This window comes from Spongiactinospora sp. TRM90649 (assembly GCF_029382225.1).
GTDB lineage: Bacteria > Actinomycetota > Actinomycetes > Streptosporangiales > Streptosporangiaceae > Spongiactinospora.
Genome location: NZ_JARLTC010000011.1, coordinates 1 through 230,686, shown reverse-complemented (window position 1 = coordinate 230,686; position 230,686 = coordinate 1). Strand labels below are relative to the sequence as shown.

Genomic DNA, 230,686 nt, shown 5'->3' with positions numbered 1-230,686 from the left:
ACCGCTCGTCGTCCAGGTGCGGGATCGCGTCCGCGCCCCTGATCGTGCTCGTCCGATGGGCGATCACGATCCGGGTCTGGGCGGCCCCGCCTCGATGGCGCCGCCTCGGACGCGCCGTCCACGTCGCCAGTGGCCTCGTCGAGCCGCAGCGCCTTCGGTCAGCGGCGTGGCGAGCCGGGCCGGTCGGCGCTCAGGGCCAGTACCACTCGATCGTCGCCTTGGCCCGCCGTTCGACCATGAAGGCGGCGAAGGCCGCCCGGCCCGCCGCGGCCAGCGTCGCGTCGTCGTGCGGGGCGGGACGCCTCTCGCGCACCGCGCCGAGGAGGAACGCGTCGCCGTACGGCACGGGCCCGACCGCCGTCCCTTCGGTCGCGTGGCGCAGCGGCTCCGGCAGCTCGGCCGCCGCCCGCTCGGCCACCTGGATCGACAGCTCTCCGGCGCCGGCGGCCACCGCCAGGGCGATCGCCGCCACCGGATCGCCGTCCGCCGCCAGCTCGTCGAGCACCGGCCGGGGCCCGACCGCCCAGACCGCCGACACCCGGTCGAAGTCGGCGGCGTGGCCGGCCAGGTAGGCCGCGCCCAGCTCCGCAGCCTTGCGCTCACGGAACCGGCTCGCCCGCACCAGCGAGAACAGGTGGTTCTCATACGCCTGCCCCGTGAGGCCGACGGCCTCCAGCCAGCGCAGCATGCCCGCGCGGTCATGCAGCCCGCGCCGCCTCCGGAACTCGTCGGAGGCCCGCTGCATCTCCTCATCGGTCGGCTCCTGGTCGTCCCAGGTCTCCAGCAGGAGGAGGCAGTGTTCGATCAGGTCGTCGGGCAGGGTGCGGTGCCGTTCGCCGTAGGCGCGCATCGACAGCAGCGCCGTCTGCACGGACAGCTCCTGGCCGTTCACGCTGAGCACCTTGCCCGCCGCCCAGTGCGTGGAGTGGTCGACCGTCCACGGCACGCCGTCGTCGACCGAGGCGGTGAGCGCGACCGTGCCGCCCTCCGGATGGTCGATGAGCAGGTCGTAGTCCACCACCGGTGAGCCCGGCCGGTCGTCCACGACGAGCTGGGCGCGGCAGCCGGGATTGGCGGCCCGCCACTCGGCGGCGATCCCCCGCGCGCCCGGCACGGCGTCGCGGCGGCGCGGCAGCCCGCGCAGCATCTCGACCGCCGAGGCGAGGGTGTCGGCGTAGCCGGTCACGCGGGCACCTTCCCCGGGCGCTCACCGGCGGCCAGCCAGTCGGCCACCGCGTCGGAGATGCGCAGGTCGGTGAACTCCTCCAGCCACCCCCACTGACCGTTTGGGTTCAGCTCCAAATACACGTACTCGCCCTCCGGGGTCAGGATCACGTCGAGGCAGCCGAAGGCCAGACCCAGCGACCCGACCAGTTCGACGCAGCGCCGCCGCACGTCCTCTGGCAGGTCGTGCACGGCGTAGGTGGTGAAATTGCCTTCGTAGTGGCGGAAGTCATCGCGGGTCATCCGCGACGCCTGGGAGTGCATCTCGGCGGTGAAGACCTGGTCGCCTACCACGGTGATGCGCAGCTCCACGGCCTTGTCGATCCGGGGCTGCAGGATCACCGGGCAGTGCGCCAGCCGGTGGCGCGAGGTGAGATGCCGCCGGGTCACCGTCGTGGTGTAGAAGGCGTGTTCCTCCCCGTCGAGGTCGTACGGCACCAGCTCGACCTCTTTCGCGATGAACCGGCCCTCCGTGGCCTCCCACATGCCCGCGAGCTCCCCGGGATCGTTGGTGACGGTGGTGCGCGGCACGGTGAACCCGTATCTGGCCCCTGCGGCGAGGTTCACCAGCTTGTTCTGGGTGCGCCGCAGCGCGTTGAGACGGGCCGGGAACCAGCGGGCCGCGAACGTCTCCTCCCAGCCCTCCATGAGCATCCGCCCGATGGCCGAGACCAGGTGCTCGTAGCCCGCGCCGGCCACGCCGGCGGGCGGCCTGGGATGCTGCGGCCGGCGCACCCAGACGGCGCTGACGTCGGCGGAGTCGATCTCGGCGTCCTCGGTGACCAGCGTGTGCCGCCAGGCCCCGCCGTCCAGCCGGGAGGTGATCCGGGCGGACCCCGGGTAGTCCCCGGGATCCCACCAGTACACCTCGATGCCGCGTTCCAGCAGCTTCGGCAGGACGAGGTTCACGCCCATGTCGTCCTTGGCGCTGAGGATAAGGATCACCAGGTCTCCCAGGAGAGGGGTGGCGCCCCCGGAGCGCCACCCGGATGGATCACCGGGCTTAGGAGAAGTCCCAGCAGGTGTCCGGCTGGCCGTTGTTGATCGACGTGCAGACCCGCGGGCTCGGCGGGGTCATCGGCGGACGCCCGCCGACAACGGCGTCCAGCGCGTCGTCGGGCAGCTCGGCGTCGCCGCGCAGGTCGTCAATGCGAATGGCCATGTCACAACTCCTCAGTGATCGGGTTCGGTGCAACGGCGGCGGAGCCTCCGGGGCCGGAGTAAGGATCGGTCGATCCCCGTCCTCCCACGGAAGGATCACCGCCGCATCACCGATCATGGCCACACGATCTTGCGAAGAGCTGCGCTCCCACTTGTACCCCAGTTGCACCCACCCCTTCGAGCCCCCGCCGTTGAAGGTGCCACCGGCTATGCGGATGCCCGGAACTGGAGCAATGGTGGCCCCGTCGAAGTCCTCGGGGCCGAGATGGTCTGAGATCGCCGCAGGGATAGCCCATCGGCACTGCACCGCTCCAGTGCCGGAACCAGCCCCACAGGCCACCGCGTCCACGCCTGGGCCTGAACACGCATCGGCACCGGCCCAAGCGGGTGCGATGGCCGCCACTGGCACGCCGTACGGGCACCACCCGCCCACCGGGCCGCCAGGGTAGGCGAACGCCTGGCCCGCTCAGCCCCAATCGACCTGGCCGCCCGGCTCGGCGTCGTCGCCCGCGAGGGCGCGGCCTGACTGCTCTCGGCCGAGGAGGCGTGCCCGTCACCGTGCGGTGACCACGAGCCCTGCCGGACGGACGATCCAATGGCTTCGGAACTGGCGGGGTGGCGGGCTCAGTGCCCGCCACCCCGCGTACCGACCTGGCGGACGCTACGACAACCTCAGGGAAGTCGCCCGCGACCGCCTTTGCCGGGTTACTCGTCTACTACCGGGCTGCCCGGGAGGCAGCGGGTGGGGAGGGGGTCCGAGCCGCAGCCGGTGAGGATGCGGACGATCTGCGGGTCGTGGTCGCTGGCCCGGTCGGAGAATTCGGCGTTGATGTGCACGACGCCGTAGGAGTAACCCTTGATCGCGGGGCTGATGAGGATGTGGTCGAGGACCTGGGAGTTGCCGTCGAAGAGGTAGCTGTAGCGCTCGTCGGCGGGAAGGGTGTCGATCAGTGTCTTGAGGAGGGTGCCGTTGCCGGTGATGGTCTGAATGGCGGGGCTGAACTGGTAGTCGTTGAGGTCGCCGAGGACGACCACCCGGGCCCGGCCCGCGCTCTTGTCGGAGAGGTCCTGGACGAAGTCGCGGACCTCGGTGGCCTGTTTGAGGCGCTGGACCTCGGAGCCCCGGACCGGCGGCTGCACGGCCGCGGTCAGCGGGTAGTCGCCGCCCTTGGAGTTGAAGTGGTTGGCGATGACGAACAACTGCTTGTTGCCGTCGTAGAGGAACTCGCCGACGAGCGGCTTGCGGCTGGAGGTCCAGGCGTCGCTGGTCGGGTCGATCCGGCCGGGTGAGACCGACAGGGAGATCTGGTTGCTGGTCGGCCGCTCGCGGACGACGGAGACGGCTGTGTCGGCGTCGCCGCCGGCGCGGTCGACGAACGTCACACGCGCGGGGTTGAACAGGAACACCTGGCGGATGTTGCCGCCGGGCTCGCCACCGTCGGTGCCGTTGTTCGGGTTGATGGAGCGCCAGGCGTAGGTGGGACCGCCCGCGGCCTGGATGGCCGCGATGAACTTCGCGAGGGTCTCGTCGGCCGCCACGACGCCGTTGTTGGTCGCGCCGTTGTTGTCCTGGATCTCCTCCAGGGCGAGGATGTCGGGCTTGCCGAGGCTGGTGACGACCCCCTCCGCCAGCCGCGCGAACTTGGCGTCCGGGTTGGTGGCGGCGAGGTTCTCGACGTTGTAGGTCGCGACGGACAGGTCGCCCTGCTTCTTCGGCGGGAGCACCTTCTGGCGCTTGAGCCCGCCCTCGGTGATCGTGCCGAGCTGCGTGGCCTGCACGACGTAGCCGCCGAACGACTGGTAGTCGAGCGGTCCGGTGGTGCCGGCGGCCAGCGTGGAGCCGACGTTGGCCGCGGGCGCCCCGTTCAGCGCGACGATCATCAGCCGTCCACTGTTCGGATCGTCGTAGCCCTTGTAGACGGACCCACCGCGCGGGGTCGGGTTCTGCCCCGGCTTGAGCGTCACCCACAGCTCGGAGTACTGCGTGTTGACCGCGCTGATCAGGCGGGTGTCCTCGGCGAGGGTGACCCGCATGCCCTCGTGGATCTCAAGCCAGTCCAGCACGTACGAGGACGGCTCGATCGGCTGGGCTTCGAGGGCGCCGCTCTTGGTGAAGGCGTCGGGCAGGGCGACCGGGACGGCCGCGGGCAGCGGGTTGCCACCACTCAGCTTGATGACGTTGATCGTGCCGCCGAGCTCGGTGAGAGCCTGCGCTCCCGCGGCCGGGCGGTACTCGGTGACGCGACCGCTGACCAGGACGGAGTCACCGATGACGACCGTCGGCGACGTCGAGCCGGTGAAGACGAAGAGGCCCTCGCTGCTGAGGGGGTCGGCGTCGACGCTCGGGTCCTGGAACCAGAAACCGCGCGAGTTGCCGGTCACCCGGACGGCCGTGACGATGCCCGGGACATTCGTGACGCTCTGCCCGACGATCGGGGAGATACGGCCCGAGCCCTGGATGTCGTGGATGCGAACGCTGCCAGGCGTCGGATCGCCGGGGTCCGGCGAGTCGCCCGCGCTGACCGTCGTGCCCGCGGAGTTGGTGACCTTCGGCACGCCTGAGCTGAAGTCGGCCGAGTTGTTGTCGGTGTCGGTCAGCGACCCGGAGCGGGCGGCGGCCGTGGAGTTGGTGAGGCCGGGCGCGGCGAGCGTCTCGACGTTCGCGGTCGCGCCGTAGCCGACCAGGTCCTTGACGTTCGGAGCGGTCGAGCAGGAGATGCCGCAACCCACCAGCGGGATCTGGGCCGTGACCAGAGCGACGACACCGGAGGTGGCCGACATCGGGATCGTTCCAAGCGCGTCCGGAGTCGGCAGGGATACGCTGCCACCGGCGCCTGCGGCCTGCTGGATCAGGTACCTGCCGTGCGCGGGGATGCTCCCGGTCAGGTTGGTCATCTGGAAGACGGCACCCGCGGCCGAGGCGTACTGGACACTCCAGCCCGAGACATTGATGGGGTTGCCGGTGAGGTTGGCCAGTTCTATGTAGTCGTTCTTGAAGACCGCTCCGGAGTTGCCGCCGCCGCCGTACACGGCGGAGATGACGACGTCGGACGAGAGGGCTCGCGCGTTGCCGGGTAACGCCGCCATGGTCGCCGCGACCATCAGCGGCAGACTCGCAGCCGAGATCATTCGGCGTACTCGGGGAAGTGCCACAGGCGTTTGCTCCTAGATCGATAGGGGTCTACCCAGGAGCATGGTGCTACAGAGGATCGCTCAAAAAGTAGCGTTATCGCCTATTTGCCGAATTGACGGAAATGTTCATTGAGTCTTTCCATGAAGTGTCAGCGCGATCTTGCTGGGGAAAACGCCTTCCCGACCTACCGGCAGCGTTTATATGGAGGCTGACCAGCACCGATAGAACGTCGGCGAGCGAGAAGAGGTTGACGCGCCACCTCAGCGGCCCACGAAGCCGACACCCACCGGAGGGGCCCCGGATGTCCATCCCATGCCACGGGGCATCCGTCGCCGGGGCGGGTTCGGCGAGGCAGATCTCGTACCCCCACTGAACCTCAGCCGCGAAGATCGCGAGGAGTCGCCAGACTCGCCATGAGAGGTAGCCGCCGGTCCCCGAGGGCACCGGCCCATGCGGGCGGAACGACCCAAGTGGGAGGCCACTTCACCTGCGGGAACGCGTCAGCCGGAACGGCCAGCCGGAGTGAAGCCCGCTGACGGCCAGGGGCCGGTCTCCAACTCGTCGCCGTATCCAGGCGATTCACCGGCGGGGACAGCGTCGGGCGAAGCCCGACCCCAGAAGATCGTCCGAGCGCAGCGAGGCCGATTTGGGCACGCGACGGCGTGCCCCGGCCACCGGCCACCGGCAGTCAGGCGAACCCGGCCTAAGGAACCTCGTTCGAGCATGGCGACGGCAATGGGCGCGCGCCAACCCGCCTCGGCCACCGGCCACCGGCGCGTCGGGCGACAGCGCAACCCTGCCCCGGCCCGTGCGCTGGTCTCCCCAAGCCCGAGGCGGTGTGCGGCACTCGGCGATGTACGCCGTGTCAGCCGGTGCCGATACGGCGAGTCGGGGACGCGCCTGAGAAGCGCCGGGCACCGGGGAGAGGTGGAAACGGCGGTCGGACGGCACCGGGCTCGCCGTACGACGAAGAGCCCGGTACCGGGAGCACAGGCAACACAGGCAACACAGGCAACGGGGGTTAGTCGAAGAAACCGAGGCGGCGGAGTTGTTTCGGGTCTCGTTGCCAGTCTTTGGCGATCTTGATGTGGAGGTCGAGGTAGACGCGGGTGCCGAGGAGGGCCTCGATCTGTTTGCGGGCGCGGGTGCCCACGTCCTTCAGGCGTTCGCCGCGGTGGCCGATGACGATCGCCTTCTGGGACGGGCGTTCGACGTACATCTCCGCGTAGACGTCGAGCAGGTCGTCTCGCCCCTCCCTGGGGCGCATCTCCTCGACGACCACGGCGATGGAGTGCGGCAGTTCGTCGCGCACGCCTTCGAGGGCGGCCTCGCGGATCAGTTCGGCGACGAGGACCTGTTCGGGCTCGTCGGTCAGCTCGCCTCCCGCGTACAGGGGCGGGCCCTCGGGGAGGTGGGAGACGAGGACGTCGGCGAGGGTGTCGAGCTGTTCGCCGGAGACCGCCGAAACCGGGACGATGTCAGCGAACTCCGCGAGTGCCGAAACAGCCAGGAGCTGCTTGGCGACCTGTTCGCGGGAGGCGAGGTCGCATTTGGTCACGACGGCGATCACCGGGGTCTTCTTGACGGCGGCCAGTTTGTCGGCGATGAACCGGTCGCCCTTGCCGATGGGGTCGGTGGCCGGGACGCAGAAGCCGATCAGGTCGACCTCGGTGAGCGTGGACAGGACCAAGCTGTCCAGGCGTTCGCCGAGCAGGGTGCGGGGGCGGTGCAGGCCGGGGGTGTCGACGATGACGAGCTGGGCGTCGGGGCGGTGCACGATGCCCCGGATCACCCGGCGGGTGGTCTGCGGCTTGGCCGAGGTGATCGCGACCTTGGTGCCCACCAGCGCGTTCATCAGTGTGGACTTGCCGACGTTGGGACGCCCGACGAAGCAGGCGAAGCCGGAGCGGAACTCCGGTGCGGGCCCGGTCATCGCAGTTCGCCGTCGGGGCCGGCGATGAGCAGGGTGGCGGCGGCGCCGAGGTCGGCGACCGCCGCGCGGTCGGCGTCGCTGGGGCCATCGCCGGCGCTCACCAGGGCGGCGGCCTCCAGGGCGGTGGCGCCGCTGGAGACGGCCATGGCCACGGCGACCTGCAGGGCCGACAGGGTCAGCGAGGGGAGCGCCACGCTGGTGGCGGAGTAGGTGCGTCCGGTCTCGTCGCGTACGGCGGCGCCCTGCGCGGCGCCGGTGCGAGCACGGGCGGCACGGGCCAGCGTAATGATCTTGGAGTCCTCGGGGTCGAGCGTCGCCTCAGTCACGGGTCTAGGTTACTCAGGCTCGCCGGTCATCCTGGCCGTCACCGCTCGCGCCAGACCCTCGGTGCGAGTGGCGTCGGCGGTTCCCATGGCGGCGTGGACGACCGAGATCAGCGTCCGCCCGGACTGGACGAAGACCAGATGCATGTCGTAGGGGTATCCGTTCAGTCTGCCGTGCAGGCGGGTGCCGGCGGTGCCGTCGCCCAACTCCAGTTCGCCGATGGTGAGCGGCAGGTCGGCGGGGACGAGCAGGGTGGCGTCGCCGGGGTTGCGGCGGACGGCCCCCGTGCAGCCGTCGAGCGCCTCCCCCAGCGCGTCGAAGCTCTCGGCGGCGTCGGCGGTGAAGCTGGCCACGCTGGCGCCCCCCAGTTCGCCGACGCGCTCGCCGTAGAAGGTGGCCTCGGCGTGGGTGCGCAGTTCCTTGGCCCGCGGCGGACGCCCCGCGACGGCTTCCAGGACCGTGCGGCAGTTCGCGTCGGCGGCCCGGAACGGCGGGCTCCATCCCTCACGCGGACGCGGCGAGAATCCCTCTGGGAGGTCGGGGAGGTCGCGCAGCAGGTCGCGGATCCGGGCCTGTTCCCGCGCCGCCGACACATCGGCGTAGATCGCCGTCTCGGTGCCGCAGCCGGCCAGCGGCACGCACACGAGCGCGGCGACGGCCACCGTTACCGTGCGGGACGGCGGCCCGGCGGCGTTCCACCAGTTCACGCACCTGCTGAAGCAGCACTTGACGAACACGATGACCCCCCCGGATTCCCCGCCGGGTGTCCTTCCCCGGCGACGAAGTCGGCAATCGCCGCCCCTCACCAGGTAGCCTGGGATTTCCGTCAATCGTGCCCAAGACAGCACTAAAGGGTGTTCTCGCCCGCACCGTCGCGGGCGAGAACACCCTTCACGTTGAGCCGCGTCACGGCCGCCGGCGGCCGCGACGCGTCCCTGACCCCCCGGAATCCTGCCGCCGCGAACCCCTTCCGACGGATCCGGATCCCCATGTCACCCGCCTTGGCGGGCGTCGCACCATCAGGATGGCGGACCCTGCTTGCAGAACGCTTGAAAGAGACTTGCCACGCCCGCCGCCCCGCCGGGGACCGGCCGGTTCAGTCCTTCTCGGCGCCCGCTCCGACCCGGTCGGGCCGCGACGGGCTGACCCTGCGGACCACCACCGTACTGATCCGGTTGCGCCGCCCGGCCAGGCTCTCGGCGGTCAGCAGCAGCCCGGCGACCTCGGCCTCGGAACCGGCGATCGGGACCCGGCCGAGGGCGTGGGCCAGCAGTCCGCCCACGGTCTCCACGTCGTCCACGTCGATCTCGCAGCCGAACAGCTCGCCGAGGTCGCTCACCGGCAGGCGCGCGGTCACCCGCACGGAGCCGTCTGGCAGCGACTCGACGCGCGGCGCCTCCTGGTCGTACTCGTCGGTGATCTCCCCGACGATCTCCTCAAGAACGTCCTCGATGGTGACCAGGCCGGCCGTGCCGCCGTACTCGTCGATGACGATGGCCAGGTGGATCTGCCTGGCCTGCATCTCGCGCATCAGCTCGTCGATCGGCTTGCTCTCCGGCACGTAGGTCGCCGAGCGCATCAGCGCGTCGATCCGCTGCCTGCCGCCCTCCTCGCCCGCCTCGTGGACGCGGCGCACGATGTCCTTGAGGTAGGCGATGCCGATCACGTCGTCCTCGTTCTCGCCCACCACGGGGATGCGCGAGAAGCCGCTGCGCAGGGCCAGGGAGAGCGCCTGGTCGAGCGTCTTGCCGCGCTCGATGAAGACCATGTCGGTGCGCGGCACCATGACCTCGCGGACCAGTGTGTCGCCCAGCTCGAAGACCGAGTGGATCATCTGGCGCTCGTCGGGCTCGATGACCCGCCGCTCCTCGGCCAGGTCCACCAGGTCGCGCAGCTCGGCCTCGGAGGTGAACGGGCCCTCGCGGAACCCCTTGCCGGGCGTGAGCGCGTTGCCGAGCAGGATGAGCAACTGCGGCAGCGGGCCGAAGATGCGGGTCAGGCCGTAGACGAGGGGCGCGGAGGCCAGCGCGATGGGCTCGGCGTGCTGACGGCCGAGGGTTCGCGGCGACACACCGACGATCACATAGCTGACCAGGATCATGCTGGCCGCGGCGGCCGCGTAGGCGGCGCCCTTGTCACCGATCAGGTCGATGAACAGCAGCGTGGCGATCACCGTCGAACCCAGCTCGCAGCTCAGCCGCAGCAGGAGCAGCAGGTTGAGGTAGCGTGGCGGGTCGGCGACGATCGCCCGCAGGCGTTCGGCGCCCCGCCGGGAGTCGCGGACGAACTCGTCCGCGCGCACGCGTGAGATCCGCGCCAGCGCGGTCTCCGCACTGGCGATCAGGCCGCCGATGACGACGAGCACGGCGGCCGACAACAGCCACACGTTGGCGGAACTCACCGTTCCGGCCGCACCTCCCGCCACGATTTGAGGAGCTCATCCTGTAAGCCGAACATCTCGGCGTGCTCCTCCGGCTCGGCGTGGTCGTAACCGAGCAGGTGCAGGATGCCGTGCGTGCACAGCAGTTCCAGCTCCTCCTTCATGCCGTGCCCGGCCTCGGCCGCCTGCTTGGCGGCCACCTGCGGGCACAGCACCACGTCTCCGAGCAGGGCCGGGTCGGTTCCGGCGTCGTCGTCTCGACGCCCGCCGCCGGAGCCCGGACGCAGCTCGTCCATCGGGAACGCCAGCACGTCGGTCGGGCCCGGTTCCCCCATCCACCGCTCGTGGAGCTCGGTCATGGCCGCCTCATCGACGACGACGAGGGACAGCTCCGCGAGGGGGTGGATGCCCATCTTCGCCAGCACGTGCCCGGCCAGATCGACGAGCGTGGACTCGTCGATCTCGACGCCCGACTCGTTGGCCACCTCGATGCTCATCATCGCCCCCGGGGCGGACGCTTGCCGCCCTTGATCGATGTGGGTTCGTCGCGGCGCACGAGGGCGTCGTAACGTCCGTAGGCGTCGACGATGTCGCTCACCAGCCGGTGACGCACCACGTCGGTGCTGGTCAGCGTGCTGAAGTGAATGTCGGCGATGCCGTCCAGGATGTCTCTCACGACCTTCAGGCCGCTTTCGGTGTTGCCCGGCAGGTCGATCTGGGTGACGTCGCCGGTCACGACGATCTTGGAGCCGAACCCGAGCCGCGTCAGGAACATCTTCATCTGCTCGGGCGAGGTGTTCTGCGCCTCGTCCAGGATGATGAAGGCGTCGTTCAGCGTACGGCCGCGCATGTAGGCGAGCGGCGCGACCTCGATCGTGCCCGCCGCCATCAGGCGCGGGATCGAGTCGGGGTCGACCATGTCGTGCAGCGCGTCGTACAGTGGGCGCAGGTACGGATCGATCTTCTCGTAGAGCGTGCCCGGCAGGAATCCGAGCCGCTCTCCGGCCTCGACCGCGGGGCGGGTGAGGATGATCCGGTTGACGTCCTTGTTCTGCAGCGCCTTCACGGCCTTGGCCATCGCCAGGTAGGTCTTGCCGGTACCGGCGGGGCCGATGCCGAACACGATCGTGTGCTTGTCGATCGCGTCGACGTAGCGCTTCTGGTTGACGGTCTTGGGCCGGATGGTGCGCCCGCGCGAGGACAGGATGTCCAGCGAGAGCACCTCGGCAGGGCGGTCGGAACTCATCCGCAGCATCGCGATGCTGCGCTCCACGGCGTCGACCGTGAGCGGCATGCCACCGCGCAACAACTCGATCAGCTCCTCGAACAGGCGCACGACCGCGCCGCTCTCCTCGGGGCTGCCGGTGATGGTTATCTCGTTGCCGCGGACATGGATGTCGGCGCGGAACGCGCCTTCGATGACCTTCAGCAGTTCGTCCCGCGATCCCAGGAGTCCGACCATCGCATAGTCGTCGGGGATGACCACCTTGGCCTGGGTCTTGGCCACGGTCGATGCGGGGCTCTTCGATGGTGATTCGTTCAGCTCGGACATGGGCAGGCCTCGCGGCCTGATCGCCTCCCGGTTCGGACACGGTTCTCTCACGTAATGGTAGCCCGGAAGGCCCCCCTCGCGCTCAGCCGTTTACGGCCGCCGCCGCGTGCGGCGATGCGGGGCCGCGATGGCCGGACGGCACGTCGCTAGGTATACCGATACCGCCGCCCCGGACGGCGCGGCCTCAGCCCGGCGGCCAGCCGAGGTCACGCCCGCCGAGCACGTGCCCGTGGACGTGGAACACGGTCTGGCCGGCGGCGGGCCCCGTGTTGAACACCACCCGGTAGCCGCTCTCGGCCACGCCCTCCTGGACGGCGATCGAGCGGGCCGCCTTGAGGATCTCGTCGGCCAGGCCGTCGTCGGCGTCGGCCACGGCCCCCGCGTCGGCGTAGTGACCCTTGGAGATCACCAGGACGTGCGTCGGAGCCTGGGGGTTTATGTCGCGAAAGGCCAGGGTGCGCGCGGTCTCATGGACGATCTCCGCCGGGATCTCCTTGGCCACGATCTTGCAGAACAGGCAGTCCGTCTCCACGGAGCCATACCTTAGCGGTAGGCGCCGTTGCCAATCGGTAATCAGTCACGGGCTGCGAGCAAAGATCCACCCAGATATGGTGTCTGTGCGACACTTCAACGTAAGTACACCACTCGGGCGAGGCCACCGGCGAGGACACGACTGGGTCATGCCCCCCAATGAACCGGATGAGCGTAGTAAACCCTCCGCGAAACCTACGCGTCCTACTGATGTGACCACCGAGACCCTCGTGGCCGACAGGTCGCTCGGGGCGGTGCCCGTCGGGTGGGACGCCGACATGGCCGTGACCGCGCTTTACAGCGCGCACTATCGGTCATTAGTGCGTCTCGCCGTGTTGCTGGTCCGCGACAACGCCACTGCGGAGGAAGTGGTTCAAGACGCCTTCGTCGCCCTCCATGGCGCTTGGCGCAGACTTCGCGACACTGACAAGGCACTCGCCTACCTGCGACAATCGGTCGTCAACAGATCGCGATCCGTGCTGCGCCATCGCGCGGTCGTGGAGAAGTACGCCCCCAAGGGGCTGCCCGACGCGCCCAGCGCGGAGAACGGCGCCATCGGCGAGCTGGAGCGGACAGCGGTCATCGAGGCCCTGAGAAGTCTCCCGACCCGCCAGCGAGAGGCCCTGGTTCTACGGTATTACGGTGACCTGTCCGAGGCTGAGATCGCGAACGCGATGGGCATCAGCAAGGGCGCGGTGAAGAGCCACACGGCCCGCGGCATGGCCGCCTTACGTACCGTCCTGGAGCAACTGTCATGACCGAGTCCCCCGACGAGTACGACGATCTCTTTCGTCGTGTGCTTCGCGCGGAGGCGGACGAGGTCGTTCCCTCCCCCGACGGTCTGGAGATCATCCGGGCCCGGATCGAGCAGAAGCGCGGCCAAGGGCTGTTCTGGTGGCGTGCCGCCGCCTCGGTGGCCGGCGCGGTGCTGGTCGCCGCGACGGTGATCATCGCGGTGCCCCAGTTCCGCGGCGACGACCAGAGCCCGGTCGGCCTGGTCGGTCAGAACACCGCCGCGCCGGAGATCGACGCCACCTCGCGCGGGCCGAACGCCCCGCCGCAGGCGACGAGCGTGCCGCCGGCCCCGCCGGCGGTCTCCAAGGCCGCGCCGTCCACCCCTGACGCCAAGAAGACCACGGAGAGGACCAAGCAGGCGTCGCCGACGCCGTCGGACAAGGGCCCGTGCCCCACGCCGACGGCCGACCAGTCGATCGAGCCGAGTTCGGTCGAGCCGGAGCCCAGGTCGCAGACCGAGCAGACCGAGCCGTCCGGCAAGGCGCGCGAGTGCCCCTCCGGCACCGGGCCTAAGCCCACGGCGAAGCCGTCGCCGAGCGAGAGCTCGATCCCGCCGGGGTCGGGCGAGCCCTGCCCGGTCGAGGAGTGCCCGCCGTCCGACCCGTCGCCCACCGAGGTGGGCGTGCCCAGCCCGCTGAACAGCGGGCCGGGCACCAACACGCCCGCTACCTGAACGACCCGAACGGCATGGAGGGCCCGAGGGGCGCTCTCACCAGCGGCCGGTGCGCGTCTGAAGCACGGCCGCCGCGGCCACGCCCGCCGTGGAGGTGCGCAGCACCGTCGGGCCGAGCAGCGCGGGCAGCGCCCCCGCCGCGCGGAACGCGGCGATCTCCTCTTCGCTGATCCCGCCCTCCGGGCCGACCACGACCACGATGTCTCCCGTGTCGGGCGGTCTCATCCCGGACAGCGGCTCGGCCGCCTCCTCGTGCAGCACCACCGCCATCGCCGCGCCGGTCAGCAGCGCGGCCACCCCGGACGTCTCCGTCAGCGCGGTGACCTCGGGCAGCCGGAAGCGTCTCGACTGCTTGCCCGCCTCCCGCGCGGTGCCGCGCCAGCGGGCCAGGGACTTGTCCGCGCGGTCGCCCTTCCAGCGGGTGACGCACCGCGCCGCCGCCCACGGCACGATGACGTCGACACCGGCCTCGGTCATCATCTCGACCGCCAGCTCGCCGCGGTCGCCCTTGGGCAGGCCCTGCACGACCACCAGGCGCGGTTCGGGCGCGGGCACCTCGTAGCGCCGCAGCACGCCGAGGCGCAGCGCGTCCTTGCGGACATCGGCGACCACGCACTCGGCGACCCCGCCCCGGCCATCGGTGAGGTCCACGCGCTCACCGGCGCGCAGACGCCGCACGGTGGCCGCGTGGCGGCCCTCCTGGCCGCCGAGGTCGATGGGGTCGCCCGCGAGGAGTTCGCCGGGCACGATGAAGACGGGAGCCGTCACCGGGCGCTCAGCGGCCGTTGAAGGCGTCTCGCAGCCGCGAGAAGAAGCCCTGCTGCCCCGGGGCGAACTTGCCCGGGGGACGCTCCTCGCCGCGCAGCCTGGCCAGCTCGCGCATCAGGTCTTCCTGCTCGGGGTCGAGGCGGGCGGGCGTCTCGACGTTGAAGTGGATCAGCAGGTCGCCCCGGCCGGTCTCGTTGAGCCGCTGGACGCCCTTGCCGTAAAGGGGGATGACCTGGCCGGACTGCGTGCCGGGCCGGACGTCGAGCTCCTCCTTGCCGTCGAGGGTCTCGACGGTGAGGACGGTGCCCAGCGACGCCGCGGTCATCGGGATCGACACCGTGCAGTGCAGGTCGTCGCCGCGCCGCTCGAATATCTCGTGCGGCTTCTCGACGATCTCCAGGAAGAGGTCGCCGGGCGGGCCGCCGCCGGGGCCGACCTCGCCCTCGCCGGCGAGCTGGATGTGCGTGCCGTCCTCGACGCCCGCCGGGATGCGGACCTTGATCGTACGGCGGGTGCGGACCCGCCCGTCGCCCGAGCACTCCTGGCAGGGGTGCCGGATGATCGTGCCGTACCCCCCGCACTGCGGGCACGGCCGCGAGGTCATGACCTGGCCCAGGAAGGAGCGGGTGACCTGGGACACCTCGCCACGCCCCTGGCACATGTCGCAGGTGTCGGGGTGGGTGCCCGCCGACGCCCCGGACCCCTGGCACACCTCGCAGAGGATGGCCGTGTCGACCATCAGCTCCCGCGTGGTGCCGAAACACGCCTCGCGCAGGTCGAGCTCCACGCGGATGGTGGCGTTGCGCCCGCGCCGGGCCCGCGAGCGCGGCGCTCGCGCGCCGCCGGCGGAACCGAAGAAGGCGTCCATGATGTCGCTGAACGGGAACCCGGCACCGAAGCCCCCCGCCCCCGCCCCGGCGCCCGCGTAGGGGTCGGCCCCGAGGTCGTACATCTGGCGCTTGCCCGGGTCGGACAGCACCTCGTACGCCTGGGTGACCTCCTTGAAACGCTCCTGGGTGGCCGGGTCGGGATTCACGTCGGGGTGCAGCTCGCGCGCCAGCCTGCGGTAGGCCTTCTTGATCTCTTCCGCGCTGGCGTCACGGCGAACCCCGAGGGTGCCGTAGTAGTCGCTCTTAGCCACTTATCGAACCTCTTCGGCCTCTTAGGATGCAGTCAGTATCTGGCTGACGTAGCGGGCGACCGCGCGGACCGCGCCCATGGTCACGGGGTAGTCCATGCGTGTCGGGCCCAGCACGCCGAGCCGGGCCAGTTGCGTGTCGGCGGAGCCGTATCCGGCCGCCACGATCGACGTGCCACGAAGTCCGGTATAAGGGTTCTCCGACCCGATCCGCACGGTTATCGCGGAAGTATCGGTGGTCTCTCCGAGCAGGCGGATCAGCACCACCTGCTCCTCCAGCGCCTCCAGTACCTCACGCAGGCCGATGGTGAAATCGGCCGCGGCGAGGTTGGCGGCTCCGGCGATCACGATCCGCTCGTCGTGCCTCTCGACGAGCGTCTCCAGCAGCACGGACAGGATGGTCACGATGATCGAACGGTCCTCGGCCGGCACCCGGTCGGGGAGGTCGGCCACCGTGTCCGGCACCTCGGCGAGGCCGCAGCCGTCGAGGCAGGCGTTGAGCAGGGCCCGCAGGTGGGCGATGCGCGCGTCGTCGATCACGTCGGGCAGCTCGATGACGCGCTGCTCGACCCGGCCGGTGTTGGTGATCAGCACCAGCATCACGCGCCGCTCGGCCAGCGGGACCAGCTCGATGTGGCGGACCGTCGAGTGCGTGAGCGCCGGGTACTGGACCACGGCGACCTGGCGGGTGAGCTGCGCCAGCAGCCGCACCGTGCGGGTCACCACGTCGTCGAGGTCGATGGCCCCGGCCAGGAAGGACTCGATCGCCCTGCGCTCGGCCGACGACAACGGCTTGACCTGCGAGAGGCGATCGACGAACAGGCGGTAGCCCTTGTCGGTGGGCACCCGGCCCGCGCTGGTGTGCGGCTGGGTGATGTAACCGAGCTCCTCCAGGGCCGCCATGTCGTTGCGGACGGTGGCCGGGGAGACGCCGAGGTTGTGCCGTTCGGTCAGCGACTTCGATCCCACCGGCTCGTTCGTGGACACGTAGTCCTCGACGATGGCACGGAGTACCGCGAGCTTTCGGTCGTCGACCATGTGCCCACCTCCCTGCGATCCGCGTCCGTTCACTGAGAAACGACAGGGCTGGCACTCTGTGTTCCCGAGTGCCAAGTGTACGGCCACCGTGCACAGGGTGCGATAACAGCGGGTGGGTAAGATCCCCTGACCCGGTCGCGTAGGCGGATGAGACCGCCGTTCCGGAACCTTGCAAGTGTTCTGCAAGACCATTGATCGCGCCCTTTGCTAGCGTCGGCGGACATGTACGGGCGTGACGTGCTCGCCGGAGACCGGCGACGACCGAACAAGGGTCGGATCCCCCAGGTGCCGGCAGAGCGCGATCTGGTGGTGGAAGACCCCGACAGCGGCTTCTGCGGCGCGGTGGTGGCCTGTGACAAGGAGGCCGTCACGCTGGAGGACCGCTTCGGGCGGCGCCGGGTGTTCCCGCTGGAGCCCGCGGGCTTCCTCCTGGACGGCAAGCCGGTGACGCTGGTGCGCCCCTCCGCCACGCCGGGCGGCGCCCCCCAGCGCAGCGCCTCCGGGTCGATCGCCGTGCAGGGCCTTCGGGCGCGCGTGGCCCGCGAGAGCCGCATCTACGTGGAGGGCGTCCACGACGCCGCCTTGGTCGAGCAGATCTGGGGCCACGACCTGCGGGTGGAGGGCGTGGTCGTGGAGTACCTGGAGGGCGTCGACCACCTCCCCGACATCGTGGCGGAGTTCGAGCCGGGGCCTGGCAGGCGTCTCGGCGTGCTGGTGGACCACCTGGTGAAGGGGTCGAAGGAGAGCCGCGTCGCGGCGGCGGTCGCCTCACCGGACGTGCTGGTGGTGGGGCATCCGTACATCGACATCTGGCAGGCGGTGAAACCGGCGGCGGTGAACATCCGCGCCTGGCCCGAGGTGCCGAGGGGCACGCCCTGGAAGGAGGGGGTGATCGCCGCCCTGGGGTGGCGGCTCGACCCCGCCGAAGCCTGGCGGCGCATCCTCGGATCGGTGACGTCCTACACCGACCTGGAGCCCGAACTACTGGGCAGGGTCGAAGAACTTATCGACTTCGTAACCACCACTCCGGGAGACGATTAGCGGGCCCGGCCGATGCGATAGACGTGTACGACTTCCAAGGAGTTGAGACCCCGAATGAACGACCGCCCCGACGAGCCGCGCGACGCACCGCGCGAGCAGCAGCCCGGCTACGGGCAGCAGTCCGGCCATGGCCAGCAGCAGGGCTACGGGCAGCAGCCCGGTTACGGCCAGCAGCAGGCGTACGGTCAGCAGCCCGGCTATGACCAGCAGGGATACGGTCAGCAGCCCGGCTATGACCAGCAGCCCGGTTACGGCCAGCAGCAGGCGTACGGTCAGCAGCCCGGTTACGACCAGCAGGGATACGGCCAGCAGCAGGGCTACGGCCAGGCTCAGGGCTACAACCAGGCGCCCCCCGGCTATGGCCAGCAGCAGGGCTATGGCCAGGGTTACGGACAGCCCGGCGGATACGGCCAGCAGCAGGGTTACGGACAGCCCGGCGGCGGATACGGCGCGTACGGCTACGGCGCGCGGCCCGGCACCGACGACACCACCATGGCCATGCTCGCCCACCTGCTGGGCCTGCTGACCTGGTTCGTCGGCCCGCTGATCGTCTACCTGATCAAGAAGGACCAGTCGCCCTACGTCCGGCGGCAGGCGGCCGAGGCCCTGAACTTCCAGCTCACGCTGCTCATCGGCTGGTTCATCTCGTTCATCCTGGCGTTCTTCATCATCGGGGCGTTCCTGATGCTCGCCCTGTGGATCGGCGCCCTGGTGTTCGTCATCCTGGCGTCGATGGCCGCCTACCGCGGCGAGGACTACCAGTATCCGATCAACATCCGCATGGTCACCTGACCGGGGCGCTCACACCATCAGGTCGCGGATCAGCCCGTCGGCGAGGAGGCGCCCGCCAAGGGTGAGGACCATCCGGTCCTCACCGGCGAGCGCCTCTCCGTCGAGCAGCCCGTCGGCCGCCGCGCGCTCCACCACGGGGCGGGCGGCCGGGTCGACCTCTGCCACCGGGTGCCCGGTGACCAGCCTGAGCTGGAGCATCAGCCGCTCCACCGCACGGTCCCGCTCCGACAGCACCTCGCGGGCGTGCGCGGGCGACACACCCTGGGCCAGGCGGGCCGAGTAGGCGGCCGGGTGCTTGACGTTCCACCAGCGCGTGCCGCCGACGTGGCTGTGCGCGCCGGGGCCGACGCCCCACCAGTCGCCGCCGGTCCAGTAGAGCAGATTGTGCCTGCACCGCGCCGCCTCGGTGGCGGCCCAGTTCGACACCTCGTACCAGCGCAGCCCGGCGGCGGTGAGCATCTCGTCGGCGATCAGGTAGCGGTCGGCGGCCACGTCGTCGTCGGGCATCGGCAGCTCGCCACGCCGGATCCGGGCCGCGAGCCGGGTGCCGTCCTCCACGATGAGCGAGTAGGCCGACACGTGGTCGGGGCCGGCGTCCAGCGCCGCCGCGAGCGAGCCGCGCCAGTCGGCGTCGGACTCTCCGGGCGTGCCGTAGATGAGGTCCAGGTTGACGTGCTCGAAACCGGCCGCGTGCGCCTCGCGTACGGCCTGCGCGGCCCGCCCCGGCGTGTGCCGCCGGTCCAGCACCCGCAGCACGTGCTCGCCCGCGCTCTGCATGCCCAGGCTCACCCGGGTGAAGCCGCCCTCGCGCAGGACGGCCAGCGCGGCCTCGTCCACCGACTCGGGGTTGGCCTCCGTCGTGACCTCCGCCCCTTCGGCCAGCCCGAATTCGTCGCCGATCGCGCGCAGGATCCGCACCAGGTCGCCGGGCGGGAGCAGGGTGGGCGTGCCGCCGCCGACGAACACCGTCTCGGCGCGCGGGGGCGTGGCACCGGAGCGTTCGAGCACCCGGCGCGCCATCCGGATCTCCGCGATGGCGGTGTCGGCGTAGTCGCGGGGAGACGCGCCCGGCCCCAGCTCGTCGCCGGTGTAGGTGTTGAAGTCGCAGTAGCCGCAGCGGGTGACGCAGAACGGCACGTGCACGTAGAAGCCGAACGGCCGGGAGCCGAGGCCGCGCAGCGCGGGCGCGGGCAGCTCGCCGGACTCGGGCACGGCTTCGCCGTCGGGCAGGGTGGCAGGCACCCCTTCAGTCTGCCGTCACCGGGCGAGTGCGTCGGCCGTCCGGCTTGGCGTTCCAGCTTTTGGGGCGAACCGCAATGGCATGGATCGTGAATCACTACTCTCTGTGGCGACCTGCCCGGGATATGCTACGAGCACCCCTCAACGGAGCGCCGATGGACGAGATCCACAGTGCGAGCGGCTCGCCGCCCCAGGAACCACCCGCGCCACCTCAGGAACCACAGCAGTCCCACGTGCCCGCGACCGGGCAGGACGACGAGCGGGAGGCCACGCGGGCCGTCCACGCCGGGTCACAGCCCCTCGCCGCACCACCCGCGGGGCCGCCCACCGGGCCACAGCCCTTCGCTGGACCACCCACCGGGCCGCGGCCCCGCACCGCACCGCCCGTCGGGCCGCCCGCCGATCCCCCACCACCGGGGGCGCCTCCGGGGGCACCGCCACAGGCCGGCGCGGCGGGCTACCAGCCACCGCTGCCGCCGCCCGGGGGGCCGCCGCTGCGAAACGCCACCCGCTACCTCTGCGCGGGCGCCTACCTCGACCAGCGGTTCCGCGACCGCGTGCTGCGCGAACTGCTCGACGACCGGCACCGCGCCGTCGCGCCGTCCTACGGCGGCGTCGATCTGATCCCCGTGCTGTCGCACTGCCTGCGGGCCGAGCGGCTCACCGTGCTGCGCGACGTCTTCGTCACGCTGCTCCTGATGCTGTGCCTGTTCGTGCCGCCCGCCATCCTGATCGTGCTGACCCTGCTCCCGCTCGCGCTCTGGACCCTCCCCGGCCTTCGCCAGGGCGGCGTCCTGACCAAGGCCGTGCTGTGGGGCCTGACGGCGGCGGCGGTGATGTTCGTCGTGCTGCCGCTCTTCGCGGCCGACCTGTTCGCCGGCGAGTACGACCTGCTGACCGGTGAGTACACCTCCGGAACCCTGAGGCTCGGCACGATGGCGATACCGATCCTCATCGCCGCGCTGCCGTTCGTGGTCGCGCTGGGCTACCGCGTGATGTGGTACCTCACGCTGTCCGAGCGCCTGAAGCCCGGCGCGCACGACTCCGCCCCCGACGACACCACCCCGCACGACGATCGCCTGCAGTACATCAACCGCGCGCAGTGGGGCAACATCACCCTCTACGGCGACGAGAACCCGTTCGTGGGCGCGGGCCACATCCGGCGGTCCTGGTCCATCGCCGTCGAACTCGACCGCAAACAGCCCACCGGAGCCGACCTGCGCCGGCCGCGCGCCCCCAGACGCAGGGAGCAGGTCGAGATCGACAGCGTCGACCTGCACGACTTCGTGCGCGACCGCCTGCACCAGATGCGCGACGCCGTGGGCGACCCCGCGCAGCGCGTCGAAGGGCTCCACATCACCGACCACCTGGCCGTGCGAGGCACCTTCACCCGCCGCGACTGGCCCGACGCCAGGGCCCGCGACTGGAACACCCCCGCGCACAGCCACCCGCTGATCGACTCCGACACCGGGATGCCGCACTACGAGGCACCGAAGGACACCATCGACGCGGTGACCAGGCATCCGCAGGGCGGCGTCCGCCACTACCAGCGGGTCACCGTCAACGTCGAGGGCCAGGAGATCAGGAGCGCCCACGACCTGCTGCTCTCCCCCGCCGAGGACCGCGAGATCGTGGTGTCCGCGTTCATCCACCTGGCGGTCGAGGGGCGGATGCTCTACACGCAGCTCGTGGTCACGCTGCTGCCCCCGGTCAGGGCCGACTTCCACGTGATCGACATGCTGCCCTCGCTGCCCCGGCCGATCGTGGTGTGGCGGGCGGCCAAGGCGTCGCCGTACGACCTGGTGGCCGACGTGCTGTTCGGGCCCGCGCGGCTGGTCAGCACGGTCTGCCGGAACGCCGTGCGCGGGATCCGGCAGCGCAACCCGGCCCGCTACCTGGTCTATCCCTTCGGCGCCCGGGAGAGCGTCCGCGAGATGGGCGCCGCGCCCAGAGTCGACCGGTTCATGCAGGTCCTGGACGCCGACAAGTACACCAAGCTGATCGAGCAGCGGCTGACCGAAGCGGTGCTCGACTACCTGGAGGCCCGCGACATCGACACGGCGGGCTTCCGCGACCAGGCCACGATGCTGATCAACAACGGCGCCATCATCTCCGGCGGCAACGTGAGCGGCCCGGTCGCGGCCGGCTCCCACGCCTCGGCCAGGCAGCACCAGCACGGGCAGGCACAGCAGGGCGGGGGCGGGAAGTGACCGAGGTCAACAAGGGCATCCAGATCAGCGGCGGCAACGTGCAGGGGCCGATGGCGGTCGGCGCGAACGCGCGAGCCGAGCAGTACATCGGCGCGAGCCGGGCGAGCGAGGACGACGTCGCCCGGCTGCTCGCCCGGATTCGCGAGCTGGTCGAGGAGCACCGCGCCGAACTCGGCGACCAGGCACGGCCCGCGCTGCGAGAGGCCGACCGGATCGAGGCCGAGCTGGCCGAGGACGACCCCGACGCCGACTTCCTGTCCGACTCCCTGGATCGGATGACGCGCCGCGTCACGGCCGTGACGACCCTCACCCAGGCGGTCGGCGCCCTGGCCGCGCTCATCCTGAACTGATCACGTCGGGGCCGCGTGCGGCTACGCGGCCTCGGGGGCGATCCAGACCGGGGTCCAGCCGGGCGCCTCGTGGAAGCGGCGCAACTCGGCCAGGCCGCTCACGATACCGGTCCAGCCCGGGTACGGCGGGCGCCGCGTGTCGAACCCGCTCTGCACGAGGGTGAGCCTGGTCTTGCCGCCCGACCCGGCGAGCTCCCAGGTGGAGACCCCGAAGCCGGCGCCCCAGTCGATGGTCAGCCGCTCGTCGGGGACCAGGTCGAGGATCCTGGCCGGGTCGGGGTCGGCGTCGAGCCCGCCCATCGCGTACCGGCCGCCGACATGGGGCTCGATCCCGATCGGCATGCCGAACCAGGCGGTGGTCTTCTCGGAGTCGATCAGCGAGTCGTAGACCGCGCTCACCGGCGCGGCGATCAGCGCCTCGGCCCGCAGCTCGGCGGAGGTGAAGTCGACCTTGATGGGCTCGTCGCCTTCCAGGTGGGCGACCAGGTTGGCGATCGCCAGCGCCCAGAAGGTCTGCAGGACGCCCCGGATGCTCCTGCCGGTGATCACGTCCTGGAAGTCGAAGTGGGTCTGGGTGAGCGTGAGGAGGGTGGACTCAGCGGTCTCCTCGGCAAGGCCGATCTCGGCCGTGGTCTCCTCGCCGTCGAGCAGCCACGTGAACCGCAGGCCGTTGTCGTCGGCCCGGGTCAGCGTCTGGTGGGGGGCGTCGCCCTCGGGGGTGTAGCGGCCCCAGAAGTGGTAACGGTCCGGCAGCTCGACGTCCGCGTACTCGGCCAGCCAGACCCGCATCGCCTCGGGGTCGGTGAGCGCGTGCCGTACCTCCTTGATGGGCGCCGGCACGCGGGCGGTCATCGTCAGCGGTTCGGTCACCGTTCGCTCCTCCTCGAAACACCTTTTGAGAAAATCACTCTTTACATAAAAGTGTCATTTGTCAATATCGCCGGGAAGGTCACCCCAGGTGGCGGGGTGGATCAGATCTCGTGCGGGGCCCGCGTCGGCAGGCCGTGCTCCTCGGCCACCGGGTTCCACAGCGCGAGGAACTCCTCCTTCGCGCTGGTCGCCTTGGTGGAGGACGACAGGCCGCTCTGGTAGTCGGGATCGCCGGTCCAGTCGGAGTCGCAGTCACCGGCCCGGCGGCGGCCCCAGGTCAGGAAGCTCTCGTCGGCGTCGAGCGACGCCTGCAGGGCGCTGGTGAGGCGCTCCTTGATGCCCTCGCCGTCGGTGAAGGCGTCGACCTGGAGGGAGCCGATCTTCTCGACCTGCTCGCGGCGGGCGTCGGTGACCCGCTGGACGGTACTGATCGCGGAGTCGGTGTCACTGCACTCGCGCAGGCTGGTGAGCGCGGGGCCGAGCCCCGACCGCGCGCCTCCGCTGTCGGACAGCAGGTCGTCGACGGCCTGCGCCTGCTCCTTCGCCCCGCCGCCGGTACCGCCCGACTCCTCGGGGTCCGCGGTGGGCTCATCGGACGCGCCCTCCGTCGGCTCCCCGGTCTCCCCCGGCTCACCGGAACCGGTGCCCGTGGAGTCCTGCCCGGTCGATGTGGACGGCGCGCTGACGGGCGTCGTGCCGGGGGTGTTCCCGCGCATCACGAACCACATCACCCCGGCCGTGACCACGGCCGCCATCACGGCCGCGACGACAGGCCAGAGCACCCGCCTGCCACGCCCGCGCGGCTCGTCACCGCCGTTCCCACCCCCAGACCAGACCTCGGTCTCCCCAGAACGCCCCGGCTCACGCCAAGCCCCTCCGCCCTCCCCAAGCCCCCCATAAGCCTCCCCGCCCCCAGGCGCAGGCTCCCCAAAGAACGCCGTAGCCGCGGGCCTCTCGCCCCACGCCCCGGCGGGCGGACCGAGGGAACCAGAAGAGGAGGGAGAACCCGGATCCACCGAGCCGGGACCACCCGAAGGCCCCGAGCCCCCAGCCCATGCGGCCCCACCGACCAACGTCGGGCCAGACCCGCCCCCCTCCCGCCGCCCAGGGTCGGCCGAGCCGGAGGCCCCCTCAGAACGGCCCACAGCGCCTAAGGGGCCAGAAGCGGGCCAGCGCCCCTCGGGGCCACTGGAAGAGGCGGTAGAGGACGGACCGGCCGCCCCGGGGCCACCCGATGCGCCCGCCGCGCCCGACCACGCAGGCCCAGCCGAAGCCCCTGCCCCGCCCGCCGCGTCCTCCGATCCACCGACCCACGTCGGGCCGGAGGCGGACGGGGCGGTGGGGCCGACTGGTGCGCCTCGGCCGCTGGGCCATGGGGAACCTGGCGACGCCTCTGCTCCGCCGCCCGGGCCCTCCGATTCGCTGGGCCATTTGAATCCGCCGCGGCCGAGGGCGCCTGGGTCGGTGGGGCCGAAGGCTCCGCCGTATTCGCTGGAGCGGGCGGTGCGGTCGTCCGGGGGGTTCGGGGCGGAGGGGGCTTCGGGGAGGACGGGCCAGCCGCCGGGCTCGTAGTGGGTGGCCTCGGGGCGGACACGGCGGGTGGTCTCAGCGGACTCGGACGACTCGGCGGGCTCCTCGCCGGTGGGGCGGGAGTGCCTGCCGTACGGGAAGGCGTGGCGGGGGCGCGGTGGGCGGGCGTCGGGACGGCCCGGTGGCGGGGAGGGTGACGACGACTCGGGCGAGGAGGAGCCGAAGCTCTGGGGCCGGGGGACGGCGCCCTCGGCGCGCTGGGGTGGCGTGCCGGACGCGCCCCAGCCGCCCGAAGGCCCGGACGGCGGGTCGGTTGCAGAGGACTCGGCCGGTGTGCCACATCTGGGACACCGTCCGAGATCTCCGACATGCACCCCGCATCTCCGGCACGCACGCTGGTCGTCCATCCGCAGCCCCACCTCCAGCCGTCGGCGGCCGGGCCCGATGACCCGCCCGCCGGGAGGAAAGCACCCGTGTAACCGTACCTTCAGGACGCCGGCACCCGCAGCCCTCGCCGACCACCTACCGCGAGGTTAACCGAGCGGGCCCGTTCGGCGGCGGAATAATTCCCCGCCACCGTTGACTCGGCGTGCGCGCGGTTCTACGATCCGGAACATCTTTAAGGAAAGTTTCCTATAAGTTGCCGTCAAGTCCGCAGCGCATTCCACCACCCCCCAGCCGTGGAGTTCACGTGGTCAGACTCGGAAGGTACATCGCCGCCACCGCCTCGGCCGTCGCCCTAGCCGCGACGGCCGTGGCCCTGCCGGCCCAGGCTCAATCGCTCGACCGCGACCGCCCCTCGCACGACGACCGCTTCAAGCGCGTCGGCTACTTCGTGCAGTGGGGCGTCTACGAGCGCAACTACCACGTCAAGGACCTTGAGGCGAGCGGCGCCCCGCGCAAGCTCACCCATATCAACTACGCGTTCAGCGACGTCACCGCACAGGGTGTCTGCAAGTCCTCCGACCCCTGGGCCGACTGGCAGCGCCCCGTGCCCGCCGAGCAGAGCGTGGACGGCAAGGCCGACGCCGAGAACCAGGTGATCAAGGGCAACCTCAACCAGTTGAGGAAGCTCAAGGCCCGCAACCCCAACCTGAAGATCCTGATCTCCCTCGGCGGCTGGACCCTCTCCAAGTACTTCTCCGACGCGGTGCTGACGCCGGAGGCCCGCACCAAGTTCGCGTCCTCCTGCATCGACCTGTGGCTCAAGGGCAACCTGCCCGACCTGCCGCCGGGCGCCGCCGCGGGCATCTTCGACGGCATCGACCTGGACTGGGAGTGGCCCGGCTCGCCCGGCGAGGTGGGCAACGTGGTCCGGCCCGAGGACAAGCCGAACTTCAGCCTGTTCCTGGCCGAGCTGCGCAAGCAGATGAACGCCTACAACCGGCGCGCGCAGATCACCGCCTTCCTGCCGGCCGCGGCCTCCAAGATCGACCCGGGGATCGAGGTCCCCAAGGTCTTCAAGGAGCTCGACTTCGCCACCGTCCAGGGCTACGACCTGCACGGCCCCTGGGACGCGAAGACCGGCCACAACGGCAACCTGTACACCGACAAGCGCGACCCGTACCCGGTCCGCTTCAGCGTGGACCAGACGGTGCGCGACTTCATCGACCGGGGCGCCCCGCGTCGGAAGATCGTCGTCGGCGTGCCCGCCTACGGCCACGGCTGGACCGGCGTCAAGGGCGGCGACGGCCTGTGGCAGCCCGCCACCGGCCCGGCTCCCGGCAAGTTCGCCGCGGGCTCCGAGGACTACAAGCTCCTCAAGGGCAAGCCTGGCAAGCGCTACCGAGACCTGCGCACCGGCGCGCTGTGGATGTACGACGGTAACGAGTTCTGGTCGTACGACGACCCGGTCTCGCTCACCCAGAAGGCCCTCTACATCAGGGCCAAGGGCCTCGGTGGCTCGATGATGTGGTCTCTCGACCAGGACGACGAGAAGGCATCGCTCACCTCGGCTCTCTACCGGGTTCTCCGCTAAGCGGAGGCCGTCCCACCAGACCGGGCGGGGTCGCGTGTCCTGGGGTCAGTGCGCGCCCCCGCCCGTTTCACCTTTCCTCACCGTTTCACCCCGGATCTCCCGCTCAGGCGGCGCCGAGGACGCGCTGGGCGACGCGGTCCCATTTGTCGCTCCGCCCCGGTACGTCCAGCACGCGCCGCAACAGGTCCTTGTCGCCGTGGTAGGCGCGGAACGCCTCGGCGATGGTGACGCCCTCCTCGGGGCGGTGGACGATCTCGATCGGGTCGCCGGCCTGGACCTCGCCCTCGGCGAGCACACGGAAGTAGGCGCCGACACGCCCCGCAGCGGTGAAGCGCTTGACCCAGCCGGGTTCGTCCATCCAGTTGCGGAACGTCACGCACGGCACGCGCGGGGCCGTCACCTCGATCAGCGCGCCGCCCGCCCGCCACCGCTCGCCGAGCAGCGCGCCGGTGAGGTCGGGACCCTCGGTGGTGAGGTTCTCGCCGAACCTCCCATCACGCAGGTCGCGGCCGAGTTCGCGCTCCCACCACTCGTAGTCTTCGCGGGCGTAGGCGTAGACCGCCTGGTCGAGACCGCCATGGCTGGCGGTGTCGCCCTGTTCGTCACCCTGCAGGCCGTATTCGCCGACGTGTGTCGGCCCGGTCACGGGCGACTTGTCGATCGCCGTCCGCCCGGGCGCACCCGCCCATTCGGCGTCGGCCACCCGGCCGACGTTCACCGAGACAACGCGCATGCGGCCGACGCTAGCCGACGTCCGGCGGCTCGGGCCAGCCGTTATCGGCGGACGGCGCGCGCCCGCCCTGCGCGGGCAGCAGCGACGCGAGCTGGAGCACCGGCTCGACCATCGCCTGACGCGCCTCCTCCGGCGAGCCCTCCCCCGGTCCTTCGCCGCCGAAGCACGCCGCGGCGGCATCGAGGACGGCGTAGAGCACCGTCGAGTCGGGATAGGGCACCTCGACCAGGATCGTGCCGTCGGGCGCGACCTCGGTGAGCTTGACATGATCGCGCAGGATCCGCTGGATCTCCGCGGCCATCGCGCTCCCCAGCATCGCGGCCCGCACGAACCGCTCCGGGTGTGCAAGGACCGCCTGACCTTCCTCAGCCACAACCGAACCTCCCGTTCGCACACAAGTTCGATCAAACGCTATGACATGACACTGACAATTTCCCGCCGCGCCCATGAATTCAGCTCAGTATGGACATATGCGAATTCGTATAGGAGATGTGTCGCTCTACTTCGACGTCGATGGAAGCGCCCTCGTCCCCGAGGGGCCCTGCATGGCGGAACGGCCCACGATCATCGCCCTGCACGGCGGCCCCGGCGCCGACCACTCGCTGTTCAAACCGGTCTTCGACGCCGCCACGGACTTCGCCCAGGTGATCTATCTGGACCAGCGCGGCAGCGGCAGATCCGACCGCGCCGACCCGCGCACCTGGACGTGGGAGCGGTGGGCCGACGATGTCACCGCCTTCTGCGACGCCCTGGACATCGCCGCCCCGGTGCTGGTGGGCACGTCCAGCGGCGGCTGGGTCGCGCTGACGGCCGCGATCCGCCATCCCCACCGCTTCGCGGGCCTGGTCCTGGACAGCGTCATGCCAGGGCCCTCAGAGGAACGCCTGGCCGTCTTCGAGCGCCTGGGCGGCCCGGAGGCCCGGGAGGTCGCCCGGCGCTACTGGAGCGGCGAGCGGGGCCAGGAGATACGGCAGGCGTGGGAACGCGTCTGCCTCCCCCTTTACTCCCGCCACCCGGGCGGCCACCCCGACGCCAAGGACAGGTTCCACCGGATCCGCTGGAACAACGACGTCCTCGACCACTTCCGGCACACGCTCGCCGGCTCCTTCGACCCTTGGGACCGCTTATCCGGCGTGCTCTGCCCGACGCTCATCCTGGCGGGCGCGGACGACCCGGTGGCCACACCGCCGGCCGCCCGCCGTCTCGCGGACGGCCTCACCGGGACGCCGGCCGTCCTGCGGGTGCTGCCCGAGAGCGGGCACGGCGTCTTCCGCGAGGTGCCCGAGCGGGCGTTCCCGCTGCTGCGCGACTTCCTGTGCCGGTGCCCGGGGCACTCGCCGTCGTAGGGCCGCGCCGAACCGGGTTTCCGCTACTTCTTGGGCTTGTCTCCGGAGGAGTCGGTGGACAGCGCGGCGACGAACGCCTCCTGCGGCACCTCGACGCGACCGACCATCTTCATCCGCTTCTTGCCCTCCTTCTGCTTCTCCAGCAGCTTGCGCTTCCGGCTGATGTCACCGCCGTAGCACTTGGCCAGCACGTCCTTGCGGATGGCGCGGATGTTCTCGCGGGCGATCACCCGGGCGCCGATGGCGGCCTGGATGGGCACCTCGAACTGCTGCCGTGGGATCAGCTCACGCAGCTTCTTGGCCATCTCGACGCCGTAGGCGTAGGCCTTCTCGCGGTGCACGATGGCGCTGAAGGCGTCGACCGCCTCGCCCTGCAAGAGGATGTCGACCTTGACCAGATCGGCCTCCTGCTCGCCGGAGGGCTCGTAGTCGAGCGATGCGTAGCCGCGGGTGCGCGACTTGAGCTGGTCGAAGAAGTCGAAGATGATCTCGGCCAGCGGGAGCGTGTACCGGATCTCGACACGGTCCTCGGACAGGTAGTCCATGCCGAGCAGGGCGCCGCGACGCCCCTGACACAGCTCCATGATCGCCCCGATGTGGTCCGACGGGGCCAGGACGGTGGCCTTGACCACGGGCTCGTGAATGGTCGCGATCTTGCCCGAGGGGAACTCGGACGGGTTGGTGACGATCAGCTCCTTGGAGTCCTCCATCACCACCCGGTAGATGACGTTGGGGGCGGTGGAGATCAGCGAGAGGTTGAACTCGCGCTCCAGCCGTTCACGGACGATCTCCATGTGCAGCAGGCCCAGGAAGCCGCAGCGGAAGCCGAAGCCGAGCGCGGCGGAGGTCTCGGGCTCGTAGACGAGCGCGGCGTCGTTGAGCCGCAGCTTGTCGAGGGCCTCGCGCAGCTCGGGGTAGTCGTCGCCGTCGATCGGGTAGAGCCCGGAGTAGACCATCGGGCGCGGGTTGTCGTAGCCGCCGAGCATCTCCTGGGCGGGGCGCACCGCGGAGGTGACGGTGTCGCCCACCCGCGACTGGCGGACGTCCTTCACGCCGGTGATCAGGTAGCCGACCTCGCCGACGCCCAGACCGGCGGCGGACACGGCGGGCTCGGGCGAGATGACCCCGATCTCCAGCGTCTCGTGCTGGGCGGTCGTGGACATCATCAGCAGCCGCTCGCGCTTGCCCAGGTGCCCGTCGATCACCCGGACGTAGGTGACCACGCCCCGGTAGGTGTCGTAGACGGAGTCGAAGATCAGCGCCCGCGCGGGCCGGTCGGCCCGGCCGACCGGAGCGGGGACCTCGGCGACGACCTTGTCCAGCAGCTCGGCCACGCCCACGCCGGTCTTGCCGGACACCCGCAGCACGTCGCCGGGCTCGCAGCCGATCAGGTGGGCCAGCTCCTCGGCGTACTTGTCGGGCTGCGCCGCCGGGAGGTCGATCTTGTTGAGCACCGGGATGATGTGCAGGTCGGCGCTCATCGCCAGGTAGAGGTTGGCGAGGGTCTGCGCCTCGATGCCCTGCGCGGCGTCGACGAGCAGGACCGCGCCTTCGCACGCGGCCAGCGACCGCGACACCTCGTAGGTGAAGTCGACGTGGCCGGGCGTGTCGATCATGTTCAGCACGTACTCGGCGCCGTCGACCTGCCAGGGCAGGCGCACGGCCTGCGACTTGATGGTGATGCCCCGCTCGCGCTCGATGTCCATCCGGTCGAGGTACTGGGCGCGCATCTGGCGTTCCTCGACCACGCCGGTGAGCTGCAGCATGCGGTCGGCGAGCGTCGACTTCCCGTGGTCGATGTGCGCGATGATGCAGAAGTTCCTGATCACCGCGGGATCGGTCTGGCCTGGCTGGATGCGCACCGGAGTCCGTTTCGGCTGGGCCGCTTAGAGCGGGGTGGGACAGCGCCGGAGCCCTCTGGCTTTGCTCGGTCGGCTGTTGCTTGCGGGCGCCGGATCCAGCCGGCGCCTGTCTGCAAGTTTAGCGAGGAGCCCGGCGCGCTCGGCCCACCCGGCCCGTCCGGTACGCGGCTTTGACGCCGGGGGCCGCCGCTGGGCGACAATGCCGGATGAACACCGCGAAGATCGTGGCGCGCCGCGTGGCCCGCCTGGGGGCCTGGGGGCTGGTCGTGCTGCTCGTCTGGACCGGCGCGCTGGCCGCCGCGTTCGGCGCCCAGTACGCCGGCACGCCCGCGTCGTGGGCGGGCACCACCGGCCGTGACGCGCTGTGGCTCGGGCACGCGTGGGTGGACGGCAGGCGCACCGAACGCGACCTCGACGCGCTGGCGGCCCGCCTGCGCGGCACCGGCATCCGCGATGTCTACGTGCACGCCGGGCCTTTCGAGTGGGACGGCAGGTTGGACCCCGCGAAATACCCCAACGCACGAAATTTCCTGAGCTGGTGGCGCGCCCGCCTCCCCGACGTCCGCGTCTCCGCCTGGCTCGGCCAGGCCGTCAAGGACGGCCTCGACCTCGACGACCCCGCCGCCCGGCGGCGGGTGCTCGATGGAGCCCGCGACATCATGGCCACCGGCTTCGACGGCGTCCACTACAACTTCGAGCCGATCGGCGACGGCGACGCCGAGTTCCTCGACCTGCTCGACCGCACCCGCCCCATCGTCGGCGAGCGGGGCCTGCTGACCACGTCGGTCCCCCAGGTCGAGCCGTACTCGGGGCTGCGCCCGATCGCCCGCGCCGTGCTCGGCCACGACAAATACTGGTCGCGCGAGTACCTGACCGAGGTCGCCGCCAGGAGCGACCAGGTGGCGATCATGACCTACGACGCGTTCCTGCCGGTCACCTCGCTCTACGGCGGCCACGTCGCCCGCCAGGCGGCCATCGCGCTGGAGATCCTCCCCGAGGACGGCGCGGACATCCTCATCGGCGCGCCCGCCTACCACGACCACGGCGTACCGCTGCTGGACGCCGCCGAGAGCGTGGCCGCCGCCGCCGAGGGGGCCCGGCTCGCGCTCACCGAGTACGGCAGGCCCAGGCAGGGCTTCGGCCTCGCGCTGTACGTAGACTTCGCCGCGACCGAGGAGGACTGGGCGGAATATCGCCGGTACTGGACGCGTGACCGGTAGACTGCACGCGAGAGTACCTGGCCGCTTAATTTGAGCTGCGCGCCGCAGACTTGGTAACCTGTTCAACTGCGTGTGGCGCGCCCTCTCAACTTGCCCGCGCGCCCCATCCAACCGACCTGCAGACCGAGGCTTCCTTCGTGGCGAACATCAAGTCCCAGATCAAGCGCAACCGGCAGAACGAGAAGCACCGGATGCGCAACAAGGCTGTCAAGTCGTCCCTGAAGACGGCGATCCGCAAGTTCCGTGAGGCCGCCGAGCAGGGTGGCAATCCGGACGAGGCCGTGGCGCTCATGCGCGCCGCCTCGCGCCAGCTCGACAAAGCCGTCAGCAAGGGCGTCATTCACAAGAACCAGGCGGCCAACCGCAAGTCGGCGATCGCCAAGCGCGCCGCCGAGCTGACGGCTGCCGCCAGCTGAACCGCGCGCCCAGCGACGATCGGCATCACGCCGCACTCCCCGCTACGGGGGTGCGGCGTTTTCGCTTTCCCGGCCCTCTCCGAGGCTCCGGGAGCGCTAAACCGCCGCACGGCCCGCGGAATGTCACGATTTCGATATCACATCCGCATAGACGCGAGATATCGGGTGCACAACCGTGGTAGGCGCCCTCTTGCCCCGTACCCGAGCCCTCCTCAATGGTGCATACGGCAGTCGGAACCGGTGATCATCACGGGAGGCGGATCGCATGCGGGGGAGGGTGCCGCTCGTCCTGCGACGCGCGCTGAGCGAGCCGTTGCTGCTCCTGGCCGCCCTCGGCTCGATCCTGCTGGCCACGACCACGCTCGTGGCGCTGAGCACGTACGCGTCGTCTGTCGTGGACATGGGCGTACGGCGGGCCGTGCAGACCGCCACGGTGCAGACCACCTCGGCGGGGATCACCTCCACCGTCACCCAGGACGGCTTCGCGGCGCTGGACACCGCCGTACGCGACCGGATGCGCGCGGCCTACCAGGGGCTGCCGGTCACGGTCGGCGTCAACGCGCTGTCCGACTCCTACGCGATGCCCGGCCAGGAAACGCGTAAGACCCCGGACCTGACCCGTTTCGGGGTCTTCGAGAACATCGACCGGCACGCGCGGCTGGAGTCCGGCCGCTGGCCCGCCCCGGCGTCCGAGTCCGCGTCCTCCGTCGAGGCGGCCGTGTCGCAGACGGCCGCCCGCGTCATGGGCGTCACGGCTGGCAGCGAGATCACCGTCGCCTCCCGCCTGCGCGGACGCCCGCCGGTGCGCGTCGCCGTCACCGGCGTGTTCGCGCTGAACGACCCCTACGATGGCCGCTGGACCGCCGAGCGCCTGCTGACCAGCGGCGTCGAGACCGGCGAGTACTCCACCTACGGCCCGCTGGTGGTGCCCAGGGAGACCTTCGCCGCGCGGTTCACCACCAGCGTCGCCGCCACCTGGCTCGCCGTGCCCGACCTGCGCCCGCTCCCGCCGGACCGGCTCGGCGCGCTGGCCGACTCGGTCGGCGCGCTCACCCGGATCGACGACAAGGCGCTGCCCGGCTGCTCGGGCTGCGCCGCGCACAGCAGCCTGCCCGCGATGTCGGCCCAGCTCACCACCGCCGCGTTGGTCGCCCGCTCCACCATGATGGTGCCCATCCTGCAACTGCTGCTACTGGCCGCGTACGCGCTGATGCTCACCGCGCGGCTGCTCGCCGACCACCGCCGCATGGAGGTCGCACTGCTGCGCTCACGGGGCGCCGGCACCGTGCGCCTGGCCGCCCTCGCCGGGGGCGAGGCGCTCATCGTGGCCGTCCCCTGCGCGCTGGCCGCCCCTTTCCTCGCCGCGCCACTGCTCCAGCTCGTCGCCTCCATTCCGTGGATCAAGGCCAGCGGGGTACGGCCCGCCTCGGCCGCCGACCCCATGGGGTTCCTGGTGTCCGGGCTGGTCGCGCTGGCCTGCGCGGTGCTGCTGGCGCTGCCCGCCGTGCGCGGGGCACGCCGTACCTACGTCGAGGAGCAGTCGGCGCGCGGGCGCGGCGACCGCAGCGGGCTGTTCCAGCGGGCCGGGGCGGACATCGCACTGCTGGCCGTCGCTGCGCTGGCGATCTGGCAGCTTCAGCACTACGGCGCGCCGGTGACCGCGACCAGCGGCGGCGGGCTCGGCCTCGACCCACTGATCATCACCGGTCCCGCGCTCGCCCTGCTGTGCGGTGGGATGCTGGGCCTGCGCCTGGTGCCCAGGGTGTCCGCGCTGGCCGAACGGATCACCTCGCGGCGCGTCGGCCTGGCCCCCGCGCTCGGCGCGTGGCAGGTCAGCAGGCGTCCGATGCGCTATTCCGGCCCCGCGCTGCTGCTGACCATGGCGGTGGCCATCGGGGTGGTGTCCATGGCGACCGCCTCGACCTGGCGCGGCTCTCAGGAGGACCAGGCCAGGCACCAGGCCGGGGCCGACCTCCGGGTGGCCGGATCCGCCGAGGGCGCCGAGCTGGGCCCGCTCGGCCGCGGCACCGCATACGCGGCGCTGCCCGGCGTGGCCGCGCTGAGCCCCGCCTACCGCAGCAGCGGCGAGTTCGGCGGCAACCAGGTGACCATGCTCACCCTGAACGCCGACCGGATCCCCGGCCTGATCAACCTGCGCGCCGACCTGTCGGACGCGCCGCTCGCCGCGCTCGCCGCCCGCCTGGCCGAGGGCAGGCCCGAGACGTCCGCGCTGCCGATCCCCGGCACGCCGTCCGAGCTGACCGTCGCCGTCCGCGCCGAGACGCAGACCGGGGTCCCCGGCGAGCTCAGGATGACGATCGAGGACGCCCTCGGCGTCCGCCACGACCTCCGCCTCGGCCCGCTGCGGACCGGCGCCAGCGAGGTGACGGCCGACCTGGCGGCGCTGACCGGGCGCACCGGGAAGCTGAGCCACCCGCTGTCGGTGCGCGGGTTCACCGTGTCCGCCCCGCCCGGAGGGGGCCGCTTCACGGTGGCCGTCGAGAGCGTCCGCGTGCGGGGCGGCGAGGCGCTCGCCCTGCCGCAGGGCGTCCAGTGGGGCCACCAGGCGCTCGGCGGCCAGGCCACGGCGGGTGAGGGCGACCTCAAGGTCAGCGGGGACGACGGCCTGTTCACCGTCGAGGCCGCCGCAGGACCGGCCCGGGTGGCCCTGGTGCCGCTTCCGCAGGGCACGCCCGGCCTGGCCGGGACCGCCGCCGCGCCGCTGCCCGTCGTGATCACCCGCGAGCTGGCCACGGCCGAACGGCTGACGACCGGGCAGCGGGCCAGCGTCACGTTCGACCAGCGGCCCACGGCCGTGTCGATCGCCGGGATCGTCGAGACGCTTCCGGGCTCCGCGAACGGACGGCCCGCCGTCCTGGCCGACTGGGAGACCACCCAGGCGCGCGACCTGATGGCGGGGGCGCCCTCCCGGCCCGCCACCGAATGGTGGCTGGCCGCGCGCGGCGGCGACACCGCCCCCGCCGTGGCCGAACTGGCCCGCCACCCGACGTGGGAGCAGACGGTGGTGGACCGCGTCGCGCTCACCCGCGACCTGCGCGACGACCCGCTGGCCAGTGGCCTGCAGGGGGCACTGATCCTCGGCTTCGCCGCCGCGCTGGTGTTCGCCCTGCTCGGCTTCCTGGTCAACGCGGCGGTCGCGGCGCGCGAACGCGCGTCGGAGTTCGCCATCCTGCGCGCGCTGGGCATGAGCTTCCGCCAGGTGCTCGGCCTGCTGGCCGTCGAGCAGGCGTTCCTGATCGGGTTGTCGCTGCTGGCCGGGACCGGCCTTGCGGTGGCCGTCGCGGCGCTGGTCGTCCCGCACATCGTGGTGACCGGGCAGGCCACCGCCGTCACGCCCGGCGTGCTGCTGGACATTCCGTGGCTCGCCACCGCCGCGTTGCTGGTGGTCGTGGCCGCGCTGCTGTTCGTGATCGTCGCCGGGCTCGCCAGGACGCTGCGCAAGCAGGGCCTGGGCGGCGCGCTTCGGGTCGGGGAGGATCGGTGAACGTGCGTGTGCTGGCCACCCGGGTGCACCCGGGGGCCGCGGCGGTGCTGGCCGTACTGACGCTGAGCGCGTCGCTGCTGATCGGCGGGCTGCCCAGGGCCGTCCAGGGCGCGTACGACGCGGCCCTGCACGACGTCATGAACGGCTCCCCCGCCACCCGGACGGATCTGATCGTCACGCAGACGCCGCAGACCGCCGAGGAGACCATCCCCACCGCGGACGGGTTCTCCAGCGCCGACCGGCGCTGGTGGGGCCTGCTGTCGCCCGAGTTGCGGGCGGTCGCCGAGAGCGGCCCGGCGTCACGGACGCACTACAGCGCCAAGACCGAACAGACCCCCGTCTCCGGGCGGGCCGGCCCGGGCCACCAGAACTACCAGTTCGTCAACATCGGCTGGCTGTCCGACGCCGAGCGCCGGGTCCGTTACGTGGAGGGCAAGCCCCCCGCCGCGGTGACCTCGCTGCGGCAGACCGGCAAACCCGAGATCCCCTGCTTCGACATCGCCCTCACCAAGGAGGCGTCGCAGCGGATGGACCTGCCGGTGGGCACCGTCCTGCTGCTCGGCCACAGCGACGTGGTCGCCGCCCGCGTGACCGGGATCTTCGAGCCGCTGCGGCCAGCCGACCGCTACTGGGACCACAACCGCGACCTGCTCCAGGTCAGGATCCAGGCACAGCCGGGCGCCGACAACAACGAGACGCACATCACCGGCCTCACCTCCGCCGCCACGCTGCCCAAGCTCAACGGCGACTCGCGCCAGCTCAGCTACCGGTGGATCATCCCGGTCGGCTCGGAGAAGCTGAACGCGCGCAACGCCGACGGGGTGATCGACGCCACGGAGGCGTTCACCGACGCGGCCGGGACGCTGGTGATCGGCAGATCGGTCGACCAGGGCGCGCTGCCGGGCGGCGGCAGCCCCGGGCGGGCCACCACCGGGCTCGGTACCCTGCTCGGCGACTTCCTGCTGCGCCTGGGCAACGCCGAGTCGCTGCTGCTGCTCATCCTGGGCGGGCTCACCGCGGTCGCGCTCGGCGTGATCGCGCTGGGCGTGCAACTGCTGACCGACCGGCTGCGGCCCACCCTCGGCCTGATGCGCGCCCGCGGCGCTTCCCTTGGGCAGGTCGTGGGCACCGGCGCGGGAGTGGTCGCGCTGGTGAGTGTCCCGGCGGCGCTGGCGGGCTACGGGCTGTCCTACCTGGTGCCCGGGCCGGTGACGGCCTCCGCGCACCTCGGGCCCGTCGCGCTCGCCGTCACGGCCGTGCTGTTCGCGGCCGGCCGGGTGGCCGTGACGCACCGCACGCCGCTGCACGACCGGCGCGACGACATGGTCGCCCGGCGCCCCTCGCCACGGCGGCTGACCGTGGAGATCGTCGTGATCGCGCTCGCACTCGGCGGGGCCTACCTGCTGCGCACCCGGGGCCTGACCACGTCGGTGGCCGAGCGGGGCGCCGACCCGTTCCTGATGGCGGTGCCGGTCGCGCTGACCGTGGCGTGCGCGCTCATCACGGTGCGCTGCTACCCCTACCCGCTGCGGCTGATCGCGTCGCTGGCCACCCGGCGGCCGAGGGCCGTGCCGTTCCTCGGGCTCACGCTGGCCGCGCGGGCCAGGTCGTTCAGCGCGCTGCCGGTGCTGATCCTGCTGCCCGCGCTGACGGTCTCGGTCTTCGCCTCGGTGATCGCGGGCGGGCTGACCGCCACCCAGCGCGACGCGGCCTGGCAGCGCGCCGGAGCGCACGCGCGGATCGAGAGCACCGTGGCCATCCCGCCGGACGCCGTCGAGCGCGTACGGCGGACGGCGGGCGTCCGCGACGTGATCCCCGCGGCCAAGGGATCCGTCCAGATCGGGCGGGGCAGCGTGTTCGGCACCGGCTTCGCCGTCGATCTGAACGCCTACCGGCGGATCCTCGCCGGTACCCCGCTGTCGATGCCCGCGGCCCCGCCCGACTCGCCGGGACCGGACGTGCCCGCGCTGGTCAGCCCCGAGCTGGCCGGCAACTCCACGCTCCAGATCGGGTGGAGCGCCCGGTTCAGCGTGGCCCCCAAGGGCACCATCACCACCCTGCCCGGCCTGACCGGCAAGCCTCGCGGCCTGATCGTCGTCCCGCTGGACGCCAACGAGCGCGCCGGGACGCGTACCGAGATCAACACCCTGCTGATCAGCGGATCCGGCCTGGACCCCGCCCGCCTGGCCGCCGCCGCGAACCTGTCCGTGCCGCCCATCGTGACCACGGTGGACGACGAGCTGCGCAAGATCACCTCCACCCCGCTGGCCGGTACCGTCCAGACCACGCTGCTCGTGGTGACGCTGGCCCTGGCCGCGTACGCGCTGCTCGCCGTCCTCATCGTGCTGGTGATCACCGGCGCCGACCGTGACACCGCGCTCACCTACCTGCGCACGCTCGGCATGTCCGAACGGCAGGCGCGCGGCCTCACGGTGCTGGAGATCACCCCCATGATCGTGCTGACCGCGCTGGCCGGGCTGCTGCTCGGCCTGGCGCTGCCCGCCGCCCTCGGTCCCGGCATCGATCTCAGCGTCTACGCGGGGAACGCCCAGATCGACGGTTACCCCATCGACGTGCTGACCCCGGTGCTGCTGACGGCGGGACTCGCGGCGGTGGCGGTGGCCGGGGCGTTCGCGCACGCCGCCGTCGCCCGCCGCCGCGCCCTCGGCGGCGCGCTCAGAGTCGGCACAGATTGATCGGCACAGATTGATCGGCACGGACTGAGTTGACAGAGACTGAGTTGGCACAGACTGAGAGGTGAGTGGATGACTCCGCCCCCGTCGCCGTCCGGCCCGGCCGCCACCGCGCCCACCCTGTCCGACCTCGCGGCCAGGGCCGCCCGCGCCCGGCCCGCCTTCGGCGAGCACGCCCACATCCTGTGCGACAACCTGGTCCGCATCTTCAAGACCGAGGGCGTCGAGGTCGTCGCCCTGCAGGGGCTGGACCTCCTGGTCGAGAAGGGCGAGCTGATCGCCGTCGTCGGCGCGTCGGGATCGGGCAAGTCCACCCTGCTCAACGTGCTGTCCGGGCTCGACGTGCCGACCGCTGGGGTGGCCAGGGTCGCGGGCATGGACCTGCTGGCCATGAAACCGAAGGACCGCCTGCGCTACCGCAGGGAGGCCGTCGGCTTCATCTGGCAGCAGACGGCCCGCAACCTGCTGCCCTATTTGACCGGCCGGGAGAACGTGGTGCTGCCCATGCGCCTGGCCGGCAACCGCGCCTCCCAGGCCCGCGCCGACGAGCTGCTCGAACTGCTCGGCGTGGCCGACTGCGCCGCCCGCAGGCCCGGCCAGATGTCCGGCGGCGAGCAGCAGCGGGTGGCGATCGCGGTGGCGCTGGCCAACTCCCCCGAGGTCATCCTGGCCGACGAGCCGACCGGTGAGCTGGACAGCGACACCTCGGAGGAGGTGTTCGCCGCGCTGCGCAACGCCAACCGGGAACTGGGCGTGACGGCGGTGATCGTCACCCACGACGAGCTGGTGTCGGAGCAGGTGGACCGGACGGTGGGCATCCGCGACGGCCGTACCAGCAGCGAGACCCTGCGGCGGGCCGCCGAGGACGGCGGGCTCATCGCCGAGGAGTACGCGGTGCTGGACCGCGTGGGCCGCCTGCAACTCCCCCGCGACTTCATGAACGCGCTCAGCATGGAACGCCGGGTGCGGCTGGAACTGGAACGGGACCACATCGGGGTGTGGCCGGAAGGGTCTGCTGAGGATGAGTGAGCCGCTGGTCGTCGTCGAGGGCGTCCGCAAGGTCTACCGGACCGGGCCGCGCGAGGTCGTCGCCCTCAAGGACGTCTCCTTCGAGGCGTACCCCGGCGAGCTGATCGCCGTGCGCGGGAGGTCCGGCTCGGGCAAGACCACCCTGCTCAACCAGGTCGGCGGGCTCGACCGCCCCGACGCCGGGCGGGTCGTCGTGGCCGGGCACGAGGTGACCGCCCTGCCCGAGGACGGCCTGCTCACCCTGCGGCGCGACGTGGTGGGGTTCGTGTTCCAGTCCTTCGGGCTGATCCCGGTGCTCTCGGCGGCGGAGAACGTGGGGGTTCCCATGCGGCTGGCGCGCATGCCGTCGGCGGAGCGCGAGGAGCGGGTCGCCATGCTCCTCGCCCTGGTCGGGTTGGAACGCCAGGTCAACCAGCGTCCTTACGAGCTGTCCGGCGGGCAGCAGCAGCGGGTCGCCATCGCCCGTTCGCTGGCCAACCGGCCGCGCCTGCTCATCGCGGACGAACCGACCGGCCAGCTCGACTCGCAGACCGGCCGTCAGATCATGGAACTGCTGCGGGCCCTGGTCCGCAGCGAGGGCGTCACCGCCCTGGTCGCCACCCACGACCCCAGCCTGATCACCCTCGCCGACCGCGTCCTCGAAATGCACGACGGCACCCTGCGCACCGCCAGGGCCGAAACCCCTCTGACCGCCTGACCGGCGCGGAGGCGGTTTCAGCGGCTGGTTTCAGCGGCTGGTTTCAGGGAGCGGTTTCAGCGGCCGGTGGAGCGGCTGGCCACGATGGTCTGGACGGCGTGCTCAAGCGCGTAAGCCGGGTCGGCTCCGCCGCCCTTGACCTGCTCGTCGGCGTCGGCGATGGCCTGGATGGCGCGGGCGATGCCGTCCGGGGTCCAGCCGTTGAGCTGACGGCGGACCCGATCGACCTTCCACGGCGGCATGCCCAGTTGCGAGGCGAGCTGCCCACCGCGCGCGTTGCGCGCCGCGCCGCCCACCTTGGCCAGCGACCGCAGCCCTCCGGCCAGCGCGCTCACCAGCAGCACCGGCGCCACGCCCGTGCCCAGCGCCCAGCGGAGCTGCTCCAGCGCGTCGGCCAGGCGCCCTTCCACGGCGGCGTCGGCGACGGTGAACCCGCTCACCTCGGCCCGCCCCCGGTAGTAGCGGGCCACGGCCGCCGCGTCGATGCTCTTTCGATCGGAGGGCGCGTCGAAGACGAGCTGCCCGCAGGCCGCCGCCAGCTCCCGCAGGTCGCTGCCCACGGCGTCCACCAGGGCCTGGGCGGCGTCCGGGGCGATCGTCCGGCCCGCCCGCCTGATCTCGCTCTTGACGAAGTCGAGCCGCTCCCCCGGTTTGGTGATCTTGCTCACCGTGACGACCTGGGCCCCGGCCTTCTTCACGCCGTCCACCAGGGCCTTGCCCTTCACCCCGCCCGGATGGGCGAGCACCAGCACCACGCCGTCGGCCGGGCGGGCGGCGTAGGCGACCACCTCGGCGATCACGTCCTTGCCGAGGTCCTGGGCGGATCTGATCACGATCGCCGACCCGTCGCCGAACAGCGACGGCGAAGCGAGCCTGGTCAGCTCGCCAGGCTCCACCTTGCCCCCGGCGAGATCATGCGTCTCGACCCCCGGATCCGCCTCGCGGGCGGCGGCCACCACCGCGCCCACGGCACGGTCGGCGAGCAGTTCCTCATCGCCGATCACCAAGGTCACGGGGGCAGGACTCGTCGCGGCCATGCGACAGAGCATCCCACGTTTCCCCGCTCCCCCGGCAACCGATCTAGCGCGCGGCGCAGACGACGGCGTCGAAGGCCGCGGTGGCCATGTCTGCGGCGGCCGCCGGCCACCGCCGGGCACGAACACCCGCTCATTGGCCAAGCTCAGATCGAGCAGTTCCCTGGGTTCGAAGTAGCGGTGGCGGATCCCGGCGAACGACGGCATGTACCGCGCGTAGTCCGGCAGGCCACCGGTGAGCTGCAGCGGATGCCGTACCTTGATCTCCCGCCCGTCGTTGCCGTTCCCCCTGACCAGGCCCGGAAGGTACCGCTTCACCGGCGCGTCCAGGTCGGCTCTCTTCTCCCCCGCCAGTTGGAGCACCACGACGGCGGTGAACGTCTTGGTGATGCTCCCGACACGAACCCGCCCATCCCGTCCCCGAACCGCGGCTAACACCCCCGGAAACTCACCACCCCTGACCAGCCCATCCAAGGTCCGCTGCACCCCCACGACGGTCAGCCCGACGTGAGGCGACCCCCTGCCCGGCGCCGGTCCCGCCTCCCGCCCGCCGCAGGTGAACGGCGGGCGGCCCACATCGGTGCAAGCGTCGGCCAGCGCAGAGCGCAATCCTCAGCCCAACACCGCGCCCATCCCTCGGCCCGACTCAGAGCGCAATCTCGCCCCAACACCGGGCTCACCACCTGTCCCGACATCGGCACGGTGGACGGCCCGATCTGGGACCCGCCGACTCGGCCCGACGCTGCCGCAACAATCGGATCGGTGCGGGGTGGTGAGGCTACTTCTTGCCGCACAAGGCGTCGTCCATCAGCTTGGTCGCGGCGCGGTCCTCGCCCAGCAGTTGGTCCTTGGAGGAGCGCAATTGGCTGGACAGTGACAGCACCGCCGCGCGGCCGCTCTTCTCCGCGATGCCCGCTCTGGTCATGTAGCCGAAGATGTCGCCGCCGTGGCCCCAGTAGCCGTCGCCGCAGGGCAGCGGGCGGTACCAGAGGCCCAGGCCGTAGCGGGCGCCCGGCCAGAACCGGCGCGTCTCCGCGTTGACCAGGACACCGCGCTTCATCTGCGTGAGCAGGTCGGACTTGAGCAGCCGGCCTCCCAGCAGCGCGCGCAAGAACCTCTCCAGGTCGTCCGTGGTGGAGATGATGCCACCCGAGGCGTCGGCGTCGCGCTGTTCGGTGACGTCCACCAAGCGCTTCTCGCCCCCGAACTGCTCGTATCCCCGCGCGTGCGGACGCGGCAGCTTGGCGGAGGTCCCGGGTGAGCTGGTGTGCTTGAGCCCGAGCGGATCGATGATCCGTCGCTTGACCTCCACCGACCAGTCGTTGCCCGTGGTAGCCCGGATCACCATGCCGAGCAGGGCGTAGCCGGTGTTCGAGTACGCCCAGGCCTTGCCGGGCGCGAAGAGCGGCTTGTGACGCATCGCCCGGCGAACCACCTGCTGGGGGGTGGATATGTCGAATCGGTGCCGGTAGAACTCCTTCGACGAGTCGGCCGCGTTGGGGAACGGGTAGTCGTCGACGATGCCGCTGGTGTGCTGCAGCAGTTGCCGGATGGTGATCTTCCGTCCGTCGTTGCCGTTGCCCTTGACCACGCCGGGCAGGTGCCGTTCCACGCTGTCGGTCAGTCTCAGCTTGCCCTCGCCGACGAGTTGCAGCACCACGGTGGCCACGAAGCTCTTGTTGACGCTGCCGATCCGGAAGTAGCCGTCCCGGGGCGCCGGCCGCTTGGACTTGACGTCGGCGACGCCGCGCGCCAGCACCGTGCCCTTGCCGTCGGCGGTGGTCACCCGTAGCTGGAGGCCGGTGACGCCGAGCTTGATGGCGGCGTCGGCGTCGCGCCGCAGCACGCCGTCCGGCCCGGCCGTCGGCGTCACCGCGGCGAGCGCCGCCCCACCGCCCGGCACCAAGACGAGCGCCAGCGCGGCGGCCACCGGCGCGGCCGCACGCCGAGGGGTCGCGGTGAATCTCCTGAAGCGAGCCGTCATGAATGTCCCCTGATCAGATCGATGTGCGAATCGGCCCCTCACGCGGGGCCCGGCCCAGCATCGGCCCACGGCCCAAGCCGTCGTATCGGCCGTTCGGAGGAGCGAACCCTGGCCGATGTCGTCCCTCCAGCCATATGACCCCGCCCGCATGCCGTACCTGGCCGATCACCAAGGGAATCGACCGTGGAAGCGCCACCCCGACGCACGCGGCAGCGGGAGATCGACGGAGACCCCCGCCTCCCGCACCCAGCGGCCCCCCGTCATGGGGACTTGCCTCTCGGGAGGACCGCGAGTGCGTCGTCCGTGGCGACGACGGCCAGGTCGCCCGAACGGTCGGTGCGGTAGATCCGCATGCCTGCCCAGGCCAACCGGGACAGGGTGGTCGGTGCCGGGTGGCCGTAGCCGTTGTCCGAACCCACGCTGATCAGGGCCGCGCGGGCGCCGACGGCCGAGAGGAACGCCTGGTCCTGGCGGGCGGAGCCGTGGTGCGGCACCTTCAGCACGTCGGCCCTCGGCAGCCCGAGGCCCAGCAGCCTCGCCTGCGCCTCGGTCTCGATGTCGCCGCTCAGCAGCGCCGACCCCGCCGCCCACCGCACGTGCACCACGACGCTGGCGTTGTTCACCGCCGAGCCCTCCCCCAACCCGGCGGACGGCTCGCCCCCGACCGGCCCGATCACCGTGAGGGCGGACGGCCCGAAGGTCCAGCGGTCGCCCACGTTGACCCGGCGTTCGGGCACGCCGTAGCGCGCGATGTCGGCGGAGACCCGCCGCGTGGCCGGGGACGACCCGGCCGCCACCGCGACCGCCCCGACCTGGCGGCCGCGGAAGACCCCGGCGAGACCTCCCACGTGGTCGGCGTGCGGGTGCGTCAGGATGATCAGGGGCACCTGGCGCACGCCGAGATCGCGCAGACAGCGATCGACGCCGGCCGAGTCGAGGCCGGTGTCCACCACCACGGCCCTGCCCGGCCCGGCCGCGACCACCAAGGCGTCGCCCTGGCCCACGTCGCAGGCCACCAGGAGCCAGCGCCCCGGCGGCCACCCGGCCAGCGCAGGTCCGACGACCAGGAAGGCGACCAGCGCCCCCGCCGCCAGCGCACCGGCCGCCCACCGCCCGAACGGACGGCGCAGCACGAGGACCACCACCAGCGCGGACGCCCCGAGCAGCCCGATCCCGGCCAGTCCGCCCGGCCACGGCACCGTCCCGTACGGCAGGCCCGCCGCCCACTCGGCCACCCCGATGATCCAGCCGACCGCGACCCCCGCCGGTCGTACGAGCAGGCTCGCCGCCTCCAGGTGCAGCGGCGCCACCAGCGCGGCCACGAACCCGAGCAGCGTCGCCGGGGCCACGGCCGGTCCGGCCAGCAGGTTGGCGGGCATGGCGGCCAGCGAGACCGCTCCCGACATCACCACCAGCACGGGTGCCACGGCGGCCTGGGCCGCCGCCGGGACGGCGATCGCCTCGGCGAGCCAGGACGGCAGCCGCACGGCCAGCCGGTCGCGCCAGCCCGGAGCCAGCACGAGGATCCCGGCGGTGGCGCAGACCGACAGCGCGAAGCCGTAGGACCGGGCGAGTGACGGATCGAAGAGGATCAGCAGCAGGATGGTCGCCGACAGCGCCGCCGCGCCGTCACGGGTCCGGCCGGTGCCGAGGGCGAGCGCCGCGACCAGGCCCATGAGCAGCGCCCGCAGCACGCTCGGCGACGGCCGCGCCACTACCGTGAAGGCCAGCATCGCCGCCGCCGCGAGGACGGCCCGCGCGGCCAATGGCAGTCGGCTGACCCGGCCGAGGGCGATCGCCGCCCCGGCCACGATGGCGAGGTTGGCACCGCTCACGGCCAGCAGGTGCGAGAGCCCGGCCGCCTCGAAGTCGGCCTTGATCTTGTCGTCCATGCGTGAGACGTCGCCGACGACGAGTCCGGGCAGCAGCCCGCGCTGGCCAGGTGGCAGTACGTCGCTGGCGGAGCGCAGGCCCGCGCGCAGCGCACCGGCGATCCGCTGGACGTCGTGGGGGCCGCTGAGGACCTGCGGGCGTCCGCGCGCGAGGAGCATCGCGGCGACGAGCTCGGAACGGTCGGCTGTGGCCAGCCGTCCCCGGACGCGCAGGCGCTGGCTGGGCAACAGCCCCTGCCAGCCGTCGCCCGCGCCGAGGACCACGATCGGGACCTGGACGGCATGCCGCCGCCCGGCGATCTCGACCGCCAGCACGCCCGCGTCGGCCGCGACGCGCTCTCCGGGGAAACCTCCGTTCCGGGACCGGTAGGTACGCGGATCGCCGGTCAGCACGATCTCCGCGACGACCACCGCCCCCGTGCGCGCGGCATCGGCCACGGGGCCGGTGGTCACGGCGTGCATCCGGAACCCGACGGCCGCCGCGACCGCACCGGTGCACCCGAGCACCGCCACCGCCGTCCCGCCCCAGCCATCCGCCCACCCGCCGCCAGGACGGTGTGCGGGGAACCGTCTGGTCACTTCGGGCCTCAGCACGATGATCAGAATCGCCGCCAAGGCACCCCCGGCCACCGCCGCCGCACCGGCCGCCGACCACCCGAGCAACACCCAAGCGGTCACCCACGCACCCAACGCCGGAGCCGCCAGCGCGGGAACCCCGGCAGGCGCCGCAGGTTCGTGCTCCGTGGAATCGTGGGTGTTCCTCCCTCCGGCGGCTTCGTCGCCCGGTGGGGCCTCCCTGTCTGCGGTCACCGATTCTCCGGTCGCGGGCCGGCTGGACACCGGAGCGCCTGCGGTAGGTCGGAGTACTCACGCGCCGGACTACGGTCGCCGATGAACCTCAAGCCGAACCTCTTCTCATCGTCGTGTCACCATCCGGCCCCGCGACACCGCGGTCGTGAAGGGCAGGGACGTGGGGTCAGACTCGGACCTTGTCCTTGATGTCGGCGTACTTGCGGTCGCCGATGCCCGAGACCTCCTGTAACTGCTCCACGCTGCGGAAGCCGCCGTGTGCCGTGCGGTAGTCGGCGATACGGCGGGCTAGCACTTCGCCGACGCCGGGTAAGAGGTCGAGCTGCTCCACGGTCGCGGTGTTCAGATCGACCGGTGTGCCCGCCGTGGGATCGCCCGACGCAGGAACGAGTGGGAGGGCCGGGGCCTGGCCGGGTGGGCCGCCCACGACGATCTGCTCGCCGTCCACGAGCACGCGGGCGAGATTGATGGAGTCGGTGGTGACACCCTTTCTGGGGCCTCCGGCGGCGGCCACGGCGTCCTGAACGCGGCTACCGCCCGGGAGGGTGAAGACCCCGGCCTCGCGGACCTTGCCCGCGACGTGCACGGTCACCGCCGTCGTCGCGGCCCGGGGCGACGGCGGCAGGGACGGGGAGGTGGGCGGCGAGGCCGAGACCGGCTGCCCGGAGGCGACGCCCGAGGCGGGCGCGGCGGCGGGTGGCGGCGGCAGGGGCTCCGCGACCGGCTGGGAGCGCCACAGGTGGAACCCACCGGCCAGCGCGGCCACCACGCCGAGCAGAAGCAGCAACCCTGCCTTCGGACGGTTGAGCCGCAGCAGGGAGTCTCTGTCGGTAAGGGCGATGCGCAGCCGCTCGCGCATGGAAAGCGGGAACCGCGAGGCCTCGGGCGACCGATCCAGCGGCTCGCCATCATCGTCCGGTTCCTGCGAAGTACCGGCCGCCGCCTCGTCCGTGTCCGCTGGATCGGGATCGGACCGAAGGCCGGCCAGCCAATGATCGGCCGCCGAGGCCCTGCCGGCTGCAGGGACCCGCGACGCGGTTTCTCGGAGACCCACGGGTGGCACAGCGGACGAACCCGCCAAGCGACCTGAGGCCCCCTCATCTCGGGGATTACCCGGCGGCGCGGAACGCGAGCCTGGCCACCGATCCGAAGCATCCCCTTCTCGGGGACCGCTGGGCGGCGGAGTGCCCGGCCAGGGGGCCGGGGGCTCCGTATGGGGTATCGGGGCGGGATCCTCGGCAGGCGGATGGGGGGCGGGGATGAGTCTGCGTAGCCTGGCCTCGGGGCTCTGGCGGCCTTGTTCTGCGTTCGGCACAGGGCGCACGCTAGGTCACGGCGAGCACGGGCTTTCGAGCCGAACGCGGTTCTGTGGATAACCAGGTCCGCAGGCCGCCGTCGCCCTGTGGATCGTTCGGGGGCGGGTCAGGCCTTCAGGTCGTGGCAGGGGCTGATCTGAGGGGTGCGGACCACGTTGGCGTTGGGGTCGATGCCGCGGACGGGGGCTGCCCAGGCGGCTGCCGGGGCGACCATCGGGAGTACGGCGGCGACGATGACCGCCGTCGCGGCCAGGCGCCGGACGCGCCCGCCTTCCTGAGCCATCACGGGCCTCCAATGAGCCGTCACGGAACTTCGGGGAACACCAAGAGCTCGATCGACTGCCCCAATGTTGGGGGTTCCAACGGTCATTGTCCAGAGCGCCCTCACGGCCAGGGGGTCACGGTGACGCCGAGCATGCCGGGGCCGACGTGGGCGCCGATGACCGCGCCCATCTCGACCACCTCCAGGCGGGCCAGTGCCGTGACGCGTCGCCTGAGCCGTTCGGCCAGGTCGGCGGCCTTCGCCTGGTCGCCGAGGTACTGGACGGCGACGGCGGTGGGCTTCTCGCCGCACGCCTGGGCGGCCAGGTCCTCCAGCCGCGCCAGAGCACGGGAGGACGTGCGGACCTTCTCCAGGGGCACGATCGAACCCCCGGTGATGTGCAGCAGCGGTTTGACCCGCAGGGCCGAGCCCACCAGCCCGGCGGCGACGCCGACGCGCCCGCCGCGCCGCAGGGTCTCCAGGGTGTCCAGGTAGAAGTAGGTCCGGGCGGTGTCCATGTGACGGCGTGCGGCGGCCGTCACCTCCTCCCGGACGCCCCCGGCCAGCGCGGCCTCCGCGGCGGCCAGGACGGGGAAGCCGAGGCCCATCGCGATGGACCTGCTGTCGATCACCTCGACCGGGATCGGCGCGTCGCGGGCGGCCAGGCGCGCCGAGCCGGCGGTGCCGGACATCTCCCCGGACACGTGCACGGAGACCGCCCCGGTCACCCCACGGGCCGCCAGAGCGGCGTACGCCTCGGCGAACCGTTCGGGCGAGGGCCGGGAGGTGGTCACGCCGGTACGGCCCGCGAGCGCGTCGCTCAGCCCCGCCGCGCGGATCTCCCGGGGGTCGTCGTCGAGTGCCCGGTCACCGGCGATCACCTGGAGCGGCACGACCACGACGCCGAGCCGTGCGATCTCCGCCGGGGACAGGTAGGCGGTGGAGTCGGTGACCACGGCAGTGGACGGCGCGGTGGGGGGCGGCGGCATAGGCCGACATTACCGGCCCGGCCTGGGCGAAGACCGGTGATACCGATAGCCCGAAGACCGTGAACACCGGCGTCAGGCGTCGTACGGGACTACTGGACGGGGGTGCCGCCGCTCCAGACTCGCTTGGGCTTCAGGCCGAAGGACCAGGCGAACGCGCCCTCGTGGTCGGCGTCCCACTGGACGATGTCGGCGAGCCGGCCGGGGGCCAGCACGCCTCGGTCGGGGGCGCTCAGGACGGTCGCGCCGCCGAGGGTGGCGGCGCGCAGGGCGTCGCCGACGCTCATGCCGAAGGCGGCCACGGCGAGGCTGATCACCAGGGACATCGAGGTGATGCCGCAGTGGCCGGGGTTGTGGTCGCTGCCGAGGGCGATCGGGACACCCTGGGCGATCATGCGGCGGACCGGCGGGAGCGTGCTCGCGCCGCCCTGCATGGCGGTGGCGGGGCAGACCACGGCGGGGATGCCGTAGCGGCCGAGGACCGCGATGTCCTCGTCGGAGGTGTGGTGCAGCAGGTCGGCGGAGGCGCAGCCCAGTTCGGCCGCGAGCTGGACGGCGCCGCGGCGGCTGTGCGCGCCGGCGTGGATGCGCGGGAGCAGCCCGACGTTGCGTCCGGAGGCGAGCACCCAGCGCGCCTCCTCGGTGGTGAAGTGGCCGTCGTCGCAGTAGACGTCGACGCTGTTGGCGCCCGCCGCGGCGGCGTCGGCGCACCAGGAGCCGACGGCCTCGACGTAGTCGCGCTGGCGGCCGAAGTACTCGGGCGGCACGACGTGCGCGGCGAGGAAGGTCGCGTGGATGCGGGGCATCATCGGCTCCTTCTCTAGCTCGCGCAGCAGCCGGATGTCGGCCAGCTCGCCGTCGCGGGTGAGGTGGTAGCCGGTCTTGGCCTCGACCGTGGTGGTGCCGCTGAGCAGCCACTCGCGCAGGCGTTCGCGCACGCCGTTGCACAAGGTCCAGGGGTCGGTGCCGCGCGTGACGGTCACGGTGGAGCCGATGCCTCCGCCAGCCGCGTTGATCGCGCTGGACGACGAACCGCCGGAGCGCATCGCCATCTCGGCGTAACGGTTGCCCGCGTAGACGGGGTGGGTGTGGGCGTCGATGAGCCCGGGAGTGACCAGGGCGCCGCCGAGGTTCTCCACGTGATCGACGTCGACGATGTCATCGACGACGCCGGGAACGCTCTGTGGCAGGTCCGCCGCGCGGCCCACCCAGGCGATCCGATCGTTGTGGACCAGGATCGCGGCATTGCTGCACACGTCGTTCCCGGTCCAGAGCCGACCGATGTTGGTCAGCAAGCGAACGGTCATCGCATCACCGCCTGGGTAGGAACCCCGAGGGTGAGCGGAGCCCCGGTCCGCTTGGGCGCCTGGCCCATGGGGTCCGCTCGCAGTCCGGACGACATCGGGGGTCTCCTGCTTCTCATCCGCTTGAGGGTTGTGCGGCTGACCGTATCGCCACGATCATGATCCGGCGATTTCAGTTCAGTTACGTTATTTCACAGGTCGGCTCGGCGTACAGGGTTATTCGCGAAGAACGCCCCTCTTGATCTTGCCCTCTCGCGGCGGGGAAGCCGGTCGTCTCACCGTGCTCCCCGGCGCGGCAGCGCATCTCAGGTCACATCTTGGCGGACCGGCATCAGAACTCACAACAGCCGACATGCGAAACCCGTGCCAGAATCGTGTCGTAAGGTTTGGCTAATAGTAGCAATACGGACCCCTCCGGACCACCTTTTCGCGGCCCGGCGGGGTTCCGCGTCAACTCAAGCCGGCCTCAGCCCGCGATTCGGCTCAGCTCACGATCTCCACCGGCTTGGCGTGGCGGTCCAACTCCACGAGGAGGCTGGGCAGCACGCGGGCGTGCAGCACGGTGCCGTCGGCGGTGTGCTCGACGGACAGTACCTCGCCCTCGGAGTGCACGCGGGAGATCAGGTCGCCCCGGTCGTACGGCACCAGCATGCGGACCTCGTGGTCCAGCCGGGGCAGTTCGCGCTCGATGATCCGCATCAGGTCGTCGATCCCGGCGCCGGTTCGGGCCGAGACGACCACGCTGTCGCGCTCCTTGGCGATGAGCGCGGTCAGCGCGACCGGGTCGGCGGCGTCGGCCTTGTTGATCACGACGATCTCGGGGACGTCGCCCGCGTCGACCTCGCCCAGCACCTCGCGCACGGCGGCGAGCTGGGACTCGGGATCGGGGTGCGAGCCGTCCACCACGTGCAGGATCAGGTCGGAGTCGGCGACCTCCTCCAGCGTCGAGCGGAACGCCTCGATGAGCTGGTGCGGCAGGTGCCGGACGAACCCGACGGTGTCGGCGAGGGTGAACAGCCTGCCGTCGGGCGTGCGCGACCGGCGGACGGTCGGGTCGAGGGTGGCGAACAGCGCGTCCTCGACCAGCACGCCCGCTCCGGTGAGCCGGTTGAGCAGCGACGACTTGCCGGCGTTGGTGTAGCCGGCGATGGCGACCGCGGGGACCTCGCGCGCCCGCCTGCGGGTGCGCATGGTGTCTCGCGCGGTCGACATCTCGCCTATCTGACGGCGCAGCTTGCTCATCCGGGTGCGGATCCGGCGGCGGTCCAGCTCGATCTTGGTCTCACCGGGGCCGCGGCCGCCGATGCCGACACCGCCCACGGCGCGACCGCCGACCTGCCGGGACAGGTTGCCGCCCCAGCCGCGCAGGCGCGGCATCAGGTATTCGAGCTGTGCCAGCTCGACCTGTGCCTTGCCCTCGCGGCTCTTGGCGTGCTGGGCGAAGATGTCGAGGATCAGCGCGGTGCGGTCGATCACCTTGACCTTGACCACTTCTTCGAGCTGGCGGAGCTGACCCGGGGTCAGCTCGCCGTCGCAGATCACGGTGTCCGCGCCCGTCGCGGCGACGATGTCGCGCAGTTCGATGGCCTTGCCCGACCCGATGTAGGTCGCCGGGTCGGGCCGCTGGCGGCGCTGGATGAGTCCCTCCAGGACCTCCGAGCCCGCGGTCTCCGCCAGGAGCTTCAGCTCCGTCAGGGAGTTCTCGGCGTCGACCACCGTGCCCTGCGTCCACACCCCGACCAGGACGACGCGTTCCAGCCGGAGCCGGCGATATTCGACCTCGGTGACGTCTTCGAGCTCGGTGGAGAATCCGGCCACGCGCCGTAGCGCCTGGCGGTCTTCCAGGTCGAGCTCGCCGTTCTCGAAGGCCTGGTCGTCGAGTTCTAGCTCGATGCCGTCCCACTGACGGGCGTCTTCACGGGTGAACCGGGTACGGGAATCGTTAGGCATATATGTCATCTCTGTGAGGAGAACGCTGGGACACCGTGGTGTCTTCCCGATGGTGACACGACTTCGCGCCGCCAATCATCTGGTTATCCTCGCGGATTGTCAGGATTTCAACACCGCGGCGTTACCCGAGCCGGTGGTGACGATCACCTTGGCCGAGGCGGACGGATCATGCGAAACCTCGACGCTCCTGTCGCCGGAGCCGGTCTCCGCCTCCACGTCGTATCGGCCGTCGGGTACACGCACGGTGGCGTCGCCGGAGCCGGTCTCGACCTTGACCTGTGCGGGGACCGCGGTGTACCTCAGCTCCACGGCGCCGGACCCGGTCTCGACGGTCGACTCCTTGGATGTGAGCCCGGCGGCCTCGATGTCGCCGGAGCCGGTGTTGGCGATCAGCGTGCCCGACGCGTTGCGCAGGGTGATGTCGCCGGAGCCGGTGCTCACCGTCAGGCCGAGCCCCCGGGGAACCTCCACCCGGTAGTCGACCGAGCAGCTGCGAAAGCCCATACCCCCGGGGCAGTTGTAACTGAGCGCGAGCCGGTCGCCGTTGACCGGGTGCTCGGGCTCGGGCTTCTGCCCGCGCCAGTGCAAAGTCTCGGTCACCTTGATCCCGCTCCGGTCGGCCTCGGTGACGACGATGTCACCGGCCTCCGAGTCGATCTCCAACAGCGCCACCTTGTCGGCGACGTCGTAGCTCACCGTGTCCTCCTGCTCGGGGCCCCCGATGTCTCCTATGCCGCACCCGGCCAGAAGGAGCCCGGAACCGAGCAGCGCCCCCGCCACGACGATCCTCTTCATCTCTGTTACCCGCGTTTCTCACTGTCGGCTTCGGTGTGGGCAACAGCCTCCCCCAGGCGGGACGCTCTGCCATCCGGGACGCCCCCCATTCCACCCCGGGGGTGATCCCTGAACGATTTGTCCGGGAAACCCGGAAAGTGGGGGCCCCGCCCTTCGTCTCACCAACGCGGTGAAGTAGCGTCTCTTCCATAATCCAGAATCAATTTTCCACGATACGGAAAGAGGGACGGCCCATGGACGGAGTCGAGATCACCGGCCCGCTGCTGGACCGGTTCGACGAGATCCTCACGCCGGAGGCGCTGGCCTTCACGGCGGCCCTGCAGCGCGAGTTCGGGGCGCGCCGCGCGGAGCTCCTGGAGGCACGCCAGGTCAGGCAGGCAGAGCTGTCCGCCGGAGGCACCCTCGACTTCCTGCCGGAGACCAAGCACATCCGCCAGGACGACGCCTGGCGGGTCGCCGGCCCCGCGCCCGGCCTGGTGGACCGCCGGGTGGAGATCACCGGTCCGGTCGACCGGAAGATGACCATCAACGCGCTCAACTCGGGGGCCAAGGTCTGGCTCGCCGACTTCGAGGACGCCAACTCCCCGCTGTGGGAGAACTGCGTTGCCGGTCAGCTCAACCTGCGCGACGCCCTGGACCGCACCATCGACTTCTCCATCGGCGAGAAGTCCTACGCACTGCGTCCCGACGAGGAGCTGGCCACCGTCGTGGTCCGGCCGCGTGGATGGCATCTCGACGAGAAACACCTGCTCGTGGACGGCGACCCCGTCTCGGCGTCGATCTTCGACTTCGCCCTGTACTTCTTCCACTGCGCCCGCCGTCAGCTCGACAAGGGCCGCGGGCCGTACTTCTACCTGCCCAAGTTGGAGTCGCACCTGGAGGCGCGGCTCTGGAACGACGTCTTCGTCCGCGCCCAGGAGCTCCAGGGCATCCCGCGCGGGACCATCAGGGCGACGGTGCTCATCGAGACCTACCCGGCCGCCTTCGAGATGGAGGAGATCCTCTACGAGCTGCGCGAGCACTCCGCGGGCCTCAACGCGGGCCGCTGGGACTACCTGTTCAGCGTCATCAAGAAGTTCCGCACCCGGGGGCGGGAGTTCCTGCTGCCGGAGCGCAACACCGTCACGATGACCGCGCCGTTCATGCGCTCCTACACCGAGCTGCTGGTCAGCGTCTGCCACCGGCGCGGCGCGCACGCGATCGGCGGCATGGCCGCGTTCATCCCCTCCCGGCGCGACCCCGAGGTCAACAAGGTCGCCCTTGAGAAGGTCCGCGCCGACAAGACCCGCGAGTCCGGCGACGGCTTCGACGGCTCGTGGGTGGCCCACCCCGACCTGGTCCCGATCTGCCGTGAGGTCTTCGACGGCGTGCTCGGCGACCGTCCGAACCAGGTCGCGCGGCTGCGCGACGACGTCGAGGTGACCGCGGCCGACCTGCTGGCCGTCTCGCGGACCCCCGGTGAGATCACCGAGGCGGGCCTGCGCGCCAACGTGGACGTCGCGCTGCGTTACCTCGCCGCCTGGATGGGCGGCAACGGCGCGGTGGCCATCCACAACCTGATGGAGGACGCCGCGACGGCGGAGATCTGCCGCTCCCAGATCTGGCAGTGGATCCACAACGACATCGAGCTGTCCGACACCAAGACCCTCGTCACCCGAGACCTGGTGGAGCGGATCATCGAGGAGGAGCTGGCCCGGATCAAGACCGAGCCGGGCTACGACGAGGCCGGTTTCGCACTGGCCGCCGCCCTGTTCCGCGAAGTGGCCCTGGACGACGACTTCGTGGACTTCCTCACCCTGCCCGCCTACGCCCGTATGCCCTGACCCATGAGGTGCGCCGCCTCGGCCGTTGCAGGAGGATGAAAGGGAGGAGGCACTGTGACGGATACCCTCCGCGCGCTGTCCGAGCGGCTCACCGGGCTACTCGGGCCCGAGGCGGTGATCACCGATCCGGTGAGGCTGCGCACGTACGAGTGCGACGGCCTCACCTACCACCGGGCCACTCCCGGCGTCGTCGTCCTGCCCGGCTCGGCGGAGCAGGTGGCCGGTGTGGTGCGCCTCTGCGACGAGTACGGCGTGCCGTTCGTCGCGCGCGGCGCGGGCACCGGCCTGTCGGGCGGGGCGCTCCCCCGCACCGACGGCGTGCTGGTCGTGACCTCCAGGATGCGGCGGATCATCGAGATCGACCTGCCGAACCGCCGGGCCGTCGTGGAGCCCGGCGTCACCAACCTGGCGATCACCGAGGCGGTGCGCGACCAGGGCTACTACTACGCGCCCGACCCGTCCAGCCAGCAGGTGTGCACGATCGGCGGGAACGTCGCGGAAAACAGCGGCGGCGCGCACTGCCTGAAGTACGGCTTCACCGTCAACCACGTCGAGGCCCTGGAGATCGTCACGCCCGACGGCGAGATCGTCACGCTCGACGCCCTCGATCCCGGTTACGACCTGCTCGGGGCGTTCGTCGGGTCCGAGGGCACGCTGGGCGTCACCACCAAGATCACCGTACGGCTCAGCCGCGCCCCCGAGACCGTCACCACGCTGCTGGCCGCCTTCCACGACGTGGAGGCGGGCGGCACGGCCGTCTCGGAGATCATCGCGGCCGGAATCGTGCCCGCCGCGATCGAGATGATGGACGCCCTGGCCATCGAGGCCGCCGAGGCCGCGGTGCGGTGCGGCTACCCGGAGGGCGCTGCGGCCGTGCTGATCGTCGAGCTGGACGGCCCGGCCGCGCAGGTCGTGGCCCAGTTCGCCGAGGTCACCCGGATCTGCCGGGAGAGCGGCTCGTTCGAGCTGCGCACGGCCGACGACCCAGCCGACCGCGCGGCCATCTGGAAGGGCCGCAAGTCGGCGTTCGCCGCCGTCGGCCGGATCAGCCCCGCCTACATCGTCCAGGACGGTGTGGTGCCCCGTACGGCCCTCCCCCGCGTGCTGGCGGGCATCGACCGCCTCTCCCGCGACCACGGCATCCGCGTGGCCAACGTGTTCCACGCGGGCGACGGCAACCTGCACCCCCTGGTGCTGTTCGACGACGCCGAGCCGGGCGCGGGCGAGCGGGCCGAGCTGGTCTCCGCGCGCATCCTCGACCTGTGCGTGGACAACGGCGGGTCGATCACCGGCGAGCACGGCGTCGGGGTCGACAAGGCCCGTCACATGCCGAGGATGTTCTCCGCCGACGACCTCGACACCATGCAGCTCGTCCGCTGCGCGTTCGATCCCAGGGGCCTGTCGAACCCGGGCAAGGTGTTCCCCACACCGCGCCTGTGCGGGGAGGTCCCCGGCGTGCGCAAGGGCGTGCATCCGCTGGTCGCCTCCGGAAAGGCCGAGCAGTTCTGATGTCGAACCCGCCCGGCCCCGACGAGACCCCGGAGAAGACCCCAGAGATGACGCTGGAGAAGACCGGGGTGACGATTCGCGACGGCGCCGCCGAGGACGCGGTGGCCGGTGTGTCCCCGCGCTGGGTGGCCCTGCCCGAGTCCACCGAAGAGGTCTCCGCGCTGCTGCGCGCCACCGCCGGGCACGACCTCGCCGTGGTCGCCACCGGAGGCGGCACCAAACTGCACTGGGGCCTGCCCCCTGAGCGCTGCGACCTGCTGATCGACACCTGCTGCCTGACCGAGCCGGTCGAGCACACGGCGGGCGACCTGGTCGCCCGCGTACCGGCCGGGGTGACCATGGACGCCCTGGCCGTCCTGCTCGCGGACAGCGGCCAGGAGCTGGCCCTCGACGTGCCGCTCGCGGGCGCCACGGTGGGCGGCACGCTGGCCACCGCGACGGCGGGCCCGCGCCGGTTCAGGTACGGCACCGCCCGCGACCTGCTGATCGGGATCACCGTCGTCCTCGCCGACGGAACCGTGGCCCGCTCCGGCGGGCGCGTGGTGAAGAACGTCGCGGGCTATGACCTGGGTAAGCTGTTCACAGGCTCGTACGGCACGCTCGGCGTCATCACCGACGCCACCTTCCGCTTGCACCCCCTCCCCGCGCAGCGCCACTGGACGGCGTTCACCGCCCCCGGCCCCGGCGAGGCCGGGGCGCTGGTGGCCGCGCTGGCCGCGTCCCAGTCCGAGCCGAGCGCGGTCGAGATCGACTGGCCTCAGGCGCGGGGCCCGCTCAGCGTGTCCGCCCTCTTCGAAGGCGTCGCGGCCGAGCAACGCGCCGAGGCCGTCGCCGTGCTGGGCGAACCGGGCGGGCTCCCACAGGAGTCCGGCGGCGCGGAAGAGCCGGACGAGTGCCTGATAGAGCTGCGCGTACCGCCCGCGGGCCTGTCCGCCGCGCTGACCGCCGTCGGGGAGGCGGCCGGACGGCTGGGCCTGCGCCCGTGCGTGCGCGGCGCCGCGGCCTCCGGGGTGCTGAGCATCGGCCTGCCCGCCGCCGACGGCCTGGAGGCGTTCGTGAGCGCGCTCCGAGCGGACTCGGGCGGGCGGCTGGTGGTGCTGGCCGCTCCCGAGGAGCTGTCGAGGCGGATCGACCCCTGGGGCGAGACAGGCGCCCTCGGGCTGATGCGGCGGGTCAAGGAGAGGTTCGACCCCGGCCGCCGGATGTCCCCCGGCCGCTTCGTCGGGGGCATCTGAGGTGGAGGAGGGATCAGGTGTGGACCCTGAACTGATCAAGGACTGCGTGCACTGCGGGTTCTGCCTGCCGACGTGCCCCACGTACGTGCTGTGGGGCGAGGAGATGGACTCCCCTCGCGGGCGGATCCACCTGATGAAGCAGCACGTGGAGGGCACCCCGATCACTCCGGAGATGGCCGGGCACTTCGACGCCTGCCTCGGCTGCATGGCGTGCGTGACGGCCTGCCCGTCCGGCGTGCGCTACGACCGGCTGATCGAGCAGACCCGTGCCGAGGTCGAGCGCGAGCACGTCCGCGAGCCCGAGGACCGCGCGCTGCGGGCGTTGGTCTTCTCGCTGTTCCCCTACCCCCGGCGGCTGCGGGCGCTGCGCCTGCCGCTGCGGCTCTCCGAACGGCTCCGCGAGCGGATCGCGCCACGGCTGGCGCGGATCAACCCGTCGCTGGCCGCGATGGCGGAACTGGCCCCCAAGGGCGTGGCCCGGGTGCGCCTGCCCCCGCTGGTGCGTGCGCAGGGCCCCCGGCGCGCGGTGGTGGGCATGCTCACCGGATGCGTGCAGGGCGAGTTCTTCCCCCAGGTCAACGCGGCCACGGCCCGGGTGCTCGCGCTGGAGGGCTGCGACGTGGTCATCCCGCCCGGCCAGGGCTGCTGCGGGGCGCTCTCGCTGCACTCCGGGCAGGAGGCGCAGGCGCTCAGGTTCGCCAGGCGGACGATCGCCGCCTTCGAGCGCGCCGGGGTGGACACGGTGGTCGTCAACGCCGCCGGATGCGGCTCCACGATGAAGGACTACGCAGAGATCCTCGAAGGCGAGCCCGGCTGGGCCGCGCGGGCGCGGGCGATCCGCGTCCTGGACGTCACCGAGTTCCTGGCGGAGCTCGGCCCGGTCGCCGAACGCCACCCGCTGCCGATCTCGGTGGCGTACCACGACGCCTGCCACCTGGCGCATGCCCAGGGCGTGCGGGCCCAGCCCAGGGCGCTGCTGACCGGCGTTCCCGGGCTGACGATCAGGGAGATCGCCGAGTCGTCGATCTGCTGCGGCTCGGCCGGCACCTACAACCTGTTCCAGCCGCGGGCGGCGGGCGAGCTGGGCGAGCGGAAGGCCGCGCACGTGGTCGCGACCGGCGCCGACGTGCTCGTCTCGGCGAACCCCGGATGCACCATGCAGATCACGGCCGCGCTGCGCCGCCTGGGCGAGAAGGAGATCCCGGTGGCCCACACCGTCCAGATCCTGGACGCGTCGCTGCGCGGCGTGCAGGTGGGGGTGCCGGGTTGAGCGGGGTGCAGAGCGTCGACCGGGCGCTCGACCTGCTGGAGGCGCTGGCCGAGCTGGGCGGCGAGGCGGGGATCTCGGAGCTGGCGGCGCGCACCGCGCTGCCGTACGGGACGATCCACCGGCTGCTGCGCACCCTGCTGGCCAGGGGGTACGTCCGCCAGGAGTCCGACCGGCGGTACGCCCTGGGCGGGGCCCTCGTACGGCTGGGCGGCGTCGCCGAGGGGATGGTCGGCGAGTGGGCTCAGCCGTACCTGACCCGCATGGTGGAGCTGTCCGGCGAGACGGCGAACCTGGCGGTGCTGGAGGGCGACTTCATCGTCTACGTGGCCCAGGTGCCCTCGCCGCGCAGGCTCCGGATGTTCGCCGAGGTCGGCAGGCGGGTGCTGCCGCACAGCACGGCGGTGGGCAAGGTGCTGCTGGCCGCCAGGCCGGAGCCCGAGGTGGCCGCGCTGATCGACCGCACGGGCACCCCCCGGCGCACCGCCAACACCATCACCGGCCACCCCGCCATGCTGGACGCCCTGCGGCGCGTACGCTCCCAGGGCTACGCCATGGACCTGGGCGAGGAGGAGCTGGGCGTGCACTGCCTGGCCGTGCCCGTGCACGACGGCGGGCGCGTGGTGGCCGCCATGTCGGTGTCCGGCCCGGCCGAGCGCATCGACGCGCTGGACCTTGAGGAGCTGGCCAGGGGGATGCGGCGGATCGCGGACGAGTTCGGCGCCGAGCTGGCCCCCCGGGCGTTGCCTACGCCGAACAGGTCATGAGCACCGGACCCGACCCGGCAAGATAGGTACATGTGCCGAAGCATCAAGACACTTCGTCCGCCGTACACCGAGACAGTGACCGAGGCGGAGATGCGCGCCGCGGCCCTGCAGTACGTCAGGAAGATCTCCGGCTTCAGGACGCCCGCCGCGCACAACGCCGAGGCGTTCGAGGCCGCCGTGGCGGCTGTGACGGCCGCCACGGCCCAGTTGCTGGGTTCCATCGAGGTCAGGGGCGCCAGGGCGTCCTGAGGCCGCTCGGCGCCCCCCAGCGCCCCCCACGGCCTCTCAGTCGCGCCTGCGCGGCGAGATGGTGATGTTGCCGTCCTGCGGGACGGGGATCACCTCGACCTTGCCGTCCTGGATCGCCTTCCACAGCACCGCGCCCTGCGGGCCCAGCACCCCCACCAGGTCCTTGATCGACTCTAGTTCGGTGCGGACCTTGGCGTTGCGCTGGGTCTGCGCGGCGTTCTCCGCCTTCGCCGCCTGCTCGGCGGCCAGGGCGTTCACCAGCGACTCCGGCGGCTCGGGCTTCTGGATGGTCAGCACGACGTCGCCGCACTCGCCGACGCCGCCGTAGTTGGGGCTGCAGAAGTAGTCGTCGCCCGCGGTCTCCTTGATGAACTGCCGGGCGAGCTGGCCGACCCGCTGTTCCCACTGCTGCTTGACGTTCGGGTCGTTGAACAGCTTGCGCCACTCGAACTCCTGCGAGGCGGCGTCCATGGCCCGGTCGAGCGGCTGCTTGAAGTAGAAGTTCAGCATCTTGGTCCACCCGCTGGAGGAATCGCCGTCGCCGTCGGCGTACGCGCCGAACTTCAGGCCGATCCGCTCGTGGAAGCGCCGTAGCGTCTCGCAGTGGGTGTTCAGGGTGAACGTGGCCGACCCGGCGACCTGCATCTCCACGTTGTCCTTGGAGACGATGGAGATGGGCCGGGACTCGGCGCCCTCGGCGCCGGAGAAGTCGAAGGTCCGCTGCCCGAACGGGTAGGAGTAGCCGGTGTCTCCCGGGCCGAGCAGCGTGGCGCCGCTCGACGGGTTGATGCAGCGGTCGAAGGCGATCGCCTCGAACGTGCCGCCCGCGTAGTGGAGGATCACCTCGTCGGGCTGGGTGCTGACGCGAGAGCAGCCGGAGAGCGCGAACCCGAGGCCCACGACGGCGACCACCGCCGCGATGAACCACTTCAGCAGCCTCCGGCTCCCTCCTCTCGCCGCCGAGCCCGCCGTTCCGTCCTGCTTCTTGGTCATGGCGGATCACGGTAGTGGACTCAGGTCACAGGACATGACAAATGCATTTAGGTTCGCTTAATCATTCCGAACGGTGTGGATCGGACGGCCGCTATTGTCGTGTGGGCCGTTCCGGAGGGGCCGCCGGAGGCGCGGGCTGCGCGACCCCCGAGGAGACGGCGCGGCTCGGGGCCCGTGTGGACGACCCGGAGCGCGCGGTGACCGCCGTGATCAACGAGGCCCGGCGGCGGTCGGGCGAGCGGCGGCACCGCGACGCGTCCGGGGTGGTGGCCGTACTGGCCGGTGGGGTGGCCGTCGCGGCCACCGCCCAGACCGCCCCCACCCCCTCCACCTCCCCTGCCACCTCCCCTGCCATCGCCTCGTCCTCGATCACCTGCGGTCAGGCGGTGAAGATCGCCAAGAAGCGGGCGCCCCGGGCCCGGGTGACCGAGGTCGAGCTGGAGAAGGGGAACTGGGAGTACGAGGTCTACGTCTGGCTCAAGACCGGCAAGATCATCAAGTTCGAGCGCGATTACGACGACCGACGGTTCGCGTCAGCAGTCGGCGAGGATCTTCCGCATGGCCTCCTTCTCCGCCTGGGTGACCCACAGGTCGTACTTCACCTTCACGTCGATCTGACGCGCCACGTAGTCGCACCGGTAGGCACGGCGCGGCGGCAACCACGTCGCCGCGTCGCTCGCCTGCTTCTGACCGTTCAGCGGGCCGTCCACGGCCATCAGGTTCAGCGGGTCGTTGGCCAGTTCCTTGCGCTTCGCCTCCGCCCACTTGGCCGCGCCCTTCTGCCAGGCGTCGCCCAGCGCCACCACATGGTCGATCTGCACCGCCATGCTGGTGCGGGTGCCGCGCTCGAACTCGATCTTCTTGCCGCTGTAGGGGTCGTCGAGGGTGCCGGTCAGCACGATGCAGTCGTGGGTGCCCTTCTTGAAGGTCTCGTTCTTCAAATCGCGCTTGAGGATGTCGTTCCTGGTGTCGCAACCGTTGTGATCGACGTCGGCCCAGGCCGGGCCGAACCGATCCCGGTCGTAACCGGTCATCGGCGCACGGCCCTTGACGTCGAGCTGGTCCAAGCCGGTCCGTGCCGCGCGCACGTCTACCTTGCCGCCCCCGCCACCACCGCCGCCGCCACCCCGGTCGTCGGAGGAACCGATCTGCGCCTCCAGACCGCCACACCCCGCGAGCATTCCCGCCACCAGCGCCAATGCGGCGATCTTCCGGTTTCTCCGGTTCATCAACACTGCTCCCAGGTCAAGGTTTAGTAATAGTTACGTATAGCAACTACCCGGAAGCAGTGTTGTTAGCGTTGCTTTCCCGTTAGATCCCGTAGCGCCGGGCGATGCCCTCCAGGAGGCATTCGAGGCCCACCTCGAACTGCCAGTCGGTGTCGTCTTTGCGGGTGCCAGCCCTGATATAGCGCGCGAAAGCGGGATAGCGGCCGGAGTCCAGCAGCCACGTCATACGCGAGGAGTAGGCGGCGCGCAGCTCGTTCATTCCCGCGACGTCCTCGCGCGCGAGCAAGGCGTCTCGCTCGGCGAGAGCGGCGGCCGTGCCGTGCACGAACGAGGTCATCGCGCTCACCAGGGCCATCTTGGTGTCCTCGTCGAGCTCCATGCCGTCCAGCGCGGCCAGCAGCCGGTCGCTGCGCGACACCATGCTCGGCGTCAACGGCGCGCCCGTCTGGATCAGCCACGGATGGCGCGCGAAGAGCGCCCGCTGGCCGTACGCGGCGCGCCGCAGCACGGCCCGCCATTCACCTTGGGACTCAACGTCGGTCGCGGTATCGGCCGCGGTGTCGGAGTCGGCGCGATAGACGGCGTCCACCATCAGTTCGATGATGTCGTTCTTGCCGCGCACGTAGCGATAGAGGCCCATCGTCGCGACCCCGAGCCGGTCGGCCAGGCGGCGCATGGAGACCGCGTCGATCCCATCGGCGTCGGCGATCTCGACGGCTGCCTCGGCGATCTGGTCGTGGGTGAGCGACACCCGCGGCGCCTGCTTGGGCCGCTCGATCCGCTGCCAGATCGACTCCCGGTCTTCGGATTCCGCCATGCGCACTTCCCTTCGCTTGCGTACATCGTACTCGACTTGTACGCCGTACGCTCATGTGCGTACGCTGTATCTGAATGCGAGTACGCCGTACGCACCCATGGAGGTATGCAGAATGTCACCGGCCCCGCTCAAGACGGCAGTGATCATCGGCAGCGTGCGCGAAGGGCGGATCGCCCCCCTCGTCACCCGCTGGTTCGTCGAACAGGCCGCCACCCGCGAGGACATCGAGATCGACGTCATCGACCTGCTGGAGGCCGACCTCCCGGACGGGCTGCCGGGCCACTTCGGCGGCGAGAAGCCCACACAGGTCGCGGTCCTGAGTCCACGGATCGCGGCGGCGGACGCGTTCGTCGTCGTGGTCCCCGAGTACAACCGCGGCTACCCGGCGGCGCTGAAGATCGCGATCGACTCCTTCAACTGGGAGTGGCAGGCCAAGCCGGTCTCGTTCGTCTCCTACGGCGGGATCTCCGGCGGGGTGCGCGCCACCGAGCAGTTGCGGACGGTCTTCGCCGAACTGCACGCACCCGCCATCCGGGACTACGTGGCGATCGACAAGATCGGGTCCCGCTTCGGCCCCGACGGGACGTTCCCGACGGAACCGGAGGGCTGCAACGCGGCGGCCAAGATCATGCTCGACCGGCTCGTCTGGTGGGGCCTCGCCCTGCGCGACGCCCGGGCCGCCCGTCCCTACGCCGGATGAGACACCCCATGCCCCCGCTCCGGCTGATGAGCATCGGCCTACGAAACACCCGGTCGTTCCCGCGCGGAAGGGGCTTGGCGGAAGGACGCCCACGCCCCGCCGTGCCGCCCTTCCGCCGGATCGAGAACCCCTCGCCTAACGGCCACCGCCCCAGAAGGCGCCCGCGCCCCGCCGTGCCGTCCCTCCGCCGGGTCCGGAACCCCTCACGTGACGACCGCCGACCGGGGGGATGGGGGTGGTCGCCGTGCTGATCCGCCTGCTGCGCGACCACGCCCGCCCCTACCGGCGCTCCATCGCCCTGATCCTGGTGCTGCAACTGGCCGGGGCCGTCGCGTCACTGTCCCTGCCCGCCCTCAACGCACGTCTCATCGACGACGGTGTGCTCTCCGGAGACACCGCGGCCATCCTCCGCACCGGCGGCGCGATGCTGGCCGCCACGGCGGTGCACCTCGGCTGCGCCGTCGCCGCCGGATACCTGGCCGCGCGCACGGCCGTCCACGTCGGCCACGATCTGCGGGCCGCCGTGTACGGCCACGCCCTCGCCTTCCCGGTCAAGGAGGTCGCGCGCTTCGGCGCGCCCTCGCTGCTCACCCGGACCACCAACGACGTCCAGCAGGTGCAGACGCTCCTCTACCTGACGCTCACCAGCCTGGCGACCACACCCATGGCGTTCGTGGGCGGCATCGTCGTGGCGGTCGGCCTGGACCTGCGGCTGTCGGCGCTGGTGCTGGTGGCGCTGCCCGTGATGCTCGCCGTGCTGGGCGTGCTCGTCTACCGCCTGGGCCCGCCGTTCCGGGCCATGCAAGGGCGCCTGGACACCGTCAACCGCCTGCTGCGCGAGCAGATCATGGGCATGCGGGTGGTCCGAGCCTTCGTCCGGGAGGACGCCGAGCGCGACCGGTTCGCCCGCGCCAACGACGACCTGACTGCGGCGGCCACGCGCACCTCCCGACTCACGTCGATCATGTTCCCCGCCGGGATGCTGGTCCCCAACCTGGCCACCGTCTCCGCCGTCGCGGCCGGGGCGTACCTCATCGACGACGGGTCGGCCACCCCCGGAACCCTCCTCGCGTTCCTCAACTGCCTGGCGCTCATCCTGGGCGCCGCGCTGCTGGCCACGTTCACCGTCATGATGGCCCCGCGCGCCGGGGTGAGCGCCGGGCGCATCACCGAGATCCTCGACACCCCCGGGCGTACCACCGGGCCGGTCTCGGTGACCAGCCCACCCGTCCGAGGGCACCTTGAGATCCGCGACGTGTCCTTCACCTACCCCGGGGCGGAACGCCCCGTGCTCGACGGCGTGAACCTCATCGCCCGCCCCGGCGAGACCGTGGCGATCGTCGGCTCCACCGGCGCGGGCAAGACCTCGCTGCTCAACCTGATCCCCCGGCTGACCGAGCCCACGGCGGGCGCGGTGCTCATCGACGGCTCCGACGTGCGCGACCTTGCCCCGGACGCGCTCGTGCGGGCCGTGGGCGTCGCCCCGCAGCGCGCCCACCTGTTCACCGGGACCGTGGCGTCCAACCTCCGGTACGGCAGGCCCGACGCCACCGACGACGAGCTGTGGGACGCCCTGGACGCCGCGCAGGCCCGCGACTTCGTCGAGGCGCTGCCGGACGGGCTCACCGGCCGGATCGGGCAGGGCGGCACCGACCTGTCCGGCGGGCAGCGCCAGCGCCTGGCCATCGCCCGGCTCCTGGTGTCCCGCCCGCTCATCTACCTGTTCGACGACGCGTTCTCCGCCCTCGACCTGCTCACCGAACGCGCCCTGCGCGACGCCCTGGCCCGGCGTACCCGGAACGCGACGGTCCTGATCGTCGCCCACCGGGTGGCCACGGTACGGCGTGCCGATCGGATCGTCGTGCTGGACCGGGGACGCGTCGCGGGCACCGGCACCCACGAGGAACTGATGCGTACCAGCCCGACCTACCGGGAGATCGTCCTCTCCCAGCTCACCGAGGAGGAGGCGGCATGACCGGCACCCGGCCTTTCACAGACGGCGCCAACCCTCCGGACACCCCTGGCACCGCCCCTACCACCGGCCCCAACGTCGGGCCTGACCGTGCCGGCCCTGGGCGCGACGCCGGTCGCGGCCCTCGGACCCGATCCCGCGCCGTGACGCCTCCGCGAGACCACGCCGGGCCGCCCACTCCGGACGACGGAACCACTCCGGACGACGGGGCCACCGCGGATGACAGGATCACCGCGGGCGACCGGCCGGGGAGGCGGTTGCTCCGCGCGGCGCGGCCGGAACTGCCGACCGCCGCCGTCGCCGTCCTCGCCGCCGCCGTCGGAGTGGCGCTGACCGTCGCCGTTCCGCGCCTGCTCGGCGCGGCCACCGACCTGATCGTCGGCTTCCCCGGGAACGTGGACTTCGCCGCCCTGACCGGGATCCTGCTGGCCGCCGGGGCCTGCTACCTGGCCGCGTTCGGCGCGTCCGCCGTGCAGCAGCGCCTCACCGTCACCGTGGTCCAGCGGCTCGTCCACCGGCTACGCGAACGCGTCCAGGACAAACTGGCCCGGCTGCCGCTGGCGTACTTCGACCGCACCCCGCGGGGGGAGGTGCTCTCCCGGGTCACCAACGACGTGGACAACATCGCCCAGACCCTCCAGCACGTCCTCAGTGTGATCGCGCAGGCCATATTCACCTTTGTCGGGGTCCTCGCCATGATGGTGCTGATCTCGCCGCTGCTGGCGCTGGTGTCGCTGGTCGTCGTGCCGTCCACCGTCCTGCTGGCCCGCGTCATCGCTGCCCGCGCGCGGTCCAGGTTCGCCGCCCAGGCGGCGGCCACCGGGCGCCTCAACGCCCACATCGAGGAGATCTACACCGGCCACGCCCTGGTCACCGCCTTCGGACGGCAGGACACCGCCGAAGCGTCCTTCGCCCACCACAACCGCGAAATGCGCGGGGCCGGCTTCACCGCCCAGTTCGTCTCCGGCCTGATCGGCCCCGCGATGATGCTGCTGACCAGCCTCAACTTCATTCTCGTCGCGGTGATCGGCGGCCTTCGGGTGGCGTCGGGCGCGCTGTCCATCGGCGAGATCCAGGCGTTCCTGCAGTACTGCATGCAGTTCGGCCAGCCGGTCAACCAGGCGGCGTCGGCGTCCACGCTGGTGCAGTCCGTGCTGGCCTCGGCGGGCCGCGTCTTCGACCTGCTGGACGAGCCCGAGGAGCCCGTCTCCCCCCGGCGGGACACTGTTGGTGCGGTCGCCGGCAAGGTCGCCTTCGAGGACGTCTCGTTCCGGTACGTCCCCGATGCGCCACTGATCGAGAACCTGTCCCTGGTCGCCGAGCCCGGCCGTACCGTCGCGATCGTCGGCCCGACCGGCGCGGGCAAGACCACGCTGGTCAACCTGATCATGCGCTTCTACGAGCCGACCGGCGGCCGCATCACCCTCGACGGGGTGGACGTGGCCGGTATGCCGCGCGGCGAGGTACGCGGCCGGATCGGCATGGTGCTGCAGGACACCTGGCTCTTCGCCGGGACCATCGCCGACAACATCGCGTACGGCAGGCCGGACGCGTCGCGTGCGCAGATCGTCGAAGCGTCCGCCGCCGTCGGGCTCGACAGCTTCGTGGCGACCCTGCCGGACGGCTACGACACGCTCATCGACGACGAGGGCGGCAACCTGAGCGCGGGCGAGAAGCAGCTCGTCACCGTCGCCAGGGCCCTGCTCGCCGACCCGCAGATCCTCATCCTGGACGAGGCGACCAGCTCACTGGACACCCGCACCGAGATGCTGCTGCAACGCGCGATGACGTCGCTTCGGCGCGGCCGTACGAGTTTCGTCATCGCCCACCGCCTGTCCACGATCCGCGACGCCGATCTCATCCTGGTGATGGAACACGGCCGGGTCGTCGAACAGGGCACCCACACCGAACTCCTGTCCACCCCCGACGGCCGGTACGCCACCCTCCGCGCCGCCCAGCTCAGTTGAGACGGCCAAGCCCCCTGGCCAGGATGGCGGCGGTCTCGGCGAGCACCTTCTCGTCCACGTCACCGTCCGCCGCCCGCCGATTCGTATAAATCGCCATCACCACGGGAGGAGCGTCTTTCACCGGCCACACGACCGCCACATCATTGGCCGAGCCGTACGTACCACCCGTCCCAGTCTTGTCCCCCACCCGCCAACTCTTGGGCAACCCACCCCGAATCCGGCGGTCACCGGTCTTGTTGGCGACCAGCCAGGCGTTCAACCGATCGCGGTCCTTCGCATGAAGCGCATCTCCGGTCGTAAGCCGCTGAAAGTCCCGCGCCATGGACGCGGGCGTGGTGGTGTCGCGCTTCTCCCCCGGAGCCCACCGGTTCATCTCGGGCTCCCACCGGTCCATCCGGCTGGCACGATCCCCCAACGACCGGAAGAACCGCGTCAGCCCGGCCGGCCCCCCGGCCTCCTTCAGCAGCAGGTTCCCCGCCGTGTTGTCGCTCTGCGTCACAGCCGCCTCGCACAACCCGGCAACTGTCATCCCATCGCCGACATGCTTCTCCGTGACCGGCGAATACGGCAAAACCTCGTCCGCCTTCCACCGCACGACCCGCTTCATCAGCCCGGGGGTCGTGGTCCGCGCCTTCTGCAGGACGGCCGCCGCGACCACCGCCTTGAACGTGGACGCCAGCGGAAACCGCTCATCCCCCCGATTCCCCACCACCCGCCCCGTCCCTGTATCGACCGCATACGCCCCGATCCGCCCCTTGAACGCAGCCTCCAGAGCCCGGATCTCCCCCCGCACGGCATCCCGCCGATCCGGCGGAGCCGAAGAACTCACAACAGCCGTAGGCACAGGCTCAATCACAGACGTCCGCCCCGCAGCACAACCCCCAAGCCCCCCGGCCACCACCACCGTCATCACAGTCGAACCCACCCGCCGCATCCGGCCCCTCCCCCTCTTTCCACCGGCCACAGGAGCCAAGCAGCCCGACCTGCCGATGTCCAACACCGCCATCGAGAGAGACCCATTCACATATCACCGCTGGTCGTCCGCCCGGTGATCAGCCGCTCCCCACCCGGAACCACCAGCCGGAAGTCGGGCACCCCCGTCTCTACCCCCGCAGAACCCGCACAGCGCCATACGGCCTGCGCCGGCGTGGCCCCGTCGAGGCCGTCAGCGCGACGGCCGTGGTCATGATCGGCAGGCGGCGCGGAAGGCGCCGCGGTGGTCGGTGCGGGTCGTGCGAGGGGGCCCGTTCCGGTGGTTTCTCAGAGGCCGTATTCCTTGACGATGCGCTCATGGCGCTCGACCTCGACGTCGACCTCGCGGGCGAGGTCGAGCCAGGCCAGGGGGTGCACCCAGCGCTCGGTGACGTCGTCGAGCAGGGCGTCGACCTCGGTCGGCGTGATGTCGGGCGGGACCGCGACCCAGCCGAAGACGCCGGGCAGGCGCTCGCCGCTGGTCGGGTGGCTGACGGTGTAGTTCTCGTCGCTGTAGACCCACATCGGCCAGCCGCGCTCGGCGAGGACCTCGTTGAACTCGGCCCAGTCGTGCTCGGACGGCGCGGCGCCGTCGAAGAACCAGCTCGAGTAGCCGCCCGGTCGGAGCATCCGGACCGCCGCGAACGGCGGGATGAACTCCTCGCGCTCCTGCGGGTCGTCGGGCAACGGTTCGAGGAGCTGCGGGTCGAAGACCACGGTGTCGCCCGCGTTGAAGTCCATGCCGGGCGGCTGGGGCATCGCGAGGCGGGCCGTGGCCGGGCCGGTGCGGACGCTGATGACCTGGCGCTGGCTGCCGTCCGGGGCGGGCAGGATGACCCGGACCAGGCCCATCTCCATCTCCACCGGACCGCTGTCGCCCTCCAGCGCCATGCGCAGCCGGGCCGCGCCCAGGCGCACGGTCTCCCAGTCCTCCGCGCTGGTCGCCATGACGATCATGCGCCAGACGTCTTCGTCCTCCAGGTCGGGAGAGTCGAGGACCTCGCGGATCACCAGGGCGCCCTTGGCGTTCTCGTCGAGCTGCTGGGCCGCGCCGGACTGCAGTCGGCGGGCGTCGAGCCCGGCCCCGGCCGCGAGGGCCGCCTCGGCCTCGGCCATCGTCTCCTCCCACCGGTCGCGGGCGCGGTGCAGCCGGGCCAGCGTGAGGTGGCGCTGCGCCTCGGGCAGCCGGGCGGCGAACTGCTCAAGGCGTTCGTCCTGGCGTGCCTCGATCAGCAGGTTGGCGAGGATCGCGACGTCTTCGTCGTCGGGCTCGCCCGGCGCGGACTCGTCGTCGACGAGCATGGTCCAGTAGATGTCGGCGCCCCGGCTCGGGTAGCCGAGGAAGCCCAGGGTGCTGGTGACCCGGCGGGTGGCCTCGGTGTCCGTGCCCGCGAGGGGGGTCAGCCACTCGACCCAGCGCTCCGGGTCGGCCTTGGAGCCGTCGGCGGCGTCGAAGATGCCGACCCGCTCCGCCAGCGGCCCGGGGGCCTCGGGCGGCGAGGTGGCGTCGGCGTCGCGGCGCAGCTTGGCCACGCGCTCGGGCAGCTCCCCGGCGTCGCGCAGCTCGCCCAGGCCGCTCTCGGCGATGTCGGCGAGGTAGCGCGCCTGCCATACCCCCTGCCGGGCGATGGCCAGGTCACCGGCGATCAGCGCCAGCTCGACCCGCGCGCGGTAGCCGCCCATCATGGCGAAGTAGTCGATCCACTGCCGCAGCACCCGGCCGAGCTGCCAGGTGTTGGCGATCTGCGAAGAACCGGCGAGCACGTGGACGGCACGGGACCACTCGACGAACGAGTGCGGGTGGTCGCCGACCACGTCGAGGTCGGGCAGGGCCTCGACGGCCTCGGAGGTCTGGCCCAGGGCGCCGAGTACCCGGGCGCGCAGCACGCCCTCGCGGTGCGGGCGGTTGACCGGGTCGTCGGGCTTGAGCCCGGACGCGGCGTCGAGCGCGGCCAGGGCGTCCTCCGCCCGGTCGGCGGCGAGCAGCGCGCGGGCGGCGGACACGGCCAGTTCCCAGCTCGCCTCGCGCTCCGCGCCGCGCAGGCGCTCGATGGCGGACTCGGCGTAGGCGACGGCCTCGCCCGGCTTGCCGGAGTCGAGCAGCGCCGTGACGTACTGGGTGGTGAGCCCGCAGAAGGCGAGCGAGTCGGGCTCCACGCCTTCGAGCGCGCCGCTGATCAGGCCCAGGCGCTCGGAGGCGTATCCGGGGCCGTCGGCGTTGGCCCACGCCAGCGCGAGGGCCTCCACGGCGGCGGGGACGGAGGGACACTCACGGACGTCTTCGCGCTGGGCGAACGCCAGCAGCTCCTCCGCGTCGCCGAGCGCGACCGCTCCCTGGGCGCGGTCGCCGATGCGCCCGATCAGATGCCAGTAGCGGGCGTAGAACTCCACCCAGGGCATCTCCAGCGTCTCCGCCTGCCCCGCGACCGCCGGGGCCACCACGTCGAGCTGGGCGTATCGCCCTTCGTACGCCTGCGCCGGGAGGTCGCCGAGCGCGATCGCGAGGCCGGCGTTCCCAGCTTCCTGAAGTTGCCGCTGGGTGTCGCCGACCCAGGCCCAGATGTCCACGTCCATGGGCAGTCAGTCTGCCAGGTCGGCGGGCGTGCCCCAAACGCCTGTGGCGGCGGCGCGCCCGCGTTACGAAGGTGAGCGGTCAGGTGAGGTAGTCGCCGGAGGCCACGATGACGGCGGGACCGGCGAGGTGGGTCGTGGTGCCGTCGAGGACGACGGTGAGGGTGCCGCCGAGCACCTCGACCGACCAGGTGCCGGTCTCCTCCCCGGCGAGCCTGGCCGCCGCGACGACCGACGCCACCGCGCCCGTGCCGCAGGAGCGGGTCTCGCCCGAGCCGCGCTCGTACACGCGCATCACCACGCGGCGCGGCCCGACCGCGTTGATCAGCTCGATGTTGACCCCCGAGGGGAAGTCGCCGGGGTCGAAGCCCGGCTGGTGGGTCAGGTCGAGCTGGGCCACCGGGTCGCCGATCACGCAGGCCAGGTGCGGGTTGCCCATGTCGATGTGCAGCCCGCCGTACTCGTGCCCGCCGAGGTTGGCGACGCTCTCGCCGTGCACCCTGGCGGGCCCCATGTCGACCGAGACGTCGCCCTCCACGCCCGCCTGGACCCGCTTGACGCCGCCCCTGGTCGCCACGGCCAGCTCGCCCGGCCCGGCGAGGCCCGCGTCGATCAGGTAACGGACGAACACGCGCACGCCGTTGCCGCACATCTCGGCCATGCTGCCGTCGGCGTTGCGGTAGTCCATGAACCACTCGGCCCGGTCCGCCTGGTCGGCCACCTCGGGGCACAGCTTGGTGCGCACGACGTGCAGCACGCCGTCGGCCCCGATCCCGCTACGGCGTTCGCAGAGCGCGGCCACCAGGGCGGCCGTGACATCGAGCTCGTTGTCGGGATCGGGGAGGATCACGAAGTCGTTCTCCGTGCCGTGCCCCTTCAGAAACCGCATACCCCAAGCCTATCGAGCGGTCTCGCCCAGCAGGTCCAGCGCCTGCTCCAGCAGGTCGGGCGCGTCGCCGGGGAGCCATACGACGCGGGGGTCACGCCGGAACCAGGACTCCTGACGGCGGGCGAACCTCCTGGTGGCGCGGATTGTCTCCTCCTTTGCCCGCTGTTCGGTCCACTCCCCCGACAGGTGGCGCAGCACCTGCGCGTAGCCGAGGGCGCGGCTGGCCGTACGGCCCTGCGCCAGGCCCTCGCGGTCGAGCCCGCGCACCTCGTCCACCAGGCCGGCCGCCCACATGCGCTCCACCCGCAGCTCGATGCGCTCGTCGAGGAGCGGCCTGGGCATCTCCACGCCGATCTGCACATTCGGGTACACGGCGTCGTAGGACGGCATGGTGGCCGAGAACGGCCTGCCGGACAGCTCGATGACCTCCAGGGCGCGCACCACGCGTCGGCCGTTGCTGGGCAGGATGTTGCCCGCGGCGGCGGGGTCCAGCTCGCGCAGCCGCTCGTACAGCGGGGCGGGGCCGGTCTTGTCCAGCTCGGCCTCCAGCCTGGCCCGGATCAGCGGGTCGGTGCCGGGGAACTCCAGGTCGTCGAGCGCGGCGCGTACGTACAGGCCCGAGCCTCCCGTCAGGATCGGCGTCACGCCGCGCGCGAGCAGCCGGTCCAGCAGGGGGCGCGCCAGGCGCTGGTACTCGGCGACGCTGGCCGTGCGCCGGATGTCCCAGATGTCCAGGAGATGGTGGGGTATACCGCGCATCTCCGTCTTGGAAAGCTTGGCGGTACCGATGTCCATTCCTCGGTAAAGCTGCATGGAGTCGGCGTTTAGTACCTCACCCCCCAGACGAAGTGCCATATCCACTGCCAGATCGGACTTTCCAGCCGCTGTCGGGCCGACGACGGCTACCACGGGTTGCTCTCTCACGCCGCTAAGTGTGTCAACTGCGTGGGTATGCATGGGATGAAGAGGCGCGATAGATCGATTCGGGGGAATCCACAATGTCGATCATGGAAAAGCTCAAGGAGATGTTCGGGGGCCACAGCGACAAGCCGAAGGACATCCCGCGGCAGGCCGAACAGCAGGCCGACCAGCACGGCATGACCGGTAAGGCCCAGGACGCGGCCGGAGGCGCCGTGGACAAGGGCTCCCAGTGGGCCAAGGACAAGACCGGCGGCAAGTACGACCAGCACATCGACCGCGCCGCCGAAGAGGCGCACAAGCGGACAGACCGCCCCGGCGACCAGAACGGCTGACCGGCGTCCTCGTACGAGACGCCTTCCGGGAACGCGGGCCGCGCCGGGCGCCGGGCGCGGCCCAGGCGTTTTCAGAGGCCTACCGGCGTTTCCGGAGGCTCAGATGTCCCAGTCGAGCATGGGCTGCAGGTAGCCCTCCAGGGTGAGCAGCCAGCGCTTGTCCTCGACGCCCGTGCCGCCGCTGAAACCGCCGAGGCCGTCGCCCGCGACCACCCGGTGGCAGGGCACCACGATCGGGATCGGGTTCGCGCCCATGATCGACCCGATCGCCCTGGCGGGCACTCCGGTACCGCTCATCGCGGCCAGCTCGCCGTAGGTGACGGCCTTGCCGTACGGCACGCGCCCGTGCAGCGTGCCCAGCACCCCGCGCTGGACCGGCGACAGCAGCCGCCAGTCCACCGGAACGGAGAAGGCCCGCAGATCACCCGCGAAGTAGGCGGACAGCTCGGCGAGCACGCCCTCGGTGCGCCCGTCAGGGTCGCCCTCGGCGACGGCGAGCCCCAGCCGCCGCGCCACGCTCTCCCGCCGCCCCGGCGTGTCGCCCCAGACGACGGTGGCCAGACCCGCGTCCGTGACGGCCACGGCGATCTTGCCGAGCGGCGTCTCCACCGCGCCGAATGCCACGTTTTCCACCATCGCAGTCTACGACCGCGCACACCCCTGACGATCGCGCAAGGCCCTTGATGCCGTGCCGCCGCCGACTGCCTAGCATGGGCGGATGTCCCTGCGTGAACTGGTCGTCCTCGGCACGTCGAGCGCGGTGCCCACGCGCCTGCGCAACCACAATGGCTACCTGCTGCGCTGGGACGGCGAGGGCTTCCTGTTCGACCCCGGCGAGGGCACCCAGCGCCAGATGGCGCACGCGGGGGTCAGCGCCCACGACGTGACCTGGATCTGTGTCACCCACCTGCACGGTGACCACTGCCTGGGCGTGCCGGGGGTCGTCCAGCGCATCGCCCGCGACGGCGTCTCCCACCAGGTCACCGCGACCTACCCGGCGAGCGGCGAGACCTACTGGCGACGGCTGCGGCACGCGAGCCTGTTCGCCGACACCGGCGTCATAGCCGAGCGCCCGCTCTCCGGCGCCGCCGTCCGCCTTTCGGCCGGGCCGGTCACCCTGACGGCGCTGCCGCTGTCGCACCCCGTCGAGGCGTACGGCTACCGCCTCGACGAGCCCGACGGCCGCCGTATGCTCCCCGACCGGCTGCGCGCCAGAGGCGTGGACGGCCCGCTCATCAGCCGCCTCCAGCGCGAAGGCACCGTCACCGCCCCGGACGGCTCGGCCGTCCCCCTGGAGGAGGTCAGCGAGCCCCGCAGGGGCCAGAGCGCGGCCTTCGTGATGGACACCCGCCTGTGCGACTCGGCCTTCCGGCTGGCCGACGGCGTGGACCTGCTCGTCATCGAGTCCACCTTCCTGTCGGCGGAGGCGGCCCTGGCCGAGGAGTACGGCCATCTCACCGCCGCAGAGGCCGGCCGCGTCGCCGCCGAGGCGAAAGTCCGCCGCCTCGTCCTCACCCACTTCTCCGAACGCTACGACCCCGCCGACGAACCCCGCTTCCTCGCGGAGGCCGCCGAGACGTTCTCCGGCGACATCGTCCTGGCCCACGACCTCGCCCGTGTCCCCGTGCCGAAGCGGACCGAGCGCGTTCCGTGACCTGCTCACCCCCGAGCGCGCACGAGAAGGGGGCCCGGCCGGGAGTGTCGGCCCCCGGCGGTGGCCCCCGTTCGCGGGTCGCCGGAGTGGCTCACATGTTGATCATGTGGCCGGCGAGGCCGTGGATGGCCTCCTTGACCGCTTCTCCGAGGGTGGGGTGGGCGTGGATGTTGCGGCCGACCTCGTGGACGGTGAGGTCCCACTGCTGGGCGAGGGTGAGCTCGGGGAGCAGTTCGGTGACCTCGGGGCCGATGAGGTGGGCGCCGAGCAGCTCGCCGTACTTGGCGTCACTGATGATCTTCACGAAGCCGTTGGGGTCGCCCAGGCCGTGCGCCTTGCCGTTGGCGGTGAAGGGGAACTTGACGACCTTCACGTCGAAGCCCTGCTCGCGGGCCTGCGCCTCGGTCCAGCCGAAGCTGGCGATCTGCGGCTGGCAGTAGGTGGCGCGCGGGACCATCACGAAGTCGATCTCCATGGTCTCGGCGTCGCCGATGGTCTCGGCCGCGACGATGCCCATGGCCTCGGCCGCGTGGGCGAGCATCAGCTTGGCCGTCACGTCGCCGATCGCGAAGATGTGCGGGACGTTGGTACGGCACCGGCCGTCCACCGCGATCGCGCCGCGCTCGGTCAGCGCCACACCGGTGTTCTCCAGGCCGTAGCCCTCGACCCGGGGCTGGAAGCCGATCGCCTGCAGGACCTTGTCGGCCTCCAGCTTCTGCTGCTCCCCGCCGCGCGACACCGTGACCTGGACCTTGTCACCGGAGTCGTCGATGGACTCCACACGGGTGGAGGTGAGGACCTCGATGCCCAGCCGCCGGTAGCGCTTGGCCAGCTCCGCGGAGACCTCGGCGTCTTCGAGGGGGACGAGACGGTCGAGGAACTCGACGATCGTCACCTTGACCCCGTAGGAGTTGAGCACGTAGGCGAACTCCACGCCGATCGCGCCCGCTCCGGCGATGATGATGCTCTCGGGCAGGTCGTCGGCGAGGATCTGCTCCTCGAACGTCACCACCCGCTCGCTCAGGCTGGTGCCGGGCAGCAGCTTGGTGGTGGTGCCCGCGGCGATGATGCAGTGGTCGAAGGTCACCGTCTCGGTGCCGCCGCCGACCTCGACCCGCAGGGTGTTCGGGTCGGTGAAGGTGCCGCGTCCGTCGTACTCGGTGATGCCGTTCTTCTTCATCAGGTAGTGGACGCCCTTGACACGGCCGTCGGCCACCTTGCGGCTGCGCTTGAACGCCTCGCCGTAGTCGAAGGTCACATTGCCCTCGACACGGATGCCGAAGGTCTTCGCCTCATGGGTGAACAGGTGTGCCAGTTCCGCGTTGCGCAAAAGCGCCTTGGAGGGGATGCATCCTACGTTGAGGCAGATTCCACCCCAGTATCGCTCCTCGACCACCGCCACCCGGAGACCGAGTTGCGCGGCCCGCACCGCGGCGGTGTATCCGCCGGGGCCCGCGCCCAGGACTACCACGTCGTAGTGAGTGCTCATGTGCCGGACCCTATTCGTCAAGGGACCATCAGGCATCAGCGGGGGGCACATCGGCGCGCCCTTTTTCGGGCGGGCTCGCGGTGGACCGGGGTACGGCCGCCGACCCGGCTCGGGTGTGCGGGACGGCGGCCGCCGCCGGTGTCACCTGGGACCGGCGTCGAGCGGAACCGCCGTCAGTTGGGGCCCCGGCCGGAGATCATGCCGGGCGGGCCGTCGCTGGGCCAGCCGTTCTCGGCGTCATCGCCTCCGGTCCCGCCGTCGTCGCGGGGACCGGCGGTGGGTTTGCCGGTCTTCTTGGGTTCCCGTCCGGCGTTTCCGGAATCGGGGTCGGATCCGGATTCTTCAGCCCCGGAGCCGGAGCCCGGATCGGTGATCGAGTGGGGCTCGGCGTTCGCGGCCGGTGTGTCGCCGGACTCGCCGGACTGGCCGCGCCGTTCGGCGCCTGAGCCGTCGTCGGTCTTCCCGGAAGCCCCAGAGGGCTCCTGGCCGCCCGGATCGGTCTGGCCGGACTGCCCGGCGGGGGCGCCGCCAGGCGGGGCGCCACGATCGTTCAGCACCGCGAAGGCGATGCCGCCGGCCGCGAGGGCGGCGACGAGAGCGCCCGCGGCCATGGCCTTGCCGCGTTCGCTTCTCCTGCCCTTCCCGCGTCGTGTTCCGGTCTCGGTCTCGGTTTCGGTCTCGTTCTGCTCGGGCGGATCGGTGTGGCCCGTCGAGGATCGGACGTGCCGTCGCATGGGTGAACAACTCCTGCGGTCGTGATCGGTGGAAACCAGCACGGTTCCCGAGGGTGCTGGACCACACTAGCCCCAGTAACGAAAACGCCGCACAAGGATCACAAAGGAATCACACTTGTCGCCTATTTCACGACTCCTCCGAGGCAACCGGCGCACGTGGGTGGCGGTGGCGGGCACGGTAGCGGTCCTCGGTACGGCAGGCGCCGGCGTCCTGCTCGCCATGTCGCCCGATCAGAGACCCGGTCCCGCCCAGCGGCCCGGCACGGACAGACGCGGGCAGACCGGCACGGATCCGGGCGCCGGTTCGACTCCGCGACCCCGTCCGGGCCAGCCGGCGAGCGGCTCGCCGCGCCCGGAGGAGTCGTTCTCCGGCTGGATGGCGGTCCACAGCCCCACGCCCACCCCGGGCACCGGCGGCGTGCCCGCGGACACCCTCTCACCGGGGGTGGGCGGCGAGACGGCACGGCCATCCGGGCGGCATCCGGTCGTCAGGGGCGCGCGGAGCCTGCCGGCCGTCTCGACGGCCGAGCGCGCTCCCCGGGCGCGGACACGCCCGCGCACGCCCGAGCCGATGCCGCTCCCCCGGCCGCGTCCGCAGCCGGAGCCCCGGCCCGAACCCCGGCCGGAGCCGCAGCCCACCAGGACCTGGGGCGGCCACGATCCGTGCGCGAAGTTCGACGACTTCCGCAGGCCGTACTGCGACGAGCTGCTCAGGAGCCTCGCCCCGCACTGAGGCGAGAAAGCTCAGGGGCAGCCGGAGTGCTGCGCGGCCGGCACGGCGGGCGGACGCCCCACCGTCGGCATGCCGAGCATGACCCCCGGTGAGTCGGGACGGCCCTGCCGGGCCTCCCAGGCGTCTCCCGCCCGGGTGCGGCGCAGGGACAGCGCGGGGGCGTCGGCGACCAGGTGGTGCGGCGCGGCGTAGGTGATCTCGACACGGACCATGTCGCCGGGCCGGGGCCGCTCCGCGCCGGGCACGAAGTGGACAAGTCGGTTGTCAGGGGCGCGTCCGGACAGACGCCGGGTGGTGTCGTCCTTGCGCCCCTCGCCCTCGGCCACGAGCACCTCGACGGTCTGGCCGACCTGCCGCCGGTTCTCCTCCCAGGAGATCTCCTCCTGCAGCGCCACCAGCCGCTCGTAGCGCTCCTGGACGACCTCCTTGGGCACCTGGGCGTCCATGGTGGCGGCCGGGGTGCCGGGTCGGATGGAGTACTGGAAGGTATAGGCGTGGGCGAAACGCGCGGCGCGCACCACGTCGAGGGTCTGCTGGAAGTCGGCCTCGGTCTCGCCGGGGAAGCCGACGATGATGTCGGTGGAGATCGCGGCGTCGGGCATCGCGGCGCGGACCCGCTCGATGATGCCGAGGTAGCGCTCGGCGCGGTAGGAGCGCCGCATCGCCTTCAGCACGGTGTCGGAGCCGGACTGCAGCGGCATGTGGAGCTGGTGCATGACGTTGGGCGTCTCGGCCATCGCGGCGATCACGTCGTCGGTGAAGGCGGCGGGGTGCGGGGAGGTGAACCGGACCCGCTCCAGGCCGTCGATCTCGCCGCAGGCGCGCAGCAGCTTGCCGAACGCCAGCCGGTCGCCGAACTCGACGCCATAGGTGTTGACGTTCTGGCCGAGCAGGGTGACCTCCAGCACCCCCTGGCCGACCAGCGTGCGGATCTCACCGAGGACGTCGCCGGGGCGGCGGTCCTTCTCCTTGCCGCGCAACGACGGCACGATGCAGAAGGTGCAGGTGTTGTTGCAGCCCACCGAGATCGCCACCCAGGCGGCATAGGCGGACTCGCGCTTGGTCGGCAGGGTGCTGGGGAAGACCTCCAGCGACTCCTTGATCTCGACCTGGGCCTCGCGCTCGATCCTGGCCCGCTCCAGCAGCACCGGCAGCGAGCCGATGTTGTGGGTGCCGAACACCACGTCGACCCACGGCGCCCTGCGGACGATCTCGCCCTGGTCCTTCTGCGCCAGGCAGCCGCCGACGGCGATCTGCATGCGCGGGTTGCCGTCCTTGGCCGGGCGCAGGTGGCCGAGGTTGCCGTAGAGGCGGTTGTCGGCGTTCTCGCGCACCGCGCACGTGTTGAAGACCACGACGTCGGCGGCCTCGCCGTCGCCCGCCCGCACGTAGCCGGCGTCTTCGAGCAGCCCGGCGAGCCGCTCCGAGTCGTGCACGTTCATCTGGCACCCGTAGGTCCGGACCTGGTAGGTACGGCTCTCGCCGGCGCGGGCGCTCTCCCCGGTGACGTTCATCTCGGTGACATTCATCTCGATGACAAGACTAAGCGCCATCGCCACCCGAGCGGGCATCATGCCCGAGAGAGCCGCGAGGACCCATAAGGGTGGGCCAGGGCGGACCCGCAGCCCTGTGACCTGGGGTACCAACGGCACACCCGTCGCCCCGCCGTGATCGGATCGGTACCCGAGGGTTAGTGACGGGTGCTCCTGGCATGCATAACGTTGACCACCATGACGGAGAACGGGGACAGGGCTCCACTCGTCAGTCTGGTCGGGGTCAACAAACACTTCGGCGCGTTGCACGTGCTGAAGGACATCGACTTGACCGTCGATCGCGGCGAGGTACTGGTGGTCATCGGGCCCTCCGGCAGTGGCAAGTCCACGCTGTGCAGGGCGATCAACCGGCTGGAGACCATCGACGCGGGGCAGATCATATTCGACGGCGAGCCGCTGCCGTCGGAGGGCCGGGCGCTGGCCCGGCTGCGCTCCGAGGTCGGCATGGTCTTCCAGTCGTTCAACCTCTTCGCGCACAAGACGATCCTGGAGAACGTGACGCTCGGGCCGACCAAAGTGCGCCGCAAGGCCCGCAAGGACGCCGAGCAGCGGGGCATGGAACTGCTCGACCGGGTCGGCATCGCCAATCAGGCGGCCAAGTACCCGGCGCAGCTCTCCGGCGGGCAGCAGCAGCGGGTGGCCATCGCGCGGGCCCTGGCGATGGAACCCAAGATGATCCTGTTCGACGAACCGACGTCGGCCCTGGACCCCGAGATGGTCCAGGAGGTGCTCGACGTGATGATCGGCCTGGCGCGGGAGGGCATGACGATGGTCGTGGTCACCCATGAGATGGGCTTCGCGCGCAGGGCCGCCAACCGGGTCGTGTTCATGGCGGACGGCCAGATCGTCGAGGAGAACACCCCCGACGAGTTCTTCACCAACGCCAGGACCGACCGCGCCAAGGACTTCCTGTCCAAGATCCTCACCCACTGACGTCGGCCCTGACACGGCTACACGGCGTGAGCACGTCGGAAGGCCCTCACCCCCCTGTCTCCCCACCTTTAGGCTCCAACCTTTAGGCCCCATCCTTAAGGAAGAAGAGGTACGGAAATGCGGGTACGACGTTTCAGCGTGGCGTTCGCCGCGGCGGGCGCGCTGACGCTGGGCCTGGCGGCGTGCGGCGGCGGTGGCGGCGGCGACACCGGCGCGACCGCCGACAAGGCCACCTCGGTCGTGGACAAGGTGAAGAACACCAAGCGCATCGTGGTCGGCACCAAGTGGGATCAGCCGGGCCTGGGCCTGAACACCGGCGCGGGCGAGCCGCAGGGCTTCGACGTCGACATCGCCAAGTACGTGGTGAAGGAGATCTCGGGCGATCCCAACGTGCAGATCGAATGGAAGGAGTCGGCGTCCTCCAACCGGGAGCCGTTCCTGGCCAACGGCACGGTGGACATCGTCTTCGCGACCTACTCGATCACCGAGGAGCGCAAGGCCAAGGTCACCTTCGGCGGGCCGTACATCGTGGCCCACCAGGACACCATGGTGCGCGGCGACGCCGCGGAGATCACCAAGGCCACCGACCTCGCGGGCAAGCGGATCTGCCAGGCCGCCGGGTCGAACTCCTACAAGCGGATCACCGACCCGCCGCCGGACGGCAAGCTCGACCTCGACGCCAAGCTGGTCGGCGCGAGCAACTACTCCGAGTGCGTCTCCAAGCTGAGCGGCAACAACCTCGATGCCGTCACCACCGACGACCTGATCCTGGCCGGTTTCGCCGCGCAGGGCGGCAACTTCAAGATCCTCGGTGACCCGTTCACCGATGAGAAGTACGGTATCGGCCTGAAGAAGGGCGACACCAAGACCTGTGAGGCCGTGAACAAGGCCGTCACCAAGATGTACAGCGACGGCACCGCCAAGCAGATCTTCGACAAGTGGTTCGGCAAGGCGCAGGGGCTCTCCGCGCCCACCGCGGTGCCGCCGTTCGAGGGCTGCGCGTAGGCACCCTCGCTTCGTAAGGCTCGCAACGTACGCGGCGGCCGGTGAACGGACTCCCGATCACCGGCCGCCGCCGCACCCGTGGCTGGAGCACGATGGACGAACTGATCAAATACGCACCGGAGCTACTGACCGGTTTCGGGAACAACCTGAAGCTCTCGGCGGTATGCGCAGTACTGTCGCTGATATTCGGCACGATCCTGGTCGCCATGCGGGTATCGCCCACGCCGGTACTCCGGGCGGCGGGGACGACCTACGTCAATATCGCGCGTAACACGCCGCTGACCCTGGTGCTGGCGTTCGCCTCGCTCGGGCTCAGCGACCAGATCGGTCTCGTCTTCTCCGAGGAGCCGAGCACGAACGGGTTCTGGCTCGTGGTGCTCGGGCTGACCGCCTACACCTCGACCTTCGTCTGCGAGGCGCTGCGCGCGGGCATCAACACGGTGCCGTTCGGGCAGGCCGAGGCGGCGCGGGCGATCGGCCTGACCTTCATGCAGTCGCTGACCATGATCATTCTGCCGCAGGCGTTCCGCGCGGTCATCGCGCCGCTGGGCAGCGTCATGATCGCGATGATCAAGAACACCACGGTCGCCATCGCCGCCGGATACCTCGCCGACGTGGCGTTCGTGATGAAGGACACCTTCGACACCACCGGCGTGTCGATCCCCATCTTCCTCGGCATCGTGCTCGCCTTCATGGTGGTGGTGCTGCCGATCGGATTCTTCAGCGGCTGGCTGGCCAAGAGACTGGCGGTGGCCCGATGAGCACGCAGGCGACGCTCCTCTTCGACGCTCCGGGCCCGCGGGCACGGCTGCGCAACCACCTGCTCACCGCGATCGGCCTGGTGGCCCTGCTGGCGATCGCCTGGTTCGTCTACACCAGGTTCGACGAGAAGGGCCAGTGGCGCGGGGAGATCTGGGAGCCGTTCCTGCGCCCGGAGACCTGGACCAACTTCATCTTCCCCGGCCTGCTCGGCACGCTGAAGGCCGCCGCGCTCGGCGCGGTGTTCGCGCTCGCGTTCGGTGCGATCTTCGGCCTGGCCCGGCTGTCGGAGCACCGCTGGATCCGGATCCCGGCGGGCGTGGTGGTGGAGGTCTTCCGGGCCATCCCGCTGCTGCTGCTGATCTTCTTCGTGTTCTACTGGCTGCCTTCCGCGTTCGGCGGCGGCGACTACACGCTGATCGCGGTGGTCGCCGGTCTCGCCCTCTACAACGGGTCGGTGCTGGCGGAGATCGTCCGGGCTGGCGTGCTGTCGGTGCCCAAGGGGCAGTCGGAGGCCGCCTACGCGATCGGGCTGCGCCGGACGGGCGTGCTGTGGCGGATCCTGCTGCCGCAGGCGGTCACCGCGATGATGCCGGCGATCGTCAGCCAGCTCGTCGTGCTGCTCAAGGACACCGCGCTCGGCTACATCATCGCCTACGTGGACCTGCTGAACTTCGGCTTCAAGATCATTCCGCCGAACTTCCCGGGCTCGCTGATCCCCGCCGCGATCGTCATCGGGATCATCTACATCGGGATCAACATGCTGCTCAGCGCCCTGGCCCACTGGCTGGAGCGGCGCAGCAGGCGCAGCCGCAAGACCTCGGCCCGGCCGCTGGGGCCGTCCACCGGCATACCCGCCGCCGCTGCCGCCGGGCAGCCGCCCGCCGTCGTGGACGGCGGGCTCGGCAACTGACCTCTCCGGGGACGGCCGCCGCGGCCGTCCCCGGAATCGCGGCAGTTGGAACGGGCGTTACTCGGGATCGCTCGCGTAAAGGGATGGGTAAAGGGAGACGCAGGGCCGCCTTTTCCGGCAGGATGCGGCTATGTCCCCCGAGCGAACGCCGAGCCGGACCTCAGCCGCCCCTCACGCCGCCTGGCCGTCTCCGATCTCCACATCGGACGTCGCCCGGTCCCGCATCTATCTAGGCTCACCGACTCTGAGCGGTGACGAGGTGTGGTGGAGCGAGGACCGCCCCGCGGACGGCGGGCGGACCACGATCATGCACCGGACGGCCGACGGCTCGCGCCGCGAACTGCTCCCCGCGCCGTGGAGCGCCCGATCCCGGGTCCACGAGTACGGCGGGCGCTCATACGCGGTCGTGCCCGGCACCGGCGTCGTCTTCGCCAACCACGCCGACCAGCGCCTCTACCTGCTGGCGGGTGACGAGCCGCCGCTGCCGCTCACCCCCGACCCCGAGCGGCACGCCGGGCTCCGCTACGCCGACCTGCGCGTCCACGGCGGCGACGTGTGGGCGGTGCGCGAACGCCACCACGACGACGGGAAGGTGGACCGCGCGATCGTGTCGGTCTCGCTGGACCCGGCGTCCGGCCGGGAACCGGTCGAACGGGCCGCAGGCGGCGACTTCTACGCCTACCCCACCATCTCCCCCGACGGCGAGCACCTCGCCTACATCACCTGGAACCACCCGCGCATGCCCTGGCAGGGCACCGAGCTGCGGGTGACGCGCCTGAGCGACGGCCACTCCTGGACGGTCAAGGGCGGTCAGAGCGAGTCGGTGCTCGCCCCGCGCTGGCGCGACGACCGCAACCTCTACGTCGTGTCCGACTGGTCGGGGTGGTGGAACCTCTACCAGATCGGGATCTACGGCACCAGCTCGCAGGCGCTCTACCCGGCCGAGGAGGAGTTCGCGGGGGCGCTGTGGCGGCTGGGCGACTCGCCGTACGAGGTGCTGGGCGACGGACGGCTCGCCGTCCTGCACGGCCTGGGCGACCTGCGCCTCGGCGTCCTGGACCCGGAGACCGGCTCGCTCACCGACCTCGACGTCCCCTACGACGGCTGGACCCCCTCGCTCGACGCCGACGGCGTCACGCTCACCGGCATCGCCTACGGCGCGGCCGTCCCCGGCTCGGTGGTGCGGGTGAACACCGTGACCGGCCGGGTCGAAGGGCTGCGCAGAGACGTCGAGGAGCTTCCCGACATCGCGTACCTGCCGCAGGCGCGCGCGGTGGAGATCGAGAGCCGCTTCGGCAGGCGCGTCCACGCGATCGTCTACCCGCCGGCCAACCCGGCCGCGCACGGCGACGGGCCGCCGCCGTTCGTGGTGTCGGTCCACGGCGGGCCGACGGCCCACGCCGTGCGCGCCCTGGAACTGGAACGCGCCTTCTTCACCAGCCGCGGTATCGGGATCATCGACGTCAACTACGGCGGTTCCACCGGATACGGGCGCGCCTACCGCGAACGGCTGCGCGGCCAGTGGGGCGTGATCGACGTCGAGGACACCATCGCCGCCGCCGAATGGCTGGCCGCGGAGGGCATCGCCGACCCGGCGCGCATCGCCGTCCGGGGCAACAGCGCCGGCGGCTGGACCGTCCTCGCCGCCTGCTGCTCCTCCACCGCGTTCGCCGGGGGCGTGTCCTATTACGGCGTGAGCGCGCTGGCCCCGCTCAACGCCACCACCCACGACTTCGAGTCCCGTTACGTCGAGTGGCTGGTCGGCCCCGAGGACCCGGTCCTCTACGCCACCCGCGAGCCGCTCGCCCGGGTCGCCGGGGTGAGCTGCCCCATGCTGCTGCTGCAGGGCCTCGACGATCCGGTGGTGCCGCCCGTCCAGTCGGAGGCGTTCGCGTCGGCGCTGGCCGAGCGCGGCGTGCCGTGCACGTATCTCACCTTCGAGGGGGAGTCGCACGGCTTCCGCCGGGCCGAGACCCGCAGCGCGGCGCTCGCCGCCGAACTGGCCTTCTACCAGCAGATCTTCTGAGGGTCTTCGAAAGGGGCTTCCAGAGGGCCTTCGATGGGCAGGCGTTCTCGGGGTAAGGCTCAGCGGGCGAACTCGGTGGAACGCGACTCGCGGACCACCGTGATCCGGATCTGACCCGGGTAGGTCAGTTCCTCCTCGATCTGCTTGGCCACGTCGCGGGCGATCACCTGTGTCTGGATGTCGTCCACCGTGTCCGGCTTGACCATGACCCGGATCTCCCGGCCCGCCTGCATGGCGAACACCTTCTCCACGCCGTCGTAGGACTGGGCGATCTCCTCCAGCCGCTCCAGCCGCTTGACGTAGGCCTCCAGCGACTCGCGGCGGGCGCCAGGACGGCTGCCGCTGATCGCGTCGGCGGCCTGGGTCAGGACGGCCTCCACGGTGCGGACCTCGACCTCGTTGTGGTGGGCCTCGATCGCGTGGACGACGTCCTCGTGCTCGCCGTACCGCCTGGCGATCTCGGCGCCGATCAGCGCGTGGCTGCCCTCCACCTCGTGGGTGAGCGCCTTGCCGATGTCGTGCAACACCGTGCAACGCTTCAGCAGCTTCGAGTCCATGCCCAGCTCACCGGCCATGATCCCGGCGATGTGGGCGGACTCGACGAGGTGCTTGAGCACGTTCTGCCCGTAGGAGGTGCGATAGCGGAGCTGCCCCAGGAGGGTGACCAGCTCGGGATGCATGTCGGTGATGCCCAGTTCGACCAGCGCGTCCTCACCCGCGCGGACGCAGAGGTCCTGGACCTCGGCGCGGCTGCGCTCGTGCGCCTCCTCGATGCGCTGCGGGTGGATGCGCCCGTCGAGCACCAGCTTCTCCAGCGTCAGCCGGGCGGTTTCCCGGCGCACCGGGTCGAAACAGGACAGCAGGACGGCCTCGGGCGTGTCGTCGATGATCAGGTTGACGCCGGTGGTGGACTCGAAGGCCCGGATGTTGCGCCCCTCGCGGCCGATGATGCGGCCCTTCATCTCATCGCCCGGCAGGTGCAGGACGCTGACCACCGACTCGGCCGTCTGCTCGGTCGCGACCCGCTGCACCGCAAGCGTCACGATCTTGCACGCGCGTTTCTCGGCCTCCTTGCGGGCGTCGCTCTCGATCTCCCTGACCAGCAGCACCGCCTCGCGCTTGGCCTGGTTCTCGATCTCCTTGACCAGCTCGTTCTTGGCCTGCTCGGAGGTCAGCCCGGACACCCGCTCCAGGATGGTCCGCCGCTCCTCCTCGATCCGCAGCAGGTCCTCGCGGCGACCGGCCAGTTCGGTCTCGGTCTCGGCGAGCTTGCGCCCGCGCTCCGACTGACGGCGCGCCTCCTCGTCCAGCCGCTGCTCCCGCTCGGCCAGCCGGATCTCCCGGCGTTCGAGGTCGGCCCGGAACTCCTTGAGCTCCGACTTCAGGACGCGGGTCTCCTCCTCGGCCTCCTGCCGGATCTTCACCACGGTCTTCTCGACCACCTCGGAGCGACTGATGATCTCGCTCGCGTCCGCTTCCGCCTTGCTCCGGATCTCGCCGGCCTCTGCCCGCGCCCGCTCCAGCTCTCCGTTGACCTCGGCCAGTTGCTCCGGCGTCGGCCCGGACTCACGGGGGGCAAGAGCTCCGGTACGGCGCACCAGCACGACGAGTGCCGCGATCGCCACCAGGGCGAATACGAGCACCGCCACCGTCAGGGCGACCACTACCGCAGTCTCCATTCGCGCCCCAGCCTCCTCGCGTCGCGAATCCTCAAGCACGCGAAGGGTCACACCCACGGCACGGAAACACCAATCGCTGGCGCCACCAGGACAAATATCAACCAGCGACAGGCCGGGCACCGACCGTCACGATCGACACCGCAGCCGCCTCGCCATTGAGCCTAGCCCGTCCGTCGTACACCGTTATGGCAATCCGCACAGCGCGGAGTAACTCCTCACTGCCGTCGAGATTAAGCGTCGTAGAGGTAACGGGCAAGCAAAGGTGACCTGTCAAGCCTGTTCCCACGCATACGTCGCCGTCCCACAACATCCCCCATATCGCCATATTTAACCCCCCTTTCAACCACCCCAAACCGCACGATGACCACACATGCCACCGACACCAGCGACTCCCCCAGCTCACCAGCCCCAACACCACCCCACCGCCCCCGGACAATCCACCCACACCACCGGGGCCCCAAATGATGACAATGAGCAACACTCACGGGAAAGCAAACCCTGTCAACACGGCCCGACCCGCCGGTCAATTGCTCGAAGGCTTGGGTTTAGTACAGCCACCCGGTTACACCCCGAAGCCAAGCGCCCGCCGCGCGGGGCACCCCACCACAGCCCGGGCCTGCCCCCTCCCGTCCGACCATGGTCTGCCCGGGTGCTGCCCTTGTACGGCGTGCCCGGTGCCGTACAAGGGCAGCGCACAGCGGCAGGTAGCTCGGCTCGGACGGAAGAGCGGCAGCGCTGGTGGGGGCACAGGCGTCGTGTTCGGGGAAGAGCGTTCGGCCTGGTGGGAGGTGGGTGCCCGGCTCGGTCGCGGTGTCCAGGTGATCCAGGAACGGCGACAGCGTCGAGCGAAGCCGACCTCAGAAAGAACGTCCGAGCGGAGCGAGGCCCATTGGGCGCGAGGCGACGCGCCCCGACCGCAGAGGCGGCAACGGCGCTGGCCAAAGAGGCACAGCGGGCCCGGTCGGCGAGGACGCGACGGCGGGCACCATCGTGGAACTTGTGCTCGGGGGCCAGTTAGAGGGAGTCGAAGGGGTCGGGGAAGGTGTCGGGGTCATGGCCTTCGGCTTCTAGGGCCTCGCGGACGATGCGGAAGGCCAGGCCGGGTGAGTAGCCCTTGCGGGCGAGCATCCCTGCGAGGCGGCGGGTGCGGGCCGGGGTGGGGAGGTTGCGGGTGGCGGAGAGTTTACGGGCGACCAGGCGGCGGGCGGTTTCGGCTTCTTCCTCGGGGTCGAGTTGTTCTACGGCGTCGCGGACCGTGTCGTCGTCGACTCCCCGGTGGCGGAGTTCGGCGGCGAGGGCGCGGCGGGCCAGGCCGCGTCCGGCGTGGCGGGAGGCGACCCAGGCGTCGGCGAACGCCTTGTCGTCGATGAGGCCCACCTCTGAGAAGCGGGCGAGCACCGACTCGGCCGCCGCCTCCGGTACCTCGCGTTTGCGCATGGCCTCGGCGAGCTGGGCGCGGGTGCGCGGCGCCATGGTCAGCAGGCGCAGGCAGATCGACCGGGCCACCGACTCGGGGTCGGCGTCGGGCACCTGGGCCGCTGGCGAACCGGGGACCGGGCCGTCCGCGAGGGCGTCGCGGTCGGAGCGCCGGGTCCGGCGTTCCGACCGCGACCGGTTGGTTCGCGAACGGTTGGTCCGTGATCTGCTGTCAAGCCGGTCTTCTGAGGCCTCCCGGCTCTCCGTGTCGGAAGGAAGAACGGCGTCCGTCGCGGCATCCGGGGAGAGGTCGGGCCGGGCGCTCCAGTCCAGTGGCCCGACCTCGCCGGGCGGGCCACCGGGTTCGTTCGGCGTCATCGGTCATACCGGTCAGACGTCTCCGGGCTTGGGCCCCGCGGATGCCGCCGCTGCCTTGCCCCTGGCGGAGGCGGTCGCCTTGGCGGTCGGCGCGGGCGCCGCCGCCGGAGGGGCGGCCGGAGCAGGGTCGGCGGGAGCGTCGAGACGGGGCCCGACTCCCAGCTTCTCCTTGATCTTCTTTTCGATCTCGTTGGCGATGTCGGGGTGCCCCTTGAGGAAGTTGCGCGCGTTCTCCTTGCCCTGGCCGAGCTGGTCGCCCTCGTAGGTGTACCAGGCTCCGGACTTGCGGACGAAGCCGTGCTCGACGCCCATGTCGATCAGGCCGCCCTCGCGGGAGATGCCCATGCCGTAGAGGATGTCGAAGTCGGCCTGGCGGAAGGGCGGGGCCATCTTGTTCTTGACGACCTTCACCCGCGTGCGGTTGCCGACCGGCTCGGTGCCGTCCTTGAGGGTCTCGATGCGCCGCACGTCGAGGCGGACCGAGGCGTAGAACTTCAGCGCCTTGCCGCCGGTCGTGGTCTCGGGCGAGCCGAACATGACGCCGATCTTCTCGCGGAGCTGGTTGATGAAGATCGCCGTGGTGCCGGTGTTGTTCAGGGCGCCGGCGACCTTGCGCAGCGCCTGCGACATGAGGCGGGCCTGCAGGCCGACGTGGCTGTCGCCCATCTCGCCCTCGATCTCGGCCTTCGGCACGAGGGCCGCGACCGAGTCGATGACGATGAGGTCTACCGCCCCGGAGCGGATCAGCATGTCGGCGATCTCCAGCGCCTGCTCACCGGTGTCGGGCTGGGAGACCAGCAGGGCGTCGGTGTCGACGCCGAGCTTCCTGGCGTATTCGGGGTCGAGCGCGTGTTCGGCGTCGATGAAGGCGGCGATGCCGCCCGCGCGCTGGGCGTTGGCCACAGCGTGCAAGGCGACCGTGGTCTTACCGCTGGACTCGGGGCCGTAGACCTCGACGATGCGGCCGCGGGGGAAGCCGCCGATGCCCAGGGCCACGTCGAGGGCGATGGAACCGGTCGGAATCACCTCGACCGGGGGACGTGTGTCGTCGCCGAGGCGCATGACCGAGCCCTTGCCGAACTGGCGCTCGATCTGAGCGAGCGCCGTCTCAAGGGCCTTCTCGCGGTCATTGGCTGCCATGGATGCCCCCTGGGAGGGTGTCGTGGTCTGTCGTTTCCGTCGCGTGCAAGCTACGCGGCGCCACCGACATTTTCCGGTGTCGGCCGGAGTCGGCGGGTCCCAATATAGCCGAACGGCTGTTCGATCGCTTGTGAAACACGTGTCATACCCCAACCCTCAGGCGACATTCTCGGGCATTCTTCTCGGACTGTTGTCACCATGCTGACCTGGGGTGATCCTGGAGACAGCCGACCCCGAGGTGACCAGTGACAAGCACGTTCGCTGAGCAACGCCGCGCCCACCTGGAAAAGCTCGCTGCACGGCTGCCCGATCGCGGGCTGGTCGGCAGGATGATCGGAAGCAGTGATCCGGTGCTGTGGATCTGGCATCCCCGCACGACCAGACAGACCATCGTGTTCGCCACGCCGTCCCAGGACGGGTGGATGTTCCTGTGGTCTCCGGGGGGCCAGGAAAGGGCCGATTCTCCCGACGAGACCGCGGACCTGGTCGAGAAGCTGTTGTCCGCGCCGCAGTGAGCGGTGGTCAGTGGTGACGGTGGCGACGGCGGAGGCTCAGTGAAGCTTGGAGTCGACGTCGGTCACCTTGCACACGGCACGCCACACGGTCTTGGCGGCCACGCCGTCGGACAGTGCCTGGGTGACGGTGCGCCCGCCCAGTTCCGCGATGACGTAGTCACGCGCCCACGACTCGGCGTACGCCTCACCGAAATGCATGCTCATACGGTCCCAGAAATCGGATAGGCGCATCTCCCCAGTATGGGGCAGCCGTGCGGTGCCCCGGCGGTTTGGGCCCCTGGCACGGGCATGCCGTACGGCGGTGCGCGGGTAAACCCGCTCCATGATGCAGTTCCCCCTCATCGGCGCCTTCGTCGCCGCCTCGCTGTGGCTCACTCCCTCGGAGAAGATCGCCCGCCGGGCTCGCAGGCGCACACTCCTCGCCCGGCTCCGCCAGGACGTGCTCGCCGAGAAGGCGGCCCGCTCGGAACGGCGCGACGGCACGGTGCCGCCGCCGAAGCGCGCCCGGCCGCGCCGCCCCAAGCGCTCACGCCGCTGAGTGACGGCAACGCCCCCAGGGCCCACCACAAACCCAGGGCCGCCACGAACGGCGACCCTTTCGTCGCCGGTTCTCTTGGGGCTACTCCGGCCGAATAGGGCCGACCGGTCTGCCATCCCCCTGTCCACGCGGGGGCATCCGTCGGTGCGGGGGTCAGAGGATGCGGGAGCCGTACATTTCACCCAAGGGGTCGGCCAGGAGTTCGATGCGGGCTTCGTCGGGGTCGCGGAAGTAGATGGAGGCTCCGCTTTCCATGTCGTGGGGGACTCCGGCGGCCTCCAGTTTGCCGCGCAGCCGTTCCCAGGTGACCGGGTCGACGGAGAGGGCCACGTGGTGAAGGCCGCCCAGGACCTCGCGGTAGGGGCCGAGGTCGAGGCCGGGGAAGTCGAAGAAGGCCAGCAGGTTGCCGTTGCCGATGTCGAAGAAGAAGTGGCTGGATCCTTTGTAGTCGCGGTTCTCCACGATCTCGGTCAGCGGGAACTCCAGGAGATCCTGGTAGAACGCGATCGTGCGCTCGATGTCGGAAGAGAACAGCGCGACGTGATGCAGGCCGCGCGCGCTGCTCGGGGTGCGGTGGCCGCCCAGGTGGATGGACCTGATCCGGCCGCGGGCCGCTTCGAGCGCCGCGTAGTCGATGCTCATACCCGTCCTGTATCTCCGCGATGATCCCCCTCAATCTCCCACCAAGGCGACATTCTGCTGATCAGGCCGCGATCCGGGCGGGCCGGGGGCCGGCGGGAATTGTCGGTGGCACGGTGCATCATGGGGCCATGACCGCATCGTCGCTCGACCACTTCACCGACCTGACCAGGCGGTGGTTCGCCGGAGCGTTCGCCGCGCCCACCGCGGCGCAGGAGGGTGCCTGGGAGTCGATCGCCCGGGGTGACAACACCCTCGTGGTGGCTCCCACCGGTTCGGGCAAGACGCTGGCGGCGTTCCTGTGGTCGATCGACCGGCTGGCGGCCGAGCAGCTTACCGGCCCCCGAGAGGCAGCGCCGCCGTCGAACCGCGGGAAGGAGCGCGGGAAAGACGGGAAGGCGGCGCGGGGCTGTCGGGTGCTTTATGTGTCGCCGTTGAAGGCGCTGGCCGTCGATGTCGAGCGGAACCTGCGCGCGCCGCTGACCGGCCTGCGCCAAACCGCCGGGCTGTTCGGCCTGCATCCGCCGGAGATCTCGGTGGCGATCCGCTCCGGCGACACCCAGTCGGAAGACCGCCGCCGGTTCGCGGCCCGGCCGTCCGACATCCTGATCACCACTCCCGAGTCGCTGTTCCTGCTGCTCACCAGCCAGGCCAGAGAGGCGCTCGCGACGGTCGAGACGGTCATCGTCGACGAGGTCCACGCGGTGGCCGCCACCAAGCGGGGGGCCCATCTGGCGCTCAGCCTGGAGCGGCTCGACGCGCTGCTCCCCCGGCCCGCGCAGCGGATCGGCCTGTCGGCCACGGTGCGGCCGGTGAGCGAGGTGGCCGCGTTCCTCGGCGGGGCCCGCCCGGCCACGGTGGTGCAGCCGCCGTCCGACAAGGTGATCGCCGTCGATGTGGTCGTCCCGATCGAGGACATGACCGAGCTGGACGGCCCGCCGCGCGGCGCCGCCGTCACGCCCGAGCCCGGCGACGACGAGGAGCTGTGGCGGCCGGAGCCCGAGCCGGGCCGCCGGTCGATCTGGCCGCACGTGGAGGAGCGGCTGCTCGACCTGATCGAGGCGCACCGCTCGACGATCGTGTTCGCCAACTCGCGCCGCCTGGCCGAGCGGCTGTGCACCCGGCTCAACGAGCTGGCCCACGAGCGGGCGGGCGGCGCACCGCCCGACGCCCGCGGGATGCCGGCCGAGCTGATGGCCCAGGCCGGGTCCACCCAGGGGGTGCCTCCCGACGTGGTGCGGGCCCACCACGGGTCGGTGTCCAAGCAGGAGCGGGCGCAGATCGAGGAGGCGCTGAAGTCGGGGCGGCTGCCCGCCGTGGTGGCCACCTCCAGCCTGGAGCTGGGCATCGACATGGGCTCGGTCGAGATGGTGGCGTGCGTGGAGGCCCCGCCCAGCGTGGCCAGCGGCCTGCAGCGGATCGGCAGGGCGGGGCACCAGGTCGGCGCGGTGTCGCACGGCGTGATCTTCCCGAAGTACCGGGGCGACCTGGTGCAGACGGCCGTGGTGGCCGAGCGGATGAAGTCCGGGAGCATCGAGGAGCTGCGCTATCCGCGCAATCCGCTCGACGTGCTGGCCCAGCAGATCGTGGCGATGACCGCGATGGACGAGTGGACGGTCGACGAGCTGGAGACCGTGGTGAAGCGGGCCGCGCCCTACGCCACGCTGCCGCGCACCGCGCTGGAGGCGACCCTCGACATGCTGGCGGGGCGCTATCCCAGCGAGGAGTTCGCCGAGCTGCGCCCGCGCGTCGTGTGGGATCGGGTCACCGGCACGCTGCGCGGCCGTCCGGGGTCCCAGCGGCTGGCGGTCACCAACGGCGGCACGATCCCCGACCGGGGGCTGTTCGGAGTCTTCCTGGTCGGTGAGAAGGCGTCCAGGGTGGGCGAGCTCGACGAGGAGATGGTCTACGAGTCCCGGGTGGGCGACGTCTTCGTGCTGGGCGCGACCTCCTGGCGGATCGAGGACATCACGACCGACCGGGTGCTGGTCTCCCCCGCCGCCGGGCAGCCGGGCAAGCTGCCGTTCTGGCACGGCGACACGGCGGGCAGGCCCGCCGAGCTGGGTCACGCCATCGGCGAGTTCCTGCGGGCCATGTCGCAGGGCGGGGGCGGCGAGCGGGTCAGGGCCGCGGGGCTCGACGAGTTCGCCGCCGCCAACCTGCTCTCCTATCTCGACGAGCAGCGTGCGGCCACCGGATACGTCCCCGACGACCGCACCCTGCTGGTCGAGCGGTTCCATGACGAGCTGGGCGACTGGCGGGTGGTCGTCCACTCCCCGTACGGCGCGCGCGTCCACGCCCCGTGGGCGCTGGCCATCGGACGGCGGCTGCGTGAGCGGTACGGCACCGACGTGCAGGCCGTCCACTCCGACGACGGCATCGTGCTGCGCGTCCCCGACACCTTCGAGGGCGCGCCGTCCGACGTCGCGGCCTTCGACGCGGAGGAGATCGAGCGGATCGTCGTGGAGGAGCTGGGCGGCTCGGCGCTGTTCGCCTCCCGGTTCCGCGAGTGCGCGGGGCGGTCGCTGCTGCTGCCCAGGCGTTCGCCGGGCAGGCGCACCCCGCTGTGGCAGCAGCGGCAGCGGGCCGCGCACCTGCTGGGCGTGGCGAGTTCCTACGGCTCCTTCCCGGTGGTGCTGGAGACGATGCGCGAGTGCCTGCAGGACGTCTTCGACGTCCCGGGCCTGGTGCGGCTGATGCGCGACATCGCGGCCCGCAAGGTGCGGGTGGTGGAGGTGGAGACCTCCCAGGCCTCGCCGTTCGCGGCGTCGCTGCTGTTCAACTTCGTCGGCGCGTTCATGTACGAGGGCGACGCGCCGCTGGCCGAGCGCCGCGCGCAGGCCCTGGCGCTCGACACGAGCCTGCTGGCCGAGCTGCTGGGCCAGGCCGACCTGCGCGAGCTGCTCGATCCCGACGTGATCGCCGACACCGAGCGGGAGCTGGCCCGGCTCGGCCGCCCGCTCCGCGACGCGGAGGATCTCGCCGACCTGCTGCGTTCGCACGGCCCGCTGCCGGCCGACGACGTGCGGGTGCGCGAGGGCGACCCGTCCTGGCTCGACGACCTGGAGCGCGAGCGGCGGGCCATCCGGGTGCGGGTGGCCGGTGCGGAGCAGTGGGCGGCGATCGAGGACGCGGGCCGGTTGCGCGACGCGCTGGGCGCGCCGCTGCCGGTGGGGGTGCCGGTGGCGTTCCTCGAACCGGTGGCCGATCCGCTCGGCGACCTGGTGGCGCGGCACGCGCGCACCCGCGGGCCGTTCGCCGCGGCCACGGCGGCGGCCAGGTTCGGGCTCGGGGTGGCCGTGGTGAAAGACGCGCTGACCAGGCTGGCGGCGTCCGGCCGGGTGGTGAGCGGCGAGTTCCGTCCGGGCGGCCGGGGCGAGGAGTGGTGCGACGCGGGCGTGCTGCGCATGCTGCGCCGCCGGTCGCTCGCCCGGCTGCGCAAGGAGGTGGAGCCGGTCCCGCCCGAGACCCTCGCGGCGTTCTCCACGGCCTGGCACGGCATCAGCGGCCCTGCGCGTGCTCAGGAGGCTCGCGCCAAGAGCGAGCAGGGGCCGGGCCGGGCGATGGACGCGCTGGTGAGCGCGATCGAGCAGCTTCAGGGCGCGGCGGTGCCCGCCTCGTCGCTGGAGACGCTGGTCCTGCCGTCGCGCGTGCCGGGATACTCCCCCGCGCTGCTCGACGAGCTGACGGCGTCGGGCGAGGTCATCTGGGCGGGGCAGGGCTCCCTGCCGGGCGGCGACGGCTGGGTGTCGCTCTACTTCGCCGACACCGCGCCGTTGCTGCTGCCGGAGCCGGCCGAGATCACCCTCACTCCCGTCCACGAGCAGGTGCTGGCCGCGCTCGCCGGTGGCGGCGCGGTCTTCTTCCGCGAGCTGGCGGGGCGGGTGTTCTCCGCCGCGCTGCCCGGCGGGGCCGAGACCGTGCCCGACGACGCGACGCTGTCCAACGCGTTGTGGGACCTCGTGTGGAGCGGGCGCGTGACCGGTGACACGCTCGCGCCGCTGCGGGCGGTGCTCGGCACGGGGCGTCCGGCGCATCGCCCGGCGGGCACCCGCAGGCGGCGGGCCGTGCTGCCCACCCGCAGCGGGCCGCCGACCGTCGGCGGCCGGTGGTGGTCGCTGCCCGCGCCGTCGCAGGACGCCACGCAACGGGCCCAGGCGCAGGCGGAGGTGCTGCTCGAACGCCACGGAGTGGTGACCAGGGGCGCGGTGGCCGGGGAGCGCCTGCCTGGCGGCTACTCGGCCGTCTACCAGGTGCTTCGCGCATATGAGGAGAGCGGGCGGTGCCGCCGGGGCTACTTCGTGGAGGGCCTGGGCGGGGCGCAGTTCGCGCTGCCCGGCGCGGTCGATCGGATGCGGGCGCTGGCGCCGGGGGCGGCCCGCCGCGCCCCGGCCGGGGGCGACGACGGCTCGCCGCGCGCGGTGGTGCTGGCCGCCGCCGACCCGGCCAGCCCGTACGGCGCGGCGCTGCCGTGGCCCGCGCGCCCCGGCGAGGCGACCCACAAGCCGGGACGCAAGGCGGGCTCACTGGTGGCGCTGGTCGATGGGCGGCTGGTGCTGTACGTCGAGCGCGGCGGCAAGACGTTGCTGTCGTTCGCCGACGACGAGCGGGTGCAGCCGGCGGTGGACGCGCTGGCGCTCGCCGTCCGCGACGGCGCGCTCGGCAAGCTCACCGTCGAACGCGCCGACGGCACGTCCATCAACGACTCCCCGCTGGCGGCGGCCCTGGAGGCGGCGGGGTTCCACCCCACCCCGCGCGGCCTGCGGCTGCGCGCCTGACCCGCGAGGGTCAGGACTGGGTGGCGGTGATGAGGTCGTCCACGACGTCGCTGAGGCTGGCGCGCCGGGCGAAGGCCCGGCGCTGCCGGGTCTCGCCGGTGCCGCGGGCCAGCAGGTCGGCCATGCCTTCGCTGAGCATCGGCAGGTCGCCGATCTCGGCGAGCGCGGGCCGCACGTGGTCGAACAGGCGGCGGGCGAGCACGGCCGACGGGGTGAGCACGCCGGTGCGCACGTCGAGGCCGTGGCCGCGCAGGCCGTCACGGGCGGCCCGCCAGTAGGCGGCGCGCAGCAACTGGCCCGCGATCGGCGGCCCCGGGTCGCCGCGTGCGACGGCGGTGAGCGCGGTGACCACCAGCCCCCGCACCAGCCCGATGATCGTGGTGCTGTCGCACGGGGCCAGTGGCACGTCGGCGACCCGGATCTCGACGGTCGGCAGGCGCGGCGAGGGGCGCACGTCCCAGAAGACGGTGCGCTCGTCCATGAGCGCGCCCGACTCCAGCAGCGCGGAGACGACCTGCTGGTAGTCGAGGTAGGACGAGAAGTACGGCGGTGCCCCGGACACCGGCCACCGCCCCCAGCACATGACCCGCCAGGAGGCGTATCCCGTGTCACGCCCGGCGAAGAAGGGCGAGTTGGCGGCCAGCGTGATCAGCGTGGGCAGCCAGGGCCGCAGGTGGTTGGCCACCAGCACGGCGTGCTCCGGGTCGGGCACGTCCACGTGGACGTGCAGCGCGCAGATGCTGATCTCGTCGTTGAGCGCGCGGTAGACGAGATCGCCCCGCTGGTAGCGCTCGCCGACGCTGATCGGCGGTGGCACGACCGACCCGAGCACGGGCAGGCCGCTGGCCACCACGGCGAGCCCACACGACCCGGCCGCCTCGGCGACCTGCCGCCGGGCGGCGCGCAGCCGTCCGGCCAGGTCGTCGAGGTCGGCCGTGGGCCGGGTGCGGACCTCCACCTGCAGGCGTGTCATCTCCTGGGTCACGTCGCCGCCGAGCACGGGCTCGGCGGCGCGCAGGACGTCCTCGGCTCTGGGCACGGCGTGCCTGGTCCGGGGATCGACGACCAGGTATTCCTCTTCGATTCCAAGCAGCGGAAGGGCCTCGATCATCAGCGGGGACCTCTCGGCGGGAGGGAGGATCACCAAAGGTTTTCCCGCCATAACCGCCTTCTATGGCACGGATACCCGCTTTTGCTCCTCGGCGGATGTCAGCCCGTGGGCGCGGCCTTCGAGGACGGCGAGGCCGACCAGGTCGTCGGGCAGCGCGTCCGGCACGTGGGTGTCGAACCTGGACAGGGCGCGCACCCGCAGCGCGATGAGCACGAGCACCGCGATGCCGAGCCCGAGCACCAGGTACATCAGCCCGATGCCGCGTCCGGGGCCGGTGCCGATCACCGCGCCAACGGTGTCCGCCAGCGGGCCGCCCGGGGCGAGCAGCGGTTCGAACAGCGCCGTGCCGTACGGCGCGACCAGGCCGAACCCGACCGGCAGAGTGGACCAGGCGATCATCTGGTTGATCGCCATGACCCGGCCGTGGAACCGCTGGGGCACCTTGACCTGCAGCAGCGTGGCGTAGACGCCGTTGAGTACGGCGAGCCAGTACGACATGCCGAACGCGCCCACCGCGATCACGATGAGGCTGTCCACGACCCCGGTGGCCAGGCAGAACACGGCCAGCGCCAGACCGGCCAGCAGCATTCCGCGCATCCGCATCCGCCGCGGCCCGCCCCACACGGCCACGGTGAGGCCGCCGAGCAGCGCGCCGAGGCCGCCCGCGAACGACACCCGCCCGACGTCCTGGAGGGTGGCGAACGCCAGCACCAGCGGGGTCAGCAGCAGGAACAGCGGCGAGAGCAGCAGGTTGAACAGGGCGAAGAAGGCGAGCATGCCGCGGAAGCCCCGGTGGCCCCAGGAGTAGCGGAACCCGCCGACCATCTCCGCCATGACCGTCTCGCGGCGGCGGGCCGCCATGGTGGCGGGGAACGGGGTGAGCAGCAGCACGGCGATGGCCAGCGAGTAGCCGACGACGTCGAGGACGAGGATGCCCTCCAGGCCGATCACCGCCATCATCGCCGCCGCCACGAGCGGCACCATGAGCTGCGCGGTGCCGGTGGCGGTCTGCACGATGCCGTTGGCGTGGCCGAGGAAGCGCTTGGGCACCAGTTGCGGGATCGCCGACTGGTAGGCCAGCCGCTGGAAGGCCAGCGCCAGCGACAGCACCGCCAGCAGCGGGTAGATCTGCCATATTCGCAGGTTGCCCGTCCACAGCAGGGCGCCGAGGCCGAGCTGGACGCCACCGGCGGCGACGTTCGCGGCGAGCAGCACGCGCCTGCGGTCGTAGCGGTCCACGATCGCCCCGGCGAGGGGGGCGATGAGCAGGCCGGGCAGCAGCGCGATCACCGCGAACAGCGCGTAGCCGACCAGGGATCCGGTGGTCTGGAGGATCCAGATCGGCACGGCGAACTCGGTCAGCGCGGCGCCGAGGATCGACGCGAGCTGCCCGAGGGCGACCAGGGAGAACCGCCGCATGCTGGGCTGCGGCCCCGGCCGCGCCGCCACACGCGGCGGATCAACGGGAGGAGAGGCAGGAGAAGCGACGGTCCCCTGCCACGCCGGCAGCCGCACCCCCACCGCCTCGTCCGCCGGGACGGCGGGAGATCGGGTCTCCGCCGAGGTCGAGACGCCCTCGACCCACCAGGTCGGAGTGGCCGGTCGGTCGTCCGTGGTGAGCGAGGGGTGGACCGTGGTGAGGATCTGGGCGAGTTCCGCCGAGCGGTACTTCAGGAAGAAGTGGTTCGCCTCGTCCAGCACGACCAGGCCCACGGTGCTCGCGACCAGGTGCCACTCGGGGTAGCGCTCCTGGTAGAACTCCATCGCCGGGTCGCGTTCGCCCGCGACCGAGACGACCGGGGCGCGCAGCGGGGGGATGCCCTCCTCGAACAGGCGCGTGAAGTAGCGCTCGGCCTCCTCGGTGCTCTGGCGCCGGTTCTCGATGATCATCCGGAGCTGCTCGGGGGCCAGTTCGTCCACGTCGAGGCCGGAGGCGCGCAGCGCGTTGGCCCAGAAGCGGTCGCTGCGCAGGCGTTCCATGCGGGTGATCATCCGGCCGAACCAGCTCGACGGGCGGGAGAACGGGAAGATCCCGCCGAGGTAGACGGCCTCCACCGTGCGGCCGGCCGCCTCCAGGCGGCGGGTGATCTCCACGGTGAGGGTGACGCCGAGCCCGCAGTGGCCATAGAGCACCAGCGGGCCCTCGACGGTGGCCATGATCTCGGCCACGCACCGCTCGGCCACCTCGTCGGACGGCCGGGCCTCCTCGCCCAGCTCGTTGCCGGGGACCGACACCGAGTACAGCGCCCAGTCCTCCGGGAGGGCGTCGGCGAGCGGCTGGTAGATGACCGCGCTGCCTCCGCCGTACGGCACGCACACCGCCGACGCGGCCGTCCGCCGTCCGGCGGGGGTGAGCCGGTGCAGCAGCCGGTCGGAGCTGCCGGTCGCGCCGGCCTCCATGACCCTGGCCAGTTCCCGCACGTTGGGGTGCTTGAAGACGTCCAGGATGGTGGGCTGCCGCCCGCCCGGCGGTACGGCGTGCCGCAGCCGGGCGACGAGCTGCGCGGCGAGCAGCGAGTGCCCGCCGAGGTCGAAGAAGTCGTCCATGACCCCGACCGCCGACAGCGAGAGGACACCCGCCCAGATGGCGGCGACGGCCTCCTCCAGCGGCGTCTCCGGCGCGGCGAAACCCGCCTCCTGGTCGGGACGGTCGTCGTCGGGCTCGGGGAGCGCGGCGCGGTCCACCTTCCCGTGCGACTTCAGCGGCAGTTCGTCCAGCCAGACGTAACGGGCGGGGATCATGTAGTCGGGCAACCGGTCGGCCAGGCCGCCGCGCAGCTCGCTGACGCTGATCCGGGCCCCGACCAGGTAGGCCACCAGCCGGTCGCCGCGCGCCTCCACGACGGCCTGGTCGATGCCGTCCACCGCCTCCAGCACGGCCTCGATCTCGGGCAGTTCCACCCGGTAGCCGCGCACCTTGACCTGGAGGTCGCGGCGGCCGAGGAAGTGCAGGTCGCCCTCGGGCGACCAGCGGCCGATGTCGCCGGTGCGGTACATCCGCGCGCCGGGCTCGCCGTAAGGGTCGGGCAGGAAGCGTTCGGCGGTGAGGCCGGGCCGTCCCAGGTATCCCCGGGCCAGGCGGTCGCCGCCCAGGTAGACCTCGCCGGGCACGCCGATCGGGGCGGGCGACAGGTGCTCGTCCAGGACGTACACCCGCGCGCCGGGCAGCGGGCGGCCGATGGGCAGCATGCCCGCGGCGTCCTGGGTGCCCTCGGACACGGCGTAGGTGGTGATGCCGACGGTGGCCTCGGTCGGGCCGTAGTGGTTGACCACCTGGCAGGACGCGGTGAGACCGCCCGCCCATCCGGCCCGGGACGCCTCGCCGCCGAGCACGAGGGTCCGGCGGGGCAGCAGGTCGGCGCCGGGCGCCTCGGCCTGGAGCGAGGCCAGGTGCGAGGGGGTGATCTTGAGGTAGTCGGTGCGGCGGAACCGCTCGGACAGCTCGGCGGCGGGCGTGCGCGGCGAGACCAGGTGCAGCGTTCCACCGGTCAGCAGCGACAGGTAGAAGATGGTGACGCCGAAGTCGAACGACAGCGACTGGGCCAGCGTGTAGTCGGCGCCGAACGGCACGTCCAGGCGGCGGCGCACGCCCTCCAGGTAGTTGACCACCTGGCGGTGCTGCACGCCCACGCCCTTGGGGCGTCCGGTGGTGCCGGAGGTGTAGATCACGTAGGCCAGATCGTCGGGCGATCCGGCGATCAGCGGCAGCGGTTCGCCCTCCGCGAGGGGGTCGCCGTCCAGCAGGATCGTGGGGCCGGTGAGCCGGTCGGTGTGCTCGGCCACGGTGATGACGGTGCGGGCCTGGCCGTCGCCGATCATGTAGGCCAGGCGTTCGGCGGGCTGGGCGGGATCGAGCGGAATGTAGGCGCCGCCCGCACGGAGCACGCCGAGCACGGCGACCGCCAGGTCGGCGGACTGGTCCAGGCACACCCCGACGCGCACGTCCGGGCCCACGCCCTCGGCGCGCAGGAGGGCGGCGAGCCGTCCGGAGCGCCGGTCGAGCTCTGCGTAGGTGAGACGTTCCGTGCCGCACACGATGGCGGTCGCGCCGGGGGTGGCGGCGGCCTGCGCGGCGACGAGTTCCTGCAGGGTGCCGGACGCCGTGGGCGGGGGCTCGGGTGAGACGGTGAAGGCGGCGAGCGCCGCGCTCTCCCGCTCGGTGAGCAGGCCGAGCCGGGACACCCGGGTGTCGGGGGCGTCGGTGGCCGAGTGGAGCAGCCGGGCGTACCGCTCGGCCATCCGCTCGACGGTGCCGGGCAGGAACAGGTCGCTGTTGTAGACGATGTAGCCGGTCATGCCGTCCGGCGTCTCGTGCAGGTAGAACGACAGGTCGAAGCGGGAAGCGGCAGGCGGCAGCGTCAGCCCGGCGACCTCGTAGCCGGGTACGGCGAGCGCCGCCCCCGCCCCGTAGTTCTGCAGCGCGAACATCACCTGGAACAGCGGCGTGCGGCTCACGTCGCGGGCCACGTTCAGCTCGGTGACCAGCCGGTCGAACGGCAGCGTTTGGTGGGCGTATGCGTCCAGGGCGGTCTCGCGGGTGCGGTCCAGCAGTTCCCCGAATCCTGGGTCGCCCGCGAGGTCGGCCCGCAGCACCAGGGTGTTGACGAACATGCCGACCGCCGCGTCGAGTTCGGGGACGTCGCGCCCGGCGACCGGCGACCCGACGGCGAAGTCCGTCTGCCCGCTGTGCCTGGCCAGCAGCACGTGCAGCGCGGCCAGCAGCACCATGTACGGCGTGGCGCCGCGCTCGGCGGCCAGCCCGCGCACCCGCGCGGCCAGGTCCGCGTCGATCCGGAACTCGTGGCCCGCGCCCGCGCTGCTCTGCTCGGCCGGGCGGGACAGGTCGGTGGGCAGGTCGAGGGCGGGCAGGCCGTCCAGCCGATCGCGCCAGTAACCCAGTTCGCCCCCGTGGTCCCTGGCCCGTTCCCACAACGCGTAGTCGCCGTACTGGGCGCCGGGCTCCTCCAGCGCGCCGCCGCCGCACAGCGTGAGGACCTCGCGCAGGATCACGTCGGCCGACCAGCCGTCGGCCACGATGTGGTGGACGGCCAGCACCAGCAGGTGATCGCCGGGCGCGATGGTGATCAGCGCGGCTCGCCACAGCGGGCCGCCCGCCAGGTCGAACGTGCGGGCCAGCAGCTCCGCGCCGATCGCGTGGGCGCCGGCCTCGTCCACCGCCTCGGTGACCACCAGTTCCACCCGGGGCTGGGGGTCGATCACGACGCCGGGACGCCCGTCGTCGTCGGTCGGGAAGCGCATGCGCAGCGACTCGTGGCGGTCGGCGACCCCGGCCAGCGCCGCTTCCAGCGTGGGTCCATCCAGGTGGCCGCGCACCCGCACGACCAGCGGGATCGTGTAGGCGGCGGTCCCCGGCCGGTACTGCTCAAGGAACCACAGCCGCTCCTGGGCCGGGGTCGGCGGCGGTTCCGTGCCGGGTTCGCGGGGGTCGATCGCGCGGACCTTGGTCCGCCGCCGGAGCCGCTGGGCCAGCACCGCCTTCTTGTCCGGCGAGAGGGTGGTCACGTGGTCTCCGGGTGTTCGATGATCCGCTTCAGGGCGCGCATGTAGAGGGCGGCGTCGCGACCGTTGACCAGGCGGTGGTCGTAGGCGATGCCGATGGCGGCGAAGCCGTCCTCGCCGGGCGGGGTGACCGCGAGCGCGCAGGCCGTGCCGGGCAGCACGTAGGGGATGGCGAGCAGCACCTCGGGCTCGGTGTGCAGGGTGACCACCATGCCCGCGCCGGTCAGGTCACTCTCGCTGAACTCGCCTCCGGCGGCGGCCACCCGGTACTTCATCAGCAGGGTGGACACCTCCTTGACGCTCAGCCGGACCGCGTCGTGGACGACCGGCACGAACAGGCCCTCCCCGACGTCAACGGTGACGCCGATGTCGGCCGTGGCGGGGACGTCGGCGGCCGAGCCGTCGGGGGTGAGGGTGGCGAAGAACATCGGGAACCCGGCGTGGGTCCTGGCGACCGCCATCACGAACAGTTCGGCCACGCCGACCGGGCGGCGGATCTCCCTGGTCAGGCGGCCGGCGTTGGCCAGGAGGGGGCGCAGGTCCATCCGGACGGCGGTGTAGGCGGCGGGGATGGTGCGGTGGGAGGTCTCGACGGCCCGTCCCACGGCCCGCTGCACCTTGGAAAGCGGTCGCCGCTCGACCCCGGCGGGCACCCCTTCGGGGGCGGGGGCCTGGCCGGGCTCGGCGGTCGCGGCGAGCCGTTCGATGTCGTCGCGGCGGACCACGGCGACCCCGAGGGCGCGGACCGCGTCCTCGGTGACGCCGAGTTCGGTCATCAGGGCGCGGGCGGGCTCGGTGATGAGCGGGCCGTCGGCCGCGTCGTCGCCGGCCGGCCGTCCGGGAGCGGGAGCCTGGGCCGGGACGGCGGGCTCGGCCGTCGCGGTGATGCGGGCGATGGACTGCGTCGGGCGGCACCACGCGCCCGCCGGGACGCTGTGGTGCAGGTGACCGCTCTCCGCGGCGGTGAGCTCCTCCGCGGCCTTGGAGGTCTCGACGACCACGACCGGGTCACCGGTCCGGATCGCCGCCCCGTCCTCCACGAGCCATTCGACCAGGAGATATTCGGCGTCGTTGTTGTTGAGCTTTGGTACGCGGATGTCAGCCACGCAGGGCCTTTCTGATGGCGTGGTGGATCGAGGACTCGCTCACCAGCACCCTTTCCTCAAGGTGGGACGCGGTGGGGATCACCGACGCGTCGGTGTGGACCAGCTCGACGGGGCGGGACAGCCGCCCCCACAGGCGGCTGTGCAGCACGTGGGCGACCTCGGCCCCCCAGGTGCCGCCCGCCGTGCTCTCCTCGACCACGAAGACGGCCCGCGCCGAGGCGGCGGACTCGGGGAAGTCGAAGGGGTAGAGCCGCGAGGGCACCAGCAGGGTGGCGGTGATCTCGTCCTGTAGCAACAGGGCGCGCATGGCGGCGAGCGCCCGATGGGCGGTGCCGCCGGTGGCCACGATCACGCAGTCCGGCTCGCCGCCACCGGGCAGCGAGACGGTGGCGAAGCCGCCCGCCTCCTCCGGCGGGGTCAGCCGGAAGGGCGCGACCTGCGGGAACATCGGCCGGGTGTAGAGGATCTTGTCCTCGAACAGGACGCAGGGCTCGCCACGGTCGAGCATCTCGGTGAACACCGCGCGGTTGTCGTGGAACGGGGAGACCTCGTACAGGGCCAGGCCGGGCACGCCGATCAGGTGTTTCTGCGGGCTCTGGCTGTGCGTGGGGCCGTAGCCGCGCCCGCCGCCGCTGGGGCAGCGCACGATCATGCGCATGGGAAGGCGCTTGCCGTACATGGTCACCGATTTGGCGGCGAAGTTGACGATCTGGTCGAAGGCCAGCGTGACGAAGTCGCCGAACATGATCTCCACGACGGCGGTGTCCCCGGCCAGGGCGAGCCCGGCGGCCATGCCGGTGATCGCGCCCTCGCTGATCGGGGTGCCGAGGACCCGGCCGGGGAACTTGCCCGACAGGCCGCGGGTGATCTTGAAGGCGCCGCCGTACGGGTCGAGCACGTCCTCGCCGAGCAGGTAGGCGCGCGGGTCGCGGTCCAGCAGGTCGTGCAGGGCCGCGTTGAGGTCGTCGGCTACGCGCACGCTGCCCGCCCCGAGGACGGCGGGCGCGCGGCGACCTCCGCCGCGACGGCCGCCACGTAGTCGCGCTGCTCGGCCTCCAGCCGGTGCAGCGTGCCGGGATCGTCGGCCGCGTAGCGGTGGTACCAGTCGCCCGCGAGCGCCTCCCGCAGCGCCTGTTCGTCGCGGGTGTCGTCGCCCTTGCTGTGCGGGCCGATCCGGTGGGTGCGGAACTCCAGCACCAGCGGCCCGCGCCCGGCGCGGACCCCCTCGACCGCCGCCGCGAAGCCGTCCCTGATCTCGGTCACGTCGGTCGAGCCGGTGAAGTGGTGGCGGATGCCGAAGGCGGCGGCGCGCCCGGCCACGGTCCCGGCCATGTGCGCGCCGGTGGGCGTGGACTGGGCGATTCCGTTGTTCTCCACCACGACGACCAGCGGCAGCCGCCACAGCGCGGCGATGTTGAACGCCTCGTAGAGCGCTCCCTCGCCGAACGTGCCGTCACCGATGTAGGCCCACGCGACGGCCCCCGGGTCAGTGCGGGACAGGTGCAGCGCGACCCCGGCCGCGACGGGCAGGCTCTCGCCCTGCACGCCGGTGGACAGGTAGCGGTCGCGGTGGATGTGCTGGCTGCCGCCCACTCCCCCGCAGATCGCGCCCTCGCGGCCCATGATCTCGGCCAGCAGGCCGTGCGCGTCGCGGTAGCGGGCCAGGTAGTGGCCGTGCCCCCGGTGGTTGCTGAAGACGTGGTCGCGGGGCTCCATCAGCGGGGCCAGCGCGACGGGGACGTGCTCCTGCCCCAGGCAGGTGTGCGTGGTCCCGTTGAGCATTCCGGCGGCGAACAGGTCGAGCAGTTTGCGCTCGAAGGCGCGGATCAGCAGCATCAGGCTCAGGTCACCGTCCTCGCCGAGCGGGTACGGCATGCCGCCAGGCGGGCGGTCGAGCAGATCAGTCACGGCCGGCCGCCTGGAGCACACCGGCGATGGTCGGGGTCTCGAAGAACGCGTCGAGCGGCACCTCGATCTTCAGCCGCTTGCGCATCCTGGCGATGATCTGGGTGATGGTCAGCGAGTGCGCGCCCAGGTCGAAGATGTCGTCGTGGTGACCGATGGGCGAGATGCCGAGCACCTCCTCCCAGATCGCGGCGACCTCGTCGGCCAGCGGGTGGGCCGCCGAAGCCGTCTCAGAAGCGGCGGCCGTGGTCTCGCCGGAGGGCGCCTCCTGGACCACCGCCGCGCGGATCTCCAGCAACGCCGACAGCGGAGCCGCCGGGTCGGCCGCGATCCGGTCCAGCAGCGCCCGCAGGTCGGCCGCGACGCGGTCGGCGTCGGGGGTCTCGGACGGGTCGTGCCGCAGCGACGCGGACAGCCCGGCCGGGGTGTCGAGGAACTGGAATTGGAGCGCTCCTCTCACCGCGTGGTTGGAGACCAGCCAGTCCACCGAGGCGTCGAGCCCGGCGAACTCCGGGTCCGCCTCCTCGCGCTTGCGGTAGCTGACCGACACGGGGGCGAGGGCGGCGTGCGGGCGCAGGCCGGGCACGGCGCGGGCGAGCGGGGTGCGCCGGTGCGGGTACAGGGCCCGCAGCTCGGCGCGGACGCCCTGGGCGAAGTCCGCGAACGGCTGGTCGGCGCGGGGGCGGCTGAACAGCGGCAGCTCGTTGACGAAGGAGCCGATCGTGGCGGCGTCGGCGGGACGCCGGGTGCTCAGGTCGATCGCGGTGACGACCTCGGCGTTGCCGTAGGAGTACAGCAGCGCGTGCAGCGCGGCGGTTAGCAGCTCGAACCTGGTCAGGCCGGGCACCGACAGGTCGGCCTCGACCTCGAAGGCGATGGCCCGGCCGTCCGCGGTGCCACGGGAGCGGGCCTCGCTGGACGGCAGTGCCAGCGGCCCCGGCTCGCGCCAGCGGTCCGCCCAGAAGGCGGCGTCCGGCTCGGTCGCGGAGTCCCGGTGCCCGGCCGCCGCCCCCGGCGGCACGTTCCCGTTGTAGAGCGCGGCCAGCTCACCGGCCAGCAGGTCCTTGGACATGCCGTCGAAGACGACGTGATGGGCGACGGCGAGCAGCAGGTGGCGCAGCGGCGACTCGCGAACCAGCGTGAACCGCACCAGCGGCCCGGCCGCCAGGTCGAACGGCTTCGTCACCTCGCGGCGCAGGACGTCGCTCAGCGCCTCGCGCCCGGCCGCGCCGTCCTCGATCTCGGCCACCTCGACGGCGGCGTGCCCCGGCCGCAGGAACGGTAAGCCGTCACGCTCCTCGACGGCACCGGACAGCGCCGGATGCCGCTCCACCACACCGGCGCACGCCTTGATCAGCGCGCCCCGGTCGAGCGGGCCGCGCAGCCTGATCACCACGGGCATGTGGTACGCCGAGCCCGCGCCCAGTCGTTCGTTGATCCACATTCCGTGCTGGACCGCGTCCACGGTCGTCGTAGTCATCGTGCTCCCTCTCGAAGCAGGCGCTTGTCGATCTTGCCTGCGTGGTTGCGCGGCAGGGCCTCCATCAGGAGGACCCGCGCAGGTCGTTCGTGGGGGGCGAGCCGGTCGGCGAGGAAGAGCCGCATCTCCTGTGGGGTGACGGAACCGACGAGCGCCAGTGCGACCGACATGCCGAGAGTCGGGTGCGGCACCCCGAACGCGGCGGCCTCGCGCACGCCGGGGCATTCGTGGGCCGTCTCCTCCACGTGCAGCGTGGAGACCTTGAAGGCGCCGGACTTGATCACGTCGCTCTCGCGGTCAACGAGGTAGAGATAGCCTTCGTCGTCGATGCGGCCGAGGTCGCCCATGCGCACCCAGCCGTCGCGGAACACCGCGCCGCTGGCCCGCTCGTCGCGCCAGTAGGAGCGCGGCGCGGCGGGCGAGCGCAGCCAGACCTCGCCGACCGTGCCTGGGGGCAGCGGCTCGCCCTCGGCGGTGCCGATCCTGACGGTGCCGCCGCCGACGGCCTGCCCGACGCTGCCGGGCCGGTCGGGGTCGTACATCATGATCGTCTGGGCCGGGTACGACTCGGTCGAGGTGTAGTAGTTGACGATCGCCGCGCGCGGGAAGGCGGTGCACAGGCGCGCCGCGACCGGCCCGGGTAAGGGCGCGGCGGCCGAGCCGAGCAGCCGCACGCACGACAGGTCGTGCCGGTCGGCGACCTCTGCCGCCAGCAGTTCCACGGCCATCGCGGGCACCAGGAAGACGGTGCCCGCGTGGTAGTTCTCGATCATCGCCGCGAACCTGCCGGGGGTGAAGCGGGGCAGCGTGACCGTGACGGGGTGCGCGTCCAGGGCGGTGACCAGCATGGTCTGCCCGGCGTTGGTTCCGATCGGGAACGCGTGTGCGAGGTGGGTCGAGTGGGCGAAGGACCGCCTGCGGCCACCGTGCCCGTAGGTGAGGTTGGCGTGGGTCGCGGCGACCCCTTTGGCCCGGCCGGTGGTTCCGGACGTCAGGAGGATCTGCGCGATGTCCCCCGGTGCGGGCGGCTCGGGTTCCGGGCCGCCGGGAAGGGGGAGGTCGCCCGCGCGCAGCACGGTGGTGGCGCCGGCGTGCGACAGTGCGGTGCGGATCTCGCCGTCGGCGAGGCGGTCCGACAGCGGGACGGCCACGGCCCCCGCCGCGGTGACCCCGCAGAAGGCGACGGCGTAGTCGATCCAGTCGCCATTGCCGAAGACGAGCCCGACGCGGTCGCCGCGCCGCACGCCGCGACCGGCGAGCCCCCTGGCCACCTCGGCGGCGCCCCTGGCCCACTCGGCGAAGGTCAGCGCGCCGGAGGTCGCCCCGAACGCGCCGCTGCCGCCGCCGTGGACGATCAGGGCTTCCCGGTCGGGGTCGGCGCTCGCGCGGGCGTGCAGGAGGGCCGGAATGGTGAGGTTCGAGATCGCGCTCATGGAGAGCCCCCGGGCGTCACGTAGCCATCTGTCAACACCGTCTTGACTGTGTCACAGCACGGAATAGTAAGGATTCTTTCTGGAAAGAAACCTTTTCGTTTTGTCGACGGCCGACAGTTAAACATGCCCTCCAATGAGCCGCAACCCCTCGTGAGACGGGGCTTGCGACACCGGCGAGGCCCGTGGAACACTGTCCCCACCCCGGAAACAGTTAACAATCTTTCCGGAAAGAACCCTTCCGAAACAGCGTGGGAGACGGCACGTGACTAACGGCCCGCTGTCGTTCGGCCAGGAAAGACTGTGGTTCCTGCAGCGCCTTGATCCGGAGGATCCGTCCTACACCACGCACTACGCCTACCGGGTGCGCGGAGCCCTCGACACCGGACGCCTCCAGGCCGCCTTCACCGAGGTGGCCGCCCGGCACGAGCCGCTGCGCACCCGCTATCCGGAGTCGGCGGACGGACACCCGCAGGCGGTGGTCGAACCCCCGGGACCCGTGCCGATCGAGCGGATCGACGCCGGCGACCTGCCGGCCGCCCTGGCCGTCGTCGCCGAGCGCACCAACACCGCGTTCGACCTGGCCGCCCGGCCGCCGCTGCGGATCACCCTGATCCGCCTCGCCGACGACGACCACGTGCTCTGCGTGGTGCTGCACCACATCAACGCCGACGGCTGGTCGATCAACGTGCTGCGCCGCGAGGTGGCCGCGTTCTACGACGGCCGGACGCTGCCGGAGCCGGCGCTGCGCTACGCCGACCACGTCCGCGCCGAGCGCGCGGAGGAGCCGGACGTCTCCTGGTGGGCCGAGCGGCTCACCGGCGTTCCCCCGCTCGACCTGGCCGCCGACCGGCCGCGCCCGCCGGTCAGGTCGGCCTCGGGCGGCGAGGTCTCCTTCGAGATCCCGCCCGCGCTCGCGGCGGCCGTCAACGGGCTGGCCAGGCGTGCGCGGTGCACCCCGTACATGGTGCTCCTCGCCGCCTACCAGGTGCTGCTGGCCCGCCACAGCGGGCAGGACGACTTCTGCGTCGGCACCCCGGCGGCCGGACGCGGAGGACCGGAGGTGGAGGACCTCATCGGGATGTTCTCCACCACCCTCGCGCTGCGCGCCGACCTGTCCGGCGATCCGGACTTCGCGGAACTGCTCGCCAGGACACGGAGAGGCGTCCTGGCGGCGCTGTCACACCGCGAGGTGCCGTTCGAACGGCTGGTCGGCGCGCTCGGCCTGGACCGCGACCTGAGCAGGACGCCGCTGTTCCAGACCATGTTCGCCTTCCACACCCACGGCGACGAGGACGAGCCGCTGCCCGGCCTGGCCGCAGAGCCGGTCCCGCACGGATGGCACCCCGCCAGGTTCGACCTGTCGCTGGACCTCTATCCGCGCGCCGACGGTGGCGTGGACGGCCGCGCCATCTACGGCACGGACCTGTTCGACCAGGACACCGTGCGCCGGATGACCGCGCGCTACCTGGTGCTGCTGGAAGGCGTCACCGCCGGCCCCGACCGCCCGGTGTCGGCCCTCCCGCTGCTCACCGCCGACGAGCGGGAGCTGCTGCTCGGCCCGTGGAACGACTCGGCGGCCGACCTGCCGGAGGTCACCCTCGCGGACCTGGTGCTGGAGCGCGCGGCGGAGACCCCCGACGCGGTCGCGGTGGTCCACGGCGAGACCACTCTGACCTACGCGGAGCTCACGCGGCGGGCCGCGGGGCTCGCCGTACGGCTGGCCGCCGAGGGCATCGGCCGAGGCGACCTGGTCGCCGTCGCCACCGGGCGCGGCCCCGAGATGCCGCTCGCCCTGCTGGGCGTCGCGATGAGCGGCGCGGCCTACCTGCCCGTCGATCCGGACTACCCGGCGGCCCGCGTGGACTACGTGCTCGCCGACGCCCGGGTCGCCCGGGTCCTCACCGACGAAGACGTGCGCCGCCTCGCGGTGCCCGACCCGGCGGGCCCGCTCGCGTCGGCGCGGCCCGGCGAACCCGCCTACGTGCTCTACACCTCCGGGTCCACCGGCAGGCCCAAGGGCGTCGTGGTGCCGCACCGCGCGCTGACCAACTTCCTGTTCGCGATGCGCTCGCTGCTCGGCGCCACGGCCGATGACACCTGGCTGGCGCTGACCTCGCTGTCCTTCGACATCTCCGCGCTCGAACTGTACCTGCCGCTGATCACCGGCGGCCGGGTCGTGCTGGCGGAGAGCGCCGACGCCCGCGACGGCGAGGCCGTGGCCGCGCTGGTCGCCCGGCACGGGGTCACCCACGTGCAGGCGACCCCCTCCGGCTGGCGCATGATGCCGGGCGTCCGCGTGGACACCGCCCTGACCGGCGGCGAGCCGCTGCCTCCCGCGCTGGCCGCCGAGCTGCGGCCGAGGGCGCGGCGGCTGTTCAACGTGTACGGCCCGACCGAGACCACCATCTGGTCCACCGCCTGGGAGGTGCCCGACCCGCCCGGCGAGGTCGCCATCGGCGGCCCGATCGCCAACACCACCCTGCACGTCGTGGACCGGCACGGCCACCTGACCCCCATCGGGGTCCCCGGCGAGCTGCTGATCGGCGGCGCGGGGCTGGCCGACGGCTACCTGCGCCGCCCGGCGCTCACCGCCGAGCGTTTCGTGCCCGACCCCTACGGGCCTCCGGGGACTCGCCTCTACCGCACCGGCGACCTGGCCCGGCGGCGCGCCGACGGCGTGCTGGAATGCCTCGGCCGTACCGACCACCAGGTCAAGCTGCGCGGGCACCGAATCGAGCCGGGCGAGATCGAGGCGGTGCTGGAGAGCCACCCGGGCGTCGAGCAGGCGGTCGTGACCGTGCGGGACGAAACCCTCGTCGCGTTCGTGGTCGGCTCCGCGCCGATCACCGAACTGCGCGCGCACGCCGCCGCGGCGCTGCCGCCGTACATGGTGCCGGCGGCGTTCGCCGAGCTGGACGCGCTGCCGCTGACCCCGAACGGCAAGGTGGACCGCGCCGCGCTGCCCGGCGACGCCCGGACGGTGCGCGAGGAGGTCGTCTACACCCCGCCGCGCAGCGACGCCGAGGAGCTCGTCGCCGACGTGTACGCCGAGGTGCTGTCCCTGGAGAAGGTGGGCGCGCACGACGACTTCTTCGCACTCGGCGGCCACTCACTGCTGGCCACCCGGGTGATCGCCAGGATCCGCGCGCTCACCGAGGTGGACGTGCCGATCCGCACGATCTTCGCGAGCGGCGCCGTCGCGGACCTGGCGCAGGCCGTGGAGGAGCTGCTGGCCGCGGAGATAGACCTACTGTCCGACGAGGAGGCCGCGCGCCTCGCGAGGGAGCAGGACTGAATTGTCCTATCTGGTAGTGGTCAACGACGCGGAGCAGTACTCGATCTGGCCCGCCGACCGGGAGCCGCCCATGGGCTGGAACCCGGCGGGAGTGGCGGGAAGCAGGCAGGAGTGCCTGGACCACATCGAGCGGACCTGGACCGACATGCGACCGCGCAGGGAGCCATGACGTGAACACAGTGGGGGGTCGGCCGGTGCGGGAGCACCCTGCCGACGGGCGAACCACCACGGAGACCACCTCGGGAAGCGACAGCGAGCGCGTCCGGGAGCGGCTGGCCGAACTGGTGGCCACGGCCACCGACGGCGAGGTCACGGCGGACGAGGCGCTGACGGCGCGAGTGCCGCTGTCCGCGCTCGGCGTCACCTCGCTGGCGCAGATGCGGCTGATCGACGCGATCGAGCGCGAGTTCGGCGTGGACGTGGACTTCTCCGACGAGTCCCTGGCCACCCTGGACGACCTCGGCCTGCTGACCGACTACGTGAACGGGCGGACGTCGTGACGGCCGCGCCCCTCACCTGGGGGCAGCGGGCCATCTGGGACGCGATCCAGGAGACCGCCCCGGACGACCGGTACTTCAACTTCGGCCGGATCCTGACCGTGCCGCGCTCGATCCGCCCGCTGGGCGTCGAGGACGTGCGCCGGGCCCTCACCCTGCTGGTGGCCCGGCACGAGGCGCTGCGCAGCACGATCGGCCCGGGCCCCGTCCAGGTCGTGGGCGAGGGCGGCGAACCGGCGCTCGGCGTCGTGCGCGCCGAGCCGGGCGAGGAGCAGGCCGTCGCCGAGGAGTTGCGGGCGCGGCTGGAGTCGGCGGCCTTCGACTACGCCGCCGAGCCCCCGCTGCGCGCGGGCGCCGTCGTCTGCGACGGCACGGTCGGGCACGTGGTGCTGGTCTTCTGCCACCTGGCCTGCGACGGCCTGGGCGCCGAGATCGTGCTGCGCGACCTGCGGCTGCTGCTGATGCGCGGCGCGGTGCCCGGCCCGCCGCCGACGCAGCCGGGCGACCTGGCGCGCTGGCAGTCCTCGCCGGAGGGACTACGGCTGGCCCGCGCCGCCGACGAGTACTGGGAGCGGGAGCTGACCGACGCCCCGGCGTCGATGTTCCCCGGCCGGGTCGCCGAGGCGGCGGACCCGCCGATCTGGCGGGCGCTGCTCACGTCCCGGGCCGCGGCCATGGCGGCGCAGCGGCTGGCCGTACGGCACGGCGCGACCACCTCGACGGTGCTGCTCGCGGCGAGCGCCGCGATGGTGGGCCGGGCCACGGGCCGCTCCAGGTGCGCGATGCTGCCGATCGTCGGCAACCGCTTCCGCGCCGACACCAGGACCACGGTGACCACGCTGTCCCAGGAGGGGCTGTTCGCCTGCGACGTCACCGCCGAGCGGTTCGACGACCTGCTGCGCGCGGCCAAGCCCGCCGCGCTGCGCGCCTACCGGCACGCCTACCACGACCCGGCGGGCCGGGCCGCGGCGACCGCGCGGGCCAGCGCGGCCAAGGGCGTGCGGGTGCACCCGTACTGCTGTTTCAACGACATGCGCTTCGCCGAGCCCCCGCCGCGTGCGTGGGAGCCCGGGGAGATCAACGACGCGCTCGGCGCGTCCGCGATCACCTGGCCGCTCTCCCAGGACCGGCTGAACTGCCGGTTCTGCGTGCACATCACCGGCGGCCCCGCCGGGCTGGGCGTCTCGGTGACCGCCGACACCCGCTATCTGCCCAGGGCGGAGATGGAGTCGTGGCTGCGCGGGTTCGAGGACCTGCTCGTGGAGGCGGCCATGCGCGCCGCGGTCCAGGGGGTTCACGCCGGATGACGGTGACAGCGTACGCCGGGGCCACTTCCTGCGCCGCCGGCGGGATTCTGCGTTTCCACGTATCCGCGCCGGGCCCGGTCCGGGTGAGCGTCGCGGACGCGACCACCGACCGGCGGCTGCTGTCGGCGCTGGTCGAGGGCCCAGAGTGGGACCTCGCGATCCCCGGGGACTGGGCCAGCTCGCTCTACCGGGCGCGGTTCCTCGCCCCGGACGAGGAGGAGATCGACCTGCCGTGGCCGCGCGAGCAGCGGCTGCCCGGGGCGGACGTCTCCCCGGACAACGAGGTCCACTTCGTGGTGCGCGCGCCGAGCCCCCGCTCGCCGGTGCTGCTGTCGGTGCCGTTCACCACGTGGCAGGCCTACAACCGGGCGGGCGAGCCCGGCCAGAGCATCTACTACAGCGAGGAGCCCACGCGCGCCTCGCACGTGTCCTTCGACCGGCCGGGCGGCGGACCACCGCCCGAGCGGTGGGAGGAGGGCATGATGCGCTGGCTCGGCCCGTCCGGGTACGACGTGGACTACTGCTCCAACCTGGACCTGCACGACGGTCTCGACCTGCTGTCCGGCTACCGGCTGCTGGTCGTCAGCGGCCACGACGAGTACTGGTCGGCCGGGATGCGCGACGCGGCGGAGGAGTTCGTCCGGCGCGGCGGGAACATCGCGTTCTTCTCGGGGAACACCGCCTGGTGGCAGATCCGGCTGGAGGACGACCTGCGCACGATGGTGTGCTACCGCGACCCGGCGACCGACCCCAGCCCCGATCCCCGGCTGGTGACCACCGAGTGGTCCGCCGCGCCGGTCGACCGGCCGGAGAACACGCTCACCGGGGTCAGCTTCCGCCAGGGCGCGGGCGCCTGGGGTCCGGGCATGCCGCTGATCCTGCAGGAGTCGTACACGGTCAGGTTCGCCGGGCACTGGGTGTTCGAGGGCACCGGGCTCACCGACGGCGACAAGTTCGGGCAGGGCACGCTCGGCTACGAGACCGACGCCGCCGAGTACGTGGAGGTCATGGGCGTGCCCCGGGTGACGTCCAGGGACGGCACGCCGTCCTCGTTCGTGGTGCTGGCCACGGCGGACCTGCGGCACTGGAGCGCGTACGGCCAGGGCGGCGCGGCCACCCTTGGCGTGTTCACCAGCGGCTCCGGCACGGTCTTCACCGCGGCCACGGTGAACTGGGGCAATGGCCTCACCGACCCGGTGGTCGACCGGATCACCCGCAACGTGATCGACCGCCTGTCCGCGCCCCGCGCCCCCGCGGCGTGGGAGGTCATCGGCCCGGAGGCCGACATGGTCGCGCTGGCGGGCTACGGCCGGTCGCTGTACGGCGTCGGCGCGGGCGGCGTGCTGCACGTCCGTGAGCTGTGCGGGCAGAACCTGCCGTGGCGGCCGGTCGCCGACGCGGGCGGGGTGCGCTGCCTGGACGTCCCCCGCGAGGCGGGCGGCGACGTGGGCCTCGGCCTGTACGGCGTGACCCCGAGCGGGGTGCTGCGCCACCGGCCGCTGCCCGCCGCGTCCACCGGGTGGACCGACGTCTGCCGCGCGCCCGCCGGGACGGTCGCACTGGCCGCGAGCGACGGGGCCTTCTACGCGGCGACCACGGCGGGCCGCCTGCACCGCCTGGCGTACGCCGACGCGCGCGCGGGCGCCTGGGCGGAGATCGGCTCGTCCGCCGGGGCGGTCGCGCTCAGCGGCATGGTCGGCCGCCTGTACGCCATGGACGCGACCGGTGCGATCCGCACGCGCCTGCCGTCGGCCGCGGACGAGGAGTGGCGGCCGCTGGCCGGCACCGGCCCCGGCGCGCCCGGCATGGCGGGCATCGCGTTCACCGCGCACGCGGGCCGCCTGATCACGGCGGGAGCCACCACTCCCACCCGGTGGCGCACCGTCTGAGCGGCGGCGCAGTCCGGGTGAGCCGTGTGCGGCCCGGTCGTGCGGTGCCGGTTCAGTTGTCCACGGTGCTGGTGAAGACGTCCTCGCGGGCTCGCTGGAGCGCCGCGAGGATGGCTCCCCGCAGGATCGGGTCGCCCTCGACCTGGGTGACCCGCACCCGGGGACGGCTCGGGCAGATCCGCGCGACGGCCTCCTCGACCTTGGCGGCGAGGATGTCACCGCCCGCCCTGCCGACGTCGCCGGACATGACCACCAGGCCGGGATCGAGCACCACGGTCACGGCGGCCACGCCGATCGCCAGGCGTCCGGCGATCTCCTCGATGAAGTCCCCGTCGCCCGCCCGCAGCGCCGCGACGGCCGCGGTGACCTGCTCGCCGATGGAGCCGGGCGGCAGTCCGTTGGCGGCGGCGAGCCCGGCGATGGCCTCGCCGCCCACCAGGCGCTGGAAGGAGCCGGACTGCGGCTCGGTGACGTTGACCGGCAGCGGCTCGCCCGGGACCGGGAGCCAGCCGATCTCGCCCGCGCCGCCGCTGCTGCCCCGGTGTAGCCGTCCGCCGAACATCACCCCGAGGCCCTGCCCGATTCCCGCCCATACCAGGACGAAATCCGCGAGCCCCCGGGCCGCGCCGTGCTCACGCTCGGCGATCACCGCGAGGTTCACGTCGTTCTCGATCACGACCGGGCGCTGCAGGCTCGCGCTCAACGCGGCGAGCACCCCGTCGTGCCAGGACGGCAGGTCGAAGGAGAACCGCACGTCGCCGGTATGGGGATCCACGACACCCCTGGTTCCGATGACGCACGCACGCAATTGGGCCATCGACACCCGCGCGGTCTGGCACACCCGCTGCACCGCGTTGTGCACCACCCGGACCGGGTCGTCGTGGCCGTTCGGATCGACCGCTATCTCCGCGATCAGCTCCCCGGTGATGTCGGCGATGCCCGCCTTGACCTGGTCGGGCAGGACGACCAGGCCCGCGACATAGGCACTGGACGGCACGACCCCGTAGAGCGCCGCGTTCGGGCCGCGTCCGCCGGCCTGTTCCCCAACTGGTGCGACCAAACCTCGGCCTTCCAGGCGCGCGAGGAGCTGTCCCGCCGTAACCTTGGATAGTCCGGTTCGCTCACCCAGTTCCGCCCGGGTGAGCGGGCCGTCGGAGAGCAGGAGCTCAAGCGCCGCGCGGTCGTTCAACTGGCGCAGCAGCCGAGGAGTTCCCGGGCGTCGGGACAAGGATCGGCCCCCCTCTCGTCACGATACGCTAACGAGCGTTTTTTTTAAGAAAGTTTCTTGTTAGTTTAGCGACAGTCACCCCGCAGGCAAGTGATCCCGCCTCGGGATGTCACAGAGCCGACCGTTCGAGGTCGCATTCGACCTGGTGCGGGGTGGCCTGCCAGGGCCCGCACCCCCGAAGCGCGCGACCCCCGACGCGAAGCCGGGAAGGGAGAAAACCCATAGTGAGAATCTCGAAGTTCACACTGGCGACGGCCACCTCGGCGGCGCTGGTCCTCAGTGTCGCCGCTTGTGGTGGCGGGTCTGAGCCGACCGAGCCGCAGGCGAGTGCCTCGGAATCGGCGGCCGGGCCGAAGTTCGCCGGCAAGACTCTCAAGGTGTGGCGTCTCGGCGCCCCCAACGAGGTCTTCGAGAAGTACATGAACGACCTCAACGCCAAGTTCGAGCAGCAGACCGGCGCCAAGGTCGAGCTGACCTGGACGCCGTGGCCGGATGCCCAGAAGAAGTGGACCGCCGCGCTCGCCAGCGGCGAGGGCCCCGACGTCACCGAGTTCGGTAACGACCAGGTCTCCGCCTGGGTGGCCCAGGAGGCCCTGTCCGACATCACCGAGGTCGCCAAGAGCACCCCGGACTTCCAGCAGATCCCGCAGAACCTGTGGGGCTACGAGACGATCGACGGCAAGATCTACGCCGTGCCGTGGGGCGGCGGTACCCGCGCCGTGCTCTACCGCAAGGACTGGTTCGCCGACCTCGGCATCGAGGAGCCCAAGACCTGGGACGACCTCGTCAAGGCGGCCAAGACGGTCGTGGAGAAGAAGGGCTCCGACGTCGACGGCTTCGCGTTCAACGGCGGTTCGGACGCCAACATGTCGCTGTCGCCGTTCGTGTGGTCCGCCGGTGGCGACTTCGCCGCCTTCGAGGGCGGCAAGTGGGTCGGCAAGCTCACCGACCCCGCCTTCAAGGAAGGCTTCGACTTCTACACCAACCTGGTGGCCAAGGAGGGCGTGTCCGGCAAGTCGCGCCTGAACCTGAACTCGGTCGAGATCGCGCAGCGCTTCGCGGCCGGCAAGGTCGGCATGTACGTCACCGGTGGCTGGGACATCGCCACCATCGAGGAGCAGAGCAAGGGCAAGGTCAAGGCCGACCAGATGGGCTTCTTCTCCATCCCGGCCAAGGACGGCGCCGGCCCGGCTCCGGCGTTCCAGGGCGGCAACGACATCGCCGTCTGGAAGGACACCCAGGAGCCCGAGCTCGCCGCCGAGTACGTCAAGCTGGCCGCGGGCAAGGAGTTCGGCGTCCGCTACGCCAAGGAGAACGGCCTCCTCCCGCTGTACCCGGACGCTCTCGCCGAGTACGCCAGCGACCCGGCCCAGAAGGCCTTCGCGGAGACCTTCAAGGTCGCCAAGGGCTTCCCGGCCAGCCCCAACTGGGCTCAGGCCAACGACACCAAGGCCGTGCTGCAGAACGCCGCACGCGCGGTGATCAAGGGTGAGAAGGACGCGACCACCGCCCTGGCCGACGCCAACAAGGAACTCGAAGAGATCCTGAACAAGTCATAACCATGGCGCATTCACGAACCATCGCTCGGGGCGGAGGCGATCCCTCCGCCCCGGCGCGGGGCCCGAGAAGAAGGCCGCCGCGCAGGGCCAGTGGCATGCCGCCGTGGCTGGTCCCCTACGTGCTCCTCGTGCCCGGTCTGCTGATCATCGCGGCACTCCTGCTCTACCCCCTGTATCAGATGGTCGTCATGTCCTTCCAAGAGGTAGGACTTCGACAGATCCGACCGAAGAACCCGATCCCCGCCAAGTACGTGGGATTCGAGCAGTACCAGACGGTCCTCCAGTCCGACCTCTTCTGGAGCTCGCTGCGCAACACCGTGGTCTTCGCGGTGGTCACCGGCGCGCTGACGCTGATCGTCGGCACCCTGGTCGGCATGTTGCTCAACCGGCTCGGCCGCAAGATGTCCACCGTCGTGGTGGTCGGCATCATGGCCGCTTGGGCGGTGCCTCCTACCTCCCAGGCCATCATCTGGAAGTGGCTGTTCGACGCCGACGCAGGCATCATCAACTGGGCGCTGAACCTACTGCCCGACTGGTTCTCCGCACTGCTCTTCGGCCGGTCCGACTGGACCGGCGAACCCTGGCTGAACGAGCCGCTGTCCATCTACCTCGTGCTGATCATCGCGGTGCTGTGGGCGTCGTTCCCGTTCGTCGCCGTCTCCGTGCTGGCGGGGCTGAAGAGCATCCCGTCCGAGCTGTACGAGGCCGCCAAGGTGGACGGCTCCGGCGGCTTCAGGACGTTCAGGAAGATCACCTTCCCGTTGCTCAAGCCGGTCTTCTCGGTGCTCGTGGTGCTCCAGATCATCTGGGACTTCAAGGTCTTCACCCAGCTCTTCCTGCTGGCCGGCGGCACGAACATGCCGCGTGAGGCGTTCAACCTGTCCCTGTGGAGCTACATCGAGGCGTTCAGTCCCCCGCCGGACATGGGACTCGGCGCTGCCATCGCGGTGGTCCTCACCGTGGTGCTGCTCCTGATCACGTTCGTGTACGTCCGGCAGATCGTCAGAGCGGAGGACGTCCGATGACGCCACTCGCCCGCAAACGCCTGGCCAAGTGGGGGATGAACGGCGCCGGGATCGCCGTCTTCCTGTTCGCGGTCTTCCCCGTTTACTGGATGGTCGCGACGGCCTTCAAGCCGAACGACGAGATCTACACGACCGAGTTCGTCCCCATCCCGATGTCCCCGACGCTCGAACACGTCAACCGGGCCTTTACCAAGGGCGTGGCCGGGCACACCATCTGGGAGTACCTGCTCAACAGCGCCATCGTGGCGCTCAGCACCGTCCTGATCGGCGCGGTGTTCGCGCTGCTGGCCGCGACCGCGGTCGCGCGGTTCCGCTTCAGGTTCCGCACGTCCTTCCTGGTCCTCCTGCTCATCGTGCAGATGGTGCCGGCCGAGGCGCTGCTCATCCCGCTGTTCCTGATGGTCCGCCGGCTGGGCATGTACGACCAGCTCATCGGCCTGATCATGATCAATATCGGACTCACCCTGCCGTTCTCGGTATGGATGCTCCGTACCTTCGTCGCCGCGGTCCCCAAGGACCTGGAAGAGGCGGCGTGGATCGACGGGGCCACCCGGTTCACCACGTTCTGGAAGGTCCTGTTCCCGCTCGTCGCGCCCGGCCTGGTCGCGACCAGCATCTTCTCCTTCATCACGGCGTGGAACGAGTTCGTCTTCGCGCTCACCCTGCTCAACGACCCTGCCAAGTACACGATGCCGAGAGCCCTTTCGTTCTTCATCGGGCAGCGTTCCACCGACTGGGGCGGGATCATGGCCGCCTCCACCCTGATGACCATTCCGGTCCTCGTGTTCTTCCTCCTGGTGCAGCGACGCATGGTCTCCGGCCTCGTCGCGGGCGCCGTCAAGGGCTGATCCCGCCCTCCTTTCCCGGTCGCGACGGCTCGCCGCCCACAAGGCGCGGGCCGCCGTTCCGGTCTGCCGTACCGACCGTTACCCATACGTTCCGCTAGGAGCTGAGCCATGCCCGATATACCCGACACTACCGACCGGGAGTTGTACCGTCTGGCGGCCGGCACCCTGCTCGCCGCTTTCCAGGGCACCACGGCCCCCGACTGGGTGCTCGCCGAGGCCGGCCGCGGCCTCGGCGGCGTCACCCTGTTCGGCTTCAACGTGGCCGAGGCCGAGCAGCTCAGCGCCCTCACCGGGCGCCTGCGCGAGGCCGGAGACCTGGTCATCTCCCTCGACGAGGAGGGAGGCGACGTCACCCGGCTCGCCTACCACACCGGCAGCCCGTATCCGGGCAACGCCGCCCTCGGCGCCGTGGACGACGTGGAGCTGACCCGCGAGGTCTACCGCTCCATCGCCGACGAACTGGCGCGCTGCGGCATCAACTTCGACATGGCGCCGGACGCCGACGTGAACACCGCCGCCGACAACCCGGTGATCGGCACCCGCGCCTTCGGCAACGACACCGCCCTGGTGGCCAGGCACACCGCCGCCGCCGTGGACGGCCTGCAGTCGGCGGGCGTCGCCGCCTGCGTCAAGCACTTCCCCGGGCACGGGGCCACCACCGTGGACTCCCACCTGGAGGTCCCCCTGGTGGACGCCGACCTGGACCTGCTGCGCTCCCGCGAGCTGGTGCCCTTCCAGGCCGCCATCCGCGCGGGCACCAAGTCCATCATGACCGCGCACGTGCGGGTGCCCGCCCTGACCGGCGCCTCCCCCGCCACACTGTCCCCCGCCGCGCTCACCGGCCTGCTCCGCCACGAGCTGGGCTTCGGCGGCGTGGTGGTCACCGACGCGCTGGACATGGCGGCGATCACCCGTGCCTACGGCCTGGCCGGCGGTGCGGTGCTCTCCCTCGCGGCGGGCGCCGACCTGCTCTGCCTCGGCCCGCTGCCCACCGAGGACGACGTGCGGGAGATCATCGCAGGGATCGTGGCCGCCACCGCCGACGGCCGGTTGCCGGTTGCCAGACTGGAGGAGGCCGCCGAGCGCGTGGCCGCCCTGCGCGCCTGGTTCACCGCCCCCCGCCCGGGAGCGCACGGCGAGCAGGCCATCGGCCTGACCGCCGCCCGCCGCGCCGTCAGCGTCTCCGGCACCACGGCCCCGCTGGTCGACCCGCTGGTCGTCGAGCTGGACACCCCGCCGACCATCGCCGTCGGCGACGTGCCGTGGGGCTTCGGCCACCTGCCCCGGCTGGCCGAGGTGGTGCGCCTCGTCCCGGCGGACGGCCGGCCTGACGCGATTCTGGAACGCGCCAATGGCCGTTCGCTGGTGGTCGTGGTCAAGGACGCCCACCGGCACGAGTCGAGCCGGGCGTTCGTCTCGGCACTGCTCGCGGCCCGGCCGGACACCGTGGTGGTGGAGATGGGCCTGCCCATCTGGAGGCCCGACTGCGCGGCGTACGTCGCCACCTACGGGGCCGCGCGGCCGAACGCGCAGGCCGCGGCGGAACTCCTCTTTCCCGATCGAATGGCGGCCGCTGCCGCGTCCTGACATACCGGTTGACAAGGGGCGAAGCAAAGATTAGTTAGTAAAGTTTCTTGTTTAAAGGGTGAATCGGTGCTAAACAGTGAGTGCGGCCGGAACATGGCCGCCCACCTCGCGTCACGGAGACGGAGACACGATGACCATCGATACCGCCCGAGACGTCGCGAGCGCCGACCTGGCACGACTCGCCGACTGTGTGTTGCAACCAGGATTCACCGGCACGACCGCCCCTGACTGGATCCGACGCCGCCTGAGCCTAGGGCTCGGCGGCGTCACGCTTTTCTCCCGGAACATCACCGGCCCCGAACAGCTCGCCACGCTCACCGCGAGCCTACGGGCCGAGAACCCTCATGTCGTCATCGCCACCGACGAAGAGGCCGGAGACGTGACCCGGCTTGAGGTCAGGGCCGGCAGTTCCCGGCCCGGCAACCTCGCCCTGGGAGCGGTGGACGACCCCGACCTCACCGAAGCCGTCGCCCGCGACGTGGGAGCCGCGCTGGCCCAAGCGGGCATCACGCTCAACTACGCCCCGGTCGCCGACGTCAACTCGGCCGACAACCCGGTCGTCGGCACCCGGGCCTTCGGCGACGACCCGTGGCTGGTCGCCCGGCACACCCGCGCCTGGGTCACGGGCCTGCAGGCCGCCGGTGTGGCGGCGTGCGCCAAGCACTTCCCCGGGCACGGGGCCACCACCGTGGACTCCCACGACGACCTCCCCGCCGTCACCGCCACCGCCGGCGAGCTGGCCAGGGTCGCGCTCTCCCCGTTCCGCACCGCCATCCGGGCCGGCGTCCGCTCGATCATGACCGGGCATCTGCTCGTCCCCGCACTTGACCCGCACTGGCCCGCCACCATGAGCTCGCGCATCCTCACCGACCTGCTGCGCGGCGAGCTGGGCTTCGAGGGGCTGATCGTCACCGACGGCATCGAGATGCCGTCCCTGTCGCTGCGCTACGGCCTGGGCATGGTCGCGGTGCGGGCCCTGGCCGCCGGAGCCGACGTGATCTGCGTGGGCGGCGAGAACACCTCGCCCGGCCTCGTGGACATGCTCCGCAACGCCATCGTGGCGGCGGTCCGCGACGGCTCGCTGTCCGAGGAGCGGCTCACCGACGCCGCCACCCGGGTCCGCACGCTGGCCGCGTGGGCCTCTGGGCCGTGTGGGCCGATTCCGGTCGCGCAGGCGGGCATCGGGCTCGCGGCGGCGCGGCGTGCCGTCCGGGTGACCTCCAAGGAGCACGCGGGGCCGTTGCCGCTGGAAGTGCCGCCGCACGTGATCGAGCTGGACTCGGTCACCAACCTGGCGGTGGATCGCGCCACCGGATGGGGCGTGGCGGCGCCGTTGGCGGCGCTGCTGCCCGGCACCACGGCGGTGCGGCTCGACCCCGGCCAGGCCGGGCTGCTGGGCTTCGAGATCGCGTTCGCGCTGGGCAGGCCGCTGGTGGTGGCGTGCCGCGACGCGTCGAGGCACGGCTGGGTCGCCGCGGCCATCGAGACCGTGCTGTCGCACCGGCCCGACGCGATCATCGTGGAGATGGGCCGCCCCGGGCCTGGTACGCCGGGGGCGCATCACGTGGCCACGTTCGGCTCGTCACTGGCCTGCGGGACCGCCGCGGCCGAGGTGATCTCCGGGCGGTCCGAGTAAATTCAGGTAAATCCGAGTAAGTCTGGGTGAACACGAGCGCGGCCGGACCCGCGCTCAGGACGCGAAGACCTCCTCGCGGGCACGCTCCAACGCCGCCAGCACGGCGCCGCGCAAGACCGGGTTGCCGTTCTGCTCGCTTGGCACCACCTGCGGGCGTATCGGGCAGATTCGGGCCACGGCCTCCTCCACCCGGGAGGACAGCGCGGTGCCTCCGGCGCGGCTGACGTCGCCGCCCAGCACCACGAGCCCGGGGTCGAGGACCACGCAGACCGACGCCACGCCGAGCGCCAGCCGGGAGGCGATCTCGTCGAGCAGCGGCTCGCCCTCAGGGCCGGCCTTGACCGCCGCCGCCACGCACTCGGCCTGCTTGGAGCCGGTGAACCCGTAGGTCTCCGCCAGTTCGGTCACCGCCTCCACGCTGACCAGGGACTGCAGACCGCCCGCCAGCGAGGGCAGGCGGCCGGGAATGGCACGCACGTCCTCGGCGAGCGGCACTCCCGGGACGGGCAGGTAGCCGATCTCACCCGCACTGCCCGAACGCCCCCGGTGCAGCCTGCCGCCGAGCATGACGGCGAGGCCCAGGCCACGGCCCACCCACACCAGCACGAAGTCCTCGGCGTCGCGGGCGGGCCCGTCGGCGCGCTCGGCGATCGCCGCGAGGTTCACGTCGTTCTCGATGACGACCTCACGGCGCAGGTCACGCGCCAGTGCCTCGTGAATGCCCTCGTGCCAGCCCGGCAGGTCGAAGGAGAACCGCACGTCGCCGCTGCGCGGATCGACCACGCCGGGCGTGCCGATCACCACCCCGCGCAGCTTGGCCAGCGACACCTTCGCCGAACGGCATGCCTTGACCACCCCGCTGTGCACGACGGCCACAGGGTCGTCGTGCCCCTGCGGCGAGACTGTGACCTCGGCCACGGTGCTGCCGTGTATGTCGGCGATGGCCGTCGTGACGCTCTCCGGGCCGACATCGAGCCCCGCGACATAGGCGGAGGACGCGACGACGGCGTAGAGCGCCGCGTTGGGACCTCGGCCCCCGGCCAGCTCGCCGACCACCTCTACCAGCCCACGCTCCTCCAGCCTGGCCAGCGTCTGAGACGCGGTGACCTTGGACAGGCCGGTCATCTCGCCGATCTGACCCCGCGTCAGGGGGCCGGAGGCGAGTAGCAGCTCCAGGGCGGCCCGATCGTTGATCTCCCGCAGCAACCTGGGCACCCCAGGACGTCGCTCCATACCCATGCTCTCTGATCGCCGTCTTCCCGCCGCCTTCGCCGAGCCAGATGAGCGGGAGGAGTCAATTAATAAGGCTTCCTGTTAGTTGTACGCCCAGCGTAACGGACCCATTCCCACGCTAGAACACGGCTCGCCGCCATGTCGATCATCTGTGCGCAGGTCATGCCCCGGCGTCCGGGATGGGCCATCCAGGGCCTCTCGGTCCCGTTCATGCCCTCCCGCCGCCCGACCAGTGTTCTCCAGGCGGGATAATCGACAACATGCGCCTATCCGCTCGTGTCGACTACGCCCTTCGTGCCGCCGCCGAACTCGCCGCCGCCGGTGCCGGCCCGACCACTGTGGGCGAGCTGGCCAAGGAGCAGGACATGCCCCCGAAATACCTGGAGAACATCCTGCTCCAGATGCGCCGGGCGGGCCTGGTCCGCGGCCAGCGCGGCCCTGAGGGCGGCTATGTGCTCGCCAGGCCGCCCGCCGAGATCTCCCTCGCCGACGTGATCCGCGCCGTGGACGGCCCGCTGGCCAACGTGCGCGGCGAGCGCCCCGAGCACGTGGGCTACCGGGGCGCGGCCGAACCGCTGCAGGAGGTCTGGATCGCGCTCCGCGCCAGCGAGCGGGCGATCCTCGAAGAAGTGACATTGGCCAATGTGTCCACCGGCACGCTGCCCGACCGGGTGCGCAAGCTCGCCGCCGACCCGGCCGCCTGGGACTGACCCCGAAAGCCCGTGCCCGAGGGAGACGCCGTCTACCGGACCGCCAAGCGCCTGCGCGCGGCTCTGGACGGGCGCGTGCTGACCCGATCCGACTTCCGGGTCCCCAGGCACGCCACGGCCGATCTGACGGGCCGCACGGTCCTTGAGACGCTCTCCCGGGGCAAGCACCTGCTGACCCGCGTGGACGGCGCGCTGACCGTGCACACGCACCTGCGGATGGACGGCACGTGGCGGGTGCTGCCCGCCGGTGGCCGCCCGCCTCCCGGCGACGTCGTCCGCCTGATCCTCGGCAACGCCGAATGGCTCGCCGTCGGCGTCCGGCTGGGGATGGTGGACCTGCTGCCCACCGCGAGGGAAGACTCCGTGGTCGGCCATCTGGGGCCCGACCTGCTCGGCCCCGACTGGGACGCCGCGCGGGCCGCGCGGCGGCTGGCCGTCCACGGCGACCAGACCATCGGCGAGGCCCTGCTCGACCAGCGCAACCTCGCCGGGATCGGGACGATCTACCGGGCCGAGACGCTCTTCCTTGCTGGGATCTCGCCATGGCGGCGCGTCCGCGACGTCGCGGACCTGGAGCGCGTGGCGGCTCTGGCGCACCGGCTGCTCCACGCCAACAAGGACCGGGCCGGCACGATCACGACCGGGGACCGCCGGCCGGGCGCGAGCACGTGGGTCTACGGGCGCGGGGGGCGCGCGTGCCGCCGATGCGGCACGCGGATCGGGGTCACCGAGCTCGGCGGCGCGGTGACAGAGGCGACGCGACCGGGATCAACCCGGGCACGCTCACCAGAGCGGCTGGTCTACTGGTGCGCGGTCTGCCAGCCGGAGTGAACCGCCGCTCAGGCGGCCACCATGTCTTTGACCTCGGGAAACACGCTTCCGGAGATGCCGCTGGCCACACCTTCGCCGATGGACAGGCGCTCGTGCTCGGGCACGTCGGCCATCACCGGGGCGGCCTGCAGCTCGGCCAGCGCGAACTGGTCGGAGACCTCGCGCAGGACCTGTGACAGGGGAACCCCGAGAGCGCCGCAGATGGACGCCAGCAGTTCGGAGGACGCCTCCTTCTGACCACGCTCGACCTCGGAGAGGTAACCGAGCGAAACGCGCGCCAAGGTGGAGACCTCTCGCAACGTGCGGCCCTGCCGCACCCGAAGTCGCCGCAGCACGTCACCGAGCAGTTGTCGCAGCAGGACCATCTGTCGTTCCCTCCCCGGTGTCGGTGCCTTCACACCACTTCGCGCGATCGGTTCATGCCGCCCATCTTTCGAATGACCCTCGTGCATGCTCCTCGCCGTCATCACCGTTCCCGTGGGCCCGCCGGCCGGGCTCCCGCAGTAGTCGCTTCTCGCCGATGGCTTACGGACCTCACTCACAGCTCCACCGTACCCGCATCCACCGACGTGGCGGCAGACCGTAAGGAGCATGTTCGCTGGTGACGTAACACGGTAATCATCCGGAATGTTCCCTCATGTTTGCCTCTAGCACATCTATCAGCAGATCAACCGCTTCCTCCGCAGTCTCTACCCGGATCTCGTCACGTGATCCCCTAAGACGCGCATCACGCTGCCACAAACCGTCTCCGGGACCGCTGAGCGCGATGTGGACGGTGCCCACGGGCCGGCCGTCCTGGGGCTCGGGCCCCGCCACACCGGTGACCGCCAGGCCGTAAGAGGACCCGGTCAGCTCGCGCACGCCCCTGGCCATCGCCGCCGCGACCTCCGGGTGCACGGCACCCTCGCGGGCCAGCAGTTCGCCCGGCACGGCCAGCAGGCGGGCCTTCAGCTCGGTGGCGTAGGCGATCACCCCGCCCCGGAAGGAGGCGGACGCGCCGGGGACGGCGGTGAAGGTGGCGCCGATAAGGCCCCCGGTGAGCGACTCGGCCACGGAGAGCGTCAGCCCCGCTCCGGAGAGCAGGGACAGGGCTCTGGCCGCCGCCGGGTTCATCCGCCCCGCGCCTCCCTGGCCAGCCGCGACAGGCGCACCGCGCGCACGACGTAGTCGACCCCGGTGACCACCGTCACCGCCAGCGCGCCCGCCATCAGCACCCAGCGCACCGGATCGGGGACGCCGGGCCAGACATAGAGGCCGATGGCGACGATCTGCAGGACGGTCTTCACCTTGCCGCCGTAGCTGGCCGGGATCACGCCGTGCCGGATCACCGCGAACCGGAGCAGGGTCACGCCCAGCTCCCTGACCACGATGGTGATCGTGACCCACCACGCCAGCTCGTCGAGCAGCGACAGGCTGACCAGGGCCGCGCCGATCAGCGCCTTGTCGGCGATCGGATCGGCGATCTTGCCGAAGTCGGTGACCAGGCCGTAGCGCCTGGCCAGCTCGCCGTCGAGGCGGTCGGTGAGCGAGGCGATCACGAACAGCGCCAGGGCGGCGACCCGCCAGCCGGTGCCCGGCAGGAACAGACAGGTGACGAAGAACGGAACGAGCACCAGACGGACGACCGTGAGAACGTTGGCGACGTTCCATGGGCTCACCCGGCGGCTTTTGGCCGCCGACGTCGCGTCCGGTGTCTCGGTCATGGACCGGCCTTGATCCGCGCGATCAGGTCGACGCCCTCGGCGTCGACCACCACGGCCCGCACGATCTGGCCGGGCGTCAGCCCGATGCCCTGGACCGTCACCGAACCGTCGACCTCCGGGCCCTGGTGGGCGGCGCGACCCTCGTAGCCGCCGTCGCCCAGGTCGGCCTCGATCAGCACCTCGACCTCGGTGCCGATGCGCTCCTCCGCGCGCTGCGCGGTCAGCTCCTCGGCCAGCTCGGTGAGGGCGGCCACCCGCTTGTCCACGGTCTCCGGGTCGAGCTTGCCCGCCATGCCGGCGGCCTCGGTGCCCTCCTCGTCGGAGTAGCCGAACACGCCGATCACGTCGAGCCTGGCCTCCTGGAGGAAGTCGGTCAGCTCGGCGAACTCCGCCTCGGTCTCGCCGGGGAAGCCGACGATGAAGTTGGACCGCACGCCCGCCTCCGGCGCCTCGGCGCGGATCCGCTCAAGCAGGTCCAGGAACCGGCGGGGATCGCCGAAACGGCGCATCCGCCGCAGCACCGTGCCGCTGGCGTGCTGGAAGGAGAGGTCGAAGTACGGCGCCACGCCCTTGGTGGCGGCGATGGCCGTCAGCAGCCCCGGCCGAAGCTCGGCGGGCTGGAGATAGCTCACCCGCACCCGCTCGACGCCCTCGACGGCCGCCAGGCGGGGCAGCAGGGCCTCCAGCGAGCGCAGGTCGCCGAGGTCCTTGCCGTAGGAGGTGGAGTTCTCGCTGACGAGCACCAGCTCGCGCACGCCGTGCTCGGCCAGCCAGGCGGCCTCGCCGAGCAGCTCGTCGGGGCGCCGGGAGACGTAGGCCCCCCGGAAGGCGGGAATGGCGCAGAAGGTGCAGCGGCGGTCGCAGCCGGAGGCCAGTTTGAGCGAGGCCACCGGTCCGTCGTCCATCCGCTTGCGCAGCGGTCGGGGGCCGCTGGCCGGGGCCAGGCCCTCGGGCAGTTCGCCGTGGCCGGGGATGGCGTGCGCGGGCGGCGCCGCCGCGCGCCCCACCGGCGAGATGGGCAGCAGAGTGCGCCGGTCACGCGGGGTGTGCGGCACCAGGGGACGGCCGGCCACGACGTCGTCGAGGCGCTCGCCGATGTCGGTGTAGTCGTCGAAGGACAGGACGGCGGACGCCTCGGGAAGGGCCTCGGCGAGCTGTTCGCCGTACCGCTCGGCCATGCAGCCCGCGGCGACGACCTTGGCGCCCGAGTCGGTGGCGGCGAGGATCGTGTCGATCGAGTCCTTCTTCGCCGAGTCGATGAAGCCGCAGGTATTGACGACGATCACGTCGGGATCGTCGTCGCCGAGGCTCCACCCGGCAGCTTCCAGGCGCGCGGCGAGCTCCTCGGAGTCGACCTCGTTGCGCGCGCAGCCCAGCGTGATCAGCGATGCGGTTCGGCGGGATGACATGGTGACACTACGGTATCGGCAGTTGCCACCTACCCGAGACCCTACCCCTGAGGTCGATCCGCCGAGTCGTCACCGAGGACGGTAGGTACGGCGGACGATCTCGCCCTCCGCGCCGGGCACCCCAAGATCTTTACCGTTGACGTGCACGCTCACGGCTCCGGCGTCGGCGAAGACCACGCGGATCTCCGACTTGGCGCGCCAGGTCGCCGAGGCGCCCTCCTTCAGCCTGCCGGAGAAGATCTTGCGACCCTTGGCGTCACGGGCGGTGACCTGGGCCTCCTTGCGCGCCTTGACCCGCACCACGACCGTCTCCGACGACTGGGCCGGCCCCGCCGCCGCGGCGTTCCGCGGCGGTACGGCGGGCGGCGGCGCGCTCACCTTGGGCCCCGGCGCGGGCCGGATGTCGGCCACGTTGACGTCGCCCGCGCCGCCCATCAGCCGCACCACGCCGAACACGACCGCGATGCCGAGCGCGATCGCCAGCGCCATACTCCAGTTCAGCGACCGCCGCTCGCGCAGCCTGATCCGCCGGTCGGCCTGGAAGACCGCCGACGCGCGCACCGGCGCCGGAGAACCCCCGTTGGCCTCGTCATAGGCCTGTACGACGGCCTCCGGATCCAGGCCGACGACCTTGGCGATGTTGCGCACGTGGCCGCGCCCGTAGAAGTCTCCCCCGCACAGGGAGAAGTCGTCGCGTTCCAGCGCGTGGATGAGCGACTCGCGGATCCTCGTCCGCGCGCTCACCTGTCCGACCGTCAACCCCGCGGACCGCCGCGCACGCGCCAGGACCGATCCGATGCTCTCGCTACGCCCATCCATACGAACGCCTCCCCCTGACGTTGCGTAGTGCCTCATATTCAACCAGCTATGGATCGCCCGCCGTACGGCGGGGTCACTCTCCGCGCAGGTCGGCGAGCAGAGCGGGCAGATCGTCCGGTTTGACCATGACCTCGCGGGCCTTGGAACCCTCGCTGGGGCCGACGACCTCGCGGCTCTCCAGCAGGTCCATCAGCCGCCCGGCCTTGGCGAAGCCCACCCGCAGCTTGCGCTGGAGCATCGAGGTGGACCCGAACTGGGTGGTCACCACCAGCTCCGCCGCCTGGATCAACAGGTCGAGGTCGTCGCCGATGTCCTCGTCGATCTCCTTCTTGGCCCCCTGGGCCGCCGCGACGTCGTCGCGGTACTCGACCTGCATCTGGCTCTTGCAGTGCGTGACGACCTCGTTGATCTCCTTCTCGGACACGAAGGCGTTCTGCAGCCGCATCGGCTTGCTCGCGCCCATCGGCAGGAACAGCGCGTCGCCCTGGCCGACCAGCTTCTCGGCCCCCGGCTGGTCAAGGATGACGCGCGAGTCGGCGAGAGAGGAGGTGGCGAAGGCCAGACGGGAGGGAACGTTGGCCTTGATCAGCCCGGTCACCACGTCGACGCTGGGGCGCTGGGTGGCGATCACCAGGTGGATGCCCGCCGCGCGGGCGAGCTGGGTGATGCGGACGATGGAGTCCTCGACGTCGCGGGGGGCCACCATCATCAGGTCGGACAGCTCGTCGACGATCACCAGCAGGTAGGGGTAGGGCTGGTAGACCCGCTCGCTGCCGGGCGGGGGCACCAGCTTGCCCGCGCGCACCGCCTTGTTGAACTCGTCCACGTGCCGGAACCCGCTGGCGGCGAGGTCGTCGTAGCGGCGGTCCATCTCGCCGACGACCCACTCCAGGGCCTCGGCGGCCTTCTTGGGGTTGGTGATGATCGGCGTGATCAGGTGCGGGATGCCCTCGTAGACGCTCAGCTCGACCCGCTTGGGGTCGACCAGCACCATGCGGACCTCGTCGGGGGTGGCGCGCATCAGGATGGAGGAGATCAGCCCGTTGACGCAGACCGACTTGCCCGCGCCGGTGGCGCCCGCGATGAGCAGGTGCGGCATCTTGGCGAGGTTCGCCACGATCGTGCGGCCCTCGACGTCTTTGCCCAGGCCGACGATCATCGGGTGGTGGTCGGCCTGCGCGACCGGGGAGCGCAGCACGTCGCCCAGCGACACGAGGTCCTTGTCGGTGTTCGGGATCTCCACCCCGATCGCCGACTTGCCGGGGATCGGGGACAGGATCCGCACATCGGCGGACTTGACGGCATAAGCGATGTTCTTGGTGAGCGCGGTGACCTTCTCCACCTTCACGGCGGGGCCCAGCTCGATCTCGTAGCGAGTGACCGTCGGGCCCCGGGTGAACCCGATCACCTGGGCGTCGATGGAGAACTGTTCGAGCACGCTGGTCAGCGCGTTGACCACCACGCTGTTGGCCTTGGTCTGCGGCTTGGGCGCGGTGCCCGGCCGCAGCGCGGCGAGGTCGGGCAGCGCGTATGGCCCCGCCTGCGGCGACAGCACGAGCTGCTCCACCGTGCGCGGCGGCGGCGTGGGGTCGGGCGGCTCGGGCGTCCTGACCGCCTCGGGCTCCGGCCGTTCCTCCTCGTCCACGAGCCCGGGGACGATCTCGGGCGAGTGCTCGTCCTTCTTCTGGTCGTCGCGCACGATGGGCGTGTCATACGGCGGCTCGCCCTCGCGCTCCGTGTCGGGGGCGGCCTTCTTGGACCGGCCGGCGCCGCGCTGCCTGGGGGCCCGCGGCTTGGTGTCGGCCTCCTTGTTGAACAGCATGTGGCGGATCTCCGCCAGCCGCTCGGGCACCCGGTGGACCGGCGTCGCGGTGATCACCAGCACGCCGAACCCGGAGAGGAGCAGCAGCAGCGGGATCGTGATGAACGACGGCAGGATGCTGTTCGGCGGCGCGGAGACGATGAAGCCGATCATGCCGCCCGCGGCGGAGACCTTGTCCATGCCGTCGTTGTCGCCACCCGAGGGGTAGGGCGTGTCGTTGGCCACGTGGACGACGCCGAGGATGCCCACGACCAGCGCGGTCCAGCCGATCACCATCCGGCCGGTGTCGGCGTTCTGGTCGGGGTGGCGCAGGAACCGCCAGGCCAGCAGCGCGAGCAGCACCGGTACCGACCAGGCCAGCGAGCCGAACACGCCCTTGGCCACCGCGATGACCACCTGGGAGGCGGCGCCCTCGGCGTTTCGCCAGATCATCGCGGCCAGGGTGACGGCCGCGGCGAGGACCGCCAGGCCCAGGCCGTCGCGGCGGTGGGCGGGGTCGAGTTCGCGGGCGCTGTTGCCGAGCGCGCGGGCCGCGCTGCCCACCGCGCCGGCGATCAGCAGCCACACCCCCACGAAGAGCTTGCCGATCATTCCGAACACCCAGCTGATCGGATCTTGGTGGAGCGCGCCCTGCTTGCGGGACGCCGGTGCCGCCTTCCCCCTGGAGGAGGCCGCGCGGGAACCCGAGGCGGAGGCCGAGCGCCGCGTGGCGCTCGTCCGGGTGCCCTTCTGGGGGCTCTTCTGGGTGCCCTTCTGGCCCTTCTGGTTCCGGGGTCCGCCCTGGGCGCCCTTGGACGTACGGGTGGCCATGATGACCAAGGTACGCGCGAGGCGCGCCGTACGTGCCGAGGCGCGCCGTACGGGAGGCTTGACCCTTACAGCATGCCCCACACTCCCCCAGAACCTCTTTTGACGGGGGGAGTGCCCCGACCTGTTATGACTTGTCCGACTCTAGGATTCCACCGAACGACTCGACGGAACGATCGAAGGAGCTGGACCGTGGACGTGGTGGTGCTGGGCGAGCCGTTGGTGGAGTTCTCCTCCGACCGGGCACTGACCGACGCCGAGGTCTTCCGCCTGTCCTTCTCCGGCGACGCGCTCAACGCGTCCGTCGCGGCGGCGGCCCAGGGGGCACGGGTCGCCCTGGTGACCAGAGTGGGCGACGACGAGTTCGGCGAGCGGCTGATCCGCTTCGCCGCCGGGCGCGGGGTGGAGACCGCCTGGATGACCAAGGGCGGCGGCCCCACCGGCGCCTACGCGGTGGGGGCGGACCCGTCGGGCGAGCGGGCTTTCAGCTACATGCGCCAGGGCAGCGCGGCCACCCGCCTGGCCCCGGCCGACGTGGACCGCTCCCCCGTCGCGGCGGCCGGCGTGGTGCTGCTCAGCGGCATCGCGGCGGCGATCTCCGAGTCGTGCGCGCAGGCCGTACGGCACGCCGCCGAACTGGCCTCCGGCCGGGTCGTCTACGACCCCAACTACCGCGCCAGGCTCACCACCCCCGAGCGCGCGGCGGAGAACCTCGCCGCCGTGGGCCCGCACGCCGCGCTGATCAAGATCTCCAGTCCGGGCGACAGCACCGCGCTGCTCGGCGTGGGCGACCCGTACGAGACCGCCCGCGCGTGCCTGGACCTGGGCGCGGCCGCCGTCGCGGTGACCCGGGGAGCGGACGGCGTGCTGCTGGCCGAGCGCGGCGCCGAGCCGGTCGCGGTGCCCGCCTTCGCCGCCGCCTCCGTGGTGGACCAGACCGGCGCGGGCGACAACTTCGCGGGCGCGCTGGCCGCCTGGCTGGCCAGGGGCGCCGGGCTGCGCGAGGCCGTCGCGGCGGGCGCCGCCGCCGCCTCGATCAGCCTGGGCGGGCAGGGCGGCACGGGCCGGGTCGCGACGCCGGGCGAGATCGAGCGCCTGCTGGCGCTCTGAGGGTCATCCCCGGGTAGGGTCCGGGGTCATCCGGCGAGCGGAACACACTCGCGATCGGCGTCCGATGTGCGGAGACGCGCCTGATTCGTACGGTCGTCTCATCACCTGAGGAGGCGCAATGTCCACCACCAAGACCAGCACCAAGACCACCCAAGGACTCGATCACCTGGCCGGCGCGAGGACCGTGCTGCTGACCACGTTCCGGAAGGACGGCACGCCGGTCGGCACCCCCGTGGTCACCGCGATCCACGACGGCGTGCTCTACGCGAGCACGCTGGAGAACAGCGGCAAGGTCAAGCGCATCCGGCGCGACGCCAGGGTGACCGTCGGCCCCTGCACCCTGCGCGGGGCGCCGACCGGCCCGGCAGTCGAGGCCAGAGCCCGGGTCCTGGACGGCGCGGAGAGCCGCAGGGCCAACCGGCTCACCGAGTCGGCGAACTGGATCAACCGGCCGATCCACCTCTACGAGCGGCTGATCCGGCGCAGGCGCGTGATCGGCATCGAGATGACCGTGACCGGCGCGCCCGAATCGGCGGATAGTTGACCCATGGCGGGAACGAGGAAACCGGCGGCCGACCTGCCGCCGCCGGGGTGCGAATGGGACAAGGACCTGCTCGACGCGGGTCTGGAGGGCGGCCTGCCGCCGCTGTTCCGGATGGGGCTGTCCGCGCTGGCGCTGGCCATCCTGGGCGGCGCGGCGGTGGCCGCGATCCCGGCGGGCGGCCCGCACCCGGTCGGCGCGGTCCTGGCCCTGATCGCGGCGCTGCCCTGGACGGCCTGGCTGGTGCGCGACGACGGCAGGGGGCCGACGTGGGCGTTCGCGCTGCCGGTGCTGGTCCCGCTGGCCGCGCTGGGGGCCGCGCACCGGTTCGCGCCCGGTCTCGCGCTGGGCGGTGACCTCGCCTACCACCTGGTCACCTTCGTCCTGCCGCTGACGGTACTGCTCTTCGCGGCCTTCGCCGTCCAGCGGGTGTGGGCGGGCGTGGCGGCGGCCGGTTACACCGCCTTCGCGGTGCCCCTGGCCGCGGGCTGGGCGCTGGGCGGGGCCACGCCCGACGCGCAGGCCACGATCACCTGGCACCTCGGTTACGCGTTCTGCGCCGCCGCGGGCTACGCCGTACGCCTGAGCTACCTCTCCAGCAGGCGCGTCGCGCAGGCCAGGGAGGCCCTGGCGGCCCGCGCGGCGGCCGAGCGGCGGCGCGCGATCGCCCAGGACGTGCACGACGTCGTGGCGCACACGCTGGCCGTCACCATGCTGCACGTCACGGCCGCCCGCATGGCGGTGCGCCGCTCCCCCGACGACGCCGAGGAGGCGCTGCGCGAGGCCGAGCGGCACGGCAGGGCCAGCCTCGCCGACATCAGGCGGATGGTCCGGCTGCTGCGCGCCGACGACGCCACGGCGGTGGACGCGCCCCAGCCGGGGCTGTCGGACGTGGAGGCGCTGGTCGAGAGCTACCGCGCGGCGGGCCGGCGGGTGGACCTGTCGCTGTCGGTGGCGGCCCACGGGGCGTCGCCGTCCGCCGAGCTGGCCGTGTACCGCGTGCTGCAGGAGGCCCTGGCCAACGCGGCACGGCACGGCGGCGGGCCCGCCAGCGTGGCGCTGAGCGCCGCGGGCGGGCGAATGTCGCTGGTGGTGGACAACCCGCTCGGCGGGGCGGCCCCCGCCGAGGCGGCGTCCCAGGGCAGCGGGCTCCTCGGGATGCGGGAGCGGGTGTCGGCGGCCGGGGGCGTCATCGAGACCGGTTCCCGCGACGGGCGCTGGGTCGTGCGTGCGGAGGTTCCCTGCGAGGTGGTGAGCGCGTGATCAAGGTGCTGCTGGTGGACGACCAGCCGCTGGTGAGGGCCGGGCTGCGCCGCATCCTTTCGCCCCAGGACGAACTGACCGTGGTCGGCGAGTGCGATGACGGCGACCAGGTGCTCGACGCCGTGACCCGCCACCGGCCCGACGTCGTCGTGATGGACGTCCGGATGCGCCGCGTGGACGGCACGGAGGCCACCCGCCTGCTGCGCGACCGCCCCGGCTCGCCCCCCGTGCTGGTGCTCACCACCTTCGACGACGACGAGACCGTGGCGGCGGCCCTCGGGGCGGGCGCGGCCGGGTTCATCCTCAAGGACGCTCCGGGCGAGGACATCGTCCGCGCCACCACCACCGTGGCCGAGGGCCGCGCCTGGCTGGACCCCCAGGTCGCCGGGCACGTGCTCGCCGCCTACCGGCGGGTCGCGCCCGGCCACCGCCGCGACGCGTCCATGATCGGCCGGCTCACCCAGCGCGAGCTGGACGTGCTCGCCCAGGTCGGCCGGGGGGCGACCAACGCCGAGGCCGCCGCCGCGCTGCACGTCAGCGAGGCCACGGTGAAGACCCACCTGGGACGCCTGCTGGCCAAGCTCGACCTGCGCGACCGGGCCGCGCTGATCGTCTTCGCCCAGACCAACGGCCTGGCCTGAGCGCCGCTACGACGCGGTGGAGAACCGGTAGACGGTGGCCGACCGAAAACGCTCCCCCGGCCGCAGCACGGTGGAGGGGAACGACGGGCGGTTCGGCGAGTCGGGGAAGTGCTGGGTCTCCAGGCACAGGGCCGCGTGCGGGCCGTACCCGTCGGCGCGGCGGTCGAGGTGGTCGGCGGTGTAGAACTGCAGGCCCGGCTCGGTGGTCAGGACCTCCAGCACCCGGCCGGAGGCCGGGTCCTCCACGCGGGCCTTGACGCCGTCGCCGGGGTTCAGGACCCAGCAGTGGTCGTAGCCGCCGGCGCCGATCCGCTCGCCCACCGCGTGAGGGGTGGTGAAGTCGAAGGGGGTGCCCGCGACCGGCGCGGGATCTCCCACCGGGATCTGCGTGGCGTCCACCGGCAGGTAGTGGTCGGCGTCGATGGTCAGCACGTTCCCCAGCACCTCACCCGCCCCGGCGCCGGACAGGTTGAAGTAGGAGTGGTCGGTGAGGTTGACCACGGTCGGGGCGTCGGTGATGGCCTGGTACTCCATGCGCAGCCCGCCGTCCGGAGTGACGGTGTAGACGACCTCGGTGCGCAGCGTGCCCGGGAAGCCCTCCTCGCCGTCGGGGCTCACGTAGTACAGCGCGAGCGAGTCGTCGCCGCCCGGCTCGGCGGTCCACATCCGCCGGTCGAAGCCGCGGTCGCCGCCGTGCAGCGTGTTGGGCCCGTTGTTGCGCGGCACCCGGTACTCGCGGCCGTCCAGGGTGAACCGGCCGCCCGCGATGCGGTTGGCGTAGCGGCCGATCAGAGCGCCGAGGTGGGCGTCGCCGCGCAGGTAGCCGCCGAGCGAGTCGTGGCCGAGCACGACGTCGGCGCTCAGCCCGGTGGCGTCGGGCGTCTCGATCGACTGGACGATCGCGCCGTAGGTCAGCACCCGGACCCGGGGGCCGCCTGGGACGGCGAGCGTGAACCGCTCCACGGTCTCGCCCGTCGGGAGCGTGCCGAACACTTCTCTGTGCATACCCGTCCCATCACCGTCAGGCCCTCGACTACACCTATCACGGGCCTCACAGGGCACCCGCGAGCGCCGCGCCCCCTCAGCCCCGCTCGTCGCGGGCGGCCACCACGAGACCGGACTCGTAGGCGGCGATGACGAGCTGGGCGCGGTCGCGGGCCTGGAGCTTGGCCAGCAGGCGGCCGATGTGCGACTTGACCGTGCCCGCGCTGAGGTGCAGGTGCTCGGAGATCTCCGCGTTGGACAGCCCCCTGGCGATCAGGACGAGCACCTCGCGTTCCCGCTCGGTCACGCCGGAGAGCTCACCGGCGACCGGCCGGGCGGACTCCGGCCTGCGGCAGAATTCGGCGATCAGGCGGCGCGTCACGCTCGGCGCGAGCAGCGCCTCGCCGGCGGCGACCACGTGGACGGCCGCCAGCAGGTCGGCGGGCGGGGTGTCCTTGAGCAGGAAGCCGCTGGCCCCGGCGCGCAGCGCGGCGTAGACGTAGGCGTCCAGGTCGAAGGTGGTGAGCATGAGCACCCGGACGCCCTCGGTGCCGGGCGAGCCGCAGATCTCCCTGGTGGCGGCGATGCCGTCCATTTCGGGCATCCGCACGTCCATGAGCACGACGTCGGGGCGTTCGGCGTGGGCCAGCTCGACGGCCCGCGCGCCGGTGCCCGCCTCGCCGACCACGGTCAGGCCGGGGGCCGTCTCCACCAGCAGCCGGAAACTGCCGCGCACCAGGGCCTGGTCGTCGGCGACGAGCACCCGGACGGTCATTCGGCCTCCCGGTACCGCAGCCGGGCCGAGACACGGAAGCCGCCTTCCGGCAGAGGTCCTGCGGTGAGCGCGCCGCCGTAGAGCAGGACGCGTTCGCGCATTCCCGCCAGGCCGTGTCCGGTCCCCGATGGTTCTTGAGGAGGACCGCCTCTGCCGTCGTCGGTGACGTCGATGCGCAGCTCGCCTCCTGCGGCGTCCACGACGACCGTGCAGGTGGCGGGCGCGGCGTGCTTCACCACGTTGGTCAGCGCCTCCTGCACGATCCGGTACGCGGACAGCTCCACGCCCTCCGGCACCCCCTCGGCCCCGCGCACGGTCGTCTCCACCACCACCCCCGCGCTCGCCGCGCGCTCGGCCAGCCCGGGCAGCGCGGACAGGCCGGGCGCAGGATCGTACGGCGGGTCGCCCGGCTCCGAGCGCAGCACGCCGAGCATGTGCCGCATCTCGCTGAGCGCGGCGCGGCTCGTCGCCTCGATGACCCGCAGCGCCTCACCGGCCTCCTCGGGCCTGACCGCGGCGACGTGGTTGGCGATCCCGGCCTTGACCGCGATCAGGCTCATGCTGTGCGCGACCACGTCGTGCAGCTCGCGGGCGATGCGCAGCCGTTCGCCCGCCACGGCCCGCTCCGCCAGCCGTTCGGCGTGTCGGGCGGCATGGGCCCGCCGCTCGCGCACGGCGCGCCCCACCGTCCACGCGCCGCCGGCCACCGCCACCGCGAGCAGCAGTTCCCCGAGCGGCGGCACCATCGTCCCGTTGGGCACCCCGGCGACCGTCAGCAGGAACAGCACGATCCCGCTCAGCACCGCGATCCCCGAGCCACGCTCCCCGGACCGGCGCGGCCGGGTGAGCGCCACCGTGTAGGCGGCGAAGGACGGGGCGACGAAGGCGCCGCCGGACACCCCGGTGAACGGGGCCGCCACCGCGGCCGCGAGCACCACGCAGAGCACCGGGACCGGCCACGCCCTGCGCACGGCCAGCGGCGCGCCGAGTGCGAACACCACCAGCATCCCCGCGACGGAGGACGGCCGCCCGGCGAGGACGAGGACGAGCACCAGCGCGGCGGCGCAGTCGAGCGCGATCAGCTCCCTGCGGCTGAGCGGCGCGCCGAGCAGCGGCCGCTGACCCTGTCGGCGCTCTGTTTTCCTCACCTTTCGCAAAATATATGGACTTTCCGCCACTCGCCTCGGACCTGGGGCCGTCGGCCCGCGGGCCGACTCGGCCGTGGGGGCCGGACCGGCCTCTGTCCCGCGCAGCGGGCGGCCCGGCCGTGGCGCTCAACGCCCGGTTGTCACTCCCGGCCGCCGGTGATCACTCCTGCCGGCCGTCCACGCGCCTGGGGACGCCCAGCGGGTTGTCCTCGCGCAGCTCGGCGGGCAGGAGGTCCTGCGGCCAGTTCTGGTACGCCGTGGGGGCCATCCACCGGCCGATCGCGGCCGCGCCGACGGAGGTGTGCTTGGGCGCGGTGGACGAGGGCCACGGCCCGCCGTGGTGCATCGCCCAGGTGACGGCGACGCCGGTCGGCCAGCCGTTCCAGATCAGCCGTCCGGCCATCTCCCGCAGCACCCCCGCGACCTCCTGGGCCTCGGCCGGGTCGGCCGCGTGGACGGTCGCGGTCAGCGACCCCGGCAGCCGCGACAGCACGACGGGCAGTTCGGCGGGATCGGTGTAGGTCACCACGATCGACGACGGCCCGAAGCACTCCTCGGCGATCTCCGGCAACGCCCCGGCGAAGTCGGCCAGCGCCGTGGTGAAGACCTTCGGCGTGGCGTCCCACGGCCCGGTACCCGAGGCGCCTTCCGCCAGCGTGTCGAGCGAGCCCAGGCGCGCAAGGCCCTGCGCGTAGCCCTCGATGATGCGCCCGCTGAGCATGGGGCCGCCGGTGCTCCCGGCCACCGCCTCCTTGATCGCCGAGCGGAGCGACTCGTCGTCGGGCACGAACACCAGGCCCGGGTTGGTGCAGAACTGGCCGACGCCCTGGGTCAGCGACCCGGCGAACCCGGCCGCCAGCGCGGTCACGTCGTTCTTCAGCGCGGACGGCAGCACGACCACCGGGTTGACGCTGCCCAGCTCACCGTAGAAGGGGATCGGGTCGGGACGTTCGTGGATCATGGCCTGGATCGCCTTGCCGCCCGGGATCGACCCGGTGAACCCGACCGCCGACACCAGCGGGTGCTGCACCAGCGGACGGCCCGCCTCAAGACCCTGGACCAGGCCGAGCAGCGCGGCGTCGGGCAGCGCCGAGCGGATCACCGACGCGCTCAGCACCGACGTGCGCGGATGCGCGGGATGCGCCTTGACGACCACCGGGCACCCGGCGGCGAGCGCCGACGCGGTGTCGCCGCCCGCGACGGAGAAGGCGAACGGGAAGTTGCTCGCCGCGAACACGCCGACCACTCCCGGCAGGGGATGGTTCATCAGCCGCACGTCCGGGCGCGGCGGTGTCGCGCCCGGATCGGCGTGATCGACGACCACACCGGCGTAGCCGCCGTCGCGCAGCACCTCGGCGAAGAGCCGGAACTGCCCGGCCGCGCGGCCGACCTCGCCGCGCAGGCGGGTCTCCCCCAGCGCGGTCTCCTCGTCGGCGGTCCGCCACAGCTCCTCGGCGTTCGCCGCGAGCGCGTCGGCCACCCGGTCGAGGACGCCGGCCCGAGCGGCCGCGGCCATGGCCCGCCACGGGCGCCCAGCGTCACCGGCGGCCCGGACGGCGGCGCCGACCTCGGCCTCCGTCGTCTCGGCCAGCTCGCCGCCGGCCTGCCGCCCGGTGCGCGGGTTGTAACCGTAGATCATCTGGGAACGTCCTCCATCATCCCGACCTGTACGACTACCTGCCGGTCTATCAGGCGGGCCGGGCGAGGCACCAATCGGGAGGGCGGTGTTCCCCCTGGACGGTCAGACCTCGACCACCACGGGAATGATCATCGGTCGGCGCCGGTAGGTGTCGCTCACCCACCGGCCCACCGTGCGGCGCACCACACGGCGGATCTGCTGGGCGTCGGCGACGCCGTCGAGGGCCGTCTCCTCCAGCGCGCGTTCGAGCTGCGGGATGACCTGATCGAAGGCGTCGAGGTCGATGCCGGAACCCCGGGCGTGCACCTCCGGGCCGCCGGTCAGCTTGCCCGTGGTGGAGTCGATCACCACGACGATGGAGATGAATCCCTCGTCGCCCAGGATGCGGCGGTCCTTCAGGGCCACGTCGGTGACCCCGCCGACGGACGTGCCGTCCACGTAGACGTATCCGGCCTTCACCGCGCCGACGATGCGGGCCCTGCCGTCGAGCAGGTCCACCACGACGCCGTCCTCGGCGATCACGATGTGATCATCGGGCACCCCGGTCAGCGCGGCCAGCCTGGCGTGCGCCCGCAGGTGCCGCCACTCGCCGTGCACCGGCATGAAGTTGGACGGCCTGGTCAGGTTGAGCACGTAGAGCAGCTCACCCGCGGCGGCGTGACCCGAGACGTGGACCCGCGCGTTGCCCTTGTGCACGACGCGCGCGCCCCAGCGGGTGAGGCCGTTGATGACCTTGTTCACCGCGGTCTCGTTGCCCGGCACCAGCGAGGACGCCAGCAGCACGGTGTCGCCCTCGGCGATCCTGATCGGGTGATCGCGGTTGGCCATCCTGGACAGCGCGGCCATCGGCTCGCCCTGGGAGCCCGTGCAGATCAGCACGACGTCTCCGGGCGGCCACTCCTCGATCTCCTTGGCGTCCACCATCAGCCCCGGCGGGACCTTCAGGTAGCCGAGGTCGCGGGCGACCCCCATGTTGCGCACCATCGACCGGCCCATCAGGGCGACCTTGCGGCCGTGCTTGTCGGCGGCGTCGAGGACCTGCTGCACGCGGTGGACGTGGGAGGCGAAGCACGCCACGATGATCCGCTGGTCGGCGGCCCGGAAGACATCGTCGATGACCGGGGCGATGTCGCGCTCGCTGGTGACGAAGCCCGGCACCTCCGAGTTGGTGGAGTCGGACATCAGCAGGTCGACGCCCTCGGCGCCGAGCCTGGCGAAGCCGCCGAGGTCGGTCAGCCGGCCGTCCATCGGGAGCTGGTCCATCTTGAAGTCGCCCGTGTGCAGGACGATTCCCGCCGGGGTGCGCACCGCGACCGCGAGCGCGTCCGGGATGGAGTGGTTCACCGCGAAGAACTCGCAGTCGAAGGGCCCGAAGCGATGCCGCTCGCCCTCGACGACCTGGTGCTTGACCGGCTGGATGCGGTGCTCGGTGAGCTTGCTCTCGATCAGCGCCAGCGTCAGCCGGGAGCCCACGACGGGAATGTCGCCCCGCTCGCGCAGCAGGTACGGGACGGCGCCGATGTGATCCTCGTGCGCGTGGGTGAGGATCACCGCCTCGATGTCGCCGAGGCGGTCGCGGATGTATTCGAAGTCGGGAAGTATCAGATCGATACCGGGCTGGTCGGGCTCCGGGAAGAGCACGCCGCAGTCGACGACGAGCAGGCGGCCGTCGTACTCGAAGACCGCCATGTTGCGGCCGATCTCACCCAGGCCGCCGAGCGCCACGATTCGCAGTGCACCTGCCGATAGCGGCGGCGGCGGTCCCAAGTCAGGATGCGGATGGCTCATGCGCGCTCCCCTCGCGCCGAGACGGTGCCCTCGCCGGACCGCCCGCTGTGGCTACTGTTGTTCAAACTGCTGATTCCTCCCCATGATCAGGTGTCGGACAGCTTCACCCCGCCCGCCACGAGACACGCCCGCAGCTCGGCGATCTGCTCTTGTGCGGCCTCGACCAGCGGCGGGCGCACCGGCCCGGCCGGGCGTCCCACCAGTTCCAGCGCGGCCTTGGCCATGATCGCGCCACCGGCCTTCATCATGATCCCGTCCACCACGGGCAGGAGCCGCCGGTGGATCGCGAGCGCGCCCTCAGGGTCGCCCGCGCGGTGACGTTCGATCATCCTGGCCAGCTCGGACCCCACCACGTGGCCGACGACGCTGACGAACCCGGCCGCGCCCACGGAGAGCCAGGGCAGGTTGAGCGCGTCGTCACCGGAGTAGAAGACGAGGTCGGTCGCGGACATCACGTGGGACCCGGCGTACAGGTCGCCCTTGGCGTCCTTCACCGCGAGGATCCGGTCGTGCTGGCCCAGTCGGATCAGCGTTTCGGTCGCGATCGGCGTGCCGGTGCGCCCGGGGATGTCGTAAAGCATCACGGGCAGCCCGGTGGCGTCGGCGACCGAGACGAAGTGGCGGTACACACCCTCCTGCGGCGGCTTGTTGTAATACGGAGTCACCAGAAGGAGCGCGTGCGCGCCCGCGCGCTCGGCGCGCCTGGCCAGCTCCACGCTGTGGTGGGTGTCATAGGTTCCGGCGCCGGCCACGACGGTGGCGCGATCGCCCACCGTCTCCGCCACGACGCGCACCAGCCGCTCTTTCTCCTCGTCGCCGGTGACGGGCGACTCGCCCGTCGTGCCGTTCACCACGATGCCGTCGTTGCGCTGGTCGTCGACCAGATACGCGGCGAGCGCCCGGGCGGCGTCATAGTCGACGGCGCCCTCAGAGGTGAACGGGGTGACCATCGCGGTCAGCATGCGGCCGAATGGGGCGTCCGAGGTTCGAGTTGGCGATGCCATAGACCGAACGGTACCCCGGAACGGCCGGGACAGTGGACCCCGCCACCCCGGTCCGCAGGCTCGCCCGCCCTCATCGGGCACGGTGGGTCGCGTAACCCGGATGACGAGAAGAGGTCGCTGATATGTGCTCGGGGGTACACACATCAGCGACCTCTACCGAACAATCGGCGTCCCTTACCGTGGTGTTACACGCTTCCTGAAATATTTTCGCCAGGATCGTCGCCCTGGCGATCGGTTGGGTCGTGTCCCAAAGTTGGCACTCCAATTTGAGCCGGTTACCCTCCGTCGCCCGTTCGATACGACAAGATTGAGCCACGGGCCTACTCAGGGATGGAAATGGCCAGCTCCGATCCGGTCTACCTGCGCATCGTCGAAGATCTTCGGCGTCAGATCGTCGACGGCACCCTCGCGCCGGGCGCGCTGATCCCGTCCCGGGCTCAGCTCACCCGCAAGTACGGCGTGGGCGAGACAGCCGCGCGCCACGCCCTGCGCGTGCTCGCCGCCGAAGGGCTGATCGTCGGCCGCGTCGGCTCCGGCCACTACGTCCGGCCACGCCCGGTGCTGCTCCCCCTGCACCGGGGCCGCTTCCTCGACCACCACGCCCCGCTCGCCGCCGACCTGCAGCCCTACGGCCTCAACGTCACCTGGGTCTGGCGGGTCGAACGCAGCCACGCCAGCCGGGCCATCGCCGAACGCCTGCGCATGCGCGAGGCGGCCCCCGTCGTCAGGGCGCGGTACCTCTTCCGCAGCAACGGCAAGCCGATCCAGCTCGCCTTCTCCTACGAGCCGGCCGAACTCAGCCAGCCCATGCCCGAACCCGGCATCACCGCCGAGGGCAGCGACGGCAGGCAGAGCGTCATCGCCCGCATGGCGTCCGTCGGCGTCACCGTCTCCGAGGTCGTCGAAAGCATCCGCACCCGCATCCCCGAACCCGCCGAACGCGACGCCCTCGACCTCCCCGCCGGAGTCAACGTCCTCCACATCGAACGCACCCACCTCGCAGGCGACCGCCCGGTAGAGACAGGCGACATCATCGTCTCCGGCGACCGCTTCCGAGCCGTCTACACCCTCCCCGTCCGCCCCTGACCCCTCGGGCCTGCGGGCGACACCACCGCGAGCCCCGCTCCCCGCGCAACGCCCAACCGTGGTCCCCGCAGGTCGCACCCCCTTGAGCCCCCTCGGGCCACGACCGCCCAACCATGGTCCCCAGCACTACCGCGCCGCGAACGCCAGACCGCATTTCCTACACCCGATCGAGCCCTCGGATGGGTATCGTGAAGCCACCGCCAAGATCCCGCCGCACCGGAGGAACGGGATGCGCGGCGGGGCAGCCGAGACAGAATAACGATCATTGATCTGCAGCAAACCTCCAGGGTTTTTGCACTACCGGAGGTTCACTGCAGAATCCAAGATTTCCACCCCAGAGATCAGAGCGCTGACCAGCGTCTTTACATTGGGGTCCTCATCGCCCCTGAGAGGGGTCGCATGATAATCGGACACCCTGTGCGTGCGACTACCTTTACGGGAGTCCTCATCGCCCCTGAGAGGGGTCGCATGCCGGTGATCGCGCAGGTCGTGGTCAAGGCGAGCGCGTGGCCGTCTCGCTGATCGCGGGCCGCGCGGTGGCGGCAGCGGCAATGCCAGGCCGGGGCCGAATTGGGTACAGCGGGCATCGATCGGGGATTTGTCCTAGAGACTGACAGAGTCGATGGCGATATCACCTTCGTCGTCACAATTCTCTGTACGGCCGGGCGCGGATTGCGTTACTTCACGGATCTTCGGATGCCCTGCATGCTGATTTTGGAACGCTGCAGGGCGGAGCCGTCCGCCGTACCTCAGCACCTCTCGCGAATGCGCCGGCTTCGCATGTCCCGAAAAGTCCTGAGTAGGAGACGCAGTGCCGAAAACCTGGATATCCGCCGCGACCCGGCGATTACTCGCCCTCGCGTCCGCCGTCACACTCGTGGTGGCCCTGGCCCCACGGGCCGAAGCGCTCACCGTGAACTGCGGCGACACGCTCACCGCTAGCGTCACCCTCACCGCCGACCTGCACTGTCCCGGCCCCGGCTTCATCATCGGCGCCGACGACGTGACCGTCGATCTGGCCGGGAACTCCCTCACCGGCAGCGGCACCAGCACCGCGATCCGGGTGCAGGGACGCACCGGCGTCAGCGTGCTGAACGGCACGATCAGCGGGTTCGGCAGCGGAGCGAGCGTGACCAACGTCGGCAGCGTCGCGGGGCAGATCGCCTTCACCGACGTCCGGCTCGTAGGGCAGTCGGTCAGCGGGTATCCCGGCGGGAAGGTGACCCTCTCCGGCGGCCTGAGCACCTGCGAGGTCAAGGGGGTCACGATCCTGTACGGCAGTGTGACCATCGACGACTGCACCGTCACCGGCCCGATCTCCATCCACTCGGCGAACTACTCCGCCGTCCGCGACAGCGTCCTGACCGGCGGAAGCCTCACCATCGCCCAGTCCGACCTCGGCGTCTACACCGGCAACGTCTTCGACGGCTACCCCGTGACCAACGGGAGCGAGTGCCGCCGAAACCTGTTCAAGGACAACGAGTTCAAGAACGCCCCGGGCACCGCGTTCACCGCGAAAGAGGTCTTCGACCCGGCCCGCGCGACCGTCGTCGAGGACAACGTGTTCCGCGACAACGACATCGGCCTGACCGGCTCGGGCATCCGCAACGTGATCGTGCGCGACAATATGTTCGAGGACAACGCCACGGTGGGCATGCTGTTGTCCAACCACCACGCGATGTCCAGTCCCGCCGCGCTCTCGGCGAACGTGTTCACCGGCAACGGTCACACCCCCAGTGGGATCACCGACACGAGCGGCGCCCCAATCCAGGGCGGTATCCACCTCTGGACGCGGACCACCAATCCGATCATGCGGATCACCCTCACGGACAACATCGGCACCGGCAACAGCGGGTACATGATCTGGGCACCTCCGGCCATGGTGATCGACGGCGGCGGCAACCAGGGCCCGTGCGGCCCGTCGCCGAACCCGGACCTGACCTGCTTCTGAGGCGTGCCACCGAGAGGGGGCGCGGACGGGACGGGACGGAGCAGGTGCCCGGCCCGTCCGCGCCGATGACACGAGCACCACAGGATTCTCGTGTCGCGCGGCGGTGTGGCCACCGCGCGTCCAAGGGACCTTGACCGGAGAGCCCGCCTGCCCGTTCGGTACGCTCCGGCGGCATGCTCGCTCTGCCGTACCGGCTCATGGAGTGGCCTCCCACGCGTCGCCGTCCGCGGTCACCGTGGCCCCGCCGCTACGGCGGGCCGTCAGCACGGTCGCGCCGTACCGATACCGCGCCCCGTCCACCGCGGGGATCAGCCGCGCCAGCCGTACCCGGCCACGACCGTTCGGATGGGCGGCCAGAGCCGACAGCATGTCCGCCGCCGCCGCCACCGCGGCCGAACCGGTCACACCCGCCGAGCCACGGTCACCCGCATCGACCTCCCACGAAGCCAGCACATCGTCATCTTGATCGGGAAAGTCCGCCATGCCGGATTTCGGCACGGGACTAGGATTTCTCACGGGTCGCAGCTCCTCTGCGATCAAGGCCCCGGCCGGTGCGCCATCACCGGGTCGGGGCCGCCCAAGGCCAGGACGTTTCGGCGCTCCCTATGACCATCGGAACCGGTCGTCCCGGCGGACGACGGTGTCACTCATCCCGGTCGTGTCGGAATCGGTCACGCGCGGGAGCGGACCCGGTCACGCGACCGGGTCCGCGCCGCCCAGCCACGACGAGCGGTCTCCCCACAGAGCCGCTGCAGATGGTGACTCTCCATGGCTGGAGACAGTAGGGGCACCACCACCTGCGAATCTCACCACTGTGAAATCGATCGGATGCACATGGTGAGCATCAGTGCGGGATGCCCATGCGCGCGGCCATCCCTCGCAGTTCGCGGCCTGCCGTCCCTGGGAGGGGCTGGTTGAGCAGCACGCCGACCGTCTCCCTGACGGGTGCGGAGTTGCGGATGCGCTGGGGGGCGATGTGCTCCGCTCGGCGTAGCCATCGGACGGCCTTTTGCCGGGTCTTCCGCTCCCGGGCCAGGGCGCGTCCGACATCCGCCAGCATGTTCGCGTGTCGGCTCTGCCGTACGGCGAGCCTGCTCTCATCGATGCCGTTGGCGAGCGCGAGCACCCTCTCCCCGCTCTCGCCGCGTTCGGCCATGGACAGGTGGCTCTTGCTCACGCCGACGCGATCGGCCAGCTCGGCGAGCGTCATTTTCCGCCATTTACGGAGCATTCGGAGCCGAGCTCCGATGGTGGCCTCATCATTCATCAGCCCGGCGCCTTCCTGCGCGTCTCCTCGACGTCAGGCTACGGCGCAGTGCCTTTCCCAGCGGGGTCGGACGCCTCTCGCAGGCCGGCGCTGGGGATACGGCGTGCGTATGGGCACTTCTGTGGATATCTAGGTGATAGGGGAAAAGGCAGCCACGTTCGTTTCCGTGGTACGCGGCCTACCCGCTTGAAGGGGAATCGGCGAGGGGCGGGCGGGGGCGATCGTCGCATGTCATGAGACATGAGCCCGGCGGCGGTGGGCTCACGATGAGCGATGCGGGCGAAAGGGTTATATCAGTGTTCGAGTGGGGGCGATCGACGGCGATACGGTTTCCGGGTGATCGGCCGGGCAGGGCGGCGGTGGCACCGGGGGATGCGGGTACTCCGCCGGGCCGTCCGGATCTGGTCAGGAGCCCCAGCAAAGCATGGGTATAGCTTGTATCCGCTCGTACTGGAGACGTTTGAAAGCGGGCCGCAGACATCTGCTTTATAGCAGGCCGTACCCTTTGGTCTAAGATAAGAGTGTGCTTGACCGAGACGGACCGATACCGCTATACGTGCAGATCGCCCAGATCATAAAGGATCTGATCAAAACCGGCGATCTCCAAGCAGGCGACCCCATGCCGAGCGAAGCGCAGATCGAGGCCGAGTACGGCGTCGCCCGCACCACCGCGCGCCGGGTCGCCAGGGAGTTGCGCGAGCAGGGCCTGGTGTACACCGTCCAGGGTGAGGGCACCTTCGTCGGCAGGCCAGGGTTGCCGCGTACGCGGCGGAAGACGCCGATGTACCAGCAGATCGCCAACGACATCGTCGAGCGCATCCGCGGCGGCGAGCTGGCCCCGAATCGGCCGATCGCCAGTGAGAAGACCCTCATGCAGCAGTACGACGTGGCCAAGGTGACCGCTCGCCAGGCCGTGGACTACCTGCGGCAGCAGGGGTGGGTGTTCACGGTCTCCTACCGGGGCAGCTACGTCACGCAGCCGGACAAATGGCCCGACGGAGCGGGCGACGGCATGGCGTCGACCACCCGGCACACCGACTGACCTGCTCCCCCCGCCGCCTTCGCGACCGCCCGTCAGAACACCGGGATGATGTCCTCCGGGTCGATGATGTCCACTTCGACGCCCTCGATGTCCAGTTCCGGGATGGCCGGGAACTCGATGCCCCAGCGGGCGACGATGGTGCGGATGCGGGCCATGGCCACGCGCCAGTTCTCCGCCTGTTCCTCGTATGACAGGACGCCCAGCCCGGCGTCGCGGGCGTGGTCCATCAGGACGCGGTGGTTGGGCATGAAGTACGGCGGAAGCTCCCAGAAGCCCTCCGGCGGCTCCCAAAGGATCATCGAGAGGAACACGAACCCGGCGCGCAACTGGCGGGTGATGGTGGTGCGCACGTCATCGGTGAGACCGGGCCAATGGTTCTCCAGGATGGTCATGCAGATCTGCAGGTGTCGCGACTCGTCGCGGCCGATGCGCTGGAACATGTCGCCGAACACCGGGTGCGTGGTACCCGAGGACATGCCGCGGAAGAGCGTGGACGCGGCCATCTCGCCCATCATGAAGCTGGTGAACAGCACGGGGAGGGTGTACTTCCCGACGGCCATGTTGTAGCCGGTCCAGTAGCGCCCGCCGTTGTGGTAGAGCCAGGCGATGTTGTTGTGGGCCGCCTCCTCCAGGTCGTCGGACGGGGCCCAGTCCAACGGGCCGCCCGGCCAGAGCCGGGCGATGGTGCGCTGGCAGCATTCCTCGTGGTTCATCTCGTCTCTGGTGATCGAGAAGAAGCACTTACGAACGGGATCTTCCTCGTGCTTTTCGAAGGCGTGGATGGTGGCGCGGGCGAATACCGCCGGGCCGCTCGCGTCGAAGTTGGCGAGGACCGAGAACCAGTACATGATGCCGAGCCGCTGCTCGCGGGTGAAGTCGGCCGGGTCGAGGGACTCCCACGGCAGGTCGGCCGGGTTCCACACCACCTTCTTGGACTTCTCGTAGATGGCCGCGAGTTTCTCCGTCTCGACGCGCCACTCCATCGGATAGATGTTCGGCTGGGGGATTTCCGGCGCCGGCCAGAATCCGCCCTCCGGAATCGTGAGGTCCGCCATTTTCACCCCTCCTATTACACACCTGCCCCCAATCCTCTGCCTCAATGTCACATCTTTCAAGCACGACTGCGCTGGGTCACCGCGACGCACACCAGGACGGCCAGCGCCCCCGCCACCGTCTCCCATCCGATCGGCAGGGCCAGCAGCAGCCACGACCACGCCAGTGTCAGGATCGGCTGGCCGAGCTGGATCTGCCCCGCGCGGGCGATCCCGCCCAGCCCGAGCCCGGCGTACCAGGGGATGAAGGCCAGGAACATCGACACCACCGACACATAGGCGAACCCGGCGACCGCCGGGGCGCTCGGGGTGATCTCGGTGGTCAGGGACAGGACGACGGTGACCGGCACCGTCACGGGCAGCGAGACCACCAGCGCGTAGGAGACGACCCGCCAGCCCGGTGTCTCCTTGGAGAGCCTGCCGCCCTCGGTGTATCCGGCCGCCGCGGCCAGCATGGCGGCGAACAGCAGCAGGTCGGCCCCGGTGAAGTGGCCGCCTCCCCGGTAGAGGGTGAAGGCCGTGATCGACGCGGCTCCGGCGGCGCAGGCCGTCCAGAACAGCGGCCCCTGCCGCTCCCCTGCCCGCAGCACGGCCAGCACCGCCGTCGCGGCGGGCAGCAGGCCGACCACCACGGCGCCGTGCGCGCTGTTCGCGCCGAGTGCCAGCGCCAGGCCGGTGAGCACCGGGAAGCCGAACACGATCCCGAGCGCGATCACGGTGTAGAGGTGCAGGTGACGGCGCGGCGGCAGCACCGGGCCGCCTGCGGCCAGCAGGCAGAGCAGCGCGATCGCACCGGCCACGGCGGCGCGGCCCACACCGACCAGGGAGGGGTCGAAGCCCCGCAGGGCGAACTCGGTGGCGGGCAGGGTGACGGAGAAACCGAGCACGCCGAGACCGGCGAGCGCCGTGCCCCGCCAGGCCGTGCCGGTGACCGCTATCGGACGTTCGATAGTAGCGCTACTCTTAACTCTCATGAAACACGATAGCAGTACTGCTTCCCTGGCGGCGGTGCTGCGCCGCACTGTCGACGGCCTGCGCCCCGGTGACCGGCTGCCGCCGAGCCGTGAGCTGGTGCGCGTCCACGGCGTGAGCCCCGTGACGGTCTCCCGTGCGCTCGGTGTGCTGGCCGCCGAGGGCAGGGTGGTCACCCGTCCAGGGAGCGGCACCTTCGTGGCGCCCCGCCCGGCCGGGCCCAGGGCCGACAGCGCCGACCTGTCCTGGCAGACCGTCGCGCTCGACGACCGGGTCGTGGACGCCTCCGACGTGACCGCGCTGCTGGTGCAGCCCTCCCCCGGCACCCCAGACGACGCCGTCGCGCTCACCGGCGGCTACCTCAACGCGTCCCTGCGCCCGGCCAAGGCGCTGGCGACGGCCGCCACACGGGCCGTACGGGGACCGTCCGCCTGGGACCTGCCCCCGCTGAACGGCATCGCAGAGCTGCGGCGCTGGTTCGCCGCCGAGGCCGGGGGCGACATCACCCCGGCCGACGTGATCATCGCCAGCGGCGGCCAGGCCGCGCTCACCCACGCCTTCCGCGCCCTCGCCGTCCCCGGGGCGCCGGTTCTCGTCGAGACCCCGACGTACCCGGGCGCGCTGGCCGCCGCGCGAACGCTCGGGCTGCGGGTGCACGCTGTACCGACCGATCGGTACGGCGTGCGCCCCGACCTGCTCGCCGAGGCGTTCGCGGTGACCGGCGCCCGGGTCTTCTACTGCCAGCCCACCCTGCACAACCCGACCGGCGCGACCCTGCCCCGCGACCGGCGTGAGCAGGTGCTCGCGGTGGCCAGGGCCGCCGGAGCATTCGTGATCGAGGATGACTACGCCAGATATCTGACCCTCGCCCCGGTTCCGCCGTCGATGGTGACCATGGACGCGCACGGCACGGTCGTGCACATCAACTCGCTCAGCAAGGTGGTCGCACCGAGCGTCCGGGTCGCGGGCGTGACCGCGCGCGGCCCGGCGGCGCACCGGCTGCGCGCCGCCCAGGTGGTCGAGTCGTTCTTCGTGGCCCTGCCGCTACAGGAGACGGTGATGGAGCTGGTCGGCTCGCCGTCCTGGGGCAGGCATCTGACCGCGCTGTCCGCCCAGATCACGGCCCGGCGCGACGCCCTGGCGGCGGCGCTCGCCGCGCGGGCGCCCGAGCTGGAGATCCACCTGATGCCGCAGGGCGGGCTGCACCTGTGGCTGCGGCTGCCGCCCGAGACCGACGACGCGGCCCTGGCGGACGAGGCGCGGCGGGCGGGCGTCCTGATCAACGCGGGCCGGATCTTCTACCCGGCCGAGCCGCCCGGCCCGCGCATCCGGGTCACGCACATATCCGCCGCCAACACCGCGGAACTGGACGAGGGGGTCCGCCGCCTGAGCATGGCGCTACGCGCCCGGCTCGGCTGACCACCCGAGCACCCGAGCACCCGGCCACCCGGCCACAACGCCACCGAAGCCCCGCTCCACCCGACGGCGACGCCGCCGGGGGTGGCCGCCGCGCCTCCAGGGTGGGGGACGTGCGCTCCTCCGGGCCCCTGACACCCCGCTGGCGTAGGGTGTCCTGCGGAGGTGACCAGGACGATGGCGAGCGCCGCCGAGCTCGTGCGCGACTTCGTGAACACCTACGACGTCGAGGGCGACCTCGACGAGTTCGCGTCGCCCGCCGAGCTGACCGTGTGGCTGCGCGAGCACGCCCTGAGCGGGCCGGCCGACCGGGCCACCGAGGACGACCTGGCGCTGGCCGTGCACCTGCGGGAGGGGTTGCGCGCGGCGCTGCGGCAGCCGCCGGGCGGGCGGGCCGTCGAGATGCCCCCCGACGGCCTTGAGAGCGTCCTGTCGGGGCTCCCGCTGCGGATCGGCATCACCGGTATCGGGCCGGTCCTCGTGCCGCTCGGAGCGGGAATCCGGGGCGGGCTCGCGGCCGTCGCGGCGGCCGTGGCGGAGGCTCGGGCCGACGGCGTGTGGGCACGCCTGAAGGTGTGCGCGGAAGACTCCTGTCGCTGGGCGTTCATCGACGCGTCCAAGAACCGTTCACGCTCCTGGTGCTCTATGAAAGTCTGCGGCAATCGCACAAAAACTCGCGCTTACCGCGCGAGACAGGGAGTCAACCGCCGTACACGTCCTTCTTGACCTCGATTCCCCGATACGGTTGGGGGGCCTGCACCGCGGATCCCGCACGCCGGACAGGGGTCCCCGGCACCAGGTTCAGGCACGACGGCATTGCGAAGGAGCGGGGCCGAGATGGCAGACGTAGGCGTGCGGGCGGCACGCCACGAAGACGTGGCGGCGGTGACCCGCACGCAGATCAGAGCGTGGCGCTTCGGCTACCGCGAGTTCCTCCCGGAGGGGCCGCTGGAGCAGATGACCGGGCCCGCGGCCGAGGAACTGTGGCGCAGCCAGTGGGAGGAGGCCGTTGACTCCCCGCCGACGCGACATCATCGGCTGCTGGTGGCGATCCAGCGAGTCCTCGACACCGACGCGTTCCCCGCGCTCGGGCCGGGCGGCATCGCCGCCGCCGAGGCGATGCCGCCGCCGGAGAAGGTGGTCGGCCTGGCCTCGTCCGCCCCGGCGGAGGATCCCGACACCGACCCCACGGTCACCGCCGAGCTGTTGTCGCTGCTGGTCGATCCCGACCACATCAGACGCGGCCATGGCAGCCGGTTGCTGCACGCGACGGTCGACCACCTCCGCGAGGACGACTTCACCATGCTGATCGCGTGGGTCTTCGCCGACAACCACGCCATGCTGGCCTTCCTGGAGTCCTCCGGCTGGGGCGAGGACGGCGCGGAACGCGTCCTCGACATGGGCCGCCCGGTCCGGATGGTCCGCATGGCCACGGACATCCGCCCGTGAGGCTCGCGCCACACCCCCATTCCCCCAACGCGTCCGGCGGAAGACGGTGATCCGATGAGCGAGACGACCTCCGCCACCCCGCGTCAGTGGGTGGCGGGCGCACGTCCGCGCACCCTCCCGGCCGCCGTGGTCCCCGTCGTGGTCGGCACGGGTGTGGCGGTCTCCGAGGGCGGCGCCGTCTGGTGGCGGGCGCTGCTCGCCCTGGCGGTGGCGCTGCTGCTGCAGATCGGCGTCAACTACGCCAACGACTACAGCGACGGCGTGCGCGGCACCGACGACGCGCGCGTCGGGCCGATGCGGCTGGTCGGCTCTGGGGTGGCCGCGCCGCGCGCGGTGCTCGCCGCCGCGTTCGGCTGCTTCGCCGCCGCCGCCGTCGCCGGGCTGGTCCTGGTGGTGGCCACCGGGGCGTGGTGGCTGGTGGCGGTCGGCGCGGCGTCCATCGCCGCCGCGTGGTTCTACACCGGCGGCGCACGCCCGTACGGCTACCGCGCGCTCGGCGAGGTGTCGGTCTTCGTCTTCTTCGGCCTGGTCGCCGTGGTGGGCACCACCTACGTCCAGGTGGAGGGGCTGCCCTGGCTCGCCGTGGCCGCCTCGGTGCCCGTGGGGCTGCTGGCCTGCGCGCTGCTGGTGGTCAACAACCTGCGCGACCTCGGCTCGGACCGCACCGCGGGCAAGCGCACCCTGGCGGTCGTGCTCGGCGACGCACGCACCCGGGCGCTCTACACCGCCACGATGCTGCTGCCGTTCGCCGTCGCCGTCGCGCTGGTGCCGGTCCGCCCGCTCGCCGCGCTGACGCTGCTCACCCTGCCGCTGGCGCTGCGCCCGGTGCGCACCGTGCGCCACGGGGCCACCGGCCCGGCGCTGATCGACTGCCTGCGCGACACCGGACGGCTGCAACTCGTGTTCGGCCTGGCACTCGCCGTAGGCCTCGCCGTCTGAACGTGCGACCCTTGAAGGCGTGAACGACTTCATCGCCGGACTTCCGAAGTGCGAACTGCACCTGCACATCGAGGGCACGCTTGAGCCCGAGCTGAGGTTCGAGCTGGCCGCGCGCAACGGCGTCACGCTGCCCTACGCCGACGTGGCACAGATGCGCGCCGCCTACGCCTTCGACGATCTGCCCTCGTTCCTGCGGGTCTACTACGAGGCAATGAACGTGCTGCGCACCGAGCCCGACTTCTACGACCTGGCCATGGGCTACCTGCGCAGGGCGGCCGAGCAGAACGTCCGCTACGCGGAGATCTTCTTCGACCCGCAAGCGCACACCTCGCGGGGCGTGCCGTTCGACGTGGTGATCCGCGGGCTGCGCCGGGCGCTGCTCGACGCCGAGACCACGCTGGGGGTCAGGGCGCAGCTCATCATGTGCTTCCTGCGCGACTTCCAGGCGGAGTACGCCATGGCCACGCTGCTCAGCAGCCTGCCGTACCGGGAGTGGATCGCCGGGGTGGGGCTCGACTCCGACGAGAAGGGCAACCCGCCGGCCAAGTTCGCGGCCGTCTACGAGCGGGCCAGGCGGGAGGGCTACCTGCTGACCATGCACTGCGACGTCGACCAGGACAACGCGACCGAGCACATCCGCCAGGCGATCGAGGACATCGGCGTCGACCGGATCGACCACGGCGTCAACGCGCTTGAGGACCTCACCCTGGTCGAGGCGATCAGAGATCGCGGCATCGGCCTCACCGTGTGCCCGATCTCCAACCGCTACGTGACCGGCTCGACGAAGACCGAACAGATCAGGCGCATGCTCGACCTCGGGCTGCGGGTCACGATCAACTCCGACGACCCGGCCTACTTCCTCGGCTACGTCTCGGAGAACCTCGCGCTGGTCGCGGAGGAGCTGGAGCTGACCAGGGAGGAGGTGGTCAGGCTGGAACGCAACGCCTTCGAGATCGCCTGGCTGCCCCGGCACGTCAAGAACCGCTACCTGGCCGAGCTGGACGGCCACCTGGCCCGCGCCTGACGGGTAAGCGCTGATCAGAGGTCGAGCAGGTGCTCCAGGCCGACCGTCAGACCGGAGGGCAGGTCGCGCACGCGCCGCACGCCGAGCAGCACGCCCGGGGTGAACGAGGTGCGGCTGGTGGTGTCGTGGCGCAGGGTGAGGGTCTCGCCGTCGGTGCCGAGCAGCACCTCCTGGTGGGCGATCAGCCCGGCCAGGCGCACCGAGTGGACGCGCACCGCGTCGACGTCGGCGCCCCGGGCGCCGTCGAGGGAGGTGCTCGTGGCGTCGGGTGAGACGCCGAGCCCGGCCTCGGCGCGGGCCCGGGCGACCAGCTCCGCCGTACGGCGGGCCGTGCCCGAAGGCGCGTCGGCCTTGTTCGGGTGGTGCAGCTCGATGATCTCGACCGAGTCGAAGAACCGGGCCGCCTGCTGGGCGAAGCGCATCATCAGCACCGCCCCGATACCGAAGTTGGGGGCGATCAGCGCGTTGGTGCCCGGATTGGCGGCCAGCCACTTGCCGACCTGCTCCAGCCGGGCGTCGTCGAACCCGGTGGTGCCGACCACGGGATGCACCCCGTGCTCGATGCACCAGCGCAGGTTCTCCATCACCACGTCGGGGTGCGTGAAGTCGACGACCACCTCGGCCGCCGACAGCTCCTCGATCGCGTCGCCCTGGTCGAGCGCGGCCACCAGGTCCATGTCGTCGGCCGCGTGGACCGCCTTGCAGACCTCTACTCCGACGCGCCCGCGGGCGCCCAGCACACCAACCCTGATCACAGCCCCAACCCTATCGGACCCCGATCAGCCGATCACCGAGGAGAAGTCCTTCTTCCCGTAAGGGCCGATCACGGCGAGGGTCATCGGCCGCTCCAGCACGTCGCGCCCGACCGCCATGATGTCGTCGGCGGTGACCGCGTCGATCCTGGTGAGCACGTCGTCCACCGACAGCAGCCGATCGTAGACCAGCTCGCTCTTGCCGATGCGCGACATCCGCGACCCGGTGTCCTCCAGGCCGAGCACCAGCCCGCCACGCATCTGGCCCTTGCCCCGGGCGATCTCCTCCTCGCTGATGCCGTCCGCGGCGATCCTGGCGAGCTCGTCCCGGCAGATGGTCAGCACTTCGTCGATCTTGGACGGCAGGCAGCCGACGTAGACCCCGAACTGCCCGGTGTCGGCGTACTGGGAGGTGTAGCTGTAGGCCGAGTAGGCCAGCCCGCGCTTCTCCCTGATCTCCTGGAACAGCCGCGAGGACATGCCGCCGCCCAGGGCCGCGTTGAGCACCCCGAGGGCGAACCTGCGGTCGTCGGTCCTGGCGATGCCGGTCGTGCCGAGCACCAGGTTGGCCTGCTCGGTCGGCCGGTCGAGCACCCGGACCCCCGACCTCGCCGCCACGCCGGGGCCGCTCAGCCTGGGCAGCACCGGCTCGCCGGCGCCGCCGAGCGCCCCCGCCCGCTCGTACGCCTCGGCGACCAGCGCCACCACGGCGTCGTGGGAGATGTTGCCCGCCACCGAGACCACCGTGTGCGGCGGCCGGTAGTAGCGCTGGTAGTACTCGGCGATCCGGTCGCGGGAGAGATCGGAGATCGACTCGACCGTGCCCAGGATGGGACGGCCGATCGGCGTATCGCCGTACAGCTCGGCGGAGAACTGCTCGTGCACGACGTCGGACGGATCGTCGTCGTGCATGGCGATCTCCTCCAGGATCACCCCGCGCTCGGACTTGACGTCCTCTTCGGTGATGAGGGAGGAGGTGACCACGTCGGCGAGCACGTCGATGGCCAAGGGCAGGTCCTCGTCGAGGACCCGCGCGTAGTAGCAGGTGTACTCCTTGGCGGTGAACGCGTTGATCTCGCCGCCGATGCCTTCGATGGCGGCGGAGATCTCCAGCGCGTTCCGCCTCGGGGTGCCCTTGAACAGCAGGTGCTCAAGGAAGTGAGTGGCCCCCGTGTGCTCGGGGGCCTCGTCTCGCGAGCCGATGCCGACCCACATGCCGACCGCGACGGATCGCACGGTCGGCATGGTCTCGGTCACCACGCGCAGACCACCGGGCAGGACGGTGCGCCGTACCGTCCCGGCGCCGTCCTTTCCGGGATGCAGAGTGAGGGTATTCACTGATCGGCTCCTCGCGGGCCCGGTGGGGCGGCCGGTCACCCGGCCGCCGTCAGGACCGCCCTGTCGATGCCTCGGGGGGACGTCTGGATCGCTGTGCGGCGACGACGCGGCGGCCCGTCGGCACGGGCCGGGCGCCGATCAGGTGTTGCGGTCGTCACGCCCGCCACGGGTGCGGACGCGCTGCCTGCGCGGACGCTCCGAGCGGCCGTCCTGCTCCGCCGACTGGTCGCCACGGCCGGAACGGCCCTCGCCGCGCGGCTCCTGGTCCTCGGCGTCGTCGTCGGGCTGCTCGCCGCCGGACGGCACCTCGGCCTCGATGACCTCGACCGGCACGAGGGACAGCTTGCCCCTGGCGTCGATCTCGGCGATCTCCACCTGGATCTTCTCGCCGACGCTCATCACGTCTTCGACGTTCTCGATGCGCTTGCCGCCGTGCAGCTTGCGGATCTGCGAGACGTGCAGCAGGCCGTCCTTGCCGGGCAGCAGCGAGATGAACGCGCCGAAGGCGGCGATCTTGACGACCGTGCCCAGGTAGCGCTCTCCGACCTCCGGCATGTGCGGGTTGGCGATCGCGTTGATGGAGCTGCGCGCCGCCTCCGCCGACGGGCCGTCGGTGGCGCCGATGTAGATGGTGCCGTCGTCCTCGATGGTGATCTCGGCGCCGGTGTCGTCCTGGATCTGGTTGATCATCTTGCCCTTGGGGCCGATGACCTCGCCGATCTTGTCGACCGGGACCTTGATCGTGATGATCCGCGGCGCGGTCGGGTTCATCTCCGCCGGGGAGTCGATGGCCTCCTGCATCACGTCCAGGATCGCCAGCCGGGCGGCCTTGGCCTGCTTCAGCGCGGCGCCGAGCACGTTGGCGGGAATGCCGTCGAGCTTGGTGTCGAGCTGCAGGGCCGTGATCACCTCGTCGGTGCCGGCGACCTTGAAGTCCATGTCGCCCATGGCGTCTTCGGCGCCGAGGATGTCGGTCAGCGTGACGTAGTCGCCGCCCTCGTGGATCAGGCCCATCGCGATGCCGGCCACCATCTTGGCGAGCGGCACGCCCGCGTCGAGCAGCGACATCGTGGAGGCGCAGACCGAGCCCATGGAGGTCGAGCCGTTGGACCCGAGTGCCTCCGACACCTGCCGGATCGCGTAGGGGAACTCCTCACGCGTCGGCAGCACCGGGATCAGCGCCCGCTCGGCGAGCGCGCCGTGCCCGATCTCGCGGCGCTTGGGCGAGCCCACGCGGCCGGTCTCACCGGTGGAGTAAGGCGGGAAGTTGTAGTTGTGCATGTAGCGCTTGGTGCGCTCCGGGTTGAGCGTGTCGATCGTCTGCTCCATGCGGAGCATGTTGAGCGTGGTGATCCCGAGGATCTGGGTCTCGCCGCGCTCGAACAGGGCCGATCCGTGCACCCGGGGCACCACGTGGACCTCGGCGCTGAGCTGCCGGATGTCCTTGACGCCACGGCCGTCGATGCGCACGCCCTCGCGGATTACCCGCTCGCGCATGAGCTGCTTGGTCAGCGACCGGAACGCCGCGCCGAGCTCCTTCTCCCTGCCCTCGAAGTCGGACAGGAGCTTCTCGGCGGCCAGCGCCTTGACACGGTCGAGCTCGGCCTCGCGCTCCTGCTTGCCGGCGATGGTCAGCGCGGCGGCCAGCTCGGTGCGAACGGCGCCCGCCACCGCGTCGGCGGCGTCCTCCTGGTAGTCCAGGAAGATCGGATACTCGGCGGTGGCCTTGGCCGCGACCTTGGCCAGCTTGGCCTGCGCCTCGCACAGCACCTTGATGAACGGCTTGGCCGCCTCAAGGCCCTCGGCCACGGTCTCCTCGGTCGGCGCGACCGCGCCGTCGGCGACCAGCTTCAGCGTGTCGCGGGTGGACTCGGCCTCGACCATCATGATCGCGACGTCGCCGTCCTCCAGGACCCGGCCGGCCACGACCATGTCGAACGTGGCGCCCTCCAGCTCGGGGTGGGTCGGGAACCCGACCCAGCGCCCGTCGATCAGCGCGACGCGGACGCCGCCGATCGGCCCGGAGAACGGCAGCCCGGCGAGCTGCGTGGACAGCGAGGCGGCGTTGATCGCGACCACGTCGTACAGGTGGTCGGGGTTCAGCGCCATGACCGTCGCCACGACCTGGATCTCGTTGCGCAGGCCCTTGACGAAGGACGGGCGCAGCGGCCGGTCGATCAGGCGGCACGTGAGGACGGCGTCCTCGGACGGCCGGCCCTCACGCCGGAAGAACGAGCCGGGAATCCGGCCCGCGGCGTACATCCGCTCTTCCACATCGACGGTGAGCGGGAAGAAGTCGAGATTCTCCTTGGGCTGCTTGGAGGCGGTGGTCGCCGACAGCACCATGGTCTCGTCGTCGAGGTAGACGACGGACGAACCCGCCGCCTGGCGCGCGAGGCGCCCGGTCTCGAACCGGATGGTCCGCGACCCGAATGAGCCGTTGTCAATGACGGCTTCAGCTGTGTGGACACCCTCCACGGGGGACCTCCTCTTCAGTCGGTCTCTCCCGCGTCCTGATCTCCCCCGTCAGGTGCAGCGCCGGTCTTCGATCGAAGCGCCCGGTTCGTACGGCGTCGCCGCGCTCTCAACCACCGGAAGCCACTACCGAGGACCGGCCCGCAGGCGTCACGGGGCACGCTTGCTGCGCGGACGCGGGGCCTTTCTCGGTTGTTCAGTTGTGACGCTGTTCAGTTGTGAAGCGATGGCGCGGCGGCCCGCAGCGGCGGTCTGTCGCCGGAGGAGCGCTCATTCGCGCCATAGGCGAAGGGAGCGGCGCGAGCCGCTCCCTTCCAGTTTATCGGCGCAGTCCGAGCCGCTCGATGAGCGAGCGGTAGCGCGCGATGTCCTTGCTCTGCAGGTACTTCAGCAGCCTGCGCCTGCGGCCGACGAGCAGCAGCAGCCCGCGCTGGCTGTGGAAGTCGTGCTTGTGGACCTTCATGTGCTCGGTGAGGTCACTGATCCGCTTGCTGAGCAGGGCGATCTGCACCTCCGGGGACCCGGTGTCGCCGTCCACGGTGGAGTACTCAGCGATGATCGACTTCTTGGCGGCGGTGTCGAGGGACACGGCTCTCCTTTTTCTTCCATGGGCACGCGATAGATGCGGATGACGCCCGAAACGACCGTGCGTACCTACAGTCGCCGTGGCGGAGCCGGAAGGCAGCATTCAACGCCGCCCCTACCGAGCTGACATGTAAGGCTACCATCACGCATCGCAGCCACGTCACATCGCCGCATCCGGCCTGGCAGGGGCGCGGGCCGCCGCCGTTCGGATCGGCCGTTCAGCCGATCGGATCGGCCGATCCGCTCAGCCGATCAGCCCGTCAGCCGCAGGGTTTCCGCGATGTCGGCGCGCATCTGGTCGATCAGCGCGTCGATGCTCTCGAACTTGGTGTGGTCGCGCAGCCGGTGGCCGAATTCGACGGCCACGTGCGTGCCGTACAGGTCGAGGTCGTCACGGCCGACGACGTGGGCCTCGACGGTGCGGACCGCGCCGTCGAAGGTTGGGTTGGTGCCGATGGAGATCGCCGAGGACCAGCGCTCGCCGCCGTAGGCGGCGGGCACGTCGTCGCGCGGGACGCACCGCAGCCACCCGGCGTAGACGCCGTCGGCGGGGATCGCGGTGTGCGGCGGCGACTCGACGTTGGCGGTGGGCACGCCGAGCTTGCGCCCGCGCTGGTGGCCACGGACGACCACGCCCTCCACGCGGTGCGGGCGCCCCAGCACCTCGGAGGCCGCCTCGACCTCGCCCGCGTCGAGCGAGCGGCGCACGAGGCTGGAGGAGGCCGGCTCGGCCCCCTCACCGGGCGCGTTGACCAGCGGGACGGTCTCCACCGTGAAGTCGTACTTCTCGCCGAGCGCGCGCAGCGCCTCGACGTCGCCCGCGGCCCGGTGGCCGAACCGGAAGTCCACACCCACCACCACGACGGCGGCGCGCAGCCCGTCGGCCAGCACGACCTGGGCGAACTTCTCAGGCGTCAGCGCGGAGAACTCGACCGTGAACGGCACGACGCACACCTCGTCGAGCCCGAGGTCCTCGAAGATCTCCATCCGGTGACGCTGCGTGGTCAGCCTCGGCGGGTGGGTGCCGGGCAGCAGGATCTCCTCCGGGTGCACGTCGAAGGTGACGGCCACGGAGGGAATGCCGCGCTCGCCGGCGACCTCGGCCACACGGCCCAGCACCCGCTGATGACCACGGTGGATCCCGTCGAACACGCCGATGGTGACCACGGACCTGCCCAGGTCGTCGGGCACATCGTCCAGCCCGTGCCAGCTTCGCACGTTGACCTCGATCCTGTCGGTAATCCCTGCGACAGCACATTTCCCGGGACAAGACTGCCATGCGCGCGGATCTCGCGCGGCACCGGGCCTCCCACACGCCTCGGCCGGACCGTCCTGGCCGGTGGAGCCCGGCCATTATAATCGCCCGGTACCGAACTGGTTCTCGCGCGCGAATCCGCCCGGGCCAGTGCGTCCGCTCCGAGCGAATCAGGTCGATGGCAAGCTACGCACTTCTGATCCTTCCCGCGTTCAACCGCGTCTACGGCGAGAGCGCGATCCGGCTCACCCAGGGCGAGCTGGAGGTCTTCAACCGGGCCGTGCTCGGCGGCCGGGCCACCGGCCTCCGGGAGACCCGCATCGGCGGGGTGCCCTACGTCACCTTCGAGGCCGATCGGCTGGGCGAGACCGACGTCCGGTTCCTATCGAACCTGTCGTCGATGTACGCCCTGTTCGAGCGGGAGGGCGAGCTGCTGCGGCCGATCGAGGTCCGGCCGCTGGACGTCTTCCCGAGTGACCTGATCACCATCCTGAAGTACGCCGGCAAGACCAACGAGCACTTCACCAGGCTGCTGCTCAACGTCACCGCGCTGTCGGCGGCGCGCCCCGCGGACATGCTGGAGCGCAAGCTGTCGGTCCTCGACCCGATGTGCGGCCGGGGCACCACGCTGAACCAGGCCCTGATGTACGGCTACGACGCCACCGGCATCGACCTGGACGGCAAGGACTTCGACGCCTACAGCGCCTTCCTGCGCACCTGGCTGAAGAACCACCGCCTCAAGCACGCCGCCGAGACCGCCCCGGTCAGGCGTGAGCGCGCCCTGGTCGGCAGGCGCTTCCACGTCGAGATCGGGCGTTCCAAGGAGCGCTACAAGGCGGGCGAGGTCGACCGGATCACCATGATCAGCGCCGACACGCTGCGCAGCCGCGAGCTGCTGCGCGCCCGGTCGTTCGACCTGCTCGTCACCGACGCCCCCTACGGCGTGCAGCACGGCACCAGGGGCGGCGGCGGGCTCGCCCGCAGCCCGCTGGGGCTGCTGCGGCAGGCCGTACCGCTCTGGCGGGAGCTGGTGCGCCCCGGCGGCGCGATCGGCATCTCCTTCAACACCTACGTCGCCAAGCGCGACGAACTCGCGGACGTCCTCGCCGGCAGCGGCCTTGAGGTGCTCGACGACGCGGCCTACCGTGCCTTCGAGCACCGGGTCGATCAGGCGATCGTCCGCGACATCCTGGTCGCCAGGGTGCCCGGCGACGCCGCGCGCCGCTAGGGGGCGAAGACCACCAGCGGCCTGGCGACCTTGCCGTTCTCCTCCAGCAGCGCGATCAGCGAGCCGTCGGGGCCGAACGCGCCGACCGGCCCGGGGCCCAGCCCGGCGGCGGACGGGCGCCCGCCGTGGGAGACGAGCCTGGCCTCGTCGGGCGTCAGGTCGCGGCGCGGGAACGCCGCCGTGACCGCCTCGCCGATCGGCAGGATCACGCACTCCTTGGCCAGTTCCTCGATGGTGCGAGCGCCGTCCAGCGTGTACGGCCCGACACGGGTGCGCCGCAGCGCGGTGAGGTGGCCGCCGACACCGAGTCCCTCGCCGAGGTCGCGGGCCAGCGAGCGGATGTAGGTGCCGCTGGAGCAGTCCACCGACACCTCGATGTCGATCAGTTCGCCCTCCCGGCGCACCGCGAGGACCTCGAAGGAGGACACGGTCACCGGGCGGGCCGCCAGTTCGACGGTCTCCCCCGCCCTGGCGCGCCGGTAGGCCCGCTCGCCGTTCACCTTGATGGCGCTGACCTGCGGCGGGACCTGCATGATCCGACCGGTCAGGGCGGCGACCCCGGCGGCGATCGCCTCGTCGGTCACCTGCCCGGCGTCGGCCGACGACAGCGGCTCTCCCTCGGCGTCGTCGGTGCTGGTGGTCTGGCCGAGGCGGATGGTGCCCTGGTACGACTTCTCGGTGAGCGCCAGGTGCCCGAGCAGCTTGGTGGCCCGCTCCACGCCGATCACCAGCACGCCGGTGGCCATCGGGTCCAGCGTGCCCGCGTGGCCGACCTTCCTGGTGCCGGCCAGGCCGCGCAGCTTGCCGACCACGTCGTGGGAGGTCCAGCCGGCCGGTTTGTCCACGATGACCAGGCCACTGGGCGGCGGGGTCCGCTGGGGGCGAGCCCTACTCGTCATGATCGTCCTAACGGTGTTCGCTGGTCAGTCCGTGGTGAGCAGGCCGCGCAGGGTGGCGACGGTCTCCTCGACGGGTTGATGGGAGGTGAAACCGGCGGCACGGGCGTGCCCGCCGCCGCCGAGCGCCTGACAGGCGCGGCCAACGTCGATCGCGCCCTTGGACCTGGTGGAGACCTGCCAGGCGCCCTCGTCGTCCTCCTTGAGAACCACCGCGACCTCCGCCTCGTCGGCCCGGCGCACGATGTCGATCATGCCTTCCACCTCGTCGTACGGCAGCGCGTACACCGAGCGGTCCAGCCGCGTGACGTAGGTCCAGACCATGCCCAGGCCCTCGGCGGCCTCGCCGTCGAGCATCACCCGAGACAGCGCGGTGCCGAGCACCCGCAGGTAGCCGAACGGCGAGCGGTCCCAGAGGTCTCTGGCGATCTGGTCGGTGCGCAGCCCGGTCGCGATCAGCCGGCCCGCCATCGCGTGCACCTCCGGAGTGGTGGAGGCGTACTTGAACGAGCCGGTGTCGGTCACCAGGCCGGTGTACAGGCAGGTCGCGATGTCCAGATCGACCGGGACGCCGAGGCGGTGGATCAGCTCCTCCGTCAGCACGGCGGTCGCGGCGACGGCCGGGTCGATCAGGCTCATCGTGCCGAAGCCGGTGTTGGAGGGGTGGTGGTCCACCACGATCAGCTCACGGGCCTTGGCCGCGTTCTCGCCGAGCAGGCCGAGCCGCTCGACGGTGGACGAGTCGAAGGTCATCATGAGCGCGGGCGCGGCCGGGTAGGCCGCCGGGCCGACGAGCAGTTCCTGGCCGGGCAGGAAGCGCAGCAGCCGGGGCACCTCGAACCGGTTGTCGCCGAAGGAGGCGACGACCCGCTTGCCGAGGGCCGCGAGCGCCTGTCCCATGGCGAGCATGGAGCCCAGGGCGTCGCCGTCCGGGGAGACGTGACAGGCGAGCGCGATCTCCTCGGTGCCGGACACGAGGTCTACGGCCCGCTGCCAGGTGGCCTCGGGAACCGCGCCCGAGGCCGGGCCGATGTGCTCGGAGGTCACGTCGCGGAGTGTCCCGCCCGGTCGGAGGACTCCTCGTCGGAGTACTCGTGCTCGGCGGCCTCCTCGTCGGTCTCCGGCCTGCGGTAGGGATCGGCGTCTCCGGCGTGGCTCGCGCCCTCGGCCCGTTTGGCGATCTCGGCGTCCCTGGCCCGCGCCTCGGCGAGCAGGCCGTCGAGGTGCTTGGCCGAGTCGGGCAGCGGGTCGTGCTTGAACGTCAGCGTCGGGGTGTGCCGCAGGCCGGTCTGGCGGCCGACCTCGGAGCGGATCACGCCCTTGGCGCTCTCCAGCGCCGCGGCGCTGTCCGCACGCTCGGCGTCGGACCCGAAGACCGTGTAGAAGACCGTGGCATCGCGCAGGTCGGCGGTGATCCGTGCGTCGGTGACCGTCACGAAGCCCAAACGCGGATCCTTGATCCGGCGCTCCAGCATCTCCGCCACGATCTGCTGGATCCGATCGGCCAGCTTGCGCGCGCGGGCGGCGTCCATGGTGGCTCCCCCTCATCGTGCGGGCCCGCCGTACGGCGTGCCCGCCTTGCGACGCGACCGGCTCGGAGGGCGGCTCCGGCCGGTCGCGGTGGCTTCAGTCCTCTTCTTCGTTGTTGTAGAGCCGCTGTCGTGCGGACAGCAGCTCGATCTCCGGGCGGCCGGCGACGAGTCGCTCGCACGCCTCCAGCACCTCGCGGCAGTTGGCCGCCTCGGCTGAGACGACCGCCACGCCGATCAGCGCGCGCCGGTGGAGGTCCTGGTGGCCGGTCTCGGCGACGGCGACGCCCGGAAACCGCCGTTGCACCTCGGCGACGATGGGCCGCACCGCGGAGCGCTTCTGCTTCAGGGAGCGGACATCGCCGAGCAGGATGTCTAGTGTCAGGGCACCAACGTACATGGCAGTGTGCACGCACCGCGATACCCGTCCCCTGGAGGGGTGAACCCACGTCGCCGCAGGTCACACCCTCCAGGGTCGGGATCGGTGTCAGGCGCGCGGCTTCTCCCGCATCTCGAAGGTCTCGATGACGTCGTCGAGCTTGATGTCGTTGTAGCCGACCCCGATACCGCACTCGAAGCCCTCGCGGACCTCGGTCGCGTCGTCCTTGAAGCGACGCAGCGAGGACACCGTGAGGTTGTCCGCCACCACCGCGCCGTCGCGGATGATCCGGGCCTTGCTGTTCCTGACGATCGTGCCCGAGCGGACCAGACAGCCCGCGACGTTGCCGATCTTCGGCACCCGGAAGACCTCGCGGACTTCGGCGGTGCCCATCTGGACCTCTTCGAACTCCGGCTTCAGCATGCCCTTCAGGGCCGCCTCTACTTCCTCGATCGCCTGGTAGATGACCGAGTAGTAGCGGATGTCCACGCCCTCGCGCTCGGCGAGGTCGCGTGCCCGGACCTCCGGGCGGACGTTGAAGCCGATGATCACCGCGTTGTCGTCGGCGATCGCCAGGTTGACGTCGTACTCGGTGATCGCACCGACCGCGCGGTGCAGCACCCGGAGGGTGACCTCGTCGCCGACGTCGATCTTGAGCAGGGCGTCCTCAAGGGCCTCCACCGAACCGGAGACGTCACCCTTGATGATCAGCTTGAGCTCGTTGACCTGGCCCTTCTCCATGTCCTTGAAGATCTCTTCAAGGCTGCGCCGGCGGCCGGACCTGGCCATGTCGGCGCTGCGCTGACGAGCCGCCCGCTGCTGGGCGATCTGACGCGCCATCCGGTCGTCGCTGACCACGATGAAGTTGTCACCGGCGCTCGGAACCGCGGTCAGACCCATCACCAGGACCGGCCGCGACGGGTCGGCCTCGGCGACCGGGTCGCCGTTGTCGTCGAGCATGGCCCGGACCCGGCCGAACGCGTCGCCACAGACGATCGAGTCGCCGACGCGCAGCGTGCCGCGCTGGACCAGGACGGTGGCCACCGGGCCGCGCCCACGGTCGAGGTGTGCCTCGATGGCGATGCCCTGGGCGTCCATCGACGGGTTGGCCCGCAGGTCGAGCTCGGCGTCGGCGGTCAGCAGGATCGACTCCAGCAGACCTTCGATGCCGGTGCCGTTGAGCGCGGAGATGTCGGCGAACAGCGTCGAGCCGCCGTACTCCTCGGCCACCAGCCCGTACTCGGTGAGCTGGCCGCGGACCTTGCTCGGGTCGGCGCCCTCGCGGTCGATCTTGTTGACCGCGACCACGATCGGCACGTTGGCCGCCTGGGCGTGGTTGAGCGCCTCGATGGTCTGCGGCTTCACACCGTCGTCGGCCGCCACCACGAGAACCGCGATGTCGGTCGCCTGGGCGCCTCGGGCACGCATGGCGGTGAACGCCTCGTGACCCGGGGTGTCGATGAAGGTGATCTTCCGCTCTCGGCCCTCGTGCTCGGTCTCGACCTGGTAGGCACCGATGTGCTGGGTGATGCCACCGGCCTCGCGCGCCGCCACGTTGGTCTTGCGGATGGCGTCGAGGAGCTTGGTCTTACCGTGGTCGACGTGACCCATGACGGTCACGACCGGCGGACGCGGCGCGAGATCGTCCTCGTCGCCCTCGTCCTCGCCGAACTCGATGTCGAAGGACTCGAGAAGCTCGCGGTCCTCCTCCTCCGGGCTGACGACCTGGATGACGTAGTCGAGCTCGGCGCCGAGAAGCTGCAGCGTCTCCTCGTTCACCGACTGCGTGGCGGTCACCATCTCGCCCAGGTGCATCATGATCTGCACCAGGGACGCGGGGTTCGCACCGATCTTGTCGGCGAAGTCGGAGAGCGACGCGCCGCGCGGAAGCCGGATGGCCTGGCCACCGCCACGCGGTACCTGCACGCCACCGATCGCCGGGGCCTGCATGTTGTCGAACTCTTGACGACGCTGCCTCTTGGACTTGCGCCCACGGGCCGGACGACCGCCGGGACGCCCGAAGGCGCCGGCCGTGCCGCCACCGCGGCCCCTGCCGCCGGGACGACCGGCGAAGCCGCCGCCACCGCCGCCGGGAGCACCGCCACCGCCGCCGGGACGCGTGCCGGTGCCGCCGCTACGGCCGGCGAAGCCGCCGCCACCGCCACCCGGACGACCGCCACCGCCGCCACCGCCACCCGGACGACCGCCACCGCCGCCACCACCGGGACGGCCACCGCCACCGCCGCCACCGGGGCCCGGACGACCGGGACCGCCACCGGCGACAGGGCGCTGCGGCATCATCATCGGGTTGGGCCGGGGACCGCCGGGACGCGGACCGCCCGCGCCGGGACCCGGACGAGGACCGCCGGGACCAGGCCGCGGACCACCGGGGCCGGGAGCGCCGGAACGCCCTGCGGGCGGACGGGGCATCGCGCCGTCGCGCGGCCCCTGGCCGCCGCCGGGACGCGGCTCACGGGTGCCGGGGCCGCCGCCTTCGCGCGGGCCGCCGTCACGACCGCCCTGACGCGGCGGACGGGGCTGGCCCATGCCGCTGGCGTTGGACGAGAACGGGTTGTTGCCCGGACGCGGGCCACGGGGACCCGGACGCGGACCGGGCTTGCCGCCGCGGTCGCCGCCGGGCCGCCCACCGCCGGGGGCGGGGGCCGACTGGCGGTCCTGCTGGCCACCGGGACGCGGCGCGGGCCTCGGACCCGGCTTGGGACCGGGCCCAGGGCGCTGCGAGGGACCCGACGGACGGCCCGCGTCGGACCGCTGCTGACCGCTCGGCTGCTGGCCGCTCGGGGCCTGCTGCTGCGGGACCGGCGGCACCGGCGGGACCGGGGTCTGCGGCACCTGAGGCACCTGCGGGACCTGCGGCTGCGCGGGCTGCTGCTGCTGACCCTGCTGGCCGGGCGGCGCGGGCACGGGCGGACGCCCGCCCGGGCCGGGACGCGGCCCCGGCTTGGGGCCAGGCTTGGGAACGTTTCCGATCGACGCCTGCGGGGCGCCGTTGCCGGCACGGGGGGCACCCGGCCGGGGGGTCGTCCGCTGGGACGACCTGGATCTGTCGGACGAGCCTTTCGACCCACCCGAGAAAGCTTCGGTGAGCTTGCGGACCACCGGCGCCTCGATGGTGGAGGACGCCGACCGCACGAACTCGCCCATCTCTTGGAGCTTGGCCATCACGACCTTGCTCTCTACGCCGAACTCCTTGGCGAGCTCGTAGACCCGGACCTTCGCCACTGCACTCCCTTACTCGGCCCGGGAGGCGGTAGCCGCCGGACCGTCGCTACCTAGACGTGTTCATCGCCGCATGCTCATCAGGCGCTCATCGCTATCTGACCCGCCCATCAACTCGGCGTCCTACATGACAGTTGGCAACCTTCACGCGGTTCCTCCAGCATCGTCTCGCTCCTCCAGGTAGGCCCGCAAACGCGTTGAGTCGAGCGGTCCAGCGACGCGAAACGCGCGCGGAAACGCTCGGCGACGCTCGGCGAGCTCCAGACAACCTTGGGCGGGATGCAGTGACGCACCCCGGCCCGGCAGCCGTCTTCGCGGGTCGGGGACGAGGACGCCCTCGACCGCCACCAGGCGGAGCAGCTCGGACTTGACCGTGCGAACCCGGCAGCCCACGCAGGTTCTCAGCGGGGCCGCCTGGCCACCATATTCCAGCTTACCTTGCCGACGCATCGTGGGGACCGGCGGCATCGCCGACCGCGGTGTCCGGGCGGATGTCGATTCGCCACCCGGTGAGGCGCGCGGCGAGCCGAGCGTTCTGCCCCTCTTTGCCGATCGCGAGCGACAACTGGTAGTCGGGCACGGTGACCCTGGCCACTCTGGCGTCGGCATTCACCACTTCTACATGCGAAACACGAGCCGGAGAGAGCGCATTCCCGACGAACTCCGCCGGGGACTCCGACCAGTCGATAATGTCGATCTTCTCGCCGTGCAGCTCGGTCATGACGTTACGGACTCGTGATCCCATGGGGCCGATGCAGGCCCCCTTGGCGTTGACCCCGGGGCGCCGCGACCGGACGGCGATCTTGGTGCGGTGGCCGGCCTCGCGCGCCACGGCCGCGATCTCGACCGTGCCGTCGGCGATCTCGGGGACCTCCAGCGCGAACAGCTTCTTCACCAGACCCGGGTGGGTGCGCGACAGCGTGACCGAGGGGCCCTTGTGGCCCTTCTTCACCTGCACCACGTAGCAGCGGATGCGCTCGCCGTGGGTGTAGTCCTCGCCGGGGACCTGCTCGTTGTGCGGGAGCACCGCCTCGATCTTGCCGAGGTCGACCAGGACCACGCGGGGATCCTTGCCCTGCTGGATGATGCCGGCGACCAGCTCGCCCTCGCGGCTGGCGAACTCGCCGAAGTTGATCTCGTCCTCCGCGTCGCGGAGCTGCTGGAGGATGACCTGCTTGGCGGTGGTCGCGGCGATGCGGCTGAAGTTGCCCGGGGTGTCGTCGTACTCCCTGGCGATCTCGCCCGCGTCGTCTACCTCTGCGGCCCAGATCGTCACGTGCCCGGACTGGCGGTCGAGCTCGGCCCTGGCCTTGGGAGCGGCGCCCTCGGTACGGAAGTACGCGATGAGCAGCGCGTCCTCGATCGCCTTGACGACCAGGTCGAAGGAGATGTCCTTCTCCCGCTCCAGGCTGCGCAGAACGCTCATGTCGATGTCCACGAGGCTCCCCCTTGGCCTTCGTCGCCGTCATCTTCGGTGCCGTCGCCCTCGTCGGCGCGGCGGAACTCGACCTGCACCCGGCCCCGGGTGAGGTCCTGATACTCGAACCGGCGCGGCTCTCCCGAGACGTCGAGCTCCACGCCCTCGTCGTCGGCCGCGCGCACCCGGCCCTCCACCGCGCCGCCCTCGCGCAGCTCCGCGGACACCAGCCGCCCGGCGGCGCGCCGCCAGTGCCGGGGCTCGGTCAGCGGGCGGTCGACCCCCGGGGAGGTGACCTCAAGGACATAGGGCGCGGCGCCCATGGCGTCTCCGTCGTCGAGCGCCTTGGAGATCGCCTGGCTGACGTCGGCCACGTCGTCGAGACTCACGCCGCCGTCGCGGTCGACGATGACGCGCAGGACCCGGCGCTTGCCCGCCGGGGTGACCGTGACGTCCTCCAGATCGAGGCCCTCTGCGGAAACCACGGGATCGAGGACCTTCATCAGGCGGTCACGGGACACGTCCCTTCCCATGCCGACCTCCTATTGTCACGATCTCAATCGGGCGGACCTCGCCCATGCGGTTTACCAGCCTATCCACACCCAGGCATGGAAAAGCGCCACTCGCTGCGGCGAGCCCGTCGAAGAGCCGCGCCGCCCTGTGCTCGGTGCGGGGAACCCGTGCCCGGCGAGCCGTACCATGCTAGGGGCATGTAGGCGGCACCCGTCCCGGTATCGCCGGATGCCCGCGTCCGTCGCTCGTCTCCGGGAGGCCCGTCCGTGCGTCCGCCCCGCCTGACCCGGCGCGCCCTGCTCCAAGGCGGAGCCGCCGCCGGCCTGGCCCTGGTGGCCGCGTCCGGCTGCGCCGGCGAGCAGGCGCCCGTGGCCCCGCCGCCGCCCGACCCCCAGGTCGTGCTGCTGCGCGAGCTGATCGCCGAGAAGGAGCGGACCATCGAGCTCTACAGCCGCGCCGCCGAGGACGACGACGACCTGCTGCCCTTCCGTGACCGCCACCGGGCGCACCTGGCGGAGCTGAGACGCCGCCTGCCGCCCGAGGCGAGCCCCTCGCCCTCAGGTGCCGGGAAGGCCGCGGCGACGCCCCTGGCGGTCTCCACGGCCACGCCGGAGGCCGCCGAGCCGGTCTCCCGGGCCCGCCTGCGCGAGGCCGAGAGCAAGGCCGCCGCCGCGCGGCCCGGGCAGCTCGCGTCGGCCGCGCCGTCGCTCGCCCAGCTCCTGGCCAGCATCGGCGCGTGCGAGGCCGCGCACGCCGTGGCCTTGTCGAGGTCGCTGTGAGCGCCCTCACGGGCCTGCTGAAGGCGCTGGCGGCCGAGCACGCCGCGGTCTACGCCTACGGCCTCATCGCGGCCCGGTCGAGCGGGACGCTGCGCTCGTCGGCCACCCGCGCCTATCAGGCGCACCGCGCCGAGCGCGACCGGCTCCGCACGATGATCACCGAGCGGGGCGGCTCGCCGAGCGAGGCCGAGGCATCGTACGCGCTGCCTTTCACGCCCGGCTCGGCGTCCGAGGCCACGCGGCTGGCCGCGCTGGTCGAGAACGGCGTGACCGCCGCCTACCTGGAGCTGGTCGCGACCGAGGAGCCCGCCGTGCGCCAGCGCGCCGCCCGGGCCGTGCAGGAATCGGTCATCAGGGCGTACGGCTTCCACCCCGAGATCACGGCGCTGCCCGGCCTGCGGCCGGGCGAGTGAGCGGCACCGAACCTTTACAGAAGACGACATATCGCGCGATCTGCGGGTAGCTGACAGCCACGAACGTCTCTAGGAGGCAGACTCATGGGCTGGAGCTATCGCAAATCCCTAAGGTTCGGGCCTTTCCGCTTAAATCTCTCCCGTGGCGGCGTGGGCCACAGCTGGGGCAACCGCCTGTTCCGCGTCACCCGCAACGCCGACGGCAGGCGCACGCTGTCGGTCAACCTCCCCGGCGGCTTCCACTGGCGTAAGACCACCGGCGACCGCCGCCGCTGAGATCAGGCTCAGGCGATCGCGGCGGTGACGCGCTCCACGGCCTCGGCGATGGGGATCTCCTGACGGTCGCCGGAGGCGCGGTCGCGCAGCTCGGCGACCCCCTGGGCGAGCCCCCGCCCGACGACCAGGATGGTCGGCATGCCGAGCAGCTCGGCGTCCTTGAACTTCACCCCGGGCGAGACGCCGGGGCGGTCGTCGACCAGCACGCGCACGCCGCGCCCGGAGAGGTCCTCGGCGATCTGGAGGGCGACCTCCACCTGGTTCTCCTTGCCGGTCGCGACGATGTGCACGTCGGCCGGGGCGATCTCGCGGGGCCACACCAGGCCCAGCTCGTCGTGGCTCTGCTCGGTGATCACGGCCACCGCGCGCGAGACGCCGATGCCGTAGGAGCCCATGGTGATCCGGATCGGCTTGCCGTCGGGGCCGAGGGCGTCGAGCTGGGCGGCGTCGGCGTACTTGCGGCCGAGCTGGAAGATGTGCCCGATCTCGATGCCCCGGTCGATGGACAGATCCGAGCCGCAGCGCGGGCAGGGGTCGCCGGCCCGGATCTCGGCCGCCTCGATGGTGCCGTCGGGGAAGAAGTCGCGCCCGGCGACCACGCCCGCCGCGTGCTTGCCGGGCTCGTTGGCCCCGGTGACCCAGGAGGTGCCCGACACGACCCGGGGGTCGACCAGGTAGGTGATGCCGAGGTCCTTGAGCACCTGGGGGCCGATGTAGCCGCGGACCAGACCGGGGTGGCGCTCGAAGTCGGCCGCCTCGAAGATCTCTGGAACGCCCGGCGACAGCGCGGCCTCCAGGCGCTTGAAGTCGACCTCGCGGTCGCCCGGCACCCCGATGACCAGCACCTGGGCCTTGTCGGCGCCCGGGGTGCGGACCTTGACCACCACGTTCTTCAGGGTCTGGGCGGCCGTGACGCCCAGACCGTGGTGCTCGTTGACGTGGGCGACGAGCGACTCGATGGTGGGGGTGTCGGGGGTGTCGAGCACCCGCAGCGGCGGCTGCTCACCCGTGACGGCGGGCGGCGCGGGAGTGGTGACCGCCTCCGCGTTGGCCGCGTAGCCGCAGGAGTGGCAGGCGACATAGGCGTCTTCACCGGACTCGGCGGGGGCCAGGAACTCCTCGGAGGCCGAGCCGCCCATCGCCCCCGACACCGCGAAGCAGATGCGGTAGGAGATGCCCAGCCGGTCGAAGATGCGGATGTAGGCCTCGCGGTGCTGCTCGTAGGAGCGCTTGAGGCCGTCGTCGTCGAGGTCGAAGGAGTAGGAGTCCTTCATCACGAACTCGCGCCCGCGCAAGATGCCCGCCCGGGGCCTGGCCTCGTCGCGATACTTCGTCTGGATCTGGTACAGCGTGACCGGGAAGTCTTTGTAGGAGGAGAACTCGCCCTTCACCATGTCGGTGAACAGCTCCTCATGGGTGGGGCCGAGCAGGTAGTCGGCGCCCTTGCGGTCCTTCAGCCGGAACAGCGTGTCGCCGTACTCGGTCCAGCGGCCGGTGGCCTCGTAGTACTCGCGGGGCAGCAGCGCGGGGAACAGGACCTCCTGCCCGCCCATGCGGTCCATCTCCTCGCGGACCACGCGCGTGACGTTCTCCAGCACCTTCTTGCCGAGCGGCAGCCAGGAGTAGATGCCGGGGGCGACCCTGCGGACGTAGCCGGCGCGCACGAGCAGCTTGTGGCTCGGGACCTCCGCGTCTGCCGGGTCGTCCCGCAGGGTGCGAAGAAACAACGACGACATGCGCAGCAGCACGGTCACTCCCGGATCGATATCGAGCGGCCCATGGAACGGGCCGTTGAAGGTTTACAGGCTATCCGCTACGAAGGCGGAAGGAGCAGAATAACGACCGCGGGCAGGGCCAGCGTGACCGCCGTCGCGCGCAGCCGCCCGGCCGTCGTACGGCGCAGCAGCAGAACCATGATCACCACGACGACGGCGAGCACCGCCGCAGGCCACGGCCAGAAGCCGGGCACGTACTCCATCCACCCGGGGGCCGCCTTGTCCGCGCCGTCGGCCAGCAGGATCCCGCCGAGCACCCCGGCCAGGAGGTCCGCGCCCAGCCCCCTCCCCCGGGCCAGGTAGGCGGCCACGCCGTAGCAGAAGACGCTGGCCAGCAGCACGTTGACCTGGATGGCGCTGCCACCGCCCCAGGCGTCGGTGTCGTACCCCTCGACCATGAGCGTCCCGGCCATGGACGAGACCATCGGCGCGAGGGCCGCCAGCAGCGCGGACAGCGCGGCCCAGCCCAGGCCGGAGGCCGTCGCGCCGACGTAGACCGCCAGCAGGAAATACGCGTACGGGTTGAACAACGACTCCACGGCCCGGGCGGCGGCGTGCGTGACCAGCACCCCGAGCACCCCGAACACCAGACCGAGCACGAAGGAGAGCAGCAGGTGGCCGAGAATGCGCCGCTGGCCCCGGTCGTACTCGGCGAACACCGTACGGCCGGGCTCCCGATGATCGTGGACCGGCCGCCGGGACCGGCGCTCGCGTTCGTCCCCCATGGCCCCGAAGCTGCCCCCGCCCGGAGCGGCTAACCGCCGAGCAGTTCCTCCCAGGCGTGCCTGGCCTTGCGCGGGCGGGAGGTGTCGAGGGCCTCGGTGAGCCGCCACAGGCCCGGCCTGGCCCCCAGGCGGGCCCGCCCGAGGGGATCGACGGCGCGCAGCGCGAACCGCACGCCCATCACGTCGAGCGCGGCCGAGGCCCGCGAGGCCGGACCGGCCGCGGCGGCCAGCGGACCGGCGATCGCCGGGTCGCGCATCTGCTCGGCCAGCAGCGCTGCCACCTCGAAGGCGTAGAGGCCGTCGCGCCACTCGATGTGCCAGCTGTGGTCGGTGCCCCGCCACCACGCCAGCTCGCGGCAGGACTCCACCATCTCGGACTCCGCCGCCAGGGTCGCCAGCACCCGGCCGAGCGCCTCGTAGCGGCGGGCGCCCGGCGAGATCAAGTCGTCGTCGATCCCCGGCAGGGCGTTGGGGCCTTGCGGCGGCCCGGGACGCGATCCCCTCACATCTGGGAGCGTGCCACTCTTGGGGCGCCGTCCGCGCCCTCTTCGCCGTTTGTTCGCCCCTGAGCCCACGAGATCCAACTGTGATCGGGTAGGTCGGCTTCCCGCAAGCCTCCAGCCGCATTCGGGGGTAGTTTCGAAATGTCAGCCGTCACGGTGTTCCCCGCGTCACCCCGAAGGACGCCCTCATGCTCTGCATGCTCGCTGGGGAGGCCGCACGCAGGTTCGGTGGGCGCGCGGCGTTCGACACCGGGGGCTGCACGCTGTCCTTCGCCGAGCTCGACCGTCTCTCCGACGGCGTCGCGGCGGGCATGGCCCATCGCGGGGTGCGGATCGGCGATCTGGTGGCGCTCGTCCTTCCCGACGGCATCGAGTATCCGATCTGCTTCGTGGCCGCCGCCAAGCTGGGCGCGGTGGCGGCGGGGGTGCCGCCCGGCCGTCCGGGGGTGCTCCACGGGCTGGCCCCCACATTGGTCGTCACTGAGCGCGGGCTGCTGCCGCCGCTGCCCGGCCAGGACGTGGTGACGCTTCCCGGCGGCGGGTACGACGGGCGGGCGCGCGGGCCGTACGACCCCGGACGGCTGCGCGGCCTGCTGCGGGCCGAGTCTCCCCCGCCGCCGCTTCCGCCCGATCCGCGCCGTCCCGTGGCCGTGGTGTTCACACGCGGACGGCGCGGTCCGCCGCGCGGCGCGGTGTTCGCCGACGCGCAGCTGGAGGCGATCAGGGCGCACGGCGCCGGGTCGCGCTGGGGCACCGGCGACGCGAGGCTGGTGAACCGGCCGCTCACCCAGGTCGGCTTCACCACGAGGATCCCGGTGTTCTTGCAGACCGGCCGTACCGTGCACGTCCTGCCCCGGTGGGAGCCGGAGGCGGCGCTTCGGGTGATGGTGGACCACGGTCTCGGCGTGCTGCAGGGCACACCCGACCAGCTCGCCGCGGTGCTCGCGGTGGACGGCACGCCGCCGCCCGTCCGCCTGGTGCTGTCCAGCGGCGGCCCCGCACGGCCGGAGCTGGTGCGCGAGCTGCGGGAGCGGTTCGGCGCGCCGGTGTGCAACAGGTACATGTGCACGGAGGCGGGACTCGGCCTGGGCACCAGGCCGGAGGATCCGCCGGAGGACGCGGAGCACTCGGTGGGGCGGCCCCGGTCAGGCGTCGCCCTCTCGGTACGCGACCCCGCCGGACGGCCGGTGCCCGAGGGCGGCGTCGGCGAGGTGCTGTTGCGTTCCAACGCGGTGATGGCCGGATATCGCGGCGATCCCGTGGCGTCGTCGCGGGTCATCGCCCGCGACGGATACGTTCGGACCGGTGACATGGGATTTATCGATCAAGGTGGCCGGTTGCGTCTGGTCGCGACGGGAGACCTTGACGCAGAATCGCGAACATGACCAGCCTGTTGTTGTAGCGGGTCGCCAGGACCCGGGACGAGGAGGCGGACGTGCCGTTGCGCGTGGCGATCGTTGGGTCGGGGCCCGCAGGCATCTACACGGCCGAGGCGCTGGGGAAGCAGGCGGGCGAACCGGTCGAGGTCGATGTCCTCGAACGGCTGCCCACGCCGTACGGACTGGTCAGATACGGTGTGGCGCCCGACCACACCTCGATCAAGTCGATCGCCGGATACCTGCGCAGGGTGCTGGAGGCGCCCGGGATCCGCTTCCTCGGCGGCGTGGAGCTGGGCCGTCACGTGACCGTCGACGACCTGCGCGCCTGCTATGACGCCGTGGTGTACTGCACCGGCGCGATGGTCGACCGCCGCATGGGCATCCCCGGCGAGGACCTCCCCGGCAGTGTGGCCGCCACCGACTTCGTGAACTGGTACTGCGGGCACCCCGACGTCCCCGCCGACGCCTTCACCCTCGACAGCTCAGAGGTCGCGGTGATCGGCGTCGGCAACGTCGCGGTGGACGTCGTGCGCGTCCTGGCCAAGACGGCGGAGGAACTGAGCGCCACCGACGTGCCGGAGAACGTCCTGGCCGCGCTCGCGGAGAGCCAGGTCAAGGCGATCCACATGATCGGCAGGCGCGGGCCCGAGCACGCCAAGTTCACCCTGAAGGAACTCCGCGAACTGGGCGAACTGGGCAACGCCGACGTCTGCGTGCGCTCCGAGGAGGCCGGCGACAGCGACGTCAGCGGGCTGTCGCGGCAGATCAAGGGCAATGTCGAGGTGCTGCGCGGCTGGGCGGCGCGGCCGCCGATAGGCCGGCCCCGGCGGCTCGACGTGCGGTTCTGGCTGCGGCCGGTGGAGATCCTCGGCGCCGAGCGCGTGGAGGGCATCAGGCTGGAGCGCACCGCGCTGTCGGAGGGCAGGGTCGTGGGCACCGGCGTGTTCGAGACGATCCCGGTCGGCATGGTGCTGCGCTCGGTGGGCTACCGGAGCGTCCCGCTGCCGGGCGTGCCGTTCGACGAGTCCACCTCGACCGTGCCCAACGCCGAGGGACGGATCTCCCACGGCCAGTACGTCGCCGGGTGGCTCAAGCGCGGCCCCACCGGGGTGATCGGCACCAACAAGTCCGACGCGGCGGAGACCGTCCGCACGCTGCTCGCCGACCTGGCGGCCGAACCCGGCGCCGGGCCCGCACGCACGCTCGACGACGTCCTCACCGAGCGCGGGGTCCGCCCGATCACCTACGACGAGTGGCTGCGGATCGAGGGCGCCGAGGCCGAGCTGGCCCGCACGCTGGGCCGGGGCGAGCGGGTCAAGCTGGTCGGGCTGGCCGCGATGCTGGCCGCCGCGGGCGTCGGCGAGCGGGCGTCGTCCTGATGCGGGTGACGCTCACCGATCCGGCGGCGCTGATCCCCGGCTTCGCGCGGGCGTACGCCGAGCAGCGGGCCGGGGAGCGGGCCGCGCGAGAGCCCGCCTGGCAGCCGTCGCACACCGTCTACGTGCCCGCCGACGCCTTCGGGCCCGAGACCGCCGCCCGGTGGGCCGCCACCGCGTCGGCCCTGCTGGCGGCGTACCTGCGCTCGCCGGGGGCGCTGGCGGGCGTGTTCGAGGTGGACTCCCCCGCGCTGGCGGCCGAGGTGCACCGGCGCGTGGTGGCCAAGCTGTCCGGCGGACGCACGGTGGAGGACCTCCGGATCGACTTCGAGGACGGCTACGGCGAGCGCGCCCCCGACGAGGAGGACGCCCACGCCGAGGCCGCCGCCCGGTCGGTGGCGGAGATGCACGCGGCGGGAACCCTCCCCCGGCGCTGGGGGCTGCGGGTGAAGTCGTTCGCCGACGGCGACCCCGGCCGGGCCGTGCGCACGCTCGACGGTTTCCTGACCACGCTGACCACCCTGGCGGGCGGGCTCCCTCGCGGGTTCCGGGTGACGTTCCCGAAGGTGGTCATGGAGGAGTACCTCGGCCAGTTCGCGACGTGCCTTTCCGCGCTGGAGGAGGGCCTCGGGCTGCCGCCCGGCGCGCTGCCCCTGGAGATGCAGGTCGAAGACCCCCGCACGCTGCCGTTCCTGCGGCCCGGCCTGGTGGAGACGGCGCGCGGGCGCCTGGCGGCGGCGCACTTCGGGGTGTTCGACTACACGGCGGCGTGCGGGCTGGCGCCGCACGAGCAGCGGCTCGACCATCCGGCGTGCGACCACGCCAGGCACGCGATGCTGGCGGCGTTCGCCGGTACGTCCGTGGAACTGGCGGACGGCTCGCTGGCCGCCGCGCCCGCGAGCGAGTCGGCCTCGGACGTGCGGGCTCTGTGGAGGCGTCATGCCGAGGTCGTGCGGCACTCCCTCGCGCACGGCTACTACCAGGGCTGGGATATGCACCCGGCGCACCTGGTAAGCCGTTTCGTCACCACCTACGCCTTTCATCTGGAACATCGGGACCGCTACGCCTCGCGGGTGGCGGCCTTCGTGGAACGGCGCGCGACGGGCGACGGCGCGCTCGATGAGCCCGCCACCGTGCGGACCCTCACGGCCGCTCTGGCGCGCGCCGGTCACGCCCTGGGTGACTGACACCGGCCCGCGCCTCGCGGGGCGGCTGGGGGGCGCTCAGCGCCCGTCGACCAGCGCCCGCCAGCGGCGCACGAGCTCGGGGTCCACGGGATCGGTCCATGATCCGCGGACGGCGGTGCCGACGTGGAAGGCCCGGACGCCGTAGTCCACGAGCGCGGGCACGTGCTCGGGCCGCAGCCCACCGCCCGCCATGATCAACCCGGCGTCTCCCGCCCCTGCCCGCGCGCGCAGGACGCCCAGGCCGTCGGCGACCCCCGTGGGGGCCCCGGCGGTCAGGACGGTGGCCAGGTTGGGCAGCAGGCGCACGGCCCGCCAGGCCGCCTGGACGTCGGCGGCACGGTCCACAGCGCGATGGAACGTCCACGGGAGCGGCGCGACGGCGTGGATCATCGCCTCGGTGGCGGCGAGGTCGACGGCCCCGTCATTGTCGAGGAAGCCGAACACGAACCCCGCGGCCCCGGCGTCGGCGAGGGCCCGCGCGGTCGCGCGCAGGCCCTTCACCTCCTCGTCGGTCACCGTGAAGCCCGGGCCGGGCCGCAGCATCACCATCTGCGGGAGCGCGCACTCCTTGGCGATGGCCGCGACCGTCTCGGCCGCCGGGGTGAGCCCGTCGGACGCCATGTCGGCGACGACCTCCAGGCGGTCGGCGCCGCCTTGCTCGGCGGCGACGGCGTCGCGCGTGTCCAGCGCGATCACCTCAAGCAGGGCTCCGGTCATGGATCGAGGCTATCGGGTGTGTTTTGCGATCAGTACGCCTTGCACCCCCAAAATCGGGACTTCAGCGGGTTGCCGCAGCGTGCGGGGCCGATCGCCACTCAGGAGCCGAGCGTGGCGACCGGCATCGGGAGCTACGCGGGGACCGGGGACGGCCTGCGGGGGGCCGTCCGGTCCAGGAGCCGGACGCGGGGTGCGCCCGTCGTGAGTCCCGCCCGGCGCTGGAACAACGCGCCGGAGGCTCGGTGCGGCAGGTCCACCGTCCGCAGGTGCGTGAACGAGCGGGCGCGGTAGTAGGCCTGCAGGCCGCGATTGCCCTTGGCACAGTCCAGGCGGAGCCAGCGCCGCCCCTCGTCGAGGACCACGCCGCCCGCCCAGTCGAGCAGCGCCTCTCCGACGCCCATACCGGCCACGTCGCGGGACACGGCCAGCTTGTGCACGTACAGGGCGTCGGCGGGGGCGTCGGCGGGGGTCCAGAACTCGGGGTCGGCGAAGCCGTCCACCGCGACGACGGCCACCTGGGCGCGCCGTCCCGGACGTCCGGCGATGTCGGCGATGTAGAGCACGCCCTGCTCGATGAGCGGCTCGATGCGCTCCGGGCCGAAGCCGCCGCGCGGCCACTGGCGGACGCCCCGGTGGTGCAGCCACTCGGCGGCCTCGGCGAGCAGCCCGAGCGCGGCCTGGAGGTCGCCGCCGCCCGCGCGGCGGAGGGTGAGGGTCTGGGGGGACAGGAGGAGGTCGGCGTTCATGGAGCGTCCCTTCGTTGCGATGGGTGGTTGGATGAACACGAATCGTGCCTGACTCATGGCACGCGGAAATGGCGGTACAAATCGGGATTTTTGGGAAGTATCTAGCACCGCGTCGGCGAGATCGCCGCGCGGTGGACGGTGCCGCGATAGATCAGCGGCGTTCCAGCTCGTACCGGATCAGATGCTTGTCCGCGGGCAACACGGAAACGGCCACACGGACCGGCGCACCGTCGGGGTCGTATCCGACCCGGACGTATTCCACGACCGGAGTGCCCGGCTCCAGTTCGAGTCGCATGCTCTCGGCAGGCGTCGGCATCCGCGCGGAGATGTCGTCCACCACTCGCACCTGCGGGTGCCCGAGCTCTTCCAGCACCAGGTTCGCCCCGCGCGTGATGTCGGCGGGCCGCACGATCTCGGAGTCGGAGACCATGGCCTGAGGGAAGTAGGAGTCGTTCGTGTTGTACGGCTGGCCGTCCACGAACCGCAGCCGCCGCCGTACCACGGCCAGCCCGCCGTCGGGCAGCTCCAGCCGGATGGCGACGTCCTCGGGAGGCTCGACGATCGACACCTCGATGACCTGGCTCGGCTCGCGGCCCTCCTGGGACACGGCGAACCCGAACGCCTCACGTGGCGCGCTGGCCGGCTGCGGCTGAAGCTCGCGCTGCGGATACATCAGCAGGGGCCTGCGGTCGCGGACGATGCTCCCGCGCCGGGGCGTCCGGCTGATGAGCCCTTCGTTGACGAGCTCACCGAGCGCGAGCCTGACCGTATTGCGGCTCACGCCGTAGGAGCCCATGAGGTCGGCCTCGGTCGGAAGCTGGTCCCCGGGACCGAGGTCACCGGAGTAGATGGCCCTCCGTAGTTCAGAGGCCACCTGCTGGTACAGCGTCGACCGCGCCACATTCACCCCTTTTGTGCCAACGAATCTAGACGATCTGGTTCTAGTTTGAAACTCAGCTCTTGACCGCGCCCCCCTTTGAGCCCCATCATCCAAACGTTGGTACAAAACCATCGAAAGGTCGGCGAGGGGGTGACGGCCGGTGCTGTCGGTCCGTGCGGGTACGCCCAACCTGCCCTGGCGCGATCCCCGCGAGGCAACGCGTCTACTGCGCTATGCGTTGCACCGCCAAGGGTTCACCCACACCTACCAGAGCAACGGGAACGGCATGTCCGTGCTTTCGGTTCTCACCGAGCTGACCGTGTGGTGCAAAGACGGGATGTTCGTCTGGAGTGAAGACGGGCAGGAAGTCGTTCATCCTGCGGACGACCCCGTCGGGGCGGCAAACCTCATAGCTGGTCGGTACCGACGGCCGGGATCCTCCGAGGAGACTCGATCCCCCCACCGTCTCCGGTCGCGACCCAACGGCCTAGGACCTCATCCCTCGCCGGGGTTCTAACGCCGTCGCGTCCGGAAAGGGAGGTGTCCTGGCGGGTCCCCCACGCCCGCCAGGGCACCCTCCCACCCTCGCCCTTTACACCCAAGGGCCCCACCCTTTACTCCCCCTGTGGATCCCCGCGCCCATACGCCGAGCGCCGGGCCGCCCCACGCCCCCAACGGCCCTCGCGTTCACCCGACGCTCGCGCCCGGCCGGTCGTTTGGACATCCTCAGAGGAACGGGCAGCCATCTCCCGGACAGCCCACCGGCACGGGAATGATCTTGGGCGCTAGCGGATCTGACCTTGCGCTCATTTGGCCCATTCCAACTGGGCCTCGCCCAGACGTAGGCCGTATTCGAGGGTGATCCGCCCGTACACCGAGAGGTTGTCCTCACGGTTTTCGAGGAACTCCCGGAGACTTTCCAGCCGCTCCAACCGCCTACTGGCATGCTCGGCCCGGTCGTCGCCCTCGTCCTGGTCGTCGTCGACCGCAGGGCGGGCAAGGCCCGGGACGAGATGGTCATCGAGTGGGCGCGCGACAGCGCGCATCCCAGCGGGACCAACGGCAGGACGCACCCGCGGTACCGGCAGACGGCGGTACGGAAGGCGTTGGCGAGGGCCAACGGCGGCGGGCATCAGGGGACGGCAGGGCGAGGGGTGTACTGCGGTGCGGCACCGGGAGCGCAGTGCTGCGTTATGGCACGTGGCGGCGCTCACGTCTGGGTGCCGGCGACTGGGCATGGGGGTGCGGGCCGGAGGTCTGGAGGGAGCCCGGCCCGCGTGGGTGCCGCAGGGGTGGGGGTTGGTCAGTCGACCGAGAAGTTCACGCTGACGCTGCCGTCCTTGGCGTTGGCGACGGTGCCGTTGATGTTGTTGACGTTGGTGGAGCCGGCGCCGCCGATCGCGCTGGTGGTCATCCGTCCGAAGAGGTTGCCGGAGTGGACCGCGTGGTCGTTGGCCGTCCAGTTGGTCCAGGCGTCCGCGTGGGCGGGCGCCGCGAGCAGCGCGGCAGCCGTCGCCGCGCCCAGGACGGTGGTGGTGACGCACAGCTTCTTGATCACTTGGTCTCCTTCGCGGTGTGACGCGGGCCGGTCGGCGACCGCCGAGGACAGGCCGGCCCGGTGCGAACCGAGACATGACCTTGACATCGCACTTGACCGCCCCGTTCATCTCAAGGTCAATTGCATACCGATGATATAGCCATGGGTGACTGAAGCATGGCTCTCGGTAACCAGAATTTACCTTTAGAGAACGGTCACTCCACGATCTCCCAGGATGGCGGCGGCCTGGTCCTGGCCGATCATCGCGCCGCGCAGTGCCCGCAGTCTGGTGTCGTCGACCTCGCCGAGGTCTGCCCCGCGCAGGTCGGCGCCCTGGAACTTGGTCTCGACCAGGCGGGTGCCGATCAGGCGGCTGCGGATGAACACCGCGTCGGTGAAGTCGCAGCCCGACAGGTTGGCCTCGTCCAGCCGGACGTCCTCGATCAACTGGGCCCGCAGGGAGCAGCCGGTCACGTCGGCGAGCGCGAGGTTGCTGCCGCTGAAGCGGTAGCCGTTGCCCCGCGCGCCGGAAAGGACCGCCCCGATCATGCGGCAGCCGGTGAAGACCACATCGGTGATCAGGGAGTTGCGGAACGAGGCGGTCGACAGGTCGACGTCGGTGAACACCGCGTCGACCAGCTCGCCGTCGTCGAACCGCACGCCCTGGCCGCCGCCGCCCGAGAAGCGCGCGCCGTCAAGGTCGGCGCCCCGGAAGTCGGCCTTGTCGAGGGTGCACCCCTCGAACACCGCCTCCAGCAGGGACAACCGCCGGAGGTCGGCGTGGGAGAGGTCGCACTCGTGGAACACGTGCGGACCCTCGTCAGGCAGTCGCTCGGCCAGGGACGCGTTGGAGAGATCCTCCGACTCGAATCGCATGCCGAGATTCAACCAGCGGGCACGGACAATACGCCGGGCACCTTCCCGTCGAGGTGACCACAGAGGACCTCCGCGGCGGCGATGCCGCAGACGCGGGCGGAACCGTGAGTGGCGATGTGCACCGCACCCAGGTCGCGCCGTCCGGGCAGCCCCATCTCCACCACGACGGAGTCGGGGCGCGCCGCGAGCAGGTGGCCGAGCGCCGCCATCTGCCACTCGTGGCGATGGGCGTCGCGCACCACGAGCACCATGGGACGATCACCCGCCTCCGCCAGCACGGCCTCGACCGCACCCCCGGTGACGGTCGAGGCCGTCAGCCTCGTGGCGGTGGTGCCGGGGAGCAGCTCCGCGAGCGGGCCGCCGATCCCCCAGGGGGTGCTCTTGTCGATCGCCATGTTCATCTCGGGGGCGAACTCCACCACCAGCGCGGGACCGCGCAGCGGGAAGCCGGTGTCGGCGGCGCGGCGGGTCACCTGGAGGGCGCGGCGGGCGGCTTGCAGCCCGAGGGGGGCTCCGTCGAGGCTCGCGCCGGAGGCATCGCCATTGGAGGCGCCAATGGCACCGGTGACGCCGATGGACCAGGCCGCCAGCTCGCGCACCCTGCGCGCGGCCTCGGCGAGGCGTTCCTCGCACAGCCGTCCTTCGATCACCGCGTCGGCGATCGCGTCCCTGGCCTCTTCGGCGGTCTTCTCGTCGGCGTGCTCGCCACCGATGCAGATGGCGTCCGCGCCGGCGGCGATGGCCATGGCGGACGCTCCGCCGATGCCGTACGGGCCGGACACGGCGGACATCTCGATGGCGTCGGTGACCACCAGGCCGGTGAAGCCCAGTTCGTCACGGAGCAGCCCGGTCAGCACGCTGTGGCTGAGCGTCGAGGGACGCTCCGGGTCCAAGGCCGGGACGAGCAGGTGGCCGGTCATCACCGCGCGCACGCCCGCCTCGATGGCCGCCCTGAACGGCAGCAGCGGGACCTTCCACAGTTCCTCTACCGTCCCGCTCACGTACGGCACGGCGTGGTGGGAGTCGACCGAGGTGTCACCGTGCCCCGGATAGTGCTTGGCGCACGCCGCCACCCCCGCCGACTGCATCCCGCGGACCGCGGCCACGGTGTGCCTGGCCACCAGTTCGGGATCGGCTCCGAAGGAGCGCAGTCCGATCACCGGGTTGTCGGGGTTGGAGTTGACGTCGGCGGAGGGCGCGAAGTTGATCGTCACCCCCGCCGCGGCGAGGTCTCGCCCCAGGTCACGGGCGATCGCCTCGGTCAGCTCGACGTCGTCCACGACGCCGAGGGCGAAGCTGCCTGGCCGGGTGCTGCCGCCCGTGACCTCCAGCCGGGTGACCTCACCGGACTCCTCGTCGATGCCGACCAGCGCGTCCGGCTTCTCCGCGCGCAGGGCGGCGGTCAGTGCCGCGACCTGCTCGGGGTCGCGAATGTTCCTGGAGAACAGCACCACCCCCGCCAGGCCGTCGCCGAGCCGGCGTCTCAGCCAGTCGGGGGGCGTGGTTCCGGTGAACCCCGGAAGGAGGACCTCATCGGCCAGGCGAAGCAGCTCGTGGTCGCGTCGGCTCATGCGTCACCGCTCTTGGGCATGACCGACAATCTAATAGGAAACTTTCCTAATTGCTAGTGGGCTGATCATGCGATTTCATACTCGACTCATATGTCGAGCCGTTTGAGGCGGTCTCCCTCGACCCCGAAGACCGCCGCCGTCCCCATGGGCGCGCCGGGGCGATCGACGAATTCCACCGTCCGGTACGCCACTTCGAACCCTTCTGGTCCCGCCTTCCCCTCCAGATGACCCCGATGGCCGTCGTGGAAGCGGATATGGGCGTTGGCCGCGAGGATCGCCGCGTTGTCCGTACCGGGCGGCGCGCTGCTGACCGAACTGGTCACGAACTCCACGCCGACCGGCCTGGCGGAGTCGTCGCCGAGGTCGCAGGCCCAGTGGTTGTGGACGTCGCCGCCCAGCACCACCAGTCCCCCGCCCCCTGTGTCCAGGATGCGCGCCCGCTGGGCGGGGAAGGCGTCCCAGGCGTCGTCGCTGAGCGAGCCGTCTGGGAACATCCGCCGTCCGAAGAACAGCGGCTGGACCAGCACCTTCCAGCGGGCGGAGGAGTCGCGCAGCCGTCCGGTCAGCCACTCCTCCTGGGCGCGGCCGAGCATGTCCCCGGGCTCGCGGTGCTGGCGTCCGTCCAGCAGCAGGAAGTCGGCGATCGCGCCGTAGGGGCGCCAGCGGTACATCCGCAGGCCGTTGCCGACCGGGCGCACCCGCAGCGGGAAGTGCTCGTAGTACGCCTTGTAGGCCGCCGCCCGGCGGCGCAGGAAGGCGCCCGGGTCGGTGCCGTCGCCCGGCAGGCCGCCCGCGTAGTTCTCACGCACCTCGTGGTCGTCCCACACGGGCAGCCACGGGGCCGCCGCGTGGGCGGCCCGCAGGTCGGGGTCGGTGCGGTAGCGGGCGTAGCGGTTGCGGTAGTCGTGCAGGCTCCGGCAGGACCGCTCGGGCGGTTCCAGCGGCCTGACGTACCGCCCCGGCTGCGGGACGGCGGGCTTGCCGCCCTCGTAGATGTAGTCGCCCAGGTGCAGCACGACGTCGGGCCCGGCCTCGGCGATGTGCCGCAGCGCGGTGAAGTGGCCGTGCTCGTAGCGCTGGCAGGAGGCGACCGCGAACCTGACGGGGTCGCGCGACTCCCGGGCGGGCGCGGTCCTGGTACGGCCGACCGCGCTCATCTCGTTGTTCTTGAACGGCGCCGAGACCGTGAACCGGTAGTAGTAGTCGGCGGCCGGGCGCAGGCCGTCCACCTTGACGTGCACGCTGTGCGCCCACGCGTGCTGGGCCTGGGCGGTGCCGCTCGCGGCGATCCTGGTGAACCGCTGGTCCTCCGCGACCTGCCAGCGCACCGGGACCGGCCGCTCGGACATGCCGCCGGGCCGGGCCGGGTCCAGCCCGAACGGATCGGGCGCGAGCCGCGTCCAGATGATCACGCTGTCGGGCGCGGGCTCCCCCGACGCCACGCCCAGAGTGAAGGGATAACCGAGGTTCGCCATGGAACGATCGTGGCGGAGGTAGGGGTGGGATGCGCTGAGTTCAACTGGAGTGTTGGGTCACCAGTACATAAATGATGAATTGCGGTGATATACCCCGCTCAGCCTGGCCAGCGCGCGATCCCGTATCGTGAACAAGCGATTGGCCCAGGGCCCATAATGGGGACTCGTGAACACGGGTAAGGCGACCCCCGTCTCGGAGCGCCGCGATCACCTCGTCCGGCTGGCCGCCGAGATCTTCGCGCGCAAGGGATTCCAGGCGACGACGGTCCGCGAGATCGCGCAGGAGGCCGGCATCCACTCGGGCAGCCTCTACCATCACTTCGACTCCAAAGAGAGCATCGTCGACCAGGTGCTCTCCCGCTTCCTCGACGACCTCATCGGCCGTTACCGCGCCGCGCTGTCCCACGGCGGCGACCCCCGGGCGGTGCTGTCGGCGATGATCCACATCGGGTTCGCCGCCCTTGAGCCGCACCGCGCGGCGATCATGGTGATGCAGAACGACTGGGGCTACCTGCGCTCCCTGCCAGGCGACCGCTTCGACTACTTGGTCAGGGCCGAGGACGAGGTCGAGCGCATGTGGGTCGAGCAGATCCGCGACGGCCAGGCCAGGGGCCAGCTCCGCTCCGACGTCGATCCCAAGCTCACCTACCGCACCATCCGCGACACGATGTGGGTGGCCGTGCGGTGGTTCCGCCCCGACGGCCGGCTCGACACCGACGGCCTGGCCGAGCACTACATCACGGTGCTGTTCGACGGCCTGTCCACGGGAGAGCGGACCAGCCAGCGCGTATGAGCAGCCTGCACGAAGCCGTACGCCGCGCGCTCGCCGACATCGCCGAACCCGCCAAGGCCAAGACCATGCGCGCGTACATGAAGTCCGACATGCCTTTCCTCGGCGTTCAGGCGGTGCCGCGCCGGGCCGCGCTGCGCCGGGTCTTCGCCGAGCACCGGATCCTCGCCGCCCCCGAGTGGCGCAAGACCTCCCTGGCCATCTGGCGCGCGGCCGAGTACCGCGAGGAGCGCTACGCCGCCATCGAGCTGACCGGCTTCCGCTTCTACAGGCCCTGGCAGACCCTCTACACGCTGCCGATGTACGAGGAGATGATCGTCACCGGCGCCTGGTGGGACTTCGTGGACGACCTCGCCGTCCACCGCGTCGGCGGCCTGCTCACGGCCTACCCGGACAGCATGCGCCCGCTGATGCTGGAGTGGTCGCGCGGCGACGACCTGTGGAAGCGCCGCACCTCGATCCTGTGCCAGAACCGCTTCCGCGAGCGCACCGACCTCGGCCTGCTCTACGCCTGCATCGAGCCCAGCCTGTCCGACACCGACTTCTTCGCCCGCAAGGCGATCGGCTGGGCGCTGCGCGAGTACGCCAAGGTAGACCCGCGTGAGGTCGTCCGCTACGTCGACCACAAGGGGATCAGCGGCCTGAGCCGCCGCGAGGCGCTGCGCAACGTGCCGGGAGGCTGACCGGGCGGGCGCCCCGCTACTTGACGGCGCCCGCCGTCAGGCCCGCCTGGATCTGCCGCTGGAAGACCGTGTAGACCACCAGCATCGGCAGGATCGCCATGCTGAGCGCGGCGAACAGCGCCGCCCAGTCGGCGTCGTAGCCGGCCGCCGTGGAGATGTCCGCGATGCCCTGGGTGAGCACCCACTTGTCCTTGGCGCCCGCCAGCAGCACCAGCGGGATCTGGTACTGGTTCCACTGGCCGAGGATGTTGAACACGGTGATGCTCACGATCCCCGGCCGGGCCATCGGCAGCATGATCCGGAAGAAGACCCGGCTGTGCGACGCGCCGTCCACGAACGCCGCCTCGGCCACCGCGGTCGGCAGCGTGCGGAAGAACGCGGCCAGGAAGAACACCGTGAAGGGCAGCGAGTAGGCGATGTAGACCAAGATCAGCCCGACGTGCGAGTTCAGGCCCAGGAACGGCCCGATGACCGGCACCCGGCCCATGTTCTGCACCACGAAGAACAGCGGCGTCAGCGCCAGGTAGACCGGGAAGGCAAGCCCGGAGACGAACAGCAGGTAGAGCGCCTTGCTGCCGCGGAACCGGTAGCGCGAGAGCACATAGGCGGCCATCGACCCGAACAGCATCGTGCCGAGCACCCCGAAGAACACCACGACGATGCTGTTGATCATGTACTGGCCGATCTGGGCCTGCTCCCAGGCCCTGGCCCAGTTGTCGAAGCGCAGCGCGGCGGGCAGCGACCAGGCGTCGCCGAAGATCTCGTCCTCGGTCTTGACCGAGGCCAGGAAGGTCCACACGATCGGCACCGCGACGAGGACCGTCCAGACGAGCAGGGCCACGTGCGACAGGGCGGCCATCGGGCCGATACGGGCCCGGCGTTCCTCCTTCGCCCGGCGGCGAGAGAAGGGCAGACTGTCAGAAACCACGATTGACCCCTAGAACTCGATCCGCTCGCGTCGCGACAGGCGCAGGGCGATCGCCGCGAAGCCGACGGTGAAGAAGAAGAGCACCACGCCCATGGCGGAGGCGTAGCCGAACTTGAAGTACTGGAAGGCGTTGCGGTAGATCTCCGCGGCCATGACGGTGGTGGACGAGTCGGGACCGCCGTGCTCGGCGGTCATCACCCACACCACCGCGAAGACGTCGAGCGCCGCGATGCCCAGGTAGATCCAGCCGACCTGGATGGTGTCCCACAGCAGCGGCAGCGTCACGCGGAAGAAGAGCGCCAGGCGCCCCGCCCCGTCGATGGCCGCCGCCTCGAACATGTCCTTCGGCACGGAGGCCATGCCCGCGGAGAACAGCACCACGTAGAACCCGACGGCCTGCCAGACCAGCACTCCGAGCACCGACCAGAAGGCGAAGTCCGGATCGGACAGGAAGCCCACCGGCTCCAGGCCGAGGGCGAGCAGCGGCGCGTTCAGCATGCCGCTGCGGTCCGGACGGAACACCTGCTGGAACAGCACCGCGACGATGGCGACCGCGAGGACCTGGGGGAAGAAGAACACCACCCGGTAGAACTTCGACCCCCAGATCCCGGTGACGCCCGACTTCCCGCCGACGTTGAGCAGGAAGGCGAAGAACAGCGCGATGCCGATGGTCAGCACCGGCATGAGCACCAGCAGGACGGCGTTGTGCCCCACGGCCTTCCAGAAGACGGAGTCCTCCAGTAGTCGCCGGAAGTTCTCCAGCCCGATGAACCGGGGGCTGGCGTTGACGCCCCGCCAGTCGGTCAGCGCGATGTAGAACGCCTGGGCGTAGGGCGCGATCACGTAGATCACGTAGAGCAGCAACGGGATCGCGAGGAACCCGGCGATGAAACGCGTCCTGTGGAATCTCATGTCAATCTCTCATCACGCGCGCGTGAACTTCTGGACGGAGGAGTCGCCCTTGATGTCCGCGGCCTTCTTCTGGATCCGCTCGATCCACTTGTCCACGGTCAGCCGGCCGTTCATGAGCTGACCGGTCGCCGCCGCCACCTCGTCGTGCATGGGCAGGTACCACTGGCGGAAGCGGAAGTAGGTGGTGTTGTCACCGGCGGCGGCCAGCATGCCGGTGGCCGACTGCAGGCCGGGAGTGAGCTGCGCCCCCTCGGCCGCGCCCTTGACCACGGACGGCGTGCTGACCAGTTGCACGAACTTGCCCGCCGCCTCCTTGGAGAGCATGGCCCGCATGTACTCGACCCCGGCCAGCGGGTTCGCCGACCTGGCCGCGACCATGAAGTCCTCGCCCGGCCGGGCGTGCACGGCGCCGTACGGCAGCGCGTCGGAGGAGGTGAAGTCGGGCAGCGGGAAGACCCCGTAGTCGAACCCGGCGGGGGTGGTGTCCTTCTGCTCGTTCTCCAGCCACACCCCGCAGGGCAGGATGGCCACCTTGCCCTTGTTCTGCGCGGTCTGGGTTTGGATGTGGTCCAGGCCCGCCGTGCCGGGCATCAGGTACTTCGCCCCGATCTCGGCGAATGCGGTGGCGGCCTGCTTGATCGGCTCGACCTGCCATGCCCCGTCTTCGAGGTTGTCGATGTTCTTCAGGACGTCCTTGCCGCCGATCTTCGCGGCCAGCGTCAGGATCGTCTCGTAGATGTAGAAGGGGTGCTTGCCCGCGTACGTGAACGGGGCGGTCTTGCCGGACTTCTTGATGGTGTCGAGCAGCCCGGTGAACTCGTCCCACGTCTTGGGGGCGGTGGTCCAGCCCTCCTCCTTGAACAGCTTCCGGGAGTACCACATCCCCCACACGCCCATGGTGTAGGCCATGACCTGGAACTTGCCGCCGAAGGTGCCCCACTCGACCATGCCGCTCAGCACGCTGTCGCGGACCTTCACGTTGGGGTCGTCCCAGCTCGGCGCGTCCAGCAGCGGGGCGAGGTCGTAGAGCTGGTTGTCCTGCACCAGCGCGCCGACGTCCATCGCGTTGGCGCCGGAGTTGTGGATCACCTCGGGCGGGTTGCCGCCCGCCAGCCGGGGCTGGAGGGTCTTGGCGATCTCCTTGGTCGCGGTGTGCTTGATCTCGACCTTGGGGTGCTTGACCCGGAACAGCGGCTGGTGGATGTCGGTCAGGTACTTGTCGCCGAAACCGCCGTCGAAGATCACGATCTCGAAGGGCTTGTCCTCGGCGATGCCCAGCGGGTTGTTCGCGCTCTTGGCCCCCGACACCGGGGGCTGGGAGGCGGCCGGTCCGCCCGCCGGGGTGGCGCACGAGGCCAGGGCGCCGGCCGCGGGCAGCAGCAGGCCCGCGAGCGCGGCCTTCTTCAGCAGCTCGCGCCGGGTGAAGGGGGTTTGTGCCATGGTGAGGTCCCTCCTGGTGATGATGTCGAACCGGGTCGGTTCAGGCGCCCCGGCGGATCCGCCCGGCGTAGCGGGCCTCCAGCGCGCGGTTGTGCTCGTCGCCGCCGGCCATGTTGGCCGACAGGTACATGGGCGGGGTCTCGCCGGCCTCGACCAGCTCCCGGACGACCTCGGCCACCACCATCTGCGCCAGCAGCGCGGAGGTGATCGTCGAGACCGCCCCGAAGGCGGCGCCGCCGGGCAGCGGCAGGACGGAGTCGCCGTACGGGGCCCCGTTGTCGAGCACCACGTCGGCCAGGTCGAGCAGTTTGCGCCCGGACGGGTGGCGCGAGGGCATCGTGGTGCTGTGTTGCACGGAGGTCAGCGCGATCAGCTTGTGACCGCGATCGCGGACGATGTGGGCCATCTCCACCACGGAGCCGTTCACGCCCGAGCTGGAGATCAGCACGAAGACGTCCTCCGGGCGGACGGGGGCCAGGTCGTAGACGCGCCGGGCGATCGACGGGTCGCGTTCCAGGTCGCCCGGGTTGCCCTCGGTGAGCACGCTCGCGGGCTCACCGCCGTACACGACGACGTCGCGCAGCGCGAGGCGGTTGGACGGCACCAGCCCGCCCGCGCGCCCGGCGATCTCCATGGCGATTGCCTCGGAGTGGCCGGACCCGAACGCGTTGACGACGCCTCCGGCGCGCAGTGACGCGGTGACGAGCGCCGCGGCCTCGCGCACCGGCCCGGCCTGCGCCTGCGCGACCTCGTCGACCAGCTTCTCGATCCGCTGGACGTAGGTGGCTGCGCCGATGTCCAAGATCCCCTCAACCCCTCTCGACCCGGTGGCTCTCGACCGCGTTGATGGTCAGCTCGTAGGCGTCCTTGGACCGCTCGTAGGTGCGCTGGGCCACGGCCAGGTAGACCGCGTCGAGCACGAAGAGCTGGGAGTGGACCGCCGCCAGCCCGCCGGGCCGGAACTTCTCGGTGGTACGGCCGGCCGTGGTGAGCACCAAATCCGACAGCTCGGCCAGCGGTGAACGCGCGAACGAGGTGACCGCGACGAGCGTCGCGCCGTGCGCGCCCGCCTCGGCCAGGGCCTCCAGCACCTCCCTGGTGCGGCCCCGGTGCGAGATGCCGATCGCGACGTCCTCGGCTCCGAGGAGCGACGCGTCGGAGAGTGCCTCGTGGGCGTCGGTGTGGCTCCAGCAGGAGACGCTTATCCGGCGCAGCCGGGCCTCCAGCATCCCGGCCACCGCGCCGCTGATCGAGACGCCGAACAGCAGCACCCGCCTGGCGGCCACGATGGCGTCGGCCACCTTGGCCACCATCTCGGTGTCGAGCTGGGCCGCCGTCTCCTGGATCAGCCGCGCGTCGGAGGCCGCCATCACCTCGATCGCGGTCTCCAGCGGGTCGGTGGGACCGATGTCCCTGCCCACGCCCGCGCCCCAGTTGGCCTGGGCCGCGCGCCCCGTCTCGGTGGCCAGACTGACCCGCAACTCGGCGTACCCGGCGAAGCCGAAGACCCGGCAGAACCTGGTCACGGTCGCTGGGGAACTGCCACTCCGCTCGGCGAGCGCGATGATCGTCGAGCGTGCCGCCTCGCCTGGATCGGCGAGGATCCGCTCTCCCACCCTGCGCAGCGCCTCGGGCAGACCGGGCAGCTCCGTCTGGATGCGTCCGAGCACCCCTCCGGCCACAATCATTCCTTTCACCCAAAACATGGTTGGATGAAAATTATTCTTGCGTTGGCCAGGAGTCAAGTCCCAGGATGTGAACATGGTGATCGAACCGGTCGTGCTTGGCATCGACGCAGGTGGCACGGCGACTCGCGCGGTCGTCGCGGCCCTCGACGGGGCCCGGTTCGCACGGGGCCGGGCGGGCGGCGGAAACCCCATCGCGCACGGGGTCGCGGCGGCCTGCGCCGCACTCTCTCACGCCGCCGCCCAGGCGCTGCGCGGCTACGCCGAGGCGCTCGGCGAGACCGGTGTGCCGCGAGTGGTCGCCGGGACGGCGGCCGTGGCCGGGGACGGCCCGCTGCGCCACGGCGAGGGCCGCGCCGCCTTCGAACGGGTCTGGTACGACCTGGGGATCGAGGCCGAGGTCCGCTGCGCCAAGGACGTGGCGGTGGCGTTCGCGGCGGGCACCGCCGAGGCGTCCGGCAGCGTCCTGCTGGCGGGCACCGGGGCCGTCGCCGCCGCCATCGCGGACCGCCGCCTGGCCGGGGTCGCGGACGGCCTCGGCTGGCTGCTCGGCGACCACGGATCCGGTTACTGGCTGGGCCGCGAGGCCGCCGCCAAGGCGGTCGCCGACCTCACGCGGGGCGTGCCGTCCGGGCCGCTCACGCGGCTGATCACCGGCGCGCTGATCGGGGAGTCCGAGGCGGGCGGCAGAGACCTCGCGATGCTGATCATCAGGCACGCGCAGGGCCGCCCGCCGCTGGAGCTGTCGCGCCTCGCGCCGCTGGTCAACAGGGCCGCCGAGGAGGGCGATCCGGGTGCCGCCGAGATCGTGGCCGAGGCGGCCCGGCTGCTCGTGGAGACCGTGTCCGAGGTGCGCCCTGCGGGGGCGCGCGAGCCGATCGTGCTCGCGGGCAGCGTGCTGACCAGCCGGGGGCCGGTACGGCGGGCCGTATGCGACCTGCTGCGCGAACGCTGGGACGCGTCCGTGAGCGTCGCCGGAGACGGGGCAGGGGCGGCGGCCTGGCTGGCCGCCCTCGACCTGCTCGGCGAGGACGCCGCACCGCCGCACGGCACCTTCACCGGCCGCCCGGAAGTTGGCTAGCGATACTATCCAATAATGCGGATATCCGAGCTGAGCGCCGAGTCCCAGGTGCCCATTCCCACGATCAAGTACTACCTGCGTGAGGGACTCCTGCCGCAGGGCGAGCAGACCTCGGCCACCCGCGCCGTCTACGGCGAGGCCCATGTCCGCAGGCTCCGGCTGATCCGCGCGCTGATCGAGGTCGGGCGCCTCCCGCTGGCCGCGATCCGCAAGATCGTGGCCGCCGTCGAGGACGAGAGCCTGCCCGTCCACGACATGCTCGGCACCGCGCAGTACGCGCTCAGCCCGGGGGCCGACCCCGATCCCGACGCCGAGGCGTGGCGGGAGGCCAGGAAGCGGGCCTCGGCGCTGATGTCGGAGCTGGGCTGGCGGGTCACCGAGAAGGCCCCCACCCTCGACGAGCTCGCCCAGACCATCCTGTCGCTGGAGCGGCTGGGCATGCCCGCCGACGCCGAGGCGCTGCGCCCCTACGCGCTGGCCGCGCGGGAGCTGGTCACCGGGGAGGAGCTGCCACGGGTGCCGTTCGACGGGCCCCGCGACGCCGCGGTGGAGCATCTGGTGATCGGCACCGTGCTGTACGGCCGGGCCTTCGACGCGCTGCGCCGCCTCGCCCACGAGTCGGAGTCGGGACGGCTGCTCGGCGAGACCTGCCGCGGTGGCCTGCCAGGCGAGCCCGGGTAGCCGCGCCGCCGCGTGCGATCGCGCGGCGCGCCGGGGCTCAACCGGTCGCCGGACCCGGATCCACCAGGAACCACGTGGTGGTGCCGACGCCGTCGCGCTGATGGCCCCAGTTGGCGGCCACCGAGTCGACCAGGCGCAGGCCTCGGCCGTGCGTGTCGAGGTCGTCGCCGGGAACGCGGGGGGTCGGCCGCGTGGCCGAGCCCTCGTCGGCGACCTGGACCAGGATGCCGCCGCCGGGGAACTCCAGCACGCTCAGGGTGACCTTCCCGCCGTCGCCCGACGCCGTATGGACGACCGCGTTGGTCACCAGCTCGCTGGTGAGCAGCGTCACGTCGGCGATCGCGTCGAGCGCGTACATGGCGGGGTCGAGGATGGTCGCCAGGTAGTTCCTGGCACGGGCGGGGGCGGCGGCAGTACCCGGGATGTCGAGCGATCCCAGCAACCTTGCCCTGGACATGGACTCCCCCTCCGGACTCGCCGAAACCCGCCCCCGTACAGGTTCCGTAGTCGTATGGTTACACCTTGTCGCGGCAGCACGGGTGCCGCAAGGGAAATCGGAACATTATGCGGAGAAGCAATGCCGTACGTACCTACGGTCCGGGGCAGGCGTCTCGCGCATGAGATCCGGCGCATCCGGGAGGCGGCCGGTCTCAGCGGCGAGCAGGCGGCACGCCGGCTCGGCTGGGACCAGTCGAAGATCAGTCGAATGGAGAACGCGCGCATGCGCATCACCTCTGGCGAGGTGATGGAACTGTGCGAGGTCTACTCCGTCACCGCGGAGGAGCGTGAGGAATTGGTCCGGCTCGCGCGTGAGGCTCGCAGGCAGGGGTGGTGGCATCCCTACCGCGCAGTGCTCAAAACGGGGTTCGGCCAGTTCCTCGGCTTCGAGGCGGAGGCGGCCACCTACCGCAGCTACGACGCGCAAGTGGTCCCCGGTCTGTTCCAGACCGGGGACTACGCGCGCGCCGCGCTGCTCGGGTCGCGTCGGGGCGGCTCCGACGACGCCGATCGGGCCGTTCAGGTACGGCTCGCCCGGCAGGCACGCGTCACCGCCTCCGATCGTCCGCTGAACGTCTGGCAGATCGTGGAGGAGGCCGCGCTGCGCCGTGTCGTGGGCGGCCCGGCGATCATGCGAGGCCAGTTCCGGCGCCTGCTGGAGCTGGGCGAACTGGCCAACGTGTCGTTACAGGTGCTCCCGCTCACCGCGGGAGTGCACGCGGCCATCGACGGCTCCTTCGTCCTGCTGACGTTCGACGGGTATCCCGACGTGCTGTATCTGGAACATCTCATGGGGTGCGTCTACCTGGAGGAGCCCGAGGAAACGCACGCCGCGTCGCTGGTGTTCGACCATCTGCGGGCGGCGGCGCTCAACACGGGAGACTCGGCGTCCCTCATCCGCGATCTGTCCGACAGTCTCGTCTAACCGTTTAGAAAGGGCGCACGCATGAACGAGTTCACGGCGGAAGGCTGGTTGAAAAGCTCCTACAGCGGTGGCGGAAACTGCGTCGAGGTTTCCGTCGCGAGCGGCGCCATCGGCGTCCGCGACTCCAAGCAGCCGGGCGGGGCGCTCCTGCGGTTCACCGCGGAGGAGTGGAACGCCTTCGTGGTCGGCGTCAAGGCCGGCGAGTTCGACCTGACCCCCTGACGGTCGGCCGGCGTCACTCCGGTAACCCAGTATCACTCGCACCACACGCATCACACGCAAACGCCGCCGCCCACTCCCGAGTGGGCGGCGGCCCCAATACCGGGAGCTTTTGGTGTAGCGACAAATAGTGAAATATCGGCTTCCGTGACAACCGACCACCGGGGTGAGACCGTCGAATGTGCAGCGCGGTGCACTCGTTGGGGGGCGGATGGTTTCGGGATACGAGGAAGTACGCCAGTTAGGCAGTGGCAGTGCCGGGCGCGTCGTGGTCGCCACGTACAGCGCCACCGGGGCGTATGTGGCGATCAGGTTCCTGCGCCCGCTGTTGTGGGCCGACCCCGCGTTCCTCGCGCGCTTCCGCGAGGAGGCGGGCCGCCTGGTCGAACTGGACGACCCGCACATCGTCCGGCTGCACGAGTACGTCGAGACGCCGACCAGCGCGGCGCTGGTGATGGAGCTGGTGGACGGCGTCTCGCTGCGGGCGATCCTCAACGAGCGCGGCACGATCAGCCCGGAGGCCGCGCTCAGCCTGCTGAGAAACTCCCTTTCCGGCCTCGCGGCGGCCCACGACCTGGGCATCGCCCACCGGGCGTACAAGCCGGAGAACGTGCTGGTCCAGGCGGACGGCACCACCAAGATCGCGGACTTCGGGCTGGCGCTGCCGGGCGGCGAACCGCCGTACCCGACGCCGGGCGGCCTGAGCGCGCACGAGGCCGACGCGGACCTCTACGCCGCCACCGCCGCCCTCGTGGAGTGCCTGACCGGGCGTCCCCCGCACGACGGCACCGGCCGTCAGGTCCCCGGCTCGGTCCGTGAGCTGGTGGCCAGAGGGTTATCCGTCGATCCGGCGGAACGGCCGCGCGATGCCCGCGCCTTCGCGGCCGACCTCGACGCCGCCGCCCAGGCCGCCTACGGCCAGGAGTGGGACAAACGGGGCCGCCGTCACCTGGCCGAGCTGGCCACCTCGCTGGCGCTGCACTTCCCGCTCGCCGGGCCGCTCCCCCGCCCCCGCGCGGCCGGCACGCGGGCGGCCCCCGCGCACGGCACGCAGCACGGCTCCGCCGACGACGAGCGCACCACGCCGTCTGCCGGGATCGCGCTGCTGCTCGGCAGGGTCGGCGGAGAGCGCCGGATGCGCCGCTCCCGGCCCGTCCGCATGCCCAAGCCCCGGCTCGCCTTCATCGCCACCATGGCCGCCGCCGCCGTCACCGTGGTGGTGCTGACCAGCGACGGGGGCCCCGAGGACGACGGTTCACCGGACACCTTCCTGGCCACGCCGCCGCGCGAGCGGGCCCAGGAGCCGCAGAGCGAGGCGGCCCGCCGTGCGCGACGCCGGGATAGGGCCACGCCCGCCCCCACCACGACGGACGCGCGCCCCAGCGCCACGACCGGCACCTCGGCGCAGGCCAGGGGCCGCGACGGCAACCCCGCCCCCACCTCCACGCCCGACACCACCCCGGTGTCGCGGCCGACCGGCGGCACGACCGGCGTGGCCGGCGGGCCGGTGGTCAGCGGGCTGCGCATCGCCTCCTTCGACGGCGGGCGGGGCACGCTCAGCCTGCGCGCGTCCAGCGGGCAGAACGTCACCGTGACGACCAGGTTCGCCGAGGGGGCGGCCCGCGACCGTCTCACCGAGGCCCCGCCGCGCACGTTCACGCTGTCCGGCGCGAGCGCCTACACGCCGGTGGTGAGCCATCCGTTCGCCGCGCCCGCGTGCGGCACGACGGTCTACCGGCGGCTCACCGTCACGGCGATGCCGGGCGGGGCGACCACGTCGAAGACCACGCCAGTGCGGGGGGCGGTGTGCCCGCCGCCCGCCGTGCAGGAGGCGCGGGTGGTGGGCTGGAACGGCTCGACCGGCGCCGTACGGGTCGCGACGGCGGGCCGGGGCCCCGTGCGGGTCACCGTCGCCTACACGCGCCGCGACGGCGAGGGCTCCGCGCGCACCCTGCGCACGCACCGGGAGACGCTGCGCGGGCGCACCCGCTACACGCTCAAGCTGGGCAACGCGCCGGGCGACATCGCCTGCGGGACGCGCGCCCACCTGGGGGTCGTGCTGGCCACCGACCGCGCGGCCGAGGGCGGCTTCCAGGTGAGCGAGGCCGTGCTGGACGGCCCGCCCTGCGCGTCGCCCACGCCGACGTCCGACACCCCGTCGCCGAGCGACGAGCCCGTGGGAGAGATCGAATAACCACCCAAAAGGTAGATTTTTTTCACATATCCCGACATGTTTGGGCAAACCCAACACAGGTTCGACCTGGGACTTCGGGTCGTCGAGAGACTTGAACGCTCCTTGACGCTCCCTTTGGGATGGCTTGACCAGTTGTTTTGCCCCGGTAGTCTCCGTCGTCACGGAAGTCACTGACCTTTGGTGCCGCCACGTGCGTACCGATCGGTTCCCCCGCGATCGGCACGGACGAACGCGCCATCGACACCGACCCCACCTCCGTACGACCCGGTCGCGAGGGCGGCGCGACCATGCCTTCAAGGGCCGTACGCGGGTCCCCTGACTTAGATGAGCCCTGAGACCGAGAAGTTCATCAAGCTGCTCGAAAAACAGCTCGGCTACGCCGAGAAGAGCGGCGGCCACACCAAGTTCGGCGCCTGGTACAACAGCGTCGAGTCCGACGCCGACTACAGCGCGCAGCCCTGGTGCGACATGTACCTCTCCTGGGCCGCCAAGAAGCTCGGCTACGAGGACTGGATCGGGCAGTTCGCCTGGACCCCCGCGCACGCGCGCTGGTTCGAGAAGCAGGGAGCGTGGGGCACCACGCCGAAGAAGGGCGCACTGGTCTTCTACGACTGGAGCGGCGGCAAGAGCATCCGTGGCATCGACCACGTCGGAGTCGTCACCGGAGTCAGAGGCGACAAGATCCTCACCATCGAGGGCAACATCGACGGCGGCGTGGCCAAGCGCAAGAAGCGCGACCAGGACAAGGTCGTCGGCTACGGCTACCCGGAGAAGGTCAAGGAGGCGCTGGAGGCCGAGCGGGAGCCGCAGGGGCCGCCGGACTCCGTCCTCGGAACCGCGGGGGAATCAGGTACGGCCGCCGCGCCGTACGCCCCGCTGACCACGGTGGTCCCCGAGCTGAAGAGCGGCCTCATCTCGCCCGGCCCGCTCGCGGCGCCGAGGCCGTGGAGCGGCGTGCGCCCGTCTGACAAGGCCCGTGCCGGGGAGAGCCGCGCGCAGGCCAAGGGCGCGAACAAGACCAGCCAGGCGAACCAGGCGAGCCAGCCGACGGCCAAGCCGTCCGAGGCCCCCAGGCCCGCTACGGCCACGCGGGACAAGCCCTCGGCCGCGCCCCGCGCCACCACGCCCCCGGTGGACGGCAAGGGCACCGCCACCGACCTCGACAGTGTCGTCGCCAGGGGCCCCTCCGCGCACCTGCCGGCGCCCACCCCGGCGTCCGAGCCCCGGGTCCTCCCGGACACCACGCCGCTGACCGCCGCCCCGCTGTCGGCGACCTACCCGCTCCAGGGCGCGCTGCCGGACCTGAGCAGCCCGGTGCTGCTCGCGCCCGTCCTGCTCGCCGCGCTGGGGCTGCTCGCCCACTCCCGTGGCCGCAGGCTCCGGGTGGCACGGCCCGCGGTCGCGGCCTCTCCTTCGCTGCCGGGCGTCGCGGGGGCCCTGGAGGCGGCGGAGGCCGCGCAGGCCACGGGACACTCGGTCCGCAGGCCCGCGAACGGCAGACGCCCGGCGCGGACGCCGGGCCGCCACGCGGCCAGACCGGGCACCCGTCCGGCCCTCGAAACGACGCGTCGCCCCACGGGACGGACCACGCGTCCCAACGGCCTCGGCGACATGGGTACGCCGGAGCTGCCGGCGCACCGGGCGGCGCGGCACGGCCGTCCCGGAACGAACGAGGCGGACATCGCGGACGCGACGTATCAGGGACGGCGGCGCCGTACGGTGCTCGCCGCCCCCGACACCGGCGCGGACGCACCCGCCCCGCGCGGGCGGCGCCACCGCCCGGCCGTGTCGGGCGCGCCCGAGGCACCGGCCGACTTCGCCGCGGCCCCGCTTCGCGGCCGACGCCACCGCCCCATCACCGCCCGCGAGGAGCACATCCACTCCCCCCGAACCGATACCACCGGCCCACCCCTCCGGGGCCGCCGCCACCGCCCCGCCGCAGACAGCGCCGACTCCACGGCCCCACGCCAACCCGGCCGCCGCCGTCGCCACGAACCCTCCACCCCCACCTGGAACTGGTTCAACCCCACCGAAACCGAAGAAAGGGTCTGACCCACCGCAGACCCACGGCCTTCGCACCGGGGTCTGCCGCGCACACCGGAAGGAGGCGGCCCAGCCGTCACCAACGGCGAGGACCGCCCCCGGCCCTCCCCAGACCCGCCGTCGGCGCCCGGGGTCAGGGTATGGCGGATTCTTCGGAGTCGTCGGGGGCCGGATTCCAGGTGGGGTCCCGGGTGTCGTCTGAGGGGGGATCCGTGGGTTCGAGGTCGGGAGGGCCGGTGGTGAGCTCCAGGCCGACGGTGAGGGTGATGCGCTCTCCGGCGTCCACGCATGTCCCCTCGGGGACGCTCTGGATGAGCACCATGCCGACCTGGTCCGGGGAGTCGGCGATGCGGCCCTGTCTGCGGACGGCGAGGCCCAAGCCCTCCAGTGCCGCGCGGGCGGCGGTCTCCGGGGTGCCCGTCACGGCGGGTACCGTCACCCCCTGGCGGGCCACGACGAGAGACACCGGCGAGCCGGCCGAGGTCCTCGCGCCGCCCGCCGGGTCGCTCTTGACGATCTGACCTGTGGGCAGGTGGGAGCAGGTCCGGATCACGTCGCCCACGGTCAGGCCGGCCGCGCCCAGCGCCCCCTCGGCCGCCTTGCGGCGCAGCCCGGTCACGGTGGGCACCTTGACACCCGCCGAGACGTTCAGCAGCACCGCCGAGCCCTTGTGCACGGGGCTGCCCGCCGCCGGGGTCGTGGCGAGCACCTGGCCCATCCGCTTCGGCGAGTCGGACCTGGTGGTCGGCCCCGCGACCAGCCCGGCGCGTTTGATCGCGCGGACCGCCGCCGCGCGGTCCATCCCGGTGAGGAAGGGAACCCGGACGGTCCCGGCGGCGGCCGTGGTGGCGGCGGGAGGCGGCACCGCCTGGTTCGCCTGGGTCTCCTCGCGCCCCAGGGTGGAGCGTTCGCTCGCCGGTGACGCGCTCGCGGTGGTCGGTGGGCCGGACGCGGCCGGGGACGCGCCGGAGGGGTTGCCGCCACCGGTCAGCGCGGGGACCAGCACCGCGGTCAGTACGGCGGCGCTCACCAGCAGCGCCCCGGAGACCGCGACGGACATGCGGGTCGCCGCCCGGCCGGGGATGGTCCGGACCGCCGCCGGTTCACGGGCCTCGGCGTCGTCGTCGGCGGGCCGCGGAGACGGCGGGGGAGGTTCCACCGGCAACGGATGGGCGTCTTCGAAGGGGCGCTCCGGGGTGATGCCGGGGGCCGAGGAGCCGAGGTAGTACGCGCCCATCGCCCCGGCGCCCTCCGCTTCCGCCACCGGTTCCGCGCGCGCGTGCCGTCCCGTGGCGGGCGCCTCGCCGAGCAGGGCCAGCACCAGTTCCCTGCCGCTCGGCCGGTCGGCCGGGTTCTTCTCCAGGGCGCACTCGATGAGCGCGCGCAGCCGTCCGGCGATGCGGCCGGTCTCCGGGCGGGCGGTGAGGATGCGATGCAGCACGGCGGGGACGGAGTCCTGGCCGAACGGGGCGTGGCCGTTGGCGGCGAAGCAGATCGTCGCGCCCCAGGCGAAGACGTCCACGGCCGAGGTCAGTTCCTCCCCGCCGACCTGTTCGGGGGCCATGTAGGCGGGGGTGCCCGCGCCGCGCCCGCTCAGGGTGGCGGCGGCGTCGAGGGCCCGCGCCAGGCCGAAGTCGATCACGCGCGGGCCGTCCGGGCCGAGGAGCACGTTCTGCGGCTTGAAGTCGCGGTGGACGATCCCGGCCTGGTGGATCGCGGCCAGCGCGGTGGCCGTGCCGACCGCGAGGCGTTCGAGCGACCCGCCCGCCTTCGGCCCGGCCAGCGCGACATCGCGGTGCAGGGACGGGCCGTCCACGTACTCGCTGACGATGTAGGGCCGCCCGCCGAGCACCCCGGCGTCGATCACCTGGGCCGTGCAGAACCTGGCGACCTGCTTGGCCAGTTCGGCCTCGCGCAGGAACGCCGCCTCCTCTTCGCCGACGGGGGCATACAGCGCCTTGACGGCATAGCGTTCGCCGTCGCAGGGCCGGGTGGCGAGGAACACCACCCCTTGACCGCCCTCACCAAGTCGTCCGATCAGTTGGTAAATGCCTAGTTGTACGGGATCCCCCGTTTTGAGCGGCTGCGCCTGCGGCACGGGCCAGCCTCCCCTCGCCGCCACTCAACGTTCGCGTATCTACTCAAGGGGGTGGATCTCCGCGCGTCAACGGCCGTCGCGCGTATCTGGCCGTTAGCGCCACACTCTTATTACCGGTCCAGACAGCACCAGATCAGAACAGAACCGACATGAATGTGCCGACTTCGGTAAAGCCCACCTTCCGGTAGACCGCCCGCGCGACCGTGTTGAAATCGTTGACGTAGAGCGTGACCACCGGCGCGAAACACTTCAGCGCGTGATCGACGATCGCCGCCATCCCGGCGACCGCGTGGCCCTCGCCGCGCCGATCCGGGTGGACCCAGACGCCCTGGATCTGACACGCCTGCGGGGTGACGGCCCCGATCTCGGCCTTGAACACCACCTGCCGGTCGTCGAGCCGGGCGTAGGACCGGCCGATCCTGATCAGCTCGGCCACGCGGGTGCGGTAGAGCGCCCCACCGTCGCCCGTGTCCGGGGAGACGCCGACCTCTTCGGTGAACATCGCCACGCAGGCCGGGAGCACCGTCTCGAACTCCTCGGGCCGCACCCGGCGCACCCGGGGGTCGGGGGCGACCAGCGGCGGCGTGGAGATCACCATCACCGGCTGCGCCCAGCGGACGGCGCGGGCCGGCCCCCAGTACGGGTGGAGGATCTCCCACATCGGCTCGACCGCGGCGACCGGCCCGACGATCGAGGAACAGCGGCGGCCCTGCCTGCGGGCACGCTCGGCGAACGCGTGCACGGCCTCCTGGCCGGCGTTCACGGGCACCAGGTTGGCACCGGCGTAGCAGAGTGAGGTCATCCCGCCGCGCGGGCCGAACCCCCACATCTGCCCGCCGAGCCTGGCCGGGTTCAACCCGACCGAACGCACCCGGGAGGCGACGAAGACGTTGGCGACGGGATCGCTGTCGAGGAGAGCCAGGACTTCCTCGCGATCGCTGTCGTCGAGCACGCGCGACGCCGATGTTCGCAGCATCACGCGCCAAGCGTACGCGACCTGGCCGAATTTGGCAGGAAGCGACGCAGACCCCCAAATCGGTGTCGGCCTCCCGGGTGCCCGCCGTCAGCGGCCGCCCGAGCCCGGGGCGGGCGTCGCAGGCGTGGCGACCGGCGCGGGCCCGCCCGCGCACCTGGCGTCGGGCCCGGCGCCCCGGCGGGCGGGCACGGTGCCGTCGCGCAGGTAGGCGGCCAGGTGACGGTCGACGCAGGCGTTGCCGGCGAGCCCGGCCCCGTGGTTGCCGCCACCGGCCAGGACCATGCCGGCGGTGCCGAGCGCGCGCCGCATGCGCAGCGCCCCGGCGTACGGCGTGGCCGCGTCGTTGCGCGTCTGCAGCATCAGGATCGGCGGCAGGCGGCGGTCGGACCGCACCTGCACCGGGCCGACCGCGGGCACCGGCCAGTACGCGCACGGCGCGTTGTACCAGGTGTTGGGCCAGGCCAGGAAGGGCGCCTTGGAGTGGATCCGGGTGGTGTCGGCGCGCCACGCGTTCCACTGCCGTGGCCAGGCCGCGTCACGGCACTGGACGCTCAGGTAGACCGCGTAGCCGTTCTCCGCCGACGCGTCGTTGTCGCCGTAGCGATGATAGGCGTCCATCAGGCCCTTGGTCGCGCCCTTGCGGACGTAGGCGGAGAAGGCGTCGGCGAGCTGCGGCCACACGCGGTCGGTGTAGCCCGCGACGGTGAACACGTCGTCGAGCTCGCTCGGCCCGACCAGGCCGCCCACCGGACGGCCGCGCAGCCGGTCACGCATGGAGTACCAGGCGAAGCGGACGTCGGTCGCCTTGCCGCCCAAGCGGTAGACGCGGTTGTTGCGGGCGATCCAGGTCATGAAGTCGCGGTGCCGCTGGTCGAAGGCGTAGTTCTGGGCGAGGTTGGCCTTGTACCAGACGCCCTGCGGATCAACGCTGCTGTCGAGCACCAGTCGCTTGAGCCGCGCCGGGTAGAGGGTGGCGTAGACGGCCCCCAGGTAGGTGCCGTAGGAGTAGCCCAGGTAGCTGATGCGCTCCTCGCCGAGCGCCACCCTGATCGATTCGATGTCGCGGGCGGAGTTCTCCGTGGTCATGTGCGGGAGCATCCACGACCAGCGGTTGCCGCACGCGGTGGCGTACTCGCGCGCCTGGGCGAGCAGGCGGTCTTCCTGCCCGGTGGCGCGGGGCACGTGGTCGAGGCGCGGCGGCGCATAGTAGCGTTTGGCGTCGACGCAGGTCAGCGCGGGCTTGCTGGCGCCGACACCGCGCGGGTCGAAGCCGATCACGTCGAATCGCGCGGCCAGCGCGGCGGGCAGCGACGAGGCGACCTGTTTGGCCAGCTCGCGGCCGGACGCGCCCGGCCCGCCGGGATTGACCAGCAGCGCCCCGAGGTGGTTGTGGTCGCGGGAGACCGTGCCCTTGACGCGGTTCAGCGCCAGCTCCACGGTCTGGCCGTACGGCTCGCGGTAGTCGAGCGGCACCCGGAGGGTCGCGCACTCCACCTTCTGCGCGGGGGCCTCGGCCGCCACGGCGCCCGCGATCCGCGCCCCGCCCTTGGCGGGTTCGGCCGCGCAGGGCCGCCAGACGAGCCTGGACGCGGGTGGCGCGCCCTTGCCCACCGGTGCCCGGCCAGGCCAGAAACCGGCCCCGGCGGCGGGGCCCGCCCCGCCGCCTCCGGTCTCGGCCGTGCCGCCTAGGTCACCGTCGGCGCGGGCCGCGCCGCCGTGGATCCCTCCCGCTCCGATGGCCAGCACCGCAACACCCGCGACAACTCCGACGACGCGCTTCACTCGACAGCTCTCCTCTGCTGGGGTGACAGAGGCGATGTTCCCCCAAGTCACCGTCCGATCACAGAGGGTATCGCGAGATGATTGCCACCGCGTGGCCAATCCATTGCCGGGCCACCCGCGGAATCGCCGCGCCGGTTAGTGGACGGTGACCTCCGGGCCGGGCGCGTCGTCGTCGAGGTCGACCTCGACGCCCATCTCCTCGGCCAGGCGCAGGGCCTCCTCGATCAGCGTCTCGACGATCTGCGACTCGGGGACGGTCTTGATCACCTCGCCCTTGACGAAGATCTGGCCCTTGCCGTTGCCGGAGGCGACGCCGAGGTCGGCCTCGCGGGCCTCGCCCGGGCCGTTCACCACACAGCCCATGACCGCCACCCGCAGCGGGACCTTCAGCCCGTCGAGGCCCGCGTGGACCTGGTCGGCCAGCGTGTAGACATCGACCTGGGCGCGCCCGCACGACGGGCAGGAGACGATCTCCAGGCCGCGCTCGCGCAGGTTGAGCGACTCCAGGATGCCGATGCCGACCTTGACCTCCTCGACCGGCGGGGCCGACAGCGACACCCTGATCGTGTCGCCGATGCCCTCGGCGAGCAGCGCGCCGAACGCCACCGCCGACTTGATCGTGCCCTGGAAGGCGGGCCCGGCCTCGGTGACGCCCAGGTGCAGGGGGTAGTCGCACTTCTCTGCCAGCAGGCGGTACGCCTGGACCATCACGACGGGGTCGTGGTGCTTGACGGAGATCTTGATGTCGCGGTACCCGTGCTCCTCGAACAGCGAGCACTCCCACAGCGCGGACTCGACGAGGGCCTCGGGGGTGGCCTTGCCGTACTTCTGCAGCAGGCGCGGGTCGAGGGACCCGGCGTTGACGCCGATGCGGATCGGCACGCCGTGGTCGGCGGCGGCCTTGGCGATCTCGCCCACCTTGTCGTCGAACTTCTTGATGTTGCCCGGGTTGACCCGGACGGCCGCGCAGCCCGCCTCGATCGCGGCGAAGACGTACTTGGGCTGGAAGTGGATGTCGGCGATCACCGGGATCTGCGACTTCCTGGCGATGACCGGCAGCGCGTCGGCGTCGTCCTGGGACGGCACCGCCACCCGCACGATCTGGCAGCCCGAGGCCGTCAGCTCGGCGATCTGCTGCAAGGTCGCGTTGACATCCGCTGTCACGGTCGTTGTCATGGACTGGACCGAGACCGGCGCGTCACCGCCCACCGGCACGGAGCCGACCATGATCTGCCGCGATCTCCTGCGCTCGGCGATGGGCCTGGTGCGCACGGAGGGAATCCCAAGATCGATAGACATCTCAGCACCTTGTTGATTGGCGTAGCAACGAGCCCTGACAGCCGCATTCGTACGAAGACAGTCTAGGTAGTGCTACGGACGCGCGGCTTAGGAAGGTAACAAGCGTCACTGTGACATGGACAGCTGTTCATACCCTAATCGCTATATCAGTCCGCCCGATTTACCCCGACATAAACCGATAGAGCAACACACGTCACTCGATGCTGGTTCGTCACAAACCGACCAGCTCACCGGCCCGGGCCCGTGCCCACGCGTCGGCGGCCAGCACCTCCTCGACCGTGCCGGCCTCGGTCACGACGTGCTCGGCGACCACATCCGCCACGGTGTCGACGATTCCGGGGAACCGCAACCGGCCCCGCATGAACGCCTCCACGCACACTTCGTTGGCCGCGTTGTAAACGGCCGGGGCGGTGCCCCCGCTCGTGCCGACGTGACGGGCCAGCGCCACCGAGGGGAACGCCTCATCGTCCAGCGGCTCGAAGGTCCACGACTGCGCGGTGTCCCAGGAGACCGTGGGGGCCGCTTCGGGCACCCGCTCGGGCCAGCCGAGGGCCAGCGCGATCGGCAGCCGCATGTCGGGCGGGCTCGCCTGGGCGATGACCGCGCCGTCGACGAACTCGACCATCGAGTGGATCACCGACTGCGGGTGCACCACGACCTCGATCCGGTCGAAGCCGATGTCGAACAGCAGGTTGGCCTCGATGACCTCAAGGCCCTTGTTGACCAGCGTCGCGGAGTTGAGCGTGATGACCGGGCCCATCGACCAGGTCGGGTGCGCGAGCGCCTGCTCAGGGGTGACGTCGGCCAGCTCGGCGCGCTTCCTGCCCCGGAAAGGGCCGCCGCTCGCCGTGACGATCAGCCGCCGCACCGCGCGGGCGTCTTCCCCCGAGGGGCTCGCCGCCCACAGGCACTGGGCCAGCGCCGAGTGCTCGGAGTCGACCGGGAGCAGCGTGCCCGGCTTGGCCAGCCGCTTCACCAGCGCGCCGCCCATGATCAGGGACTCCTTGTTGGCCAGCGCCAGCACCCGGCCCGCCTCCAGCGCGGCCAGGGTCGAGGTGAGGCCGAGCGCCCCGGTGATGCCGTTGAGCACCACGTCGCACGGCCGGGCCGCGACCTCGGCCACGCCCTGCGGCCCGGCCAGGATCATGGGTGCCGCGCCGAGCCCCGCCAGGGCCCCGCGCAGCGCGGTCACCGCCGTCTCGTCGGCGACGGCCACCACCGGGGCGCCCGTCTCGGCGGCCTGCCGCGCCAGCAGATCGACCCGTCCGCCCCCCGCCGCCAGCCCGGCCACCGTGAACCGGCCGGGGTTGCGGCCGATCACGTCGAGGGCCTGGGTGCCGATCGATCCGGTGGATCCCAGTACGGCGACGGAACGTGTGATGTCTGACTGCACCTCACCATTGTCCCCGTACCCGTCACTCCGCGCGTCCGTCCTCGGAACTTCGCCGCACCCGCCGGGCGGCCAGCGCCAGTATGAGGACGGCCAGCCCGCCGAACATCGCGTTGCCCGCCAGATCGACCGCAGGGGACACACCGCCGATCTCCGGAGCCAACGGAAACGCCGACCAGACGTAAGTGAGCAGGGCGCCGCCCGCCAGCGCCAGGCGGTGCCGCGCGCCCCACCCGGGGCGTCCCGACCACCGCCACACCAGGGTCAGGCCCCCGCCCGCCACCACGAACCACACCCCGACGCCGATCCACTCGTACCAGGGCGGGTCGAAGAGCACCAGCGGCCCCCAGTAGGCGCTGGTCGCCACGAGCCCCAGCGCCCCCACCGCGATCGGCGGCGGGGCGCTCCCGGACCGCTCCCCCACGTCCCTTCCGGCACGCCGCCCGCGCAACACGACGGCCAGCGCCACCAGGCCCGCGATGACCGCCAGCGCGCCGCCCACCTGCGCGGCCGGGGCGAGGAACTGCTCCTCGGCGTAGTTGCCGGTGAACACGAACGCAGCGCCCGCGACGAACACCGCCGCGACCACCCCCAGCCCGACACCGCCCAGCCACGGCGTCTCCCGCCGCTCCGGGACGAACGACTCCACGATCGCGATCGGCACGCAGATGCTCCACACGGCGTGCAGCGCGATGACAGTCTGGACCAGTTCGACGCTCGTCCCCAGCACCGGGACGAACGAGGGGCCGTGCAGGTAGTCGTGGCCCGCGTAGGAGTCGTTCCACAGCAACTGGTCCACCGGTCCCTCCTCCAGCAGCGCGTACGCCACCGCCAGGCAGGCGATCGACGGCCAGCCCGCCCCCATCCTGCGCGCCACCTCCCGGATGAGGAGCGCGCCGCCGCCGTACAGCGGTGCCAGCAGCGGCAGCCACAGCAGGCCGGTGATCGGGACGTTGCCGAGCAGGAACTCACCTGTCAGCGGCGCGAGCACGAACAGCCCGGCCGCTGGGGCGAGGCGGCGTAACCGGCCGGGAGCCTCGCGCGCCCCGGCGGTCATGAGCGCCTGACAGCGTCGGCGGCGACCATTGCGGCGATCCCGATCAGGGTCAGGGCGAGATTCGCGTACAGCTCGTAGCCGGTGAGCCAGTCGATCCTGGGGATGACCAGCCGGTTGAAGGCGTTGAGGAAGATCCCGATGAACGGCTGGCCCCACAAGTGGTCCACCGCGCCGCTGACGCCTTGCAGAGCCAGGATGAACCCCAGCAATTGGATGCCTCTATGCATGCCGGAAACGCTAGGAACACCGGGCCGCGGCGCGGAACGGCCGTAGGGCCGCACCCTGGCGACAACGGGCCATCGCCCGGCGGGCCGGGGCGCTACCAAAGTAGCTCGCGGGGCGACTTCGGTCGCCGCCGCCGTCCGCGCGGGTGCGGCACCACCTGCCGCGACATAGGCTCGCGTCGGATGAACGACACGACGCCGCCCGCCCCCGGGGTCCCCGCCGCCACGCGGGTGCGGCGCAGCGGGCGCGACTGGGCGGTGGACTTCTGCCTGTTCCTGTTCGCCGTGCTCTTCGGCCTGGTGACCGGCCTGATGCGGCTGGAAGAGCCGTCCATGGGCGAGCCGCCATGGCTGTTCAAGATCGACCAACTGACCGGGGTGCTGGGCTGCGCGGCTGTGTGGCTGCGCCGCCGCCATCCCGTGCGGCTGGCGGTGGTGCTGATCGTGCTGTCGGCGTTCTCCGAGACGGTCGCGGGCGCGATGCTGGTCGCGGTGTTCACCGTCGCGGTGCACCGGGCCCCGCGCGTCACCTGGCGGCTTCTCGCGCTGGCCTTCGCCGCCGCCGTCATCTACGTCGTGCTGCGTCCCGAGGCCGACATCCCGGCCGCGCTGGTCCTGCTGTTCGGGCTCGCCGTGCAGAGCGCCGCCGCCGGGTGGGGCCTGTTCGTGCACCACCGGCGCCGATTGGTGCTGTCGCTGCGGGAACGCGCCGAGCACGCGGAGAGCGAGGCCCGCCTGCGCGCCGAGCAGGCGCAGCAGGAGGTCCGCCAGGCCATCGCCCGCGAGATCCACGACGTGCTCGGGCACCGGCTGTCCCTGCTCAGCGTGCACGCGGGCGCCCTGGAGTACCGCCCCGACGCCCCCGCCGAAGACATCACCCTCGCGGCGAAGGTGATCAGGGAGAGCGCCCACCGGGCGTTGCAGGACCTCCGCGAGGTCATCGGGGTGCTCCGCGCGCCGGTTGGCGAGCTGCCGCAGTTCGGCCTGGCCGACCTGGAACCGCTGGCCGAGGAGTCCGGCCACGCGGGGATGCGGGTGAAGCTGCGACGCGAACTACCGGGGCCGGCGCCCGAGCGCGCCGGCCGTACCGCCTACCGGGTCGTCCAGGAGGCGCTGACCAACGCCAGGAAGCACGCGCCCGGGGCCGATGTCGAGATCGGCGTCACGGGTGAGCCCGGCCGGGGCCTGACCGTGGACGTGCGCAACTCGGCGCCCGCGAAGGCGGCGCCCCCCGGCCCCTCCGCCGGGCAGGGTCTGGCCGGGCTGGCCGAGCGCGTCGCGCTGGTGGACGGCCGGCTGGAACACGGCCCCACCCCCGAAGGTGGCTGGCGGCTCACGGCCTGGCTACCGTGGCCGCCATGACCGATTCGCAGGCCGCTCCCGTCGGGGTGCTCATCGTCGACGACGATCCGCTGGTGCGCGCCGGGCTGGCGATGATGCTCGGCGGCGCGCCGGGGCTGCGGGTCCTCGCCGAGGCGGGCGACGGCCGCGAGGCGCTCACCCTGACCGACCGGCACTCACCCGACGTGGTCCTGATGGACATCAGGATGCCGGTGATGGACGGCCTGGCCGCCACCGAGGCGCTGCGGTCCCGCGCCAGGGCGCCGGAGATCATCGTGCTCACCACGTTCGACGCCGACGACCACGTGCTGCGCGCGCTGCGCGCCGGGGCGGCGGGCTTCCTGCTGAAGGATACCCCGCCGGACGAGATCGTCTCCTCGGTGCTGCGGGTGGCCCAGGGGCATCCCGTGCTCTCGTCGGCGGTGACCAGGCGTCTGATCGCCCGGGTGGCCGAGTCCGACCACGACCGCCGCCGCGCCGGGGCCCGTTCGCGGATGGCCCTGCTCAACTCCCGTGAGCGGGAGGTCGCCATCGCCGTCGGGCAGGGCAGGTCGAACGCCGACATCGCGGCCCTGCTCTTCCTGAGCGTGCCGACCATCAAGACGCACGTCTCCAGCATCCTGGCCAAGCTCGACCTCAACAACCGGGTGCAGATCGCGCTGCTGGCCCACGACGCCGGGCTCCTCGACGACGACTGACCCGCCGGAGTGCGGGCGGGCAGCATATTTGACTGGCTAATTCCAGTGAGTCGGATATATCAGCATGAAATAAATGCGGTATTGCGACTGGCGGTAATGGAGTTACGCATGTCCGAATCCCCCCATATCCATCTCCGCAAACCTTGAGAAAAGCGGATATGCCGCCTACTACCTTCCGAACTCAGCAATCCGGTATCGGGAGGTATGCATGCACCGCACGGCACGTCTTGTGCCCATCCTCGCCCTCGCCGCCAGTGGCGTCCTACTTCAGGCGGGAGCCGCGCACGGCGAGCAGTACCAGCGGCCCGCCGTCCAGCCCAAGCCGATCAAGGAGGAGGCGGCCGACACCAAGAGCGAGCAGCGGGCCGTCACGAAGTTCTGGACCCCCGCCAAGATGGAGGCGGCACAGCCGCTCGACCTGCCCGCGCGCAAGTCGTCCGACATGCGGCTGAGCTCCTCGCGGGCCACCGAGCCCACGGGACGGCCGGTCACGATCGCGCCGACCGGCAGGTCGGTCCAGGCCGATACGGACACAGACGCAGGCACGGACACAGACGGCCCCGCCCGGCCCGCGGCGGCCCGCGCCTCGTCCGGCTCTCCGTGGACACGCGGCGGCGCGGTCGCCAAGACCGCCGGACGCGTCTTCTTCACCTACCAGGGCCGCAACGCCTCATGCTCCGGCAGCGCCGTGACCAGCGCGAACAAGAGCGTCGTGATCACCGCCGGGCACTGCGTGAAGATGGGCGGCGAGTTCCACACCAACTGGGTGTTCGTCCCCGGATACGACAAGGGCGAGCGCCCGCTGGGCACGTGGGTGGCCACCACCCTGCTGACCACCCCGCGCTGGAACTCCGGCGAGGACATGAACCACGACGTGGCCGCCGCCGTGGTCGCGCCGCTCGACGGCAAGGCGCTCACCGACGTGGTCGGCGGCCAGGGCATCGCCTTCAACCAGGCCCGCCGCCAGCAGATGCACTCCTTCGGCTACCCGGCGGCCGCCCCCTACGACGGGTCGCGCCTGTTCTACTGTTCCGGCCGGACCTTCGACGACTACCTCATGTCCGAGGACCACGGTCTGACCTGTGACATGACCGGCGGTTCGAGCGGCGGCCCGTGGTTCACCCGCTTCAACGAGACCACCGGCCTCGGCACCCTCAACTCGGTCAACAGCTTCAAGTACAACTTCGCGCCCAACTGGATGTTCGGCCCGTACTTCGGCTCGGAGGCCAAGGCCCTCTACGACGCCGCGCAGCGGACCGACACCATGTGATTCACCTAAAGTAGCGACAAGGACACACGCAGTAGTCCACACTCGGCTCATGACCCCGAACCTCCCCCTGCTCGCGATCGCCACCCTCGTCGCCGGCCTGCTGGGCGGCGGCGGCGCTCCGGACGACACCCCAGTGGAGAACGCGCGGCACCCACGGCCCACCGGCCGTGCCGGCGTCGCCGAACACGCCGCCGCGCGCGGCGCGGCCGAGCAGCGCCGCGTGCTCCGCTACTGGACTCCCCGGCGGATGGCCAGGGCGATCCCCATCGACGTGATCACCGCACTGCGCGATGGAGGGGCGGCCGGGATCCTCGCCGCCGTGTCCGGGCCGGGCTCGGCCGGGCCGGCGCCCACGCGGGCCACATCCGCCGCACGGGCCGCCGCCCCCGGGCGGGCGAGGGCCGTCCTGGTCACCGAGGGGTCCCCATGGGGCTTCGCGGGCTCGGTCACCCGCACCACCGGCCGGGTATTCCTGACCATCGCCGGAGCCGACTTCGTCTGCTCGGCGGGCACGGTCCGCAGCGCCAGCCGCGACCTCGTCGTCACGGCGGGCCACTGTGTCAAGGACGGCGTCGGCGCGTGGGCGCGCAACTGGACCTTCGTGCCCGGCTACTCGGACGGCCACCGCCCCTACGGCGAGTTCACCGCCCGGCGGATGTTCGTGCCCGAGCCGTGGTCGCGGCGCGGCGACGACAGCCACGACCTCGGCATGGTGGCCCTCAACACCAGGCGCGGCCGGCATGTGGCCGACCTGGTGGGCGCGCAGGAGATCGCGTTCAACGGCGGGCGGGGCCAGCGCACCCACGTGTTCGGGTTCCCCGCCGACCCGCCGTACGACGGGCAGCGGCTCGTCTACTGCGCCGGGCCGGTGCGCGCCGACCCGCACGGCCAGACCCACGACCAGGGCCTGCCCTGCGACATGACGGCGGGCTCCAGCGGCGGCCCCTGGTTCAGCCGCTTCGACGAGCGCAGCGGGCGGGGCACGGTGACCTCGGTGAGCAGCTTCAAGTACACCGACGACCAGGCCGTGATGTACGGCCCGTACTTCGGCCGGGCCGCCGAGGAGCTGTACGCCAGGGCGCAGCGGGCATGACCGGCGCGGGCGCCCCGCCGTACGCGGGCCCGTCAGAGGGTCAGGCCGGTGAGCACCATCGTCTTCTCGTAGGTGAAGTCGTCCATGGCCGAGCGCAGGCCCTCGCGCCCGACGCCCGACTGCTTGACGCCGCCGTAGGGCATCTGGTCGGCGCGGTACGACGGCACGTCGCCGATGATCACGCCACCGACCTCCAGCTCCCGGTTGGCCCGGAAGGCCACGTCGAGGGAGCGGGTGAAGACGCCCGCCTGCAGGCCGTACACCGAGTCGTTGACGGCGGCGAACGCCGCCTCGACGTCGGCCACCCGTTGCAGGACCATCACCGGGCCGAAGACCTCCTCGCGGTAGGCCTTGGCGTCGGCGGGCACGTCGGCGAGCACCGTCGGGGCCACGGTGGCGCCCTCGCGGGTGCCCCCGGCGAGCACGCGCCCGCCCGCGGCGACGGCCTCGTCCACCCACTGCTGCACGCGCTCGGCGGCCTCCTCGGAGACCAGCGGCCCGACCTGCGTCTTCTCGTCGGCCGGGTCGCCGGTGACCAGGGCGGCGACGGCGGGCAGCAGCCGCGCCACGAAGTCGTCGTACACGCCGTCCTCGACGATCACCCGCTGCACCGCGATGCAGCTCTGCCCCGCCTGGTAGTTGGCGAAGACCGCCACCCGCGAGGCCGCCCAGTCGAGGTCGGCGTCGGCCAGCACGACGGCGGCTGCGTTGCCGCCCAGCTCCAGGGTGACGTGCTTGCGCGGCACCCGGTCGAGCAGGGCGTAGCCGACCGGGCCCGAGCCGGTGAACGACACCACCGGCAGGCGCGGGTCCTCGACCAGGGTGGACGCGCGCTCGTTGGGCACCGGCAGCACCGAGAACATGCCCTGCGGCAGCGCGGTCTCGGCGAGGATCTCGCCGAGCACGAGCGAGGAGACGGGCGTGGCCGGAGCGGGCTTGACGATCACGGGGGTGCCCACCGCGATGGCCGGGGCGACCTTGTGCGCGACCAGGTTGAGCGGGAAGTTGAACGGGGTGATGGCCAGCACGGGGCCGCGCGGCACGCGGGTGATGTAGGCGACGCGACCGGCGCCGCCCGCGTCGGTGTCCAGGCGCTGGACCTGGCCGCTGTAGCGGCGGGTCTCCTCGGCGGCGAACCGGAACGTGGAGATCGCGCGGTTCACCTCGCCCCTGGCCCACAGCACCGGCTTGCCGTTCTCCCTGCTGATCAGGGTGGCGATCTCGTCGGCCCGCTCGGCGATCCGGCGCGCGACGTGGGCGAGCGCGTCGGCCCGCACGTGCACGGGCAGCGCGGCGGCCTCCTTCCGCACGGCCTCCGCGGCGGCGACGGCCTGCTCGACCTGCTCCGCGCTCGGCACGGAGCAGATGGCGACGACCTCGCCGTCATGGGGATTGGTCACGGTCAGCTCGGCCTCGCCCGTCTCGGGACGGCCGGCGAGCCAGAAGGGGCGCACGTCCATACCTCGACGCTATGACAGGTACAGCGTCCTCGCTTTACTCCAGAGCGCACAATCGGCACCCCTTTCCACACCGTTCCGGATAATGCGCCGAGGGACTTCCTTGAGGCTGTAACGAAATAGGGCTTAAATCAGGATGACTTCGCACGGGACGGTTTGAACCAGCGCGGCCGGGGTTAAGTCAACGTGTGGCGGGTCGCGTGCGGGGCCCCGGAGCGAAAGGGCTGAAGCTCATGACCTCGTCGGCGCCTCGTGGGCTGCAAGGCGCCTACCTACTCGGTGAGCGCACCTCCCATGACGAGCTTCGCACCCGGCTGCTCGACGTCGCCGGCGAACTGCTGCTCACCCAAGGGCCGGACAGCCTGTCGATGCGGCGCATCGCCACCGAGGCCGGGTGCTCGACGACGGTGATCTACACCATGTTCGGCAGCAAGGAAGGGCTCGCGGAGGCGCTTTACCTGGAGGGCTTCGAACGGTTTCGACGCCGTCTGGAGGCCGTCCCCCAGCGCAAGGACCCGTTGGAGTACCTGACCGCCCTCGGGCCCGCGTACCGCGAGGCGTGCCTGTCCGAGCCGGCGTACTACAGCCTGATGTTCGAGAAGGCCATCCCCGGCTTCGAGCCCAGCGAACGCGCCCGCACCCTGGCCAGGGCCGCGCTCAACATCATCGACCGCGTGATCGCCGACTGCATCTCCGCCGGCTACATCATCCCGACCCAGCCGCGAAAGATCGCCGACGCCCTCTGGGCCGCCGCCCAGGGCGCCATCAGCCTAGAACGCGCCGGCCACCTCCGCGACTCCCGCACCTACGACGCCGTCACCACCGCCACCGTCTGCTGCTTTCTCGTCCCCAAAGACTCCTGACCTGACGCCTCGCGAGCGAAGCGAGCGCCATCACAACACTGAGCAGGCGACCCAGAGTTCGGCTCGGGTGGCGGGGTCGTCTATGTCGCGGTCGAGGAGTTCGGCGACCTTGCGCATGCGGTAGCGGAGGGTGTGGCGGTGGATGCCGAGGCGTTGGGCGGCGGCGTCCCAGTGGCCGTTGGCCTCCAGGTAGGCGCGCAGGGAGTCGAGCAGGTCGGCGCGGGTGCCGTATTCGAGGATCGGCGCGAGCAGGGCGGTGGCGAAGGCCCCGGCCGCCGCAGGGTCGAGGAGGGCGAGGAGGCCCTGGCCCGGCAGGGCGGTGTAGCGCATGACGGGAGCCGCGGCGCGGTGGGCCGCGGCCAGGGCGCGTCGGGCCTGATCGACGCCTTCGGTCAGCCGGTCGAACCCGACCGGTTCGCCGACGCCGACCGGGCCGTGCCGTCCGACGGCCTGGATCAGGGCGTCCACCGCGTCCGCCGGGGCGAGCACCACGCACTCGCCGTCGTCGGGCAAAGCCGCCGTGAAGGCGCCCGCCGCCGCGTCCAGCACCTCGTCCAGGCCGCCCCGGGTGGCGAGCGCCACCACCGGCGGTTCCGGCAGCGAGTCGCCCAGCGCCGACAGCGCCGCCCGCGCGCCGGCCCCCTCCCCCGCCAGCAGCAGCCGCAGCACCGCGGACCGGACGCGCCGCTCCGCCTCCGGCTGCTCGGCCCGCTGTTCGAGCGCGAGCGTGAGCAGCGACCCGGCGACGTTCACGACCGTGTGCGCGACCGGTGAGAACACCCGATCGCCGCCCGCCGTGCCGACCGCGAAGTATCCCCGCAGTTTGCCCGCCCCGCCGAGGGCCTGCACGATGATGTGCTCCCCCGGCGTGGACATGGTGAGACTGGCGTGCCTGCCGCGCAATCGCTCCAGTTCCGGCCGCACCCCGCGCACGTGGTCGCCCGCCGCCGCTCCGGCGCTGGCGATGACCGCTCCGCCGTCGTCGAGCAGCGCCGCCCAGCCGCCGATCTCGGCGGCCAGCCTGCGCACCACCTCGCGCATGCCCTCCGGCCGCAGCGCGGCGCGGGTGAGGCGTCCCTGGGCGGCGAAGGCGCGGCTCAGCTCCTCGTACTGCTCGGCCGCCAGCAGTTCGCTGACCGTCTTGCCGATCGCGACGAACGCCGTGTCGCGGGGCACCTCGATGAGCGGCAGCCCGGCGCGTTCCGCCGCCTGGACGAGTTCGTCGGGCATCGCCTCGTGGGTGAGCCCGACGCCGACCCCGAGCCCGGCGACCTCGCGCTCGACGAGCCTGGCGACGTAGGCGGCGGCGGTATCCGGGCGGATCCGCATGCCGGTCGTCAGGACCAGTTCGCCGCCTTCGAGGAAGGGCGTGGGATCTTCGAGTTCGCTGACCGCCACCCAGCGGACGGGCCGGTCGAGGCGATCGGCGCCGACCAGGACGCGCAGGCGCAGTGGCGCTCGCGCGACGAGGCGTCGAAGTGTCGGTGCCACGTGACGTTCTCCCTGCGCCGGGTTGTACTTTCTGGATAACCCGGCTCTGACCAGTGTGCCATAGTGCAGCATCGGCTCTTCGGGGCCCCGCACGTAGCGTCACGGGTATGAGCACCGTCACGCAGGGTGGCCCGGATCTGCCTCAGGAGCGCCGCGTCGTCACCGAGATCCCCGGTCCCCGATCCCGCGAACTGCTGGCCCGCAAGCAGGCCGCCGTACCCGACGGCATCGGCACCACCCTTCCCGTCTTCGTGACCCACGCGGGCGGCGGGGTGGTCGTGGACGCCGACGGCAACTCACTGATCGACTTCGGCTCCGGCATCGCCGTGACCGGCGTCGGCAACGCGAACCCGCGGGTGGCCGAGCGGGTCCGCAAGCAGGTCGGCGACTTCACGCACACCTGTTTCATGGTCACGCCGTACGAGTCGTACGTCGAGGTCTGCGAGAACCTGAACCGGCTGACCCCCGGCGACCACGAGAAGCGCACGTTCCTGGTGAACACCGGGGCCGAGGCGGTGGAGAACGCGATCAAGGTCGCCCGGCACGCGACCGGACGGCAGGCCGTCGTCGTGTTCGACCACGCCTACCACGGCCGCACGCTGCTGACCATGACGCTGACCGCCAAGAACCTGCCCTACAAGCACAGGTTCGGCCCGTTCGCGCCGGAGGTCTACCGGGTGCCGCTGGCGTATCCGTTCCGCTGGCCGTCCGGTCCGGAGAACTGCGCGGAGGAGGCCGCCGCGCAGGCCATCGACATGATCAACAAGCAGATCGGGGCGGAGAACGTGGCCGCCCTGCTGATCGAGCCGATCGCGGGCGAGGGCGGCTTCATCGAGCCCGCCCCTGGCTTCCTGCCCAGGATGGCGGAGTTCGCGAAGGCGAACGGCATCGTGTTCATCGCCGACGAGGTGCAGACCGGGTTCGCCCGGACGGGGGATCTGTTCGCGTGCGAGCGCGAGGGCGTCGTCCCGGACATCGTGACCACGGCCAAGGGCATCGCGGGCGGCCTGCCGCTGGCCGCGGTGACCGGCAGGGCCGAGCTGATGGACAAGGTGCACGTGGGGGGCCTGGGCGGCACCTATGGCGGCAACCCGCTGGCGTGTGAGGCGGCGCTGGCCGTCCTGGAGTCGATCGAGCAGGACGACCTGGTCGGGCGGGCGCGCCGGATCGAGTCGGTGATGCTCCCCCGGCTGCGCGCGATGGCCGAGCAGCATCCGATGATCGGCGACGTCAGGGGCCGGGGCGCGATGATCGCGATCGAGCTGGTCAAGCCGGGGACCAAGGAGCCCGACCCCGAGGCGACGGGCCGGGTCCTGGCTCGCTGCCACGCCGAGGGCCTGCTCGCGCTGACGGCGGGCACCTACGGCAACGTGCTCCGTTTCCTTCCGCCGCTGGTCATCCCGGACGAGTTGCTGGAAGAGGGGCTGAACATCCTGGAGAAGGCACTCGGCGAAGACTAATTCCTGCAAATAGGGCATCCGGCTTATGCCGGGTGTCCTATTTTGTTGTCATACGGCAAGCGTGACGCCGGTGATTTAACCGCACCTTGACGCCCGATTAGGCGATCAGTGAGCGAGACAGGGTTATAACGGTTCCGGTATGACACTGGCGATCACTTCGGGGAGCGTGATGGACGGAGATCCGACCGCGACGGCACGGATCGTGACGACGTTCGACCCGGATGGTCTGACGTCCGCTCAGCGCTACGGCGACGCCTGCGTGGTATGCCACAAGAAGTGGCCCAGGCCGCGCGTGCGCGTCGGCCGATTGCCGGACGACACGGCCGTGCTCGCCTGCGACGACTGCGCCGAGGCGCTCACACCGCCGACGGGCCTGTGCCCGTTTCCCGGCCGCCGCCGCGCCGCGTATTCCTGAACGCCTGTAATGCGGGTTTCCGGCCGCCCGCATCTCGCGGATCGCGACCTGCCAGAAACCCGGGAAACCCGGGAAATGCGACAAATGGGTTAGTTCACTCGTTCGACCAGGCGGTTCAGTCCACCAGTTCACGCCAGCGTCTTTCCCATTCGGTGTAGTCGGTGCACCCGGACTTGCCCTTCGTGCCGCAGTCGCGCGCCGGGCGCGTCGCGAACACCACCTTGTCCAGCCAGTCGTCGTCGCCGACCCGGTACGCCGAGCAGACCCGGCCGGCCCGGCCCGTGCACGCCTTGGGATTGGCAGGGGCCTTGCCGTTCCAGGCGGCGGCGTCGCGCTGCACGCTCGCCCCGCTCATCCACTCCAGCCACCGGTAGGCGCACCCGGGATGCTGGGCGTTGGCCGACAGCATCCACGCGTCGGCCCGGCCGGTCGCGGGGTCGGCTGAGGCCGGTCGCACCGGACGGCCCGCCCTGCGCAGCAGGCTGAGCACGTAGGGAGAGGTCTGCGCCACCGAGACGGCCCCGGCGGCGAAGCCGGAGACCACGTCGAGAGGGTCGGTCCAGTACTCCCGCCCATCGCCGTCGCGCTCGGCCAGCAACGCCGTCGCCCGGTCGAGCTGCGCGGGGGTGAGCTGGAACGGGTCGTCGATGTCGAGGTCGGGGTCGTCCTTCTTCAGGGCGAGCGCGGCCGTCGCCAGGCTGAGCGGATCGTCCTCGACGGCGGACGTCTTCGCGCCGAACAGCCCGGACAGCCCACGCGGCCGGGGCTCGCGGGTGTCATGACCGAGCTGGGCGACCTCCCACAGGAACGGCACGCCGTAGACCTTGCCGTCGCGGTCGTAGGCGGGCAGCGTGCGCAGCCGCTTGGGCATGTCGCCGTACCGGGGCAGCAGCGCGGTGTCGATCGCGCCCGCCTTCCCCTCGGCGATCAGCCGCCCCGCGGCCTCCGGCGAGGCCGCCACCACGTCGTACGACCCGGCGTCGTACGCCTTGTGCAGTTCCTCGGCGTTACGCACATGATCGAGCCTGGTGACCCGGCAGCCGGTCTTCTTCTCGAACGGCCCCACCCAGTTGACCTTCGGGTCGCTGCCGCCCCACTCGGCGTATCCCCTGTGGGAGAGCACGGTGAGGATGCCCTCCCCCTCACTGATCGACGGCGTGGGGGACGGAGAAGGCGTCGGGGTCCGGGTCGGCGCCACCGCCGTCACACCCACCGCGGGCCGGGCCGCGCTCTCGGCCCCCGCCCCCGTACAGGCCCCCAACGCCAGCCCCCCGGCGCACACGAACGCCCCCATTCGCCTGCCACGTCTCACCGGAGCCCCTCCCACCGCCTATTGAGCGCGAGCCTACCGGCCCCACCCACCCTTTCCACGCCACCTGCCTGTGGGGGCCGCCTTCCTATGCGGTCGCGTTGACGCGTTCCAAGGCGGTGATGATGATGTCCAGGCCCTCCTCCGCCTCCTCCACGGTGAGGGGCAGGGGCGGGGCCATGCGGATCACGTTGCCGTGCAGGCCGCCCTTGCCCGCGAGAAGGCCGACCTTCTTGGACTCCTCCATGAAGGCTGCGGCCAGAGCCGGGGCGGGGGCGCCGGTGGTGGGGTCGGCCAGGTCTAGGGCGAAAGTCAGGCCGCGGCCACGAACGTCGGCGACGATCGGCGAACGGGCGGCGGCCTCGCGGACCTCGGGCACGTCGTAGCCGATCATGTTGGTCAGGATGCCCGCGAAGAAGTCCGGGTAGCCGTTGCCGTCGGCGTCCACGACCCGGTTTCCCTTGCCGCGAGCGATCTCGATGGGGTGTGCGAGTTCAGTGCCATCCAGGTCGGCATGACCGCCCGATGGCGCGCGAGAAGGTCAGACATGTACCGACTATGCGCTGTATGTGCTGTATGTGCTTACCCGTATCTCGCCCCCCTAGGGGATGTCCCCTGCACCTGACGGTGGACGGGAAATCCCCTAGGAGTACTTCGCGGGACGCACCCAAGGTGCATCCTCTCGGGCGACGACCGCGAGGGCCTGCCTCCAGCACCATCGAAGTGTCGATGAGCACGACCGCGAATGACGCCGGAGACACGAAAGAGGACATCATGACCGTCACCATCGAGCAGCGCCCCGAGGTCCACGACGGCCCGCCCAAGCTCGGCCCCGAGGAACTGCGCGCCGCCCAGCGCCGCACGCTGGACTCCCCCCGCATGAAGTACGGCCTGCTGGCCAAGATGATGTTCCTGCCGGTGGACCTGATGTACGGCAAGCGCGGCTCCTACACCAAGTTCGCGATGCTGGAGATCATCGCCCGCGTGCCGTACCAGGCGTGGGAGCGGATGGGCTACTGGGCGCTGCATCGCCATCGCGGCACCTCCACACTGGCCAAGCGGGTGGTCGGGCGGATCGTCGAGGCCCGCTCGGACCAGGACAACGAGCAGTTCCACCTGCTGATCATGCAGGACCTGGTGCAGCGGGGCGGTCACCGGCAGAACTGGCTGCTGCACCGGGCCGCGCCGTGGGCGATCAGCTTCTTCTACTACCACGTGTCCTGGCTGCTGTTCCTGGTCAAGCCGGAGCTGAGCTACCGGCTCAACGCGGAGTTCGAGGACCACGCCGAGCACGAGTACATGAACTTCGTGGCCGAGAACCCCGAGCTGGAGTTCCAGCCCGCCCCGGGCACCTACGCCGCCGAGTACGGGCACTACGCCTCGGTGGCCGACCTGCTGCGGCAGATCGGCCACGACGAGCGGGTGCACAAGCTGGACAGCCTGGCCAACCTGCCGGCCCCGCGGTTCCACCAGTCCCGCGCGTGACAGCCCGAACGGGGGGACGGCCCGCTCAGACAGGCGCCTGCGTCGGCCGCTCCGGATCTCCGATCCGGTCCGGCGGCTCCGCCGTCGGCCGGATCGTACGGCGGAGCACCAGCCCCGCCACCAGCGCGGCGGCCACGCAGCTCGCCGTCCCCACCCACGACCCGAAGGACAACGCCGAGACGAAGGACCCGCGCGCGGCCTCGGCCAGCGCCGGGTCCGCGAGGGCGAGCGCCCCGGCGATGGAGGAGCGGGCCGCCTCGGGCGCGTCCGGCGGCATGCCCCCGGCGTACACCCCGGCGAGCACGCTGCCCAGCACCGCGACGCTGAGCGCCATGCCCACCTGCTGGACGGTGTCGTTCAGCGCGGAGCCCACCCCGGCCCGCTCGGGCGGCACCGCCCCCATGAGCGTGGCGTAGGCGGACGGCCCGGCCAGGCCGCCGCCGACGCCCATCACGATCAATGCGGTGATCATGGTGCCGTAGCCGTCCACCGGCCCGACGAAGGACAGCACGAGGAACCCGGCCCCCATCACGGTCAGCCCGGTGACGATCAGCAGCCGGTTGCTCACCTTCTGCCCGAGGCCCGCGCCGACCGCGTTGAAGACCGCCCCCGCCACCGCGTAGGGCACCAGAGCGACCCCGGCCTCAAGCGGCGAGTAGCCCAGCACGAACTGCAGGTACTGGGTGAGCATGAGCAGCAGCGCGCCCGAGCCGAACGAGATCAGCACGATCGAGAACGACGAACCGCTGAAGTCGCGGTCGCGGAAGAGTTCGAGCGGCAGCATCGGATGCTCGGCCCGCGTCTCCCACACCACGAACCCGCCCAGCGCCAGGACCGCGACGGCCATCGCGGCCAGCGAGCCGGGCGTGGTCCAGCCCGCGTGCGGCCCGGAGATCACCACGTAGACCAGCGCGGCCATCCCGCTGGTGGACAGCAGCACGCCGAGCGGGTCGATCCGCCGGGCGGGGCCCCGCGTCTCGGGCATCAGCAGCACGGCGGCGATCACCGCGACCACGGCGACCGGCACGTTGATCAGGAAGACCGAGCCCCACCAGTAGTGCTCCAGCAGGAACCCGCCGAGGGTCGGCCCGGCGATGACGCCGAGCATCGCGACCGCGCTCCACCCGGCGATGGCCTTGCGGCGCTCGTCTTCGTCGAAGACGGTGATCAGGATCGACAGGGTGCTCGGCATCAGGATCGAGCCGCCGACGCCCATCAGCGCGCGAGCGGCGATGAGGTGCCAGGGCTCCACGGCGAGCGTGGCGAGCGCGGACGCGCCGCCGAACACCACCAGGCCGATGATCAGGAAGCGGCGCCTGCCATATCGGTCGGACAGGCTGCCGGAGGTCAGCAGGAGACCGGCGAAGACCAGGACATACGCGTCGATGATCCATTGGATGTCGCCATTGGTCGCCCCGAGGTCGCGCATCAGCGCGGGGATCGCGAGGTTGAGGACGGTGTTGTCCACCACCAGGACCAGCAGACTCAGGCAGAGCACCGCGAGGATCCACCAGCGTCTGGGGTCGCGCCGGCCCCCGTCTCGTACAGTGTTCGATTCCACTCGCACAGCGTACGATAATCTCGAACAGTGTGCGACCCCGTTTAGACTCGACGTAGCAGAAAGGGGGACCGGTGCCCGCGAAACCGCAGTACACCTCCATCTGGGCCAGGGAGGCGGCCGAGAAGTCACAGCAGAGCAGGTCCCCCGGGAAAGACCAGCCGAGCCGCCGGCAGATCGTCCGTGCCACCATCGAGCTGCTCGACGCCGAGGGCGGCGAGGCGCTCAGCATGCGCCGCCTGGGCGCCAAGCTGGGCATGGGCGCGACCTCGATCTACTGGTACGTCGCCAACAAGACCGAACTGCTCGACCTGGCCCTGGACGAGGTGTTCGGCGAGATCGCGGTCCCCGAGAGCGCCTCGCTCGACTGGCGCGAGGCCACCAGCGTGTTCGCGCACAGCCTGCGCCGCGCGCTGATGCGCCACGCCTGGGCCACCCAACTGCTGGGCGGGCGGCCCAACCTCGGGCCGAACGCGCTGCGCGTGGCCGAGCGGATGAGCGTCATCTTCCACGACGCCGGCTTCCGCCGGCTCGACGTCGACTTCGGGGTCACCACGGTGATCGCCTACGTGATGGGCCTGACCTCGGCCGACTCCGCCTGGCGCGACGGCGTGGCCGGTTCCGGCATGACCCAGGAGGAGTGGACGGCCGAGCACGAGCCCGCCATCGCCCTGGGCCTGGCCGACCATCCCCGGCTGCGCGAACTGTGGGAGGAGCGCGAGCTCTGCGCCGATTCCGCCACCGTGCTGGAGAGCCGCTTCGACTACGGTCTCGCATGCGTGCTGGACGGCCTGGAGACCCGCCGTTCCCGGCCGAATACGGCCCGCACTCTGTAAGCCGGGAGCGCGCCTGTTTTACACCGTGATCAGATAGTGTCATCAAGTGCTCCCTACCATCGCCGACGTCCTGGCCTTGGAGCCCGTGCGCCGTGGCAACCCCACGGTCGTGGCCGGTGCGGACCGTCTGGACACCCGCGTCCGCTGGGTGCACGTGGGCGAGGTCACCGACATCGCCCCGCTGTTACGCGGTGGTGAGCTCGTGCTCACCACCGGCGTCGCGCTGCCCGAGGAGCCCGAGCGGCTGGCCGACTTCGTCGCCACGCTGGCGGAGGTCGGCGCGTCCGGCCTGATCGTGGAGCTGGGCCGCCGGTTTCTCACCGAACTCCCCCGAAACGTCGTCAAAGCCGCCGAGGAACACGGCCTGCCGCTGATCACCCTCGGGCGGGCGACCCCGTTCGTGCAGATCACCGAGTCGGTCCACGCACGGATCATCGACATCCAGCTTGAGGAGCTGCGCGCGTCCGAGCACCTGCACGAGGTGTTCACCGAGCTGTCGGTGGAGGGGGCTTCCCCCGCCCAGGTGCTCAGCCAGGTCGCCCGCATCTCCGGCCGTCCCGTGCTGCTGGAGAACCTGGCCCACCAGGTGCTCGCCTGCGAGAGCGCGGGCCGCGACACCGGCACCCTGCTGGCGAGCTGGGAGACCCGTTCCCGGGCGGTCGCGCCCGCCGCGCGCACCGCCTACGACGCGACCTCCGGCTGGCTCGTGGTCACGGTCGGCGCGCGCGGACAAGACTGGGGGCGGCTCATCCTGTTCTGCGAGGAGCGTCCTGGGCCGCGTGACATCGTGCTCGCCGAGCGCGCCGCGACCACGCTCGCCCTCGGCCGCCTGCTGGAACGCCACCAGCAGAGCCTGGAGCGCCACGCGCACGGCTCGATCATCACCGGCATCCTCACCCACGCCTACGCCGACCCCGACGAGGCCGCCGCCCGCGCCCGCGCCGTCGGGGTGCCGCTCACCGGCCGCAAGCTGATCAGCCTGGTGCTGCGGCTCACCGAGGCGGGCGGCACCGCGCTGGACGGCCAGGCCAAGCTCGGCGAGCTGGCAGAGGCCACCGCCACCGCCTGCCGCGACGCCAAACTGCCCGCCCTGGTGGGCACCCTCGACGAGGACAAGGTGGCGGTGCTGCTCCCCTTACCCCCGCGTGGGGTGGCGGAGAGCGCGCTGACCTCGATGGCCGACCGCCTGCGCGCCGCCTTCAGCCCCACCTTCGTCCTGGCCGCCGGGTCCACGGTCGAGTCGCTCAAAGACGTGCGGCGCAGCTTCCTGGAGGCCGAACAGGTCGCCGACGTCGCCGTCCGCCAGCCCGATGGGCGTGTCTTCTACCGCCTGCCCGACCTGCGCCTGCGCGGCCTGCTCCACCTGCTGCGCGACGACGCCCGGCTGCAGACCTTCGCCGAGCGGGAACTCGCCGCCCTGCTCGCCCACGACGCCCATCGCGGCGGCGACCTGACCCGCATCCTGCGCGTCTATCTCGACGCGGGCCGCAACAAGGCGGTGGCCGCCCAGCGGGCGCATCTGTCCAGGCCCGCCTTCTACGACCGGCTGCGCCGTCTGGAGCGGGTTCTGGACATCGATCTCGACGACGTCGAGTCCTGTCTGTCACTGCACGTGGCCCTGCTGGCATTGGAGTCGTTCCGGCGGGAACCCCGCTGAGCACGGCGATGTGGTTGCTTATCAGTGGTGTGACATACCTATCTTGATGTTTCTGGCGTGTTCCGCTGACTTTCGGGCTCAGAGATCGGCACCATGGTTGACCGACGATCATCGCCCTCAGTGAATTTGCGCCGGAGACAACATCATGACGCGTCGTTTCATCGTCGGCCTGTCGGCCGCCACCGTTCTCGTGGTCGCCGCCGTACCGGCCGCCTCTGCGGCGCCCGTGTCCGCGAGTTTCCCGGGGGGCAGATTCCCGCTCGGGCTCCAGGGGGTCCCAGCCCGCGATCGCGCCGCCGTCGCGCCGGGGATCGACCTGTTCAAGATCCGATACGGCAAGGCCACGGAGGGCTGGGCGGTCACCGTCCTCATGCCGAACGGCCGCGACCACGGCACCCAGGCCGACGCCGACGCCAAGGCGATCGAGGTCCAGGAGGCCGGGGAGTCGCCCAGCGTCCTGCGGTTCATCCGCCCCGGCGTGGCCGACGACCCGGAGCGGGAGTACTTCGCGGTCCGCGTCGGCGTGTGGCCGTTCAAGCAGCGGGCCAAGGCCGACAAGATGGTGGCCAAGCTGAAGAAGGCCGGCGTCCGCGCCAAGACCGACTACCTCGGCGACGACGGCTTCGACACCACCGGCCCGTGGAACATGAACGTGCTGATGGTGAACGGCAGGACCTTCCGTGGCAACTACGTGGCGAGCGTCGGCAAGAGCGTGGCCAAGCGGGAGACCACCTCGGCGATGTCCAAGCAGGTCAAGGCGATCGCGGGGGTCAACGGCGGCTTCTTCAACATCCACACCCCCAAGAACCTCCAGGGCGACCCGATGGGCGTCTCCGTGGTGGGCGGCAAGCTGCTCAGCGAGGCCGTGCCCGGCCGTAGTGCGCTGATCCTCAACGGGCGCTCGGCGCGAATCACCGAGCTGAAGACCCAGCTCACGGCGGTCGGCAGTGACGGCGCCAACGAGGTCCAGGGCATCAACCGGGCGGCGGGGGCCGGCGAGCTGGTCGCCTACACCGAGGAGTTCGGGCAGAAGACCCCCGCCAACGGCGGCTCCGAGGCGGTCGTGGACCTCGCCACCGGCACCGTGGTCAAGGTCCGCCAGGCGGGCGGCGCGGTGCCGCGCGGCACGTGGGTCCTGCACGGCAGCGGAGACTCGGCCGCCTGGATCAACGAGCACGCCTGGGCGGAGTGGAAGCTCAGCCTGGAGACCAAGGTCATCGACCTGCGCACCGGCAAGGCGGTCCCGCTCACCCCGCAGACCCACATCATCGGCGGCAGCGTCGGCCTGGTCAGGAACGGCAACATCAACATCACCGCCAAGGCCAACGGCCACGCGTCGGTCAACATGATCCTGCGCCGCCACCCGCGCACCATGGCGGGCGTCACCCGCTCGGGCGGCCTCGTGCTGGCCACCGTGGACGGCCGCAGGCCCGGCGAGACCGTGGGCGCGTCGATGGTGGAGGCGGCCCAGCTCATGCGCTGGCTGGGCGCCAAGAACGCGATCAACCTGGACGGCGGCGGCTCCACCGCGATGGTCGTCCGGCACCGCGTCGTCAACCGGCCCTCCGACGGCCGCGAGCGCACCGTGGGCGACGGCCTCTACATCACCCGCTGACCGGCCTCGCCGACCGCCAGGCAGAACGAGCCCGCTCCCGGACCGGGGGCGGGCTTCTTCATGCCACTCAGCATCTCTTTATGGCATAAGGTATCGTTCAGGGCTCATTCCTTTATGCCATAAATAGATCGATATCGACGGAGGACGACCATGTCGGAAGCGACCCTGCACGACGGAAGCACCATCTCGATCGAGGTCCACGGAACCGGACCCGCCCTGCTCCTGCCCATCGACCCCCGGCCCGTCGAGGGCCCGCGCGCCGAGGAGATGCGCGCCTGGGGCACCGACCCCGCCCTGGGACGCAGCTTCATCGACGGACTCGCCGACGCCTTCCAGGTGATCGCCTTCGGCTATGAGAACCACGTGCTGGAGAACCCCAAGCCGGACACGCTGACGCCCGCCAACATCGCCGCCGACCTGCTCGCCGTCGCCGACGCGGTGGGAGCCAAGCGGTTCGCCTACTACGGCTACTCGTGGCTGGCGCTCAGCGGCCTGCAACTGGCGATGCGGACCGACCGGCTGTCCGGGCTGGTCATGGGCGGATTCCCGCCGCTCGGCGGGCCGTACGCGCCGATGCTCCGGGTCACCCAGGTGACGTACGACATGTCGGGCGGCACGGCCCAGAGCACGACCCCGTCCGCGCCCGCACGCGACGACACCGGCGAGTACGACTGGGACTCCGCCGACGTCACCCTGACGCGGGACCAGGCCCAGCAGTTCCTCACCCTCTACGAGGGCCTGCGCGACTTCGACGACCGAGCCGCGCAGGCCCAGATCACCTGCCCACGCCTGTGCTTCGCCGGCTCGGCCGACGAGATCGCCTACTCCGAACGCTGGGGCGGCGTCCACGTCAGCATCGGCGGCGAACTGGCCCGCCACCGCACCGAACTGGAAGCACTCGGCTGGGAGGTCCGCCTCCTGGACGGCCTAGACCACTCCAAGGCCATGCAGGCGGCAACCGTCCTGCCGATCATCCGCCCCTGGCTTCTCACCACCACCGGCTGACCCGCGTCAGCAGGTGGCGCTCCCGGTCGTGACGGCGTAGCGCCGTCGCGACCGGGAGCGCCCTCGGCGTCCTCGTCCGCCTCGTCAATCGGTCCGGTTGCGGAGGCTCCTGCCGGCGAGCCCGGGGAGGCGGCGAGTGCGGCTGGTGCCGCCCGATGCCGGGCCTGCGACGACCCCGGTGTCATTGCTGCTGTTCATGGCGTCCTTCATCATTCGGTGACTGGCGCAGGGGTGTGTTGAGTGGCAAGAGAGGGCGCTTGCCTTGGGGGTGACGATGCGCACCCTCGCCGTACGACGGCCGGGGTTCCGCACCGCGACTACTCCGTGCCGCGATGGTCAGCGGCTCGTACGCGCCCTCCGGCGCCCGCCAGTGGTAGAAGGCGACGGCGGGCTGCCGGTTCATGGAGGTGAGGACGGCGCGCAGGTCCTTCATGCCCGCGAAGCCGTGAACGACCCAGTCGTTCACCACCGCGTCGCGGCCGACGAACAAGCCCGGCGTGGGCGGCATCGAGCCGCGGACGTCGTCCCGCAGCAGCGCGGCGAGCCGGTCGATGTCCGTGGCCACGCTGGCGTCGGTAAAGCTGCGCAAGCTCGTCGAGCAGCCGGTCCGGGTACGGCCGCAGCCACAGCACCTCGCCGCCGGTCGCGGGCTCCGGACGGCACTTGGCGAGCAGGTCCAGGCAGGCGTTGGTGGCGATCCCGTACAGCCAGACCAGGAACGTCGACCGCCCCGCGAAGGTCTCTCGCCGCCGCCAGGCGCGGAGGAACGTCTCCTGCACGGTGTCCTCGGCATCCTCGAACGACCCGAGCATCCGGTAGCAGTGCACGTGACGACGTGCGGCCAACAAAAAAAGGGAGGGGCTCCCAGCGCCGAAGCGCGGGAACCCCTCCCCTTCATATTCAAAGATCGTGCGGCGGCGACCTACTCTCCCACACCGTCCCCAGTGCAGTACCATCGGCGCAGGC

The 230,686-nt window shown here is 71.6% G+C and carries 199 protein-coding genes and 2 pseudogenes; 85 read left to right on the top strand and 116 right to left on the bottom strand.

Going from position 1 to position 230,686, the window contains the following annotated elements; translation table 11 throughout:
• Positions 1-190: 190 nt before the first annotated feature.
• The 11 genes from P3X83_RS16090 to P3X83_RS16040 form a co-directional block, all read right to left on the bottom strand.
• Positions 191-1,186 (bottom strand): TIGR04500 family putative peptide maturation system protein, encoded by a 996-nt coding sequence (locus P3X83_RS16090; protein ID WP_277305869.1) that lies wholly within the window; start codon positions 1,184-1,186, stop codon positions 191-193.
• Positions 1,183-2,169, bottom strand: a complete 987-nt coding sequence (locus tag P3X83_RS16085; protein ID WP_277305868.1) for an MvdC/MvdD family ATP grasp protein — start codon at positions 2,167-2,169, stop codon at positions 1,183-1,185. The genes P3X83_RS16090 and P3X83_RS16085 overlap by 4 nt, the downstream gene beginning before the upstream one ends.
• Positions 2,170-2,227: 58 nt before the next feature.
• Positions 2,228-2,386, bottom strand: a complete 159-nt coding sequence (locus P3X83_RS16080; protein ID WP_277305867.1) for a hypothetical protein — start codon at positions 2,384-2,386, stop codon at positions 2,228-2,230.
• A gap of 704 nt (positions 2,387-3,090) precedes the next feature.
• Positions 3,091-5,514 carry a lamin tail domain-containing protein gene (locus P3X83_RS16075; RefSeq protein WP_277305866.1) on the bottom strand — a complete coding sequence of 808 codons (2,424 nt, stop codon included), beginning with the start codon at positions 5,512-5,514 and terminating at the stop codon, positions 3,091-3,093.
• 1,025 nt (positions 5,515-6,539) lie between these two features.
• Entirely contained in the window at positions 6,540-7,451 is a 912-nt protein-coding gene (gene era, locus P3X83_RS16070; protein ID WP_277305865.1) for a GTPase Era, read from the bottom strand.
• Positions 7,448-7,777: a cytidine deaminase gene (locus P3X83_RS16065; protein WP_277305864.1), complete on the bottom strand. Its 330-nt coding sequence runs from the start codon at positions 7,775-7,777 to the stop codon at positions 7,448-7,450. Before P3X83_RS16065 ends, era begins: the two co-directional genes overlap by 4 nt.
• A gap of 9 nt (positions 7,778-7,786) precedes the next feature.
• The gene (locus tag P3X83_RS16060) at positions 7,787-8,512 is read right to left on the bottom strand and encodes a hypothetical protein (protein WP_277305863.1); all 726 of its coding nucleotides are present in this window, start codon (positions 8,510-8,512) and stop codon (positions 7,787-7,789) included.
• 359 nt (positions 8,513-8,871) lie between these two features.
• Positions 8,872-10,176 carry a hemolysin family protein gene (locus P3X83_RS16055; protein WP_277305862.1) on the bottom strand — a complete coding sequence of 435 codons (1,305 nt, stop codon included), beginning with the start codon at positions 10,174-10,176 and terminating at the stop codon, positions 8,872-8,874.
• Positions 10,173-10,652 (bottom strand): rRNA maturation RNase YbeY, encoded by a 480-nt coding sequence (gene ybeY, locus P3X83_RS16050; RefSeq protein ID WP_277305861.1) that lies wholly within the window; start codon positions 10,650-10,652, stop codon positions 10,173-10,175. Before ybeY ends, P3X83_RS16055 begins: the two co-directional genes overlap by 4 nt.
• Entirely contained in the window at positions 10,652-11,707 is a 1,056-nt protein-coding gene (locus P3X83_RS16045; protein ID WP_277305860.1) for a PhoH family protein, read from the bottom strand. The genes ybeY and P3X83_RS16045 overlap by 1 nt, the downstream gene beginning before the upstream one ends.
• Positions 11,708-11,891: 184 nt before the next feature.
• Positions 11,892-12,239 carry a histidine triad nucleotide-binding protein gene (locus P3X83_RS16040; RefSeq protein WP_277305859.1) on the bottom strand — a complete coding sequence of 116 codons (348 nt, stop codon included), beginning with the start codon at positions 12,237-12,239 and terminating at the stop codon, positions 11,892-11,894.
• Between the two features lie 277 nt (positions 12,240-12,516).
• On the opposite strand from P3X83_RS16040, the gene P3X83_RS16035 reads away from it, so the two are divergent.
• Together P3X83_RS16035 and P3X83_RS16030 are read left to right on the top strand one after the other, a co-directional pair.
• Positions 12,517-12,996 carry a SigE family RNA polymerase sigma factor gene (locus P3X83_RS16035; RefSeq protein WP_111170496.1) on the top strand — a complete coding sequence of 160 codons (480 nt, stop codon included), beginning with the start codon at positions 12,517-12,519 and terminating at the stop codon, positions 12,994-12,996.
• Positions 12,993-13,706, top strand: a complete 714-nt coding sequence (locus P3X83_RS16030) for a hypothetical protein (RefSeq protein ID WP_277305858.1) — start codon at positions 12,993-12,995, stop codon at positions 13,704-13,706. The genes P3X83_RS16035 and P3X83_RS16030 overlap by 4 nt, the downstream gene beginning before the upstream one ends.
• A gap of 36 nt (positions 13,707-13,742) precedes the next feature.
• Here the strand turns inward: P3X83_RS16030 and P3X83_RS16025 are convergent, their stop codons facing one another.
• From P3X83_RS16025 to hrcA, 3 genes are read right to left on the bottom strand one after another with little or no spacing between them, the layout of a single operon-like run.
• On the bottom strand, positions 13,743-14,474 hold the full coding sequence (locus P3X83_RS16025) for a 16S rRNA (uracil(1498)-N(3))-methyltransferase (protein ID WP_277305857.1): 732 nt from the start codon (positions 14,472-14,474) through the stop codon (positions 13,743-13,745).
• Positions 14,475-14,481: 7 nt separating this feature from the next.
• Positions 14,482-15,615, bottom strand: a complete 1,134-nt coding sequence (gene dnaJ / locus P3X83_RS16020) for a molecular chaperone DnaJ (protein ID WP_277305856.1) — start codon at positions 15,613-15,615, stop codon at positions 14,482-14,484.
• 21 nt (positions 15,616-15,636) lie between these two features.
• Positions 15,637-16,650: a heat-inducible transcriptional repressor HrcA gene (gene hrcA, locus P3X83_RS16015; RefSeq protein WP_277305855.1), complete on the bottom strand. Its 1,014-nt coding sequence runs from the start codon at positions 16,648-16,650 to the stop codon at positions 15,637-15,639.
• Positions 16,651-16,872: 222 nt separating this feature from the next.
• Here hrcA and P3X83_RS16010 point away from each other — a divergent pair, with 222 nt between their 5' ends.
• The gene (locus tag P3X83_RS16010; RefSeq protein ID WP_277305854.1) at positions 16,873-17,691 is read left to right on the top strand and encodes a DUF3097 domain-containing protein; all 819 of its coding nucleotides are present in this window, start codon (positions 16,873-16,875) and stop codon (positions 17,689-17,691) included.
• Positions 17,692-17,745: 54 nt separating this feature from the next.
• Entirely contained in the window at positions 17,746-18,483 is a 738-nt protein-coding gene (locus tag P3X83_RS16005) for a DUF4870 domain-containing protein (RefSeq protein WP_277305853.1), read from the top strand.
• A gap of 9 nt (positions 18,484-18,492) precedes the next feature.
• Here P3X83_RS16005 and hemW read toward each other — a convergent pair whose 3' ends face one another.
• Entirely contained in the window at positions 18,493-19,725 is a 1,233-nt protein-coding gene (hemW, locus tag P3X83_RS16000) for a radical SAM family heme chaperone HemW (RefSeq protein WP_277305852.1), read from the bottom strand.
• Positions 19,726-19,877: 152 nt separating this feature from the next.
• Here hemW and P3X83_RS15995 point away from each other — a divergent pair, with 152 nt between their 5' ends.
• On the top strand, positions 19,878-21,932 hold the full coding sequence (locus P3X83_RS15995; RefSeq protein ID WP_277305851.1) for a hypothetical protein: 2,055 nt from the start codon (positions 19,878-19,880) through the stop codon (positions 21,930-21,932).
• Positions 21,929-22,282: a hypothetical protein gene (locus tag P3X83_RS15990; protein WP_277305850.1), complete on the top strand. Its 354-nt coding sequence runs from the start codon at positions 21,929-21,931 to the stop codon at positions 22,280-22,282. The genes P3X83_RS15995 and P3X83_RS15990 overlap by 4 nt, the downstream gene beginning before the upstream one ends.
• A gap of 21 nt (positions 22,283-22,303) precedes the next feature.
• Here the strand turns inward: P3X83_RS15990 and P3X83_RS15985 are convergent, their stop codons facing one another.
• Together P3X83_RS15985 and P3X83_RS15980 are read right to left on the bottom strand one after the other, a co-directional pair.
• Positions 22,304-23,152, bottom strand: a complete 849-nt coding sequence (locus tag P3X83_RS15985; protein ID WP_277305849.1) for an SRPBCC family protein — start codon at positions 23,150-23,152, stop codon at positions 22,304-22,306.
• Positions 23,153-23,253: 101 nt separating this feature from the next.
• Positions 23,254-23,934 carry a hypothetical protein gene (locus tag P3X83_RS15980; protein ID WP_277305848.1) on the bottom strand — a complete coding sequence of 227 codons (681 nt, stop codon included), beginning with the start codon at positions 23,932-23,934 and terminating at the stop codon, positions 23,254-23,256.
• A gap of 1,439 nt (positions 23,935-25,373) precedes the next feature.
• Between P3X83_RS15980 and P3X83_RS15975 the strand changes: the two genes are divergently transcribed.
• Positions 25,374-26,660 carry a glycoside hydrolase family 18 protein gene (locus P3X83_RS15975; protein ID WP_277305847.1) on the top strand — a complete coding sequence of 429 codons (1,287 nt, stop codon included), beginning with the start codon at positions 25,374-25,376 and terminating at the stop codon, positions 26,658-26,660.
• Between the two features lie 103 nt (positions 26,661-26,763).
• On the opposite strand, the gene P3X83_RS15970 is transcribed toward P3X83_RS15975, so the two are convergent.
• Positions 26,764-27,393 carry an MOSC domain-containing protein gene (locus P3X83_RS15970; protein ID WP_277305846.1) on the bottom strand — a complete coding sequence of 210 codons (630 nt, stop codon included), beginning with the start codon at positions 27,391-27,393 and terminating at the stop codon, positions 26,764-26,766.
• Positions 27,394-27,403: 10 nt separating this feature from the next.
• Positions 27,404-27,766 (bottom strand): hypothetical protein, encoded by a 363-nt coding sequence (locus P3X83_RS15965; protein ID WP_277305845.1) that lies wholly within the window; start codon positions 27,764-27,766, stop codon positions 27,404-27,406.
• 97 nt (positions 27,767-27,863) lie between these two features.
• Between P3X83_RS15965 and P3X83_RS15960 the strand changes: the two genes are divergently transcribed.
• A complete protein-coding gene (locus P3X83_RS15960; protein WP_277305844.1) occupies positions 27,864-28,739 on the top strand; it encodes an alpha/beta hydrolase in 876 nt (291 codons plus the stop codon).
• Between the two features lie 23 nt (positions 28,740-28,762).
• Here P3X83_RS15960 and lepA read toward each other — a convergent pair whose 3' ends face one another.
• Positions 28,763-30,601, bottom strand: a complete 1,839-nt coding sequence (gene lepA / locus P3X83_RS15955; RefSeq protein ID WP_277305843.1) for a translation elongation factor 4 — start codon at positions 30,599-30,601, stop codon at positions 28,763-28,765.
• 206 nt (positions 30,602-30,807) lie between these two features.
• On the opposite strand from lepA, the gene P3X83_RS15950 reads away from it, so the two are divergent.
• The 6 genes from P3X83_RS15950 to P3X83_RS15925 all read left to right on the top strand — a co-directional run bounded on the left by P3X83_RS15950 (position 30,808) and on the right by P3X83_RS15925 (position 40,161).
• Positions 30,808-31,821 (top strand): hypothetical protein, encoded by a 1,014-nt coding sequence (locus tag P3X83_RS15950; RefSeq protein WP_277305842.1) that lies wholly within the window; start codon positions 30,808-30,810, stop codon positions 31,819-31,821.
• 137 nt (positions 31,822-31,958) lie between these two features.
• On the top strand, positions 31,959-32,237 hold the full coding sequence (rpsT, locus tag P3X83_RS15945) for a 30S ribosomal protein S20 (RefSeq protein WP_277305841.1): 279 nt from the start codon (positions 31,959-31,961) through the stop codon (positions 32,235-32,237).
• A gap of 265 nt (positions 32,238-32,502) precedes the next feature.
• The gene (locus tag P3X83_RS15940) at positions 32,503-35,742 is read left to right on the top strand and encodes an ABC transporter permease (protein ID WP_277305840.1); all 3,240 of its coding nucleotides are present in this window, start codon (positions 32,503-32,505) and stop codon (positions 35,740-35,742) included.
• Complete coding sequence (locus P3X83_RS15935) at positions 35,739-38,438, top strand: FtsX-like permease family protein (protein ID WP_277305839.1); 2,700 nt, start codon at positions 35,739-35,741, stop codon at positions 38,436-38,438. The genes P3X83_RS15940 and P3X83_RS15935 overlap by 4 nt, the downstream gene beginning before the upstream one ends.
• 69 nt (positions 38,439-38,507) lie before the next feature.
• Entirely contained in the window at positions 38,508-39,464 is a 957-nt protein-coding gene (locus tag P3X83_RS15930) for an ABC transporter ATP-binding protein (protein WP_277305838.1), read from the top strand.
• Complete coding sequence (locus P3X83_RS15925) at positions 39,457-40,161, top strand: ABC transporter ATP-binding protein (RefSeq protein WP_277305837.1); 705 nt, start codon at positions 39,457-39,459, stop codon at positions 40,159-40,161. Before P3X83_RS15930 ends, P3X83_RS15925 begins: the two co-directional genes overlap by 8 nt.
• A 56-nt stretch (positions 40,162-40,217) precedes the next feature.
• Here the strand turns inward: P3X83_RS15925 and holA are convergent, their stop codons facing one another.
• The 10 genes and pseudogenes from holA to P3X83_RS15875 all read right to left on the bottom strand — a co-directional run bounded on the left by holA (position 40,218) and on the right by P3X83_RS15875 (position 52,494).
• Complete coding sequence (holA, locus tag P3X83_RS15920; RefSeq protein WP_277305911.1) at positions 40,218-41,210, bottom strand: DNA polymerase III subunit delta; 993 nt, start codon at positions 41,208-41,210, stop codon at positions 40,218-40,220.
• 105 nt (positions 41,211-41,315) lie between these two features.
• Positions 41,316-41,633: pseudogene (locus tag P3X83_RS15915) on the bottom strand (serine hydrolase domain-containing protein); the annotation flags it as partial.
• 340 nt (positions 41,634-41,973) lie between these two features.
• Positions 41,974-43,179: a serine hydrolase domain-containing protein gene (locus P3X83_RS15910; RefSeq protein WP_277305836.1), complete on the bottom strand. Its 1,206-nt coding sequence runs from the start codon at positions 43,177-43,179 to the stop codon at positions 41,974-41,976.
• Between the two features lie 260 nt (positions 43,180-43,439).
• Complete coding sequence (locus P3X83_RS15905) at positions 43,440-45,749, bottom strand: ComEC/Rec2 family competence protein (RefSeq protein WP_277305835.1); 2,310 nt, start codon at positions 45,747-45,749, stop codon at positions 43,440-43,442.
• A gap of 298 nt (positions 45,750-46,047) precedes the next feature.
• Positions 46,048-46,740 (bottom strand): ComEA family DNA-binding protein, encoded by a 693-nt coding sequence (locus P3X83_RS15900; RefSeq protein ID WP_277305834.1) that lies wholly within the window; start codon positions 46,738-46,740, stop codon positions 46,048-46,050.
• 563 nt (positions 46,741-47,303) lie between these two features.
• Positions 47,304-47,480: a hypothetical protein gene (locus P3X83_RS15895; protein WP_277305833.1), complete on the bottom strand. Its 177-nt coding sequence runs from the start codon at positions 47,478-47,480 to the stop codon at positions 47,304-47,306.
• Positions 47,481-47,581: 101 nt separating this feature from the next.
• The gene (locus P3X83_RS15890) at positions 47,582-48,448 is read right to left on the bottom strand and encodes a DegV family protein (protein ID WP_277305832.1); all 867 of its coding nucleotides are present in this window, start codon (positions 48,446-48,448) and stop codon (positions 47,582-47,584) included.
• An 89-nt stretch (positions 48,449-48,537) separates the two neighbouring features.
• The gene (hutI, locus tag P3X83_RS15885; RefSeq protein ID WP_277305831.1) at positions 48,538-49,752 is read right to left on the bottom strand and encodes an imidazolonepropionase; all 1,215 of its coding nucleotides are present in this window, start codon (positions 49,750-49,752) and stop codon (positions 48,538-48,540) included.
• A 480-nt stretch (positions 49,753-50,232) separates the two neighbouring features.
• A complete protein-coding gene (gene hflX / locus P3X83_RS15880; RefSeq protein ID WP_277305830.1) occupies positions 50,233-51,699 on the bottom strand; it encodes a GTPase HflX in 1,467 nt (488 codons plus the stop codon).
• A gap of 99 nt (positions 51,700-51,798) precedes the next feature.
• Complete coding sequence (locus P3X83_RS15875; protein ID WP_277305829.1) at positions 51,799-52,494, bottom strand: DUF4097 family beta strand repeat-containing protein; 696 nt, start codon at positions 52,492-52,494, stop codon at positions 51,799-51,801.
• A 233-nt stretch (positions 52,495-52,727) separates the two neighbouring features.
• Here P3X83_RS15875 and aceB point away from each other — a divergent pair, with 233 nt between their 5' ends.
• The 6 genes from aceB to P3X83_RS15845 are packed head-to-tail and all read left to right on the top strand — an operon-like array spanning position 52,728 to position 59,344.
• A complete protein-coding gene (aceB, locus tag P3X83_RS15870; RefSeq protein ID WP_277305828.1) occupies positions 52,728-54,317 on the top strand; it encodes a malate synthase A in 1,590 nt (529 codons plus the stop codon).
• A 54-nt stretch (positions 54,318-54,371) separates the two neighbouring features.
• Positions 54,372-55,826, top strand: coding sequence for an FAD-linked oxidase C-terminal domain-containing protein (locus P3X83_RS15865; RefSeq protein ID WP_277305827.1), 1,455 nt, complete (start codon positions 54,372-54,374; stop codon positions 55,824-55,826).
• Positions 55,826-57,061, top strand: coding sequence for an FAD-binding oxidoreductase (locus P3X83_RS15860; RefSeq protein WP_277305826.1), 1,236 nt, complete (start codon positions 55,826-55,828; stop codon positions 57,059-57,061). The genes P3X83_RS15865 and P3X83_RS15860 overlap by 1 nt, the downstream gene beginning before the upstream one ends.
• Before the next feature lie 19 nt (positions 57,062-57,080).
• Complete coding sequence (locus P3X83_RS15855) at positions 57,081-58,331, top strand: heterodisulfide reductase-related iron-sulfur binding cluster (RefSeq protein ID WP_277305825.1); 1,251 nt, start codon at positions 57,081-57,083, stop codon at positions 58,329-58,331.
• 5 nt (positions 58,332-58,336) lie between these two features.
• Complete coding sequence (locus tag P3X83_RS15850; protein WP_277305910.1) at positions 58,337-59,095, top strand: IclR family transcriptional regulator; 759 nt, start codon at positions 58,337-58,339, stop codon at positions 59,093-59,095.
• 30 nt (positions 59,096-59,125) lie between these two features.
• Positions 59,126-59,344 (top strand): DUF2277 family protein, encoded by a 219-nt coding sequence (locus P3X83_RS15845; protein WP_277305824.1) that lies wholly within the window; start codon positions 59,126-59,128, stop codon positions 59,342-59,344.
• A gap of 36 nt (positions 59,345-59,380) precedes the next feature.
• Here P3X83_RS15845 and P3X83_RS15840 read toward each other — a convergent pair whose 3' ends face one another.
• The 4 genes from P3X83_RS15840 to P3X83_RS15825 all read right to left on the bottom strand — a co-directional run bounded on the left by P3X83_RS15840 (position 59,381) and on the right by P3X83_RS15825 (position 62,383).
• Positions 59,381-60,337: an SPFH domain-containing protein gene (locus tag P3X83_RS15840; RefSeq protein ID WP_277305823.1), complete on the bottom strand. Its 957-nt coding sequence runs from the start codon at positions 60,335-60,337 to the stop codon at positions 59,381-59,383.
• Between the two features lie 91 nt (positions 60,338-60,428).
• Positions 60,429-60,692 (bottom strand): hypothetical protein, encoded by a 264-nt coding sequence (locus P3X83_RS15835; RefSeq protein WP_277305822.1) that lies wholly within the window; start codon positions 60,690-60,692, stop codon positions 60,429-60,431.
• A gap of 178 nt (positions 60,693-60,870) precedes the next feature.
• Complete coding sequence (locus tag P3X83_RS15830) at positions 60,871-61,566, bottom strand: HNH endonuclease family protein (protein WP_277305821.1); 696 nt, start codon at positions 61,564-61,566, stop codon at positions 60,871-60,873.
• An 82-nt stretch (positions 61,567-61,648) separates the two neighbouring features.
• Positions 61,649-62,383, bottom strand: a complete 735-nt coding sequence (locus P3X83_RS15825; RefSeq protein WP_277305820.1) for a TetR/AcrR family transcriptional regulator — start codon at positions 62,381-62,383, stop codon at positions 61,649-61,651.
• A gap of 112 nt (positions 62,384-62,495) precedes the next feature.
• Here P3X83_RS15825 and P3X83_RS15820 point away from each other — a divergent pair, with 112 nt between their 5' ends.
• From P3X83_RS15820 to P3X83_RS15810, 3 genes are all read left to right on the top strand, one after another.
• Positions 62,496-63,083: an NAD(P)H-dependent oxidoreductase gene (locus P3X83_RS15820; protein ID WP_277305819.1), complete on the top strand. Its 588-nt coding sequence runs from the start codon at positions 62,496-62,498 to the stop codon at positions 63,081-63,083.
• Positions 63,084-63,318: 235 nt separating this feature from the next.
• A complete protein-coding gene (locus P3X83_RS15815; RefSeq protein ID WP_277305818.1) occupies positions 63,319-65,058 on the top strand; it encodes an ABC transporter ATP-binding protein in 1,740 nt (579 codons plus the stop codon).
• Positions 65,059-65,198: 140 nt separating this feature from the next.
• Entirely contained in the window at positions 65,199-67,022 is a 1,824-nt protein-coding gene (locus P3X83_RS15810; RefSeq protein ID WP_277305817.1) for an ABC transporter ATP-binding protein, read from the top strand.
• Here P3X83_RS15810 and bla read toward each other — a convergent pair.
• The 4 genes from bla to miaA all read right to left on the bottom strand — a co-directional run bounded on the left by bla (position 67,015) and on the right by miaA (position 72,411).
• On the bottom strand, positions 67,015-67,815 hold the full coding sequence (bla, locus tag P3X83_RS15805) for a class A beta-lactamase (RefSeq protein WP_277305816.1): 801 nt from the start codon (positions 67,813-67,815) through the stop codon (positions 67,015-67,017). The genes P3X83_RS15810 and bla overlap by 8 nt on opposite strands.
• A 467-nt stretch (positions 67,816-68,282) precedes the next feature.
• Positions 68,283-70,568, bottom strand: a complete 2,286-nt coding sequence (locus P3X83_RS15800) for a tetratricopeptide repeat protein (RefSeq protein ID WP_277305815.1) — start codon at positions 70,566-70,568, stop codon at positions 68,283-68,285.
• A gap of 79 nt (positions 70,569-70,647) precedes the next feature.
• The gene (gene dapF / locus P3X83_RS15795; protein WP_277305814.1) at positions 70,648-71,454 is read right to left on the bottom strand and encodes a diaminopimelate epimerase; all 807 of its coding nucleotides are present in this window, start codon (positions 71,452-71,454) and stop codon (positions 70,648-70,650) included.
• A 9-nt stretch (positions 71,455-71,463) separates the two neighbouring features.
• On the bottom strand, positions 71,464-72,411 hold the full coding sequence (miaA, locus tag P3X83_RS15790) for a tRNA (adenosine(37)-N6)-dimethylallyltransferase MiaA (protein ID WP_277305813.1): 948 nt from the start codon (positions 72,409-72,411) through the stop codon (positions 71,464-71,466).
• Between the two features lie 50 nt (positions 72,412-72,461).
• On the opposite strand from miaA, the gene P3X83_RS15785 reads away from it, so the two are divergent.
• Positions 72,462-72,707, top strand: coding sequence for an antitoxin (locus P3X83_RS15785; protein WP_277305812.1), 246 nt, complete (start codon positions 72,462-72,464; stop codon positions 72,705-72,707).
• 99 nt (positions 72,708-72,806) lie between these two features.
• Here P3X83_RS15785 and P3X83_RS15780 read toward each other — a convergent pair whose 3' ends face one another.
• Entirely contained in the window at positions 72,807-73,343 is a 537-nt protein-coding gene (locus P3X83_RS15780) for a methylated-DNA--[protein]-cysteine S-methyltransferase (RefSeq protein ID WP_277305811.1), read from the bottom strand.
• 82 nt (positions 73,344-73,425) lie between these two features.
• On the opposite strand from P3X83_RS15780, the gene P3X83_RS15775 reads away from it, so the two are divergent.
• A complete protein-coding gene (locus P3X83_RS15775) occupies positions 73,426-74,361 on the top strand; it encodes a ribonuclease Z (protein WP_277305810.1) in 936 nt (311 codons plus the stop codon).
• 91 nt (positions 74,362-74,452) lie between these two features.
• Here P3X83_RS15775 and lpdA read toward each other — a convergent pair whose 3' ends face one another.
• Positions 74,453-75,850: a dihydrolipoyl dehydrogenase gene (lpdA, locus tag P3X83_RS15770; protein ID WP_277305809.1), complete on the bottom strand. Its 1,398-nt coding sequence runs from the start codon at positions 75,848-75,850 to the stop codon at positions 74,453-74,455.
• A gap of 173 nt (positions 75,851-76,023) precedes the next feature.
• A complete protein-coding gene (locus P3X83_RS15765) occupies positions 76,024-76,584 on the bottom strand; it encodes a hypothetical protein (protein WP_277305808.1) in 561 nt (186 codons plus the stop codon).
• A gap of 166 nt (positions 76,585-76,750) precedes the next feature.
• Between P3X83_RS15765 and P3X83_RS15760 the strand changes: the two genes are divergently transcribed.
• Positions 76,751-77,317, top strand: coding sequence for a hypothetical protein (locus tag P3X83_RS15760; protein ID WP_277305807.1), 567 nt, complete (start codon positions 76,751-76,753; stop codon positions 77,315-77,317).
• An 11-nt stretch (positions 77,318-77,328) separates the two neighbouring features.
• Here P3X83_RS15760 and miaB read toward each other — a convergent pair whose 3' ends face one another.
• Entirely contained in the window at positions 77,329-78,831 is a 1,503-nt protein-coding gene (gene miaB, locus P3X83_RS15755; protein WP_277305909.1) for a tRNA (N6-isopentenyl adenosine(37)-C2)-methylthiotransferase MiaB, read from the bottom strand.
• A gap of 216 nt (positions 78,832-79,047) precedes the next feature.
• On the opposite strand from miaB, the gene P3X83_RS15750 reads away from it, so the two are divergent.
• From P3X83_RS15750 to P3X83_RS15730, 5 genes are all read left to right on the top strand, one after another.
• Positions 79,048-79,803, top strand: a complete 756-nt coding sequence (locus P3X83_RS15750) for an amino acid ABC transporter ATP-binding protein (protein ID WP_277305806.1) — start codon at positions 79,048-79,050, stop codon at positions 79,801-79,803.
• A 117-nt stretch (positions 79,804-79,920) separates the two neighbouring features.
• Positions 79,921-80,808: a glutamate ABC transporter substrate-binding protein gene (locus tag P3X83_RS15745; RefSeq protein WP_277305805.1), complete on the top strand. Its 888-nt coding sequence runs from the start codon at positions 79,921-79,923 to the stop codon at positions 80,806-80,808.
• A gap of 92 nt (positions 80,809-80,900) precedes the next feature.
• Complete coding sequence (locus P3X83_RS15740) at positions 80,901-81,569, top strand: amino acid ABC transporter permease (RefSeq protein WP_277305908.1); 669 nt, start codon at positions 80,901-80,903, stop codon at positions 81,567-81,569.
• Positions 81,566-82,480 (top strand): amino acid ABC transporter permease, encoded by a 915-nt coding sequence (locus P3X83_RS15735; protein WP_277305804.1) that lies wholly within the window; start codon positions 81,566-81,568, stop codon positions 82,478-82,480. The genes P3X83_RS15740 and P3X83_RS15735 overlap by 4 nt, the downstream gene beginning before the upstream one ends.
• Before the next feature lie 130 nt (positions 82,481-82,610).
• A complete protein-coding gene (locus P3X83_RS15730) occupies positions 82,611-84,506 on the top strand; it encodes a prolyl oligopeptidase family serine peptidase (protein WP_277305803.1) in 1,896 nt (631 codons plus the stop codon).
• Between the two features lie 59 nt (positions 84,507-84,565).
• On the opposite strand, the gene rny is transcribed toward P3X83_RS15730, so the two are convergent.
• The 3 genes from rny to recA all read right to left on the bottom strand — a co-directional run bounded on the left by rny (position 84,566) and on the right by recA (position 89,119).
• Positions 84,566-86,185, bottom strand: coding sequence for a ribonuclease Y (rny, locus tag P3X83_RS15725; RefSeq protein WP_277305802.1), 1,620 nt, complete (start codon positions 86,183-86,185; stop codon positions 84,566-84,568).
• Between the two features lie 1,014 nt (positions 86,186-87,199).
• Positions 87,200-87,979, bottom strand: a complete 780-nt coding sequence (gene recX, locus P3X83_RS15720) for a recombination regulator RecX (RefSeq protein ID WP_277305801.1) — start codon at positions 87,977-87,979, stop codon at positions 87,200-87,202.
• A 12-nt stretch (positions 87,980-87,991) separates the two neighbouring features.
• Positions 87,992-89,119 (bottom strand): recombinase RecA, encoded by a 1,128-nt coding sequence (gene recA, locus P3X83_RS15715; RefSeq protein ID WP_277305800.1) that lies wholly within the window; start codon positions 89,117-89,119, stop codon positions 87,992-87,994.
• A 245-nt stretch (positions 89,120-89,364) separates the two neighbouring features.
• Here recA and P3X83_RS15710 point away from each other — a divergent pair, with 245 nt between their 5' ends.
• The gene (locus tag P3X83_RS15710; RefSeq protein ID WP_277305799.1) at positions 89,365-89,634 is read left to right on the top strand and encodes a hypothetical protein; all 270 of its coding nucleotides are present in this window, start codon (positions 89,365-89,367) and stop codon (positions 89,632-89,634) included.
• Between the two features lie 36 nt (positions 89,635-89,670).
• Here P3X83_RS15710 and P3X83_RS15705 read toward each other — a convergent pair whose 3' ends face one another.
• On the bottom strand, positions 89,671-89,865 hold the full coding sequence (locus tag P3X83_RS15705) for a DUF3046 domain-containing protein (protein WP_277305798.1): 195 nt from the start codon (positions 89,863-89,865) through the stop codon (positions 89,671-89,673).
• A gap of 91 nt (positions 89,866-89,956) precedes the next feature.
• Between P3X83_RS15705 and P3X83_RS15700 the strand changes: the two genes are divergently transcribed.
• Entirely contained in the window at positions 89,957-90,172 is a 216-nt protein-coding gene (locus P3X83_RS15700) for a hypothetical protein (protein WP_277305797.1), read from the top strand.
• A 153-nt stretch (positions 90,173-90,325) separates the two neighbouring features.
• Here P3X83_RS15700 and P3X83_RS15695 read toward each other — a convergent pair whose 3' ends face one another.
• Positions 90,326-90,814, bottom strand: coding sequence for a VOC family protein (locus P3X83_RS15695; RefSeq protein WP_277305796.1), 489 nt, complete (start codon positions 90,812-90,814; stop codon positions 90,326-90,328).
• A gap of 128 nt (positions 90,815-90,942) precedes the next feature.
• On the opposite strand from P3X83_RS15695, the gene P3X83_RS15690 reads away from it, so the two are divergent.
• Positions 90,943-95,589 (top strand): ATP-dependent helicase, encoded by a 4,647-nt coding sequence (locus P3X83_RS15690; protein ID WP_277305795.1) that lies wholly within the window; start codon positions 90,943-90,945, stop codon positions 95,587-95,589.
• 10 nt (positions 95,590-95,599) lie between these two features.
• Here P3X83_RS15690 and P3X83_RS15685 read toward each other — a convergent pair whose 3' ends face one another.
• From P3X83_RS15685 to P3X83_RS15655, 7 genes are read right to left on the bottom strand one after another with little or no spacing between them, the layout of a single operon-like run.
• Complete coding sequence (locus P3X83_RS15685) at positions 95,600-96,700, bottom strand: glutamate--cysteine ligase (protein WP_277305794.1); 1,101 nt, start codon at positions 96,698-96,700, stop codon at positions 95,600-95,602.
• Positions 96,701-96,760: 60 nt separating this feature from the next.
• Positions 96,761-102,223, bottom strand: coding sequence for a non-ribosomal peptide synthetase/MFS transporter (locus P3X83_RS15680; RefSeq protein ID WP_277305793.1), 5,463 nt, complete (start codon positions 102,221-102,223; stop codon positions 96,761-96,763).
• Complete coding sequence (locus P3X83_RS15675) at positions 102,220-103,326, bottom strand: 2-oxo acid dehydrogenase subunit E2 (protein ID WP_277305792.1); 1,107 nt, start codon at positions 103,324-103,326, stop codon at positions 102,220-102,222. Before P3X83_RS15675 ends, P3X83_RS15680 begins: the two co-directional genes overlap by 4 nt.
• Entirely contained in the window at positions 103,319-104,305 is a 987-nt protein-coding gene (locus P3X83_RS15670; protein WP_277305791.1) for a transketolase C-terminal domain-containing protein, read from the bottom strand. The genes P3X83_RS15675 and P3X83_RS15670 overlap by 8 nt, the downstream gene beginning before the upstream one ends.
• Positions 104,296-105,234: a thiamine pyrophosphate-dependent dehydrogenase E1 component subunit alpha gene (locus P3X83_RS15665; RefSeq protein WP_277305790.1), complete on the bottom strand. Its 939-nt coding sequence runs from the start codon at positions 105,232-105,234 to the stop codon at positions 104,296-104,298. Before P3X83_RS15665 ends, P3X83_RS15670 begins: the two co-directional genes overlap by 10 nt.
• A complete protein-coding gene (locus tag P3X83_RS15660; protein WP_277305789.1) occupies positions 105,227-106,711 on the bottom strand; it encodes a condensation domain-containing protein in 1,485 nt (494 codons plus the stop codon). Before P3X83_RS15660 ends, P3X83_RS15665 begins: the two co-directional genes overlap by 8 nt.
• On the bottom strand, positions 106,708-108,144 hold the full coding sequence (locus P3X83_RS15655) for a class I adenylate-forming enzyme family protein (RefSeq protein ID WP_277305788.1): 1,437 nt from the start codon (positions 108,142-108,144) through the stop codon (positions 106,708-106,710). Before P3X83_RS15655 ends, P3X83_RS15660 begins: the two co-directional genes overlap by 4 nt.
• 262 nt (positions 108,145-108,406) lie before the next feature.
• Between P3X83_RS15655 and P3X83_RS15650 the strand changes: the two genes are divergently transcribed.
• Genes P3X83_RS15650 through P3X83_RS15630 form a run of 5 tightly spaced genes read left to right on the top strand, consistent with a single transcriptional unit; the run spans position 108,407 to position 115,132 of the window.
• Complete coding sequence (locus P3X83_RS15650) at positions 108,407-111,439, top strand: amino acid adenylation domain-containing protein (RefSeq protein WP_277305787.1); 3,033 nt, start codon at positions 108,407-108,409, stop codon at positions 111,437-111,439.
• 1 nt (position 111,440) lies between these two features.
• Positions 111,441-111,608, top strand: a complete 168-nt coding sequence (locus P3X83_RS15645) for an MbtH family protein (RefSeq protein ID WP_277305786.1) — start codon at positions 111,441-111,443, stop codon at positions 111,606-111,608.
• Between the two features lies 1 nt (position 111,609).
• Positions 111,610-111,939 (top strand): acyl carrier protein, encoded by a 330-nt coding sequence (locus P3X83_RS15640; RefSeq protein WP_277305785.1) that lies wholly within the window; start codon positions 111,610-111,612, stop codon positions 111,937-111,939.
• Positions 111,936-113,243, top strand: a complete 1,308-nt coding sequence (locus P3X83_RS15635; protein WP_277305784.1) for a condensation domain-containing protein — start codon at positions 111,936-111,938, stop codon at positions 113,241-113,243. The genes P3X83_RS15640 and P3X83_RS15635 overlap by 4 nt, the downstream gene beginning before the upstream one ends.
• Positions 113,240-115,132, top strand: coding sequence for a N,N-dimethylformamidase beta subunit family domain-containing protein (locus P3X83_RS15630; RefSeq protein WP_277305783.1), 1,893 nt, complete (start codon positions 113,240-113,242; stop codon positions 115,130-115,132). Before P3X83_RS15635 ends, P3X83_RS15630 begins: the two co-directional genes overlap by 4 nt.
• Positions 115,133-115,184: 52 nt before the next feature.
• On the opposite strand, the gene P3X83_RS15625 is transcribed toward P3X83_RS15630, so the two are convergent.
• On the bottom strand, positions 115,185-116,360 hold the full coding sequence (locus P3X83_RS15625) for an ROK family transcriptional regulator (protein WP_277305782.1): 1,176 nt from the start codon (positions 116,358-116,360) through the stop codon (positions 115,185-115,187).
• A gap of 224 nt (positions 116,361-116,584) precedes the next feature.
• On the opposite strand from P3X83_RS15625, the gene P3X83_RS15620 reads away from it, so the two are divergent.
• The 5 genes from P3X83_RS15620 to P3X83_RS15600 all read left to right on the top strand — a co-directional run bounded on the left by P3X83_RS15620 (position 116,585) and on the right by P3X83_RS15600 (position 123,015).
• Entirely contained in the window at positions 116,585-117,919 is a 1,335-nt protein-coding gene (locus P3X83_RS15620; protein WP_277305781.1) for an extracellular solute-binding protein, read from the top strand.
• Between the two features lie 95 nt (positions 117,920-118,014).
• Complete coding sequence (locus P3X83_RS15615) at positions 118,015-118,944, top strand: sugar ABC transporter permease (RefSeq protein WP_277305780.1); 930 nt, start codon at positions 118,015-118,017, stop codon at positions 118,942-118,944.
• The gene (locus tag P3X83_RS15610) at positions 118,941-119,792 is read left to right on the top strand and encodes a carbohydrate ABC transporter permease (RefSeq protein ID WP_277305779.1); all 852 of its coding nucleotides are present in this window, start codon (positions 118,941-118,943) and stop codon (positions 119,790-119,792) included. The genes P3X83_RS15615 and P3X83_RS15610 overlap by 4 nt, the downstream gene beginning before the upstream one ends.
• A gap of 108 nt (positions 119,793-119,900) precedes the next feature.
• Positions 119,901-121,379 carry a glycoside hydrolase family 3 protein gene (locus P3X83_RS15605; protein WP_277305778.1) on the top strand — a complete coding sequence of 493 codons (1,479 nt, stop codon included), beginning with the start codon at positions 119,901-119,903 and terminating at the stop codon, positions 121,377-121,379.
• Between the two features lie 130 nt (positions 121,380-121,509).
• Complete coding sequence (locus P3X83_RS15600) at positions 121,510-123,015, top strand: glycoside hydrolase family 3 N-terminal domain-containing protein (protein WP_277305777.1); 1,506 nt, start codon at positions 121,510-121,512, stop codon at positions 123,013-123,015.
• A 54-nt stretch (positions 123,016-123,069) separates the two neighbouring features.
• Here P3X83_RS15600 and P3X83_RS15595 read toward each other — a convergent pair whose 3' ends face one another.
• Complete coding sequence (locus P3X83_RS15595; RefSeq protein WP_277305776.1) at positions 123,070-124,248, bottom strand: ROK family transcriptional regulator; 1,179 nt, start codon at positions 124,246-124,248, stop codon at positions 123,070-123,072.
• A gap of 260 nt (positions 124,249-124,508) precedes the next feature.
• On the opposite strand from P3X83_RS15595, the gene P3X83_RS15590 reads away from it, so the two are divergent.
• Together P3X83_RS15590 and P3X83_RS15585 are read left to right on the top strand one after the other, a co-directional pair.
• Positions 124,509-124,958: an Rrf2 family transcriptional regulator gene (locus tag P3X83_RS15590; RefSeq protein ID WP_277305775.1), complete on the top strand. Its 450-nt coding sequence runs from the start codon at positions 124,509-124,511 to the stop codon at positions 124,956-124,958.
• Positions 124,959-124,970: 12 nt separating this feature from the next.
• On the top strand, positions 124,971-125,789 hold the full coding sequence (locus P3X83_RS15585) for a DNA-formamidopyrimidine glycosylase family protein (RefSeq protein ID WP_277305774.1): 819 nt from the start codon (positions 124,971-124,973) through the stop codon (positions 125,787-125,789).
• A gap of 8 nt (positions 125,790-125,797) precedes the next feature.
• On the opposite strand, the gene P3X83_RS15580 is transcribed toward P3X83_RS15585, so the two are convergent.
• The 6 genes from P3X83_RS15580 to P3X83_RS15555 form a co-directional block, all read right to left on the bottom strand.
• Positions 125,798-126,154: a helix-turn-helix transcriptional regulator gene (locus tag P3X83_RS15580; RefSeq protein ID WP_277305773.1), complete on the bottom strand. Its 357-nt coding sequence runs from the start codon at positions 126,152-126,154 to the stop codon at positions 125,798-125,800.
• A 253-nt stretch (positions 126,155-126,407) separates the two neighbouring features.
• On the bottom strand, positions 126,408-126,902 hold the full coding sequence (locus tag P3X83_RS15575; protein ID WP_277305772.1) for a CinA family protein: 495 nt from the start codon (positions 126,900-126,902) through the stop codon (positions 126,408-126,410).
• Positions 126,899-127,492 (bottom strand): CDP-diacylglycerol--glycerol-3-phosphate 3-phosphatidyltransferase, encoded by a 594-nt coding sequence (gene pgsA, locus P3X83_RS15570; protein WP_277305771.1) that lies wholly within the window; start codon positions 127,490-127,492, stop codon positions 126,899-126,901. The genes P3X83_RS15575 and pgsA overlap by 4 nt, the downstream gene beginning before the upstream one ends.
• On the bottom strand, positions 127,489-128,901 hold the full coding sequence (rimO, locus tag P3X83_RS15565) for a 30S ribosomal protein S12 methylthiotransferase RimO (RefSeq protein WP_277305770.1): 1,413 nt from the start codon (positions 128,899-128,901) through the stop codon (positions 127,489-127,491). Before rimO ends, pgsA begins: the two co-directional genes overlap by 4 nt.
• Positions 128,902-128,970: 69 nt before the next feature.
• On the bottom strand, positions 128,971-129,720 hold the full coding sequence (locus P3X83_RS15560; protein WP_277305769.1) for a helix-turn-helix domain-containing protein: 750 nt from the start codon (positions 129,718-129,720) through the stop codon (positions 128,971-128,973).
• 73 nt (positions 129,721-129,793) lie between these two features.
• Entirely contained in the window at positions 129,794-132,352 is a 2,559-nt protein-coding gene (locus P3X83_RS15555) for a DNA translocase FtsK (RefSeq protein WP_277305768.1), read from the bottom strand.
• Between the two features lie 189 nt (positions 132,353-132,541).
• Here P3X83_RS15555 and P3X83_RS15550 point away from each other — a divergent pair, with 189 nt between their 5' ends.
• The 4 genes from P3X83_RS15550 (at position 132,542) to P3X83_RS15535 (ending at position 135,904) form a co-directional block, all read left to right on the top strand.
• Complete coding sequence (locus P3X83_RS15550) at positions 132,542-133,459, top strand: sugar kinase (protein ID WP_277305767.1); 918 nt, start codon at positions 132,542-132,544, stop codon at positions 133,457-133,459.
• A gap of 118 nt (positions 133,460-133,577) precedes the next feature.
• Positions 133,578-134,003 carry a PPOX class F420-dependent oxidoreductase gene (locus P3X83_RS15545; RefSeq protein ID WP_277305766.1) on the top strand — a complete coding sequence of 142 codons (426 nt, stop codon included), beginning with the start codon at positions 133,578-133,580 and terminating at the stop codon, positions 134,001-134,003.
• A 3-nt stretch (positions 134,004-134,006) separates the two neighbouring features.
• Positions 134,007-135,263 carry a histidine kinase gene (locus P3X83_RS15540; RefSeq protein WP_277305765.1) on the top strand — a complete coding sequence of 419 codons (1,257 nt, stop codon included), beginning with the start codon at positions 134,007-134,009 and terminating at the stop codon, positions 135,261-135,263.
• Positions 135,260-135,904 carry a response regulator transcription factor gene (locus tag P3X83_RS15535; RefSeq protein ID WP_277305764.1) on the top strand — a complete coding sequence of 215 codons (645 nt, stop codon included), beginning with the start codon at positions 135,260-135,262 and terminating at the stop codon, positions 135,902-135,904. Before P3X83_RS15540 ends, P3X83_RS15535 begins: the two co-directional genes overlap by 4 nt.
• Before the next feature lie 6 nt (positions 135,905-135,910).
• Here the strand turns inward: P3X83_RS15535 and P3X83_RS15530 are convergent, their stop codons facing one another.
• The 6 genes from P3X83_RS15530 to dapA form a co-directional block, all read right to left on the bottom strand.
• Positions 135,911-136,909 (bottom strand): aldose epimerase family protein, encoded by a 999-nt coding sequence (locus tag P3X83_RS15530; RefSeq protein ID WP_277305762.1) that lies wholly within the window; start codon positions 136,907-136,909, stop codon positions 135,911-135,913.
• 76 nt (positions 136,910-136,985) lie between these two features.
• Complete coding sequence (locus P3X83_RS15525) at positions 136,986-137,663, bottom strand: response regulator transcription factor (RefSeq protein ID WP_277305761.1); 678 nt, start codon at positions 137,661-137,663, stop codon at positions 136,986-136,988.
• Positions 137,660-138,811: a sensor histidine kinase gene (locus P3X83_RS15520; RefSeq protein ID WP_277305760.1), complete on the bottom strand. Its 1,152-nt coding sequence runs from the start codon at positions 138,809-138,811 to the stop codon at positions 137,660-137,662. The genes P3X83_RS15525 and P3X83_RS15520 overlap by 4 nt, the downstream gene beginning before the upstream one ends.
• Positions 138,812-138,971: 160 nt before the next feature.
• Positions 138,972-140,450: an aldehyde dehydrogenase (NADP(+)) gene (locus P3X83_RS15515; protein ID WP_277305759.1), complete on the bottom strand. Its 1,479-nt coding sequence runs from the start codon at positions 140,448-140,450 to the stop codon at positions 138,972-138,974.
• Between the two features lie 102 nt (positions 140,451-140,552).
• On the bottom strand, positions 140,553-142,238 hold the full coding sequence (locus tag P3X83_RS15510; protein WP_277305758.1) for a ribonuclease J: 1,686 nt from the start codon (positions 142,236-142,238) through the stop codon (positions 140,553-140,555).
• Between the two features lie 86 nt (positions 142,239-142,324).
• Positions 142,325-143,242, bottom strand: a complete 918-nt coding sequence (gene dapA / locus P3X83_RS15505; protein WP_277305757.1) for a 4-hydroxy-tetrahydrodipicolinate synthase — start codon at positions 143,240-143,242, stop codon at positions 142,325-142,327.
• A 336-nt stretch (positions 143,243-143,578) separates the two neighbouring features.
• Between dapA and P3X83_RS15500 the strand changes: the two genes are divergently transcribed.
• Together P3X83_RS15500 and P3X83_RS15495 are read left to right on the top strand one after the other, a co-directional pair.
• Entirely contained in the window at positions 143,579-144,328 is a 750-nt protein-coding gene (locus P3X83_RS15500) for a GntR family transcriptional regulator (protein ID WP_277305756.1), read from the top strand.
• 811 nt (positions 144,329-145,139) lie between these two features.
• Complete coding sequence (locus P3X83_RS15495; RefSeq protein WP_277305755.1) at positions 145,140-146,279, top strand: right-handed parallel beta-helix repeat-containing protein; 1,140 nt, start codon at positions 145,140-145,142, stop codon at positions 146,277-146,279.
• Between the two features lie 195 nt (positions 146,280-146,474).
• Here P3X83_RS15495 and P3X83_RS15490 read toward each other — a convergent pair whose 3' ends face one another.
• A complete protein-coding gene (locus tag P3X83_RS15490) occupies positions 146,475-146,732 on the bottom strand; it encodes a hypothetical protein (protein WP_277305753.1) in 258 nt (85 codons plus the stop codon).
• Between the two features lie 391 nt (positions 146,733-147,123).
• Positions 147,124-147,546 carry a helix-turn-helix transcriptional regulator gene (locus P3X83_RS15485; RefSeq protein ID WP_277305752.1) on the bottom strand — a complete coding sequence of 141 codons (423 nt, stop codon included), beginning with the start codon at positions 147,544-147,546 and terminating at the stop codon, positions 147,124-147,126.
• 523 nt (positions 147,547-148,069) lie between these two features.
• On the opposite strand from P3X83_RS15485, the gene P3X83_RS15480 reads away from it, so the two are divergent.
• Positions 148,070-148,588 carry a GntR family transcriptional regulator gene (locus tag P3X83_RS15480; protein ID WP_277305751.1) on the top strand — a complete coding sequence of 173 codons (519 nt, stop codon included), beginning with the start codon at positions 148,070-148,072 and terminating at the stop codon, positions 148,586-148,588.
• 32 nt (positions 148,589-148,620) lie between these two features.
• On the opposite strand, the gene P3X83_RS15475 is transcribed toward P3X83_RS15480, so the two are convergent.
• Entirely contained in the window at positions 148,621-149,643 is a 1,023-nt protein-coding gene (locus tag P3X83_RS15475) for a hypothetical protein (protein ID WP_277305750.1), read from the bottom strand.
• A 56-nt stretch (positions 149,644-149,699) separates the two neighbouring features.
• Positions 149,700-150,614: a DMT family transporter gene (locus P3X83_RS15470; protein ID WP_277305749.1), complete on the bottom strand. Its 915-nt coding sequence runs from the start codon at positions 150,612-150,614 to the stop codon at positions 149,700-149,702.
• On the opposite strand from P3X83_RS15470, the gene P3X83_RS15465 reads away from it, so the two are divergent.
• From P3X83_RS15465 to P3X83_RS15445, 5 genes are all read left to right on the top strand, one after another.
• Positions 150,613-152,031: a PLP-dependent aminotransferase family protein gene (locus P3X83_RS15465; protein ID WP_277305748.1), complete on the top strand. Its 1,419-nt coding sequence runs from the start codon at positions 150,613-150,615 to the stop codon at positions 152,029-152,031. The two genes, P3X83_RS15470 and P3X83_RS15465, sit on opposite strands and share 2 nt — an antisense overlap.
• 162 nt (positions 152,032-152,193) lie before the next feature.
• Complete coding sequence (locus tag P3X83_RS15460; protein ID WP_277305746.1) at positions 152,194-152,754, top strand: CGNR zinc finger domain-containing protein; 561 nt, start codon at positions 152,194-152,196, stop codon at positions 152,752-152,754.
• A 111-nt stretch (positions 152,755-152,865) separates the two neighbouring features.
• Positions 152,866-153,477 carry a GNAT family N-acetyltransferase gene (locus P3X83_RS15455; RefSeq protein ID WP_277305745.1) on the top strand — a complete coding sequence of 204 codons (612 nt, stop codon included), beginning with the start codon at positions 152,866-152,868 and terminating at the stop codon, positions 153,475-153,477.
• 54 nt (positions 153,478-153,531) lie between these two features.
• Positions 153,532-154,416: a 1,4-dihydroxy-2-naphthoate polyprenyltransferase gene (locus P3X83_RS15450; RefSeq protein WP_277305744.1), complete on the top strand. Its 885-nt coding sequence runs from the start codon at positions 153,532-153,534 to the stop codon at positions 154,414-154,416.
• 19 nt (positions 154,417-154,435) lie between these two features.
• Positions 154,436-155,440, top strand: a complete 1,005-nt coding sequence (locus tag P3X83_RS15445) for an adenosine deaminase (protein ID WP_277305743.1) — start codon at positions 154,436-154,438, stop codon at positions 155,438-155,440.
• 14 nt (positions 155,441-155,454) lie between these two features.
• On the opposite strand, the gene dapB is transcribed toward P3X83_RS15445, so the two are convergent.
• From dapB to P3X83_RS15420, 5 genes are all read right to left on the bottom strand, one after another.
• Positions 155,455-156,195, bottom strand: a complete 741-nt coding sequence (gene dapB, locus P3X83_RS15440; protein WP_277305742.1) for a 4-hydroxy-tetrahydrodipicolinate reductase — start codon at positions 156,193-156,195, stop codon at positions 155,455-155,457.
• A 24-nt stretch (positions 156,196-156,219) separates the two neighbouring features.
• Positions 156,220-157,530 carry a pitrilysin family protein gene (locus P3X83_RS15435; RefSeq protein ID WP_277305741.1) on the bottom strand — a complete coding sequence of 437 codons (1,311 nt, stop codon included), beginning with the start codon at positions 157,528-157,530 and terminating at the stop codon, positions 156,220-156,222.
• A 138-nt stretch (positions 157,531-157,668) separates the two neighbouring features.
• Positions 157,669-160,008: a polyribonucleotide nucleotidyltransferase gene (locus P3X83_RS15430; protein ID WP_277305740.1), complete on the bottom strand. Its 2,340-nt coding sequence runs from the start codon at positions 160,006-160,008 to the stop codon at positions 157,669-157,671.
• Positions 160,009-160,324: 316 nt separating this feature from the next.
• The gene (rpsO, locus tag P3X83_RS15425; protein WP_277305739.1) at positions 160,325-160,594 is read right to left on the bottom strand and encodes a 30S ribosomal protein S15; all 270 of its coding nucleotides are present in this window, start codon (positions 160,592-160,594) and stop codon (positions 160,325-160,327) included.
• A gap of 248 nt (positions 160,595-160,842) precedes the next feature.
• Positions 160,843-161,808, bottom strand: a complete 966-nt coding sequence (locus P3X83_RS15420; protein ID WP_277305738.1) for a bifunctional riboflavin kinase/FAD synthetase — start codon at positions 161,806-161,808, stop codon at positions 160,843-160,845.
• 215 nt (positions 161,809-162,023) lie between these two features.
• On the opposite strand from P3X83_RS15420, the gene P3X83_RS15415 reads away from it, so the two are divergent.
• Complete coding sequence (locus tag P3X83_RS15415; RefSeq protein WP_277305737.1) at positions 162,024-163,073, top strand: SAM-dependent methyltransferase; 1,050 nt, start codon at positions 162,024-162,026, stop codon at positions 163,071-163,073.
• Here P3X83_RS15415 and truB read toward each other — a convergent pair.
• The 8 genes from truB to rimP form a co-directional block, all read right to left on the bottom strand.
• Positions 163,070-163,972: a tRNA pseudouridine(55) synthase TruB gene (gene truB, locus P3X83_RS15410; RefSeq protein ID WP_277305736.1), complete on the bottom strand. Its 903-nt coding sequence runs from the start codon at positions 163,970-163,972 to the stop codon at positions 163,070-163,072. The genes P3X83_RS15415 and truB overlap by 4 nt on opposite strands.
• Positions 163,973-163,996: 24 nt before the next feature.
• Complete coding sequence (locus P3X83_RS15405) at positions 163,997-165,016, bottom strand: DHH family phosphoesterase (RefSeq protein WP_277305735.1); 1,020 nt, start codon at positions 165,014-165,016, stop codon at positions 163,997-163,999.
• The gene (gene rbfA, locus P3X83_RS15400; RefSeq protein ID WP_277305734.1) at positions 165,013-165,501 is read right to left on the bottom strand and encodes a 30S ribosome-binding factor RbfA; all 489 of its coding nucleotides are present in this window, start codon (positions 165,499-165,501) and stop codon (positions 165,013-165,015) included. The genes P3X83_RS15405 and rbfA overlap by 4 nt, the downstream gene beginning before the upstream one ends.
• Positions 165,502-165,595: 94 nt before the next feature.
• Positions 165,596-165,898 (bottom strand): DUF503 domain-containing protein, encoded by a 303-nt coding sequence (locus P3X83_RS15395; protein WP_277305733.1) that lies wholly within the window; start codon positions 165,896-165,898, stop codon positions 165,596-165,598.
• 87 nt (positions 165,899-165,985) lie between these two features.
• Positions 165,986-169,120, bottom strand: a complete 3,135-nt coding sequence (infB, locus tag P3X83_RS15390; RefSeq protein WP_277305732.1) for a translation initiation factor IF-2 — start codon at positions 169,118-169,120, stop codon at positions 165,986-165,988.
• Between the two features lie 141 nt (positions 169,121-169,261).
• Positions 169,262-169,567, bottom strand: coding sequence for a YlxR family protein (locus P3X83_RS15385; protein ID WP_277305731.1), 306 nt, complete (start codon positions 169,565-169,567; stop codon positions 169,262-169,264).
• A complete protein-coding gene (nusA, locus tag P3X83_RS15380) occupies positions 169,551-170,543 on the bottom strand; it encodes a transcription termination factor NusA (RefSeq protein WP_277305907.1) in 993 nt (330 codons plus the stop codon). The genes P3X83_RS15385 and nusA overlap by 17 nt, the downstream gene beginning before the upstream one ends.
• On the bottom strand, positions 170,540-171,067 hold the full coding sequence (gene rimP, locus P3X83_RS15375) for a ribosome maturation factor RimP (RefSeq protein ID WP_277305730.1): 528 nt from the start codon (positions 171,065-171,067) through the stop codon (positions 170,540-170,542). The genes nusA and rimP overlap by 4 nt, the downstream gene beginning before the upstream one ends.
• Before the next feature lie 246 nt (positions 171,068-171,313).
• Here rimP and P3X83_RS15370 point away from each other — a divergent pair, with 246 nt between their 5' ends.
• From P3X83_RS15370 to P3X83_RS15360, 3 genes are all read left to right on the top strand, one after another.
• Positions 171,314-171,826 (top strand): twin-arginine translocation signal domain-containing protein, encoded by a 513-nt coding sequence (locus P3X83_RS15370; protein ID WP_277305729.1) that lies wholly within the window; start codon positions 171,314-171,316, stop codon positions 171,824-171,826.
• Positions 171,823-172,239 carry a ferritin-like domain-containing protein gene (locus P3X83_RS15365; protein ID WP_277305728.1) on the top strand — a complete coding sequence of 139 codons (417 nt, stop codon included), beginning with the start codon at positions 171,823-171,825 and terminating at the stop codon, positions 172,237-172,239. The genes P3X83_RS15370 and P3X83_RS15365 overlap by 4 nt, the downstream gene beginning before the upstream one ends.
• 84 nt (positions 172,240-172,323) lie before the next feature.
• Positions 172,324-172,515, top strand: a complete 192-nt coding sequence (locus P3X83_RS15360) for a DUF4236 domain-containing protein (RefSeq protein ID WP_277305727.1) — start codon at positions 172,324-172,326, stop codon at positions 172,513-172,515.
• Positions 172,516-172,523: 8 nt separating this feature from the next.
• On the opposite strand, the gene P3X83_RS15355 is transcribed toward P3X83_RS15360, so the two are convergent.
• From P3X83_RS15355 to P3X83_RS15345, 3 genes are all read right to left on the bottom strand, one after another.
• Positions 172,524-174,263, bottom strand: coding sequence for a proline--tRNA ligase (locus tag P3X83_RS15355; RefSeq protein ID WP_277305906.1), 1,740 nt, complete (start codon positions 174,261-174,263; stop codon positions 172,524-172,526).
• A 65-nt stretch (positions 174,264-174,328) separates the two neighbouring features.
• Positions 174,329-175,015 (bottom strand): hypothetical protein, encoded by a 687-nt coding sequence (locus P3X83_RS15350; protein ID WP_277305726.1) that lies wholly within the window; start codon positions 175,013-175,015, stop codon positions 174,329-174,331.
• A 29-nt stretch (positions 175,016-175,044) separates the two neighbouring features.
• On the bottom strand, positions 175,045-175,521 hold the full coding sequence (locus tag P3X83_RS15345) for a hypothetical protein (RefSeq protein WP_277305725.1): 477 nt from the start codon (positions 175,519-175,521) through the stop codon (positions 175,045-175,047).
• A 185-nt stretch (positions 175,522-175,706) separates the two neighbouring features.
• Here P3X83_RS15345 and P3X83_RS15340 point away from each other — a divergent pair, with 185 nt between their 5' ends.
• Genes P3X83_RS15340 through P3X83_RS15330 form a run of 3 tightly spaced genes read left to right on the top strand, consistent with a single transcriptional unit; the run spans position 175,707 to position 179,460 of the window.
• Positions 175,707-176,903, top strand: a complete 1,197-nt coding sequence (locus tag P3X83_RS15340) for a class I adenylate-forming enzyme family protein (RefSeq protein ID WP_277305724.1) — start codon at positions 175,707-175,709, stop codon at positions 176,901-176,903.
• Between the two features lie 50 nt (positions 176,904-176,953).
• The gene (locus tag P3X83_RS15335; protein ID WP_277305722.1) at positions 176,954-178,276 is read left to right on the top strand and encodes an FAD-dependent oxidoreductase; all 1,323 of its coding nucleotides are present in this window, start codon (positions 176,954-176,956) and stop codon (positions 178,274-178,276) included.
• Positions 178,276-179,460: an aldolase gene (locus P3X83_RS15330; RefSeq protein ID WP_277305721.1), complete on the top strand. Its 1,185-nt coding sequence runs from the start codon at positions 178,276-178,278 to the stop codon at positions 179,458-179,460. The genes P3X83_RS15335 and P3X83_RS15330 overlap by 1 nt, the downstream gene beginning before the upstream one ends.
• A gap of 36 nt (positions 179,461-179,496) precedes the next feature.
• On the opposite strand, the gene P3X83_RS15325 is transcribed toward P3X83_RS15330, so the two are convergent.
• The 8 genes from P3X83_RS15325 to P3X83_RS15290 all read right to left on the bottom strand — a co-directional run bounded on the left by P3X83_RS15325 (position 179,497) and on the right by P3X83_RS15290 (position 187,262).
• Positions 179,497-180,177: a copper homeostasis protein CutC gene (locus tag P3X83_RS15325; RefSeq protein ID WP_277305720.1), complete on the bottom strand. Its 681-nt coding sequence runs from the start codon at positions 180,175-180,177 to the stop codon at positions 179,497-179,499.
• A gap of 131 nt (positions 180,178-180,308) precedes the next feature.
• Entirely contained in the window at positions 180,309-180,923 is a 615-nt protein-coding gene (locus P3X83_RS15320; RefSeq protein ID WP_277305718.1) for a GNAT family N-acetyltransferase, read from the bottom strand.
• Positions 180,924-181,074: 151 nt separating this feature from the next.
• Positions 181,075-181,824, bottom strand: a complete 750-nt coding sequence (locus tag P3X83_RS15315) for a GntR family transcriptional regulator (RefSeq protein ID WP_277305717.1) — start codon at positions 181,822-181,824, stop codon at positions 181,075-181,077.
• A 785-nt stretch (positions 181,825-182,609) separates the two neighbouring features.
• On the bottom strand, positions 182,610-182,849 hold the full coding sequence (locus P3X83_RS15310) for a hypothetical protein (protein ID WP_277305716.1): 240 nt from the start codon (positions 182,847-182,849) through the stop codon (positions 182,610-182,612).
• 257 nt (positions 182,850-183,106) lie between these two features.
• Positions 183,107-183,361 carry a hypothetical protein gene (locus P3X83_RS15305; RefSeq protein WP_277305715.1) on the bottom strand — a complete coding sequence of 85 codons (255 nt, stop codon included), beginning with the start codon at positions 183,359-183,361 and terminating at the stop codon, positions 183,107-183,109.
• Between the two features lie 183 nt (positions 183,362-183,544).
• On the bottom strand, positions 183,545-184,216 hold the full coding sequence (locus tag P3X83_RS15300) for a pentapeptide repeat-containing protein (protein WP_277305714.1): 672 nt from the start codon (positions 184,214-184,216) through the stop codon (positions 183,545-183,547).
• Between the two features lie 8 nt (positions 184,217-184,224).
• On the bottom strand, positions 184,225-185,787 hold the full coding sequence (locus tag P3X83_RS15295; RefSeq protein ID WP_277305713.1) for a glycoside hydrolase family 3 N-terminal domain-containing protein: 1,563 nt from the start codon (positions 185,785-185,787) through the stop codon (positions 184,225-184,227).
• An 86-nt stretch (positions 185,788-185,873) separates the two neighbouring features.
• Positions 185,874-187,262, bottom strand: coding sequence for an alkaline phosphatase D family protein (locus P3X83_RS15290; protein ID WP_277305712.1), 1,389 nt, complete (start codon positions 187,260-187,262; stop codon positions 185,874-185,876).
• A gap of 166 nt (positions 187,263-187,428) precedes the next feature.
• On the opposite strand from P3X83_RS15290, the gene P3X83_RS15285 reads away from it, so the two are divergent.
• Both P3X83_RS15285 and P3X83_RS15280 read left to right on the top strand, forming a co-directional pair.
• Entirely contained in the window at positions 187,429-188,055 is a 627-nt protein-coding gene (locus P3X83_RS15285; RefSeq protein WP_277305711.1) for a TetR/AcrR family transcriptional regulator, read from the top strand.
• Complete coding sequence (locus P3X83_RS15280) at positions 188,052-188,735, top strand: DNA alkylation repair protein (RefSeq protein ID WP_277305710.1); 684 nt, start codon at positions 188,052-188,054, stop codon at positions 188,733-188,735. Before P3X83_RS15285 ends, P3X83_RS15280 begins: the two co-directional genes overlap by 4 nt.
• A 16-nt stretch (positions 188,736-188,751) precedes the next feature.
• Here P3X83_RS15280 and P3X83_RS15275 read toward each other — a convergent pair whose 3' ends face one another.
• Genes P3X83_RS15275 through P3X83_RS15255 form a run of 5 tightly spaced genes read right to left on the bottom strand, consistent with a single transcriptional unit; the run spans position 188,752 to position 193,703 of the window.
• Positions 188,752-189,663 (bottom strand): carbohydrate ABC transporter permease, encoded by a 912-nt coding sequence (locus tag P3X83_RS15275; protein ID WP_277305709.1) that lies wholly within the window; start codon positions 189,661-189,663, stop codon positions 188,752-188,754.
• 9 nt (positions 189,664-189,672) lie between these two features.
• Positions 189,673-190,575, bottom strand: coding sequence for a sugar ABC transporter permease (locus P3X83_RS15270; protein WP_277305708.1), 903 nt, complete (start codon positions 190,573-190,575; stop codon positions 189,673-189,675).
• Between the two features lie 12 nt (positions 190,576-190,587).
• Positions 190,588-192,015 (bottom strand): N-acetylglucosamine/diacetylchitobiose ABC transporter substrate-binding protein, encoded by a 1,428-nt coding sequence (gene ngcE / locus P3X83_RS15265; RefSeq protein WP_277305707.1) that lies wholly within the window; start codon positions 192,013-192,015, stop codon positions 190,588-190,590.
• Positions 192,016-192,055: 40 nt separating this feature from the next.
• Positions 192,056-192,817 (bottom strand): SIS domain-containing protein, encoded by a 762-nt coding sequence (locus P3X83_RS15260; protein WP_277305706.1) that lies wholly within the window; start codon positions 192,815-192,817, stop codon positions 192,056-192,058.
• A gap of 7 nt (positions 192,818-192,824) precedes the next feature.
• Complete coding sequence (locus tag P3X83_RS15255; protein ID WP_277305905.1) at positions 192,825-193,703, bottom strand: MurR/RpiR family transcriptional regulator; 879 nt, start codon at positions 193,701-193,703, stop codon at positions 192,825-192,827.
• A 73-nt stretch (positions 193,704-193,776) separates the two neighbouring features.
• Here P3X83_RS15255 and P3X83_RS15250 point away from each other — a divergent pair, with 73 nt between their 5' ends.
• Both P3X83_RS15250 and P3X83_RS15245 read left to right on the top strand, forming a co-directional pair.
• Positions 193,777-194,781: a BadF/BadG/BcrA/BcrD ATPase family protein gene (locus P3X83_RS15250; RefSeq protein ID WP_277305705.1), complete on the top strand. Its 1,005-nt coding sequence runs from the start codon at positions 193,777-193,779 to the stop codon at positions 194,779-194,781.
• Positions 194,782-194,796: 15 nt separating this feature from the next.
• Positions 194,797-195,462, top strand: coding sequence for a MerR family transcriptional regulator (locus P3X83_RS15245; protein WP_277305704.1), 666 nt, complete (start codon positions 194,797-194,799; stop codon positions 195,460-195,462).
• 37 nt (positions 195,463-195,499) lie between these two features.
• Here P3X83_RS15245 and P3X83_RS15240 read toward each other — a convergent pair whose 3' ends face one another.
• Entirely contained in the window at positions 195,500-195,919 is a 420-nt protein-coding gene (locus tag P3X83_RS15240) for an ATP-binding protein (protein WP_277305703.1), read from the bottom strand.
• A 120-nt stretch (positions 195,920-196,039) separates the two neighbouring features.
• On the opposite strand from P3X83_RS15240, the gene P3X83_RS15235 reads away from it, so the two are divergent.
• From P3X83_RS15235 to P3X83_RS15220, 4 genes are all read left to right on the top strand, one after another.
• Positions 196,040-196,885: a helix-turn-helix transcriptional regulator gene (locus P3X83_RS15235; RefSeq protein WP_277305702.1), complete on the top strand. Its 846-nt coding sequence runs from the start codon at positions 196,040-196,042 to the stop codon at positions 196,883-196,885.
• Between the two features lie 21 nt (positions 196,886-196,906).
• On the top strand, positions 196,907-197,107 hold the full coding sequence (locus tag P3X83_RS15230; RefSeq protein WP_277305701.1) for a DUF397 domain-containing protein: 201 nt from the start codon (positions 196,907-196,909) through the stop codon (positions 197,105-197,107).
• A 208-nt stretch (positions 197,108-197,315) separates the two neighbouring features.
• Positions 197,316-199,298 (top strand): serine/threonine-protein kinase, encoded by a 1,983-nt coding sequence (locus P3X83_RS15225; protein ID WP_277305700.1) that lies wholly within the window; start codon positions 197,316-197,318, stop codon positions 199,296-199,298.
• A gap of 324 nt (positions 199,299-199,622) precedes the next feature.
• Positions 199,623-201,350, top strand: coding sequence for a CHAP domain-containing protein (locus P3X83_RS15220; RefSeq protein ID WP_277305699.1), 1,728 nt, complete (start codon positions 199,623-199,625; stop codon positions 201,348-201,350).
• Between the two features lie 124 nt (positions 201,351-201,474).
• On the opposite strand, the gene P3X83_RS15215 is transcribed toward P3X83_RS15220, so the two are convergent.
• From P3X83_RS15215 to P3X83_RS15185, 7 genes are all read right to left on the bottom strand, one after another.
• Positions 201,475-203,439, bottom strand: coding sequence for a PASTA domain-containing protein (locus tag P3X83_RS15215; protein WP_277305698.1), 1,965 nt, complete (start codon positions 203,437-203,439; stop codon positions 201,475-201,477).
• A gap of 133 nt (positions 203,440-203,572) precedes the next feature.
• Complete coding sequence (locus tag P3X83_RS15210) at positions 203,573-204,415, bottom strand: GNAT family N-acetyltransferase (protein WP_277305904.1); 843 nt, start codon at positions 204,413-204,415, stop codon at positions 203,573-203,575.
• An 87-nt stretch (positions 204,416-204,502) separates the two neighbouring features.
• Positions 204,503-206,197 carry an alpha/beta hydrolase gene (locus P3X83_RS15205; RefSeq protein WP_277305697.1) on the bottom strand — a complete coding sequence of 565 codons (1,695 nt, stop codon included), beginning with the start codon at positions 206,195-206,197 and terminating at the stop codon, positions 204,503-204,505.
• A gap of 135 nt (positions 206,198-206,332) precedes the next feature.
• Complete coding sequence (gene ispG / locus P3X83_RS15200) at positions 206,333-207,496, bottom strand: flavodoxin-dependent (E)-4-hydroxy-3-methylbut-2-enyl-diphosphate synthase (RefSeq protein WP_277305696.1); 1,164 nt, start codon at positions 207,494-207,496, stop codon at positions 206,333-206,335.
• Between the two features lie 211 nt (positions 207,497-207,707).
• Positions 207,708-208,889: a 1-deoxy-D-xylulose-5-phosphate reductoisomerase gene (gene dxr / locus P3X83_RS15195; RefSeq protein ID WP_277305695.1), complete on the bottom strand. Its 1,182-nt coding sequence runs from the start codon at positions 208,887-208,889 to the stop codon at positions 207,708-207,710.
• 22 nt (positions 208,890-208,911) lie between these two features.
• The gene (locus P3X83_RS15190) at positions 208,912-209,943 is read right to left on the bottom strand and encodes a hypothetical protein (protein ID WP_277305694.1); all 1,032 of its coding nucleotides are present in this window, start codon (positions 209,941-209,943) and stop codon (positions 208,912-208,914) included.
• Positions 209,940-210,170, bottom strand: coding sequence for a hypothetical protein (locus P3X83_RS15185; RefSeq protein ID WP_277305693.1), 231 nt, complete (start codon positions 210,168-210,170; stop codon positions 209,940-209,942). Before P3X83_RS15185 ends, P3X83_RS15190 begins: the two co-directional genes overlap by 4 nt.
• A 180-nt stretch (positions 210,171-210,350) precedes the next feature.
• Here P3X83_RS15185 and P3X83_RS15180 point away from each other — a divergent pair, with 180 nt between their 5' ends.
• From P3X83_RS15180 to P3X83_RS15165, 4 genes are all read left to right on the top strand, one after another.
• Positions 210,351-211,529, top strand: a complete 1,179-nt coding sequence (locus P3X83_RS15180; RefSeq protein WP_277305692.1) for a histidine kinase — start codon at positions 210,351-210,353, stop codon at positions 211,527-211,529.
• Entirely contained in the window at positions 211,526-212,206 is a 681-nt protein-coding gene (locus tag P3X83_RS15175; RefSeq protein WP_277305691.1) for a response regulator transcription factor, read from the top strand. Before P3X83_RS15180 ends, P3X83_RS15175 begins: the two co-directional genes overlap by 4 nt.
• Before the next feature lie 208 nt (positions 212,207-212,414).
• Positions 212,415-213,476 carry a peptidase gene (locus P3X83_RS15170; protein WP_277305690.1) on the top strand — a complete coding sequence of 354 codons (1,062 nt, stop codon included), beginning with the start codon at positions 212,415-212,417 and terminating at the stop codon, positions 213,474-213,476.
• A 49-nt stretch (positions 213,477-213,525) separates the two neighbouring features.
• Complete coding sequence (locus P3X83_RS15165) at positions 213,526-214,569, top strand: trypsin-like peptidase domain-containing protein (RefSeq protein ID WP_277305689.1); 1,044 nt, start codon at positions 213,526-213,528, stop codon at positions 214,567-214,569.
• A 32-nt stretch (positions 214,570-214,601) separates the two neighbouring features.
• On the opposite strand, the gene P3X83_RS15160 is transcribed toward P3X83_RS15165, so the two are convergent.
• Positions 214,602-216,029, bottom strand: a complete 1,428-nt coding sequence (locus P3X83_RS15160) for an aldehyde dehydrogenase family protein (protein WP_277305688.1) — start codon at positions 216,027-216,029, stop codon at positions 214,602-214,604.
• Positions 216,030-216,259: 230 nt separating this feature from the next.
• Here P3X83_RS15160 and P3X83_RS15155 point away from each other — a divergent pair, with 230 nt between their 5' ends.
• Positions 216,260-216,889, top strand: coding sequence for a TetR/AcrR family transcriptional regulator (locus tag P3X83_RS15155; protein ID WP_277305687.1), 630 nt, complete (start codon positions 216,260-216,262; stop codon positions 216,887-216,889).
• Between the two features lie 30 nt (positions 216,890-216,919).
• Here the strand turns inward: P3X83_RS15155 and P3X83_RS15150 are convergent, their stop codons facing one another.
• Positions 216,920-218,380 (bottom strand): PucR family transcriptional regulator, encoded by a 1,461-nt coding sequence (locus P3X83_RS15150; protein ID WP_277305686.1) that lies wholly within the window; start codon positions 218,378-218,380, stop codon positions 216,920-216,922.
• A 107-nt stretch (positions 218,381-218,487) separates the two neighbouring features.
• On the opposite strand from P3X83_RS15150, the gene gabT reads away from it, so the two are divergent.
• Positions 218,488-219,840, top strand: a complete 1,353-nt coding sequence (gabT, locus tag P3X83_RS15145; protein ID WP_277305685.1) for a 4-aminobutyrate--2-oxoglutarate transaminase — start codon at positions 218,488-218,490, stop codon at positions 219,838-219,840.
• A gap of 169 nt (positions 219,841-220,009) precedes the next feature.
• Positions 220,010-220,255: a hypothetical protein gene (locus tag P3X83_RS15140; RefSeq protein ID WP_277305903.1), complete on the top strand. Its 246-nt coding sequence runs from the start codon at positions 220,010-220,012 to the stop codon at positions 220,253-220,255.
• 115 nt (positions 220,256-220,370) lie between these two features.
• On the opposite strand, the gene P3X83_RS15135 is transcribed toward P3X83_RS15140, so the two are convergent.
• Complete coding sequence (locus P3X83_RS15135; RefSeq protein ID WP_277305684.1) at positions 220,371-221,567, bottom strand: extracellular solute-binding protein; 1,197 nt, start codon at positions 221,565-221,567, stop codon at positions 220,371-220,373.
• Between the two features lie 85 nt (positions 221,568-221,652).
• Positions 221,653-222,012 carry an aminotransferase class III-fold pyridoxal phosphate-dependent enzyme gene (locus tag P3X83_RS15130; RefSeq protein ID WP_346742714.1) on the bottom strand — a complete coding sequence of 120 codons (360 nt, stop codon included), beginning with the start codon at positions 222,010-222,012 and terminating at the stop codon, positions 221,653-221,655.
• A gap of 281 nt (positions 222,013-222,293) precedes the next feature.
• Here P3X83_RS15130 and P3X83_RS15125 point away from each other — a divergent pair, with 281 nt between their 5' ends.
• A complete protein-coding gene (locus P3X83_RS15125; RefSeq protein WP_277305683.1) occupies positions 222,294-223,049 on the top strand; it encodes an alternative oxidase in 756 nt (251 codons plus the stop codon).
• A gap of 25 nt (positions 223,050-223,074) precedes the next feature.
• Here the strand turns inward: P3X83_RS15125 and P3X83_RS15120 are convergent, their stop codons facing one another.
• A complete protein-coding gene (locus P3X83_RS15120) occupies positions 223,075-224,610 on the bottom strand; it encodes an MFS transporter (protein WP_277305682.1) in 1,536 nt (511 codons plus the stop codon).
• A 71-nt stretch (positions 224,611-224,681) separates the two neighbouring features.
• Between P3X83_RS15120 and P3X83_RS15115 the strand changes: the two genes are divergently transcribed.
• The 4 genes from P3X83_RS15115 to P3X83_RS15100 all read left to right on the top strand — a co-directional run bounded on the left by P3X83_RS15115 (position 224,682) and on the right by P3X83_RS15100 (position 229,720).
• The gene (locus P3X83_RS15115) at positions 224,682-225,443 is read left to right on the top strand and encodes a TetR/AcrR family transcriptional regulator (protein ID WP_277305681.1); all 762 of its coding nucleotides are present in this window, start codon (positions 224,682-224,684) and stop codon (positions 225,441-225,443) included.
• Between the two features lie 46 nt (positions 225,444-225,489).
• Positions 225,490-227,100 (top strand): PucR family transcriptional regulator, encoded by a 1,611-nt coding sequence (locus P3X83_RS15110; protein ID WP_277305680.1) that lies wholly within the window; start codon positions 225,490-225,492, stop codon positions 227,098-227,100.
• 145 nt (positions 227,101-227,245) lie between these two features.
• Complete coding sequence (locus tag P3X83_RS15105) at positions 227,246-228,715, top strand: phosphodiester glycosidase family protein (protein WP_277305679.1); 1,470 nt, start codon at positions 227,246-227,248, stop codon at positions 228,713-228,715.
• A 150-nt stretch (positions 228,716-228,865) separates the two neighbouring features.
• Positions 228,866-229,720, top strand: coding sequence for an alpha/beta hydrolase (locus P3X83_RS15100; RefSeq protein WP_277305678.1), 855 nt, complete (start codon positions 228,866-228,868; stop codon positions 229,718-229,720).
• Between the two features lie 181 nt (positions 229,721-229,901).
• On the opposite strand, the gene P3X83_RS15095 is transcribed toward P3X83_RS15100, so the two are convergent.
• Both P3X83_RS15095 and P3X83_RS15090 read right to left on the bottom strand, forming a co-directional pair.
• The gene (locus P3X83_RS15095; RefSeq protein WP_277305914.1) at positions 229,902-230,285 is read right to left on the bottom strand and encodes a hypothetical protein; all 384 of its coding nucleotides are present in this window, start codon (positions 230,283-230,285) and stop codon (positions 229,902-229,904) included.
• A 157-nt stretch (positions 230,286-230,442) separates the two neighbouring features.
• Positions 230,443-230,532 (bottom strand): annotated as a pseudogene (locus P3X83_RS15090) (sigma factor); the annotation flags it as partial.
• Between the last annotated feature and the right edge of the window lie 154 nt (positions 230,533-230,686).

Excerpts from the sequence above, each read along its gene's own strand:
- P3X83_RS16080 (WP_277305867.1), bottom strand. The coding sequence starts at position 2,386 with ATGGCCATTCGCATTGACGACCTGCGCGGCGACGCCGAGCTGCCCGAC.
- P3X83_RS16075 (WP_277305866.1), bottom strand. The coding sequence starts at position 5,514 with ATGATCTCGGCTGCGAGTCTGCCGCTGATGGTCGCGGCGACCATGGCG.
- era (WP_277305865.1), bottom strand. The coding sequence starts at position 7,451 with ATGACCGGGCCCGCACCGGAGTTCCGCTCCGGCTTCGCCTGCTTCGTC.
- ybeY (WP_277305861.1), bottom strand. The coding sequence starts at position 10,652 with ATGAGCATCGAGGTGGCCAACGAGTCGGGCGTCGAGATCGACGAGTCC.
- P3X83_RS16045 (WP_277305860.1), bottom strand. The coding sequence starts at position 11,707 with ATGTCCGAGCTGAACGAATCACCATCGAAGAGCCCCGCATCGACCGTG.
- P3X83_RS16035 (WP_111170496.1), top strand. The coding sequence starts at position 12,517 with ATGGCCGTGACCGCGCTTTACAGCGCGCACTATCGGTCATTAGTGCGT.
- P3X83_RS16030 (WP_277305858.1), top strand. The coding sequence starts at position 12,993 with ATGACCGAGTCCCCCGACGAGTACGACGATCTCTTTCGTCGTGTGCTT.
- hrcA (WP_277305855.1), bottom strand. The coding sequence starts at position 16,650 with ATGGTCGACGACCGAAAGCTCGCGGTACTCCGTGCCATCGTCGAGGAC.
- P3X83_RS16010 (WP_277305854.1), top strand. The coding sequence starts at position 16,873 with ATGTACGGGCGTGACGTGCTCGCCGGAGACCGGCGACGACCGAACAAG.
- P3X83_RS16005 (WP_277305853.1), top strand. The coding sequence starts at position 17,746 with ATGAACGACCGCCCCGACGAGCCGCGCGACGCACCGCGCGAGCAGCAG.
- P3X83_RS15995 (WP_277305851.1), top strand. The coding sequence starts at position 19,878 with ATGGACGAGATCCACAGTGCGAGCGGCTCGCCGCCCCAGGAACCACCC.
- P3X83_RS15970 (WP_277305846.1), bottom strand. The coding sequence starts at position 27,393 with ATGCGCGTTGTCTCGGTGAACGTCGGCCGGGTGGCCGACGCCGAATGG.
- P3X83_RS15960 (WP_277305844.1), top strand. The coding sequence starts at position 27,864 with ATGCGAATTCGTATAGGAGATGTGTCGCTCTACTTCGACGTCGATGGA.
- P3X83_RS15950 (WP_277305842.1), top strand. The coding sequence starts at position 30,808 with ATGAACACCGCGAAGATCGTGGCGCGCCGCGTGGCCCGCCTGGGGGCC.
- P3X83_RS15940 (WP_277305840.1), top strand. The coding sequence starts at position 32,503 with ATGCGGGGGAGGGTGCCGCTCGTCCTGCGACGCGCGCTGAGCGAGCCG.
- P3X83_RS15930 (WP_277305838.1), top strand. The coding sequence starts at position 38,508 with ATGACTCCGCCCCCGTCGCCGTCCGGCCCGGCCGCCACCGCGCCCACC.
- P3X83_RS15925 (WP_277305837.1), top strand. The coding sequence starts at position 39,457 with ATGAGTGAGCCGCTGGTCGTCGTCGAGGGCGTCCGCAAGGTCTACCGG.
- holA (WP_277305911.1), bottom strand. The coding sequence starts at position 41,210 with ATGCTCTGTCGCATGGCCGCGACGAGTCCTGCCCCCGTGACCTTGGTG.
- P3X83_RS15910 (WP_277305836.1), bottom strand. The coding sequence starts at position 43,179 with ATGACGGCTCGCTTCAGGAGATTCACCGCGACCCCTCGGCGTGCGGCC.
- P3X83_RS15900 (WP_277305834.1), bottom strand. The coding sequence starts at position 46,740 with ATGCGCGAGCGGCTGCGCATCGCCCTTACCGACAGAGACTCCCTGCTG.
- P3X83_RS15895 (WP_277305833.1), bottom strand. The coding sequence starts at position 47,480 with ATGGCTCAGGAAGGCGGGCGCGTCCGGCGCCTGGCCGCGACGGCGGTC.
- P3X83_RS15890 (WP_277305832.1), bottom strand. The coding sequence starts at position 48,448 with ATGCCGCCGCCCCCCACCGCGCCGTCCACTGCCGTGGTCACCGACTCC.
- hutI (WP_277305831.1), bottom strand. The coding sequence starts at position 49,752 with ATGACCGTTCGCTTGCTGACCAACATCGGTCGGCTCTGGACCGGGAAC.
- hflX (WP_277305830.1), bottom strand. The coding sequence starts at position 51,699 with ATGCCTAACGATTCCCGTACCCGGTTCACCCGTGAAGACGCCCGTCAG.
- P3X83_RS15875 (WP_277305829.1), bottom strand. The coding sequence starts at position 52,494 with ATGAAGAGGATCGTCGTGGCGGGGGCGCTGCTCGGTTCCGGGCTCCTT.
- aceB (WP_277305828.1), top strand. The coding sequence starts at position 52,728 with ATGGACGGAGTCGAGATCACCGGCCCGCTGCTGGACCGGTTCGACGAG.
- P3X83_RS15860 (WP_277305826.1), top strand. The coding sequence starts at position 55,826 with ATGTCGAACCCGCCCGGCCCCGACGAGACCCCGGAGAAGACCCCAGAG.
- P3X83_RS15845 (WP_277305824.1), top strand. The coding sequence starts at position 59,126 with ATGTGCCGAAGCATCAAGACACTTCGTCCGCCGTACACCGAGACAGTG.
- P3X83_RS15840 (WP_277305823.1), bottom strand. The coding sequence starts at position 60,337 with ATGACCAAGAAGCAGGACGGAACGGCGGGCTCGGCGGCGAGAGGAGGG.
- P3X83_RS15835 (WP_277305822.1), bottom strand. The coding sequence starts at position 60,692 with ATGGCAGGGGAGGTGGCAGGGGAGGTGGAGGGGGTGGGGGCGGTCTGG.
- P3X83_RS15830 (WP_277305821.1), bottom strand. The coding sequence starts at position 61,566 with ATGAACCGGAGAAACCGGAAGATCGCCGCATTGGCGCTGGTGGCGGGA.
- P3X83_RS15825 (WP_277305820.1), bottom strand. The coding sequence starts at position 62,383 with ATGGCGGAATCCGAAGACCGGGAGTCGATCTGGCAGCGGATCGAGCGG.
- P3X83_RS15820 (WP_277305819.1), top strand. The coding sequence starts at position 62,496 with ATGTCACCGGCCCCGCTCAAGACGGCAGTGATCATCGGCAGCGTGCGC.
- P3X83_RS15800 (WP_277305815.1), bottom strand. The coding sequence starts at position 70,568 with ATGGACGTGGACATCTGGGCCTGGGTCGGCGACACCCAGCGGCAACTT.
- dapF (WP_277305814.1), bottom strand. The coding sequence starts at position 71,454 with ATGCGGTTTCTGAAGGGGCACGGCACGGAGAACGACTTCGTGATCCTC.
- miaA (WP_277305813.1), bottom strand. The coding sequence starts at position 72,411 with ATGCATACCCACGCAGTTGACACACTTAGCGGCGTGAGAGAGCAACCC.
- P3X83_RS15785 (WP_277305812.1), top strand. The coding sequence starts at position 72,462 with ATGGAAAAGCTCAAGGAGATGTTCGGGGGCCACAGCGACAAGCCGAAG.
- P3X83_RS15780 (WP_277305811.1), bottom strand. The coding sequence starts at position 73,343 with ATGGTGGAAAACGTGGCATTCGGCGCGGTGGAGACGCCGCTCGGCAAG.
- P3X83_RS15775 (WP_277305810.1), top strand. The coding sequence starts at position 73,426 with ATGTCCCTGCGTGAACTGGTCGTCCTCGGCACGTCGAGCGCGGTGCCC.
- lpdA (WP_277305809.1), bottom strand. The coding sequence starts at position 75,850 with ATGAGCACTCACTACGACGTGGTAGTCCTGGGCGCGGGCCCCGGCGGA.
- P3X83_RS15765 (WP_277305808.1), bottom strand. The coding sequence starts at position 76,584 with ATGCGACGGCACGTCCGATCCTCGACGGGCCACACCGATCCGCCCGAG.
- miaB (WP_277305909.1), bottom strand. The coding sequence starts at position 78,831 with ATGAACGTCACCGGGGAGAGCGCCCGCGCCGGCGAGAGCCGTACCTAC.
- P3X83_RS15750 (WP_277305806.1), top strand. The coding sequence starts at position 79,048 with ATGACGGAGAACGGGGACAGGGCTCCACTCGTCAGTCTGGTCGGGGTC.
- P3X83_RS15745 (WP_277305805.1), top strand. The coding sequence starts at position 79,921 with ATGCGGGTACGACGTTTCAGCGTGGCGTTCGCCGCGGCGGGCGCGCTG.
- P3X83_RS15740 (WP_277305908.1), top strand. The coding sequence starts at position 80,901 with ATGGACGAACTGATCAAATACGCACCGGAGCTACTGACCGGTTTCGGG.
- P3X83_RS15735 (WP_277305804.1), top strand. The coding sequence starts at position 81,566 with ATGAGCACGCAGGCGACGCTCCTCTTCGACGCTCCGGGCCCGCGGGCA.
- P3X83_RS15730 (WP_277305803.1), top strand. The coding sequence starts at position 82,611 with ATGTCCCCCGAGCGAACGCCGAGCCGGACCTCAGCCGCCCCTCACGCC.
- rny (WP_277305802.1), bottom strand. The coding sequence starts at position 86,185 with ATGGAGACTGCGGTAGTGGTCGCCCTGACGGTGGCGGTGCTCGTATTC.
- recX (WP_277305801.1), bottom strand. The coding sequence starts at position 87,979 with ATGACGCCGAACGAACCCGGTGGCCCGCCCGGCGAGGTCGGGCCACTG.
- recA (WP_277305800.1), bottom strand. The coding sequence starts at position 89,119 with ATGGCAGCCAATGACCGCGAGAAGGCCCTTGAGACGGCGCTCGCTCAG.
- P3X83_RS15705 (WP_277305798.1), bottom strand. The coding sequence starts at position 89,865 with ATGCGCCTATCCGATTTCTGGGACCGTATGAGCATGCATTTCGGTGAG.
- P3X83_RS15700 (WP_277305797.1), top strand. The coding sequence starts at position 89,957 with ATGATGCAGTTCCCCCTCATCGGCGCCTTCGTCGCCGCCTCGCTGTGG.
- P3X83_RS15695 (WP_277305796.1), bottom strand. The coding sequence starts at position 90,814 with ATGAGCATCGACTACGCGGCGCTCGAAGCGGCCCGCGGCCGGATCAGG.
- P3X83_RS15690 (WP_277305795.1), top strand. The coding sequence starts at position 90,943 with ATGACCGCATCGTCGCTCGACCACTTCACCGACCTGACCAGGCGGTGG.
- P3X83_RS15685 (WP_277305794.1), bottom strand. The coding sequence starts at position 96,700 with ATGATCGAGGCCCTTCCGCTGCTTGGAATCGAAGAGGAATACCTGGTC.
- P3X83_RS15660 (WP_277305789.1), bottom strand. The coding sequence starts at position 106,711 with ATGACTACGACGACCGTGGACGCGGTCCAGCACGGAATGTGGATCAAC.
- P3X83_RS15655 (WP_277305788.1), bottom strand. The coding sequence starts at position 108,144 with ATGAGCGCGATCTCGAACCTCACCATTCCGGCCCTCCTGCACGCCCGC.
- P3X83_RS15630 (WP_277305783.1), top strand. The coding sequence starts at position 113,240 with ATGACGGTGACAGCGTACGCCGGGGCCACTTCCTGCGCCGCCGGCGGG.
- P3X83_RS15615 (WP_277305780.1), top strand. The coding sequence starts at position 118,015 with ATGCCGCCGTGGCTGGTCCCCTACGTGCTCCTCGTGCCCGGTCTGCTG.
- P3X83_RS15610 (WP_277305779.1), top strand. The coding sequence starts at position 118,941 with ATGACGCCACTCGCCCGCAAACGCCTGGCCAAGTGGGGGATGAACGGC.
- P3X83_RS15605 (WP_277305778.1), top strand. The coding sequence starts at position 119,901 with ATGCCCGATATACCCGACACTACCGACCGGGAGTTGTACCGTCTGGCG.
- P3X83_RS15600 (WP_277305777.1), top strand. The coding sequence starts at position 121,510 with ATGACCATCGATACCGCCCGAGACGTCGCGAGCGCCGACCTGGCACGA.
- P3X83_RS15595 (WP_277305776.1), bottom strand. The coding sequence starts at position 124,248 with ATGGAGCGACGTCCTGGGGTGCCCAGGTTGCTGCGGGAGATCAACGAT.
- P3X83_RS15590 (WP_277305775.1), top strand. The coding sequence starts at position 124,509 with ATGCGCCTATCCGCTCGTGTCGACTACGCCCTTCGTGCCGCCGCCGAA.
- P3X83_RS15580 (WP_277305773.1), bottom strand. The coding sequence starts at position 126,154 with ATGGTCCTGCTGCGACAACTGCTCGGTGACGTGCTGCGGCGACTTCGG.
- P3X83_RS15575 (WP_277305772.1), bottom strand. The coding sequence starts at position 126,902 with ATGAACCCGGCGGCGGCCAGAGCCCTGTCCCTGCTCTCCGGAGCGGGG.
- pgsA (WP_277305771.1), bottom strand. The coding sequence starts at position 127,492 with ATGACCGAGACACCGGACGCGACGTCGGCGGCCAAAAGCCGCCGGGTG.
- rimO (WP_277305770.1), bottom strand. The coding sequence starts at position 128,901 with ATGTCATCCCGCCGAACCGCATCGCTGATCACGCTGGGCTGCGCGCGC.
- P3X83_RS15560 (WP_277305769.1), bottom strand. The coding sequence starts at position 129,720 with ATGGATGGGCGTAGCGAGAGCATCGGATCGGTCCTGGCGCGTGCGCGG.
- P3X83_RS15555 (WP_277305768.1), bottom strand. The coding sequence starts at position 132,352 with ATGGCCACCCGTACGTCCAAGGGCGCCCAGGGCGGACCCCGGAACCAG.
- P3X83_RS15545 (WP_277305766.1), top strand. The coding sequence starts at position 133,578 with ATGTCCACCACCAAGACCAGCACCAAGACCACCCAAGGACTCGATCAC.
- P3X83_RS15540 (WP_277305765.1), top strand. The coding sequence starts at position 134,007 with ATGGCGGGAACGAGGAAACCGGCGGCCGACCTGCCGCCGCCGGGGTGC.
- P3X83_RS15530 (WP_277305762.1), bottom strand. The coding sequence starts at position 136,909 with ATGCACAGAGAAGTGTTCGGCACGCTCCCGACGGGCGAGACCGTGGAG.
- P3X83_RS15525 (WP_277305761.1), bottom strand. The coding sequence starts at position 137,663 with ATGACCGTCCGGGTGCTCGTCGCCGACGACCAGGCCCTGGTGCGCGGC.
- P3X83_RS15515 (WP_277305759.1), bottom strand. The coding sequence starts at position 140,450 with ATGATCTACGGTTACAACCCGCGCACCGGGCGGCAGGCCGGCGGCGAG.
- P3X83_RS15510 (WP_277305758.1), bottom strand. The coding sequence starts at position 142,238 with ATGAGCCATCCGCATCCTGACTTGGGACCGCCGCCGCCGCTATCGGCA.
- dapA (WP_277305757.1), bottom strand. The coding sequence starts at position 143,242 with ATGGCATCGCCAACTCGAACCTCGGACGCCCCATTCGGCCGCATGCTG.
- P3X83_RS15500 (WP_277305756.1), top strand. The coding sequence starts at position 143,579 with ATGGCCAGCTCCGATCCGGTCTACCTGCGCATCGTCGAAGATCTTCGG.
- P3X83_RS15485 (WP_277305752.1), bottom strand. The coding sequence starts at position 147,546 with ATGAATGATGAGGCCACCATCGGAGCTCGGCTCCGAATGCTCCGTAAA.
- P3X83_RS15475 (WP_277305750.1), bottom strand. The coding sequence starts at position 149,643 with ATGGCGGACCTCACGATTCCGGAGGGCGGATTCTGGCCGGCGCCGGAA.
- P3X83_RS15465 (WP_277305748.1), top strand. The coding sequence starts at position 150,613 with ATGAAACACGATAGCAGTACTGCTTCCCTGGCGGCGGTGCTGCGCCGC.
- P3X83_RS15470 (WP_277305749.1), bottom strand. The coding sequence starts at position 150,614 with ATGAGAGTTAAGAGTAGCGCTACTATCGAACGTCCGATAGCGGTCACC.
- P3X83_RS15455 (WP_277305745.1), top strand. The coding sequence starts at position 152,866 with ATGGCAGACGTAGGCGTGCGGGCGGCACGCCACGAAGACGTGGCGGCG.
- P3X83_RS15450 (WP_277305744.1), top strand. The coding sequence starts at position 153,532 with ATGAGCGAGACGACCTCCGCCACCCCGCGTCAGTGGGTGGCGGGCGCA.
- P3X83_RS15415 (WP_277305737.1), top strand. The coding sequence starts at position 162,024 with ATGGCAAGCTACGCACTTCTGATCCTTCCCGCGTTCAACCGCGTCTAC.
- truB (WP_277305736.1), bottom strand. The coding sequence starts at position 163,972 with ATGACGAGTAGGGCTCGCCCCCAGCGGACCCCGCCGCCCAGTGGCCTG.
- rbfA (WP_277305734.1), bottom strand. The coding sequence starts at position 165,501 with ATGGACGCCGCCCGCGCGCGCAAGCTGGCCGATCGGATCCAGCAGATC.
- P3X83_RS15395 (WP_277305733.1), bottom strand. The coding sequence starts at position 165,898 with ATGTACGTTGGTGCCCTGACACTAGACATCCTGCTCGGCGATGTCCGC.
- P3X83_RS15385 (WP_277305731.1), bottom strand. The coding sequence starts at position 169,567 with ATGCGTCGGCAAGGTAAGCTGGAATATGGTGGCCAGGCGGCCCCGCTG.
- nusA (WP_277305907.1), bottom strand. The coding sequence starts at position 170,543 with ATGAGCGTTCTGCGCAGCCTGGAGCGGGAGAAGGACATCTCCTTCGAC.
- rimP (WP_277305730.1), bottom strand. The coding sequence starts at position 171,067 with ATGGGAAGGGACGTGTCCCGTGACCGCCTGATGAAGGTCCTCGATCCC.
- P3X83_RS15360 (WP_277305727.1), top strand. The coding sequence starts at position 172,324 with ATGGGCTGGAGCTATCGCAAATCCCTAAGGTTCGGGCCTTTCCGCTTA.
- P3X83_RS15350 (WP_277305726.1), bottom strand. The coding sequence starts at position 175,015 with ATGGGGGACGAACGCGAGCGCCGGTCCCGGCGGCCGGTCCACGATCAT.
- P3X83_RS15340 (WP_277305724.1), top strand. The coding sequence starts at position 175,707 with ATGCTCTGCATGCTCGCTGGGGAGGCCGCACGCAGGTTCGGTGGGCGC.
- P3X83_RS15330 (WP_277305721.1), top strand. The coding sequence starts at position 178,276 with ATGCGGGTGACGCTCACCGATCCGGCGGCGCTGATCCCCGGCTTCGCG.
- P3X83_RS15325 (WP_277305720.1), bottom strand. The coding sequence starts at position 180,177 with ATGACCGGAGCCCTGCTTGAGGTGATCGCGCTGGACACGCGCGACGCC.
- P3X83_RS15320 (WP_277305718.1), bottom strand. The coding sequence starts at position 180,923 with ATGAACGCCGACCTCCTCCTGTCCCCCCAGACCCTCACCCTCCGCCGC.
- P3X83_RS15310 (WP_277305716.1), bottom strand. The coding sequence starts at position 182,849 with ATGCGCGCTGTCGCGCGCCCACTCGATGACCATCTCGTCCCGGGCCTT.
- P3X83_RS15300 (WP_277305714.1), bottom strand. The coding sequence starts at position 184,216 with ATGCGATTCGAGTCGGAGGATCTCTCCAACGCGTCCCTGGCCGAGCGA.
- P3X83_RS15295 (WP_277305713.1), bottom strand. The coding sequence starts at position 185,787 with ATGAGCCGACGCGACCACGAGCTGCTTCGCCTGGCCGATGAGGTCCTC.
- P3X83_RS15290 (WP_277305712.1), bottom strand. The coding sequence starts at position 187,262 with ATGGCGAACCTCGGTTATCCCTTCACTCTGGGCGTGGCGTCGGGGGAG.
- P3X83_RS15280 (WP_277305710.1), top strand. The coding sequence starts at position 188,052 with ATGAGCAGCCTGCACGAAGCCGTACGCCGCGCGCTCGCCGACATCGCC.
- P3X83_RS15270 (WP_277305708.1), bottom strand. The coding sequence starts at position 190,575 with ATGAGATTCCACAGGACGCGTTTCATCGCCGGGTTCCTCGCGATCCCG.
- ngcE (WP_277305707.1), bottom strand. The coding sequence starts at position 192,015 with ATGGCACAAACCCCCTTCACCCGGCGCGAGCTGCTGAAGAAGGCCGCG.
- P3X83_RS15255 (WP_277305905.1), bottom strand. The coding sequence starts at position 193,703 with ATGATTGTGGCCGGAGGGGTGCTCGGACGCATCCAGACGGAGCTGCCC.
- P3X83_RS15250 (WP_277305705.1), top strand. The coding sequence starts at position 193,777 with ATGGTGATCGAACCGGTCGTGCTTGGCATCGACGCAGGTGGCACGGCG.
- P3X83_RS15245 (WP_277305704.1), top strand. The coding sequence starts at position 194,797 with ATGCGGATATCCGAGCTGAGCGCCGAGTCCCAGGTGCCCATTCCCACG.
- P3X83_RS15240 (WP_277305703.1), bottom strand. The coding sequence starts at position 195,919 with ATGTCCAGGGCAAGGTTGCTGGGATCGCTCGACATCCCGGGTACTGCC.
- P3X83_RS15235 (WP_277305702.1), top strand. The coding sequence starts at position 196,040 with ATGCCGTACGTACCTACGGTCCGGGGCAGGCGTCTCGCGCATGAGATC.
- P3X83_RS15230 (WP_277305701.1), top strand. The coding sequence starts at position 196,907 with ATGAACGAGTTCACGGCGGAAGGCTGGTTGAAAAGCTCCTACAGCGGT.
- P3X83_RS15225 (WP_277305700.1), top strand. The coding sequence starts at position 197,316 with ATGGTTTCGGGATACGAGGAAGTACGCCAGTTAGGCAGTGGCAGTGCC.
- P3X83_RS15220 (WP_277305699.1), top strand. The coding sequence starts at position 199,623 with ATGAGCCCTGAGACCGAGAAGTTCATCAAGCTGCTCGAAAAACAGCTC.
- P3X83_RS15210 (WP_277305904.1), bottom strand. The coding sequence starts at position 204,415 with ATGCTGCGAACATCGGCGTCGCGCGTGCTCGACGACAGCGATCGCGAG.
- ispG (WP_277305696.1), bottom strand. The coding sequence starts at position 207,496 with ATGTCTATCGATCTTGGGATTCCCTCCGTGCGCACCAGGCCCATCGCC.
- P3X83_RS15190 (WP_277305694.1), bottom strand. The coding sequence starts at position 209,943 with ATGACCGCCGGGGCGCGCGAGGCTCCCGGCCGGTTACGCCGCCTCGCC.
- P3X83_RS15185 (WP_277305693.1), bottom strand. The coding sequence starts at position 210,170 with ATGCATAGAGGCATCCAATTGCTGGGGTTCATCCTGGCTCTGCAAGGC.
- P3X83_RS15180 (WP_277305692.1), top strand. The coding sequence starts at position 210,351 with ATGAACGACACGACGCCGCCCGCCCCCGGGGTCCCCGCCGCCACGCGG.
- P3X83_RS15175 (WP_277305691.1), top strand. The coding sequence starts at position 211,526 with ATGACCGATTCGCAGGCCGCTCCCGTCGGGGTGCTCATCGTCGACGAC.
- P3X83_RS15170 (WP_277305690.1), top strand. The coding sequence starts at position 212,415 with ATGCACCGCACGGCACGTCTTGTGCCCATCCTCGCCCTCGCCGCCAGT.
- P3X83_RS15165 (WP_277305689.1), top strand. The coding sequence starts at position 213,526 with ATGACCCCGAACCTCCCCCTGCTCGCGATCGCCACCCTCGTCGCCGGC.
- P3X83_RS15160 (WP_277305688.1), bottom strand. The coding sequence starts at position 216,029 with ATGGACGTGCGCCCCTTCTGGCTCGCCGGCCGTCCCGAGACGGGCGAG.
- P3X83_RS15155 (WP_277305687.1), top strand. The coding sequence starts at position 216,260 with ATGACCTCGTCGGCGCCTCGTGGGCTGCAAGGCGCCTACCTACTCGGT.
- gabT (WP_277305685.1), top strand. The coding sequence starts at position 218,488 with ATGAGCACCGTCACGCAGGGTGGCCCGGATCTGCCTCAGGAGCGCCGC.
- P3X83_RS15140 (WP_277305903.1), top strand. The coding sequence starts at position 220,010 with ATGGACGGAGATCCGACCGCGACGGCACGGATCGTGACGACGTTCGAC.
- P3X83_RS15125 (WP_277305683.1), top strand. The coding sequence starts at position 222,294 with ATGAGCACGACCGCGAATGACGCCGGAGACACGAAAGAGGACATCATG.
- P3X83_RS15105 (WP_277305679.1), top strand. The coding sequence starts at position 227,246 with ATGACGCGTCGTTTCATCGTCGGCCTGTCGGCCGCCACCGTTCTCGTG.
- P3X83_RS15100 (WP_277305678.1), top strand. The coding sequence starts at position 228,866 with ATGTCGGAAGCGACCCTGCACGACGGAAGCACCATCTCGATCGAGGTC.